Raw genomic sequence first — 224,179 nt, forward strand, 5'->3', positions numbered from 1 at the left:
CGAAATCGTCGAGCGCCACCCGTACGCCAAGTTTGCGCAGCAAGCCGACCTGGCGACGTGACTCCTCCAGGTTGTGCAGCAAGGCATCTTCGGTGATCTCCAGCTCAAGCTGAGCCGGCTGTAACTGGCAGCGCTCCAGGACCTGACGCAGCTCAGTGACCAGATTGGGCATGGCGAACTGGGTGCTGCTCAGGCTGACCGCCAACACCATGTCCTCTGTGAATTGCGGCTCCCAGGCCTTTCGCTGCTGCGCGGCACTTTGATAAATCCAGCTGCCCAGCCGGCTGACCAGCCGAGCCTCCTCCAACAGCGGCAGGAACAGGCCAGGTGGAACATCTCCGACACTCGGATGGCGCCAGCGCAACAGCGCCTCGAAACCACGCACTCGGCCATCGGCAACCGATACCTGTGGCTGGAACACCAGTTTGAAGTCCCTGCTCTCGATGGCTGAACGCACGCTTTGCTCAAGCATCAGGCGGGTCCGCGCGCGGCCATTCATGTCGTGATCGTAGAACCGGTATTGCTGGCGCCCGGCGCGCTTGGCCTCGTACATGGCGATGTCGGCGGCCCTTAACAAACCGTCGAGGTCATAGCCACAATCGGGAAAGGTGGCGATGCCGATGCTCGCCCCTTGGGTGACATCCATGCCCTCGATCTGTTGGCATACCGATACTCGCTCGATCAGCTTCTCGGCAATCTTGGCGGCTTGCTCGGGAAACTCCAGATCGAGCAAGGCGGTGAATTCATCGCCGCCGATCCGTCCCAGAATGTCGAAGGGGCGCAGGCATGCCCTGAGCTGCTCGGCGACCCTGCGTAGCACCCGATCCCCGGCGTCGTGGCCGAGGCGATCATTGACCCGCTTGAAGCTGTCCAGATCGAGGTACATCAAGACCCAGGTACTGCCTGCACGCTCGCCACGCAGCAGCAGGTTTTCCGCGCTCTGATAGAAACCACGACGGTTGAGCAGGCCGGTCAAGGGATCGCTGACGGCTTGCAGCTCCAACTGCCGGTGCAGATCGCAGACCACCGACATATCGAGCACGGTCACCACCATCGCCCCCTGTTCCAGGGGCAGCGGCGCACAGGACAGGGCGACCGGCACCTGTTGGCCACGTGTCGTGCGCAGGACCGCATCATGGGCACGCCAGGTTTCACCCCGGTGCAAGTCAGCGCAGATCTGCGAGTCGAGCCATCGCGGGACATGCGGCGTGTGTAAAAAATCGATGAATCCAGAACCCTGCAATGCCTCGATGGGCGCATCGAGCAGACGTGAAATGGCCGGATTGGCGTAGGTGATCAGACCATTATCAGCAACCACCAGAATGCCTTCGGCGGCGTTCTCCAGCACCGAGGCATTGAAGGCGCGCGAAACCTCGAGATCATGACTGAGGCGTTGCAAGGCGCGACGATTGCGCTGGTGATCGAGCAACGCCTGGACCTTGGGCTTGAGAATCTGCGGATCGAAGGGTTTGAACAGATAATCCACAGCGCCGCTGGCGTAGCCCTTGATCACCGCTTCAGGGGTCTGCTCATTGGCCGTGAGGAAAATGATGGGGGTCAGTTGCGTTCGCCGACTGCCGCGCATCAGTCGCGCCACTTCGAAGCCATCCATGCCGGGCATCTGCACATCCAGCAAGACCAGGTCGACTTCGTGCTCAAGCAGCAGACTCAGGGCTTCAAGGCCCGAGGCAGCGGTCATCACCCGCCAGTCCTGGCGCTGTAACAACGCACGCATGCTGATCAGGTTTTCCGGATAGTCGTCGACGATCAAAAGAACCGGGTAGCCATCACCTGGCGTAGGTTGCGCGCATTCCATGCTGCTTCTCTTTAATGGGGCATCTAGCGGGCGATCGACAAGAATCGGACCCTTGCTGTGGCTTCACTTTAGACCCGGTTGTGCCAAACCAGTAGGAATCAAACGGCCATCATTGAGCAAAAGCGTCAATCACCCGACTAACGGTCTGTCTTTGCAGCCCTTTAAAACCGGTCTGTGTGGCACGTCGCCATTTAGCCGACGTCAAATAATCGACACAAAACCGTTAACAAACCGTCTTCACCTGCTTATAAAGGCCGCCCCTGATGTGAACGCCGGAGTATTGGCACGCATCTTTCGGCAGCACTTGTGGACACCTGACAATGATCGATCTTGCAACCTGGAACCTCAGCGTTCCCGTTGGCAGCCCTCCCGCCACCATCGACACCCCGAAACTGGTCAAAGGCTTCAAGAACCAGTATTTCCACGCCAACAGCGGCACCCTGTTTTTCTGGGCTCCGGTCACTGGCACGCGCACCGAGAACGCCATCTACCCGCGCACTGAGCTGCGCGAAACCTACAGCAACGGCACCCTGCGCAACTGGCTATACCCCGCGGCCGACAATTCGTTGCGGGCCACCCTGGCGGTGAACAAGGTCCCCAGTTCGGGCAAGGTGGTGATTGGCCAGATCCACGCCTACGACAGTCAAAAGCCGCTGGTGAAAGTCGAGTACCAATACAAAAGCAAAACCGCGACCGGCAATATCGTCGCCAAAGTCCGTACCCGGCCGGACGATGCCGAAGGCCGGGTAATCACCATCGCCACCGGGGTCAGGCTCGATCAGGACTTCTCCTACCTGATCCATCTGAGCCCAGGCGGCGCTTTGGGTATCAGCGCCGCCGGTTCTCAGTGGGACTCAAAAATCAGCGCCACCTGGCGCGACAAGCCGCTGTACTTCAAGGCCGGTGTCTACGTGCAGGACAACGCCGGCCCAAGTAGTGAAGGCGCCCAGGTGACCTTCCGCAAATTGGACATCGACCACAATAAATAACCCTGGCAGATGCAGGACCACGACGCTTTCAGACAGATCCGCGCCGAGGGGGTCGACATTCTTGTAGGACAATTCGAGTATTGCGCCGCGTTACCTACACGCCCTCTACAAGAATGTCATGGAGACACTCCCGATGCCCTTCACTCGCACCCTTCTCGCACTCTCTCTGGGCATGGCTCTGCTGCAAAATCCAGCCTTCGCCGCCCCGCCGCTATCGATGACCGACGGCGTGGCGCAGGTCAGTACACAGGACAGCAACGCCTGGGTGGAAATCAACAAACAGGCTTTTGAAAACAACATTCGCGCCCTGCAGGTCACGCTGGCCGGCAAGTCTAAAATCTGCGCGGTGCTCAAGGCCGACGCCTACGGCCACGGCATTGGCCTGTTGATGCCCTCGGTGATCGCCATGGGCGTGCCCTGCGTCGGTGTGGCCAGCAACGAAGAGATCCGCGTAGTCCGTGAAAGCGGCTTCAAGGGTCAATTGATCCGCGTACGTACCGCCGCCCTCAGTGAGCTGGAAGCGGCATTGCCGTACAACGTCGAAGAACTGGTGGGCAACCTCGACTTCGCCGTCAAGGCCAGCCTGATCGCCGAAAACCACGGCCGGCCACTGGTGGTGCACATTGGCCTGAACTCCAGCGGCATGAGCCGCAACGGCGTGGAAATGACCACCGCCGAGGGTCGTCGTGACGCGGTCGCCATGACCAAAGTGCCGAACCTCGAAGTGCGGGCGATCATGACCCACTTCGCGGTCGAGGATGCCGCCGATGTGCGCGCCGGCCTCAAGGCATTCAACCAGCAGGCCGACTGGCTGATCAAGGTCGCACAACTGGACCGCAGCAAAATCACCCTGCACGCGGCCAACTCCTTCGCCACCCTGGAAGTGCCCGAGTCGCACCTGGACATGGTCCGTCCCGGCGGCGCACTGTTCGGTGACACCGTGCCGTCCCATACCGAATACACCCGGGTCATGCAGTTCAAATCCCACGTCGCGTCAGTCAACAGCTACCCCAAGGGCAACACCGTCGGCTACGACCGCACCTTCACCCTGGCGCGTGACTCGAAACTGGCCAACATCACCGTCGGCTACTCCGACGGCTACCGCCGCGCCTTCACCAACAAAGGCATCGTGCTGATCAACGGCCACCGCGTGCCGGTGGTGGGCAAGGTCTCGATGAACACCCTGATGGTCGACGTTACCGACGTACCGAGTGTGAAAGGCGGCGATGAGGTGGTGCTGTTCGGCAAGCAGGGCAACGCCGAGATTGCCCAGGCAGAAGTCGAAGACATTAACGGCGCGCTGCTGGCCGACCTGTATACGGTGTGGGGCAATTCCAACCCGAAACTGCTGGTCGACAAATAAGCCAACGCCGAGCACAAAAAAACCCGCCTTGCGGCGGGTTTTTTCAATGCAGGGTGGTGCAACGCTTAAGGCTTAGTTGACCTTGGCGTTCAACTCACCCTTCAGATAACGCTGGTACATCGCTTCCAGGGAGATCGGCTTGATCTTCGAAGCGTTGCCGGCGGTGCCGAAGGCTTCGTAACGCGCGATGCACACGTCGCGCATGGCGGTGACGGTGGCGCCGAAGAATTTACGCGGATCGAACTCGCTCGGGTTGGTGGCCATCAGGCGACGCATCGCACCGGTGGACGCCAGACGCAGGTCGGTGTCGATGTTGACCTTGCGCACGCCGTGCTTGATGCCTTCGACGATTTCTTCAACCGGTACGCCGTAGGTCTCTTTGATGTCGCCGCCGTACTGGTTGATGATCGCCAGCCACTCTTGCGGAACCGAAGACGAACCGTGCATCACCAGGTGGGTGTTCGGAATGCGCTTGTGGATTTCTTTGATGCGGTCGATGGCCAGCACGTCGCCGGTAGGCGGCTTGGTGAACTTGTAAGCGCCGTGGCTGGTGCCGATGGCGATTGCCAGGGCGTCAACCTGAGTGCGCTTGACGAAGTCAGCGGCTTCTTCCGGATCGGTCAGCATTTGGCTGTGATCCAGTACGCCTTCGGCGCCGATGCCGTCTTCTTCACCGGCCATGCCGGTTTCCAGCGAACCCAGGCAGCCCAGCTCGCCTTCTACCGACACGCCGCAAGCGTGCGCCAGAGCCACGGTTTGCTGGGTCACGCGGACGTTGTAGTCGTAGTCGGTCGGGGTCTTGCCGTCTTCGCCCAGGGAACCGTCCATCATCACCGAGCTGAAGCCCAGTTGGATCGAGCGCTGGCAGACGTCAGGGCTGGTGCCGTGGTCCTGGTGCATGCACACCGGGATATGCGGGAATTCTTCGATGGCCGCCAGGATCAGGTGACGCAGGAATGGCGCGCCAGCGTATTTGCGAGCGCCGGCCGAAGCCTGGACGATCACCGGGGAGTCAGTCTTGTCAGCGGCTTCCATGATGGCGCGCATCTGCTCAAGGTTGTTGACGTTGAAAGCTGGAACGCCGTAGCCGAATTCGGCTGCGTGGTCCAACATCTGGCGCATGCTGATAAGTGCCATTGTGAGTGTCTCTCCCGGTTTAGGGTCGTTAATCGTGCAAGCCTGCCGTAGCGGCGGCTGCTATTCAAGTTATTGCAGATCGGGGGTCAAGCCCCGGCCTGCGAATCAGGGTATTACTTGGCCTTGCAGCCACGGCCGATCAAATCATTGGTGGCGACCCAGTACACCAGGCCTTCGTCACCCTTGAGGTGAAACGCCAACTGGTCGTCGCTGTACAGCGATCCACTGCCAGCGGGCTCGAGTTTCAGGCGATGCACCTGATCATCGGCCAAGCGCACATCCACTGCTTCCTGCGCGGCATCGGCGAAGCGCCAGTGCACGACGGCCTGGCTGTCACACACCCAATCGGTCCAGTTATCGGACGCGGCAGGGGCTGACGCCAGCGGGTTCCAACCAGCACATCCGGCAAGCACTGCCAGGGAGGCCACGGCGATCAAGCCTTTCATCCATTTTCCTCGGCTGGCGGCAACGGCCGCCGGCACTGGCGTTAGTCAGTCAGACCGGTCAAGGACATCCCTGTTCCTTGGCCGGTGTGTGCGTCTCGTATTTATCCAGGCCCTCGGGCCCGGAACGCTTGTTGAGCACCGGATTGGTTTCCGCCTGCCAGTCGGCCTGGTAGCAGCCTTTTTCCGGCGCGCCGGTTTCCGGGTCCTTGGCGACCTTGGGACTGCTCCCGCAACCGACCAGCACCGCAGCGGCAATCAACGTCGCTAACGTCTTGACCATGTCAACACTCCTTTGCCTGGTCAACGGGCGGCCTTACGCCTTGGCCCGGCTTTCCAGGACTTCAACGGCTGGCAGCACTTTGCCTTCGACGAATTCGAGGAATGCGCCACCACCGGTAGAAATGTAGGAGATTTGCTCGGCGACGCCATATTTATCGATGGCCGCCAGAGTATCGCCACCGCCGGCGATGGAGAATGCCGAGCTGTCGGCGATCGCCTGAGCCAGCACTTTGGTGCCGTTGCCGAACTGATCGAATTCGAACACGCCCACCGGGCCGTTCCACAGGATGGTTTGCGACGATTTCAGCAGCTCGGCGAAGTGCGCAGCGGTCTGCGGGCCGATGTCGAGGATCATGTCATCGGCGGCCACGTCGGCGATCAGCTTGACGGTCGCAGCAGCGCTTTCGGCGAATTCCTTGGCCACTACCACGTCCACTGGCAGCGGTACGCTGACCTTGGCCGCGATGGCGCGCGCGGTGTCCAGCAGGTCCGGCTCGTACAGCGACTTGCCGACCGGGTGACCGGCTGCGGCGAGGAAGGTGTTGGCAATGCCGCCGCCGACGATCAGTTGATCGCAGATCTGGCTCAGGCTGTTGAGCACGTCGAGCTTGGTCGAGACCTTGGAACCGGCGACGATGGCGGCCATTGGTTGGGCCGGAGCACCCAGGGCCTTGCCCAGTGCGTCCAGTTCAGCGGCCAGCAATGGGCCAGCGGCTGCAACCTTGGCGAACTTGGCCACGCCGTGGGTCGAACCCTCGGCGCGGTGCGCGGTGCCGAAGGCGTCCATCACGAACACGTCGCACAGGCCGGCGTACTGCTGGGCCAGTTCGTCGGCGTTCTTTTTCTCGCCCTTGTTGAAGCGCACGTTTTCGAACAGCACGACGTCGCCGGCCTTGACGTCAACGCCGCCCAGGTAATCGGCCACCAGCGGCACTTCGCGGCCCAGGGCCTTGCTCAGGTAATCGGCCACCGGCTTGAGGCTGTTCTCGGCCGAGAACTCGCCTTCGGTCGGACGGCCCAGGTGCGAGCAGACCATGACGGCAGCACCTTTTTCCAGGGCCAGCTTGATGGTCGGCAGCGAAGCCAGGATACGCGCATCGCTGGTGACTACACCGTCCTTGACTGGGACGTTGAGGTCTTCGCGGATCAATACGCGCTTACCTTGCAGATCGAGGTCGGTCATCTTCAACACGGTCATGGGTCGCAATTCCTGGGGGTTTACTGTTTTACACAGCAGGGTTTTGAGAGGCAGAAGGTTTGATAGCGGTTTGCAGATAGTGTTCAGCAACGTCCAGCATGCGGTTGGCAAAACCCCATTCGTTGTCGAACCAGGCCAGTACATTCACCAGCCTGGGGCCGGAAACACGGGTCTGACTGGCATCGACGATGGCCGAATGCGGGTCATGATTAAAATCACAGCTTGCGTGTGGAAGCTCGGTGTAGGCCAACAGTCCCTTGAGCGGGCCGCTGGTGGCGGCCTCGCGCAGGATCCGGTTGACCTCGTCGGCATCGGTGTCGGTCACGGTTTGCAGGGTGATGTCCAGGCACGACACGTTGACCGTCGGCACCCGTACGGCTTTGGCCTGGATTCGCCCGGCAAGTTCCGGCAACAGCCGCTCGATACCGCGTGCCAGACCAGTGGACACCGGAATCACCGACTGGAACGCCGAACGGGTGCGGCGCAGGTCTTCGTGGTGATAGGCGTCGATCACCGGCTGGTCGTTCATCGCCGAGTGGATCGTGGTGATCGACACGTAGTCCAGGCCGAGGGCCTGGTCCAGCAAGCGCAACAGCGGCACGCCACAGTTGGTGGTGCAGGAGGCGTTGGACACCAGCAGCTCGTCGCCGCTCAGGCAGTCCTGATTGACGCCGTAGACGATGGTGGCGTCGACATCCGCCTCGCTGGCCATCGGCTGGGAAAACAGCACCCGCGGTGCGCCGGCGTCGAGAAAGCGCTGGCCATCGGCGCGGGTGTTGTAGGCACCGGAACATTCAAGCACCAGATCGACGCCCAGGGACGCCCAATCGATGCCTTCGGGGGTGGCACTGCGCAGAACCTTCACGCAGTCACCATTAATATGTAGACAATCGCCGTCGACCTTCACCTCACCGGGAAACCGGCCATGGGTGGAGTCGAAGCGTGTCAGGTATTCAATGCTGGCCATGTCGGCCAAATCGTTGATCGCGACAATTTCAAACCCGGCCTTCTCGCCTCGCTCAAACAACGCACGCAGGACGCAACGACCAATCCGGCCGTAGCCGTTGAGTGCAACTTTGTAAGGACGCGGTTGAGGCATGGGGTTCTCGATTACCGTGGTGAATCCGTCAGTGGTGTGCTGCCTGGACCGCCGCTATCGCGAGCAGGCTCGCTCCCACAAAGTCGGTGTGACCCTGTGGGAGCGAGCCTGCTCGCGAAGACGGCAATCCAGACAACACAACTGTTGGACTTAGTCTTCCAGCAGTTCTTCAGCCTGACCCAGGATGTTTTCCAGGGTGAAGCCGAACTCTTCGAACAGGGCTGGCGCCGGCGCCGACTCACCGTAGGTGGTCATGCCGATGACGCGGCCTTCCAGGCCCACGTACTTGTACCAGTAGTCCGCGTGAGCGGCTTCGATGGCGATACGCGCGCCCACTTGCAGCGGCAACACCGCTTGCTTGTAGCCGGCATCCTGGGCATCGAACACGCTGGTGCACGGCATGGAAACCACGCGCACCTTGCGGCCCTGCTCGGTCAGCTTGTCGAACGCCTGAACCGCCAGGCCCACTTCCGAACCGGTAGCGATCAGGATCAGCTCAGGCTCGCCCGCGCAGTCTTTCAGCACATAGCCACCACGGCTGATGTCGGCAATCTGGCCGGCATCGCGGGTTTGGTGCTGCAGGTTCTGACGCGAGAAGATCAGTGCCGAAGGACCGTCCTTGCGCTCCAGGGCGAACTTCCAGGCCACGGCCGATTCGACCGCGTCACCCGGACGCCAGGTGTCGAGGTTCGGCGTGCAGCGCAGGCTGGCCAGTTGCTCGATTGGCTGGTGAGTCGGACCGTCTTCGCCCAGACCGATGGAGTCGTGGGTATAGACGTGGATCACGCGCTGCTTCATCAGCGCCGACATGCGTACGGCGTTACGGGCGTATTCCATGAACATCAGGAAGGTCGCGCCGTAAGGCACCAGGCCGCCGTGCAGGGCAACACCGTTCATGATGGCGGTCATGCCGAATTCGCGCACGCCGTAGTACATATAGTTGCCGCTGGCATCTTCGGCGGTGACGCCCTTGCAGCCTTTCCACAGGGTCAGGTTGGAGCCGGCCAGGTCAGCCGAACCGCCAAGCACTTCCGGCAGCAGTGGACCGAACGCGTTCAGGGCGTTCTGGCTGGCTTTACGGCTGGCGATGGTTTCGCCCTTGGCTGCGACTTCAGCGATGTAAGCCGAGGCTTTTTCCGAGAAGTCAGCCGGCAGCTCACCGCTCAGGCGACGTACCAGTTCGTTGGCTTCTGTCGGGAAAGCAGCGGAGTAGGCTGCGAAACGCTGATCCCACTCGGCTTCGACTGCACGGCCAGCTTCCTTGGCATCCCACTCGGCGTAGATATCAGCCGGGATTTCGAAAGGACCGTGGTTCCAGTTCAGCGCCGCACGGGTCAAAGCGATTTCCGCGTCACCCAGTGGGGCGCCGTGGCAATCTTCCTTGCCTTGCTTGTTCGGCGAACCGAAGCCGATGGTGGTCTTGCAGCAGATCAGGGTCGGCTGCTCGCTCTTGCGGGCGGTCTCGATGGCGGTCTTGATCTCTTCCGGATCGTGGCCGTCGACGTTGCGGATCACCTGCCAGTTGTAGGCTTCGAAACGCTTCGGCGTGTCATCGGTGAACCAGCCTTCGACTTCGCCGTCGATGGAGATGCCGTTGTCATCGTAGAAAGCGATCAGCTTGCCCAGGCCCAGGGTACCGGCCAGGGAAGCGACTTCGTGGGAAATGCCTTCCATCATGCAGCCATCACCCAGGAACACGTAGGTGTGGTGATCGACGATGTTGTGGGACGGACGGTTGAACTGCGCCGCCAGGACTTTTTCCGCCAGGGCGAAGCCCACGGCGTTGGCCAGCCCCTGACCCAGTGGACCAGTGGTGGTTTCAACACCCGGGGTGTAGCCGAATTCCGGGTGGCCCGGGGTGCGGCTGTGCAGTTGACGGAACTGCTTGAGGTCTTCGATCGACAGGTCGTAGCCGGTCAGGTGCAGCAGCGAGTAGATCAACATCGAGCCGTGACCGTTGGACAGCACGAAGCGGTCACGGTCGGCGAAGGATGGATTGCTCGGGTTGTGCTTGAGGTAGTCACGCCAAAGGACTTCGGCGATATCCGCCATACCCATGGGGGCACCGGGATGTCCGCTGTTGGCTTTTTGCACGGCATCCATGCTGAGGGCACGAATGGCGTTGGCACGCTCACGACGGCTGGGCATCGCTGATCTCCTGGGGAGTTGAATAAAACGAAACGGAAAAAAGGCGAGCATTTTCCCTCACCCGGGCGCCTCGGGGCAATGACAGATAGTCATCTGAAGGCGTTTTTCCAATTGATAACGGCGGTTTCGTCTGGTGAAACCTTTCCGCCATTCGTTAGTTGACTGAAGCTAACGTCAGGAAGTGCCATCTATCGTGCAATATCAAAACTTTTTGATATTGAACTTGCGATGGTTTCAACGCGTGTCTAGACTGCCGGGCTTATGAACCTACCCGCGCCTTCCATTCGCCATGACGATTGCGACGAGCTGGCGGCCCTGTGCAAGGCCGGCGGAGATCCGCTGCGCCTGAATGTATTGCGCGCACTGGCCAACGACTCGTTTGGCGTGCTGGAGCTGGCGCAGATCTTCGCCACCGGCCAATCGGGCATGAGCCACCACCTCAAGGTGCTGGCCCAGGCTGACCTGGTTGCCACCCGCCGCGAAGGCAATGCGATTTTCTACCGCCGCGCCCTGCCTCAGACCGGCCTGATGGGCGGCAAGCTGCACGCCGCCCTGCTCGAAGAAGTCGACAACCTGGTCCTGCCCGGCGACGTCAAAATGCGCATCGCCCAGGTCCACGGTCAACGAGCAGCCGCGAGCCAGGACTTTTTCTCACGGGTGGCAGATAAATTTCGTGCCCAGCAGGATTTGATCGCCGGCCTGGCGCAGTATCGCGAAAGCGTATTGGCGCTGCTCGACAAGCTTGACTTCAGTGACAGTGCCACGGCGATTGAAGTCGGCCCCGGCGACGGCGGCTTCCTGCCGGAACTGGCCCGGCGTTTCAGTCAGGTCACCGCGCTCGACAACAGCCCGGCGATGCTCGAACTGGCGCGCCAAGTGTGTGCCCGCGAAGCACTGGGCAATGTCAGCCTGCAATTGGCCGATGCCTTGAATGGCGTCAGTCTGGCGGCCGATTGCGTGGTACTGAACATGGTCCTGCACCATTTCGCCGCGCCAGCCGATGCCCTACGGCACCTTGCCGGCCTGGTGCAACCGGGCGGCAGCCTGCTGGTTACAGAGTTATGCAGTCACAACCAAAGTTGGGCCAGGGAGGCCTGCGGTGATCTTTGGTTGGGGTTTGAACAGGACGATCTGGCCCGTTGGGCCACCGCTGCGGGACTCGTTCCCGGGGACAGCCTCTATGTAGGCTTACGTAATGGTTTCCAGATCCAGGTCCGCCACTTTCAGCGACCGACTGGCGAACTCACCATCGGTAAATTTCAGGAAACATCGAGATGAGCGAATACTCCCTTTTCACCTCCGAGTCCGTATCTGAAGGGCATCCGGATAAAATCGCCGACCAGATTTCCGACGCGGTGCTGGACGCCATCATTGCTGAAGACAAGTTCGCCCGCGTGGCCTGCGAGACGCTGGTGAAAACGGGCGTGGCGATCATCGCCGGCGAAGTCACCACCACGGCCTGGGTCGACCTCGAGCAGATCGTGCGTGATGTGATCACCGACATCGGCTACACCAGCTCCGACGTCGGCTTCGACGGCGCGACCTGCGGTGTGATGAACATCATTGGCAAGCAGTCCCCGGACATCAACCAGGGTGTCGACCGTGCCAAGCCGGAAGATCAGGGCGCTGGCGACCAGGGCCTGATGTTCGGCTACGCCAGCAACGAAACCGACGTGCTGATGCCTGCCCCGATCACCTACTCCCACCAACTGGTCCAGCGCCAGGCCGAAGCCCGCAAATCCGGCCTGCTGCCATGGCTGCGTCCGGACGCCAAGTCCCAGGTCACCTGCCGCTACGAAGGCGGCAAGGTCGTCGGCATCGACGCCGTGGTCCTGTCGACCCAGCACAACCCTGACGTGTCGTACAAAGACCTGCGCGAAGGCGTGATGGAGCTGATCGTCAAGCACGTCCTGCCGGCCGAGCTGCTGACCAAGGACACCCAGTTCCACATCAACCCGACCGGCCAGTTCATCATCGGCGGCCCAGTGGGCGACTGTGGCCTGACCGGTCGCAAGATCATCGTTGACAGCTACGGCGGCATGGCGCGCCACGGTGGCGGCGCGTTCTCCGGCAAGGATCCATCGAAGGTTGACCGTTCGGCAGCTTACGCCGGTCGTTACGTGGCGAAGAACATCGTCGCTGCCGGTCTGGCCGAGCGTTGCGAGATTCAGGTTTCCTACGCCATTGGTGTCGCCCAGCCGACGTCGATCTCGCTGAACACCTTCGGCACCGGCAAGATCAGCGACGACAAGATCGTCAAACTGGTGCGCGAAGTGTTCGACCTGCGTCCCTACGCGATCACCACCATGCTCGACCTGCTGCACCCGATGTACCGTGAAACCGCTTCTTACGGCCACTTCGGTCGTACTCCGGCGACCAAGACCGTGGGCGACGACACCTTCACCACGTTCACCTGGGAAAAAACCGACCGCGCCGACGCCCTGCGCGCTGCCGCCGGCCTGTAACCCTGTACTGGAAAAGCCCCGCATGGCGCGCCCTGCGGGGCTTTTTCATGGGCGATGAAAAAGTCTGCCCAAGGTGCTGGCAGCAAATGGTTACCGGATTGAGTACCCCCTGGTGGCCACGAGCTTGCTACCATTGACGGTTTCTGCGAGCGCAACGGACGATAGGAAACCTACGCCTGTTGCCGTGCTCCAACCGACTTCCTGCTCGCGATCGATCAACTTTTCAAAACGGAGCCTTCATGAAACTTCTTGCACCGCTCGCCCTGTTGACCCTGTGCAGCGCCCTCGCCGCTCCCGCGATGGCCACCGAGCAAGCACCTGAACTCACCGGCTGCGCCGCCAAGCGCCAGTCCATCGCCACCCAGATCGAACAAGCCAAGGCCCACGGCAATGCCGAACAGCAGGCTGGCCTGGAAAAAGCCCTGAGCGAAGTCACCACCCACTGCACTGACGCGTCACTGAAGAAAGAGCGCGAAAACAAGGTGCTGGACGCCAAGCATGAAGTCAGCAAGCGTCAAGCCGATCTCGACAAAGCCATGAAGAAGGGCGATCCGGAGAAGATCAACAAGCGCAAGGACAAGCTCGCCGAGTCGCGCAAGGAATTGCAGGAAGCGCTGGACGAGTTGGACAAGTAACAGGCCGGTTTTGCGGGGGGCTTGAGGGCCTATTCGCTGGCAAGCCAACTCCTACAGTGGATCGGCAGCACACCACCAATACCCTGTGGGAGCTGGCTTGCCAGCGATGGCTTCAGACCAGACTACCGAGATCAATGATCCCGGAACTGTTTATGGCAGGCACTGCAGGCATCTTCGACTTTCTGTACCGCAGGGCCCAGATTGCTGGCCTTGTAGGGCTGGATCTGGCTGGCAATCACCAATTCACCGGTGGCCGCCTCGAGGGTGCGGGCCATTTCCTGGAAGCGTGCCTGCTTCTCCCAGACATCGGCGGTGGCACTGCTGTGATCTTCTTCACGAACCTGCGGGAAATGTTTCCACGGCTCATGGGACAAAGCATCGAGCTTGACCGCGCCCTCGGCGAATTTCGCGCCATCGAACGGGACCCGCCCGCGCAACATGCCGCCCAGGTCCTCGCCCGTCTTGAGCATTTGCTTGAAGATCGCCTTGCGCTGGCCCAGTGGCGAGTTGGGATCGACACCGCCACAGGCGGTCAGGGTCAGGCAGGCCAGCAATACAACTGAAATTCGTTTAAGCGTCATGGTGGCTCAAGGTCCGGAATTCGGCGGCCAGTATCCTCGCCTCGACCGCAAAGACCAATAGCCCTATTAACAATACGGGTTGCCGCAGCCGCCCATACGCTGCGCCAACCAGCACAGGAAGTACCGCATGAACAATCGCTTCAAGGCCTGGGGCAAGACCCTGGCCTGGACCGTCCCGATGATCGCCCTGCTTGCCGGTTGCAACGGTGGCGACAACACCAAGCCGCAGACCCACGCCATCGCCACCTACTCCAGCGCCACCTGGGACGCCCTGCCGGCGGTCTCGGACAGCGACCTGCTGGCCGGTTTTGGCTCATGGCGCAGCGCCTGCACTCGACTCAAGAATGATCCGGTCTGGGGCCAGACCTGCGCCGCAGCAGCCAGCGTGGCCATGGAACCCGGCGCGGTGCGCAGTTTTCTCAAGGAACACTTGCAGGTCTACGGCCTGCGCTCTTCGGGCGGCAACGCCAATGGCCTGATCACCGGCTACTACGAGCCGGTCTATCCGGGCAGCCTGACTCAAACCCCAAGCGCCCATGTGCCGATCTATGGCGTGCCGGACGACATGATCATCGTCGCCCTCGACAGCCTCTACCCGGAACTCAAGGGCAAGCGCCTGCGCGGTCGCCTTGAGGGTCGCGTGTTGAAGCCATACGACGATGCCGCGACCATCGAGAGCAAAGGCGTGAAGGCGCCGGTGGTGGCCTGGCTGACCGATCCGATGGACCTGCAATTCCTGCAAATCCAGGGTTCCGGGCGGGTCCAGCTGGCTGACGGCCGCCAACTGCGCATCGCCTATGCCGACCAGAACGGCCACCCCTACCGCCCCATCGGCCGCTGGCTGGTGGAACAGGGCGAGCTGAAGAAAGAGGAGGTGACCATGGGCGCCATCAGCGCCTGGGCCAAGGCCAACCCGACGCGCATTCCGGAATTGCTGGGCAGCAACCCGAGCTACGTGTTCTTCACCCGTAACCCGGACAGCAACGAAGGCCCGCGTGGTTCGCTGAACGTGCCGCTGACCTCGGGCTACAGCGTCGCCGTTGATCGCAAAGTGATTCCGCTGGGCAGCCTGCTGTGGCTCTCAACCACGCGTCCCGACGGCACCCCGCTGGTACGTCCGGTAGCGGCCCAGGACACCGGCGGCGCGATCACCGGCGAAGTGCGTGCCGACCTGTTCTGGGGCACCGGCGACGCCGCTGGCCATCTGGCCGGCGACATGAAACAACAAGGCCAGATCTGGATGCTCTGGCCCAAGGGTGCAGCGCTGCCGCAATTGCCCCAGGTGGCCGACAAGCCCTGACGTGACCCGCCTGCAGGCGTGCCGGAGCGCTCCTGCGGCGCTTTACATCGACACGAAGAAGAAGCTGGCGATCAGCGCCATGCCGACAAACCACACCAGCGACCGCAGGATCGCCCAGTCCGCCAGGTAGCAGATGATGTACAGCAGGCGACTGGTGATGAACAACACCGCCAGCACGTTGATCGTCACCAGTTCGGCGTTGCCGGCCAGATGGGCGACGATGACCGCTGCGGCAAAGGCCGGGGTGACTTCAAAACTGTTGAGCTGGGCCGCATAGGCGCGCCGGGCAAAACCGTCGAGGTTTTCGAGGAAATCCCGTGGGTCATGGTTATCGGCCAGGCGGAAGCGCCCGCCCAGCTTGGCGATATAGATGCACACGTATGGCAAGAAGATCGCGATCAAAATGCACCACAGGGCAACCGTCATTGCAGAGTCCTTGTTCAAAGTTATCGGGAGGCTCGTCTAGAGCTTCATGATCAGCATGCCAATCAGTACCAGCCCACAGGCTAAGAGCCGTGGCTTGCCAAAAGGTTCTTTGAGGTAGCGCATTCCGAACAGCACCACCAGGATCACGCTGATCTCGCGCAGCGCCGCCGCTTCGGCAATCGACCCCAATTGCATCGCCCACAGCACCAGAGCGTAGCTGAACAACACGCAGAACCCGACCGCCAGCCCCAGCCGCCATTGTTCACGCCAGAACAGCATGAACGCCGGGCGCTTGCGCACCAGCGCCAGCAATGGGAAGGGCCAGGCACTGAGCAGCGTGACCCAGACCAGGTAATCCAGCGGATGGGACCAGCGCCGGATCGCCTGGCCGTCGATGAAGGTGTAGCAACCGATGCACAGGCCGATCAGCGCCACCACCGGCAACATCGACCACGGCAGCCGCTCGCCGCCACCGCCCTGCCACAGCAGGCACAGCATGCCGAACGGGATCAGCAGGATGCCGAGGATCTGCTGGGTGGTTAGCACTTCACCGGCGAAAATCAAGGTCAGTGCCAGCACCACCAAGGGCGACAAGCCGCGCATCAAGGGGTAGACCAGGCCCAGGTCCCCCACCCGGTAGGCCTGGATCAACAGGTAGCGATAGAGCAACTCGAAGGCCGCCGACGCGAGGATCCACGGCCAGATCTCCAGCGGCGGCAGCGCCACGAATGGCAGCATCAAGGCGACAAACAGCAGCGCCACGCTGTCCATGCACGCCACCACCAGCAGACGCTCGGCGCTGAATTTGATCAGGGTATTCCAGGCCGCATGCAACAGCGCCGCGACCAAAACCAGAACCGTGGGTAACACAGCGCCTCCTTGCTCAAGAGAATTGATTCGTCATATGTCAGGAGCTGTTTATACTGCAAGCGAACACGCTGTACTCACTTGCGCACATACTTATTCCAATAAATCTCTGCTGCTGCCGACTTTGCCAAGACTCGGACACCGGCACGCGTTCGCCTGATCAAAGCGTCAAGACTACTGACAGAGACCTTGCGCATGCCACTCGCCTTGCTTGCATTGGCCGTTGCCGCTTTCGGCATTGGCACCACTGAATTCGTGATCATGGGCCTATTGCCCGACGTCGCCCGCGACCTGTCGGTGAGTATTCCGGATGCCGGTCTGCTGATCACCGGCTATGCCCTGGGCGTGGTATTCGGCGCGCCGATCCTCGCCGTGGGCACCGCCAACATGCCGCGCAAAGCCACCTTGCTGGGGATGACGCTGATGTTCATCCTCGGCAACATGCTTTGCGCCCTGGCGCCGAACTACGTCACTTTGATGGCCGCGCGTGTGGTTACAGCGCTGTGCCATGGGGCGTTTTTCGGCATTGGTTCGGTGGTGGCCGCCGGACTGGTGGCGCCGAATAAACGGGCCCAGGCAATTGCCATGATGTTCACCGGCCTGACCTTGGCCAACGTGCTCGGCGTGCCCCTGGGGACCGCGCTTGGGCAATATGCCGGCTGGCGTTCGACGTTCTGGGCCGTGTCGGTGATCGGCGTGCTGGCCGCCGTCGCCCAATGGCTGTGGCTGCCCCGGGACATCGCCATGGACAAGGCCAACCTGGCCAGTGAGTTCAAAGTGCTGGGCAAGGCCAACGTGTTGCTGGCACTGGGTATGAGTGTGCTGGCTTCGACCAGTCTGTTCAGCGTCTTCACCTACATCGCGCCGATCCTGCAGGACATCACCGGCGTCAGCCCCCACGGCGTGACGATCATGCTGCTGTTGTTCGGCGTCGGCTTGACCGCCGGCAGCATGCTCGGCGGGCGCCTGGCGGACAGCCGACTGCTGCCGTCACTGGTGGGCATGGCCCTGGCGGTGGTGTTGGTGCTGGCAGCCTTCAGCCAAACCAGTCATTCGGTGATTCCAGCGGCGATCACCCTGGTGCTGTGGGGGATTTTCGCCTTCGCCCTGTGCCCGATCCTGCAACTGCTGATCATCGACCAGGCCCATGAAGCGCCCAACCTCGGCTCGACCCTGAACCAGAGCGCGTTCAATTTGGGAAATGCAGCAGGCGCCTGGATCGGCGGCCTGGTGGTCGGCAGCGGCGCCGACCTGGCCGACCTGCCCTGGACCGGCGCGCTGGTCAGCGGCCTGACCGTGCTGACCGCGCTGTACTTCATCTACCGGCAACGGCGGGCGAGCGCCCCGTCACTTAAAGCGACTGCACAATGATCTGGCTTTTCAGGTCATTGGCCGCGGCCTCAGCCATGGCTTTCATCGATTTGAAGTCATCCGGGGTGCACACCGCGCCCGGCTGCTTGAAGTCGAAGCGGCGCTTGACCACCACCGCATTGCCCTCGCGGGCATAGGTCGAACTGTAGTCAAACCGCTCGTGGTTCAGTGTCACGTTCTTCGGTGCCGCGAGAATGCTGACATCCTGCGGGAACTCAAAACGCGCCTGCTCCTCGGTCACCCCGGAAATACAGGTGAACGCCTGAGTCCGTTCCGGCTCCATGAGCAGGCTGAAGACACTTTGCGCGATGCCACCGGCCAGGCTGCTCATGGTCAGCACGCCAATCGGACCCGGTAGATTGACCAGGTTCTCCACGCGCCCGGCCATGTTCATTTCATAACCCTGGCCGCTCCCCTCGAACTTCCCGGCATCAAACGTGCCGCTGCCGTTGAGCCCGTAGGACGCGAGGATCTGCTGAATCAACAGGTCGCGGTCGACGGGTTTCATCGACTTGACCCCGTAGCGATTCACTTCGGCGGCCCAGCCAATCACATTGGAGGTGTGGCTGAAGTCGGCAGCGCCTTTTGACGAAACCTTGAACAGCATGCTGTTTTCCACCAACCCCATTTGTGAGGTCGGCGTGTGCCCAACATCACCGGACTTGCTCAGCACCACCGGCTTGTCCAGCACTGGCACCGGCAGGTAACCGGCGGCAATGCCTTCGGCGGTGGAATCGAGATACAGGTTCAGGCTCGGCACATAGGTGATGGCGTGGTTGAGCAGCCCCAGCGTCGGCACCTTGGGCAACCCATAGGCATTGCCCAGGTTGACCAGGGCCGGTGAGCTCTCGATCCCCACGGCCGCCAGCATGGCTTCCAGCAGTGCAACGTGGTCCTTACAGTCGCCATAGCGGTTGGTCAGAATCGTGTCCACCGGATGGGGCACCACACCGCCTGGGCCGACGTAGACCGCAACATAGCGAATGTGCTTGCGCACCCAGTCGCTCAGCGCAATCGCCTTGGCCAGGGGCGTGTCGAGCCCGGCCGTGAGGCCGTTGGCGAGATCCTGGATCTGCGGGGTCAGGGTGCTGTGGGCCCGTGCATCGTAGGCCTTGGCGAACGCGGCGAAATCGCCGAATGTCGACACGGCCAGGTATTGGCCGTAGTCCAGGTAGGACACCGCCCCCTGCTCGATTCGCGCCTTTTGCGCTGACACATAGTCCCAGCGATAAATTTTGCGCCCCGGCCCGGCGGCCGGCGTGCTCGCGGTAAAGCCCTTGGCATCGGCGTGCAGCGGCATGTCGGCCGGCAAGTCATAGATCAGGGTGAACTGCCGGGTCGGGAAAAACGCCGGGTAGGACAGGTCTTCAAAATGGCCAGGAAACAGCGCCGTGCTGCGCTTTTTCTTGAACTGAACCACCAGCCGGTCCCCCACGGCAACCTCAGGGAAGATCACTACTTTGAGCAGCGTGTCCTGGAACATCGGTGCATCCGCAGATGCTCGCTCCTGCTGCTCCTTGATCTGGTCGGCCTTGACCTGCACTTTGCGTCCGTCAGGCTTTTGCGTATACGCCTGGAGTACCTCCAGGGTTTCCAGGGTCCGGTTGTAACTCATCGAACGTTGCGCCCAGGCCTTGATCGCCCGCTCTTCGTTGATCAGGTGCACCGTTTCCAGGGTCGCCACAAAACTGCCGTCGGCATTGACCACATGGGTCTGGATTTCTTTCTCGATGGTGATCGAAAGGTCAGTGCCATCATCCTTGGCCTGGGCGGTGCCCAAAACCAGGACAGACACCAGCAGCGCACTCAGAAGGCGCGCAGGGGAGAAGCCTGAGAACTGCATAAAGATCCGTCTTTTTCATGAATAGGAAGCGTTCGCAATATACAGCAAGCACTGCCCCATCATTTCGACATCTTTGAATAACTGTTCAAATTCAGGCTCTTACCCACGCCGCAGAGTGAAACTGGGGCTCATTTTTCCGGAGTGCGCGGACCGGCCACAGGCCCTTCAGCGTTCTTCGGCGGTCCGCTTTCGCTGCGAATTTGTGCATGACTGAGCAGGGCAAAGATGAAGCTGCCACCAATGATGTTCCCCGCCAGCGTAGGACCTGCAAACACCAGCCAGAAGTCCGCCCACGACAATTGGCCCGCGAACACCAGGTAGGAGACCTCAGCCGAACCGACCACGATGTGGGTGAAGTCCCCCAGTGCCATCAGGTAAGTGATGAGAATGATGATCCACATCTTGGCGCTTTCCATGGAAGGGATCATCCAGACCATCGTGGCGATCATCCAGCCCGAGACGATGCCCTTGGCGAACATCTTGCTGGCGTCGTTCTCCATGACCTTGCGCCCGATATCGAGAAAGGCCAGGTCGGTCCGGGTGTCGAAAATCGGCAGGTGCAACATCACGTAGGCCACCAGCAAGGTCCCACACAGATTGCCAAACAAGACCACCGTCCACAGCCGCAACAGTCGACCGAAATTGTTCAACGTGGGTTTGGTCATGACCGGCAGCACGGCGGTCAGGGTGTTTTCCGTGAACAACTGCTGGCGGGCGAGGATCACCGCCAGGAACCCGGCGCAGTAGCCAAAACTGGCGATCACTTTGAAGGCTTCGCCCTCCGGCAGTCGCGAGTTCAGCAGCCCCATGGCCATCAGCGACAGGCCCATGGTCAAGCCGGCGGCCAAGGCAGACCACCAGAGCGCGGCGACACTGCGCTCCAGCTCCTGGTCCCCCTGGGTGCGGATGATTTCATGCAGCACCGCCGCGCGCGGTGGCTGGTTTTTGTCGACGTCGTGCTGTTCCTGCGCCGAAAGGTTCGGGGTCTTGCCGTCTTTTTCAGTGTTCATGGAGTCCGCAACCTGTGGCGTGTCGTTTAAGTACGACACGCGCGGTGCGGCATACGTTCTGTGGTTTATTCGACGCCGGCGCCATCCTGGAACTGGTCCTTGACGTATTTGATCTCGGTCCGCCCGTGCGCGGCCGGCAGGCCGTCCTCGCCGAGGTTCACAAAGACCATCTTCTCCACCGTGAGGATGCTCTTGCGAGTGATCTTGTTGCGCACTTCGCAGGTGAGGGTGATCGAGGTACGACCGAATTCGGTGGCGGTGATGCCCAGTTCGATGATGTCGCCCTGGCGCGAGGCGCTGACAAAGTTGATCTCGGAAATGTACTTGGTGACCACGCGCTGGTTACCCAACTGGACGATGGCGTAGATCGCCGCTTCTTCGTCGATCCAGCGCAACAGGCTGCCGCCGAACAGCGTGCCGTTGGGGTTGAGGTCTTCAGGTTTTACCCATTTGCGGGTGTGGAAATTCATATTCGCTCCTGAGGGTCTTGCCGATGGATATCGCCCATCATGGCAGAGCCCGGCGCACAGCTCTACGCCGCATCGACTATGGTCTCGATCAAGATAATCAACCAGCCGACAGAAACCCTTTGGCAGATCCGCCCGGCCCGCTATAATCGCCTCCGTTTCAAAACGGTCATCTTCGACAGTTACCGTTTTCCCGCCACCCGTCCGAGGGGCGCTGCAGCAGGCTAGACCTGTCAGGCTCGGATGGGGCGTTGCCTGGCCAGATTGGGCCGGACACTAAACGCACAACGGCGCCCATTCGCATACATTACGAATGGAGGCTCTTCATGAGCGCTGTCAACACGCCTGCAGATTTCACCGACTACAAAGTCGCCGACATGTCCCTGGCTGCCTGGGGCCGTCGCGAAACCATCATCGCCGAGTCGGAAATGCCGGCCCTGATGGGTCTGCGTCGCAAGTACTCCGAAGAGCAACCGCTCAAGGGTGCGAAGATCCTCGGCTGCATCCACATGACCATTCAGACTGCCGTGCTGATCGAAACCCTGGTTGCCCTGGGTGCCGAAGTACGCTGGTCGTCCTGCAACATTTTCTCGACTCAAGACCAGGCTGCTGCGTCCATCGCCGCTGCTGGCATCCCGGTGTTTGCCTGGAAAGGTGAAACCGAGCAGGAGTACGAGTGGTGCCTGGAGCAAACCATCCTCAAAGATGGCGCGCCTTGGGATGCCAACATGATCCTCGACGACGGCGGCGACCTGACCGAGCTGCTGCACAAGAAATACCCGCAGGTACTGGATCGCGTCCACGGCGTGACCGAAGAAACCACCACCGGCGTACACCGCCTGCTGGACATGCTGGCCAAGGGCGAGCTGAAGATCCCGGCGATCAACGTCAACGACTCGGTAACCAAGTCCAAGAACGACAACAAGTACGGCTGCCGTCACAGCCTGAACGATGCGATCAAGCGTGGTACCGACCACCTGCTGTCCGGCAAGCAAGCACTGGTCATCGGCTACGGTGACGTGGGCAAGGGTTCGGCCCAGTCCCTGCGTCAGGAAGGCATGATCGTTAAAGTGTCCGAAGTTGACCCAATCTGCGCCATGCAAGCCTGCATGGACGGTTTCGAACTGGTTTCGCCATTCATCGACGGCATCAACACCGGCACCGAAGCCAGCATCGACAAAGCCCTGCTGGGCAAGATCGACCTGATCGTGACCACCACCGGTAACGTCAACGTCTGCGACGCCAACATGCTCAAGGCCCTGAAAAAGCGCGCCGTGGTCTGCAACATCGGTCACTTCGACAACGAAATCGACACTGCTTTCATGCGCAAGAACTGGGCATGGGAAGAAGTGAAGCCACAGGTACACAAGATCCACCGTACCGGCGCTGGCGATTTCGACCCGCAGAACGATGACTACCTGATCCTGCTGGCCGAAGGCCGACTGGTGAACCTGGGCAACGCCACCGGTCACCCAAGCCGCATCATGGACGGTTCGTTCGCTAACCAGGTGCTGGCGCAGATCTTCCTGTTCGAACAGAAGTACGCCGACCTGTCGCCAGCCCAGAAAGCCGAGCGCCTGACCGTTGAAGTACTGCCAAAGAAACTCGACGAAGAAGTGGCCCTGGAAATGGTCCGCGGTTTCGGCGGCGTCGTGACTCAACTGACCAAGACCCAGGCCGACTACATCGGCGTGACCGTCGAAGGTCCGTTCAAGCCGCACGCTTACCGCTACTGATGCTTGGCTGACAACACGGTGTGCCCGGCGCACCGTGTTGTCTGGTTCGCTGGCAAGCCAGCCCCTACAGGTTCCACGTCACATTGGTAGGAGCTGGCTTGCCAGCGAAGGCGTTGTGACGGACACACCGTTTGGCTTTCGAGTTTCCAAGGATATGACCATGTCCCAAGATCGTCGCTACAGCTTCGAGTTCTTCCCTACCAAGACCGACGCTGGGCATGAAAAGCTGCTCGCCACTGCTCGTCAGCTGGCTACCTACAACCCTGACTTCTTCTCCTGCACCTACGGCGCAGGCGGCTCAACCCGGGATCGCACGATCAACACCGTGTTGCAGCTGGAAAGTGAAGTGAAGGTGCCCGCCGCCCCGCACCTGTCGTGCGTCGGCGACAGCAAGGCCGACCTTCGCGGTCTGCTGAGTCAATACAAGGCCGCCGGGATTACCCGTATCGTTGCCCTGCGCGGTGACCTGCCTTCGGGTATGGGCATGGCCAGCGGTGAACTGCGCCACGCCAATGACCTGGTTGAATTCATCCGTGAAGAAACCGGCGATCATTTCCACATCGAAGTTGCCGCCTACCCGGAAATGCACCCGCAAGCGCGCAATTTCGAGGACGATCTCAACAACTTCGTGCGCAAGTCCAACGCCGGCGCCGACAGTGCGATCACCCAGTATTTCTTCAACGCCGACAGCTATTTCTACTTCGTCGAGCGTGTGCGGGCACTGGGCGTAAACATCCCGATCGTGCCGGGCATCATGCCGATTACCAACTACAGCAAGCTGGCGCGCTTCTCTGATGCCTGCGGTGCGGAAATCCCGCGCTGGATCCGCAAGCAACTGGAAGCCTATGGCGACGACACCTCGAGCATTCAGGGTTTCGGCGAGCAGGTGATCACAGAGATGTGTGAACGTTTGTTGCAAGGCGGTGCACCAGGGCTGCATTTCTATACCCTGAACCAGGCTGAACCAAGCCTCGCTGTCTGGAACAACCTGAAACTACCGCGCTGACGGTAGTGTCAGAACAAAGGCCCTGGTGATCCCAGGGCCTTTTTTTTGCTAATCAACCGGAAAACCGCCGTAGATGTCGATTACACGCCAAGCACCGACTCCCCAACTGATTTATCTGGTCTATGGAGCGTGCACCTACCACCAGGAAGCTATCTTCAGCATCGCCAGCGCCCTCGCCGGTTTGCGCAAGACGCCGGGGCAAGCGCTCGACATACAGGTCTTTACCGATAAGCCCGAACACTACCGCGACTTGCCGGTACGCGTTCGTGAGTTCGATGAAAGTACCCGGCAACGCTGGATCGCGCCGCACGGCTACCACTTCCGCGCCAAACACGCGGTCATGCAGCAGGTCATGAAAGAGTCCGAGCTCGCACTGCTGATCGACACCGACACCTTTTTCCACAGCTCGCCCCTGGAACTGTTCCGCCGCATCGAGCCGGGCACTCTGTTGTGCAACACCCTGGGCACGACCTACGGCGCCAACAAGCAGACCCTGCTCTACCGGACGCTGGCTGAGGTCCTGCAACAGCGGCAATTGGCCGATGACCAAACGCCGATGCTCAATTCCGGGGTGATTGGCCTGTACCAGCAGGACGCGGACATCCTCGACCGTTCACTGGCACTGATGGACGAGCTGTATCCCCTGGCCCAAGGCGCCTACACCCTGGAAGAATTCTGCCTGTCTCTGGCGTCTTATCGCACGCTCCAGGTCCGCCAATGCCCGGACCTGATCCATCACTACTGGAGCCGCAAAGAACTGTTTCGCGCCAAGATCAACGCCTGGCTGGAGAAGCACCGGGCCGATCCAACCAGCCCCCTGGCTCAGGATGAAACCGCCCTCGTCACCGCGACCCTGCCACGACCGCCGACCCTGCAACGCATGGCCTACAAAATCGTGACCCTGGCCCTGCCTCGCGAACAACGCCAGTTCATGCGCGAAATCCTCTACGGTTGCTACCGCCATCCCAATCCGTTCGATCAGGCATGCACGCCCGTCTGGTGGGAAAAGGCCCATGCCAATGTGGAAAAACGCCTGAAACGGCCACTCAAAGGCGATCAACTCGAGCGCTGGTTCAACCATCCGATCAATCGACTGGTGCTTGGCAAGCGGCGAAGAGCCATCTACCTACACCTAATGCAGGCAAACGGCGACTAAGCCTCGGGCTAGACGGCCTCTAGCTATTACCCTGCCACTCGTCGTAATCTCCGGTAATGCCCGTCATTGCCCAATTCCTGACAGCCGTGCTTCTTGTCTGCCTGAGCTTCACTGCTCGGGCGGAAAAACTGCGGATTGTCACCGAGCCCTGGGCGCCTTACGTGTACGAGGAGAATGGGCAGGCGCGCGGGCTGGACTACGAAGCCACGGCCATTGTCTTTCAGCGCCTGGGAATAGAAGTGCAATGGCAATTCCTGCCTTGGAAACGTTGCCTGGCCATGCTCGACCAAGGGCTGGCCGACGGCGTGCTGGACATTTTCCACAGCGACGAGCGCGACGCGACCCTGCTCTATCCCAGCGAACCCCTGTCACAGGTCGAGTTCGTGATGTTCTACGCCAACGCCCGCCCCCACCCATTCAAGACCCTCGAAGACCTGCGCGGCCTGACCATCGGCACTTCGCCCGGCTACCTGTACAGTGAGGATTTTCGCCAATCCACACTGTTCACCCGCGAGCCAGCCCCCACCCATGAAGCCAATTTCGGCAAGCTGGCGCTGGGGCGCATTGATCTGCTGATCACTGACCGCCGGGTCGGTCAGACCCTGCTCGACAGTTTGAAACTGCGTGGGCAGATCAGTGAAAGTCCGACGGTCATCAGTCAGCAAAGCCAGTTTCTCGCCGTGCGGCGCAATGCTGGCATGGACTTGCTGGTGCAACGTTTCGGCGCCGAACTCAAGCGTTTCAAGCGTGAGCCGGCGTATGCCGAGCTCAGCGCGCGGTATGGGGCGGCACCTGATCGGAACATCACACTCGCCACCCCCACCGTGAGCGAAGATAAAACCGTTGAGCAGCAGGAACGCAGCGCACAGTGATTGCTCTGTTATACTCCGGCCTTCCCGCCAGGCTTACGCCCGGACGCTCGGTACCGCACACCGCCCCTCGAGATCGCTACAGCGCAGCTTTTCAGCCCGCGCGAGCACTCGAAGATGAGCCAGCGGCACCCAGCAGGACCGGACGCGATTGCGCTTCTCTTTAATGCCATTCGCGCCAGGCAAGACTATCCCATTGGGCCAAGCCCTAACTAAAAACAGGATTACTCATGTCCTTTGCTTCCCTCGGTCTCTCCGAGGCTTTAGTCGGTGCCATCGAAGCCGCCGGCTACACCCAGCCTACTCCGGTGCAACAGCGGGCCATCCCCGCCGTGTTGCAAGGTCGCGACTTGATGGTTGCGGCACAGACAGGCACTGGCAAAACCGGCGGCTTCGCCCTGCCGATCCTCGAACGCCTGTTCCCCAACGGTCACCCGGACAAGTCCCAACGTCACGGCCCACGCCAGCCGCGTGTACTGGTCCTGACCCCGACCCGCGAACTGGCCGCTCAGGTGCATGACAGCTTCAAGCTGTACGCCCGCGACCTGAAGTTCGTCAGTGCCTGCATTTTCGGCGGCGTTGGCATGAACCCGCAGGTTCAGGCCATGGCCCGCGGTGTCGACGTACTGGTTGCCTGCCCGGGTCGCTTGCTCGACCTGGCCGGCCAAGGCAGCGTCGACCTGTCCCACGTGGAAATCCTCGTGCTCGACGAAGCGGACCGCATGCTCGACATGGGTTTTGTCCATGACGTGAAAAAGGTCCTCGCCCGTCTGCCGGCCAAGCGCCAGAACCTGCTGTTCTCGGCGACGTTCTCCAAGGACATCACCGACCTGGCCGGCAAGCTGCTGCACAACCCGGAACGCATCGAAGTCACGCCGCCGAACACCACGGTCGAGCGCATCGAGCAACGCGTGTTCCGCCTGCCGGCGAGCCACAAGCGTTCGCTGCTGGCGCACCTGATCACCGCGGGCGCCTGGGAACAGGTGCTGGTGTTCACCCGCACCAAGCACGGCGCCAACCGCCTGGCCGAGTACCTCGACAAGCACGGCCTGAGCGCTGTGGCGATCCACGGCAACAAGAGCCAGAACGCCCGCACCAAAGCCCTGGCCGACTTCAAGGCCGGTAGCGTGCGGATCCTCGTGGCTACCGACATCGCGGCGCGCGGCCTGGACATTGACCAGTTGCCACACGTGGTCAACTTCGAGTTGCCGAACGTCGACGAAGACTACGTACACCGCATCGGCCGTACCGGTCGTGCTGGTCGTTCGGGCGAGGCGATCTCGCTGGTCGCGCCTGACGAAGAAAAACTGCTGAAGAGCATCGAGCGCATGACCAAGCAGAAGATCGCCGATGGCGATCTGATGGGTTTTGATGCCAGCAGCGTTGAAGCCGAGAAGCCGGAAGTTCGCGAGCGCCCGGATGTGCGCAACCCGCGCAATGCCCGTGGCCCACGTGGTGACGGTCCGAACGGCGGTGGCGGTGGCGGCGGCCGCAAAGACAAAGGCAAGGACAAGGGCAAGGAAAAACCGGCTGCCGGCCGTGGCGAGCGCCAGGCGCAAAAGCCTCGTGAAGGCACCCCGGCCCGCGAACAACAGCGCCCTGCTCCACGCGCTGCAGCGCCTGACCGCGCTCCAGACGAATTCCTCGACGACGATGTCGATAACTTCGGTAACCGCGTCGATTACGTGCCCCAGCAGAAACCGGCCCAGGGCCGTGGCCGTCGTCCAGGCGCTCCGGCACAAGGCGCTGGCGCTGGCGCGGGTGGCGGTGCACGTACCGGTCAGTCGCAAGGTCGCCAGAGCAATCCACGCAACAGCAGCGGCGGCGCCTCCACCGGCACCCCGGCGGCCAAGCGCAACGGCCCACGCAGCGGCGCAGCGCGCGATGGCCAGGGCGGTCGTCGCGAAGACTCGCGCAACCGTCGTCCAGCCCGTGACGATCAATCGCGCCAGGAACCGGCCGTGCAAAACCCGCGCGGCGGCCCGGCACCGAAGATCATCCACAAGGAGTCGAAGTCTGACCGCTTCCCGACACCTGAGCAGCTCGATCAACTGCCAAGCCGTCCACGTGGCGAAAAACCAGCGCTGCTGACCCGCAACCGCTGATTTTCAACGCGCCATAAAAAATGCCCCGCATCCAAGGATGCGGGGCATTTTTGTTTGCGTGGCGAAAATTACTTCGCTTTCACGCCTTCAAACGAAACGTACAGTTCAACGGCGTCAGACTTTGGACCCAGATCTTTCTGCTTGCCGAAATCGGAGCGTTTGATGCTGGTGGTGCCTTCGAAGCCGGCACGGTAGCCGCCCCATGGATCCTTGCCTTCACCCACGAACGTGGCCTTGACCACGACCGGCTTGGTCACGCCTGCGATGGTCAGGTCGCCAGTCACGTCAGCGGTGTTGGCACCGGTGGACTTGACGCTGGTGGAAACAAAGGTCGCCTTGCCGAACTTGCTCGCATTCAGGAAGTCAGCGCTGGCGATGTGCTTGTCACGCTCGGCGTGGTTGGTGAAGACGCTGGCGGTGTTCACGTTGAACTCGATCTTGCTGTCTTCCGGCTTGGCAGCGTCGAAGCTGAACTTGCCGTCGATATCCTTGAAGGTACCGGTGATGTAGCTGTAGCCCAGGTGGCTGATTTTGAAGTCGACGAAGGCGTGCTGGCCTTCTTTGTCGACCACATAGTCAGCCGCCATCACGTTCGCCGACAACAGCGCCGAACCGATTGCCAGAGCGGCGAGAGTTTTTTTCAACATGCTTTCTATTCCTTGGAGTCGAGGTTGAATTTCAGGCTTTGCGACCCAGCATTCGCGTCAGGGTCACATCACGGTCGATAAAGTGGTGCTTCAACGCTGCCAATGCATGGAGGCCGGAGAAAATCACCAGCGCCCAAGCCAGATAAAGGTGTATGACACCTGCCACATCTGCCTGGTCCGGTAGCCCGGAAATCAGAGCAGGTACTTCGAACAAGCCAAACACCGGAATCCCGACACCGTCTGCGGTGGAAATCAGGTAACCGGCAATCATTACAGCGAACAAACCGATATAGAGAAAACCGTGACCCAGCTTGGCGCCGATGCGCGTCAAGCGGTCGTAACTGGTCAGCGTCGGCGGCGGTGGACTGATAAAACGCCAGACCACCCGCAACAGCATTACCGCGAACAACACCAAACCGATGCTTTTATGCAGGTCCGGCGCATCTTTGCGCCAGGTGCTGTAGTAATCCAGCCCGACCATCCACAAGCCCAAGGCGAAAAGACCGACCACTGCCAGCGCGACGCCCCAATGCATGAAAATACTGACCCAGCCGTAGCGAGATGTAGAGTTACGTAGCTGCATTGCCCAAATCCTGTAAGAACTGCGATCAAGATTATCGAGTTATCTATCGAATTAAAGCGGAAAATTTCGCTATGAAATATCGATAAATACGATCAAGAGTCTGAAGTCGATTGGTTAAGGAAAGATTAACCCCGAATCAGACTAGTCCTCCATACAGCCGCCCGCGTGCCCCGAAACGCGGATTTCTCGTCAGTTCAGACGGCTGAAAAAACACAATGGGTTGTCCGCTCCCCTTTCATTGCATAGGCTTGCGCGACCGTTTGCCCGCGAAACCAGCGCGCCGTCTCGAGGAGTATGAACATGGGCTTGAATAATCAGTGGATGCAGCGCGATCTTGCGGTGCTGTGGCATCCCTGCACCCAGATGAAAGACCACGAACAACTGCCGCTGATCCCGATCAAGCGTGGCGAAGGGGTCTGGCTCGAAGACTTTGAGGGCAAACGCTACCTCGACGCGGTCAGCTCCTGGTGGGTCAATGTGTTCGGTCACACCAATCCGCGGATCAACCAGCGCATCAAGGATCAGGTCGATCAACTGGAGCACGTAATCCTCGCCGGCTTCAGTCATCAGCCGGTGATCGAATTGTCCGAGCGCCTGGTGAAGATCACTCCCGAAGGCCTGACCCGGTGCTTCTACGCCGATAACGGCTCGTCGTGCATCGAAGTCGCGCTGAAAATGAGCTTTCACTACTGGCTCAACCGCGGCCAGCCGAACAAGAAGCGCTTCGTCACCCTGACCAACAGCTACCACGGCGAGACCATGGCCGCGATGTCGGTCGGCGACGTGCCCTTGTTCACCGAAACCTACAAAGCGTTGCTGCTGGACACCATCAAAGTGCCGAGCCCAGACTGCTACCTGCGTCCTGACGGCATGAGCTGGGAAGAGCACTCGCGCAACATGTTCGCGGCCATGGAGCAGACCCTCGCGCAGAACCATGGCAGCGTCGCGGCCGTAATCGTCGAGCCACTGATCCAGGGCGCCGGCGGCATGCGCATGTACCACCCGGTGTACCTCAAGCTGCTGCGCGAAGCCTGTGACCGCTACGGTGTGCACCTGATCCACGATGAGATTGCCGTGGGTTTCGGTCGTACCGGGACGATGTTTGCCTGTGAGCAGGCCGGCATCCGTCCGGACTTCCTCTGCCTGTCCAAAGCCCTGACTGGCGGCTATCTGCCACTGGCGGCCTGCATCACCACCGAGGAGGTGTACAGCGCCTTCTACGATGATTACCCGACCTTGCGTGCCTTCCTCCATTCCCACAGCTACACCGGCAACCCGCTGGCCTGTGCGGCGGCCTTGGCGACTCTGGATATCTTCGAGCAGGACAATGTCATCGAGAACAATCAGGCACTGGCCCGGCGCATGGCCTCCTCCACCGCTCATTTGGCGGATCACCCGAACGTCTCGGAAGTGCGCCAGACCGGCATGGTGCTGGCCATCGAGATGGTTAAGGACAAGGCCAGCAAAGAGGCCTATCCCTGGCAGGAGCGTCGCGGACTAAAGGTGTTCCAGCACGCTCTGGAGCGCGGTGCGCTGTTGCGTCCGCTGGGCAGCGTGGTGTATTTCCTGCCGCCTTACGTGATCACCCCGGAGCAGATCGACTTCCTCGCCGAAGTGGCCAGCGAAGGCATCGATATCGCTACCCGTGATTCGATCAGCGTGGCGGTGCCGAAGGATTTCCACCCGGGGTTTCGTGATCCGGGTTGAGGGTTGGCTATGAATGTTCCTGGGGGGATTGCCCATGTGGAATTTCCCCTGTGGGGACTGCCTCCTGTGGGAGCGAGCCTGGACGTACGCGGCACCCTTGGACTTTTCGCGAGCAAGCTCGCTCCTACACACAGATCACCAGCATCATTAACAGAGAACCCGAATGAGACTGTCCCGCTTCTTCATCGACGCCCCGCTGAGCCTCGGCGAACACGAATTGCCGGAGGCGCAGGCGCATTACATCAGCCGGGTGCTGCGCATGGCGCCGGGCGATGCCGTGCAGGTGTTCGACGGCTCAGGCCAGGAATTTCGCGGCAGCCTGGCAGAGGTCGGCAAGAAACACGTGCGCGTAGCGCTGACTGAAAGCTTCGCCGGGCAAGTCGAATCGCCGCTGCACATTCACCTCGGCCAGGGCTTGTCCCGGGGCGAGCGCATGGATTGGGCGATTCAGAAGGCCACCGAACTGGGCGTGAACGAAATCACCCCGATTTTCAGTGATCGTTGTGAGGTACGACTCAAGGACGAACGCGCCGACAAGCGCCTGCAGCACTGGCGCCAGGTGGCGATCAGCGCCTGCGAACAATGCGGGCGTTCGACGGTGCCGGTGATTCATCCGCCGTTGCTGCTGGCGGACTGGATCAAGCAGACCCAGGCCGAACTCAAGCTGGTGCTGCACCCGGTGGCAGAGCCTATGGTCAGCCACGCCAAACCGGCGACCCTGGCGTTCCTGATCGGCCCGGAAGGCGGCTTGAACGACAACGAAGTCGAACAGGCCCAAGCCGCCGGCTACCACGCTGCCCGCCTCGGCCCACGGGTGCTGCGCACCGAGACCGCGCCAGTGGTGGCGCTGGCGGTGGCGCAGCAACTGTGGGGCGATTTCTAAAGCGTTACTGCACCGGGTCGCTGGTGGGTTTGGCGATGATTGCCTTGAGTTCGCTGGTCATCGGGAACTCGAGGTTCAAACCCTTCGGCGGAATCGGCTGCTCGAACCAGCGCTGGTAGATGCCGTTGATTTCCCCCGAGCTGTAGAGATCCCCCAGGGCCCCGTTGACCAGCGCGAGGAACTGCGGATCGTCCTTGCGCACCATGCAGCTGTAGATTTCCCGCGATTGCTCCTCACCCACCACCACCCACTTGTGCGGATCGCGAGCCTTGGCACGCTCGCCGTAGAGCAGCGCGTCGTCCATGTAGAACGCCGCCGCACGGCCCGATTGCAACATCTGGAAGGCTTCGCCGTGGTCCTTGGCGCTGATCACGAACATGTCCAGCTTGTTGTCCAGGTTGTAGCTTTTCAGGTAGCGCTCATTGGTGGTGCCGGCGGTGGTCACCACGTTCTTGCCGCGCAGATCAGCGAAACCCTTGATGCCACTGTCGTTGGCGGTGAGCAACTGGCCTTTGACATAGATAAAGCCGTAGGAAAACGCTACCTGCTTCTGCCGCTCGGCCGTAACGCCGGTCGACCCGCACTCCAGGTCGACGGTGCCGTTCTGCACCAGCGGGATGCGGGTCTGCGAGGTCACCAGGTTGTATTTGACCTTGAGCGGCCCGGACGCCAGTTTCTGCTCGATGCGCTCGACGATCTTGCCAGCCAGGTCCACCGAATAACCCATGGGCTGCCCGGTGTGATCACCAACGTAGGAAAACGGCACCGACGCGTCGCGATAACCCAGGGTAATGCCCTTGGCGTCGGCGATTTTGCTCAATGTCGGCCCCAGCGGGGCTTCGTTGGCCTGGACGTTTGCGGCCAGCAACAGGCCCAGGGTGCAGCCGAGCAACGTGATTTTTTGCATTGTTATTCTCCGTTGTGGGGTTCGATGGCTTAGCGTCGCGCCGCGATGACGGTGATTTCCACCAGCACCTGCGGACGTGCGAGTTGTGCCTGCAGGGTGGTGCGGCTCGGTGCCTGGCCGGGTGACAACCAGGCCGACCAGACGTCGTTCATCGCGGCGAAATCGGCCTCGATGTCCTTCAGGTAAATGGTCGCGCTGAGCAAATGGTCCTTGTCACTGCCGGCCTCGGCCAGCAGGGCGTCGATTTTTTCCAGCACCTCGCGGGTCTGCCCGGCAGCGTCGGTGGCGTCACCCGGGACCTGGCCAGAGAGGAACACCAGCTCGCCATAGGTCACGGCGGCGGACAACCGTGGGTTGCTGTGGATACGCGTAAGGGTCATCGGAAGGTCCTTCTAAGTGATTGGAATTCAGGCTGCACGGGGAGTAAAACCCTGCAAGTCGATGGACGGCCGGCGCTGGCCGATCAGTTCGCTGAGCACCTGGGCACTGCCACAGGCCAGGGTGAAACCCAGCGCGCCATGGCCGAGGTTCAGCCACAGGTTGCGATAAGCGGTGGCGCCCAACAGCGGCACGCCACTGGGAGTCGCCGGGCGCATACCAGCCCATTCGACGGCCGCATCATAATCGCCGGCCTGGGCAAAAGTGTCGCGGGCCTGGCGTTTGATCAAGGCCAGCCGCTTGGGGTCCAGCGCGGCGTCGAAGCCGACGATGTCGACCATCGCCGCCACCCGCAACTGCTCGCCGATCCGCGCGTAGACGATCTTGCGGTTGTAGTCGGTGATACTCAGTTCGGGCGCGCGGTGTTCAGGGCCGATCGGCACCGTCAGGCTGTAACCCTTGAGCGGATACAGCGGCAGGTCCAGGCCGGGCAAGGCCAGCAGCGGGCTGCGATGGCCGGCGGCAATCACCAGTTGCTCGACCGGCAGCACCTCGTCGCCCAGCTCAATTGCGTTCACCGCGCCCTGGTTGTGGTGAATCGCGGTCACGGCCTGGCCCAGGCGGAACTCGCAGCGGCCGGAGGCCCGCAGCCGTGCGGCCAATTGTTGACAAAAAGCGTGGCAGTCGCCGACTTCTTCATCCGGGGTGTAGATGGCGCCAACAAAGGGCGCATCGGCCAGCGCCGGCTCGAGTTGCGCGCACTCGGCAGCCGACAGCACCTGCTGCTGTTGCGGATCGGCGAGCCCGGCGCGGGCATGGTCGAAGCTGGCGGTTTCGCGGAAGGTCACCAGCTTGCCGTTGCGCCGCCAATTGAAATCCCCCAGCGCATCGTCTTCGCGCCAGTGTTTCAGGGTCGACTGACTGAACAGCGCCAGGCGCAACAAATGGGCGGCGTTGGCACGGTTCACCGAAGACCGGCAAGCCCCCAGGAACGAGGCCATCCAGCGCCACTGCGCCGGGTCGAACCGCGGCCGCAGCTTGAGCGGTGAGTCGCCTCGCAGCATCCAGCCAATCGCCTGCAACGGCACGCCGGCATCGGCCAGCGGCGCGACATAGCGGTAGGACAGCTGGCCACCGTTGGCGAAACTGGTTTCGCTGCCCAGCGAATCACGGGCCTCGACCACGGTCACCTCGGCGCCGTCGCGCACCAGCGCGTAAGCCGTTGCCAGGCCGATAACGCCGCCGCCAATGATGCATACACGCTGAGCCATGTCAGTCCTTAAGCGTTGATGAGACATGGCCCGAGGTTAGAGCCAGGTGACAGGCGCCGAACAATGAATAAAGATGGTCAACCCATAAACAAAGGTTATGGACTCGCCATGCGCCTTCGTCACATCGAGATTTTCCAGGCCATCCGCCAGACCGGTTCGGTCAGCGGTGCCGCGCAGTTGCTGCACGTTTCCCAGCCCGCCGTGACCAAGGTGCTGCAACATGCCGAGCAGCAACTGGGATTCCCGTTGTTTCTGCGGGTGCGCGGCAAGCTCCAGGCCACCCCTGAAGCGCTGGAGCTGGAGCGCGAAGTAGATAAGGTCACCGAGAGCCTGCAAGGCGTGCGGCGCCTGGCCCAGAGCCTGCGCCGCGAACCAGGCCACAGCCTGCGCATCGGCGCGACCCCGGCGCTGGCCCTGTCGCTGCTGCCGCCGGCGATTCATGAGTGGACCCAAGGCTATCCGGACATCGCCTGCGAACTGGCCAGCGCCCACAGTCGCGAACTGATGCAGAACCTGCTGATGCGCGAAATCGATGTCGCCCTGACCCTGCAACGCCCCGACCATCCGGGCCTGAAGGCCGAGGCGTTGGCCAGCGGCGTGCTGGTGGCATTGGCCCCCAAGGGTTTCTGGCCGATTGCCGAGCAAGGCAAACCATTGCCCCTACAAGCATTGGCCGATGCGCCGCTGATTGGCCTGTCCAGCGCCGACCCGTTGTCGGCGCGGCTCGACAGCTACCTCAAGGCGGTGGAACCGCCGCCGCGGGTGAGCATCGCGGTGCAGACCTATTCCCTGGCCAGGGCGATGGTCGAGTCAGGGGCCGGGCTGGCAGTGATTGATCCGTTCACCGCCCTCGGTGCCGCGCCCGACAGCACCGCTATCCGGCCGCTGGCACCGCCGTTGCCGATCACCCTGTATGCGGTCACCCGTGCCAGCGAACCGCCGCCGCACACCGTCAGCGAGTTGCTGACGATCTTCAGCCGCCGCGCCCGCGAACAATTGGATCGGGTCTACAACACGTAAAACAGAATCGCCACGAAGTGCAGGACACTGCCGGTGATCACGAACAAATGCCAGATGCCGTGGGCATGGCGCAGGCGGCTGTCGAGGGCGAAGAAAATAATGCCCACGGTATAGAACACGCCGCCGGCCGCCAGCCAGGCAAAGCCCGCAGTTCCCAGCGCAGCCAGCAGCGGCTTGACCGCCACCAGCACAATCCAGCCCATCACCGCGTAAATCACGATCGACAGGATCCGCGCCTCGCTGCGCGGCTTGATCTCCTGCAGCATGCCAATCACCGCCAGACCCCAGACGATGCCGAACAGGGTCCAGCCCCACGGACCGCGCAAAGTCACCAGGCAAAAAGGTGTGTAGCTGCCGGCGATCAGCAGATAGATCGACAGATGATCGACCTTCTGCATTATCTTCTTCGTCCGCCCGCGCACGCTGTGATAGACCGTCGAAATGCTGTACAGCGCCAGCAGGGTCACACCGTAGATCGCCACGCTGACGATCTTCCAGGGACTGCCATCGAAGCTGGCAACCACCAGCAGCCAGACCGCGCCGACAAATGCGGCGACCGCCCCCACCAAATGCGTCCAGGCGTTGAGTCTTTCCCCGTGGTACATAGGCCTCCCGTTGGTTTCACACCTTCTCAATCAGACCAGCCCGGCCTCCACCAGGCGCTGTTCCAGCGCCAGCAGGTCGGGGATCTTCACTACCTGTTCGGCCACTTGCACAGCCGCTTGTTCCAATCCGCAAAGAGGAACGTCGACGTAACTCAACTGACTGTCGAGCTTGCACGAGCGTGGGATGCCCTGAACGAGCAGTGCCATGAACTTGAGATCGAGCCGGCCACCGAGGGCGTTGAGCACGACGATGCGGGCGCGCTCGCCGATCACGGTCTTACCGCCGCAGGCCGACTCGAAACTGAGCAGCGGAATCTGCCGGTTGCGCCAGTTGACCCGTCCCAGGTACCAGGGAGGGGAGTCCAAATCGAAAGTCCCCGACTGGTAATCGATCAGCTCGGCCACGGCCACATTGGGCAAAATAAGGGTGCGGTCAGCCAGGGGCAACAGCAGCCCGGTCAGTTGACTGGTGCGATGTTCATGCATGGGTCTTGCTCCACAAGGCGATGCTGTCGAGCAGCACCGACTCCTGATAGGGCTTGCCGAGGTAGTCATTGACGCCGATGGCCATGGCCCGGTCGCGATGTTTCTGCCCGGTACGCGAGGTGATCATGATGATCGGCAGATGTTGCAGGCGCGGGTCGTTGCGCACCTGGGTGGCCACTTCGAAGCCATCCATGCGCGGCATCTCGATATCCAGCAACATCAGGTCGGGCAGGTGCTCCTCCAGCAGGAGCATGGCATCTACGCCGTCCTTGGCCGTCAGCACACTCATGCCATGGCGCTCCAGCAGGCGGCTGGTGACCTTGCGCACCGTCACCGAGTCGTCGACCACCAGCACCAGCATCGAACGCTGCGGTTCGCTCTCGGCACTGCGCGGCACCTGCGTCGGCAAGCGCACCTGCATCGCCCGCAGTGGCGCCAGCAGGTCGAGAATCGGCACCACCCGGCCGTCACCGAGAATGGTCGCTCCGGACAATCCCTGAACCGCCGCAAATTGAGGGCCGAGGCTTTTCACCACGATCTCGCGGGTGCCCAGCATCGCATCCACCTGCACCGCAATGTGCCGCTCGTTGCATTGCACCAACAGCACCGGCAACGCCTGGCTCTGCCCCAGCAGCCGCGGTCGAACCGTGGTTTTCAGCAGCTCACCGAGATGGCACAGCTCGTAGCACTGGCCGGCGTATTGGTACACCGGCGGATCCAGTTGGTAGTAACCCTCCAGTTCGTTGGGCAACACCCGGACGATGCCTTCAATGGTGTTCAGCGGAATCGCGTACTGGTCATCGGCACACTGCACCATCAGCGCCCGGTTGACCGAGACGGTGAACGGCAAGCGGATGCGAAAATGCACGCCCTTACCCGGTATCGAGTCAATGCTCATCGAGCCGCCAAGTTGCCGCACCTCCTCATGCACCACGTCCATGCCCACCCCGCGCCCGGAAATCTGGGTGATCTTTTCGGCTGTGGAAAACCCCGGCTGGAGGATGAACTGCAGCACGTCGCGATCACTCATGTCGCTTTCGGGCGCCAGCAGGCCGCGCTTGATCGCCTTGCGCCGCACCGCGTCGAGCGGCACGCCTGCACCGTCATCGCGGATGTCGAAAATCATGTCGCCGCCTTCGCGAGACAGGTCCAGAGTGATTCGGCCCTGGCTCGGCTTACCGGCGGCGCGGCGCACCTCGGCCGACTCCAGGCCGTGGTCGACAGCATTGCGCAGCATGTGTTCCAGCGGCGCCGCCATGCGTTCGAGGACATTGCGATCCATCTCGCCCTCGGCATTGCCGACCACGAACTCGACGTCTTTGCCCAACTCACTGGCGACCTGGCGAACGATGCGCTTGAGGCGCGGCAGCATCCGCTCGAACGGCACCATGCGCGTGCGCATCAGACCTTCCTGCAGCTCGGTGTTGATCCTTCCCTGCTGTTGCAACAGGTTCTGCGCATCCTGGCTGCGCCGTTCAAGCGTCTCCTTGAGCTCGAGCAAATCCGAAGCAGACTCGAACAACGCACGGGATAGCTGTTGCTGCTGGGAGTGGCGATCCATCTCCAGCGGGTCGAATTCTTCATAGCCCAGGCGTTCGGCCTCGACCTGCTGGCGACTGAGAATCCGCCCCTGGGTTTCGGTATCGAGCCGGCGCAATTGGTCGCGCATGCGCTCGAGGGTGGTTTCCATCTCGCTCAAGGTGACCTGAGCATCGTTGACCTGCTGCTCGACCCGACCGCGAATGATCGAAGTTTCCGCTGCCAGGTTGACCAACTCATCCAGCAGTTCGGCCGACACCTTGACCATGTCGGCGCCGAGTTCGGCGGGCGCGGCAACCGACTCGAGCTTACCCGGCGGCAGCGTATCGAGCGGCGCAGGTGGCTGCTCGAGCGTGCTCGGGTGGCTGAAACTGCGAATCGCCTCGATCAGGTTTTCGGCTGCTGCGACAGGCTGGCCGGCGCGAGTGGCATCAAGCATCTGCGCCAGACGGTCGTGGCTACGTTGCAGTAGGCCGAACAGCGCCGGGGTGGCCTGCAGCAAACCACTGGACAGCGCCTCGTAGAGAAACTCGAGTTCATGGGCAAGGTCGCCAATCGGTGCGATTTCGACCATCCGCGCGCCACCCTTAAGTGTATGCAGGTCGCGCAGCAGGGTTTCCATTTCCAGGCGATTATGGGGATCGGCTTGCCAGCGGGTCAGCGCCGCACCGGAGCTGTCGATGATGTCGAAACCTTCCTCGAGAAAGATCTCCAACAACTCCGGGTCCTGGCTAGCAGTGTCACCGCTCGGCGCCGGTTGATTCGCTTCGGCGTTACCTCCAATGCCCTGGCGCCAATGTGCCATGGCTTCGATCAGATCGCTGCAATCGTCCAGCGGCTGATGCCGTTGCAACTGTTCAAGCAATTGTGCGAGGCGATCATGGCTGTGCTGCAGCAACAGGCCCAGTTCGACGCTATGGCTCAGGCGCCGATTGACCAGGGCCTCGTACAGACTTTCCAGCTCGTGAGCCAGGTCGCCGACTGGCCCGACTTCGGCCATCCGCGCCCCGCCCTTGAGGGTGTGCAGATCGCGCTGCAAGGCTGACAGCGGCGCCGGGTTCTGCGGCTCATTGAGCCAGCGCTGCAAAGCCTGCGCCGTGCTGTCGAGGATATCCACCGCCTCTTCCAGAAAAATCTCGACCATTTCCTCGTCGGCGCTCAACGGCGTCGGCGAAGCTTGCCCAAGCTCGGCGGTGACACTGCTCAGCTCAGTGATGCTCAGGCTACGGCTGCCATCGCTGCGGATCAGGCCCATAGCCGCTGGATCGAGGCCCTCGTCGAGCAAATCACGCAGGGCTCGCACACGCTGGGGTTGATGACTGACCTCCTGTCCGGCCGCCAGTTGGTCGAGCATGTTGATCAAGTCTTCGTGGGCGGCTTGCGCCTGCTCGAAGAAGCGCTCGCTGACGGCCAGGCTGCTTTCTTCAACGGCGCCATAGAGATCGAGCAGCGCCTCGCAGAGCTCATCGACCGGGTGCAGATCGGCCAGGTGTGCACTTTCCCCCAGGGTGGTCAGTTCATCCAGCAACGCACTGAGTTCCTGGCGCTCGCCGGGATGTTCTTGCCAGCGCTGCAGCAGGCTCTCGGCATCGAGCAAAATGTCCATGCCCTGGGCCAGGAAGTTGTTGATCAATTGCGGGTCGCGCTTGCTGCGCAGGCCACTGTCCGGCGCGTTGTTGGCCGCCTCCAGGCGCTCGGCGAGCAGGCGCTGGAGGCGGCCGATCAGTTCGCCGGCACCGTCGATTTTCAGCAACGGGTCGTCCTGCAATTGTTCGAGACCACGACGCAGCAAGGCCCAGGCTTCGTGCAGCAGCTCGATTTCATCCAGATCGAGGGGCAGCAGGTGCGCCTTGTACTCACGCGCCAGTTGGTCCAGCGGCGCCGCCAGTTCGGCAACCGCCAGTACGCCCGCCACCGAGGCACTGCCCTTGAGCGTATGCAATGCACGCTGCAATTCATCGCTGGCCTGCAGCGGCACCTGCTCGGCGGCCTGATCGAGGAAGCGCTTGAGGCTATTGAGGTGGGTCTGTGCTTCGTTGCGGAAAATCTCCAGCAACTGCCGATCGGCAGACGGGTTATCCGCCGACGACGGCGCTTCACCCCGGGCCAGCGCGTGGGCGTCAGCGGCCAGGCGATCGACGTCCTGGCGCTGACGCTGGCGGTTGCCCGCATATTCGCGCGCCAGCTCCGGCAACACCTGCAACACTCGATCGAGCAGTTGGTGAACCTGTGGCCCCGGCTCGACACTGTGTTCGAGGATCCGGTTGAGCAGGTTTTCCACGGCCCACGCCAGTTCCGCCAGGACCAGCGCGCGCACCATCCGCCCACTGCCCTTCAAGGTATGGAAGGCGCGGCGCAACTCACCCAGGACCGAGCGGCTCTCGGGGCTGGCAATCCAGCGCGGCAGGTACTCGCGCAGAATCTCGAGTACCTCGTCCGTCTCCTCGAGGAACACTTCGCGCAACTCGTCGTCCACCGGCTCTTCATCGGCCGGTGGCGGCAGCAGGCTTTCAGGGGAGACCTTCGCCGGCGGATTGACCGCCGACATCGGACTGGCCAGCGCCTCGGCCAACGCCTGCAAATCCTCTGGGTCTTGCGGAGCAGCCTTGAGTGCCGTGACCGGCACCTCGCGAGGCAGGTAACCGAGCGCTCCCAGGCTTTGCTCGGCGACGTCGAGGACCTGCTCGCCGAGGTTCTGCGGGTCTTCGTTCAAGCGTTCCAGGTAGTACTCGATGCTGGTGATGGCGTCGGCCAGGTTATCCAGCTGATGCCAATCCGGCGGCGTGCGGTCGCCCAGCAAGTGCTCGCCAATGTAGTCATTGCAGGCTTCCAGCAGGCTTGCCGCACGATTCAGCGGAATCATTGCCAGCGCACCGCGCACCTGGGTCAGCAGCGCCGGCAGCAGTTGCAGCGGCTGACGATCCCAGTCGCTGTCGATGTACTCGACGATCATGTCCTTGGCCTGTTGCAGGCACAGGCGCGCTTCCTTGATCACGATCTGGTGGATCTCGGTCAGGTCGGTGGTCGGCAGGCGGCTTTCTTCGCGGCTTTCCTCGACCATCCCGACCATCCCGGCCAGGGTCGCCTCGACGTACAGCAAGGCCCCGGCTACGTCCATCAGGATTGCGTCGTTGGGTTCACGCTGCCCCTGGGCCAGGCTCTGCACCACCGCCAACTGATCAATGATCACCTTGCGCGGCTGGCCGAAGCCGAGCACCGCCAGGGTATCGGCGATTTGCCGCAGTGGCGCCAGCAGGCTGTCGAGGTCGGAGGTGTGCTGGCGGTCGCTACGCACGAACAAGTCGAGGCGCTCCTTGACCCGCACCAACTCTTCACACAGCGCCGCCAGCACCGAGCGCATTGCGTCGCGGTCAGGTCCGGCCAGGCGCGCGCGCTCGGCATCGAGCAGCGCACTGTCGGGCAGCGCGTCATCCAGTCCAAAACGATCTTTCATGGTTTGCATCCGGGCACTGGGGTATTGGGCCTTGGCGATATAAAACAACAGGCTCTTGAGCAACTCGGCCGGAGCCGGTTGATTGATCCCGGGTATGCCTTGCTCTTGCAGGCGTTTGAGTTCCTTGTCGGCATCCTTGAACAGGCTGCGCAGCGCCGGACTATTAGCGATGGCAGCACTGCTCATGCCTTCGACCAGCGCCGCGGCGACCTGCCACAGCGGGCTCAACGGGGCCTCGCCGGTCAGTGTTTCCAGGCGTGCGAAGACCTTGGCCAGATAGCCATAATGGGTATCGTCTTCCTGCTCTCGGAGCAAGCCGGCGAGGCCCATTTGCAGCATCTGCCGCAGCTTGCGCATGACATTCGGCCAGTCGTCGGGGGCCAGCCGTTGCAACTGGGCTTCGTCCAGCGCCGGCAGGCTGGGCAGTTGCGGGCTGAACAGGCTGGTTTCCGCCAACAGGCCTTCGCCGCGCGCGCTGCGCAGGTCGTTGATCAACGGCAGGACCACCAACGGCAGGTCGCGTCGGGCGCTGTGCACCCGATCGAGGTAGGTCGGTAACTGGCTAAGGGCTTGTTGCAGCAGGCGGATGGCTTCGTCGCGATGAGCCACGGTGCCCTTTTGCAGGGCTGCGGCCAGGTGCTCCATTTCTTCGGCGAGCAGGGCGGCGCCGTAGAACTCGACCATCTGCAAACTGCCATGGACCTGATGGATACCGGCCAGGCAACGCTCGAGCTCGTGCAGCGCCTGCGGGTCCTCGATCAGATTATCGAGGGCGAAGTAGGCCTGCTTCAGCGTTTCGGCAATTTCACCCTTGACCCATTCGAGGGCCACATAGTCGTGCCGATCACCCATAACCACTCCAGTCCAAGTCCCGCATTCAGACCTTTTCAGCCCCGCGCGCTGGCGCCGCCGGCAAGGTAAAACCGGACACCGAGCGGCGCAACTGGCTGGCCATTTTCGCCAGGTTGCCAATGCTCTCGGCAGTGGCGGTGGAACCCGACGAGGTTTGCGTGGTGATCTGCTGGATCACGTTCATCGTCAAGGAAATCTGCCCGGCCGAAGAGGTCTGTTGTTGCGCCGCGTTGGAAATACTCTGGATCAACGCCGCGAGGGTTTTCGACACGCCTTCGATTTCTTCCAGGGCCACACCGGCATCCTGCGCCAGTCGCGCGCCGCGCACCACCTCGGTGGTGGTCTGCTCCATCGAGATCACGGCTTCATTAGTGTCGGTCTGGATCGCCCGCACCAGGGTTTCGATCTGCCGCGTGGCGGCCGAGGAACGTTCGGCCAGGCGCTGGACCTCGTCGGCCACCACCGCAAAGCCCCGCCCGGCGTCTCCCGCCATCGAGGCCTGGATCGCAGCATTGAGGGCGAGAATGTTGGTCTGGTCGGCAATGTCGTCAATCAGGCTGACGATATCGCCGATTTCCTGGGACGACTCGCCCAGGCGCTTGATGCGCTTGGCGGTGTCCTGGATTTGCTCACGGATGTTGTCCATGCCGTGGATGGTGTTGTGCACCACCTCGTTGCCCTTGTTGGCAATTTCCACCGAGCGCTCGGCCACCGCTGAAGACTCCGCGGCGTTGGCCGAAACCTGATCGATGGACTGGGCCATTTCGTTGATCGAAGTCGAGGCTTCGGAGATCTGCTGCGCCTGATGCTCCGAGGCCTGGGCCAGGTGCATCGCCGTGGCCTGGGTTTCCTGCACGGCGGCAGCCACCTGACCGGCAGTGAGGTTGATGGTGGCGACCAGATCGCGCAACTGGTCGACCGAGTAGTTGATCGAGTCGGCAATGGTCCCGGTGAAGTCTTCGGTCACCGAGGCGGTCACGGTCAGGTCGCCATCGGCGAGGTCTTCGATTTCGTCGAGCAGGCGCATGATCGCGTTCTGGTTGCGCTCGTTCTTCTCGGCGGTTTCGCGCAACTGGCGGTTGGTTTCGCGGACCATCACCAGCCCGATCAGGATGATCGAGGCCAGCGCCAGCAGGCCCAGAATATAACCGCCGATGGTATCGGTGGAGCGCCCGCCCACCAGGTTCTCGAAGCCGCTGGCCAGATGAGAGGCCTCCTCCAGCAGGGTCTGCGAGAGATTGAAAATACTCCCCGCCGACTCACGGACCTTGAACAGTTGCGGCGAAGTTTCGAGAATTTCATCCACCGAGCCGGAGACGAACTGGAACAACTCAGCAATCTCGGTCAGCCGCGCGCGGGCATCACGGTCTTCGACCTCACTGATTTTCAGCGCCGGATTGCCCTGCAGCATGCCGTTGAGCACCTGGCCGAAGCGCGCCGCGTCACGGCCGAAGACATCGGCGGCCTGCTGGGCATTTTCATCGCCGGCCAGCACCGTGTTAACCGCGCCGAGAATCCGTTCGGCAAGCAACGATTGGCGCTGGGCCATGGCCACCTGGGCGGCCGGCGCGCCGCGCTGCAGCAGGATCTCGACGACTTTCTCATACTCGACCTGCAGTTGCGGCACGGTCTCGGCCAGTGTCGCGGCCACCTGGTGCAGCGACAGCACGGTCTGCTCGCTGGACAGGATCGCGTCGGTGTTTTTCAGCAGGCGCTCCCAATCGAGCTGCACCGCGCGCATCTGCGGTCGAACGGCTGCCGGTGCGGGCGGCAGGTTGGTCGCCGGATCGCCTTTTTTCAGGTACCCCCAACGTTGCGCAAAATCGTTGCGTGCATCACTCAGCAACTTGAACGCGGCCGCCTTGCCGGCAGCGGCTTCGGTGGCGTTCTTGGCGATGCGCTGGGACAGCACGCGCAACTCGCCGGCATGGCCGATGTACTGCTTGTCGTGGGAGGCCTGGGTGTTGAGGTAGGCAAAGTTGGCGAACAACAGCACGATGAACACGATCAAGGCGATGAACAGCGCAATGATCTGCGAGCGACTGCGCGTGCCGTCGGTGGAGGTGCCTGCGTTTGCTTTGTTCATCGATTCTCGCCTGTTGATCCACATGCGGCTGAAACCACCATGGGTTACAGCGCCACGTCCATGAAGCGTTGGGACTGCGCCAGGGCAAACGGACTAAACACCTGCCAGCTTTGCTCGCGCTCGAAGCGCCCCTTGATGAAAGCCCCTGCCGGCCCGTCCGGGTCTGCGGCGCCGGCCTGGAATCCGCCTTGATCGAAATGCTGCATGCCCAGCACCTCATCAACCATCAAGCCGACAAAAACTTCCTGATGCTCGACCACCAGCACCCGACGCTGCCGTCGCTGCGCCGACAACTCGGCGCCGAGGAAGCCGCACAGGTCCATGACCGGCAACAGCCGCCCGCGCAGGTTGGCCACGCCCCTGACCCACGACTTGACCCCGGGTAGCTGGGTCAGGCGCGGCTCATGGAGGATTTCACTGACCTCGCCCATGGGCGCCACGTACCAGCGCTCGCCCAGGCGAAAACCGATGCCGCTCCAGCCGTGATTGCGGGTGGGACGGGACGGCAGGTCCGCCGCCAGTAAACGGCAGCGCTGGTCAATCTGCAGCAGCAACTCGAATGCTGTCAGCGACTCGGCCATGGCGTGGCCGTCAGCCTGCCAGCACGGCGTTCAGGGTCTTGATCAGGGTGTCTTCTTCCACCGGTTTGGTCAGGTAGTCGCGCGCGCCCTGGCGTGTGCCCCAGACCTTGTCGGTCTCCTGATCCTTGGTGGTGATGATGATCACCGGGATGTGCCCGGTTTCGGCGTCCTTGGTCAGTTGCCGGGTCGCTTGGAAGCCGTTGAGGCCAGGCATGACGATGTCCATCAGGACCGCGTCGGGTTTTTCCTGGCGCGCCAGTGCCACGCCGTCGGCGCCGTTTTCCGCCTTGAGCACTTCATGGCCGTGTTTTTCCAGCATGCCGGTCAATTTGTACATTTCGGTCGGCGAATCATCGACGATCAGAATACGAGCCATGGTCTTCCCCATTCTTGTCGACGCCAGGCCGGCTGGCCGGGCATCACTGTGCATGTCCTACAGCGGCGAGTCGGCAGCAAAGCCCGGCACATGGGCGCGGATTGCGTTCAACAATTCGTCCTTGCTGAAGGGTTTGGTCAAAAACTGATCGGAACCGACGATACGCCCCTTGGCCTTGTCGAACAGGCCGTCCCTCGATGAAAGCATGATCACCGGCGTGGACTTGAAGGCACTGTTGTTCTTGATTAAAGCGCAGGTCTGATAACCATCCAGACGCGGCATCATGATGTCGACGAAGATGATCCCCGGATGATTGTCGGCAATCTTGGCCAGGGCATCAAAACCGTCGATGGCGGTGATCACCTCGCAACCGGCATTGAGCAACATGGTCTCGGCGGTACGGCGGATGGTTTTCGAATCATCGATCACCATGACCTTCAAGGCGTTGGACTGCTGTTGCATATCTGCTCTTACCATCGCCTGAGCGAATCAGTTTGTCCGTTTACGCCGCTCCGGTGGCTCGAAAGCCTTTAACTTCAAGGGTCAGCGCAACATGGCAGCCTTTTTAGCACAGTCTCCCGGTGCAATCTATCCGGCGGTCGGCACGGTGGTTTTTCCTTGACCGGGAACACACTGGGCGCCACTCTGACGCCACTTTTCAACGCCCTTTCTGTCCCTGAAAAGGCGCTACCACCATTTCGAGGAAAAACCCATGAGCGTTCGCGTCGGGATTGTCATGGACCCTATCGCCAGCATTTCCTATAAAAAGGATAGCTCGCTGGCCATGCTGCTGGCCGCCCAGGCACGTGGCTGGGAGCTGTTCTATATGGAACAGCACGATTTGTACCAGGGCGAAGGCGAAGCCCGGGCGCGCATGCGTCCACTGAAAGTGTTTGCCGACCCGCAGAAATGGTTCGAGCTGGGCGAGGAAAGCGACGCGCTGCTCAGTGACCTGGACGTGATCCTGATGCGCAAGGATCCGCCCTTCGATATGGAGTTCGTCTACTCCACCTACCTGCTCGAACAGGCTGAGCGCGCTGGCGTGCTGGTGGTCAACAAGCCGCAAAGCCTGCGTGATTGCAATGAAAAGCTGTTCGCCACGCTGTTTCCGCAATGCACACCACCGACCGTGGTCAGCCGCCGCGCCGACGTGCTGCGCGAATTCGCCGCCAAACACGGCGACGTGATTCTCAAGCCGCTGGACGGCATGGGCGGCACCTCGATATTCCGTCATCGCGCCGGCGACCCGAACCTGTCGGTGATCCTCGAAACCCTGACCGCGCTCGGCAACCAACAGATCATGGGCCAGGCCTACCTGCCAGCGATCAAGGACGGTGACAAGCGCATCCTGATGATCGACGGCGAGCCGGTCGACTACTGTCTGGCACGCATCCCGGCGCAGGGTGAAACCCGTGGCAACCTGGCCGCAGGCGGTCGCGGTGAAGCCCGACCACTGAGCGACAAGGACCGCTGGATCGCCGCCCAGGTCGGCCCGACGCTGCGGGAAAAAGGCTTGTTGTTCGTCGGCCTCGACGTGATTGGCGAGCACCTGACCGAAATCAACGTCACCAGCCCGACCTGCATTCGTGAAATCGACAATGCGTTTGGCACCAATATCGGTGAAATGTTGATGGCGGCCATCGATCAGAAGCTCAAAGCCCGTTGATATAGAACCCGCTAGGCGAGACCAACATTGCGTTATCATGCGCGGCTTGTGAAAAACGCGATGTTGGTTTCCTTGTCATGACCCTTCCGTCCGATCTGCCCCCTGAACTCGCCCATCGCGGCGTGCGCCCGGCCGATCGCCTCGGTTTTACCTTGTTTCTCGCGGCGCTGATTCACCTGGCGCTGATCCTCGGCCTGGGCTTTACCTTTGCCGAACCCAAACAGATCAGCAAAACCCTGGAAATCACCCTCGCCACCTTCAAGAGCGAAACCAAGCCGAAAAAGGCCGATTTTCTCGCCCAGGAAAACCAGCAAGGCAGCGGCACTCTGGATAAAAAGGCAGTGCCCAAGACCACCGAAATTGCGCCGTTCCAGGACAATGAGGTGAAAAAAGTCACGCCACCGCCCGCAGCTCAGCCGCCAGTGCCGCAAGCTGCGCCGAAAGCGGCAGTGACCACCGTCGCCCCGGCACCGAAAAAGGCCGTGACCAGGAAGGAAGAAACCAAGGCGCCACCTACGTCGAAGGCCGCGACGCCGACTTTCGATAGCTCGCAGCTGTCCAGCGACATCGCCAGCCTCGAAGCCGAGCTGGCCAAGGAACAGCAGCTGTACGCCAAGCGCCCGCGCATCCACCGCCTGAGTGCCGCTTCGACCATGCGTGACAAGGGCGCCTGGTACAAGGATGAGTGGCGCAAGAAGGTCGAGCGGATCGGCAACCTGAACTACCCGGACGAAGCACGCCGCAAGCAGATCTACGGTAACTTGCGCCTGATGGTCTCGATCAATCGCGATGGCTCGCTGTATGAAGTGCTGGTGCTGGAGTCTTCCGGCCAGCCATTACTCGACCAGGCCGCCCAGCGCATCGTGCGCCTGGCTGCCCCCTTTGCACCTTTTACCGGTGACCTGTCGGATATCGACCGCCTGGAAATCATCCGCACCTGGAAATTCGCCCGGGGCGATCGACTGTCCAGTAATTGACATCGGGTTCCCTACCCCCTGTAGGAGCTGGCTTGTCGAATCGTCGCACCGCAGCTTAGGGGCCATCAGCCCCCATCCATCTAGCGCCTGGCAAAACGCATTCGCGGGCAAGCCCGCGCCTACCGTTCAGGGTGCAAGCCGCAAACAAGTGCTCGCTCCTACAGGCGAATCGGATCATTCTCAGCGCATCCCCAGCTTGTCAGTTTGTCCCTCCACCGCCACACTAGCGCACATGAAAAACGTCATCCCCAGCTACCTCAAGCATCACTTCCTGATTGCCATGCCCCACATGGCCGACCCGAACTTTGCGCACACCTTGACCTATATCGTCGAGCACACGGCCAATGGTGCCATGGGGCTGGTGGTCAACCGCCCGCAGGACCTGAGCCTGGCGGATATCCTCGAGCAATTGCGCCCAGACATCGAACCACCTGCCCTGTGCCAGCACGTGCCGATCTTCATCGGCGGGCCGGTGCAAAACGATCGTGGTTTTGTCCTGCATCCCTCGGGCCAGACCTTCCAGGCGACCGTCGATCTGGAAAGCGACCTGTCGCTGTCCACGTCCCAGGATGTGCTGTTTGCCATCGCCGACGGCGTCGGCCCGGCAAAAAGCCTGATCGCCCTCGGCTACGCCGGCTGGGAAGCCGGGCAACTGGAGGCTGAACTGGCCGACAATGCCTGGCTGACCTGCCCCTACGACACCGATATCCTGTTCAACACCAGCAGCGAACTGCGCCTGGAGGCGGCGGCTCGGCATCTGGGCATCAACCTCAGCCTGCTGACCAGCCAGGCGGGACACGCCTGATGGCCATGCGTCTGATCCTGGGTTTCGATTACGGCACCAAACAGATCGGCGTCGCCGTAGGCCAGGTGATCACCGGCCAGGCCCGCGAGCTGTGCACCTTGAAGGCGCAGAACGGGGTTCCCGACTGGAATCAGGTCGAAGCCCTGATCAAGGAATGGAAACCCGACGCCGTTGTGGTCGGCCTGCCATTGAACATGGACGGCACGCCGAGCGAGATGTGCGCTCGGGCCGAGAAATTCGCCCGCCGCCTTAATGGTCGTTTCAACCTGCCGTTCTATACCCATGACGAGCGCCTGACCACGTTCGAGGCCAAGGGCGAACGGCTGCAGCGCGGCGGTCAAAAAGGCAGTTACCGCGATAACCCGGTGGACGCCATTGCCGCCGCACTGCTACTGCAGGGCTGGCTCGACGAAAATCATCATTTGTTTGAATCCTGAAAAGCGCCGCGGCGCTTTTCTTTTAGCTTAAACCCAGGCATCCCTCCTGCTGCGTCGGGAGGGTCGCCGGGGTAAATCGAAGGAGCAACCATGAGCCTGCCCAATCCCGCCGATCTGATCAGCCAGATGGCGATCCGCCTCAAGGCGCACCTGGCCCAGCGTGATATCAGCGAACCCCGCTATATCGGCATCCGCACCGGTGGCGTCTGGGTCGCTCAAGCCCTGCTCGATGAGCTGGGCAGTGATGCGCCACTCGGCACCCTGGACGTGTCCTTCTACCGCGATGATTTCAGCCAGAATGGCCTGCACCCGCAAGTTCGCCCTTCGGCCCTGCCGTTCGAGATCGAAGGTCAGCACCTGGTGCTGATCGACGACGTGCTGATGAGCGGTCGAACCATCCGTGCCGCGATGAACGAACTCTTCGACTATGGCCGCCCGGCCAGCGTGACCCTGGTCTGCCTGCTTGACCTCGACGCTGGCGAACTGCCGATCCGCCCCAACGTGGTGGGCGCGACCCTGGCCCTGGCCGCACATGAGCGGGTCAAGCTGTCCGGCCCTGAACTCAAGCTCGAACTGCAAGACCTCGCCCTTTAATCCGCCCTATTGAGAGTCCCCTTCGCGATGACGCCTCCAGATACCAAGCGCCCGCTGCAGCTCAATGATCAGGGCCAGCTGCGCCACTTCCTCTCCCTCGACGGCCTGCGCCGCGAGTTGCTGACGGAAATCCTCGACACTGCCGACTCGTTCCTCGAAGTCGGTGCCCGGGCCGTTAAAAAAGTCCCGTTGCTGCGCGGCAAGACCGTGTGCAATGTGTTCTTCGAGAACTCGACCCGCACCCGCACCACCTTTGAACTGGCGGCCCAGCGGCTGTCGGCGGACGTGATCACCCTCAACGTCTCGACGTCGTCGGCGAGCAAGGGCGAAACCCTGCTCGATACCCTGCGCAACCTTGAAGCCATGGCCGCCGACATGTTCGTCGTGCGCCACGGCGACTCCGGCGCCGCGCACTTCATCGCCGAGCATGTCTGCCCGCAGGTGGCGATTATCAACGGCGGCGACGGCCGTCACGCGCACCCGACCCAGGGCATGCTCGACATGCTGACCATCCGCCGCCACAAAGGCAGCTTCGAGAACCTCTCGGTGGCCATCGTCGGCGATATCCTGCATTCACGGGTAGCACGCTCGAACATGCTCGCGCTGAAAACCCTCGGCTGCCCGGACATCCGCGTCATCGCGCCGAAAACCCTGCTGCCGATCGGCATCGAGCAATACGGCGTGAAGGTCTACACCGACATGACCGAAGGCCTGAAAGACGTCGACGTGGTGATCATGCTGCGCCTGCAGCGTGAACGCATGACCGGTGGCCTGCTGCCGAGCGAAGGCGAGTTCTACCGCCTGTTCGGCCTGACCACCGCGCGCCTCGCGGGTGCCAAGCCGGATGCCATCGTCATGCACCCGGGACCAATCAACCGGGGCGTGGAGATCGAATCGGCAGTGGCCGACGGTCCGCATTCGGTGATTCTCAATCAGGTGACCTACGGGATCGCCATTCGTATGGCTGTGCTGTCCATGGCCATGAGTGGGCAGACCGCCCAGCGCCAATTCGAGCAGGAGAACGCGCAGTGAAGCTCAGCATCCTCGGCGCCCGCGTCATCGATCCAAGCAGTGGCCTGGATCAAACCACCGACCTCCACATCGAAGCCTGCAAGATCGTCGCCCTGGGCGCCGCACCGGCCGGTTTCGTCGCCACCCAGACCATCGAGGCCCAGGGCCTGGTGGTCGCCCCCGGCCTGGTCGACCTCAACGTCGCCCTGCGTGAGCCGGGCTACAGCCGCAAAGGCAGTATCGCCAGTGAAACCCGTGCCGCCGCCGCTGGCGGTGTCACCAGCCTGTGCTGCCCGCCGCGCACCAAACCGGTACTGGACACCTCAGCCGTTGCCGAACTGATTCTCGACCGTGCCCGCGAAGCCGGCAATGCCAAGGTGTTCCCGATTGGTGCCCTGAGCAAAGGCCTGGAAGGCGAACAACTGGCCGAACTGGTTGCGCTGCGCGATGCCGGCTGCGTGGCCTTCGGCAATGGCCTGGAGAGCTTCCGCAACAGCCGCACCCTGTGCCGGGCACTGGACTACGCGGCGACCTTCGACCTGACGGTGATCTTCAACTCCCAGGATCACGACCTGGCCGAAGGTGGCCTGGCCCACGAAGGCCCGACCGCCAGCTTCCTCGGCTTGCCGGGGATTCCGGAAACTGCGGAAACCGTGGCCCTGGCCCGGGATCTGCTGCTGGTCGAACAAACCGGCGTGCGTGCACACTTCAGCCAACTGACCAGCGCCCGTGGCGCCGCACTGATCGCCCAGGCCCAGGCCAAGGGCCTGAAGGTGACCGCCGATGTCGCGCTGTATCAGTTGATTCTCACCGACGAGGCGCTGATCGACTTCAGCAGCCTGTACCACGTGCAGCCGCCGCTGCGCACCCGCGCCGACCGCGAAGGCCTGCGCGCTGCGGTGAAATCCGGGGTGATCCAGGCGATCTCCAGCCATCACCAGCCCCACGAGCGTGACGCCAAGCTGGCACCGTTCGGCGCCACCGAACCGGGCATCAGCAGCGTTGAACTGCTGCTGCCGCTGGCGATGACCCTGGTGGAAGACGGCCTGCTCGATCTGCCGACCCTGCTTGCACGCCTCGGCGCTGGTCCTGCTGACGCCCTGCGCCTGCCAGCGGGCAAACTGGCAGTGGGCGCCCCGGCCGACCTGGTGGTGTTCGACCCGAATGCCTCAACCGTGGTCGGTGAGAACTGGCTGTCGAAGGGTGAAAACTGCCCATTCCTCGGCCACAGCCTGCCGGGCGTGGTGCGCTACACCCTGGTGGATGGGCGGATCAGTCACCAGGCGTAAAGCTGTTACCTGCAGGAGCTGGCTTGCCGCAAGCGGGAGCCAGCTCCTACAAATGAACCTGACTGCCATTTACTGAAAGGCACCCCGTTTCTGCGCATTACGCACCGAAACCTGGTCATTCAATGTCCAGAAGTCATACAGCACTCCCATAAAGAACAGCCCGCCGGTCACCAGGTACAGCAAGCCGCTGATCCATTTGCCCTGGTACATCCGGTGCAGGCCGAACACTCCGAGGAATGTCAGCAGAATCCAGGCCACGTTGTATTCAATTGGCCCAGCGGTAAAACGCAGGTCCGCCTCCCGGTCCATGGCCGGGATCAGGAACAGGTCGATCAACCAGCCAATGCCCAGCAAGCCGAAGGTAAAAAACCAGATCGTCCCGGTCACCGGTTTGCCGTAATAGAAGCGGTGGGCACCGGTAAATCCGAAAATCCACAGCAGGTAGCCAATCACCTTGCTGTGAGTGTCCTGGGGTGAAACATCCTGCCGATAGGTGTTCATGGGTTCCCTCATTTGCTTCGATAGATAAATATTTTTGTGACTTGTGTGACTTTTTTGTGTCGTGCCGACAAGTGGTTCAATCGTCCGACACTTCCCGCAAAGCCCCGTACCGCCTGACTTCTGTCTGACAATCGAGCCAATTTGCCGCAGCCCGAGGGCTTTTTCATCCTTGCCGGAATCGACCAACGGCCCCGAAAAGGACAAAAAAGCTGTTATAAAGTTGCGCGCTTCCCCATATAGAGCCCTGCCTAATGCGTCCATTTTTCAAGACATGGCTAACCATTTGCCTTTTATTGCCACTGGCCGCCCACGCCACCAATCGTGAGCAACGTCTTCCGAACGTTAATGGTTACACCCCTAAATCTCATGTTTCTGCCGCTACCAGCAAAAACAAACATGCCGTAAAAACCCCGGTATTGAGCAAGAACAACAGCTCGCTGGTACCACCGATGGCCGCCAAGCAGAGCAGCGAAGTCCTGAGCCGTGCGGTGAATGTGCTCGGCACCCCTTATCGTTGGGGTGGCAGCAGCCCAAGTAAAGGCTTTGATTGCAGCGGCCTGGTGAAATACGCCTTCAACGACGTTGCCGCCGTTGATCTGCCGCGCACCTCCAACGCCATGGCCGCGGGCCACGGCGTGAAAGTCGATCGCAAGGACCTCAAGCCCGGCGACCTGATTTTCTTCAACATCAAGAGCCGCCGGGTGAATCACGTTGCCATCTACCTGGGTAACGACCGTTTCATCCACGCCCCACGGCGTGGCAAGTCGGTGACCATCGACACCCTGAAAAAGCCGTACTGGGAAAAGAACTACGTCGTCGCCAAGCGTGTCCTGCCGAAAGAACCGAACACCATGCGCATCGTTCAGCGCTGAGCTGACACCGCCGTACCGAGGGAGCCTGCTCCCTCGCGCTCCTTCAGAATCCCTCCATCGAACGCGCGTGTTCGCGCGCATGCTCACGGCTGATCAAGCCTTTGCCGAGCAACGACTTCAGGCTCATGTCCAGAGTCTGCATGCCCAGCGCCCCGCCGGTCTGGATCGACGAATATATCTGCGCCACCTTGTCCTCGCGAATCAAATTACGGATCGCCGGCGTGCCCAGCATGATCTCGTGCGCCGCGACCCGACCGCCGCCGACCTTCTTCACCAGCACCTGGGACACCACCGCCTGCAATGACTCGGCGAGCATTGAGCGGGCCATGGCTTTCTCATCGCCGGGGAAGACGTCCACGATCCGGTCAACGGTTTTCGCTGCCGACCCCGTATGCAAGGTGGCAAATACCAGATGCCCGGTCTCGGCCGCAGTCATTGCCAGGCGAATGCTCTCCAGGTCACGCAACTCCCCCACCAGAATCACATCCGGGTCTTCACGCAGGGCCGAGCGCAGCGCCGTGGCGAAGCTGTGGGTGTCGCGCTGCACTTCACGCTGATTGATCAGGCATTTGCGCGGCTCGTGGATAAACTCGATGGGGTCCTCAATGGTCAGGATGTGCTGGTGCCGGTGACTGTTGAGGTGATCGACCATCGCCGCCAGAGTCGTCGACTTGCCGCAACCGGTCGGCCCGGTCACCAGCACCAGGCCCCGCGAAGTCTCGGCAATACGCCGAAACACATCCGCCAGACCCAAGTCCGCCAGGCTCGGCACTTTGCTGGCGACGGTGCGAAATACCGCACCTGGCCCACGATGCTGTTGGAAGGCATTGACCCGAAAACGGGCAATACCTGCTGTCTCGAAGGAAAAATCCAGTTCCAGGGCCTGGGCGAACTGCGTCCGCTGCTGATCGTTCATGACGCGGTGGATAAACGCATTGACCTGGCTGGCGTCCTGCGCCGGAAGGTTGATCCGTCGCACGTCACCGTCGACCCGGATCATCGGTGGCAAGCCGGTGGACAGGTGCAAGTCCGAAGCGCCTTGTTTGACGCTGAAGGCCAGTAGCTCAGTGATATCCATCGCACCCCTCAATTCCAGTAGAATGCCGCGAACCTCAGACTGCCGGCGTCCCTTGAATGTCCACGATAGCAGACAACATCTCACAGGTAGCCGCGCGCATCCGTGCGGCCGAACAGGCCAGCCAGCGCGCCGCAGACAGTGTCCAACTGCTCGCCGTGAGCAAGACCAAACCAGCCGAGGCCGTGCGTGAAGCCTTTGCTGCCGGGGTCCGGGATTTCGGCGAGAACTACCTGCAGGAAGCCCTCGGCAAGCAGCTCGAGTTGACCGATCTGCCCTTGAGTTGGCACTTCATCGGCCCCATTCAATCGAACAAGACGCGTGCTATCGCCGAGCACTTCGCTTGGGTGCACTCCGTGGATCGCTTGAAAATCGCTCAGCGCCTGTCCGAACAACGCCCTGCCGATCTGCCGCCGCTGAACATCTGCATCCAGGTCAACGTCAGTGGCGAGGCCAGCAAGTCCGGCTGCACCCCCGCCGACCTGCCGGCCCTGGCCAGCGCCATCAGCGCCCTGCCGCGCCTGGTGTTGCGCGGTTTGATGGCGATCCCCGAGCCCACCGACGATCGCGCCGAACAGGACGCTGCGTTTGCCGCCGTGCGCGAGCTGAACCAGAGCCTGCAGGCCAGCCTCAAGCTGCCGCTCGACACACTGTCCATGGGCATGAGCCACGACCTCGAGTCGGCCATTGCCCAGGGCGCGACCTGGGTACGTATCGGTACGGCCCTGTTCGGTGCCCGCAACTACCCCTAAATACATGGCCAGCCATCAACCCTGGCTGATATCTACTTAATAAGGACCTGACATGAGCAAGACGCGTATTGCCTTTATCGGTGCCGGAAACATGGCTGCCAGCCTGATCGGCGGCCTGCGGGCCAAGGGCCTTGAAGCCGCGCAGATCCGCGCCAGTGACCCAGGCGCCGAGACCCGTGCACGAGTCAGCGCCGAGCACGGCATTGAAGTGTTCGCCGATAACGCCGACGCCATCCAGGGCGCCGATGTGGTGGTCCTGGCGGTCAAGCCGCAGGCGATGAAAGTGGTCTGCGAGGCGATTCGCCCGCACCTGCAGCCGGGCCAATTGGTGGTTTCGATTGCCGCTGGCATCACCTGCGCCAGCATGAACAACTGGCTGGGCGCGCAACCCATCGTGCGCTGCATGCCCAACACCCCGGCACTGCTGCGTCAGGGTGTGAGCGGCCTGTACGCCACCGCCCAGGTCAGCGCCGAGCAACGCCAGCAGGCCGAGGAACTGCTGTCAGCTGTGGGCATCGCCCTGTGGCTCGACGAAGAACAGCAACTGGATGCCGTCACCGCCGTTTCCGGCAGTGGTCCGGCGTACTTCTTCCTGCTGATCGAAGCCATGACCGCAGCCGGAGAAAAGCTCGGCCTGCCGCGTGAAACCGCAGCGCAACTGACCCTGCAAACTGCCCTCGGTGCGGCACACATGGCCGTTGCCAGCGACGTCGACGCCGCCGAACTGCGCCGCCGTGTCACCTCGCCTGCCGGCACTACTGAAGCGGCGATCAAGTCCTTCCAGGCCGACGGCTTCGAAGCCCTGGTGGAAAAAGCACTGGGTGCCGCCGCACACCGCTCGGCCGAGATGGCTGAGCAATTGGGTCAATAAAGGAGCCATACATGATTGGATTGAACACTGCAGCGGTCTATGTGCTGCAAACCCTTGGCAGCCTCTACCTGCTGATCGTCCTGCTGCGCTTCGTCCTGCAACTGGTGCGGGCGAATTTCTACAACCCGCTGTGCCAATTCGCGGTCAAGGCCACCCAGCCGCTGCTCAAGCCGCTGCGCCGGGTCATCCCGAGCCTATTTGGCCTCGACCTGTCGTCGCTGGTACTGGCGATTCTGGTGCAGTTGGCGTTGATGGCCCTGACCCTGCTGCTGACCTACGGCACTACCGGTAACCCGCTGCAACTGCTGATCTGGTCGATCATCGGAGTCACGGCGCTGTTCCTGAACATCTTCTTCTACGCCCTGATCATCAGCGTGATCCTGTCGTGGGTCGCACCGGGCAGCCACAACCCGGGCGCGGAATTGGTCAATCAGATCTGCGAGCCAGCCCTGGCGCCGTTCCGCAAGATCCTGCCGAACCTCGGCGGCCTGGATATTTCGCCGATCCTGGCGTTCATGGTGCTGAAGTTGATCGACATGCTGGTGATCAACAACCTTGCGGCGATGACCATGATGCCGGAGATCCTGCGTCTGTTGATCTGATAGACCGCGTCTGCCCTCTCGCGAGCAGGCTCGCTTCTACAGGTATATATCGTACTTGTAGGAGCGCGCCTGCTCGCGAAGGCAACACCCCCAATCCAACTGCACAAAATCCCCCCCGCCCTTCGCTTGCCGCTAGCCACAGCGGTCTTTAGACTTACGCCTCATTTCAACGAGAGCAGGGTCGATGCCAACTGCCTTTCCCGCCGATTCTGTTGGTCTGGTGACGCCCCAAGTGGCGCACTTCAGCGAGCCCCTGGCCCTTGCCTGCGGCCGCTCCCTGTCAGCCTATGACCTGATCTACGAAACCTACGGCACGCTGAACGCCACGGCGAGCAACGCCGTGCTGATCTGCCACGCCCTGTCCGGTCACCACCACGCGGCCGGTTACCACAGCCCCGACGATCGCAAACCGGGTTGGTGGGACAGCTGCATCGGCCCCGGCAAGCCGATCGATACCAATCGCTTCTTCGTGGTCAGCCTGAACAACCTCGGCGGCTGCAATGGTTCGACCGGCCCCAGCAGCATCAACCCGGAGACCGGCAAGCCGTTTGGCGCCGAGTTCCCGGTATTGACCGTCGAAGACTGGGTCCACAGTCAGGCGCGCCTGGCCGAGCGCCTCGGCATCCAGCAGTGGGCCGCGGTGATCGGTGGCAGCCTTGGCGGCATGCAGGCCATGCAATGGAGCATCACCTACCCGGATCGCATCCGCCATTGTCTGGCCATTGCCTCGGCTCCCAAGCTGTCGGCGCAGAACATCGCCTTCAACGAAGTGGCACGCCAGGCGATCCTGACCGATCCGGAGTTCCATGGCGGCTCGTTCCAGGAGGCCGGGGTCATTCCCAAGCGTGGCCTGATGCTGGCGCGCATGGTCGGACACATCACTTACCTGTCGGACGATTCGATGGGTGAGAAATTCGGCCGTGGCCTCAAGAGCGAAAAGCTCAACTACGACTTCCACAGCGTCGAGTTCCAGGTCGAGAGCTACCTGCGTTATCAGGGCGAGGAGTTCTCCGGGCGTTTCGACGCCAACACTTACCTGCTGATGACCAAGGCACTGGATTACTTCGATCCAGCGGCGAACTTCGACGATAACCTGGCGAAAACCTTTGCCGGCGCCAAGGCCAAGTTCTGCGTGATGTCGTTCACCACTGACTGGCGCTTCTCCCCGGCGCGTTCGCGCGAGCTGGTGGACGCGCTTATGGCGGCTCAAAAAGACGTGTGCTACCTCGAGATCGACGCTCCGCAAGGCCACGACGCCTTCCTGATTCCGATCCCGCGCTACCTGCAGGCGTTCAGCAATTACATGAAGCGGATTACGGTGTGAGAAAGCCATGAGAGCTGATCTGGAAATCATCCAGGAATGGATCCCCGCCGGCAGCCGCGTGCTCGACCTCGGTTGCGGCGATGGCGAGCTGCTGACCTGGCTGCGCGACCACAAGCAAGTCACCGGCTACGGCCTGGAGAATGACCCGGACAACATCGCCGAGTGCGTGGCCAAGGGCATCAACGTCATCGAGCAGGACCTGGACAAGGGCCTGGGCAACTTTGCCAGCAACAGCTTCGACATCGTGGTCATGACCCAGGCCCTGCAGGCCGTGCATTACCCTGACAAGATCCTCGACGAAATGCTGCGGGTCGGGCGCCAGTGCATCATCACCTTCCCCAACTTCGGTCACTGGCGCTGCCGCTGGTACTTGGCCAGCAAGGGCCGGATGCCGGTGTCGGAGTTCCTGCCCTACACCTGGTACAACACGCCGAACATTCACTTCTGCACCTTCGAGGATTTCGAAGCGCTATGCAGCGAACGGCAAGCCAAGGTCATCGATAGACTTGCTGTCGATCAACAACACCGCCACGGGTGGGCCAGTAAGCTATGGCCTAATCTATTAGGTGAGATTGGCATCTACCGGGTCAGCAGTCCTGGCCTTCAGGATCACCAGGTAGCGGTTTAACCCTGTTATTCGAGGAGAACGATCATGAGTCGTCTTGCGCTGTTTGTCTTAACGGCCTGCCTGAGCATCGGTGCCATGGCCGCCGATGTGATCAAGGGCGAACGCCAGGAAACCTTCGGCGACGTCACGGTGCACTACAACACCTTTAATTCGACGTACATCCAGCCGGATATTGCCAAGGCGGCCGAGCTGATCCGAAGCAAGAACCAGGGCGTGATCAACGTCTCGGTGCTCAAGGCCGGTAAGCCACAGGTCGCCAATGTCAGCGGCAGCGTCAAGGACCTGACCAGCAAAAGCGTACCGCTGAACTTCAAGCAGATCACTGAGCAAGGGGCGATCTACTACATTGCCCAATATCCGGTTGAACAGCAGGAGACCCGCACCTTCGAGATCAAGGTGCAGACCGGTGACGCGATCAACACCATCAATTTCAACCAAGAGCTCTTTCCCGGCGAATGATCAATTTCCCGCAACTCGTATTGGCCAGCCATAACGCCGGCAAACTCAAGGAACTCCAGGCCATGCTCGGCGACTCGGTGCAACTGCGCTCGATCGGCGAGTTCAGCCAGGTCGAGCCTGAAGAAACCGGCCTGTCGTTCGTCGAGAACGCCATCCTCAAGGCGCGCAATGCCGCGCGCATCTCCGGTTTGCCGGCGTTGGCCGACGACTCGGGTCTGGCGGTGGACTTCCTTGGCGGCGCCCCGGGCATCTACTCGGCACGTTATGCCGATGGCCAGGGCGATGCGGCGAACAACGCCAAGCTGCTCGACGTGCTCAAGGACGTCCCGGAGGCCGAGCGTGGCGCCCAGTTCGTCTGCGTGCTGGCACTGGTACGACACGCTGACGACCCGCTGCCGATTCTCTGCGAAGGCCTGTGGCACGGCCGTATGCTGACCCAGGCCAGCGGCGAGCACGGCTTTGGCTACGATCCGCTGTTCTGGGTACCGGAGCGTAACTGCTCGAGCGCCGAACTGAGTCCGGCCGACAAAAACCAGATCAGCCACCGCGCCCGCGCAATGGTTCTGCTGCGCCAGCGTCTGGGCCTGAAATGACCCACGACTCTCCCGCGTCGCCGCTGATTTTCGGTGGCGCCGCACCTTCGTCCCGGGGCTCGTTGCCATCGCTGCCGCCCCTGGCGCTGTACATCCACATCCCGTGGTGCGTACGCAAATGCCCGTATTGCGACTTCAACTCCCACACCGCCAGCCCAGAGCTGCCGGAGGAGGAGTATGTCGACGCCCTGCTTGCTGACCTCGACCAGGACCTGCACGCGGTGTACGGCCGGGAGCTAAGCTCGATCTTCTTCGGCGGTGGCACCCCCAGCCTGTTCAGCGCCCCCGCACTGGGTCGCCTGCTCAAGGGCGTGGAACAGCGCATCCCGTTCGCCAGCGACATCGAAATCACCCTGGAAGCCAATCCGGGCACTTTCGAGCAAGAGAAGTTCGTCGCTTACCGCGCCCTGGGAATCAATCGTTTGTCGATCGGCATCCAGAGCTTCCAGCAGGAAAAACTCAAGGCCCTGGGACGCATCCACAATGGCGACGAGGCCATCCGCGCCGCCGGTATGGCGCGCCAGGCCGGGTTCGACAACTTCAATCTGGACCTGATGCACGGCCTGCCTGACCAGTCCCTGGAAGACGCCCTGGACGACCTGCGCCAAGCTATCGCGCTGAAGCCGACTCATTTGTCCTGGTATCAACTGACCCTGGAACCCAACACGGTGTTCTGGAACCAGCCGCCAACCCTGCCGGAAGACGACACACTTTGGGACATTCAGGAAGCCGGGCAAGCGCTGTTGGCCGAACACGGTTACGCCCAATACGAAGTCTCGGCCTACGCCCAGCCCGACCGGGCAGCGCGGCATAACCTCAATTACTGGAGTTTTGGTGACTTTATCGGCATTGGCGCCGGCGCCCATGGCAAGCTCAGTCACCCGGACGGACGCATCCTTCGCACCTGGAAGACCCGCCTGCCCAAGGACTACCTGAACCCGGCGAAAAGCTTCAAGGCTGGCGAAAAGGCCCTGGGTGACGAGGAAATGCCGTTCGAGTTTTTGATGAACGCCCTGCGTCTGACGGACGGGGTCGAGGCCAGGCTGTACCCGGAGCGCACCGGCATGCCCCTGGACAGCCTTGCCGAAGGCCGTCGCGACGCCGAACAAAGTGGCTTGTTGCGGGTCGAACCATCACGTCTGGCGGCTACCGAGCGCGGACAGCTGTTCCTCAATGACCTGCTGCAGAATTTTCTGATCTGATCTCAGACCTAAGGGAAAACGAATGGATTTGGTACTCGACCTGCTCGCCACTGTCTCGCGCTGGAGTCGCAGCAACCTGTCGGAAATCTCTTTGGCGCTGGTGGGTTGTTTGCTGGTGCTGTTTGGCGCGGACTTTAAAGGCTGGATCGAACAGCGCTTGGGCAACATCGCCGGAGCCTTGCGCGTGCCGATGATGTCGTTGCTGTGCGTGATCGGCAGCGGCGCCGCCCTGCTCTACGCCACCCCGTGGATCGTCAAGGGCCTGAGCCAGTTCAACAACTACAGCCTGGCGCCGGTGTTGTTGGTGGTGCTGGTGTTGATTGGGGTGGTGGCGGATCGGCGGTGATCTCGACCATGCCCTAAATCAAATGTGGGAGCGAGCAGGCTCGCTCCCACAGTTTTTGCAGTGCTCAGCTTAAGACTGTTTTTCGAACTTCAAATCCCACACCCCATGCCCAAGCCGCTCACCACGGCGTTCGAACTTGGTGATCGGGCGTTCGGCCGGGCGCGGCACGCACTTGCCGTCTTCAGCCAGGTTGCGATAACCAGGGGCGACGTTCATTACTTCCAGCATGTACTCGGCGTACGGCTCCCAGTCAGTGGCCATGTGCAGCACACCGCCGACCTTCAACTTGCTGCGCACCAGCTCGGCGAACGAGGCCTGAACAATGCGGCGCTTGTGGTGGCGGCTCTTGTGCCACGGATCCGGGAAAAACAGCATCAGGCGATCCAGGCTGTTGTCGGCCACGCAACGATTGAGCACCTCGATCGCATCGCAATCGTAGACGCGCAGGTTGGTCAGGCCCTGGGTCAGCACGCCATTGAGCAGCGCACCGACACCCGGACGGTGCACTTCGACACCGATGAAGTCCTGCTCAGGCGCAGCCGCGGCCATTTCCAGCAACGAATGGCCCATGCCGAAACCGATTTCCAGCGAGCGTGGCGCCGAGCGGCCAAACACCTGGTCGAAGTCTACCGGCGCGTCGGCCAGTGGCAGGACGAACAGCGGGGTGCCCTGCTCCAGGCCCTTTTGCTGGCCTTCGGTCATGCGCCCGGCGCGCATCACGAAACTCTTGATGCGGCGGTGTTGGCGCTCTTCGCCTTCTTCCGTCTGGATAGGCGTGTCGTTCGATTCAGTCATCAATGGCTCTTACTTGATCAGACCATCCAGCGGCGAGGAGGCGCTGGCATAGAGTTTTTTCGGCATGCGTCCGGCCAGGTACGCCAGGCGACCGGCAACAATCGCGTGTTTCATGGCTTCGGCCATCATGATCGGTTGCTGTGCATGGGCGAGGGCCGAGTTCATCAGCACCGCGTCGCAGCCCAGTTCCATGGCGATGGTGGCATCGGAAGCCGTGCCCACACCCGCATCCACCAACACCGGGATCTTCGCCTCTTCAAGGATGATCTGCAGGTTGTACGGGTTGCAGATACCCAGGCCCGAGCCGATCAGGCCGGCCAGTGGCATGACCGCGATGCAGCCGATTTCCGCCAGTTGCCGGGCGATAATAGGGTCGTCGCTGGTGTAGACCATCACGTCGAAGCCTTCCTTGACCAGGGTTTCGGCGGCCTTGAGGGTTTCGATCACGTTGGGGAACAGGGTTTTCTGGTCCGCCAGCACTTCCAGCTTCACCAGGTTATGGCCGTCGAGCAGCTCACGGGCCAGGCGGCAGGTGCGCACGGCCTCGATCGCGTCGTAGCAACCGGCGGTGTTCGGCAGGAAGGTGTAGCGATCCGGCGACAGCACTTCGAGCAAGTTCGGCTCGCCCTCGATCTGCCCGAGGTTGGTGCGGCGCACGGCGAAGGTGACGATCTCGGCACCCGAGGCTTCGATGGCCGAACGGGTTTCTTGCATGTCACGGTACTTGCCGGTACCTACCAGCAAACGCGACTGGTACGTACGACCGGCCAGGACGAAGGGCTTGTCGCTGCGAACGTTGCTCATCGGAAATCCTCTGTGGGGGTGAGGTTCTTGCACAATGCGTGTAGGGCGCGGCTGTCGCGATGGACGATCAGCCGCCGCCGATGGCGTGCACCACTTCTACCGAATCGCCTTCGGTGAGGGTGGTGTCTGCATGCTGGCTGCGCGGGACGATGTCCAGATTGCGCTCGACCGCGACACGGCGTCCGGTCAGGTCCAGACGGACCAGTAGGCCCGCAACGGTCTCGCCGTCGGGCAGTTCAAGGGATTCGCCGTTCAACTGAATGCGCATGCCGAATGCCGCCATCATTTTTAGGGGCCAGCATTCTAGCCCGATCATGACCTAAAGGTCAGTAACAAGCGTCAGGCGGTCGCCTGCAGGCGCCAGGCGGCGAGTCCCAGGCACAGCCAGCCAATCAGGAAAGCCAGGCCACCGAACGGGGTGATGATGCCAAGCTTGCCGATGCCGATGGTGGTCAGCAGGTACAGGCTGCCGGAGAACAGCAGGATACCGATGCTGAACGAAATACCGGCCCAGGCCACCAACCGACCCTGCATCTGAGTGGCCAGCAGCGCGACGCCAAACAATGCCAGCGCATGCACTAACTGATAGGTGACGCCGGTGTGGAAAATGGCCAGGTACTCAGGGGTCAGGCGGCTCTTCAAGCCATGGGCGGCGAAGGCCCCCAGGGCAACGCCGGTGAAACCGAAGAAAGCAGCCAGCATCAGAAAGCCACGCAGCATGAAGAACTCCAGTCAGACTCGATCAACAGGGTCTGTATAATGGCCCGCTCGACGGGTTCGGCCAAGCCATCTCTATGCTGCGTATATTTTTTCGACGTTTCACCAAGGCCCTGCTCTGGTTCGCGGCTGGCAGCGTGGTGTTGGTGCTGATTTTTCGCTTCGTCCCGCCACCGGGCACGACACTGATGGTCGAACGCAAGATCGAATCCTGGATCGACGGCGAGCCCATCGACCTGCAACGCGACTGGACGCCGTGGGAGGACATCTCCGATGACCTGAAAGTCGCGGTGATTGCCGGCGAAGATCAGAAATTCCCTGAGCATTGGGGCTTCGACATCGGCGCGATCCGCGCAGCCCTGGCCCATAACGAATTGGGCGGCTCGGTGCGCGGCGCCAGCACCTTGAGTCAGCAGGTGTCGAAGAATCTGTTCCTGTGGTCCGGCCGCAGTTGGCTGCGCAAGGGCCTGGAAGCCTGGTTCACCGGGCTGATCGAGGTGCTCTGGCCGAAGCAGCGGATTCTCGAGGTGTATCTCAACAGCGTTGAGTGGGATGACGGCGTGTTCGGCGCCGAAGCCGCCGCCCGCCACCATTTCGGCGTCAGCGCGAAAAATCTCAGTCCCCAACAGGCCAGCCTGCTGGCGGCGGTACTGCCCAATCCACGGGTGTGGAGCGCCAGCCATCCGACCGCCTACGTGCAACGCCGTGCCGGCTGGATTCGCCAACAAATGCGCCAGTTGGGCGGAGATAGCTACCTGATTGGCCTGAATGACTCGCGTCGGGCGCCTTGGGCGGAATAAACCCCGTTCCCGCTTCCACAGGGTGGGAGAAGATCCACAAAAAAGCCCCGGCTCTTGCGAGTCGGGGCTTTTTTTGTTGCCGGCTTTCAGCTTACGCCGCAATCGACAGTTTCAGCTTGTTCATCGCGCTCTTCTCAAGCTGGCGAATCCGCTCGGCCGAGACGTTGTACTTCTGCGCCAGGTCGTGCAGCGTGGCTTTTTCTTCTGCCAGCCAACGCTGGTAGAGGATGTCGCGGCTGCGCTCGTCCAGGACGTCCAGCGCCTCGTGCAGGTTGCTGGTGGAGTTGTCGCTCCAGTCAGCGTCTTCCAGCTGGCGGGCCGGGTCGTAGCGGTGATCTTCCAGGTAGTTGGCTGGAGACTGGAAGGCACTGTCGTCGTCCGCTTCGGCGGCCGGGTCAAAGGCCATGTCGTGGCCGGTCAGGCGGCTTTCCATCTCGCGGACTTCCCGCGGCTCTACGCCGAGGCTTTCAGCCACACGATGGACTTCTTCGTTGTTCAGCCACGCCAAGCGTTTTTTCTGGCTGCGCAGGTTGAAGAACAGCTTGCGCTGGGCCTTGGTGGTCGCGACTTTCACAATACGCCAGTTGCGCAGGATGAATTCGTGGATTTCCGCCTTGATCCAGTGCACGGCAAAAGACACCAGGCGCACACCCATTTCCGGATTGAAGCGTTTCACCGCTTTCATCAGGCCGACGTTGCCTTCCTGGATCAGGTCAGCCTGGGCCAGGCCGTAGCCACTGTAGCTACGGGCGATATGTACAACAAAACGCAGGTGGGCGAGCACCATCTGCCGAGCCGCCTCAAGATCCTGCTCATAGTAGAGACTCTCGGCCAGTTCACGCTCCTGCTCTGGCGTCAGCAGTGGAATGCTGTTCACCGTGTGCACATAGGCTTCCAGGTTTGCACCAGGAACCAGGGCATAAGCAGGTTGCAAAGAAGTGGTCATACGAAAAAACCTCCGACTCACATAACTCGTGCAGTTCAGCACTGCGAAAATTGACCGGAAACCGAAGAACAAGTTCCCCTACACGCTGAAAGGACATACAAGCAAAAAATACGATTTACTTCGGTGCAAGCTCTCTCAAATGGCGTGCCACCGCAATCCACGCACCGATATAACCCAACAACACCGCGCCTAGCAAGAGCGACAGACCATCGGCTACCGGCACGCCGGCCAGCGAGAAGTTACTGCCGTACAAGCCGGCAAGGCCGACCACCGCGTCATTCAGCCAGTTCAGGCCGAACGCCAGGACGCCCCAGGAAAAAATCCCCGCACCGAAGCCATAAAGCGCGCCCATATAGAGAAAGGGCCTACGCACATAGCTGTCTGTGCCGCCGACGAGTTTAATCACTTCTATCTCTGTGCGGCGGTTTTCAATATGAAGACGAATGGTATTGCCTATCACCAAAAGTAATGCAGAAACCAGCAACACCGTCAGACCGAAGACAAACCGGTCGCCCAGCTTGAGAATCGCCGCCAGTCGCTCGACCCAAACCAGGTCCAGTTGCGCCTGCTGCACCTTCGGCATCTCGGCAAGTCTTTGGCGCAAGGCCTCGAGGGTCGCCTTGTCGACTTCTTTCGGGGTCACCAGAACGACGCCCGGCAGCGGGTTTTCCGGCAACTCCTTGAGCGCCTCACCCAGGCCCGACTGCTGCTGGAACTCTTCCAGCGCCTGATCGCGGCTGATGTACTCGGCATCCGCCACCCCGGGCAGCGCCTTGATCTGTTCGCGCAGTTGCTCGCCTTCACCGGCGCTGGCATCCAGTTGCAGGTACAGGGAAATCTGCGCCGCACGCTGCCAGGAGCCGCCCAGGCGTTCGACGTTACTTAGCAGAAGTGACAGCCCCATCGGCAAGCTCAGGGCCACGGCCATGACCAGGCAGGTAAAGAAACTGCCGATCGGCTGCTTGCCAAGCCGGCGCAGGCTGTCGAGCAGGCTGGCGCGGTGGCTTTCGATCCAGGCCCGCAATAGGGTGCCGAAATCCGGACCATCATCTTCGTCGTGTTTTTTCTTCTGCGGTTGCGGATCGGCAGCCTTGGGGGCTACGCGCTCGGAAACCTTTGGACTGCGTGTGGCACTCATGCTCCGGCCTCCCCGTCGCCAATCAATCGGCCGCGCTGCAGGGTCAACATGCGATGGCGCATGCGCGCGATCAGCGCCAGGTCGTGACTGGCAATCAGCACGCTGGTACCCAAGCGGTTGATGTCTTCGAAAACCCCCATGATCTCTGCCGCCAAGCGCGGGTCGAGGTTACCGGTGGGCTCGTCCGCCAACAGCAGGGCCGGACGGTGGACGATGGCGCGGGCGATGCCCACACGCTGTTGCTGGCCGGTGGATAGGTCGCCGGGGTACAGGTCGCTCTTGTCCGACAGCGCGACCCGATCCAGGGCCGAATCCACGCGCTTGGCGATCTCGACCTTGGACAGGCCGAGGATCTGCAGCGGCAAGGCGACGTTGTTGAACACTGTGCGGTCAAACAGCAACTGGTGATTCTGGAACACCACCCCAATCTGCCGGCGCAGGAACGGGATCTGGGCATTGCTGATGGTCGCCAGGTCCTGCCCGGCCAGGAGCAATTTGCCAGTGGTCGGACGCTCCATCGCCAGCAACAGACGCAGCAGGGTGCTTTTACCAGCACCGGAATGGCCGGTGACAAACAGGAACTCGCCGCGGCGGACTCGAAAGCTCAGCTCATGCAAGCCGACGTGACCATTCGGATAACGCTTGCCGACCTGTTCGAAACGAATCATGCACGCTCCCGCTCGGCAAACAATGCCTGGACAAAGGGTTCTGCTTCAAAGGTGCGCAAGTCATCGATGCCTTCACCGACACCGATGTAGCGAATCGGCAGGCCGAACTGCTTGGCCAGGGCAAAAATCACCCCACCCTTGGCGGTGCCGTCGAGCTTGGTCAGGGCCAGGCCGGTCAGCGCTACCGTCTGATTGAATTGCTTGGCCTGGTTGATCGCGTTCTGCCCGGTACCGGCATCGAGCACCAGCAACACTTCGTGCGGTGCTTCGGCATCGAGCTTGCCAATCACCCGGCGAACCTTCTTCAATTCTTCCATCAGGTTGTCTTTGGTGTGCAGGCGACCGGCGGTATCAGCGATCAGCACGTCGATATTCCGTGCCTTGGCCGCCTGCACGGCGTCGAAGATCACCGACGCCGAGTCGGCACCGGTGTGCTGGGCGATCACCGCAATGTTGTTCCGCTCGCCCCAGACCTGCAGTTGCTCGACAGCCGCCGCACGGAAGGTATCACCCGCCGCGAGCATGACTTTCTTGCCTTCGAGCTGCAGCTTCTTCGCCAGCTTGCCGATGGTGGTGGTCTTGCCAGCGCCGTTGACGCCTACCACCAGGATCACGAACGGCTTGTTCTGCGCGTTGATTTTCAACGGCTGCTCGACCGGCTTGAGCATCGCCGCCAATTCAGCCTGCAGGGATTTGTACAGGGCGTCGGCGTCAGCCAACTCCTTGCGGGCGACCTTCTGGGTCAGGCGCTGGATGATCACCGAAGTCGCTTCAACCCCGACGTCAGCGGTCAGCAGGCGGGTTTCGATGTCTTCGAGCAACTCGTCATCAATGATTTTCTTGCCCAGAAACAGGCTGGCCATGCCTTCGCCGATGCTGGCGCTGGTCTTCGACAGGCCTTGCTTGAGGCGGGCGAAGAAACCGGTCTTGGCTTCTTCGCTGCGCACCGGCTCGGCGACTACCGGATCGGCCACAACAGGTGCTGGAGCAACTGGCGCCGAAGCAACGGGGCCAGGTGCAACTGGTGCGGGAGCGGCGGCAACCGACGTCGGCTGCGAAACAGCCGGTGGGGCGACGAAAGCGGCAATGACCGGCTGCGGCAGATCGGGCTCTTCGGTTTCCGCGACTTCAACTGCGGCGACCGGCTTTGGCTCGGCCACCAACAGTTCCACGGCTTGCTGGACCACTGTCGGCGCGGGAATCGGCGGCGTGATGTGCGGCGCCTGCTCATCTTCGACCAGGGCCACCGGTTCTTCAGGCACCGGCAGGGTCAACCACGGCTCGGGGCTTGGTGCAGGTACCGGCGCTGGCTCGACTGCAGGCTGCAGAACCGGCTCAGCGATGGGCAGCACCACCGGCGCAGTCGTCTCGACCACCGGCGCGGCTTCTACTAAAGGCTGCGGGGCTATCTCGGGTTCTGGTTGTGGCTGTTCGACGACGGCTTGCTGCGGTTTTTTACGCAGCCATCCGAACAGGCTTTTTTTCTCGCCAGCCGCAGCTGGGTTCTTCTTGTCGTCGTTGGAACCAAACATGGAGGACGGCTATCTCACAGTAGCGGCGCGCCAATGGCGCCCCGGCAATTGAATATTCGATGCAGAACAGACTGCGATTCACACAGCTTGTTCACGCGCAATAATTTGTCGAGATGCTCGCGGGCATCTCAAAAGGTCGACTAACACTAAGGACTGGAACGGCATCGTCGGCGAAAACGCAGAGTTTAGCTAATAAACTCAAAGCTTCTTCCGGAAACCCATACAACCTGTCAGGCGATCAAAGGCCTGATAGGCGTGGCCGCCAGTAAAACGGATCAGTATCCTAGCACCTCCTCGCCCGCCGACGCTAAGACCAAGCGGGCAGCTCAACAGGTTAAAAAACCAATGAATGCTCTAGCCCGCCGCGCCGCTGGCCTGCTGCTCAGCACAGTTTGCCTACCCCTCGCAGCCATGGCTGCCGACCCGCAACCGACCCATGAATTCACCCTCGACAACGGCCTCAAGGTCGTCGTGCGCGAGGATCATCGGGCGCCAGTGGTGGTGTCGCAGGTTTGGTACAAGGTCGGCTCCAGCTACGAAACCCCGGGCCAGACCGGTTTGTCCCACGCCCTGGAACACATGATGTTCAAGGGCAGCGAGAAGGTCGGTCCCGGCGAAGCGTCGTTGATCCTGCGCGATCTCGGTGCCGAAGAGAACGCCTTCACCAGCGACGACTTCACCGCCTACTACCAGGTACTGGCCCGTGATCGCCTGGGTGTCGCTTTCGAACTGGAAGCCGACCGCATGGCCAGCCTGCGCCTGCCACCGGACGAGTTCAGCCGCGAGATCGAGGTCATCAAGGAAGAACGCCGCCTGCGCACCGACGACAAGCCGATGTCCAAAGCCTACGAGCGCTTCAAGGCCATGGCCTACCCGGCCAGCGGCTACCACACGCCGACCATCGGCTGGATGGCCGACCTGGACCGCATGAAGGTCGAGGAACTGCGTCAGTGGTACGAATCCTGGTATGCGCCGAACAATGCCACCCTGGTGGTGGTCGGCGACGTCACCCCGGACGAGGTCAAGGCCCTGTCCCAGCGCTACTTCGGCCCGATAGCCCGCCGCGCAGTACCTCCGGCGAAGATTCCGCTGGAACTGGCCGAGCCGGGTGAACGGCAGATCACCCTGAAAGTGCAGACCCAGCTCCCGGCCCTGATGCTGGCCTTTAACGTACCGAGCATTGCCACCACCGAAGACAAACGCTCGGTCAACGCCTTGCGCCTGATCTCGGCGCTGCTTGACGGCGGCTACAGCGGACGCATTCCGACCCAGCTGGAACGCGGCGAAGAACTGGTGTCCGGTGGCTCGTCGAGTTACGACGCCTACACCCGTGGCGACTCGCTGTTCACCCTGTCGGCCACACCCAATACCCAGAAGCAGAAAACCATGGCCCAAGCCGAAGCTGGCCTGTGGAGGCTGCTGGAGCAATTGAAAACCACCGCGCCGTCAGCCGAGGAACTGGAGCGTGTCCGCGCCCAGGTGATCGCCGGCCTGGTCTACGAGCGTGATTCGATCACCAGCCAGGCCACCGCCATCGGCCAGCTGGAAACCGTCGGCCTGTCGTGGAAACTGATGGACAGCGAACTCGCCGAGCTGGAAAGCGTGACCCCGCAAGACATCCAGAATGCCGCCAAGCTGTACTTCACACGCGAACGTCTCAGCGTCGCCCATGTACTGCCACAGGAGACGTCTCATGAGTGAGCGTAAACCACCGCGCCTGCTGCTGATCAGCCTGGTCGCTGTCGCACTGGCGGGCTCCGCCGCTTTCTATTTCTCGCGCAGCGCTGAAACCGTCGCCAGCGAAGCCATCGACAAAGCCCAGTCGAGCCAGAAACTGCAATCGCTGGCCGAACTCGACGGCAAGGCTCCGAGCCGGCGCAAACTCGATGTGCAGACCTGGAACACCGCCGAGGGTGCGAAAGTGCTGTTCGTCGCCGCCCCTGAGCTGCCGATGTTCGACCTGCGCCTGATTTTCGCCGCCGGCAGCAGCCAGGACGGCAATGCCCCGGGCCTGGCCATGCTGACCAACGCCATGCTCAACGAAGGCGTTGCTGGCAAGGACGTCAGCCAGATCGCCCAGGGCTTTGAAGGCCTGGGTGCAGACTTCGGCAATGGTGCCTACAAAGACATGGCCGTTGCTTCACTGCGCAGCCTCAGTGCCGTGGACAAACGTGAGCCGGCCCTCAAGCTGTTTGCCGAAGTGGTCGGCCACCCGACCTTTCCTGCCGACTCACTGGCGCGGATCAAGAACCAGGTGCTGGCCGGCTTCGAGTACCAGAAACAGAACTCGGCGAAAGTCGCGAGCCTGGAGCTGATGCGCCGCCTTTATGGCCAGCACCCTTACGCCCACGCCAGCGATGGCAATCCCCTGAGCATCCCGCCGATCACCCTGGCGCAGCTCAAGGCCTTCCACGCCAAGGCCTATGCCGCCGGCAACGTGGTGATCGCGCTGGTCGGCGACCTGTCGCGCAGCGAAGCCGAGGCGATTGCCGCCCAGGTCTCCAGCGCGCTGCCCAAGGGCCCGGCGCTGCCGAAGATCGCTCAGCCGGCCGAGCCCAAGCCCGGAACCAGCCGCGTCGAGTTCCCTGCCAAACAGACCAACCTGATGCTCGCGCAATTGGGCATCGACCGCGACGATCCGGATTACGCCGCCCTGTCCCTGGGCAACCAGATTCTCGGCGGCGGTGGTTTCGGCACCCGCCTGATGAGCGAAGTCAGGGAAAAACGCGGTCTGACCTACGGTGTCTATTCGGGCTTCTCGCCGATGCAGGCGCGCGGTCCATTCATGATCAACCTGCAGACTCGCGCCGAAATGAGCGAAGGCACCCTGAAACTGGTGCAGGACGTGCTGGCTGACTACCTCAAGACCGGTCCGACCCAGAAGGAGCTCGACGACGCCAAGCGCGAACTGGCCGGCAGCTTCCCGCTGTCCACCGCCAGCAACGCCGATATTGTTGGTCAGTTGGGTGCGATGGGCTTCTATAATCTGCCATTGAGCTACCTCGAAGACTTCATGCAGCAATCCCAGAGCCTGACGGTCGAGCAAGTCACCGCAGCCATGAACAAACACTTGAGCATGGACAAGATGGTGATCGTCACCGTCGGCCCTACCGTGCCGCAACAGCCGTTACCGGCCCCTACTGACAAACCTTCCGAGCAGCCGCTCGGGGTTCCGGAGCATTAATGGCCCGTTCATCGAATCCAAAAAAACCGGTTCACAACGTACATAACGGCGTGAACCAGCTGCGCATCATCGGCGGCGAATGGCGCAGCCGTCGCCTGAGCTTCCCCGACGCCCCGGGCCTGCGCCCGACGCCGGACCGCGTGCGCGAGACCCTGTTCAACTGGCTCGCGCCCTACGTGCCTGGGGCGAAAATACTCGACCCCTTCGCCGGTAGCGGTGCGCTGTTTCTCGAAGCCTTGTCCCGTGGCGCAGCCATGGGGCAGGCGCTGGACGCCAGCAGCCTGGCAGTATCCAGCCTGAAGGAGCATCTGGGGACCCTGCGCTGCACCGTGGGCCAGGTGCAGACCGCCGACGCGCTGCGCTACCTGGAAACCCAGCCGGCCACCGCCTACGACCTGGTGTTTCTCGACCCTCCGTTCAACCAGAACCTGCTGCCAGCGGTGTGCACGTTGCTGGAAGAACGGCAGTGGCTGGCGGATGACGCCTGGATTTATACCGAAAGCGAAAACGCCCCTTCCACTCTCGGCCTGCCGGGCACCTGGCGCCTGCACCGGGAACAGAAATCCGGACGGGTCTACTACGCGCTGTGGCACCGCCTGGTCTGACGCCACCGAAGGAACGGGCAAGCGCATCGCCCGTTCCTCCGCCCGCCCGGTATTAAATAGCTACCACCCCCCTTGTTGCGGCATGAGCGACAGTGATCGACAGCGTTTCAAGTCAATCACCAAGGATGCCCAATACATGAACTTCTACTGCAGCGTCCTGCTGCTCTTGAGCGGGCTGATGCCCATGATAGTGCTGACCGCCCACAGCGCCCGGTCGGTGACTGTCGATCCACCGACCCAGAGCATGTGTCGCGCTGACGAGCCGTTTGTGGCAAGTTAGATTTTCTGCCACCCGCTTACCCGCCCCTCTCGAGATCGTCGTGCCACAGCCTTCTACACCTGTAACGTCTTTCACCCCGGCCCTGGGCCTCGGCAACCCGCACCTGCAAACTTTGTGGGGTCCTCTGTGGCGCAAAACCACACACCTGGAGCGCCAACGTGAACGCCTGTGGCTCGACGACGGCGATTTTCTCGATTTCGACTGGCATGGTCCGCACAGTGCAGAAGCGCCACTGGTGCTGGTGCTGCACGGTCTGACCGGTTCCTCCAATTCGCCTTACGTCGCGGGTCTGCAGCGTGCCTTGTCCGCGCAGGGCTGGGCCAGCGTGGCGCTGAATTGGCGCGGTTGCTCCGGTGAGCCCAACCTGCTGCCACGCAGCTATCACTCCGGCGCCAGCGAAGACCTGGCCGCCGCGATCAAACATCTGCGCACAGTTCGACCCCTGGCCCCGCTGTATGCCGTTGGCTATTCACTGGGCGGCAATGTGCTGCTCAAGCACCTCGGGGAAAGCGCTGGCGACAGTCAGTTGCAGGGAGCCGTCGCGGTTTCCGTGCCCTTCCGCCTGGACCAGTGCGCCGACCGTATCGGCCAGGGCTTTTCCCGGGTCTATCAGGCGCATTTCATGCGGGAGATGTTGGCCTACATCAAGAACAAGCAGCGTCAGTTTCTCCAGGACGGCCGCCACGAAGGCCTGGCGACCCTGGCCAGCCTCGGCTCGCTGGACAAGATGCGTACCTTCTGGGACTTCGACGGCCGCGTCACTGCGCCCCTGCATGGCTTTGCCGACGCGCAGGATTACTATCGGCGAGCGTCCAGCCGTTACTACCTGGGCGAAATTCGTACGCCCACCCTGATTATCCAGGCCGCCGATGACCCCTTTGTCTACCCTCACAGCCTGCCCGAGGCGCACGAACTGTCTACCTGTACTCACTTCGAACTGCAGCCCAAGGGCGGCCACGTCGGCTTCGTTGATGGCACATTGCGAAATCCCGGCTATTACCTCGAGCGGCGCATCCCTCAGTGGCTGACCCTCGCGGGACGCGGTTAAGCCTGTGCAAAACCTTCCGGGCGAATCCATCCATTTCTGGCAAACCGCCCCCCTGGCCGGCGTCGAACTGCTGTCAGCTCGCTATATCGAGCAGCGTTTCGTCCCGCATGTGCATGATGGCTTCGTGATCGGCATGATCATGGCCGGCGCCCAGCGCTATCGGTATCGCGGCGCCGAGCACCTGGCCGCCAGCGGCACCCTCGTGGTGATCAACCCGGACGAACTGCACACCGGCAACAAGGGCACGGAAGACGGCTGGCTGTACCGTGCGTTCTATCCCGACAACCAACAGATCCACACCCTGCTGGCCGAACTCGAACTGCCCGCACACAACCTGCCGGCCTTCGGCGCGACGCTGTACCGCGACCCGGACCTGGTCAGTGGTTTCAGCTACTTGCACCGCTTGCTGGAGAGTCCGGCCAGCGCCTTGCAACAACAAACCCTGTGGCGCGAAATGATGCTTGCGCTACTGCAACGCCATGCCGCCGTGGCGACACCCGGACAACCGGGACGAGAACATCGCGCCATTACCCGGGCCAAGGAATTGATGCACAGCCAACTGGCCGCCCCGCCCTCGCTGGAAGCCCTGGCGGCAGCGGTCAATCTGTCGCCGTTTCACTTCGCCCGGGTATTTCGCCGCGCTACCGGCATGCCACCGCACACCTGGCTGATGCAACAGCGCATTGCCCAGGCCCGCGCCCTGCTGCAGGAAGGCTGCCTGCCGCTGGCCGTCGCCACGCAGCTGGGTTTCGCCGATCAAAGCCATCTGAGCCGGCAATTCAAGAAGGTCTATGGAGTCGGGCCCGGTGCCTATCGCAGCGCCCGATCAGTGGCACCGGCTGCATCCTAGAAACCTGCAAGATCGTTCAAGACAGACCTTTGCCGCCCGGTGCAAGATGGGCGGACAAGGAGAGTCACGATGACCCGAAAGCAGCTTTATTCACGCGGTATCCGCGACAGTTTCGCCATGGCGGTGGGCATTCTGCCGTTTGGCCTGATCTTCGGCACCCTGGCTGGGGCGGCCGGCCTGACACTCTGGCAGGCGTTCGGCATGTCGGCGCTGGTGTATGCCGGCTCGGCGCAGCTTGTCGTCCTCAGTTTGCTCGGCAGTGGCGCCAGCCTGCTGGTGATTCTGCTGACGACCTTCATCGTCAACCTGCGCCACGTGCTCTACAGCGCCACCCTGCAGCCCCATGTCGGCCAACTGCCGCAGCGCTGGCGCATCCTCTTGGCGTTCTGGCTGACTGACGAGACCTTCGCCGTGGTCCAGCGCTTCTACTTACTGCACGGCGACCGACCGCTGGCGCAGTGGTACTGGCTCGGGGTCGCCAGTTCGCTGTATGCCTGCTGGGTATTGAGCTCACTGGCCGGTGTGCTGTTCGGCCAGGCCGTGCCAGACCTGGCAAGTTGGGGCCTGGAGTTCGCCATGCTGGCGACCTTTATCGGCATCGTCATCCCCCTGCTGCGCAATCAACCACAGCTGGCCGCCGCACTGGCAGCGGGCGCCGTAGCCCTGGCCACATTCCACTGGCCGTACAAGCTGGGCCTGATGGCCGCGGCGTTCAGTGGCATCGCGGTAGGCGTGATGCTGGAGCGTCGACAATTGACCCGCCATACCGCCAGGGAGCTGCACACATGAATTATTGGTGGATGATTTTCGGCATGATGGCGATCAGCTTCATGCTGCGCTATAGCCTGTTCGCCTGGCCCAACCTGCGCTTTCCGACCCTGGTGCGCCAAGGCCTGCACTATGTGCCGACGGCCGTACTGACGGCGATTGTGGTGCCGGGCATGCTGCTGCCCGATGGCCAGCACTGGGCACTGACCCTGGACAATGCCTACTTACTCGGAGGCTTGGCGGCCATCGCCATCGCCGCCACCACCCGACACCTGCTGGCGACTATCGGGGGTGGCATGCTGGTGTTCTTCCTCCTGCGCTGGCTGTTCGGGCAACTGCCCATTTAGCCCATCAGTCGCCAGTGGCAACCGCTCGCTGGGGATCAGTGATCCACTCGCTCCACGAACCGGCATACAGCGCCCCCAGCGGGTAGCCGGCCAGACACAGGGCAAACAGATTGTGGCAGGCGGTCACGCCGGAACCGCAGTACGCTACCAACTCGTTCGGTGAACGATCCGCCAGCTTCTCGGCAAAGCGCTGCTTCAGTTGTTCGGCTGGCAGGAAGCGACCGTCCGCCCCGAGATTGTCGGTAAATGCTGCACACTGTGCGCCAGGGATATGTCCGGCAACCGGATCGATGGGCTCGACTTCACCGCGAAAACGCGGCAGTCCACGGGCATCGAGCAGGGTCAACTGCGGACGGCTCAGGCGCTTGAGCAATTGTTCAGCATTCAGCACCAGGCTCGAGTCCGGGCTGCCGCTGAAGTTACCGCGCGCGGTGGCCGGCGCATCCAGGCTCAACGGCAAGCCAGCGGCATGCCAGGCCTTGAGACCACCATCGAGGATAAACACCCCGTCGCGCTTGCCCAGCCAGGCCAACAACCACCAGGCCCGCGCGGCAAAGGCACCGGGACCGTCGTCATAGAGCACCACGACGCTGTCGTTGTTGACACCCCAGGCCTGAAGACGCTCGATCAAGTCCGTCGCTTGTGGCAATGGGTGGCGACCGGTGACGCCCTTGGTCACAGGCCCACTGAGATCACGCTCGAGGTCAGCGAAAGCGGCGCCGGCGATATGCCCCTCAGCATAGCTGCGCTGGCCATAATCCGGGTCTTCAAGGGCAAAACGACAGTCCAGAATCACCAGCCCCGGCTGGTCCTTCTTCAGGTCCAGGTCGAGTGGGCTGATCAGTTGCGCGATGGGCATGGCGGGCTCCTGTGAGTTCAAGCGGTGAGCGATCCTACTGCACTTCTTCGAGGGCCTGGCCCAACGGCACGTAAAACTCTTCGAACAGGGCGTCGATTTCGTCCCGCGACTGCTCTGTAACAAACCCGGCTTCGAGCACCAGCACCTGATACACACCACGTTTAATGGCCTGCTCGCTGAGGTGATTGGAATTGTCGCGAGTGGTGCACAGGAAGCGCACCCAGGACGTCAGGATGATCCAGGCGTTCAGGGTCAGGGATTCGATCTGGACCTTGTCCATCTTGAGGATGCCGGCGTCGACAAACCCGGCGTAGATCGCCGTACCCTGGATCAGGCAGCGCTGGGAGAAACGCCGGTAGCGGGCCGCCAACTCTGCATCGTTGTCGAGCAAGTGCTCCAGGTCGCGGTGCAGGAACCGATAGCGCCACATCGCGTTCAGCAGTTCTTTCAAGTAGTAGCGCTTGTCTTCGACGGTGGCGGCACGACCCTGGGGCGGGCGCAGGAAGCTTTCGACCAGGGCCTCGTACTCACTGAACAGCACGGCGATGATCGCCTGCTTGTTGGGGAAGTGGTAGTACAGGTTGCCCGGAGAAATCTCCATATGCGCGGCAATGTGGTTGGTGCTGATGCTGCGCTCACCCTGCTGGTTGAACAGCTCCAGGCTGTTCTGCACGATGCGCTCGCTGGTTTTTATTCTTGGGGCCATGGCTTGAGCTTTAATTCTTCTGTGCGTTGCGGGCATCTTACGGCGTATCCGTCGGCGGATAAATCATCGTGTCCCGAGGAAGCCATTTGACATTTTAGAGTATAGACTCTAAAAACATCCTTATTCTAAAAAAAACTGGAACCACCATGACCGCCGACATCGCCTACATGCAAAACGCCCAGCAGCCGTTGAGTGAGCTGAACGAGCTGTTTACTGCGCAGCGTCTGGCGTATGCCGGCAACCCGATGCCGTCGGCGGCCCAGCGTCAGCAGTGGCTCAAAGTATTGCGTGATGTGCTGGATACCCAGCGCGATCGGCTGATCAAGGCCATCAGCGAGGACTTCAGCAACCGCAGCGCCGACGAAACCCTGTTTGCCGAGCTGATGCCCAGCCTGCACAACATCGATTACGCCAGCAAACACCTCAGGGGCTGGATGAAAGCCTCACGGCGCAAGGTCGGTGTGGCGTTTCAGCCGGCCAGCGCCAAAGTGGTCTACCAGCCGCTGGGCGTGGTCGGGGTGATCGTGCCGTGGAACTACCCGCTATACCTGGCCATCGGACCGCTGGTCGGAGCTCTGGCGGCGGGCAACCGGGTCATGCTCAAGCTCAGCGAATCGACCCCGGCCACCGGGCAACTGCTCAAGGAACTGCTGGCGCACATCTTTCCCCAGGACTTGGTGACCGTGGTGCTGGGCGAGGCCGATGTCGGCATCGCCTTCTCCAGCTTGCCGTTCGATCACTTGCTATTTACCGGCGCCACCAGCGTCGGCAAGCACGTAATGCGCGCTGCCGCGGAAAATCTGACCCCGGTCACCCTGGAACTGGGCGGCAAGTCGCCGGCCATCGTTTCCCATGACGTGCCGCTCAAGGACGCCGCCGAGCGCATCGCCTTCGGCAAGACGTTGAACGCCGGACAGACCTGCGTCGCACCAGACTACGTGCTCGTGCCAGAAGGCCGGGTAGATGCCTTCGTCGATGCTTACCGCCAGGCCGTTCGCAGGTTTTATCCGACCCTGGTCAACAATCCGGACTACACCGCGATCATCAATCAGCGGCAGTTGGCGCGCCTCAACAGCTATGTCAGCGATGCCACCAGCAAGGGTGCGCAGTTGATCCCGATTTACGATCAGGATCAGGACCGACGCATGAGCCACAGCCTACTGCTGAATGTCAGCGACGAGATGCTGGTGATGCAGGACGAAATCTTCGGTCCGCTGCTGCCGATCGTGCCTTACAGCACCCTGGACCAGGCATTTGCCTACATAAACCAACGACCAAGACCGCTGGCGCTGTACTACTTCGGCTACAACAAGTCCGAGCAGAATCGCGTTCTCCACGAAACCCATTCCGGTGGCGTCTGCCTTAACGACACCCTGTTGCACGTGGCCCAGGACGACATGCCGTTTGGCGGCATCGGCCCCTCAGGCATGGGTCATTACCACGGCCATGAAGGCTTCCTGACCTTCAGCAAAGCCAAGGGCGTACTGATCAAGCAGCGTTTCAACGCGGCTAAGCTGATCTACCCGCCTTACGGTAAATCGATCCAGAAGCTGATCCAGAAATTGTTCATCCGCTGACACCTCACTGCCGGGTAATAACAACAATGAACCCTAGTGTTTCCGATACCCCCGCGCTGTCCCGGCGCGGCCTGCTCAAATTCAGCCTAGGTGCCAGCGCCTTCCTCGCCACGGCTGGGCTCGGCGCCAGCCTCAGCGGCTGCTCGGCCAGTATCCCGGCCAACGGTTTTGCCGCCTTGCGCAGCAGCGACCTGCCCTGCTTGCGGGCGATTATCCCGGTGATGATCGACGGCGCGGTGGACAGCGAAAAACTCAAGGCGGCGGTCGAGCAAACCCTACTCAGCCTGGATAACGGCCTCAATCACCTGTCGCCGGAAATGCTCAAGCTGACCCGGCAACTGTTTGATGTATTGGGCATGACCATCACGCGAGGACCGTTGACGGGGATCTGGGGCAGTTGGGAAAACGCCAGCCCCGGGGCCATACGCGATTTCCTCCAGCGTTGGGAAAACAGCTCCCTGAGCCTGCTGCGCATGGGCCACAACTCCATTGTGCAACTGGTGATGATGGCCTGGTACAACCGCGCCGAATCCTGGGCGCATTGCGGTTACCCCGGGCCGCCGAACGTCTGATCCCGCCCTTCCATAACTATAAAAAGAGACGCACCTGATGCCTGTACCCGATCCGTTCCGCGAAGGCATGGCCCGCGGCTGGAAGACCCATGACGGCTCGCAACTGACCGATGACCTGACCCTGGAAACCGATGTCGCAATCATCGGCAGCGGCGCGGGCGGCGGCACCACGGCTGAAATCCTCAGCGCTGCCGGCTACAAGGTGCTGCTGATCGAAGAAGGCCCACTCAAGACCAGCAGCGACTTCAAATTGCTGGAAGACCAGGCCTACACCCAGCTGTACCAGGAAGGCATCGGCCGCATGAGCAAGGACGGCGCGATCACCATCCTGCAGGGCCGAGCGGTCGGCGGCACGACCTTGATCAACTGGACGTCGAGCTTTCGTACCCCCGAACCGACCCTCGACCACTGGGCCCGCGAGCACGGGGTCAAAGGCCACAGCGTGGAGGAAATGGCGCCCTGGTTCGAAAAGATGGAACAACGCCTCGGCGTCGCCCCGTGGAGGGTCCCGCCCAACGCCAACAACGATGTGATCCGCAAAGGCTGCGAGCAACTGGGCTACAGCTGGCACGTGATCCCGCGCAACGTGCGCGGGTGCTGGAACCTTGGCTACTGCGGCATGGGCTGCCCGACCAACGCCAAGCAATCAATGATGGTCACCACTATTCCGGCGACCCTGGAAAAAGGCGGCGAACTGCTCTATTTCGCCCGCGCCGAGCAATTGCAGATCAAGGACGACAAGGTCACCGGCCTGCTCTGCGTGGCAATGGATCAGCGCTGCGTGGAACCCACAGGCCGGCGCGTCAACGTCAAGGCGCGGCATTACGTGCTGGCCGGTGGCGGGATCAACAGCCCGGCGCTGCTAATGCGCTCCAAGGCGCCCGACCCCCATGAACGCCTGGGCAAGCGCACCTTCCTGCACCCGGTAAACATGTCGGCCGCGTTGTTCGACGAGGTCATCAACCCGTTCTACGGTGCGCCGCAGTCGATTTATTCCGACCACTTTCAATGGCAGCACGGCGCCACCGGAAAGATGTCCTACAAGCTCGAAGTGCCGCCGCTGCACCCGGCGCTGGCGGCGACCCTGCTCGGCGGCTTTGGCGGCGAGAGCGCGGCGCACATGCAGCAACTGCCCCACACCCACGCGATGCTGGCGCTACTGCGCGACGGTTTTCACCCGGACAGCAGCGGCGGCAACGTCGAACTGCGTGGCGATGGCTCGCCGGTGCTCGATTATCACGTCTCGGACTATGCCTGGGAGGGCCTGCGCCGGGCCTTCCACAGCATGGCCGAGATCCAGTTTGCCGGTGGCGCCAAGGCGGTAATGCCGATGCACGCGGATGCACGCTACGTCAAAAACCTCGCTGAGGCGCGCACGCTGATCGACGGCCTGAGCCTTGAGTTGTACCGCACGCGGCTCGGCAGCGCCCATGTGATGGGGGGGTGCGCCATGGGTGAAGATCCGAAGCAAGCGGTGACCGACAGCCTCGGCCGACATCATCAACTAAGCAACCTGTCGATTCATGACGGCTCGTTGTTTCCCACCAGCATCGGTGCCAATCCGCAGTTGTCGGTCTACGGCCTGACTGCGCAATTATCGAGCGCATTAGCCGAACGCCTGAGAAATCCGTGAAAAAACTGCTTATTCGCCGTGTCTATAGTGCTTTCTTGGGCCAAAGGCGACTTGGCCGACCGGGAATGCTGCGATACCATCCGACTCCCCAACGGATTCCCGCCAGGACGACGCGATGAACCGAGTGTTGTACCCAGGTACCTTCGACCCTATTACCAAGGGCCATGGCGATCTGGTCGAACGCGCCTCGCGCCTGTTCGACCACGTGATCATTGCCGTCGCCGCCAGCCCCAAGAAAAACCCGCTATTCCCCCTGGAACAGCGTGTTGAACTGGCGCGCGAGGTCACCAAACATTTGCCGAATGTCGAAGTCGTCGGCTTTTCGACGCTGCTGGCGCACTTTGCCAAAGAGCAGAACGCCAATGTGTTCCTGCGTGGTTTGCGCGCGGTCTCGGACTTCGAATATGAATTCCAGCTGGCCAACATGAACCGCCAACTGGCGCCGGACGTGGAAAGCCTGTTCCTGACCCCGTCGGAACGTTATTCGTTTATTTCCTCGACGCTGGTCCGTGAAATTGCTGCCCTGGGCGGTGATATCACCAAGTTCGTCCACCCTGTCGTGGCCGATGCTCTTACACTCCGGTTCAAGAAATAGACCCCGACTGCAGGAGCTGGCTTGTCGGGCCGCCGCATCGCAGCGAAAAACGTCAAAAATTACGCAGCGCTATCGGAAAGTACACGGCGCCCTGACGTTTTTCGCAAGCAAGCTCGCTCCTACAGCGCCAATGCGGCACAATTGCGCGCATTAGTTTTCAAAATGCCCGGGCCGACGACCCTGGCTGGAGTCTCCAATGTCCCTGATCATCACCGACGATTGCATCAACTGCGACGTCTGCGAACCCGAGTGCCCGAACGCCGCTATCTCCCAGGGCGAAGAAATCTACGTGATTGACCCGAACCTCTGCACCCAGTGCGTCGGCCACTACGACGAACCGCAGTGCCAGCAGGTGTGCCCAGTGGACTGCATTCCACTGGACGAAGCCCATCCGGAAACTGAAGAACAGTTGATGGAGAAATACCGCAAGATCACCGGCAAGGCCTGATCGGCCTGGCAAGCGCCGGCGATTAGCGCTGACAGCGCGGGCAGAACACGCTCGCGCGTTGCCCCAGCTTCACGTCCCGCAGCTGCGTGCCGCAGACCTTGCAGCCCTCGCCGCCTCGGCCGTAGACGAACAGTTCCTGCTGGAAGTAGCCCGGCTGGCCGTCGCCGCCAATGAAGTCGCGCAAGGTGGTGCCGCCACGCTCGATGGCCGCCGCGAGAATGCGTTTGATTTCAATCGCCAGCTTCAGGTAGCGCGCCCGGGAGATGCCCTTGGCCTCGCGCCGTGGATCGATGCCGGCCGCGAACAACGCTTCGGTCGCATAAATATTGCCGACCCCCACCACCACCGCGTTATCCATGATGAACGGCTTGACCGCCATCGAGCGCCCGCGAGACAGCTGAAACAGCCGCTCGCCATCAAACAGATCGGTCAGCGGTTCCGGTCCCAGGCGAACCAGCAACTCGTGCTGCAGCGGGTCGAGGCTCCAGAGCATGGCGCCGAACCGTCGTGGGTCGGTGTAGCGCAGGGCCAGGCCGGACTCCAACTCGATATCCACATGCTCATGCTTGGCTGCCGGCAAGCCGACTTCCACCAGACGCAAATTGCCCGACATGCCCAGGTGACTGATCAGGGTGCCGACCTCGGCATTGATCAGCAGATACTTGGCCCGCCGCTCCACCAGCACGATGCGCTGCCCGGACAGGCGCACATCGAGATCTTCAGGGATCGGCCAGCGCAAGCGCCGGTCACGCACGATCACCCGACTGACGCGCTGGCCTTCAAGGTGCGGCGCAATACCGCGACGGGTGGTTTCGACTTCTGGCAATTCAGGCATGGCGCACTCGGTTCAGGCAAAGGTCCGACACTCAGTGGTGAGCACCGAGCTCGCGAATCGTCTGTTTCAGGTTCTCGAAGTCATAATCCGAGAGGCCGACATAGTCCAGCACCAAATGGCCGATGCTGTCCCACTCATGGTCTTCGGTCTGGTTGCCCAGCACCCGATAGGACGCGCAGATATGCTCGGCCATCTTCAGGATCGCCAGCAAGTTCTTCAACTGGCTGTTGCGCGCCGACTCGTCGCTGAAAATCGACAAGGCATTGTGGTGATTGGCGATGGCGTGGGTCACGTGCTCCGGCAGGCGCCAAGACTTGGCGGTGTAGTAACCGACCACGGCATGGTTGGTATTGAAGGCGCGGTTTTCCGTGTCCACCACCCGGCACTCGGCACCGGCATTGGCGTAGGCCTGCTCCAGCACCGCCATATAGTTGGGGAAACGCTTGAGCATCAGCGGCACCCCGCAATCGTGGAACAAGCCCAAGGCGTAGGCCTCGTCGACCGCTTGCGAGCCGATACGCTTGGCCAGGCTGAGACTGGTCATCGCCACGTCCTGGGCGGTGTCCCAGAAACGGTTGAGCGTGACGATAGTGTCGTCATTCATCTCGCCCTTGATCGACTGCGCGTTGATCAAATTGATCACTGAGCGACTGCCCAGCAGGTTCACCGCGCGCTGGATCGAGGCAATCTTGTTGCTCAGCCCGAAGTACGGCGAGTTGACGATTTTCAACAGCGCACCAGAGAGACCGGGATCCTGAGAGATCAACTTCGCGATCACTGCGAGGTCCGGGTCGGGCATGTACTGTTCCATTTGCAGATCCACCATGATCTGTGGTTGCGGTGGAACGCTGATGCCTTGCAGGGCCTGCTGAATCTGTTCGGAAGTTAGCTCTTGGGACATAAGTACTCACTCTGGGCAAGTGGGCGATTCTAGCGGAAAAAAACCGCCCAATGGGCGCTATGTCCAGCGTATCACCGACAAACTAGCGCGCTTCGAGCGCCCATCTAGCGCTATAATCCCGCTCTTTTTTTCACCTGGAGCGACGTCATGTCCCTGCCAAGCTTGCGCCTCAAAGCCAACGCCGACCGTCGCCTGCGCGCCGGTCACCTGTGGGTCTACAGTAACGAAATCGACGTAGCCACCACCCCACTGCACGGCTTCAAGGCTGGCGATCAAGCGATTCTGGAAGCTGCCGGCGGCAAGCCGCTGGGCATCGTGGCCATGAGCCCGAACAACCTGATCTGCGCCCGCCTGCTGTCGCGCGACATCAAGCTGCCATTGGACAAGTCGCTGCTGGTGCACCGCCTCAACGTCGCCCTATCGCTGCGCGAGCGCCTGTTTGACAAGCCGTTCTACCGCCTGGTCTACGGCGATTCCGACCTGCTGCCGGGCCTGGTGGTCGATCGTTTCGGCGACATCCTGGTGGTGCAGATCGCTTCGGCAACCATGGAAGCCCATAAGGACGACGTGATCGCCGCCCTGACCCAGGTACTGAAGCCGAGCGGCATTCTGTTCAAGAACGACTCCGCCGCGCGCGACGCCGAAGGCCTTGAGCGCTACGTCGAAACCGTGTTCGGCCTGGTGCCGGAGTGGGTTGCCCTGGAAGAGAACGGGGTGAAATTCGAGGCACCGGTGATCCAGGGCCAGAAAACCGGCTGGTTCTACGACCACCGCATGAACCGCGCGCGCCTGGCACCCTACGCCAAGGGCAAGCGCGTGCTCGACCTGTACAGCTACATCGGCGGCTGGGGCGTGCAAGCAGCAGCCTTCGGCGCCAGCGAAGTGTTCTGCGTCGACGCCTCGGGCTTTGCGCTGGACGGTGTCGAGCGTAACGCCGCACTGAACGGCTTCGCCGACAAGATGACCTGCATCGAAGGCGACGTGTTCGAAGCCTTGAAGGAACTGAAAGCCAGCGAAGAGCGTTTCGACGTGATCGTTGCCGACCCGCCCGCCTTCATCAAGCGCAAGAAAGACATGAAGAACGGCGAAGGCGCCTACCGCCGCCTGAACGAGCAAGCCATGCGCCTGCTCAACAAAGACGGCATCCTGGTCAGTGCCTCGTGTTCGATGCACCTGCCCGAAGACGACCTGCAAAACATCCTCCTGACCAGCGCCCGCCACCTGGACCGCAACATCCAGATGCTCGAACGCGGCGGCCAGGGCCCGGATCATCCGGTGCATCCGGCGATTGCTGAAACGCGTTACATCAAGAGCATTACTTGCCGGTTGTTGCCGAATAGCTGATCGAACTACTACCCCACCGTAGGAGCGAGCTCGCTCGCGAAAAACGTAAACGATAACGCAGCGCTATCAGGCAGTCTGCGGTGTCCATGCGCTCTTCGCGAGCAAGCTCGCTCAGGTTTCGAGTCGAACTGCCGATTTGCGTGATAAATCACGCCCCGCCGCCTACGCAGTCCCATTCCTACATAAAAAAGGGAAATACCCCACGCCCATTTTGATTGAACTCCACACCTCGCAGATTAGTATCGGTTTCTGGCTTTCCTGCGGAAAACAAAAATAATGTCTAAGTCCTCACAACCGCCCACGGCTAGTGACGAATCCAGGCGACAATACCTTTCACGATTCATCCTTATCACCTGCATCTCGCTGATCAGCTTTTTCCCAATCAATATTCTGCTGCCGTCTTTCCCAGCCCTCGCCACCCACTTCGATACCACCAGCGCCGACATTGCGCTGTCCATCAGCGTGTTCACCCTGGCTTTCTCGATATCCCAACTAGTCGTCGGTCCACTCTCGGATAAATGGGGACGCAAGGCAGTGCTTTTGGCTTGTATCAGCCTGTCGATCCTGGGAGCGATAGGCTGTGTACTGGCCGCTGACTACCTGACTTTCATGCTGTTTCGCACAGTGCAGGCTTTAGGCTGCGGCTTTTTTGTGCTGGGGCATGCTCTGGTGGAAGATCTGTTCGAGGAACAGGATCGAGCGCGAGTACGTCTCTACTACATGACGCTGAGCGGCTCGTTTGTCGCCCTGTCACCGCTGATCGGTTCATGGCTGCAAACCTTATTCGACTGGCAAGGGAGCTTCTACGGATTCGCCTTGATGGCCCTGGGCATGCTGATCCATGCGATATCCACCCTACCCTCCAAGTCCGCCAGCCCGCATCGCGTGACGTTATCGATTATCGCCACACTGAAAGCCGTAGCGGGCAACCATAATTTCCTGCGCTACTGGTGGATCGCCTCTCTGGCCTTCGCCTGTTACTTCGCGTTAATCAGTGTGACACCGCTGATTTTCATGGACGCTTTGCAACTATCCCAATACCAATACGCGCTGGTGTTGATGGTGTACGGCATCGCCTATTTATTGGGTGGTGTCGCCGCGGGGTTGTTGCAAAAACGTGTTCCACTGTCCCGGCAAATCAACATCGGCCTCGGATTGCTCTGTGTTGCCGGCGTACTGTTAGCGCTGACTCTCAATGTTGACGCCATCACGCCCGTGACCTTGCTGGCCCCAATGCTAATAAGCGCCCTCGCCGTAACACTCGTGCGGCCCGCCGCAATTTCTGCAGCGATGTCAATGTTCTCAAGCAGCGCGGGTACGGCGGCGTCAGCAGGTAATAGCATCATGTTCCTCACAGCTGCCATCAGCAGCGCGGCACTGGCGCAGACGGGCAAATATCTGCTCGTAACTATCGCAATAAGCTTTATCCTCCTCAGCCTTTTGGGCTGGCTGACCAACGCCAAAATCTACGCTAAACGCCATCCAATGCGTTCTACCTAATAGCACTGCGTTATCGTTGACGTTTTTCGCGAGCAAGCTCACTCCTACAACTCCACACGTCCCAAAGCCGCCGTGTTCACGGTTTCGGCCATTCCCTCCAGCCGCCAGCGGTGTAGAATCGACGCTATTCATCGCCAGTCATCCCCCGGCGGGTTTATGAGCTCAAGGCCAATGCGCACGGCGATCCCGTCACGTTTGCGGCAACGTCCGGACACACGGCCATTTTTCGGGTGTTCCAGACGTCAATAGAAGCTCACTCCCCTTTGATACCTGATTTGCCGCCCGGAGTGCTCCATGCCTGATTACCGTTCGAAAACATCCACCCACGGCCGCAACATGGCCGGTGCTCGTGCCCTGTGGCGCGCCACGGGGATGAAAGATGACGACTTCAAAAAGCCGATCATCGCCATTGCCAACTCGTTCACCCAGTTCGTACCGGGCCACGTTCACTTGAAGGATCTGGGTCAACTGGTCGCCCGCGAGATCGAGCGCGCTGGCGGCGTTGCCAAAGAATTCAACACCATCGCGGTCGATGACGGCATCGCAATGGGCCACGACGGCATGCTCTATTCGCTGCCGAGCCGCGAGATCATCGCCGACTCCGTCGAATACATGGTCAACGCGCACTGTGCCGACGCCATCGTCTGCATCTCCAACTGCGACAAGATCACCCCTGGCATGCTGATGGCCGCCCTGCGCCTGAACATCCCGGTGATCTTCGTGTCCGGCGGCCCGATGGAAGCCGGCAAGACCAAACTCGCCTCCCACGGCCTGGACCTGGTTGACGCCATGGTCATCGCCGCCGACTCCAGCGCTTCTGACGAGAAAGTCGCTGAGTACGAGCGCAGCGCCTGCCCGACCTGCGGTTCGTGCTCCGGCATGTTCACCGCCAACTCGATGAACTGCCTGACCGAAGCCCTGGGCCTGGCCCTGCCGGGCAACGGTTCGACCCTGGCCACCCACAGCGATCGCGAACAGCTGTTCCTGCAGGCCGGCCGCACCATCGTCGAGCTGTGCAAGCGCTACTACGGCGAGAACGATGAGTCGGTATTGCCGCGCAACATCGCCAACTTCAAGGCCTTCGAAAACGCCATGATGCTCGACATCGCCATGGGCGGTTCGACCAACACCATCCTGCACCTGCTGGCCGCCGCCCAGGAAGCCGAGATCGCGTTCGACCTGCGTGACATCGATCGCCTGTCGCGCAAAGTGCCGCAACTGTGCAAGGTGGCGCCGAACATCCAGAAGTACCACATGGAAGACGTGCACCGTGCCGGCGGGATTTTCAGCATCCTCGGGTCGCTGGCCCGTGGTGGCCTGCTGCACACCGACCTGCCGACCGTACACAGCAAGACCATGGCCGAAGGCATTGCCAAGTGGGACATCACCCAGACCGACGACGAAGCGGTGCATCACTTCTTCAAGGCCGGCCCGGCAGGCATCCCGACCCAGACCGCATTCAGCCAGTCGACCCGTTGGGAAGCCCTCGACGACGACCGTGAAAACGGCTGCATCCGCAGCTTCGAACACGCCTACTCGCAAGAAGGCGGCCTGGCCGTGCTGTACGGCAACATCGCCCTCGACGGCTGCGTGGTGAAAACCGCCGGTGTCGACGAGTCGATCCACGTGTTCGAAGGCAACGCGAAAATCTTCGAAAGCCAGGACAGCGCGGTACGCGGCATCCTCGCCGACGAAGTGCAGGCCGGCGACATCGTGATCATTCGCTACGAAGGTCCGAAAGGCGGCCCGGGCATGCAGGAAATGCTCTATCCGACCTCCTACCTGAAGTCCAAGGGCCTGGGCAAAGCCTGCGCCCTGCTGACCGATGGCCGTTTCTCCGGCGGCACCTCGGGCCTGTCCATCGGCCACGCGTCGCCAGAAGCCGCCGCCGGCGGTGCCATTGGCCTGGTGCAGGACGGCGACAAGGTGTTGATCGATATTCCGAACCGTTCGATCAACCTGCTGGTCAGCGACGAAGAACTCGCCGCCCGCCGCGCCGAGCAGGACAAGAAAGGCTGGAAACCGGTGGAAGTGCGCCCACGTAAAGTGACCACCGCGCTGAAAGCATACGCCCTGCTCGCCACCAGCGCCGACAAGGGCGCGGTGCGCAACAAGGCCATGCTTGACGGGCTGTGATCGCTAGCTGCTGAACAAAAAATGCCCCGCCTCGTGCGGGGCATTTTTTTGCCTGTATCAATCGTGCGGATCAAGATTATCCAGCGCCTGATTCACCGCCAACTCACCCAGCATGATGACCTGCGCAATACCCAGCATCGTGCTGCGTTGCGGACCTTCCAGCAACCCGGCGAAATCACTGGCCATGACGTGCGCCGAGGCGAGTGATTCGCAGGCGTGGGCCAACAGGGTTTCGGTGTCGAGGCCAGGGGTCATCAGGAAGGTGCGGCAGGGTTTGCGGGGAGTGGTGTGAGCGCGGGAAAGTGGGATGTCGAGTCCCGGAGGATCGGGGGTGATCTTCAACATGGGAAAAACTCCTTACACCTATAGATAAGGAGCCATCACCCTCGCTACCAAACGAAGGGTGGCGGCCAATACACAGGTTGGTAGACCGGGGTGTAAGGAATCCGGCGCGCCCGAAAGCGCCCTGTGCATGGCCACCATAAATGCAGCAATGACAAAGCATTGCCCAAGGTGTTGCCTTGCACCTCACACACTCGGGCTACCAAACCCGATCGCTGATATTCAGCGACGGATCACGGTAGTGGCCGAGGACAAGGCGCACAAGTCGGACGATTCTGATGTAGGCGTAGTCCTTTACGCAAGATTGTGACCGCAGGGGTGAGTGACTGGAAATGTCGGCAACGGGCCGCTCACAGATTCGCGAGAAATCACCCAGCACGAACAACCGGCATAAGCGCGGCGTCGCACTGGGTGAACCGGTACTGGATAGATGCGAGGTTTTTTGTGCAGCCGTTCAGACCGCCTGCGGGATCATGGCCGAACCCAAGGCTCGGCTATGGCCAGCGTGATGAGATATCGCTCTTCATTTGGGCGCTTATCGTCTCTAAATCGACCTACCACCAACATCGCTTGGTACTTGCTTCCCGCCTGCCAATAAGAGGTGCCGCTTTTTTTTACACCTCGTAATTGAGCGCGCCATTCGAGCGTGTCGGCAAACGGCGGATCATCTTTGACGCGGATAGGCTTCCAGCCCGCCTTGCGCCACTGGTCTTGTAGGTCCAATACAATCTTGAGCGTGTCATCGAGCAAAAGCGGCTCGATTTGAGGGGACATACGCACACCATCGATTCGCTCATCACGGCCAAATCCAACCGTAAAAAATCGAGCCAATGGCGTTACAAAGCCATACTGAGAATCTATGAAACGCAGCCTTGCATCGGATCGTGGAATATTGAACCAGGCGTGCCCAGAAATTAGAGGTCCGATGCTCGCACTAGAGCGCTTACGCATATCTTCGTAAGGCTCACCAATCACCAGAGCGATTTCCGGCTCGTATGAAACGGCCTTGATCACAATAGTCGCCAACAAAGCTGTGGCTACCATAATCAGGATACGAGCGCGCCAACTCACCTGTTTGAGCCGATTCGCCAGCACAGCTCGAACCCGAATCATGGTTTCACCCACGGCTCGGCGAGCGAGAGGGTAATGAGATAGCGCTCCTCGTTCGGGCGCTTGGGATCATCAAAGCGCCCCACATTCAGCATGACCTGATAAAGATTGGCTGCCTGCCAACGAGTTGTACCGCCCTTCCTCTCATTCTGTAATCGAGCCCGCCAATAGGGCGTGTCAGCAATCGGTGGACGAATAGCTCGCCAACCTTTCTGCCGCCATTGGTCTTGCAACTCCAATATCAGTTTCAGCGTGTCGTCGAGTAGAAGAGGCTCAAGTTGAGGCGACATTCGCACACCGTCGATCACCCCCTCATCGAACATAACAGCGAAAAAACGAGCCTGGGGTGTCACGAAGCCGTATTGAGCATCAATAAATCTTAATCGAGCATCTGACTTGGGGATGTTGAAAGAGGAGCGCCCCGCCACAGCCGGGCCAATGACTGCACTGGATCGCTGACGCATGGCCTCATAAGGCTCGCCAATCATTAAGGCAATTTCTGGATCGCCCGCAGTAGTATTGATTGCCATAACCGCCCACGACAGCACTGCAACGGCAAGGCCTAGCGCTCCAAGCCGAATGCCGATTCGCTTGTTCAAGTTCATCGCACGCCGTAACCGGCAGCGATATCACGAATCGACTGCTCAATTCGATGACGATCAGTTCCTTCTAGAAGGCTATGAAACTGCATTGCGGCCTTTAGTACAAAGGCCATGCGCTGATCAATATCAGACAGGTCAGCCAAGGGGTTACTGCCAAAGCCGATAGTGCGGCTATCGTCAATACGCTGGCACTGACTAGCCAACGTCAACTCAATGGCTTGTGCCGCGCCAGACGGTATACCCGTCACAAAGGAAGCGTGGTTTGCTCGCAAAAGTCTTACGAACTTAACGTCGCTGTACATTGAAGGTTGCAAGATATTGACTTGCTCATGCTTAGCAAGATGTTCAACGCTTTTTGCAATATCCCCCATCTCGACTGCCCGGAAAGTCTGTCTGATTTCCTTGTAATCAGTACCGAACTTTAGCATTTGCCCAATCGGCCAAAGCACAGGAAATTCTTCAATTTCATAGATGTTCTCCCGCGCCTCAAGACACTCCTCAAACGCCCCCAACCCCCTCTCGCTATAAAACAAATGCAACGGATACACATCCAAAAACAGCGTGGTATTACCCAGCGCCAGCATGTCGTGGACGAATTGCAGTTGCTGTTGCACCAGCGATAGCGGTTCGCCGTCGCGCCGCAGGTCGACGCCTGGCACCGGGTTGTTGCTGCGGGCTTGTTCGTAGTCGCGTTGCGCTCGTTTGTCGGTCTTGCCGAAGAGGGTCAGTCCAGGAAATTTCCAGCGCCGCTCAGCGCTATCAATCATGCGTTGTCCTGCCTGGTGCTCGGCCTGGATCTTCTCGATCGACTCCACCGCATGCAACAACCCACACCCCACCTGCTTCGACGCAAACGCCGCCAGCCCTGCCCATTGGAAGCGTGGGTCTTTCAGCCAGAGGTTGGCGTAGGCGGCGTTGATTGCGCGGTTGCGGGCTTTGGGGTCAGCGATGAGGATGCCGCCCGGGGCGACGATGGCTTCGGCGCGCATTTGGTAGCTGCGCCAGAGGTTTTCGCAGAATGGCGTGGGTTGCTCGCTGAACGCTGCCGCAGGCGAGGCGTTGAAGGAGCGCGGGGCGGCGGGAGTGGGGGCGAATGATTGAGTGGCGGCTCGGCTGTGGTCGAACGCCTGGGCATTTTCGAATACTTCCGAGAAGATTGTCTGGTTGGCTTCGAGCCGGGGTGGCGGGTCGCACTTGCAGCGGCAGAGGTCACCGTCGAGGGCGACTTGGCGGCCGTAGAACGAGTTGTTCAGATGAGGACCGTCGAGGGCGATGACGCCGGTGCTGTCGCATTCCGGGCAATAGACTTCATCGCCTGCACAAGCAACGGGCTGGCCTTCGATCTTGAAAAATCCGGTGCCCGTGCGTACGTCGCCGCCGACGGTGGTTTTGGCCCCAACGGTGATGAGGTGGCGCTTCATGCGAAATGTGTCCCTGTCAGATCGAAAGGACGCACGCTAGAAGAGCCAATGCCGGAGTTAAATCAGACGTTTCGTTGCTTGGTGTAGGACGGCTCTGTAAAGCCGGAAACCAAGTGCGCCAATACCTGACTGTCAGCGCACCTGGATCTCATATTCTGACAACCTGCGGCGCCCTAAGGTTTTTCGCGAGCAGGCTCGCTCCTACAGGAGCGGCGGGATGCCGGAGTTACTGAATATCCTCCGGCTTGACGATCACCCAGTTCTTGTCCGCCGTCACCGGCAAGCCTTCTTTGGCCTGGGCCGCAGCGTTTTTGGCCATCATGCCGTTAATCTGGGTCATGTATTTGTCCTTGCGGTTGATCCACAGGTGGATGCCGCCCTTGGCCACGTCGACGCCGTGGAACAGCATGTAGCCATCGCTGGTCGGGGTATCGCCGCCTACCAGCACCGGTTTTTTCCACTCATCGATGTAGGTCAGGATCGCGGCCTGTTTGCCGGCCATCCAGGTCGCCGGGGTCCATAGGTAAGGGGTCAGCTCCAGGCCCAGGTTGGCTTTTTCGTCATACTTGCCGGCGGTGATCTGTTTGCGTGCGGTGGTCAACTCGCCGGTCTTGCGGTCCTTGAGCAGCATCGACACGCCGATGACGTTCTGCGGTTTGACGTTGTAGCCGTATTTCGGATCGGAAGCGACCATGCGCACCAGCTCTTCCGAGGCGGCGGTCATCACATAGACCTCAATGCCGTTTTCCATCAGCTTGTTGTACAGCTCGGCCTGGCCGGTGAAGATTTTCGGCGGGTTGACCTCGATGGTCTTGACCACATCCCCTTCGTAATAGGTGCTCGGCACCGGTTTGCCGGAAGCCATCAGCTCATCAACGTAGCCCTTGAGCTCCTTGAGGGTGAAGCCCGAGAACACTTGCGCGACCCAGGGGTAGCAGACCATGTCGTCGACTTCACAGAGCCGGTAGTAGTAACTGAACAGGCTTTCCTTGTGATCGGCGGTGTCCTTGAACGGCATCAGTTTCAGCGAGGGATCGAGTTTCTCACGGGTGATCAGGCCCTTGTTCTCCATGAACGGCAGCAACGACTCTTCCAGGTCGTAGCGGTAACTGGTGTTGTCCATGTCGAACACCGCGTAGTTACCCTTGTTCGCATTGGCCGCGATCATCGCGTCCAATTGCTTGGCCTGAGCCTCGGGCCAGTGCTTGAGATCAGTGGCGGACACCTGGCCGGCAAGGCCCAGGCACATGGCGACGGCTAACACTTTCGCGGCGACTTTCATGTGCATTTCTCCCTGGATGAAAGCTATCGACGCTAACAAATAAGTGTGACAGTCCTCGTCTGAGCGCGACCGCTTGCGTGCTGATTCCGCCACCGACATAACCCACAGCGCCATGGCCTTATTCCAAAAACGACAGTCGACCTGTCTTTTTGGTATTAATTCATTAGATATCAAGCTGTTAGGCTTGCCGGTTAGCAATCGCCCTTGCATCGCGATTGGCACAAGTCTTTTGGAGTTGTCATGAATCTGCCGCTGATCCTCAATCTGCTGGTGTTCCTCGCCCTGTTGTTCGGCCTGGCCCAGACCCGCCACACCACTTGGAGCCTGGCCAAAAAAGTCCTGCTGGCACTGGCCATGGGCGTCGGCTTTGGCGTCGCCCTGCATTCGATCTACGGTGCTGGCAACCCGATCCTCAAGGCCAGCATTGGCTGGATCGACCTGGTGGGCAACGGTTACGTGCAGTTGCTGCAAATGATCGTGATCCCGCTGGTATTTGCCTCGATCCTCAGCGCAGTGGCGCGCCTGCACAACGCCTCGTCCCTGGGCAAGATCAGCTTCCTGACCATCGGCACCCTACTGTTCACCACGGCGATCGCCGCGCTGATCGGCATTGGCCTGACCAATCTGTTCGGCCTCACCGCCGAAGGCTTGGTGGCCGGCACCCAGGAAATGGCGCGCCTGCAAACCATCCAGAGCGATTACGCGGGCAAGGTCGCCGACCTCAATGTGCCGCAGTTGCTGCTGTCGTTCATTCCACAGAACCCGTTCGCCGACCTGGCGCGCGCCAAGCCGACCTCGATCATCAGCGTGGTGATCTTCGCCGCGTTCCTCGGTGTCGCAGCGCTGCAGTTGCTCAAGGATGACGTGGAAAAAGGTCAGAAAGTGATCAACGCCATCGACACCCTGCAAGCCTGGGTGATGCGTCTGGTGCGCCTGGTGATGAAGCTGACGCCGTATGGCGTGCTCGCGCTGATGACCAAGGTGGTTGCCGGCTCCAACCTGCAGGACATCATCAAGCTCGGCAGTTTCGTGGTGGTGTCCTACCTCGGACTGGGCCTTATGTTTGTGGTGCACGGCCTGCTGGTGGCGCTGGCCGGGATCAACCCGCTGCGCTTTTTCCGCAAAGTCTGGCCGGTGCTGACCTTCGCCTTCACCAGCCGCTCCAGCGCAGCGAGCATTCCGCTGAGCATCGAAGCGCAAACTCGCCGCCTGGGTATCCCACAGTCGATCGCCAGCTTCGCCGCGTCGTTCGGTGCGACCATTGGCCAGAACGGTTGTGCCGGTCTCTACCCGGCGATGCTCGCGGTGATGGTTGCGCCAACTGTAGGCATCAACCCGCTGGACCCACTGTGGATCGCGACGCTGGTGGCGATTGTGACCCTGAGTTCGGCCGGTGTGGCCGGCGTCGGTGGCGGCGCGACCTTTGCCGCGCTGATCGTGCTGCCGGCCATGGGCTTGCCGGTGTCATTGGTGGCGTTGCTGATTTCGGTCGAACCGCTGATCGACATGGGCCGCACCGCGCTGAATGTCAGCGGCTCGATGACCGCCGGGGCGATCACCAGCCAGATCATGCAGCAGACCGATAAAGCATTGCTCGATGCCGATGAGCATGAGGAATTGGCGCACGCCTGAGATCCAGGGTGACCGGGCGGGCCTCTTCGCGGGCAAGCCCGCTCCTGCAATGGGTTGTGAACGGTGGGAGAGGGCCGGGCGGCGTTCCGCTTGCCCGCGAAGCTTTTAAGCTTTCTCCCAAACCTCAAAACTGTACGCCGGCTTGCCATCCTGCGCCGCATTCGGCGTGTCCGACACCAGCTTCCACTGCGCCGCATCGAACTCTGGAAACCACGCATCGCCCTCGGGGCTCAAGGCCACGCGGGTCAGGTACAGCCGGTCGGCGTGGGCCAGGCCTTGGGTGTAGAGCTGCGCGCCGCCAATCAACATCAGCTCGTCGACACCCTGCTCCAGCGCCCATTCCTGCGCCCGCGCCACGGCGGCCTCGAGGGACGGATAGACTTCGGCGCCCTCCAGTTGCAGGTCAGATTGGCGGCTGACCACGATGTTCAGCCGGCCCGGCAACGGCCGACCGAGAGAGTCCCAGGTCTTGCGCCCCATGATGATCGGCTTGCCGAGGGTGGTGGCCTTGAAATATTTGAAATCGCCCGGCAAATGCCAGGGCATGCTGTTGTCGACGCCGATCACACGGTTTTCGCCGAGGGCTGCGATCAGGCTGAGGGGAAGTGATTTTTTCATGGCGCCGAGGATACCAGAGCCATGCTTTCCCCGATAAGCGCCACAGCGGTTATGCTCATTCATTCACCTGAGCGACGGGACGACGCGTGACTGAACTGCACACACTCTGGCTGACCGAAACCATTCGCCTGCGCGAGGAACACGCCGGCGCCCTGGAGGACTCGGAAGCCAACCGCCTGGCCCGAACTGCCGGCGGCGATCTGCCGACACGGATCCAGGCGCGAGCGCTGTGGCTGGCCGAACGCGACGGCCTGAGCAGCGCCCTGCAACACTGGCTGCAAGGCGCGCGACTGGCGCTGATCGTCCTCGCGGCGCTGGCGATCGTCAGCGGCGCCGGCCTGGCCTTTGCCGCCCTCGGCGACGGTCAGAGCCCGGTCAATGTGTTCTGGGCCCTGGGCAGCCTGCTCGGGCTGAACCTGATTCTGCTGCTGAGTTGGGCGTCCGGGCTGATCTTTGCCGGCGACTACGGCGCGACCCTCGGTCGCCTGTGGATGTGGCTCAGCGAAAAGCTCGCCCGCGACGCCAAGGCTGCGCACCTGGCGCCGGCCCTGCTGCTGTTGCTGCAACGGCAAAAACTCAACCGCTGGGTGCTCGGCATGCTGGTCAACGGTCTGTGGCTGCTGGCCCTGGTCAGTGCGCTGGTGATCGTCCTGACGCTGCTGGCGACCCGGCGTTACGGCTTTGTCTGGGAAACCACCATTCTCAGCGGCGCCACCTTCGTCAACCTGACCCAGGCCCTCGGCGCCCTGCCCGCGTTGCTCGGTTTCAGTGTTCCCAGCGAAGCAATGATCCGTGCCAGCGGCGATGCCGCGCTGAACATCGAAACCGCCCGGCAAGCCTGGGCCGGCTGGCTGGTGGGGGTGCTGCTGATGTACGGCATCATCCCGCGCCTGCTGTTGACGCTGCTGTGCCTGTGGCGTTGGAAAAGCGGCCGTGGCGATTTGCGCCTGGACCTGAATCTGCCGGGTTATGCGCAGCTGCGTGAGCGACTGATGCCCAGCAGCGAACGCCTCGGCGTCAGTGATGCCGCGCCGCAACAGTTGCATCAGGTCGAAGGCGGCAGCCATGGGTTGCACAGCGACGGCGCGTTGCTGGTGGGTATCGAACTCGACGACCAGCGCCCGTGGCCACCGGCGCTGCCGAAGACGGTCAAGAACGCCGGCATTCTCGACAGCCGCGAGTCGCGGCAAAAACTCCTCGAACAACTGACCCGCTTCCCGCCGGCGCGGCTGCTGATCGCCTGCGACCCAAGACGCTCCCCCGACCGTGGCAGCCTGGCGCTGATCGCCGAACTGGCGCGCAACGCCACCGCCAGCCGCGTCTGGCTGCTGCAAGCGCCCGCCGGTCAGGCGCTGGACGCCGAACGCCTGGGCGACTGGCACGCCGCACTGAAGCAACTGGGCCTGCCCTTCGCCGATTGCGCACCGATGAACTGGCTGGAGTCGGGTCATGACTGATGCCCATAACAAACCGCTGAAACTGGCCGTGGTCGGTCATACCAATGTCGGCAAGACTTCATTGCTGCGCACCCTGACCCGCGATGTCGGCTTCGGCGAAGTGTCCCATCGCCCCAGCACCACCCGGCACGTCGAGGGCGCGCGATTGTCGGTCGATGGCGAGGCATTGCTGGAGCTCTATGACACGCCGGGACTGGAAGACGCGATTGCCCTGCTCGACTACCTGGAACACCTGGAGCGCCCCGGCGAACGCCTCGACGGCCCGGCGCGGCTGGCGCGGTTTCTCGAGGGCAGCGAGGCGCGCCAGCGTTTCGAACAAGAGGCCAAGGTGCTGCGCCAGCTGTTGGCGTCGGATGCCGGGCTGTACGTGATCGACGCCCGCGAACCGGTGCTGGCCAAGTATCGCGACGAACTGGAGGTTCTGGCAGGGTGCGGCAAACCGCTGCTACCGGTACTGAATTTCGTCAGTAGCGCCAACCATCGCGAACCGGACTGGCGCGACGCCCTGGCCCGCCTCGGTCTGCATGCGCTGGTGCGTTTCGACAGCGTGGCGCCGCCGGAGGACGGCGAACGCCGACTGTATGAAAGCCTGGCGCTGATGATGGAAAGTGCGCGCGGGCAACTGGAGCGACTGATCGCCGACCAACAGGCCCAGCGCCTGGCCCGCCGGCAAAGCGCGGCGCGACTGATCGCCGAATTGCTGATCGACTGCGCCGCCTGCCGCCGCAGCGTGGTCAGTGACGCCGAGCAGGAACAGCAAGCGATCAGCGCACTGCGCAAGGCCATCCGCCAACGCGAACAGCGCTGCGTCGAAGCGCTGCTCAAGTTGTATGCCTTCCGCCCACAGGACGCCGCCGCCAGCGATCTACCGCTGCTCGATGGACGTTGGGGCGATGACCTGTTCAACCCGGAAACTCTCAAGCAGCTTGGCGTCAGAGTCGGCGGCGGGATCGCTGCAGGCGCGGCGGCCGGCGCCGGGGTCGACTTGCTGGTGGGTGGCCTGACCCTCGGCGCGGCGGCATTGGCCGGGGCGATTGCCGGCGGCGCCCTGCAGACCGCACGCAGTTATGGCGGCCGGCTGCTGGGCAAGCTCAAGGGCCAGCGCGAACTGACCGTCGACGACAACGTGCTGCGCCTGTTGGCCCTGCGTCAGCGACAACTGGTGCAAGCCCTTGATCAACGCGGGCATGCGGCAATGGACAGCGTCCAGGTCGCGACGCCTGAAGACAAAGGCTGGCGCGAGGGCAAGTTGCCGGAAGCCCTGAGTCGGGCGCGAGCGCATCCGCAGTGGTCGTCGCTCAATCCACAGGCGAAGCTGAGCCAGGCCGAGCGCCAGGAACAGGTGGAGGCCCTGGCGCAGAAGGTGATCGAGGCCTGATCTCTAGTGAGCCAACACACCCAGCGCCTTGGCTTTCAATGTCGCCAGATCGAGCAGCGGCACACCGATTTCCTTGGCCTGCTCATCCCAGTGGCGCAGGCGCAAGCTGACGGCGCATAGCGGGTCCTGTTCGAACGCCCGCGCTTCACCGGGCGTCATCACCCCGCCCTGGTATTCCAGGGTGCGACGACTGGCTTCGCTCAGGCGCTGGAAGTAACCCGGCTCGGTCAGGGTCAGATAGCGCTTGGCCTGGACGTGATACTCCACCAGCCGCGCCATGCGCTCGCCAAAGCCCAGCCGGCGCAGGTAGTCGGCGCCGAGGCGTTCGTGACTGACCACGCCGAAGCCGCCCATGTTTTCCGCGTTCTCGGCGCAGATGTGCCCGATGTCGTGGAAGAACGCCGCCAGCACCACTTCGTCGTCATACCCTTCGGCCATCGCCAGTTCGGCGGCCTGGGACATGTGCTCGATCTGCGATATAGGCTCGCCGATGTAATCGTTGGCACCGAAGCGTTCGTACAGAGCGAAGACTTCGGCGACCACCTGTTCACTGCGTTGCATCAGCACGCTCCCCATAAGCTCTGGATATTTCGCTCGGCCAGCGCCGGGCCGACGCTCATGCCCACGCCGGTGTGCATCAACGCCGCATGCACCCCCGGCGCGGCCTGCAGGAACGAAAACGGCGCCGGCCCCTTGGCACCATAGACGCCCTGCCAGCGCTCGACCACCTGCACCCGACAGCCGAGGGTCTGCTCGGCCAGTTCGATCATCCAGTCGTCGACCTGCTCGGCGTTGAATGGCGAGGGATCGCTGCCGTAATGGTGGGAGTCGCCGATGATCAGCTCGCCGTGGGGCGTCGGGCTGATCAGCAGGTGAATCCCGTGTTCATCCAGGTACGGCGTCTCGCGCAGAATCTGCGCCCGTACTGCTTGCGCCTGCGGCAGGTCAGCGAAGGCGCCGTAGTGCACGCAGCTCAGGCCGGTCAGCACGGCATGCTGCAGGTTGAGCGGGGTCTGCGGCCGGGCGCGGAGCATTTGCAAACGGCAGACCTGCGGCTTGAGCGCGGCAAGCGGCTCGGCCAGCAGGGTTTGATAGTCGTGGCCGGAGCAGACAATGATCTGCTCGCCGCTGAAGCTGCCGGCGGTAGTGTGAACGCGGCCGGGCTCGACCTCGCGTACCAGGGTGCTGAAGTGAAATTCCACGCCCAGTTCGCGACGCAGGAAGTCGATCAGCGCCGGGATCGCTTCACGGGAATACAGTTGCTGGTCGTCGAGACCGTGCAACGCCGCACGGTGATGGCTGAACTGCCCGTCGTACAAGGCATGCAGGGCGGCACCGCGCAGCAGTTTGACGCGGTAGCCATGTTCGATCGCCCGACCATCGCAGAAGGCTTGCAGCAGTTGCTCTTCGGCTTCGCTGCGAGCAAATAGATAAGAGCCGTTGCGCTTGAGCTGCAGGCCGGCGACTTGCGCCCAGTGGCCCCAGATCTCGCGACTGGCTTGGGCCAGTTGCAGCATTTGCCCGGGTGGCTGGCCGGTGATCAGGGCCTGGCCGAAATTGCGCACTGAGGCGCCAAGGGGCGTGGCAGTGCGTTCGAAGACGCGGACCTTGAGACCGCGTTTGGCCGCAGCGTAGGCATGGGACAGGCCGAGGATGCCGGCGCCAATGATCAGCAGGTCGTTGTGGTGGGTCATGTAGTTTTTGTCCCAAATTCAGGACCTTTTTCGCTGGCAAGCCAGCTCCTACAGGGGTTTGCATATTCCAGAAAAATTGCACACGACGCAAAACCCGTAGGACCTGCCTTGCCAGCGATGAGGCCCTATCAGCCAATAGAGAGTTTACTTGGCAGCCACTTTCTCGGACTTGCCGTCATAACGCTTGCGCCATTCGCTGAGGATCTCGTCGCGATTCTTCGAGGCCCAGGCGAAGTCGTTCTTGATCAGGCGCTGCTCGTAGTCAGCCGGCAGTTCGGTCTGCGGCTTGGCAATCCCCGGTTGGGCAAGCACCGCGAAGTTCTCTTTGTAAAGCTCCATCGCCGCGGGGCTGGCGGAGAAGTCGGCCAGTTTCTTCGCCGCCTCTTCATGAGCGGTACCCTTGATCACGGCGGTGGCTTCGATCTCCCAACCCAGGCCTTCTTTCGGCAGGATGATGTCCAGCGGCGCGCCTTGGCGCTTGAGTTGCACGGCCGGGTATTCGAAGGAAATGCCGATCGGGAATTCGCCGGCAGCCGCCAGCTTGCACGGTTTGGAGCCGGAGTGAACGTACTGGCCGATGTTCTGATGCAGGTCATCCATATACTGCCAGCCCTGCTTCTCGCCGAAGGTCTGCAGCCAGGCGCTGACGTCGAGGAAACCGGTACCGGACGACGCCGGGTTCGGCATGACGATCTTGCCCTTGTACTCGGGTTTGGTCAGGTCCTGCCAGCTCACCGGTTTGCTCAGGCCCTGCTTCTCGGCTTCGACGGTGTTGAAGCAGATAGTCGCAGCCCAGACGTCCATGCCGACCCAGGCTGGCGGGTTGGCGGCGTCGCGGTAGTTCGCGCCGATCTTGCCCAGGTCCTTGGGCGCGTAGCTTTGCAGCATGCCTTGCTGATCGAGGATCGCCAGGCTGGACGCTGCCAGACCCCAGACCGCATCCGCCTGTGGTCGGGCTTTTTCAGCGAGCAACTTGGCGGTGATGATCCCAGTGGAGTCACGCACCCACTTGATCTCGACGTCCGGGTTGGCCGCTTCGAAAGCCTGCTTGTAGGTCTTCAGTTGCTCGGCTTCCAGCGCGGTGTAGACAGTCAGCTCGGTTTTCGCAGCGAACGCATTGAAGCTGAAAGCGGTGAGGACAGCAGCGGCTAGAGCCAGGGGCTTGAACATGGTGCGGTTCCTTTTGAGTGCGAAGCAGGGGTTGAGGAAATCAGTGGCCGGGCGCGGTCAGCCGCCAGGCCTGGGAGCGGCGCAGCAAACCGCGCGAAGCACAGGCCAGGAGCAGGGACACGCCCACCGAAGTGATCAGGATCAAAGTCGACATGGCGGCAGCTCCGCCGACGTTGCCGGCGTCGTCCATGTTCAGCACCGCTACCGCCGCGAGGATAGTGTCGGGGCTGTAGAGGAAGATCGCTGCGGAAACGGTGGTCATCGCCGAGACGAACAGGTAGCGCACGATGTCCAGCAGCGCCGGCAGGCAAATCGGCAGCGTGACGCGCCAGTAGTGGCGATACAGCGGGGCCTTGAGCGACAGCGCGGCGGCTTCGAATTCCGCATCGAGCTGACGCAGAGCGGTGGTCGCGGTCATCTGTGCGGTGGTCAAGTAGTGGGCAATGGTGCACACCACCAACAGGGTCATGGTCCCGTAGAGCACATGCAGCGGGTTGCCGTTGAGGTTGAAGAAAAAGACGTAGCCCAGGCCCAGCACCAGACCCGGCACTGCCATCGGCACGAAACTGAGCATACGCAAGGCCAGGTTCAAGCCGCGTTGGCCCTTGGTTTTTTCCATCAGGTAGGCACCGGTGAAAATCACCACGCTACCAATCAACGCCGTGCACAAGGCCATCTTCACGCTGTTGCCGTAGGCCAGCCAGCCGCCGCCGGCGGTGTCGCCAAATTGGTAGTGCTTCAACGACAGCGACAGGTTGTAGGGCCAGAACTTGACCAGCGACGAATACACCGCCATGCCGAACACCAACAGCAGTACCGCACAGATCAACAGCACCACCGCCAGGTAGCAGCTATCCCGCAAGCGCGAGGGTGTCGGCTGGAACACCTGGGCCCGACCGCTCATGGAATCACCATGACGACGGCGCAACCAGGCATCAACGGCGAAGCTGAACAGCGCCGGCAGCAACAGCACCATGCCGATCAAGGCACCACGGCCGAATTGCTGCTGGCCGACCACCGCCTTGTAGGCTTCCAGCGCCAGCACCTGATAGTCGCCACCGACCACCACCGGCACACCAAAATCAGTGATGGTCAGGGTGAACACCAGGCAGAACGCGGCGAACACCGCCTGACGCGTCGCCGGCCAGGTGATACTGCGAAACGCCTTGGCCGGACTGGCGCCCATGCTCGAGGCGGCATCGAACAGCCGTGCATCGGCCAGGGACAGCGCCGAGAGCAGGATCATCAAGGCATGGGGAAAGGTGTAGATGACCTCGCCGAGGACAATACCCCAGAAGCCATAGATGTTGTCCGAGAACAGCCCGCGCAACAGACCCTGGTTGCCGAACAGGTAGACCAGCGCGATCCCGGGCAGCATCGACGGCGCCATCAATGGCAGCAACGACAGGCCACGCCAGACCGCCTTGCCGGGAATCAGCGTGCGTTGCAAGGCGTAGGCAAACAGGTAGGCCAGCGGTACGACGATGGCGGCGACGCTGAACGCGACCTTCAGACTGTTACCGAGCAACCAGTGAAAGTTGGCACTGCTCAGCAGTTCCCGGGCCGCGACCCAGCCACCGCCCTGCCCTGCATCGTTACTGAAACCACGCCAGAAGATCGCCAGCAGCGGCATCAACACCGCAACGCCGAGCAAACACAGGAGCAGCAGCTTGCCGCCGACCACGAACAAACGATCACCGATTTCAGCACGGGAGCTCTGGCGAGTCTGCTTGTGCGCCAGCGGCAGGGCAACGGGCGCGCTCATCAGGCAAACACCTGCAGGCTGCGCGGCGGCAAGGCAACCATGATGTCCTGGGCGCCAAGGCGCGGCATGGCTTCAGGCGCCAATTCGGCGAGCAGTGCATGACCCGGCAGATGGTTGAGTTCGAAGCTCATCCGGCAGCGATTGCCGAGGAAAGTGATTTCGCGAACCTTGGCCGGGAACAGGTTTTCCTCGTGCACCGCCGGGTTGACGCTGATCGCTTCCGGGCGGCAGAACAAGCGCCCCGACGCGGCCTTGGCGCTGTTGTCGGCCAGGCGTACCGGCATGCCGCCGACCTGGGCGTGGCTGTCGCTGCTGCGCTGGAACGGCAACCAGTTGCCCTGGCCGACGAATTCGGCGACGAAGGGGGTGGCCGGACGGTTGTAGATTTCCTGCGGGGTGGCGTACTGCTCGACCTTGCCGTTGTTCATCACGGCAATCCGGTCGGCCATCAGCATCGCCTCGTCCTGATTGTGGGTGACCATCAGGGTGGTGATGCCGAGGTTGCGCTGCAATTGACGCAACTCGGTACACAGATGCTCGCGCACCCGGGCATCAAGGGCCGACATCGGCTCGTCGAGCAGCAATAACGAAGGGGCTGGCGCCAGGGCGCGGGCCAGAGCGACGCGCTGCTGCTGGCCGCCGGACAACTGGCCGGGGAATTTCTTCTCGCTGCCGGTCAGGCCCACCAACTCCAGCATCTGCGCGACACGCTTGCGCACTTCGTCGCGACCACTGCCGGCCAGGCCGTAGGCAATGTTGGCTTCGACGCTGAGATTGGGAAATAGCGCGTAGGACTGGAACAGAATGCCGTAGTCCCGCGCCTGGGGTGCCAGCAACGAAACGTCGCGCTCACCCAGGTAAAGCTCACCGCGGTCCTGACGCTCAAGGCCAGCGATACAGCGCAGCAAGGTGGTCTTGCCGCAGCCCGAAGGCCCGAGCAGACACACCAACTCGCCGGCCGCCACGTCCAGCGACACATGATCCAGCGCGGTAAACGCGCCGAAGCGTTTTTCGATACCGCGCACCCGCATCGGGATACCGGGGTGGGTCAGGGCTGTGGCGACGGAACGGTTCATGGACGGACCTCATCTGGCAGATGCAGGCCATCCTAGGGAGCGAATGCTTACTTCATGTGGCAGTGAGGCAAAAATTGCCGATAGTGGTATTGGGCGATTTGGGTTTACGCATTCGCGGGCAAGCCCGCTCCTACAGGCGCCATCTCCTGCGCCAACCCCAGAAACGCCGCCGGTAAGCGCGCATTCTTGCGCTCCTTGAGGCAATACAGGTATTCGGGAATCTGCGGCGCATTTTCCAGGGTCAACACCCGCAGTTGCGGATCGTGAGGCACTTCCTGGCGGGCGATGATGCTGATGCCGATATTGCGCAGCACCGCCTCACGGATCGACTCGCGACTGCCGATTTCCAGCAACGGACCAAAACTCACACCGGCGCCGGCCAGCAATTCTTCAGTCAGGCGCCGAGTGGTGGAGCCCGGCTCACGCATCAACAAGGTATGCCCGACCAGCGCACTCAAAGGCACATGTTCACGCACCGCCAGCGGGTGGTTGCGGTGGACGGCCAGCACCAACGGATCGGAGCCGAGTACGCGGCGAATCAGGCGTGCATCTTCCACCAGTTGCGACGACGCGGCGAGATCGACCCGGTAGTCCTCCAGCGCTTCGAGAACCTGCTGCGAGTTGCCGATTTCCACCGCCACCTCTACCTGCGGCAGGCGCTCGCGGAAGGTTTTCACCAGGTCGAGAATGTAATAAGGCGCAGTGGCGGCGATGCGCAGTGCGCCCTGGACCTGGCCACTGTTGCGCAGGAAAAACTCGATATCCGCTTCCTGTTGCAGCAGCGCCTTGACCATCGGCAGCAACCGCGCGCCCTCATCGCTGAGGCTGAGCCGGCGCCCGCCGCGATAGAACAACTCGACTGAGTACTGACTCTCCAAGTGGCGAATCTGCGTGGTCACCGTGGGTTGGCTCAGGCCGAGCTTTTTCGCGGCGAGGGTGATACTGCCCAGACGCGCGACCATATAAAAAGCCTTCAGCTCGGCACTCAGCACATCACCCTCACTTCGTTTACTTGCGCAGCAGGCGCAGACCGTTGAACACCACCAGCAGGGCCACGCCCATGTCGGCAAACACGGCCATCCACATGGTGGCCAGACCGAAGAAGGTTACCCCAAGAAAGATCGCCTTGATGATCAATGCCAACGCGATATTTTGCGTGAGGACAGTCGAGGTCTGGCGTGACAGGCGAATGAATGCAGGGATTTTGCGTAGATCGTCGTCCATCAGGGCGACATCGGCGGTTTCAATCGCAGTATCGGTGCCGGCTGCAGCCATCGCAAAACCGATCTCGGCACGGGCCAGCGCCGGAGCGTCGTTGATCCCGTCGCCAACCATGCCGACCCGATGCCCCTGGGCATACAGCGCTTCGATGGCCTTGAGTTTGTCGGTCGGCAGCAAGTCGCCCTGGGCCTGATCGATGCCCACCTGGGCAGCGATGGCCTGAGCGGTGTGCGGGTTATCGCCGGTGAGCATCAGGGTTTTCACCCCCAACGCATGCAGTTGCTGGATCGCCTCGCGGCTGGATTCCTTGACTGTATCCGCCACGGCAAACAGCGCCAAGGGACCTGAGTTGTCGAGCAACAGCACCACGGTCTTGCCCTGTTGTTCCAGCGCGAAGAGTTTTTCTTCGAGGGCCGGTGAACACAGGCCGAGCTCTTCCACCAAGCGATGGTTACCCAAGTGGTAGACCTGCCCGTCGATTTCGCCGCGCACTCCGCGCCCCGTCAGCGCTGCGAAGTTATCCACAGTGCGCAGCGCCATTTGTTTATCCACAGCAGCGTTGGCGACGGCCAGCGATACCGGGTGGTCGGAGCGTCCGGCGAGACTGGCGGCCAGTACCTGAGCGGTGGCTTCGGCGGTTGGGTCGAGCGGCAGATAATCGGTTTGCACCGGCTTGCCGTGGGTGATGGTGCCGGTCTTGTCCAGCGCGAGATAATCGAGCTTGTAGCCGCCCTCCAAGTACACGCCGCCCTTGATCAGGATGCCCTTGCGCGCCGCCGCCGCGAGGCCGCTGACGATGGTCACCGGGGTCGAGATCACCAGCGCGCACGGGCAGGCAACCACCAGCAATACCAGGGCGCGGTAGATCCAGTCGAACCAGGCGGCGCCCATGAACAGCGGCGCAATCAACGCCACGCCCAGGGCGAAGACGAACACCACCGGGGTGTAGATTTTCGAGAAGGCGTCGACGAAGCGCTGGGTCGGCGCACGTGCGCCCTGGGCTTGCTCGACGGCGTGGATGATCCGCGCCAGTGTCGAGTTGTTGGCCGCCGCGGTGACCTTGTATTCAAGGGAGCCGGACTGGTTGATGGTGCCGGCAAAAACCTTGTCGCCGACGGTCTTTTCCACCGGCAGGCTTTCACCGGTGATCGGCGCCTGGTCGATGGTCGAGTTGCCCGCCATCACTTCGCCATCGAGGCCAATCCGCTCGCCGGGACGCACCCGCACCAAAGCACCCAGCTCGATGCTTTTGGCTTCCTGTTCGACCCAGCTGCCATCAGCCAACTGCACCGTGACCTTTTCCGGGGTCATTTGCATCAGGCCGCTGATGGCATTGCGCGCCCGGTCCAGGGACTTGGCTTCGATCAATTCGGCAACGGTGAACAGGAACATCACCATCGCCGCTTCCGGCCATTGGCCGATCAACACCGCGCCGGTCACCGCGATACTCATCAGCGCGTTGATGTTCAAGTTGAGGTTTTTCAGGGCAATCCAGCCCTTTTTGTAGGTGCCCAGGCCACCGCTGAGAATCGAGATCAGCGCGATGATCGCCACCACCCAGTTTGGCGCGGCGTTGGTGAAGTGGATCACTTCAGCGGCCAGCGCGCCGACACCCGAAAGCGCCAGCGGCCACCAATGTTTTTTCGCCGGCAGCGGACGGCTGTCGTCAGCGGCGCCCTCCTCGATCGGCTCAGCGTGCATGCCAATGGCCTTGATCGTCTCGATGATCGGCGCAGTGTTCGGCAGGTCGTGGGTCACCCCCAGCACCCGGTTGATCAGGTTGAATTCCAGTTGCTGCACCCCGGCCAGCTTGCCGAGCTTGTTCTGGATCAGCGTCTGCTCAGTCGGGCAGTCCATGGCTTCGATGCGAAAGCGGCTCAGGCGCGCGCTTTCAGTCACCGCCTCGCTGATTTTCACCAGCGCCGGCGACGCAGCCGAAGAACAGCAGGAACCGCCGTGACTGGCGTGATCATGGGGCTTTTGCACAGGCTGCAATTTTGCGCCGTGGCTGTGGGGGTGTTGGTCGCCGGGGGCGTGGGTGTGCCGGGAGTCGCTCATTGGGTCGCGTCCATGAAGGTGCCTGTTGCCAAGTAAAGACCCTGTAGCCACTATAGGGTCAAGCACCCTTTTGGAGATCGTTGCGATGAAGATTGGAGAACTGGCGAAACTGACCGATTGCGCGGTCGAGACCATTCGCTACTACGAGCGCGAAAACCTGCTGCCGGAGCCGGCCCGCAGCGACGGCAATTACCGGGTCTACACCCAGGCCCACGCCGAGCGCCTGACCTTCATCCGCAACTGCCGCACCCTCGACATGACGCTGGAGGAAATCCGCAGCCTGCTGGCCTTGCGCGACAGCCCGCAAGACCAGTGCGAAAGCGTCAACGCGCTGATTGATGAGCACATCCATCACGTCAAGGCACGGATCGACGGCCTGCTCGCGCTGCAGGCGCAACTGCTCGACCTGCGCCAACGCTGCAGCGAAGGGCCGGATATCGAACAGTGCGGAATCTTGCAGCGGCTGGAGGTCAGTGGCGGGGTCGTGGCGACCGAGGTCGAGCATTCACATGTGGGGCGCAGTCACGGGCATTGAGAGTTGATCCACACCCCCACAGGTTTTACACCCACAGGGTTATCCCCACAGGTTTAAGGATTGCAGCTCAGACCGCCATCGGCGCGGTCATCGGCGCGTGGTGCTGGTAGCCTTCCAGCGAGAAATCACTCGGCTCCACCCGTTCCAGCCATTCCGGTTGGTACACGCCGGTCTTGGCGAACTCCGGTACACGGTCGGAAATCACCAGCTTGGGCATCGGGAACGGTTCACGGGTGAGCTGTTCGTTGAGCATGTCCAGGTGGTTCTCGTAGACGTGCGCGTCACCAATGAAATAGGTGAACCAGCGCGGCGTGTAGCCAGTCAGGCGGCCGACCAGGCTCAGCAGCGCGGCGCCCTCGGTGAGGTTGAACGGCGTGCCCAATGGCTTCATGCGACACCTATGATGCACACTACGAATGTATCCTTGAGCAATATCTGTATCATCTCGTAGTGCAGAATTATAATTGCACATTACGTGAGAAATAACAAGCACTTACCTTCATTCATTGCGCATGCATTTGCGGGCCTTACCCACGTTGACGCCCAGGAAAATGTGTCGCTATGCCAACACTTGTTGATGGCCTCCGATACCCCTAGATCCACCGATCTTCACGTAGGCCCGTCTCGCCCACGGGCTAGTGACTCCGAACGTGTCCGTACCGTATACACTTGGCACAGGCTATCTGCCATCACGACTATTAGCTTTCGCAATGGACACTCCATGGATTACAGACGCATCAGAGGCATGGATTCAGGACAGCGCCTCGCATTTGAAGAACTCGTTTGCCAGCTAGCCCGACGTGAACCACCAGCCGCTGACGCGGAGTTCAGGCGAATAGAAGGTGCTGGAGGAGATGGGGGAATCGAGGCGTACTGGTTGCTCAGTGATGGAAGCGAGGTTGGTTATCAAGCTAAATACTATACGAAATCGGCTGATATAAACTGGGCTAACATTGACGACTCCGTGCGGCGAGCCTTGGAAACGCATCCAGGATTGTCCAGGTATATTGTCGCTCTCCCCTGTGACCTGACTGATAAGACTGGCAAGCAAGGTGGCGGCAACACAGGTTGGGAACGCTGGCACTCTCGAAAGGAAACATGGGGAAAGCTCGTTGCGCCGGGTAAACATGTCGACTTTATTGCATGGACGGCCTCAGAGATCACGGATCGACTCACCCATCCGAATGCGGAGGGGTTGCGCAGATATTGGTTCGGCGACGTTGAGTTCTCACCAAAATGGTTTTCCGATCACATTGACCTAGCAGTCAAATCGCTGGACGAAAGATACCATCCTGAAGACCATGTGGAAGTTGGCATTGAAAGAATATTCAAGGTCATATTACGAGACGATAGCATTGTCTCCGAGATCCAGGATCACTTTTCAAAAATACAAAAAGCCGCCCAACTTGGAGACATTGAGCAGTCATTCGAAGGCAGCTTAGAGCTTATTGAGAATATCCACGCCAAAACAATTGACTTGGAGAAACTTAGCCTCGCATTTACTTCAGACGCCTACAGAGTCTGGCCTGTAGCGGCAGCCTTAGAGATAATCGAGTCTATTTCAGAAAGCGTCCATGATCTAGAAAGAATTTTTTGGCGAGCGAAGCAAGAAAAGGCGAAGGAACCAAAGTCCAGCAGCTCCTCATTGGACTATATAGAGTACCGACTGCGAGATCTCAGTGGTGCAGCATACGCCTTCAGATCACTCATCGAGGGTCGATACATTTCTGCGGAATCAGGTCGCAGCATCTTCATATTTGGAAAAGCGGGAACGGGAAAATCGCATCTGCTGGGTAACGTAGCGCAGAACGCCATATCAGAGGGCAGAGCTGTCGTCCTGATACTTGGCCAACAGCTAAACGGCGACAGCGTCTGGGCTCAGTTTTCAAAGCGCCTGGGAGTCGGAGACATTAATCCTGACGCATTGCTTCAAGCACTGAGTGCCGCCGCAGACGTTACCGGCAAGCGCGGATTGATCCTGGTGGATGCGGTAAATGAGGGGGCTGGATTAACTCTCTGGCGTAATGAGCTTGCAGAGTTCGTGGCAAGAATCGAACGCCACCCGAACCTAACGCTGGCCTTCAGTTGTAGGACTGAATACATTCCTTACATTATCCCTCCTGCGGTAAGTGAGAAGGTTCCGGCGTTCCGAATTCGCGGATTTGAGACACAGGAAGAGCAGTCCAGAGCGGCTCGAATATACTTGGGAAAGCGCGGCATATCTCAACCGAACACCCCATGGTTAGCTGCCGAGTTTGTAAATCCGCTTTTTTTGCGTAGCGCCTGCGTTGCTCTTGAAAGGGAAAATCAAAAGTGGTTCCCCAAGGGTTTGGTCGGCACGAAGCAGGTTTTTTCGTTCTATACGAAGAGTATTGCTCGCAACTTGGGTGCCGGTAGGGATGGTAGCGATGAGTTGGTAAGGCCGACGAACCAGGCACTCGCTGCTATTGCATCAGAGATGGCTGCAAACAGACGGGACTATGTCCCGCATAGCGACGCCATACGTATCGTCGATGGGAGGTTCCACGCATACCCGGCACCTCCGGGAACCACATGGTTTGAAATTCTCCAGAGAAACGGATTATTCAGGCTTGATCCAGATCCCAGGGAAAGGAGAGCCGATCCTTTTGCCGCCCCTGAAGACATCGTTCGCTTCAGCTTCCAGAGACTTCAAGACCACTTGATGGCCTCAGTGATACTGGAGACGGTAATCAATCCTGCTGATGCACTGAAATCTGGTGCCCTGAAATTCATCCATGATGATGAAAGCATTCATGGTGACTGGGTGGGATTGGTCGACGCCCTGTCGGTGCAACTGCCTGAGCGTTTCAATCAAGAGCTGCTCGATCTGTTACCAGGCGATATCAATGCATGGGCGAATGATCCAGCAGTCAATGATGCCTTCATAGAAAGTCTTAGGTGGCGCAATAATGAGTCGTTCACCGACCGGACGCTCGAGCTATTCAACGCATTCCTGGAGGTTGAAGATGGGTATTTCGACATTATCATCCAGGTCAGCGCGAGTGCTGGGCACCCCTGGAATGCAGAAGCACTGCATAAGCGGCTAATTGTCCTTGAAATGCCGAAGCGGGACGCATACTGGACTGTGCACGCGAATATTCTCCCGTTAGACGAGGGGGCTACTGCCAGGCGGCTCATAGAGTGGAGCGCTCTCGAGCAAAGTGAGCAGACAGACTCTGAGGTACAGTACCTTTGCGCGATAATCCTCACATGGTTCCTTGCTAGCTCTAATCGGGAGCTGCGGGACAAGGCCACCAAAGCGCTTACCTCGCTGATGATCCGCAACCATTCTCTGTACGCGAAGCTTTGTGATGACTTCGCCGCAGTGGACGACTTGTATATCCTAGAGCGCCTGCACACAGCAGCCTTCGGCGCGTGCTGTGTCAGCAATTGTGAACGGCTTCTGCGCCCCTTTTCTGAGGTGACCTACAAGGCTGTATTCGACCGAGTGGACGTCCCCGCGTCCATCCTGCTTCGAGACGCCGCCCTTGGCATTATCGAGCTCGCAGCTTGCAAAAACTGCTTGCCGGAAACCGTGGACATTCAGAAGGCCCGTCCACCCTATAACTCGAGAAGCATTCGGCTTTCCGTTACAGAAGATGCGCTCGAGAAGGCTGCCAAGCATGCTGGCGACTCTCAGATACAGAGCTCATGCGCCCAGTGGGGTGGCGACTTTGGCTGCTATGAAATACGACCTCGCGTAACTTCGTTCCTGAATATCTCGCTGAGCACGCCTGAGCCCCTGACCCCCTCTGAAAGATCTGAAATTTTTGAGCAAGAAGTCATCGACCATTGCCCTGAACGCGTCGAACTCCTTGAGATGATGCATGCCTTCACGCCGACCCGTTTCCGCGATCTTCTTCAGCGCCGGCAGGGCACAACTGCACCTGATTACTCTGAAAGCTTTAAGGCGTGCGAGACACTCCTTCTAAGAATGCTGAGCACAGGTGAAAAGGCAAGGTATCGCAAGGAATATAAGCCGCGATTCAATGCCCCCGAGGAGCGGCCTGACCAGCTACCGCATATCGATGTGACTGCAGCCCAGCGCTGGGTCGCAAAGCGTGCCTATGGCCTCGGCTGGACGAAGGATTTGTTCCCCGAAGATCGGAGCAGGCGTCATGATTACAGTCGGGACAGACCGTTGGTTGAGCGTATTGGTAAGAAATACCAGTGGCTGGCTTTGGATGAGCTTCTCTGCAGCCTTGCGGATAACAAATGGATGTCCGAACGCGCCCTCCATGGATCGCGTCAGTATGCTGGGCCTCTCGATGTAGGTTTCCATCGAGACATAGATCCGACAATCCTACTAGCCTCCGAAGAGGCGCCTAGCCCGGAAGATTCCATTCCCAGATCCGAAATCACCATGCGACAGACCTCAGAACAGGAACTCGGGAAGTGGCCTTTCGAAGAGGATCCGGCTTTGGGTATGGCAAGCCTTGTCAGCAGGACGGATGCGAAGGGCCGGGCCTGGATAGTCCTACATGAGCATCGGTCGGTATCAGAGCGGTACAAAGATAAGTCCAGCCGCGAGCATGGGCTTAGAAAACAGGAGTGGCGCTTTTTACTGCCAGTAATCGTAAAGCGTGAGGATGAGCAGAGACTCATAAAATACATCCGTATGGAAAAAGAGGTTCGAGTAGACAACTGGTCAACCCGAAATGCGACGGACGATGGCTATCTGCTGGAAGCCCCTTGGCGTTCGACGTGGGATCAAGAGCAGTGGTCAACCATGGACTTTCACAATATTGGTGAGGTTGAGATTGCCTACCCGTGTTTCCGTTACCACTGGGAGTCTCATCTAGATGCGTCTCTGAACGACGGCGCTCACGCTCTGATACCTGCACCATGGCTCGCAAAACGACTAGGGCTGACGCCGCATCAGTCCAACTCAAACATATACGCTGACAGCTCTGGCAGAACACTTTTCGTCAGCGGGCAGAGTCCTGACGACGGCTCTCATGCTTTTATAGATCAGGGTCTGTTTGACTCCTTTCTCGAGGAAGACGGTCTGTCCTGTGTATGGATTTTTGTCACAGAACGGGGCGCTTGGCCAGGCGGTGGAAACAGCCATGCCTCCTGGCGTCGATCTGAAGGGGTCGTTTGGTTTAGCAAGCGCGCTCCACAGCTGCAACATTGGAAAAGGGATGTGGACAAGGGAGAGCCAGGAGAGGCATCCGACCTGGATTCCTGAATTAGGGGCAGCCGGAGTGGTCACCAGGTCGAGGTTCAGCATTAGTTAGCTGGGCTAGCCTCGACTTGATGGCTGATGACGGTTCGAACAGTGCGTAGCCAAACAGGAAGTAGCTCATGTCTAACAGGAAGAAAAAGCCAAATCGCTCCGGGAAAGTTACGTCGTCACTGGCAGATCACAAAAGGGTTGGCAAAGCGCTCATACCCCCCATTATGCAGATCACAGGGATGAGCTTCTCGTCATGGGCGAACAATCGCCTACCGGAGATGCTTTGGGCCTGCCTGGTCATTACCGTAATTCCCCGTGAAGAGGCAATCGAGGTTTTTCGGGACATCGCTTCCATCGGCATTCGCTATCGACGTGACGATGACCGCGAACAGGAGCCAAAAGAAGCACTGGGCTGGACGCTTCGCCACTCTGATTTGCCGAACCAGCCGAGAGAACTCTTCAACGCCCTCGTGAGCCGGGTGCTCCACTGCCATTCAGGCTTGCAAGCGTTGCGTCCGTTACTGCTCCTCGAAAACCTTCCAGGTCGAGACTGGTGGAAAGCAGCACTCGCTGCTGAAGCAACCGAGGACGACTGGCAGACCCTTGGCCAGGCGGTACTGAAAACCTTTGACCACCAGTCCCAAGAAGCAACGGATGTGCGCTGGTTAAGCGTACTGTTCAAGCTAGGGCTAGGGGAAATCTTCGTCATGGAGGAGATGAGGGAGCGGATTCAGGAAATTATCGAATATCCACACCGGGGAGATATGAGATCAGTCCGACCCTCCATTAGATCCATGGAAATGGCTGTAATCAGCCTTAAACCGGATCAAGAACCTAGCCTCTGGCCCGAATTATTTTGGGCTTACACACTGGAACATACCCACTGCCTCCCAGCTCCGTTGGAGGCCAGAGGTGAATCTGCCCATGACCCCAAAATCTTGGGCAAGACGATCAATGATGTCCGTGAAGGTTTACTGGCTCACTGGTTCACGAGCTTGAGCACCACTGGCCTGAATCAGAAACATGATGGCGTTTTCGGGTTCGGGTTCTTCGCTCTCGCCTGCTTAGCCGAAATAAGCATGGGGCCGTTGAGCTCAGCCATTACCGGAAGGCTACTGCTTCGATCTCTCACTGAGTGCAGGATCTCGCTGGCTTACCTAGTACGCTGTGGGAACGACGAGATGTGGAAAAAATTCCGTTCCTATGGCGCCGGCCAAGCCAAGCTGGCACTGCTCAAGCACGAGGAGATGGCCGGTCAGAAGGCTCGGTTTGTGACCCAACAGGCTTTGGAAACCTTGGCGAACGAAGACTACTTCCAAGAGTACGTGGAGATCGATCTGGGCCATTGGGCCGGTAAAGATCTTCGCAGGCTAGCAGAGGAGTCAGGCACGAAGGATGACTACGACAGGTACTACGGTTGGGCCTCGGGCTTCGTCCATGGACAATGGGGTGCAATAAGGGACAGTAACTTCACTCACTGTCTGAACCCTCTGCACCGGTTCCATCGCATCCCACTGCCATACCACCGGATGCTAGAACCTACCATTGCTGATGCGTTGCATTTAATAAATGCCATTCTTGCCGACGTGAACACTGCGTACCCTGGATTTGATACGCGCTTCGAGATCGAGGACGCACCGAGGGATGATGAGAACAATGCGGCGGCTCCTAAAGAGCCTGCATAGGCTGAGGTTTGGGGATAAACGGGATTCATCTGCTGGTTAATAATGATCCCGAATCGGGATATTAAGCCTCTAAAACTGGCTTAGTGTCCCTTTTCGGGCACATTACACGACCCTTCAATCTCGAGCCGTGTTTGGTCATTGTTTGAACAGCTTATCCAGTGTCACGAACGCAGCGCCTGTCTCTGCCGCTGCTCTTACTTGCCGCCCATAGCCCAATCTTTCGGAACCATCGTAGACGCTCCGCAGATTGCCATGCTAATTTCTATGCCCCTGATCTCCCTGGATCAAACGGTCGGCTCGTGAAGGCTCCAGTGCCACAGGTTGCAACACCACTTTTTCGCACGCATTTCGACGATAGTCAGCGGGCAGCCGACACCCTGACGCTACCGGAGAACTGCTATGCGCGTCCCAGTCTATCCAGACGACCTGATCCGAAATCGTGGCTTCAAAAGCCTGTCCAAGCAGTTGCAGCAGCACTGGTGTGGCCCAGCCCCAATCTCACTTGCAGATGCTCAAAAAGCGCTCGCGCAGGGACTAGGTTATCTGAGCTTCCACGATCTCAGCGAGACGTCAAAAGTCTGCCCGCCAGATGAGCCTGTGCCGCATGAAGCCGATGTCAGGAAGGCAATTGGTTCAGCCATCAAAGCTACCCTGCAGGCAGAAACATCGCCGCCTGTGGATCGACAGAAGCTGGAACGGCTCGTGAACGATCTCTCCCTGAAAAAACTCCTAGCCTTTAAACGTGTGCAGGTTTCTCCCGCTGCTGGTCATGGCCTACTACCAAAACTGGTTATCCAGACTCAGCAAGGGTTGATCAAAGAACATGTTCAGACCTTGGAAAAGATCCTTGCCGAATCGGGCGACTTGAGAGATCGGGCGCTGTTTGCATGCATGCTGGGTGGGCTGCGGGCAAACGAGTTCCTATCGGCGAGGATGCAACAGGGTGCTGCGGTGTATAGCGTGAAGAGCCGTGATACCAAGCATGTACTCGATGCGATTCCTGATAGGTACAGGTCGATACTTAAGGAGTACATCAAGGTCTCAAGGCTGTCAGACGGAGATTATCTTTTCCGTGCGGGTAATGCCTCTGGGCGTCCGCTGTCGGTTATAACTCTGAGAAAGATCTGTTTCTCCTGGACTCGCAAAGGGAATATTGATGCGAGCTTGCTCACACCTTATGGCATCCGCAAAACCACGGACAATTACGCCGACTTTTTGCGCGAAATGGGCGTGAGGATGGGCCACCACTCAGTGAATACGTCCTTGGCATATGGAGTCGGTTTGCCGAAAACCAGTAGCACTGTTCACTAGGCCTAACCTTGGGAATGGTTTCGCGACTAATTTGCGAGGCCATTGAGTATTCCTGTTTTGGGCGAGCCCCCTGTTGGGGTACGGCTGTCGTGAACCCAATCTTGGCTTCGCCAATGTTGGGCCCTCCGGGCGTCCATCCTCAGGACTTTGGCCCATCCTATGCCGGCGCGCTCCGCTTACGGTCACGACCGATACCTGAGCAACGCTCCAAGCCACTTCCTGCGAAACCAGCCCGACGATGCCCTTCCCGCTGGCTATTGCGAAGTGAATTTTCCTGACCTATGATCGGGTCAGGCGGTGATGGTCGCCTGGCGCCTGTTTCGCGAAGCAATAGCCCATCGTTTGACATCTTCCAGCATTACATCGGCATGTCCCTAACCAGACGCTGCCCGGTGAACAGGCAATCGGACACCTAAGCGTCGTAGATTTAGGAACCTTTGCCATGTCTGATTTTTCCCCGCTAAACATCTTCAAATCCCAAGCTAAAAAGCTTGCTCATGATCAGGGCCTGAAGCTTTCTGTCGCTCAAGAAACCCTTATTCAAAAAGCAGGCTTCGCTGATTACCATGAGTTTTCTGTAGTCGCCCAACGGAACCCCAAGGATGCGCGTCTGATGGTGGCTGTTTTTGGGATCAAAGACTTTCACCAAGCGATCCATGAAGACGACGTCTACGCCCATCTGGATCTAGAACTGGAGGATCAGCTCTCCGGCGCGATTGCGGACACCAATGCGAGTGGATTCACTATTGATACTCTTGAAATTGAAAACGCTGACTACAGCGACGCAACCGGGAAGCTTACTTTAGAAGTCTCCCTGACCTACCAGGGGCAGCAAGATCAGGAGAGGATGTATCACGGTGCAGCCTTCTATCTCAAAGCCACGGTCGAATTGCTACGCCGTGATGGTATATGGCTACTTGCTGACGAGGGCGTGGTCATCTCCAGCAGTGAGTCTGATGCTGATCGCGACCGTAGATCTGAATGGGAGCACTGGGCCCAAGTTGAAGAAGCTGAACGCGGCAACCGCAAAACCATGGCCCAGGCCCTGGCGAATGAGCTGGAGATTTCTATCGACGACGCAGAGCTTCTAGCCGATTCGGAGGTCACGGCCAACGAATCGGATGAGGGCCTCGTATACAGTTACTGGATCAATTTTGAACCCGTAGCCGAGGGTAAAGTGAGAGCAGACCTCCTAGCGCGATTCGGTTCTCTTGAGTACGAGCTTGGCCCGAACTTCTTCGACGATATTGAGCACGAATTCTGAGGTTGACCAGGTGATGGCCGGCGCAAACGCTGGCCATTCAAAACGCTCTCTGCTTTATCCAGCCAGTACAAAACAAGCTGCGCATGTCGACAAGAACCATGGTGCTCGTGGGGGACAGTGCGCATCGCCACTTTCCAGCTACGCTGAGGCTCCATGCCCACCGTAGATAGGGAATTCCGGCCATGCACTCCTTGAGCAAAATACACATCAAGAACTTCCGCTCGTGCAAGCAAGTGTTTTTGCCTCTGGGTGATTTCACCCCACTGGTCGGTCAGAACAACGCGGGGAAATCCACCATCCTCGACGCGATCAGATTGGTGTTAGCACCAAAGGCATTTGCGAAAACAGACGCTAATGACCCCAGCCAGCCAATCATCATCAGCGCCTGCGTGTCAGGGATTACAGAAGAGCTGATTGCACAAATCCCTGAAGCCAAACATCAAGCCGCGATTACCCCCTACTGCATCAACGGTGACCTTTGGATAAGGATTTCCGCATCAGGCTCGACTAAACCGACTGCGGAAGTCTGGGAAAATGCTGGTCTTGATGATCAAGGTCTTCCCACTTCATGGCGCTCCTATCCCACGGGCCTGCCTCAAGCCATTTCGGCATTGTTACCCGAAGCGCTGCACATCCGCGCCATGGATGATGTCCAGGAAGACTTGGGCAAAGGCAAAGCTGGGAGCACAATTCGTGGGCTGCTGGATGAAATCATGGCCCCCATCCTCACTGCTCATCAAGAGGTACAGGATGCACTCACAGCGGTCAGGAATATATTGGGAGCCGACGGTGAGAACCGATCCCCTCTACTGACTGAGTTCGATACCAGCGCCACTAATGCCCTCTCAAGCTTCTTCCCTGGTTTGCTATTGAACCTGGACGTACCGTCAATCGACGTTAAGGAGTTTTTCAAGAGCGGTGATCTGAACGTGACCGATGAGATATCTGGTCAAACCAGACGTTTCGATACCTTAGGTAGCGGTGCGCAGCGTGCGATACAAATGGCCTTGATCCGGCTTCTGGCGGATATCCGTAAAACTCGCGAGCAAGATCTTGCCCGTCGTCTCCTACTGATCGATGAGCCTGAGATTTTCCTCCACCCTCAAGGAGTCAGAGGCCTTCGGGAAGCACTACATGTGCTTTCGAAATCCGGCTACCAAGTCGTGTTCACGACCCATTCGCCCTTGATGGTGAGCAGGGACAACGCACCTGAAACGGTCATCGTACGTAGATCACGGGAGAGTGGTTCCGAGGTTCGCATTCCAATGGGAGCGGCAGTTGCGCAAGCAATGGCAGAGGCACAAGCCCAATCTCGAACCCTTTTCGAGCTCGGAAATATTGCTGAAATCTATTTCGCAGAAAAAGTAATTCTCTGCGAGGGCAAAACCGATCAGAGGTTGCTACCACTCATCTACGAAAAGCTCTACGGCGTCAGGCCTGAGCTCGAACGGATCTGTTTTGTTGCTCTCGGCAGTTGTACTTCGATTCCCAAAGGCTTTTCTGTCCTGACAGCAATGGGTATCAAATGCGGTGTGATCGCTGACTTAGATTTCGCGTTCACTCACGCCAGGGGGCCATGGCTACCGAAGGAATGCGAGGAGATGGATAACGTCAGATCTGTGCTTCAAGTGGTCGGCCAAACTCAGGGGTTCCTGATCGGTGGAAACGGACTGCCACAGAATTCTAGGGGAGGTTCAGCAGCTGACTGTTGGGCTGCTTTTGCGAGAACTGCAGACGGCCAAGCACTCGCTAATACTGCTCATGAAGCAATGAAAGGTTTTGCAACTTGGGTCTGGCCAATGGGGTGCATTGAGGATGCCTTGAGAATTGATGAGAAGGGAGAGGCAGCCATAATCGCTCAAGAAGACAATATCCGGAGCTGGCAACCGGAGATAATTGATCAAGAATATCCCGTTTTCCGAAGCACCCTAGATTGGATGCGAGCTATCTAATTGCGCACCTTGCAGCTGCTGAGGAATGCGACGTCTTCCTCACGATTGGTACGCCCCAACTTGCTTCAATTTTTCAGTCGATCACACGGCAGCAGTAAGGGCTATCGTCATTACAGGCCGCATTCCGTCTCTCAGTTAATGTGCCCGAATAGGGCCATTAAGCCTAAAAATGATAGTTAATGTGCCGTACTGGGGACATTAACCTTGCTCGTCACACGGGACATATCCGCAGCACTCGGCCTCCAAAAGGCGTTTAATACTCTAAGTCGCTAGGCTCATAGCGAGCCCAACGCAATGTAGCTATCGACATGAATTGCCTATAGCCAACTCACCGAGCTCAAGTATGGCTTTCGAACGTGGCAAAGTCAGAGCATCCTCTACCCTGGCACTACTTGTACGAATCCAGCAGCACTAAGACCACAATATCGGTATCAACCCGGCCAACACATCGTCCTGTCCCACGCGGAACGCCATGGTGTCCAATTCAAGTGGACACCATTTTCGAATTATCAAGCGGATCTACCGTGCCGAGTTGCCCGCAGTGTACTTTCATGGCACGGGACTGCTCCGGGGGTTGATGGTCGGCTTGCAGTGTTCATTGGTAACGGTTTACCACCAGGTTGCAGAGGATGACAGTTGTATCTACAGTCGCCCCGCTGTCCTGAGCGGGTGTGAGTTTCAACTTGTAAAAGGCTCCGCTGCCCTCAAGGTCGCTAGCAGCAGAGGAGATTTTCAAGCCTGCATACGCAGAGTCGCAAACCCTAGCAAAGTCTTCATTTCGAACAAATATGATCAGGGCAGCTTGGTCGTCGTGTCGAGTCAGATATCTACATATCTGCGAGACAGCGGCAACGAATGCCGCCTGTCCGCTCCATATCTTACATTCGACGACCAGTTCGTTGCCCGCTGTATTACCTCCTCGTTTTGGGGGTCTTTGGATCAGGATATCCGCACGGCCCTGATAATTATATCCTTCACTTACGCTTGCAAAACCTGCGTTTCTGAGCCCAAGTGCAAGCTGCGCGCGCAAGCCATTCTCGTCTTCGCGTTGGTGGAGTTGGATATTTTGTTCCCAATTATAGATCCACTGGGTTATTACCTGTATTGGATCAGCGGTTACCAGCGATTGGTACGAAGGTAGTTCGGCTAATTGGTCTAATAGATGTCGAACCATAGGGATTTTTTCCCATTGTTCTTCATACAGTTCAATCATATATCGAACGGTGTAATTATTAGGATAGTTGGCTTCGTAATCTGATCGGGCATCTGCTCCAATCTTCAGGTAGTCGCTTTCATTTGGAATGGCTTCCCTCACTTGCTCTATGTATTCATTTAGAAGCATAGAAGTATTCACATATTGCGTTTCTAAGCGTCCTGAGAGATACATAGACAGACTTCTACCCTCGGAATACAGTTCTCTAATAGGCGAGGTATGTGCCACATCAAAAGAGAATTCAGATTCGTTTTTGTAACGCACCCACTCCTGATCGTGGCTGGAAAATTTTGATTTCATGACTTGCAGGTGATTCAAGATGTTCTGTTGCATCGATTACTGCCTCGGTCAATTAGCTTTGAATATTATTTATCACGACTTGCATAACTAAACAGATCGAGCCTAGTAGTAGCCGCTTCGTACTCTGCCACCTCGTCGGTCACGCCCAGCGGCTTGCCGGTCAAGCGATAGAATCTACGCGCAAGCACCTTGGCTTCTTTCAAGATCTCTAGGATTTCATCCTGGATCAATGCAGCCTGCAGAGGTTCGTTGCCATGACTGAGTTCAGTCATCTGCAAACGCCTCGAGCGCAGTGAGCAGCTTGGCAAGCTCAGCCAGGTTGGCTGTCGTCACAATGTCATATTCTCCTCGACTACTCAGCCGATACACCTCTCGAGCCTTTTTGACCCGTTCCAGTAGAGGAACAACAATGCCTGACGCTCTTTCAAGAAATTCGTTAATGTCTGCCCGTGTTTGAGGGATCTTGTAGCCTTTGGCCGCGCTTGTGATGATGACGTCCGCATCGCGGAGTTTGGCAATGCCACTGGAGCGGACTCTCTGGCCGTTGACCTCTCCCAGTCCGCTATCTTTTAGATGGGCCATGATCTCCGTAGTCAGCACGTAATCCTTGGTGACGAATTCGCTCTGGAATCTCAAGAACCTCAAGATGCTCAGCTGCAGTCGCTCATCTTCATCGGGGTGCTTACCAACCCGCTCGCTAAAACGATCAGCCTGGCGGAGAGCTTCTTGGTGTACCTGGTAGTCTGCATACCCAGATTCATCCGTTGGCGGTGGCAGAAGAGACTGGTACTTGGATGGCCACTCAAGCATTCCAAGAGTCAGGCTGCGGAGGATTTTCTTGTAGGCAAGAACTGCTTCTTCCGAAGCTTTCTCTTCGTAGATCTGAGCGACTGAGCCAGCGAAGAAATCTGCAACCTGAACCAAAACGTTGTCCTTACTGGCCATCGTCTGGAAGGCATCCTTATCGCCAAATAGGTCGTCCACGAATCGTTCTGCAACGTAGCTTTTGAGGCTCTCCTGAAATTCCTGGCCACCATGCTCGTCTACGATCATCTGGAGGTCAGGGTATGTGCGGAACAAACGTTCATAGAGCAACCCGTTCACGTATTTTATGAACGAGGTCTTGATACGGAGCCCGCCGTCTTTGTGAATTCGGGATTTATCAACGACGGTGAAATAGAGCTTGAATGGCAGCTCAGCTAGCTCGTTGAGGATTCGGGCACGGCGATCTGAATCCTTCGGCTTCAGATTGCTGGATTTGATCTCGCCTGTTTGAAAATGACGCATGCGGAGTGCTTCAGCTTGGGCATAAGCAGCTTCCAGGTCTTTCTCTGCCACCAGAATGGAGCACACGACGAAGAAGCCCGAGCTTCCTCCCTTTGACGTATCAAGGTCGGAATTCCCGGACTCATCCACGAAGGCATAGGTTCTGTCCATGAGCTTGCTCCATCAACAACGTGCTGAGCGCAGTGGGTCGCCCAATGGCAAGGTGGCGAACTTAGTTCGTCGCAGTGGTAGTGCCTGAAGCGGGGCCTTCGCTGAACGTGTAGTTGATGACCACGTCATTTCGGATCAAGACGTCGAGCGTTTTCTGGGTGCCAGTAGTCGTCACCTTCATAGTGACCACATAGCTCTGGGCATGGGCTGAGCCATTGGTGTAGGTGTAGATCCACTTCTCGTCAGTCTCGCTGACTGCGCTCTTGGCGTAAGGCTCGCCGAATAGCGACTTCAACTCAGCAGTCGTGGTTTTGCCTTTGGTGATGCTCGCTACACTTGCCGACGGAAAGTCTCGACCTGCGGTGTAGTGGGATGTGGCGCAACCGCCGAGCGCGACACACATCCCAATGACTGCGATGAGCTTTTTCATATCTATCCTTGATCGGAGAAAGCTCCAAATCTAGCTGGCATCGAGGCTAAAAGCCATCACCACCTTGATCACCTGCGCTCGCGCTTGTCGACAGCTCATAGCACACCATCCTGCACTGGGGCTGCAGCGTTGTTCGCCCTCGAGATCCTCTCGGCATAAGGTGCCCTAATCGGCACATTAAGCCCTTAAACAAGGATTAATGTGCCGTTTTGGGATCACTACGCCAGCATTTATTCGGTGGGAAGCGCAAGGCTTGTGATGAAGCTAATCGCCACTAAAACGCACAAACCAACCAACAGCGGGATTGAACCAAATTTCTCTAGAACAAGTGCTGCTGCTACAGGGCCTGCAGCCTGGGCGATCAGCATGGGGCGAGCCAACAGCCCCATGCGTGTTCCGTAGCCATCAGCGCCGAATAGAGCCAAGGGTAATGTTCCGCGAGCAATGGTCAGAATTCCATTACCTGCTCCGTAAAGCGCCAGGGCTACGAAGGCTAGCCACGGGATGGCCGGTAAAAGTAGGGCAATACCCACCCCGCATAGCAGGATGGCGATACGAGCCGACCAGGTAGGGTGCAGGTTTCTCCCAATCGAAAACTCAGCAAGGCGTGCCACGACTTGAGATGGCCCAATCATCATTCCTATGGCTAATGCCGTTGAGGTTGCGATGCCAAGCAGTTTCAGCACATCAAGTAGATGGACTGAAACGGAGGAAATCACCAGGGATTGGAATGTCAGTAGCGCTGCCAGCAGGATGAATATGCGATTGGTTAATTTGCTGGCAGTTGCAGTGGACTGGATACTTGCAAGAGGTGCAGATTCATCTGGGGGGCCTTTCTCGCTGGGAATTGCCAGAAGATGGATTGGTAGACCAACTACCAGATGCGTTGCGGCTAAGGCAAAGCAGCTGTACCTCCACCCGATCTGGTGCTCTAGGCCTGCGATCAGTGGCCAGCCTAAGGTGCTGGCAAACCCACCTAGCAAGGTTAGACCAGTCATCGAGGCACGTGCATGGTCGCCAAGTAGTCGTCCGAGTGTCGAAAACGCTGCGTCATAAAGACCAGCAGCCATGCCCGCGCCGATCAGCGTCCATGCTAGGTAATAAACGGCTAAGTTACTGGCTAAGCCCATCAACAGCATACCCATCGCCAAAAATAACGAGCTAGCTGCCAACACGGGGCGTCCCCCACTTCGGTCGATCCATCGTCCCACCATGGGCGAGCAAGCTCCTGCGACCAGCAGTCCCCAAGACAATCCAATTACTACGCTCGTAACTGACCATCCTGTTTCTTTGGTGATTGGTGTCGCAAGAACTGCTGGCAGGTAATAGGTCGAACTCCAAGCGAGGATTTGTGCGATGCCTAATGCCCACACAAGCCTGAGTCGGTTGATAGGTTGCTGGCTGCTTTCTAGGTTTTTCACTAGCTACGGGCTCTTGTGTTTTTCAGACGTAAGCTGCTCAGTTTTGCGTTACAAGCGTGGGGGCGGCTTCCAAATTACGAGCTCGCTTTAGCAAATACGGGAGTATGTGTTCGGCATCAGGCCCCACGCCTCGTAGGGTTGCAGAGGCGAAGTTGCGTTGTTTGGGCAAGCCTACAAAGTACAAGCCTGGGACATGAACTGCTCGCCCGTCGCGTTGCGCCACTCGTCCCTGCTCATCCATTACTGGAAGGCCTTGGAGAAATGGCAGGTTCGGACGAAAGCCAGTGGCAAAAATGAGGCTATCAACGGTTTCATGCTGACCTTCGGCCCAAATCACGCCTGTTGAAGTGACCTCGGAGAACATTGCTGCTTGATTGAAGTCTCCGGATCTCAGAGCCTTTCTGTACGTGCCGTCGTCCAGTACAGGCGTGCTTTGATCGTTTAGCCACTTAGTTTTCTCTAGGCCTGTCCATTTCAACCAAGTATGAAAATCTGCTCCTAATATCCGTTGTGGCGCGAATCGAATCGCCTCTCGCGTGGCCAGAGTCACTGTTGCAACTTTGGATAAATCGTAAGCGATTTGTACAGCGGAGTTCGCAGCGCCAACTACGACGATGCGTTGCCCACTAAATGCTTCTGCATTCCGATAATGAGCACTGTGAAGCTGAGTGCCGCTGAAGTTTTTGAGCCCAGGGATATCGGGTACGTAGGGACGACTGAAGGCTCCTGAGGCCACGACCACCGCTCTCGCCCAGAAGCGTTGTCCGTTCGTTGCAGTGATCCGAAATCCTTCGCCTTCCTGACCTACGTTCGTGACCCTAATCCCTTGAAGGATAGGTAACCGGAAGAAGTCGGCATAACCTTCCAGATAACGCACTACTTCATTCCGAGAAGGGTAGTGGCCTGCTGTTCCAGGAAAAGGAAGTCCCGGAAGAGAGGAATATGCTGCTGGCGAGAACAATTCAAGGCTGTCGTAGTAATTACGCCAGTTCCCACCAGGCTGCGATTGCTCATCAAAAATGCGGAAATTGAGGCCGTGCTGCTTCAGGTGCCAACCGCTAGCCAACCCTGCTTGGCCAGCACCAATGACAACAACATCAAACATCTGATTATTTGCGTTCATGTATGCGCACTTATGCACGTATTTATACAAAAAAGGATTAGTCCTTTTTGCCTGGACAGCACAGCGGGGCGATGCTTTTGGTGTGGAGGAGGATGGCTTCTAGACGCTTGATAATGGCTGGGCCGTCCACTTCATAGAACATCTGGCGCCCTACCTTAGCAGCTCGAACAATCCCCGCTTCCAGTAGCACCTGAAGATGGCGAGATACAACCGAACGCTCCTGAGGCAACTCAGCTGCAATTTCAGTAACATCAGCGCGACCCAATAGCATGACGCGCTTCAGCACGGCGATTCGCGGTGGCTCACACAGGGCTTTGAAGAATGCGCCGTCCAACGATTCGATGGCGGCCTCAATAGCTTGGGTTCGGGTTTGTGATGTATTCATGAAGGAACTATATGTGCATGCACGTGCACATGTAAAGGGCCGGTCAATAATGGACACTACCTCCCAGGCTATCGGTTGGGCAGACTATCAGCCATTGTCGAATGGTAACGCCTTGCACATGTAGCAAGCCGAGCCAGGGCAAAGCCCCCTGAACTGCCCCGTCTGAGAAATCAGAGGTGGCGCTGAGCCTCGTTGATTTACTGCATAGCCCTGTTGCTCAAAAAAGCCTGACGCGGTTGTTGTCAGCAAATGAAATCGAGCGATTCCCTGCTCGGCAGCTATCGCTTCAATGACCCGAAGCACCGCGATACCGACCCCCTTCGATCTGTATGTCGACACTACGACCAAAGAACGCAACAACCCGTCCGTACCATGCGTTTCGAATCCTCCCCATGCGACCGTTTCACCGTCTAGTGTGAACTCAAAAAAGGTTCGGCCTGGAAGATCAATATCGTCTGCTGGAAGATCAGCAGATTTCAGCGCATCGCGAAAGCGCTGCCACTGTCCTCCGGCTATTTCCTTTGCCTGGATCATCATCTTCCCCTCCATTCTCTCATCTCCGTTATGCCGACACGCATGGAACGTTAGGGCGCATACCGAAGCAGTAAACATCATATTCGCTTTACCGAATATCTGCCAAAGCGTATATTCGATTTTCCATATGCATCGAGTTCAACCATGAGCCCTGCTATCAAAGTGCTTTTCGTGTGCGTTGCCAACTCAGCCCGCTCCCTGCTTGCAGAGGCTTTGCTGCGGCACACCGACCCGCGCTTCGAGGCCTTCAGCGCCGGATCCGAACCGTCTGAGGTTGATCCGCGCACGATTCAGGCATTGGAGGCAGTTGGGGTAGATGCAACGGGCCTGTGCAGCAAGTCCATCAGCGAGTTTCAAGCTGATCGATTCGATTACGTAATCACTCTTTGTGATAAATCCGCAAGCGAGTGCCTACCAATGCCCAGCGCAGCTGAAGTCATTGCCTGGGATTTTCCTGACCCAGTAACCAGCGATGATCCTGGCGCATTTCGCCACACGTTCCACGACATCCACGAGCGCATCAAGCTCTTCGTTTTGGTCAAGACCAAACACCTGGAGGATCTATGACAGAACCCATGACCCCCACCACCTTATTCAAGTGCCTGGCGGATGACACCCGAGCAAAAATTTCGCTGCTTGTCGTGAGTGAAGGTGAGCTGTGTGTCTGCGAGCTAACGGCAGCACTCGACCTGAGTCAGCCGAAGATTTCTCGTCATTTGGCGCTGCTGCGCTCTGCCGGTTTGCTGTTGGATCGTCGCCAAGGCCAATGGGTGTACTACCGACTGAATCCTGATTTGCCCGCGTGGGTGACTGCAGTTTTGAAGGAAGTGGTAGACGCCAATCAGCAATGGCTGGAAACCGAGGCTAAGCGCCTCTGCGGCATGAACGACCGCCCGATCAACCAAGCCGTGTGTAGCTGATTCACGCCCAACCGGATTAATGAAATGCTGATTGCCGTATTGATCTTTATCGCCACCATCGTCTTTGTCATCTGGCAGCCCAAGGGGCTGGGGGTGGGCTGGAGTGCGATGTTCGGTGCCATCGTGGCGTTGCTGGCAGGTGTCGTTACCCTTGCCGACATACCAGAGGTTTGGCGCATAGTCTGGAACGCTACCGGAACGTTCATCGCGGTCATTATTATTAGTCTGTTGCTTGATGAGGCAGGCTTTTTCAAATGGGCTGCGCTGCATGTCGCCCGATGGGGAGGCGGGAGCACCCGCAAGCTGTTCGCATTTATCGTCCTGCTGGGCGCAGCGGTGTCGGCCCTGTTCGCCAATGACGGAGCAGCATTGATCCTCACACCCATTGTGATCGCGATGTTGCTGGCGCTGCGTTTTTCTCCTGCTGCTACGTTGGCATTCGTTATGGCAGCCGGTTTTATCGCCGATACGGCGAGCTTACCGCTGGTGGTTTCCAACCTGGTCAACATCGTTTCTGCCGACTACTTCGATATCGGCTTCAACGAATATGCTTCGATCATGGTGCCGGTAAACATCGTCAGCGTGGCGGCGACGTTAGCCATGCTGATGTGGTTTTTCCGCAAAGATTTACCAAAGACCTATGACCTCAACCAACTGGACAATCCGGACGAGGCAATCCACGACCGGGCCACTTTTGTAGCCGGTTGGTGGGTGCTGGCACTACTGCTGATCGGCTTCTTTGTCATTGAGCCATTGGGGGTGCCAATCAGCGCCATTGCAGCGGTCTGTGCATTCATTCTTTACGTCATCGCGGCTCGTGGTCACGCCATCAACACAAGCAAGGTGCTCAAAGAGGCGCCATGGCAGGTGGTGATTTTTTCTTTGGGTATGTACCTGGTTGTTTATGGCCTGAAGAACGCCGGCCTGACCGACCACATCGCGCAGATCCTGAACGTGTTCGCCGGTTATGGCGTTTGGGGCGCGTCCCTTGGTACAGGGCTGCTGACAGCGTTGCTGTCTTCGATCATGAACAACATGCCCACCGTTCTGGTAGGCGCCTTATCCATTCATGCCGCCGAAGTCGATGGTGTTGTCCAGCAAGCGATGGTTTACGCCAACATCATCGGCTGCGACCTGGGCCCGAAGATCACCCCAATTGGGAGCTTGGCAACTCTGTTGTGGCTGCACGTGCTCGCCCGGAAAAATATAACGATCAGCTGGGGTTACTACTTCAAGACCGGGATCGTGCTGACCGTGCCCATCCTCGTCGCCACATTGTCCGCCCTGGCACTGCGCCTCAGTTTTTGAATCAAGGAATCGTCTGATGAAAGTCTTGTTCATGTGCACCCACAACAGCTGCCGCAGCATCCTGTCCGAGGCGCTTTTCAACCACTTGGCGCCCGAGGGTGTAGAAGCCGTCAGCTCAGGAAGTTTTCCCAGTGGACGGGTGAATCAACGGGCATTGCAAACACTGGAGGAGGCGGGTATTTCCACGGCGGGCTTGAGCAGCAAGGCTTCGGATGCTTTTGAAGGTTCGCCTCCAGACATCGTGATCACTGTCTGTGACCGGGCAGCGGGTGAGGCATGCCCAATCTTCTTTGGGCCAGCTTTGAAGGCGCATTGGGGGCTGGCCGACCCATCTGACGCTAGCGGGTCGGAAGCCGAGATCACCGCAGCGTTTGAAACCACACTCGCCAAAATTCACGAGCGCGTGAGCGCATTTCTTGCGCTGCCACTGAAGACCATCAGCGCTGAACAGTTGAAAGCTGAACTGAATCGCATCGGTTCGCTTTAAAGATCAACCGAGGCGGTGCCCAACCTGGCGTCGCCGTAGGAGTTTTTATGCAAGACACATTGCCGAACGTACACGCCGACCTGATCGAAATTCCGTCGCTGGAGCAACTGGAGCCGCGTACACCGTCACTCCATAAGCCTCGAATCTTGCTTCTGTATGGATCGACGCGAGAGCGCTCTTTCAGCCGGTTGGTGACTCAGGAAGCAGCCCGCTTGTTGGAGGAGTTTGGCGCCGAAACCAAAATCTTCGATCCCTCGGGTTTGCCGCTGCCGGACGATGCTCCGGATACACATCCCAAAGTCGCGGAATTGCGCGAACTCATGCAATGGTCTGAAGGACAGGTGTGGTGTTCGCCTGAGCGGCACGGCTCTATGAGCGCAGTATTCAAGGCCCAGATCGACTGGGTTCCGCTTGCGATTGGTGCTGTTCGACCTACGCAAGGAAAGACCCTTGCAGTAATGCAGGTCTGTGGTGGCTCGCAATCTTTCAACGTGGTCAACCAACTACGGGTATTGGGGCGGTGGATGCGCATGTTCACCATCCCAAATCAATCTTCGGTGGCCAAGGCGTTTACCGAGTTCGACGAGACAGGCCGTATGAAACCGTCCTCGTACTACGACCGACTGGTGGACGTGATGGAAGAGCTGATGAAGTTCACGCTGCTGTTGCGGGGTCGCCAGGACTACTTGGTTGATCGCTACTCCGAGCGTAAAGAGTCAGCTGAAGAGCTGTCCAACCGCGTCAACCAGCGCTCCATTTAACGTCACCGCGAGGAAACGGTATGAGTCAGATAACGATCTATCACAACCCGCAATGTGGAACCTCTCGCAATACTTTGGAACTGATCCGCAACAGCGGAGAAGAGCCGACTGTTATCGAGTACCTAAAGACACCACCTGACCGCACCACGCTTGTCAGGTTGATCAAGGATATGGGTATCGAGGTGCGGGCCCTCCTTCGTATCAAAGGCACTCCTTACGAGGAGCTGGGACTGGGCGATACGTCACTTACTGATGACCAGCTCATCGATGCCATGATGGCTCATCCCATCCTGATCAATCGCCCCATCGTTGTGACGCCTTTGGGTACACGCTTGTGTCGTCCGTCAGAGGCAGTCCTCGACCTTCTGCCGCAGGAGCAGCGCGGCAGCTTCGTCAAAGAAGACGGACAAGTCGTCATTGATGAGAATGGCCGTAGGGTTTAAACCGATGTAAAGCAGATAGGCCTGGAGAGATGCTGGTGAATCAAAACTCGAAATTTGATGTAGTGGTCATTGGAGGTGGCCAATCCGCGCTCACCGTAGCCTATTTTTTGAGGCGTACAGGCCTTTCCTACGTATTACTCGACGCCGAGTCGGCACCGGGAGGGGCCTGGCGGCATGGGTGGGATTCTCTGAGACTATTCTCGCCGTCTGCTTGGAGCTCAATTGCCGGCTGGCCCATGCCAGCAGTATCCGAGGGGACTCCTGGGCGGGACGATGTTGTCGACTATCTAACTCAGTACGAGCGCCGATATGACTTCCCCATCATCCGTTCCACGCGGGTGACCCATGTCGAGAACATCGAAGGCGGGTTGCGCGTTTTTTCCGGGGATACTTACTGGGATGCCAATACGGTCATCAGTGCAACAGGCACGTGGAGCAGTCCGGTTATTCCAACCTATCCAGGGCAGGAGCTTTTCGAGGGGCAGCAAATCCATTCCGCCCATTACGTTGGGCCGAGAGAGTTCGAAGGGAAGGCAGTGCTGGTCGTTGGCGGTGGTAACTCGGGTGCCCAGATTTACGCCGAAGTTTCAAAGGTGGCTCACGCAACCTGGGTGACTCAGCAATCGCCAAAATATCTTCCAGATGAGGTCGATGGCCGCGTCCTGTTCGAGCGGGCCACTGCTAGATTGAAGGCGCAACAAGATGGGATTGAGCCTCAACAGCCCGTTGGAGGGCTGGGAGACATTGTAATGGTGCCACCGGTAAAGGAAGCTCGCGAACGCGGCGTGCTGAACACGGTGCGGCCATTTACGCATTTCACCTCAACAGGTGTTGTGTGGCCATCGGGGGCCGAGACGAAGATCGATGCCGTCATCTGGTGTACTGGATTTTCTCCAGCGCTCGACCACCTGAGCAACCTGGGTATCGTTGGCGATGACGGCAAAGTCGCCGTGAATGAAAACCGGAGTGTTGCTTCACCTAATCTGTGGCTGGTGGGCTACGGCGATTGGACGGGGCTTGCCTCTGCAACATTGATCGGAGTAACCCGCACCGCTCGAGATGTAGTCAACCAAGTCCAAAGCTATCTCACTAGCGAATCCTGATGGCTCGCGACGCAAATCGAGTGTGCCTACTGTGATGCGACTTCAAGCTCAGGAAAGAGAATAGGCTCCAGTGGAGGAGTTGCCGGGCACAACCCGAGTCGCCAGTAGCCGACGTCGTGCCATTTCCCAAGCTTGAAGCCTACCTCCGGATATGTACCGATATGGACGAATCCCAGCGACTCGTGCAGACCCACACTCCCTTCATTGGGCTGCGCAATTCCGGCATAAGCTGCGCGAAACCTCTGCTTTTCAAGAATCGGAAGCAACGTCTCATAGAGCTCACGGCCAACCCCCTGACGGCGAGCCGACTCGGCTATGTAAACCGTCACGTCCACAGCCCACCGATAGGCCGGACGAGCGCGATGTTGGCTTGCGTAAGCATAGCCCTTGATCTCTCCTCCCTCTTCGGCCACCAAGTAGGGATATGTCAGAAGCGTTGTCGCTATTCGCTGAGCTATTTCCTCAGCGCTTGGCGGAATCTCTTCGAACGAGATGGCCGTTGTTGAAACGATGGGAGCGTAAATGCGCTGGATGGCTACAGCATCAGCCACCAATGCCGTACGGATTTTCAAAGCCATGTAAGTCTTCCCTGATTCGAAAGTTGAACATTACCCTTTGTGGATCAGCCTTGGACATGGTCGAAGTATGAAGATGTTATGGGCGCTACCATTCGCCTAAGTCGGTCAGCTAGGGCCTCTACATCGATTTGACCGATACAACCTCAACATATTTGTACTTCTTCCTCGCAGCCTTCACAGCCTCCTGTTCAGCAAGCAACGAGCTCAATGTATCAGCCTCGTGAATCAACTCGATCATTTTCCCTTCAAACTCGTTTCCAACGCGTAACGTGACCCTCAGCCTGGGCGTGAATGCTTTTGCCGTTTTCTTCTTGGCTGCTGGAGCGACCACCGATTTCGCGAGCACGACTTCTTCCACTGGCTCCTCTGCTACAGGAGCAGACATCTGCTCCTCGGGCTGAGGCGTACCGAATAACGCACGACGCATTTCTTCTTCAGTTAAATCAGAGTTCATAGAACATCTCAAAGGAACGCATTTCGCTGGGCAAGTTTTAATAAGATTGTTGCTGACTGGTGTTCGAGGAGCCTGCGCGGACGTCAAATCCCCAGTTCGATTTCAAGACAAGAGCCTCGTAAGGCTTGCGAAAGCTTCACCTTTGGCAGCAGTGTAATGAGCCCATCAACTAAGTTGCTAGCGTGACGTGCGTACAGCGTGACTGTGCCTGCATCAGGCGTTCGACCTGGCACGATGGCACCTACCCGCTGCTGGGCAATTTTCAGTATGCTCAATGGCTTCGAGGTGGTGTCATGATCGTCAAGGCAGGCGAAGTCATCTGTATTGCCTCGGGCATTTTTGAGAATTACGACCGCGCTGGGCCCTTTGTTGCAACGCAGGACTTCGACCTCGATTCATTCATAGCAGAGGCAATGAAGCCGCTCACAGAGAAATGGGAAGTGTCGAGCTTGTTTGCGGATATTCCCAGGGTGCTTTTCGAAAACGGGCTCATCACCAAGCTTCCTTGTCGCAAAATTTACCTAGGAGCGATGGGCGAAGTCGACATTTGGGAAGAGCAGGATGACCTTTGATGACGACGCTTCAAGTATTTGACTAAAGCGTCATGATGGTAGCGATAGAGCTGAGATTGTTTGCCTTGCAGCAGCCGCACTTAGGATCGCGGTAAACGTCGATGACTTCAGCGCCTTGTGCCGCTCCGGTCATGAGTAGTGTCGTGAACGCAGCAATTCGCAGGCTGACATTCATGGGAGTTCTCCTGTTTATAAATAATGCTTACCGGCAGCAGCAACCGCCGCCGTTCCCGCCACAGCCCGAGGTTTTCTTACTCGCTACGCTTTCCACTGTCGCAAGCTGTGCTGGATAGCCCGCGTTCTCCAGGGCTGCAAGCAGCGCATGGCTGTCCGAGTCGCCGCTGACCTTCACCCGTCCGGCTTGTAAATCCACCGCTACGTCACTCACGCCTTCAACTGGGCGCAGCGCTTCGGTGACATGTTTCACACATGAACCACAGCTCATGCCTTGGACTTGCAGTTCAACAGTTTTCATTGGTGACTCCTCACAACAAAGTTGATCATGGAACGACTGACGCATGAGGCTTTTCTGCGGCGTTGGCTTATCCTCAACCTTGCTGCCATGGCAAGGTCAAGCGGTCGTTTCACTCAATCAATGGAAGCCTGGCGCAGACGCAAGGCGTTGAATACCACCGACGCCGAGCTCACGCTCATGGCCAGGGCGGCAATGAGCGGTGACAGAAGGTGACCGGTAAGTGGATAGAACAAGCCGGCAGCCAGTGGGATGCCCATGGCGTTGTAAAGGAAGGCGAAGGTCAGGTTCTGGTGCATATTTCTCACCGTTGCTACTGACAGGCTGCGAGCACGCAGGATACCGAGCAGATCGCCCTTGACCAGAGTGACCTGAGCGCTGTTCATCGCCACGTCAGTGCCAGTGCCCATGGCGATACCTACATCAGCGCGAGCCAGTGCGGGGGCATCATTAATGCCGTCGCCGGCCATCGCCACCCGGTGTCCGGCTTGTTGCAGAGATGCCACCAGACGCTCTTTATCTTGCGGTTTGACCTCGCCGTGCACCTCCTTGATGCCCAACTGGCGAGCTACCGAGCGAGCAGTCGTAAGGCCGTCGCCAGTGGCCATGATGACCTTGACTCCATCCGCCTGCAGACGCTCGACGGCCAGCTTCGTGGTGGGTTTGATGGGGTCGGCAACAGCCAGCAAACCCGCCAGGGCGCCATCGACTGCCAGGTACATGATGCTCGTACCGTCGCCGCGTAGCTTCTCGGCATGTTCTTGCAAACTCTCTGTGGAAACGCCCGCCTCCTGCATCAACGCGGTATTGCCTAGCATAAGGCGGCGACCCTCCACCTGACCGCTTACACCGATACCTGAGGCTGACTCGAAGGTTTCAGGTGTCACCAGTTTTAGCCCTGCGGCACGAGCCTGCTCGACGATGGCGTGGGCCAATGGATGCTCACTGCCCTGATCGAGACTTGCGGCCAGGCGCAACACTTCATCCTGAGTAAATCCATGTACGGCCTCGACGCTATGGAACGCTGGCCGACCTTCAGTGAGCGTGCCAGTTTTGTCGACTATCAAGATGTCTATCTTGCGCAGGTTTTCGATGGCGGCGGCATCGCGAAACAATACTCCACTGCCAGCAGCCTTGCCGGTGGCAACCATGACTGACATCGGTGTTGCTAGGCCAAGGGCACAGGGACAGGCGATGATCATGACCGCGACAGCGTTGATCAGTCCGAACACCCAACTTGGCTCGGGCCCCCACAGCCCCCAGCCGAGTAGAGTCAGCGCGGCGATAGCAATCACAACGGTCACGAAGTAACTGGCAATCACGTCTGCCAGCCGTTGCATCGGCGCTTTTGAGCGTTGTGCCTGCACAACCATCTGCACAATCTGTGCGAGCAGGGTCGCTGACCCTATCTTCTGCGCTTGCATCACCAGACTGCCGTGAATGTTGAGGGTGGCTCCGATCAGCGCGTCGCCGGCCCTCTTCATTATCGGTATTGGTTCGCCGGTGAGCATCGACTCATCTACAGCGCTTTCGCCTTGCAGCACCTGACCGTCGACAGGCACTTTTTCGCCCGGTCGCACACGTAACGTGTCGCCGCTGTGTACGTGTGTCAGTGGGATGTCTTCTTCCGTGCCATCGGCATTGATCCGTCGGGCAGTTTTGGGTGCAAGTCCAAGCAGCGACTTGATGGCAGCCGAGGTTTGCGAGCGAGCCTTGAGTTCAAGCATCTGGCCGAGAAGGGTCAGTGAAATGATCACAGCCGCCGCTTCGAAGTACACACCGATGCGGCCCTCCATCATGAAGTTGCTGGGGAATACATCGGGGGTCAGGGTGGCCACGACGCTGTAAAGGAAGGCCGCCGCCGTGCCGAGGCCGATTAGCGTCCACATGTTCGGACTTCGCTGAATCACCGAACGCACACCACGCACATAAAACGGCCAGCCAGCCCACAGCACGACGGGTGTAGCCAATCCCAGCTCCACCCAATTTTGCGTGGTGCCATGGAACAGCACCAAGGCATGGCCGCCCATAGCCAGCACGGTTACGATCACTGTCAGTGGCAATGTCCACCAGAAACGCCGGGTGAAGTCCTTGAGTTCTAAGTTCTCTTCTTCCTCCAATTCGGGAATCACCGGCTCTAAGGTCATGCCGCACTTAGGACAGACGCCGGGGCCGAGCTGGCGAATTTCCGGATGCATGGGACATGTGTATTCAGCGGCACCCGTTACCGGTTCTGCTGTTGTCTGATGGACTTGTTCGATTTTCAGTTGGGATATTCGATAACGCTCGGGCGATGCCCTGAAGGTCGTTTGGCATTTCTGGCTGCAGAACCGGTAGTTTTGCCCCTCATATTCCGTGCTGAACTGGCTGTCGTTACTGACGGTCATGCCACATACCGGGTCATGGGAGCCGGTGGGTTGGGGTTCAGAGTTCTGTATTGGGCCGTGCTCTTGACGAACCTCAGGGGTGTGCATGAGCTAACTCCTGTTCGCATCTTTGGTTGAGACTGAGGTGTCGCCGTGATGACTGTGACCACCGTGGTGGTGCCCGAAAAAATGCATCAGCGGGCACAACAGCAAAATCATGTAAGGCAGTAAGCCCAACATATGGCCGTAGTGTTCTCTAGCCAGATAGAACAGCGCGATCACCAGCAGCATGCCCAGCGCTATGCCGGGTTTACTCCTCCAAAATGTTGGAGAGTTGTTAGTTGAATGTGGTGAATTCATCATGGTTCTTTACTCCTGAGGGAGTGCTGTTTAGTGATACGTCGTATAGGTGTAACGGGCGGCAGTTTTACCCTTGGCATAATTGGCTAAGGTAAAACCGTCGCTGCATTGCCTACAGGCTTGTGCGCGTCACTTGCTCATCGGCATGTTCATCATGCTCGATTGCTGATCCATCATTTTCATCATCATGTTCATCATTCCCATCTCCATGCCGTCTTTGTTGCCGTCCATGCCCATGCCATGACAGTTCTTATGCATCATGGCCATGCTGTCCTTCATCGTCTTCATGCTCTCCTGCATGGCGGCGTGTCGCTCGGCAGGGGTCTTGGCGGCGGCTGCCTTGTCGTGTGCAGCCTGCATTTTTTGCATTTGCTCGGTCATGACAGTGTTTTGCATCGGCGTAGCTGCTTCGCTTGTCTGGGCGGGCGCGGTCGGCGTCTGCTCCGGGTGATGCTCATCGACTGCCGAGGCCATGAGTGGGCTGCTCACGAGCAGGGTGGCGAGGATAAATTTCAGTGAGGCATGCATGGCAATCTCCAAAGGGTGAGGACAACTCAGGTAATACCGAGCCGCACCAGATTGGCGCAGTCAGACAATGCGCCGAAGATCGGCGCGCAGAAGGTCGGATTAATCGTTGAAACGGACGAAAATCAGGCGTGCAGGAGGTCTGGCCGGTACAGGGCGCCGTAATGCAAGAAAGGCAAAAGCGGAGAGATTGGCGGGATACAAAATCAGCAGCGCTGGGATAAGGAGCAGAAACGTCCAACTGAACAGATCAAATATTTGAAGATGGAGCGAAGGACTTACAGCTATCGCCGCATCGGCGCAGTGCTGAAGGCAGCCGAGGGCATGGGCGTCGTGGCTATCGTGATCTTGCGCGGTGTTCAACGAGACATGCGTTGTAGCCGGATTGTGGCTGGGCTGTGCCAGACATCCCTGGGTCGCTGCCAGACCAAACGCTAACACCCACAGCACGATGGCCAGGCGTATGAACGATGGTTGACGATGGCGAAACCAGAACATGGAGAATCTCCGGTACTGATTAGCGGGTTTTGATTTATCAACATACAGCACATCGAAGTGCCAAGGTTGATCTACATCAATTTATGCAGCCGGCTGTCGGTTCTGTGGTGCAGTCAAATTTTATGACGCACGTCGATCTTTCAGATGTTGAGTTTCTCCGTGTGCTGTCAAAAGTGTAATCACCGGCTAAGCGTGCTGACAGGTGCGTCCCCTCATCATCCTCATCGAGCTGACGCTCAAACTCTCTGGTTTCATCGAGAGTCAATTCCTTGAAGGAGATGCACTATGAAAGCAACCAACGTTGTGATTCTTACACTCAGTTTGGCTATATCGTCCCTGGCCTTTGCCGAAGGTGGCGGCGACCGTGCGGTTGAGCGCATGGAACGAGCTCGCGAGACGGCAATGGCCACCACCAAACCCGTCCCACAAGCGCAAGTGCAAGAGGATATTGCACAGGAAAAGCCCACGGCTGAAAAGCAGAAGCATCAATGCTGAACCGCCCAGCTTACGGAAATGTAATCACCCCGTTTGCTGGCTTATGGCATCTTCCAATGTATCAAGCGCACTAGCTATCCAAAGCGTGAACCCTCGGGAACACGCCAACGTGCGTGCACCTGACATCCGACTGACGGGACATGAATCGGTATGCATTCCAAAACTTCTCGGCGCACCTTTGTGAAAGGTCTCACCGCAGGCGGGATTCTCGGTGGCTTAGGGCTTTGGCAGACGCCTATATGGGCGGCACCTCGCTTGGGCGAAACCAATGTCCTGTCAGGCAGAGAGTTTGACCTATTTATTGGAGAAACCCCGGTAAATATCACTGGGAATGCCCGGACTGCTATGACAATCAATGGTGGGATTCCGGGGCCTCAACTGCGCTGGCGTGAGGGCGATACCGTGACCTTGCGGGTCAAGAACCGCCTCAAGGATATGACATCAATCCACTGGCACGGGATTATCCTCCCCGCGAATATGGACGGCGTGCCGGGCCTTAGCTTCCATGGGATCGAGCCTAACGGCACGTATGTCTATCAATTCAAGGTCAAGCAGAACGGAACGTACTGGTATCACAGTCACTCCGGCTTCCAAGAACAGGTAGGTGTATACGGCCCATTGGTAATCGACGCGAAAGAGGCCGAGCCATTTGAGTATGACCGTGACTACGTGGTGATGCTTACTGACTGGACGGATGAAGATCCGGCTTCGCTGATGAAAACATTGAAGAAGCAGTCTGACTACTACAACACCCACAAACGCACAGTCAGTGATTTCATCCATGACGTAGCTGAAAAAGGTTGGTCAGCCACCGTTGCTGACCGCAAGATGTGGGCCGAAATGAAGATGAATCCCACTGACATTGCAGACGTCAGTGGCGCGACATACACCTACTTGATGAACGGCCACGCGCCGAACTCCAACTGGACGGGCACCTTCAAACCTGGCGAAAAGCTTAGGTTGAGGTTCATCAATGGTTCAGCCATGAGCTACTTTGATGTCCGTATTCCGGGTTTGAAGATGACTGTTGTGGCTGCCGATGGCCAGTATGTTAAGCCCGTAAGCGTGGACGAGTTCAGGATCGCCACTGCCGAGACTTTCGATGTGATCGTCGAACCAACTCAGGACGCCTACACACTGTTTGCGCAGTCGATGGATCGGTCGGGGTACGCAAGAGGCACCTTGGCCGTCCGGCCTGGTCTGGCTGCCCCAGTACCTGAACTTGACCCTCGTCCACTCGTCACCATGGCCGACATGGGTATGGCCGGTATGGATCATGGGGCGATGGATGGTATGGGCGACATGGCTGGAATGGATCACAGCAAGATGGCCGGCATGGGAGACAGCTCAATGCAGGGTATGTCAGGAATGGACGGCAGTGCCATGAAAGGTATGAATCATGGCGCTACGCAAGACATGTCCGGCATGGACAACATGGAAGGAATGGATCACAGCAAAATGTCTATGGGCGGCATGAGTGGTATGGGAGAAATGCAGTCGCACCCAGCCACAGAATCCAACAATCCTCTCGTCGACATGCAGGCAATGTCGACGTCGCCAAAGCTTGATGATCCTGGCATGGGCCTTCGCGAGAATGGTCGAAAGGTGCTGACGTATTCCGACTTAAAGAGCACGTTTGAGGATCCAGATGGCCGTGAGCCAAGTCGAACTATCGAACTGCACTTGACCGGGCATATGGAGAAATTTTCCTGGTCTTTCAACGGTGTGAAGTTTTCGGACGCCGAGCCTTTAAAACTGAAATACGGCGAGCGAGTCCGGATCGTTCTCGTCAACGACACCATGATGACTCATCCCATCCACTTGCATGGCATGTGGAGCGACCTTGAAGATGAAAACGGACAATTCCTTGTCCGCAAACACACTATTGATATGCCGCCAGGGTCGAAGCGCAGCTACCGAGTGACAGCCGATGCGCTGGGCCGCTGGGCCTACCACTGCCATCTCCTGTATCACATGGAAATGGGGATGTTCCGCGAAGTGCGTGTAGAGGAATAAGGAGTCGACTATGAGCAATTATTTTTGCGGGACTCGCATGCACTCAGCTGTATTTACCGTCGCTCTAGCCACTGGTTTTGTCTTGCCAGCAGCCGCTGAAACAAGCCAGGGTACCGAAGACGGGCAGATGCAGACCATGGATCACAGCCAAATGCCGGGCATGGATCACGGCAAGATGGAAGGTATGGATCACAGCCAGATGCAGGGTATGGATCACGGCAAAATGCAAGGCATGGATCATAGCCAGATGCAGGGTATGGATCACAGCCAGATGCAGGGCATGGATCACAGCAAAATGGAGGGTATGCAGCCCGCCAAGCAACCACAAACTCAAAGCCGGACTCCGATACCACCGCTAACCGATGCTGACAGAGCTGGAGTCTATAAGTCCCCTGGTGGTCACCAAGTTCATGACACAGCCCTCAACTCATTTTTTATATTTGAGAAATTGGAATGGCAGGATGCTGACGATGGAAGCGCACTGAACTGGGAAGCCCAAGGTTGGATAGGGGGAGATGTTGATCGTCTATGGTTGCGCTCCGAAGGCGAGCGCACCAATGGGAAGACTGAAGAAGCTGAGGTTCAAGCTTTATGGGGACACGCCATCAGCCCTTGGTGGGATCTAGTCGGCGGCGTTCGTCAAGACTTCAAACCAGGCGACCCTCAAACGTGGGCGGCTTTAGGTATCCAGGGCTTGGCGCTCTACAATTTCGAGGCCCAGGCTACAGCTTATTTAGGTGAAGGCGGCCAGACCGCCGCGCGGCTGGAAGGGGACTACGACATTCTCCTAACCAATAAGCTGATTTTGCAACCAACGGCAGAATTCAATTTCTATGGCAAAAACGATCCCAAACGTGGAGTCGGTTCAGGGTTGTCTGAGAGTGAAGTCGGTTTGCGGCTCCGATACGAAATCCGTCCTGAGTTCGCACCTTATGTAGGCGTGACTTGGAATCGGGCTTATGGAAAGACCGCTGACTATGCCAGCGAGGAAGGCGAAGACAATAACGAAGCACGTCTGGTGCTCGGCGTCCGGGTGTGGTTCTAAACCACAGTTAGCGGCACCAAATAATTATATAACCTCATTACAACAGCTACGCGCTGTGAGGAGCCTTGCATGTCTGTATTTAAATCCTGTGTTGTGGCCGTCGCTCTTTCATCCAGCCTTCTGCTCAGTGCAGTTGCCCAGGCTCACCCGAAGCTAGTCTCTTCAACTCCAGCTGAAGGCGCGAACGGCCCAGCCCCAGCAAAGATTGAGCTGCACTTTTCTGAAAACCTGGTTACCCAGTTTTCCGGAGCCAAGTTGATCATGACCGAAATGCCTGGCATGTCGTCGCACTCTCCTATGGGTGTGAAAGCCAGCGTGGCCGGCAGTAACGACCCTAAAACCATGGTCTTGACCCCGGCCTCTCCTCTCACAGCTGGCACCTACAAAGTGGAATGGCGAGCGGTTTCCTCCGATACCCATCCGATTACCGGCAGCGTCACTTTCAAAGTGAAATAACCATGAGCGACCCTTTGAATGTGGTACTGCGCCTCGCCCTTTACCTGGATCTGATGCTCCTGTTCGGTCTCGCTGTCTTTGGGCTGTACAGCCTTCGGGGAAAAGAGCGGGTATCGGGAACTGTGCTACATTTTGGGTCGCTACTGCCTGGCACCGCCGCTATAGGTATGCTTTTGTCCCTAGCAGCTTTCGCAGTCATGACAAAAAATATGAGCGGCGCATCCGACTGGGCGGAACTGCGAACTCACCTGGAAATGATGCTGTACGAGACAGAGATCGGCTACAGCTGGGTGACGCGCATGATCTCGCTAGCAGTGGTGATTTTTGTTGGAAGCCAGAGCAAGCGATGGCCAACGGGCAGTCTCTGGGTTGCTACCTTGGCTGGGAGCATTGCATTAGCGACACTCCCATGGACAGGTCACGGGGCGATGGATGAAGGCGCCCTGCGATTCTGGCACTTTGCCGCTGATATTCTGCACCTACTTGCCGCTGGCGGCTGGATCGGAGCTCTCGCGGCGTTTGGTCTGATGTTGAGTATTAGGGGGGCTAATTCGGAGCAACTGGTACGAGTGCTATCGCGAGCGCTCAAGGGATTCGAAACAGCGGGCGCATTCATTGTTGGTACGATCATAGTTACTGGCGTCGCTAATTATCTCTTCATTGTCGGGCCGACAGTAATCGAAGTCGTAACCAGCACCTATGGCGCTCTCCTACTCGTGAAGATCATACTTTTCGTGGGAATGATCGGGCTAGCTACCCTCAATCGTTTCTACCTGAGCCCTTCACTAGAGCGGTCTGTGGTGGCCGGTGATTTTTCTCTAGCAGCAACTACTTTGAGAAAAAGTGTGGTGATCGAATCGACCTGTGCTGTCGTCATCGTTTGCTTGGTGGCTTGGCTAGGAACATTGAGCCCCTCAATCGAGATGGCTCAAGGGTGATCCAGGAGCTAGATCCGAGCGGCCCCAAGGGCGCTCAGATCTGAGCAACGACTATCGGCTGATGGGGTAGTCAGCGACCACTTCTTGCGCACCTGCCTTGGTGAGCCCCAGGACTTGGTAAGGTTGATGATTCTGGCCGTAGTCCATACCAGGAGAACCTGCGGGCATGCCTGGCACTGCAATTCCTGCGAGGTCTGAACGACCATTCAGCTTCTTGATTTCATCGGCTGGGACATGACCCTCTACGAATTTGCCGTCAATCACAGCCGTATGGCATGAAGCGAGTCCCTGTGGCACGCCCAGGTTCTGCTTGATAGCGCTCATATTACTTTCCACATGGTCTACTACCTTGAATCCATTCGATTCGAGGTGCTTGACCCATTCCTTGCAGCACCCGCAGTTCGCGTCCCGATGTACATCGATTGTGAGTGGCTCAGCTGCCTGCACAACCCCACAAATCATCAATCCCACAGCAAGCGATAGCTTTCGTTTGAACATTCGATGCACCTCGTCACGTTTTAGTGTGCGGTTGCGCTGTATGCACTGGCCGTAGGCCAGGAGTCGTACTTCCGCACTGGATGGAAGGTAGGTTAAGCGCAAAAAGCTCAGATTGCCGATTACGTTTTTGTAAGCTGCCGACTAGCTGCTCTCCCTCAATCCACCGCCCCCGACCCCGTCTTGCCTGGGAGCTATCCGTTTGCTGTTGGGGCAATTACATTTGCGTAAGCTTCCGCACAGTCGTCAGATTGGTAGCACACTAGAACACCGCAAAACCGGAGCCCCTGCATGAAAATCTTGGTTGCAGAAGACGAACCCAAAATTGGAATGTACCTACAGCAAGGCCTCCTGGAAGCTGGCTTCAGTGTCGACCGGGTTGTGACGGGAACAGAGGCGCTGCACCAGGCGCAAAATGAGGCCTACGATCTTCTAATCCTGGACGTAATGATGCCGGGCCTGAATGGCTGGGAGGTCATTCGCTCTATCCGCACAGCCGGGAGCACTGTTCCTGTGCTGTTTCTGACGGCCAGGGACGGAGTTGACGACCGGGTCAAAGGTTTGGAATTAGGTGCAGACGATTATTTAGTCAAACCCTTCGCATTTTCCGAGTTGCTTGCTCGCGTCAGAAGCTTGCTTCGCCGTGGTGCCGCCGTACCCAACCAGACATCAATCAAGATCGGTGATCTAGAGGTCGATCTTCTGAAGCGACGGGCTTCGCGGTCAGGTCGACGTATTGACCTTACTGCCAAGGAATATTCGCTGCTAGAGCTGCTGATGCGCCGTCGGGGAGAAGTCTTGCCGAAATCACTGATCGCATCGCAGGTTTGGGACATGAATTTCGACAGTGATACCAACGTGATCGAAGTCGCGATTCGTCGGCTCCGGGCCAAAATCGACGACGATTTCGACACCAAGATGATTCAGACCGCGAGGGGAATGGGATACATGCTAGATGCTCCGGATACAGAATGAAGCGCGCATCTCTTACCCTCCGTTTAAGCATGATGTTTGTCTGTGCCGTGGTCGCCGTGCTGGTAGTTGCAGGCTTTACTTTTGACGGATTCAGCCAACATCACTTCAAAGCTCTCGACCGTCAAGCGATGACGGAAAAGCTCGAATCCATTAGGCAAATAATGGATGGCGAAGCTGGCTCCGCAGACCCTTCAGAAGTTGTGTTGCAGCTACAAGCACTCCTTGGTGCTCACCAGGAACTCTCAGCCTCAATTATCGCGATGGGCGGGAAGACGTTCTTCGCAACTTCAAATGCAGTTGGACATCCTTCTTCCTCCTCTGGTGACCCGAGGGAAGAGATGTGGGAGTGGACAGCTGGAAGCCATAAGTACCGAGGCATGAAAGCCCAAGTTCATTTGGCGAATGAAGCTGAGCCAATGACCGCGTGGCTGAGTCTAGACATCACAAGCCATATGCATTTCGTTGAAACTCTGCGCTGGTGGTTAGTGATCGGGCTGGCGATTAGCGCGTTGGTTAGCGCAGGTTTAGGGTGGTTGGTCGCGCTCAGCGGGCTGAAGCCGGTAGCACAAGTGACGAAAGTCGCGGCCTCGATGTCAGCCGGATCGCTGAAGGAGCGTATTCCGATGGATTCTGTGCCCCGCGAGCTTGAGCTCCTTGTCACTTCGTTTAACGCTATGCTGGCTCGCCTTGAAGAGTCATTTGCTCGGTTGTCTAACTTTTCAGCCGATATCGCGCACGAGCTACGTACTCCTATCAGCAATCTGCGCACACATACCGAAGTCATCCTCACAAAGAAACGTGCACCAGAGGATTATGAAGAGAATCTTTATTCCAACCTGGAAGATCTGAACCGACTCTCCAGCATTATTGACGGCATGCTTTTCTTAGCAAAGTCGGACAACGGTCTGGTTCTACCTGCCAAAGAGAAAATCGAGTTGCGTTCGGTCGTCGAGAAATTGTTCGAGTATTACCAGCTTCTCGCAGACGACACAGGGGTAAAGCTGCAGGTCGTCGGGCACGGCGCGGTGAATGGTGACGGGACGATGCTGGATCGGACGATCTCGAATTTGCTGTCCAATGCGCTCAGGTATACCCCACCTGACTGTACGATCTCCGTGAAAATCGAGCCCCTTGGCGACATGATCAGCTTGTCAGTGGAAAACCCCGGCGAGGAGATAGCGGTAGAGCATCAGCCCCGGCTGTTTGACCGTTTTTACCGAGTCGATCCCGCACGGAGAGAGAGCGCTACGAACCATGCGGGGTTAGGGCTGGCAATCGTCAAATCACTGGTCGACGCCCATGACGGCACCGTTGGATGTGTCTCCAGAGATGGCCATACGACCTTTATGATCAGCCTACCCGCGTGGCCTGCTGACCAAGGGTGAAAGCAAAGAGATCGCCCGGCCCTGTCCACAAACATGGCAACAACAAACGCGAGTACCACCGTCATTGTGAGTGTTCTGCTGAACATGACGTTCGGGTTTCAACTCGTCTTATCGTGTTTTGATACGTTTGACCTATCCCCCCTGGGGGGATAGGATGCCGGCGTAATTCATTGAGGCCCGAGGCTCAAGCCATGAGTGAGCAAGAACACCAACATAGCCATCCGCACACCCACCAAAGTCACGAGGCGATCATCAAGCGCCTCAAGCGGGCTGATGGCCATTTGCGCGGCATCATCACCATGATCGAAGAGGGTCGTGAATGCGTGGACATTGCTCAGCAGTTGCACGCTGTCGAAAAAGCGGTCTGCCAGGCGAAGCGCACGCTCATCCAGGATCACATCGATCACTGCCTTGAGGACACCGTTTCGGCGTTAGGTAATGGCGAGCGCGCACCGCTGGAAGCGTTCAAACAAATCACCAAGTACCTCTAGGTCTGAAATGCCCAATTTCGCTGAACTGCTGCAACAAGGCGGGGCCCACGCCTGGCTGTATTTCCCGAGCGCTATTTTGCTCGGTGCCTTGCATGGCCTGGAGCCCGGCCACTCAAAGACCATGATGGCGGCGTTCATCGTGGCCATTCGTGGCTCGGTTAAACAGGCTGTGTTACTGGGCTTGGCCGCTACGCTTTCGCACACTGCCGTAGTGTGGCTAGTCGCTATCGGCGGGATGTATCTGGGCAAAGGCTTGGACGCACAAACCACTGAACCATACTTCCAGCTCGCGTCCTCTGCACTGATCATCGCAATTGCGCTTTGGATGCTGTGGCGTACCTGGCGCGGTGAGCAGATGTTCAAGTTCGAGCAAGGTGATGACCACCACCACGGCGAGCATGACCATGGACATCATGATGAAACCCACCGAATCGATACCGGCCACGGGCGCATCGAACTGTCGATTTTCGAACAAGGCATACCACCGCATTGGCGCCTGAAGACATTGACCGGACACTCCTGGGCGGCCTCGGATGTTCGCCTGATGACTACCCGTCCAGACGGCAGCACCCAAGCGTTCTTATTTTCTGAGCGTGAAGGCTTCCTAGAATCGACAGTCGATATCCCGGAACCTCATGAGTTCAGTGCTCGCCTGAGTCTTGGGCATGCAGGCCACTCCCATGATTATGATCTGGACTACCAGGAGCATGATCACGGGCATGCGCATTCCGAACTGGAAGGTCTGGAGTTGTCGATTGACGGCTATCAGGATGCACACGAGCGCGCACATGCCAACGATATCCGTAAGCGCTTCACCAACCGCGAGGTCACCACGGGCCAGATCGTCGTGTTCGGTTTGACGGGCGGTTTGATTCCTTGTCCGGCTGCCATCACCGTTCTGTTGCTGTGTCTTCAGGTTAAAGAAGTGGCGCTGGGTGGCATGCTCGTCCTGTGCTTCAGCATCGGCTTGGCCCTTACCTTAGTCACGGTCGGTGCTGCGGCAGCCATCGGTGCTAAACAGGCCTCCAATCGCTGGCCGTGGCTGGGCACCGTGGCTCGTCGTGCACCGTACCTATCCAGCGTGTTGATCATTGGTGTTGGTCTGTACGTGGGCTTCCATGGCTGGATGGGCCTGACCGCGTAAGGCGATGTTTGAGTGTTCGAACTCACCAGCTACGTTGGTCTTTTTCTGGCGGCATTCGGTGCCGCTACGTTATTGCCAATGCAATCTGAAGCCGTGCTAGTCGCGATGTTGCTCTCAGACCGGTACATCGCTTCGACGTTATTGACGGTCGCCACCTTCGGCAACGTTCTCGGTTCTACGCTGAATTGGGTGTTGGGTCGCTCCATTGAGCGATTGCACCACAAGCGCTGGTTTCCGGTGAGCGAGAGCAAGCTCGAAAAGGCCGAGCAATTCTACTTGCGCTATGGGCGCTGGTCGTTATTGCTGAGCTGGGTGCCCATCATTGGCGATCCATTAACGGTCGTTGCTGGAGTGATGCGCGAGCCTATCTGGAGCTTCCTGCTGATAGTTACCCTGGCCAAGGGCATTCGTTATCTCGTGCTGACCGCTGTCACCCTGGGTTGGGCTTGATGATGGCTTATACGACCAACATATCTCGCTCAAGAGCCGAAGCAGCAGCCTGGATCTGATCAAGTGGCTGGCGATGCTGACCATGGGTATCGACCATCTGCAGTAGGTAAAGCCGGAGATGGGCTATCTGTCCGTTCGGGGACGACTCTCTTTTCCGCTCTTCTGTAGCGCCATCGCGGCCAACGTATTGCGCTCCAAATCGCGCGAACTGCTGACGCCTGCTAATAGTCGTTGCCTCGCCTTGATGCCGTTGTTCGCCGCCATTTCAGAAGCGCCTTACCGCTATATCAGCACTTCCTCAGGGAGAATAAGGAACTCGCTTGCCCAATGAAGGCAATTAGCCATACGCTGCGATGCGTGAGAGGTCTCACAAGTATAAAAAAATTAGCATGGAGCAAGCCCTGATGAAACTGTCTGCCCTTTTGATCGCCGCTTTACTTTCGATTACATCCGTTGCTGCCTTCGCGCACAGCGGCGGTACTGATTCAAAAGGTTGCCATCGCAACCATAAAACGAACGACTACCACTGCCACTAAACGGCAAAAGCCCAGCTTGATGCTGGGCTTGATGCAGCTGGCTTCTTCAGATTTGTGGAGGCCAGTTAGGCACCATCGAGCAAAACCGTAAAGGACAGCTAATGGCTGGGTCATAGCCCCAATACCTGCCCAATCTCGGGCACTCAGCACTATATGTGAGGGAGATCACTCCACTTTTGGGGAATTCTCCGTGAGGCAATATGAATCTACCGTCCTGAAGTGGCCATTCCATCGCCCACTCGTGGTGACCCTACCTACTGGCTTGGTAATTGCTCTCACGCTTGTACTCAATATTCGTTGAGCATGCGAAAACCGGAGGTTAGGGCCTTGTGGAAACGTCCTCTGCTTATCGGAGTTTTGCTTGGAATCGGAATCCTTACACTCGGTTTGGCAGTGAGTATCATCCTTATGCAATGGCAGCTGAGATAACCTAGCCAAGCAGTTGCGTAGGCGAAATGATGCGTCTCGGCTGGATTGGCTTGAGTGATGCCTTGATCGTTTTTTAACCACTTGCAGATCTAGAAACTGCGTGTCAGAAACTTTATTTCGCGTCGGTAATGTTGGCTTAACTTAGGATTTGTTTTATCGCCTTTGGCAGGCCTATTGGGTCGACCGCTTCCATTTGTAAGAGCCATTTGCAGCGACTAGACTCCAGACCATGAAACGCTATCTGCGGTTTTGCATCATCTTCATGATCAGCTTGGCGCTTCCCCTCAGCGGGATGGCGGGCGTTCAGGCACCGACAGAACCGTGCCCAATGAAGACGATGGGCATGGCGATGATGGACGATATGGGGATGGACTGCTGCAACGATATGAAAGGCCCTTCCGATCACGGCAAACCTTGTAAGCCGGGCCAGGAATGCAAGTCGGGCGGCATGCTGCAAGTCTCGATCTTAAAGCCTCCTGTAACCGTATTCAGCCCCGAAGTGATTTCATTCTTCAGCGATTCCTTGCCTGTAAAGACCTCGTCCTGGGTTTGGCGACCCCCTCGCGTTTGATTCCTGTACCACACTGAGCCTCATTCCGCTTTAGCGGAATGGCATATCTGCGTGCATGTCTTATGAAGCGCGCAGTGGATCATCACAGGAATCGTGAACATGAACCCCAAGTGCTATTGCACAGGTTGGCCCCTCGTGGCCGGTTTGGCGGCAAGCGTACTGGCATTGCCGAGCTTCGCTGCCGCATTGACACTCGATGAAGCGTTGCGGCTGGCCGAAAACAATGCGCCGTCGCTGACCGCACAAGACGCGAAAATTCAGGCTGCCAGCAGTGCAGCCATCCCCGCTGGTGAATTACCCGATCCCAAGTTATTGGTGGGTGTGCAGAACTACCCCATTGGCGGCCCGGATCGATGGAGCATCGACCGGGACTTCATGACCATGCAAATGGTCGGGGTCAGACAAGAGATGCCCAACAGCGACAAGCGCAAAGCACGCATTGAGGTCGCCGATGCGGCCATTGATCGAGCTGCGGCAGAGCGTGGAGTCGAGCGCCTGAAGGTACGCCAGTCCACGGCGTTGGCCTGGATCAGCAGCTACTCGGTTGAGCGCAAAGATGCGCTGTTCCAGGACTTCTACAAAGAGAACCGCCTGCTGACCGATACCGTCCGGGCCCAGATTGCCGGTGGCCGCGCTCAACCCGCCGATGCGGTGACACCCAAGCAAGAAGCGGCTCAACTGGAGGAGCAACAGGACGATCTGGTTCGCCAGCGCGTGCAGGCCCGAGCGGCCCTCAAACGCTGGATAGGCTCCGCCGCCAACGACAAGCCTGTGGGCAGCTTGCCTCAATGGCCTGTCGATCCATCAAGCTACGCCCATAAACTGCAACACCATCCCGAGTTGGCAGCGTTTGCACCGATGACCCGTGAAGCGCAAGCCAAGGTTCGTGAAGCCGTGTCGGAGAAGCAGTCGGACTGGAGCTGGGAACTGGATTACCAGCGCCGTGGCCGTGAGTTTGGCGACATGGTAAGTGTGCAATTTTCCTGGGATCTACCGCTGTTTCCTGACTCTCGGCAAAATCCCAAAATCGCAGCCAAACAGGCTGAACTCAGTCAGCTTGAGGCTGAGCGCGATGCTCTGTCACGCGAGCACACTCAGCAACTGGAAAACGAACTGGCTGACTATGAGCGCTTGAATCGTGCGGTAAGTCGCAACCAGGAAAGCCTGTTGCCGCTGGCCAGGGAAAAGGTCGAACTCAGCATGGCCAGCTACCGTGTCGGCAAAGGTGATTTAAACGCCGTTATTGCCGCCCGACGTGAACTCATCGAAGCCCGCCTCAAACAGATCGACGTGGAGGAGCAACGAGCGCTGACCAGTGCGCGTCTGTATTTTGCTTATTGGGAGGCCAGTCAATGAACCTTAAATGGAATGGGGCATTGCTGGTTGGCATCTCGCTGGCATTCGGTATTGCCGGAGGTTACTGGTTCGCTCAACAGCGCATGAATGGGGTATCCAGTTCTGCCCAGGAGCAGAGCCACGATTCACCTGACGAACGCAAGGCTCTGTATTGGTATGACCCCATGTACCCGCAGCAAAAGTTCGATAAGCCGGGTAAGTCCCCCTTCATGGACATGCAACTTATTCCTAAGTACGCCGGTGGCGCAGGGGATCGTGCGACTGTCAGTATCGATCCGAGTCTTACCCAGAATCTCGGTCTGCGTTTTGCAACTGTCACCCGTGGGATCTTTGATTCCAGTCTCGACGTCACAGGAGTCTTGGGATTCAACGAGCGCGATGTCGCGGTGATTCAGGCCCGCACCACTGGCTTTGTGGAGAGGGTCTATGCCCACGCTCCCGGCGATGTACTCAAAGCCAACGCGGCGTTGGCGGATATCCTGGTGCCCGAGTGGACATCCGCCCAGACAGAGTTCCTTGCGCTGAAGCGCAATGGGGATGCTGACCTGTTGGCTGCGGCCCGCCAGCGATTGCGGCTCACAGGGATGCCGGCAACACTGATTACTCAGGTAGAGCGTGGCGGTAAGGTTCAGCCTTACCTGACGCTCACCAGCCCTATTGGTGGTGTGCTGCAAGAATTGAATGTTCGTGCGGGCATGACCGTGGCGACTGGCGACACTCTGGCACGCGTCAATGGCTTGAGCAGTGTCTGGCTAGCCGTGGCCGTTCCAGAATCGGATTCCGGAGCTATCGCCGTGGGGCAGGCGGTCGAAGCGCGTCTGCCAGCCTTCCCAGGAATAACACTCAGTGGCAAGGTCGGCGCGATTTTGCCCGAGACAAATCCGGACAGTCGCACCCTTCGGGTACGTGTGGAGTTACCCAATCCGGACGGGCGCCTCAGACCGGGTTTGACGGCGCAGGTACGCCTGAATCGTTCGACCGAGCAAAGTGTATTGTGGGTGCCGAGTGAGGCGGTGATTCGAACTGGCCGACGAGCCCTGGTGATGCTCGCCGAAGACGCTGGTCGCTACCGTCCCGTGGAGGTACACCTCGGGCAGGAAAGCGATGGCAAAACGGCGATATTGAAGGGTCTGGAAGAAGGCCAGAAGGTGGTTACCTCTGGTCAGTTCCTGCTCGACTCGGAGGCCAGTCTTAAGGGCATTGTTGCAAGCTCGGAGGAACAGTCACCACCCAGCGCAGCAGCCTCCAGCTTTCATGAAGCGGATGGGCAGATCGTTGAGATCAACGATAAAGAAGTCACGCTTGCCCACGGCCCCTTCAAGACACTCGGCATGCCTGGCATGACGATGACGTTTCCACTCGCCAATCCGTCGCTGATGCAGGGTCTCAAAGCGGGTGACAAGGTTCGTATCGCGGTGAGCCAGTCCGATGATGGTTTGCGTGTTGAGCGCCTGGATAAATCGGGGAGCCAGCCATGATTGCTGCCCTCATTCGTTGGTCAGTGGCCAACCGATTCCTGGTGCTACTGGCGACGCTGTTTGTCACGGCTTGGGGCATTTGGTCGGTACAGAGCACGCCCATCGATGCACTGCCGGATCTCTCCGATGTTCAGGTGATCATCCGCACCCCTTATCCGGGGCAAGCGCCGCAGATTGTCGAGAACCAGGTGACCTATCCGTTGGCCACCACCATGCTCTCGGTGCCGGGCGCTAAGACGGTACGCGGTTATTCCTTCTTCGGAGATAGCTTCGTGTACGTGTTGTTCGAAGACGGCACTGACTTGTATTGGGCTCGCTCGCGGGTGTTGGAGTACCTGAGTCAGATACAAAGCCGCTTGCCGGCCAGCGCCAAGCCGGCGTTGGGGCCGGATGCGACGGGGGTGGGTTGGATCTATCAGTACGCACTGGTGGATCGCAGTGGCGGGCACGATTTGGCACAGCTCCGCGCTCTTCAGGACTGGTTCCTCAAGTTTGAACTCAAGACCCTGCCGAACGTTGCGGAAGTGGCCACCGTGGGTGGCATGGTTAAGCAGTACCAAGTGCAGCTCGATCCGCTGAAATTGGCCAGCCTCGGTATCACTCAGGCTGAGGTGACCGACGCCATCGGTAAGGCCAATCAGGAAACCGGTGGTGCCGTGCTGGAGATGGCAGAGACCGAGTTCATCGTGCGCGCTTCGGGCTATCTGAAGACGCTCAATGACTTCCGGGCGATCCCGCTTAAGTTGGGTGCGGGTGGTGTGCCGGTAACCCTTGGCGATGTCGCCACGATTCAATTGGGGCCGGAAATGCGGCGGGGCATTACAGAACTCGACGGCGAAGGCGAGACCGTCGGCGGTGTGGTGATTTTGCGCAGCGGCAAGAATGCTCGCGAGACCATTGCGGCGGTCAAGACCAAACTCGACGAACTGAAAAGCAGTCTGCCGACCGGGGTGGAAATCGTCACCACCTACGACCGCAGCAAGCTGATTGACCGCGCTGTTGAAAACCTCAGCCACAAGCTGATCGAAGAGTTCATCGTCGTCGCGTTGGTCTGTGGAATCTTTCTCTGGCACTTGCGCTCATCGCTGGTGGCGATTATCTCGCTGCCAGTTGGGGTGCTGATTGCCTTCATCGTCATGCGCTACCAAGGGATCAATGCCAACATCATGTCCTTGGGCGGGATTGCCATCGCCATCGGCGCGATGGTCGATGCCGCCGTGGTGATGATCGAGAACGCCCACAAGAAGGTTGAGGCCTGGCACGCGGCCAATCCTGGGGAGGAACTGAAGGGTGAGCGTCATTGGCACGTGATGACCGAAGCAGCGGCAGAGGTAGGCCCGGCACTGTTCTTCTGTTTATTGATCATCACCCTCTCGTTCATTCCGGTTTTTACCCTGGAAGCGCAGGAAGGGCGATTGTTCGGCCCATTAGCTTTCACCAAGACCTACGCCATGGCCGCAGCGGCAGGATTGTCAGTGACCTTGGTGCCAGTGCTGATGGGCTATTGGATTCGGGGTCGAATCCCCACTGAGCAACATAACCCGCTAAACCGTTGGCTGATCCGGATCTACCAGCCAGCTCTGGACGCGGTCTTGCGTCGACCAAAGATCACGCTGCTTGTCGCGTTGCTGGTCTTTGTCAGCGCGCTATGGCCAATGTCGCGCTTGGGCGGCGAGTTTCTCCCCCCGTTGGACGAGGGCGATCTGCTCTATATGCCTTCAGCCCTGCCGGGATTGTCGGCGCAGAAAGCGGCGCAATTGCTGCAACAAACAGACCGCCTGATCAAGACTGTTCCAGAGGTCGAACATGTCTTCGGTAAAGCTGGACGTGCTGAAACTGCAACCGACCCGGCGCCGCTGGAAATGTTTGAAACCACGATCCAGTTCAAACCACAGGAGCAATGGCGCCCAGGCATGACACAGGAAAAATTAGTGGAGGAACTGGATCGAGTGGTACGAGTCCCTGGCCTTACGAATATATGGATACCACCGATTCGCAACCGTATCGATATGTTGGCTACGGGCATCAAAAGCCCTATTGGAGTAAAGGTCGCCGGCACCAATTTGACGGAAATTGATGCCGTCACCCAAGCGGTCGAGCGGGTGGCCAAAGACGTGCCCGGTGTCAGTTCGGCTCTTGCCGAGCGACTGACTGGTGGCCGCTACATTGACGTGGATATCGACCGAAAGGCTGCCGCTCGCTATGGATTGAACATCTCTGATGTGCAGTCCATCATGGCCGGCGCTATCGGCGGTGAAAACGTCGGGGAGACCATTGAAGGTCTCGCACGCTTTCCGATTAACGTGCGTTACCCACGTGAGTGGCGTGACTCGGTCGGCAGCCTGGAGCGATTACCGATTTACACTCCGTTAGGCAGCCAGATCACCCTCGGCACTGTGGCGAAGGTCAAGGTCAGCGACGGGCCGCCAATGCTCAAGAGCGAGAACGCACGGCCTTCAGGCTGGGTGTATATCGATGTGCGTGGTCGGGACATTGCTTCTGTGGTCGCCGATCTACGCCAGGTCGTCAATGAGCAGGTCAAGTTGCAGCCCGGCATGAGCCTGAGTTACTCAGGGCAGTTCGAATTTCTGGAACGGGCTAACGCACGCCTCAAACTGGTGGTGCCTGCCACGCTGTTGATCATCTTCGTGCTGCTCTACCTGACTTTTGCCCGATTCGATGAGGCGTTGTTGATCATGGCCACGTTGCCATTCGCACTGACTGGCGGGGCATGGTTCCTCTATCTGTTGGGGTTCAACCTGTCGGTAGCCACCGGAGTCGGCTTTATCGCACTGGCCGGTGTTTCTGCCGAATTTGGCGTGATCATGCTGCTCTACCTGAAGAACGCCTGGGCCGAGCGTGAAGACCTCGGCGACAACACTGAGCGTGGGCTGGTTGCGGCCATTCGCGAAGGCGCTGTGCAGCGCGTTCGACCCAAGGCCATGACCGTTGCCGTGATCATTGCCGGCCTTTTACCCATTTTGTTGGGCAGCGGTACTGGTAGCGAAGTGATGAGCCGCATCGCCGCGCCTATGGTCGGCGGCATGATCACGGCCCCATTGCTTTCCCTGTTTGTCATTCCGGCAGCCTATCGCCTGATGCGTCGCCGGCACCTCATAGTTGAACCCATCAACCCTCAAGGAAAAGTCGTATGAAACTGACCATGATTGCAGTTGCAAGCACCGTATTTGCGCTTTCACTTTCTGTCCATGCTGAGGACATGCCGGGCATGAAAATGGAGGGTATGGAAATGAAGCAAGAAACAAAGCAAGCTCCAGTAGCCACCGTCGACGGAACGATCAAGGCTATCGATCCTACGAAGCATACCGTGACCATTGCCCATGGCGCTGTTCCATCAGTGCAATGGCCACCGATGACTATGGCTTTTTCCGCGACAGAGGATCAGTTGACAGGGCTGGCAGCCGGAGATCGCGTCTCGTTTTCCTTTCGCCTAGAGGGTGGCAAAGCCACAATTGTTTCTATAAGGAAATGAGCCTGCGGTGATAAAAAACCGGCACGGTTCATCGTGTCGGTTTGTCTCTTCAGAATCCCTCTTTGCTATGCGGACGCTCGATATACCTCTGAGACTTTTGCGTTATTAGGTCTCGATGGCAGCTTTCTTCCCCCACGCGTCTTGATTCGCCTAGGAGCAGCAACCGGAGCGCGTCCCGGCAGCGGGTTCGAACAAGGACTCTACAATCGTGCAATCTGGGGTGTTTGAACCCAAGCAAGTTGATTCACACGTGCCAGCCATGGAAAGCAGTTCTCCCCGGATCTGCTGCAGCTTAGCGACCTTAGACTCTACTTCTGCCAAGTGTTTCTTGACCACGGACAGTGCGTCAGCACACGGACGATCAGCATCTGCTGCGAGCGCGATGAGTTCTCGTATATCGTCGAGGGGAAATCCTAACTCACGATTCTGACGGATGAACACGAGTCTTGAACGATGCTTCTCTGTGTAGATTCGGTGCCTGCCGGTCGACCGCAGGGCCGGCGGTAAAAGGCCTATTTTCTCGTAGTAGCGAATCGTCTCAATGTGGCAACCCGTTGATTTAGACAACGCCCCAATTCCTGACATGCGAATTCCCCAAGCATTTCCTTGAACCTGTAGTGGCTACAGATATTACCCTGCTCAATCGAAAATTGATTTCACGCGTTTAAGGGCATTTCGTGGACAGAGAACAGCTAGAGAAGAACCAGATTCCCGTCTACTTCGTCGCGATCATTGTCGCTGCTATCGGAGGTCTGCTCGCACCTAATGCTTCTCAAGCGTTAGGTGCGTTGGTGACACCAGCCATCGCTGTGCTGATGTACGCCATGTTTCTACAGATCCCATTCCTGGATCTCCGTGAAGGGCTCGCAAACAAGCGTTTCATGACGGCGCTGCTCACAGCCAACTTCGTCGCGATCCCCCTGTTGGTTTGGGCGTTGACCATGGGCATAACGGATCACCCCGCGATTCTGGTGGGTGCACTGTTGGTCTTGCTGACGCCTTGTATCGACTATGTGGTGGTGTTTACCCATATCGGTAAGGGCGACTCCAAACTGACTCTGGCAGCAACGCCATTACTACTCTTGCTACAGCTTGTTCTACTGCCCCTGTATCTGGCCTTAATGCTGGGTAATGACTCGGCAGTGGTTATATCTGTCCGCCCATTTGTTGAGGCCTTCGTAGTGCTGATCGCTTTGCCCTTGGTCTTGGCGGTAGCAACAGCTGCCGGTGCAGAAAGGTCACGCGTCGTTGAGGGTTGGAACAATGCTTGGGCTTGGATGCCTGTACCGGCTATGGCGGCTGTATTGGTCGTAGTGATCGGCTCTCAGATTTCAGCGGTGGTCAGAGACATGGACAAGCTGCTGCCCGTCATTCCTGTCTACGTTGGCTTCATGCTCTTGGCACCATTGGTTGGTGCGCTGGTTGCGCGAGCATTCAAATTGCCGGCCATCACTGCAAGATCAGTAGCGTTCAGTAGCTCGACACGCAACTCATTGGTGGTTCTGCCCCTGGCACTGGCTTTGCCCGAAGAAATCAGAGGGCTCGCTGCGGCAGCAGTTATCACTCAAACGCTGATTGAGTTGGTCAGCGAGCTAATTTACATCCGAGTAATTCCTGCATTGGTTTGGCGAAAAGCGTAGCGTCAACCACCACTTGGTGGGGGCGAAGTGGGCCGAAATACCGCCGAGCAGCGCCCCAAGAAGCCCTCCTGTGCCATTTTTTAGACAGCCACTGATCATTAAAAAATCACGGCTGTTCGGGCTTGGTGGTTTTCAAATACCAAAGAACAGTCGCTTCAGAAAGTTTTAACCTTCTACCCCTCGGGTTCTACAGTGACTTGTCGGCGGACTATCTGAAAATACATTGCACTTGTCCGACCTAAACTTGAGGCGTGTGCTACATCGATTTAACGGATTCCACTTCCACGTATTTGTATTTCTTCCTTGCAGCCCTCACAGCCTCTTGCTCAGCAAGCAACGAGCTCAACGTGTCGGCCTCGTGGATCAACTCATGCATCTTTCCTTCGAATTCGTTTCCGACGCGTAGCGTAACCTTGAGCCTTGGCGTAAAGGCTTTCGCCGCTTTCTTCTTGGCTATTGGAGCCTCTGCTGGCTTTGTTAAAGCGATCTCTGGCACAGGCTCCTGCACTAGCGGAGTAGAAACTTGCTCCTCTGGCTGAGGCGTACCAAAAAGGGCACGACGCATTTCTTCTTCAGTTAAATCAGAGTTCATAGAACATCTCAAAGGGACGCATTTCGCTGGGCAAGTTTTAATAAGATTGTTGCTGACTGGTGTTCGAGGAGCCTGCGCGGACGTCAAATACCCAGTTCGATTTCAAGACAAGAGCCTCGTAAGGCTGGCGAAAGCTTCACCTTTGGCAGCAGTGTAATGAGCCCGTCAACTAAGTTGCTAGCGTGACGTGCGTACAGCGTGACTGTGCCTGCATCAGGCGTTCGACCTGGCACGATGGCACCTACCCGCTGCTGGGCAATTTTCAGTATGCTCAAGACGTCCTGACTCACCTGATTGATGGACAGGTGCTCAACCAATGGTCTGGGCGGAGGCGCGGCGCGGCTCCACATTTCGATGACCGCTTGGAGGAGTCCGTCTGAGCCAAGATGCTCGAGGGCCATTTCCCATAGCTGACCTTCCTGCGCCATATCCAGGCGAGCCCTAGCCATTGCGGAGTTCTGACAATATGAGGCTCTTTCTTGATTGCGAGTTTACCCATCTATCAGCAGCAGCGAAGCTGATATCACTCGCATTGGTGGCTGAGGATGGGCGCGAATTCTACGTCGAATTGCTCGATACTTGGCAAGAAGAAGACTGCAGTGATTTCGTAAAGGAAATCGTGCTTCCCCAGCTGTGGGGTGGGAGCTACGCATTGCCCATTGTTGAAGCCAGGATGTCGCTGCTCAGGTTTCTGACGTCGTTCAAAAAGGAGGTCGAGATCGTCACTGATGCCCCTCAGTACGATTGGGAGCTTTTTTGCGACCTGGTATATGAGGGCGGACGATGGCCCAGAATCGTTCGTAATTTCCCTACTGACGCAACGACCCTTTCTCCGACTAGCGAGGGTGAAGAGCTGCCTCACCACGCGTTGCTCGACGCTAGGATTATCGCCGGCATGTTTGCATCCGTGAGCCGAGGGAATCCCGATGGAGCTTGGGCGGGTTAGACGGAGCTATGCCTCTTGCTGATTCGCTGGACTTTTTTGATCTCTGATCACAACAGATCTCGTACAGACCACAAAAAAGTAAGCTTAAAAACTCGGCTTTGTTGGCAAAAACGAGCCGGGGCCTGCGGCCCCAAATTGACGAGCAGGTTACAAGGTGCGGAGGGGCACCCCTAAGCGATGGTATCTGCTTGGGAGTGAGCTAAAAAAGCTATCAGATCGAAAGGATCAAATGAAAAAAGCGACCAGCAAACCAGCCTGATTTCCAAAGTGAAAAACAGGTAGGCACAGGCAAAGCTGCTTTTCTTTTGAGTTCAAAATATACATCTCCGGTTTTTAAAAATGGTTTCAAGGGAGAACATTTTATATGGTCGCAAAACCGACACAAATGTCGCCTGAATATAAATATTCCACATACTCAACCGGTGCAGCCGACCAGCCAGAGCAATCAGTGCGCGGAGCTCCCGACTTGGGCTGGAGTGTCTGCCCTCCCTGGAGCGTGGCATCCAGTTAAGGCACTTATATATGATTGGGACGCAAGCCAGTCAGCCTGCAGTCTTCGAGCCACCGCTGCCGTCATGAGTCGCGCACAGTGTGCTTACCCATGCACCGCCGAGCTGCTTTCCAGGCGCTCCGCAGTATGAGCAGGTTTTCGTCGAAAGTTTGATCGCTACGTCTACTGCGCACCTGCAGTAGGCATCGCCCCCGTCATAGAAAAAATGCAGCTCTCCAAATTTGGATTTGATCTGCGCGACGGTTAAAGGGGTGACCTCTGGATGTCGCCTCAGGTAGACCTGAAGAATATCGCAGAGAGCAATTAGGAGGTTCCTCCACCCATGATCGCAATAAATCTCGTCAACTGCTGGGTCTACATATGCGAGTAGCGCTCTCGAAACTCCTCAATGTCGATCTCAGGCAGGGACTCGGTGTGCTGATCCATAGTGTCCGGACTCATCAGTGGTTGAAAGCCGCCGCATGAGCTTAGCAATGAAGATCGCAAGCCGAGCGCGCCAGCTTTAGATGGGCGAGAGGCCTGAGGGTGAAAGCCCGCCAGGGCCAAAATCCGGCTCGTCCAGGGCTTGGTTCACGACACCCTTCCCCGAAGGCGGGGCAAGCCCAAAACAAGGATCAAGATGCTACTGGAGGCGATCAGGCGTTGGCATATATCTGTCGCCCGCAATACGCATGAACTCTCGCAGGCTACGCCGTCCAACATCACGCCTGAACGTCGCAATGACGTACTTGGAGTTGACAGTGGTGAGTACCCAGAACCTACCTTCCTTCTTCACAGATTGAATATCCGACGTCCGGATCAGACGGCCATCCGCAAGTCGCTGATGTGGCCCAGGGCAAAGGTGACCAAAGACGACGCCGACTGCACTGCACGAGTGGATATGTACGTTCACGAGATAAGCGGTGATCAGGCCTTCGTAGTCTTGGTTCACAGCCCTAGCAATGCGAAGAAGGTCAAAGTCTGAGTAGCGCTTCACGTGCAAATCGACCGCGACGGTGTTGATCTCTGACATGGTTACACAGTCCCAAATACGGAAGGTTCTTGGGTGGTTGCAACACTGCGGCGATACAGCTCCTTCAACCCAACGAGGGAGTCAATATCGAGGTCACGCTGGTGAGTATTGACGTACACATCACCACTCTCGACCTGCAGAACGCAGATCGGTACTTCCACCTGATTGAACCCCATGGACAAGGAGGTCAGCTTTTCCATTTTCCAGCTCGAACCTTTGTTCATCCAGGCTGGGGTGACGACCTGGACTTCCTTAATGACCATGCTTTCGTCTTGGGAGATCAGTAGCTCCACGAGGCGAGGCTCATCGCTGACCATCTCCTCATAAGCCATGAATCTTTCATCGTGCCGGCGCTTGAGACTGACGTGATACCAATGCGTTGCGAGAGATCGTGACACGGCGTGAAAATGAGCGAGACCGTCCCCAAACATTCCCACCGGGCCAGCCTGGTCTTGCATGCTAATCCTGAACATCATGTATCTCGTTTGAAGCAGGCCCGCTCAGCGCACCTGCAATTAACATAAGCCGAATATTGTCTTCAGCGAGGCCTTCATCTCGCGTCCCTGACCCACCAGCACATAGATCGTGTTTCGCGTCTCGAACAGGCAAACGCCATCGAATGATTTGCATAGGGTCGAGCGCACCCACCCTCCAGGTGGGAACCGTCCGTGCCCGTCGTAGATGACGCAATGCGAGTACATGAACATCGGCTCAAGGCCTATTGCACGAACTCGGGCAAGCGACTCAGCAGGTTCGTCCACGTGGAAGATGAGCCAATCTTCGACTGTGCAGTACGCCTTGCGGGGAAAGCGCTCTGCCACTAATGCCTCTATCTCGCCTTGGGATAGCGACGTACCAGCTGACGAAATCCAGCCTTCCTGCAGCAGCTCGTGCTCAGGAGAATTAGCCATAAATTGTTAGCCCTCACGACGACAACAAAAAACCAGGCGTTGCGCATCCACAAAATGGCAGGGCAACACGCCTTAAATCCCATGCAAATGATTATATGCATTTGTGTGGGATCCATCAAACGCGGCATACCGTCTCTTTTTTGGAGAGGTGGGCTGGATGTCCTTGCGTAAGGCGTATGCGGCAACGCTACAGTGGCTGAGGGTTCGACGTGGCTTATCGCAAGCAGACCTCCGACATCAGGCTGATCAAGCTCACATCAGCCGTTTGGAGGCAGCTACGACGTCAGCAACAATTGATCTCAGTGCTGACCTGGCTCAGGCGCTAGGCTTAACTCCCCTGTCGCTCCTCACTCTGGTGGCAGCTGCCGATGAAGGCAAGACCGCACGCTCAGTATTGAATGACACCTTAATAGAACTCATGCAGTTGGGAGTTCTTGACGCAGCGCTACCTGCCGAACCCCAAAAGATCACTACACCACAGAGAATCGCTGCCGCAGGAAGGCTCAAAGCGGTACGCGAACTCAAGGCAGCAGGCCTTTCCCAGGCTGAGATCTGCCGGCAGTTAGAGTTGCCCAAAAGCACTGTTGGGCGCCTTTGGCACATTGATGGTTGAGAAAGCCTGCTCACCTGCTACTGAATTTCGTTGTGCGGTTGCTTTTCGATACGTCCGGGTACGATTCGTTGTCACTAAGCAGTAGACCTGCTGCATTGCTCACTGAATCTGATCATTTACGTCCGACACATCGCTGCTGGAAGGCCGAGTCTTTCAATAACTAAAAAGTCCGCACATGGTCAGCGGCCCAGCGTGGAGAAAGGAAACCTTCACTTCCTAGAGGGTGTCTATCTCACAACACCCGTAACACAAACACGCCGACCTCTTTTCGAGAGCGTGATAGGTCTCAGGCGCACACATACGCGGGAATTGGCCGTAGCCGAAGCGAGAACTCGTAGGCTTTGAAGAGAGCGAGGTCACTTCAAAAGTCACGGCAGCTATCAGCTCACCCGAGACATTAAGTGGTGCACCCATCGCCGAGTACAAACCAGAGCAACTTGTCCGAGGCAACCTGGCGATTCTCGGTGACGCTGCCCATGTTATCTGGCCTATGACAGGTCGAGGTCTTTTGACTGGAATGGAAGACGCGTCAATATTGGCACAGCTACTGGAAACCCGTAATCCAAAAGACTCGTTTGCATCAGTGCTGAGTAGTTACGAGCAAGCACGACTGCCCTTCATTTAGGGCCGGGTAATCCATTCTATGAGCATCAGTACAGGGTATCGCAGGCTTGCTGTAGTAGAGAGGAAGAGAGTTGAACACGACAGGCCAGGCATTCCTCCCACTTCCCAATCGTAAAGAGCCTCACGCAAACGGAATGAATGGTTATCCCGTCACGCTCATGAATTCTTCTGCCCAAGTGATGTATTCATTCGGAGAGGTGTATCGGTGGGACAACTCCGAGGGAGTCAGATTGTCCTTGTCGGCAATCTCACGCTGTGCCCGTAAGCTATCGTAGGTTGCTTTGATCGCAGCAAAACAAGCAGCATGCCCGTTCACCACAATGCGCACGCCAAGTTGGCTGAGGCGTTGCTGGTCGCGCAATGCGGCATTGCCGTAGGTAACCAGCATCAGCGGTATCCGCAGACCCTCGGCAATCGCTTCGAGATGCTCGAAGTCCCGCACGCCAACCAAACAAATTCCATCAGCCCCCGCATCTTGATAGGCCCCAATACGCTTGATGACTTCGGTGAGCGGTTGCGCGCTGGCGTGGGTACGAGCGATCAGGGCCAATTCAGCATCTTGACGAGCTCGCTGAGCGGCTCGCAGTTTGCCGATGCCTTCCTCTATGCTAATAAGAGAAAAGGCTGGGCCTCCGAATGGAGCTGGCAGGAGAGTATCTTCCAAGGTCAATGCAGCAATGCCGACGCGCTCCAGCTCCGTTACGGTACGCATGACGTTAAGGGCGTTGCCGTACCCGTGATCGGCATCGGCAATCACTGGCAGCTGGGCGACCCGACCGATACGCCTTGCCTGCTCAACAAATTCGCTCAACGTGATCAGCGCGATATCGGGGGCACCAAGCACATGCAGCGAGGCAACCGAACCGCCAAGGATACCGACCTCAAAGCCGAGATCGGCAGCTATACGGGCTGACAGAGGATCGAAGACGGAGGCGGTTGTGAGTGACTTCTGGCCGGCAAGGAGGGCTCGGAAAATTTTGCGCAGTTCGTGAGGACTGGTTTTATGCATGGCAATCTCTGTAGTTTACATTGAGGTACGCCGTGCAACTACCTGGAGGGCAATGCGCTCGTCGTTGCGACGGCGGTGCAAACTGTCGGGCGAGTGCCAGGCCAAAGCGTGATCGCTATGGCCGGGCAACTGGTTCACTTAATGAAGCGCACCTGACTGTTGATCTTCTCGATCACCGCGCCTTTACGTTCGTTGAAGCGCAGTTTGTTTTGCTCGAACAAATTGTTGCCCTTGGTATCGATGGAGATGATCAGCGGGCCGAATTCGCGTACTCGGTTCACCCATAGAGTCTCCGGCATACCAAGGTCTTGCCATTCCGCTCGAACAATTTCCTCGACCTGAGTCGCCGCCAGTACCGCGCAGCCGCCGGGGAAAACAGCATGCACCGCTTTGTTCTCCAGGCAGCCTGTGGTCGTTTCCGGCCCCATCCCGCCCTTACCAACGATCAACTTTACGCCGGTTTGCTCAATAAACTCTTTCTCGAACTTTTCCATCCGCATGCTGGTGGTCGGGCCGATGGAGACCATCTCGAAACTGCCATCGTCTTTTTTGCGAACAATTGGCCCCGCGTGGAAGATCGCCCCACCACGCAGATCTACCGGCAACTCGCGCTTGAGCTCGATCAAGCGGCGGTGCGCGACGTCACGGCAGGTCACCAACTGGCCGGTCAGGTAAACCACATCGCCAACGTTCAGGTCAGCCAGATCCTCGTCCTTGATTGGCGTATTCAGTATCTTCTTCACAGAACTACTCCTTCATGGGAGAGGATGTCGTAGGACAAGTCGGCGTTGATTCGGATCTTGCCGCGACGGTGGGCCCAGCAACCAGTGGATACGGCCACACCGATGGTCGAAGGGTGGCGCGCCGAAGACTCGATGTTTACCCCCATTACGCTACTGTTGCCGGTCAAACCCTGCGGGCCAATACCGATTTCATTGAGGCCATCCTCCAGCAGCTTCTCCATCATCGCAGCGCTTTCGTTCGGATGGCTGGAGTCCACTGGACGCAGGATCGCCAGCTTAGATAGACGCGCGGCGGTTTCCACCGAGGTGGACACGCCCACGCCGACCAACAGTGGTGGGCAAGCATTGATACCCCGCGAGGTGATCACATCGAAGACGAACTCGGTCACGCCTTCATAGCCTTGGCCGGGCATCAGAACCTTGGCCGAGCCTGGCAAGGTGCAACCGCCGCCAGCCATGTACACATCAATGATCGCGTGGTCGGCGTCAGGAATGATTTGCCAGTCCAACCATGGAATCTTCGAACCAGTATTGGTACCGGTGTTTTTCTCGATAAAGGTCTCCACGGCGTTATGACGCAGGGGGCCCTTAATAGTCGCCTCCTTTGTCGCATTCTCCAGGATGCCCTCCAGGTCACTCAGTAGTGGGAACTGGGCTCCAGCAGAGATGAAATACTGAATCACACCAGTGTCCTGGCAGCTGGGACGATTCAGCTTGTCGGCGTACTCCTGGTTGTCAGCCATCGAGTCGTAGACAGCAATGGCCAACGGATTAGTTTCCGCTGCCCGCAACTTCGCAGTCTTCTCCTTCACGTCCTTTGGCAAGCGCTTGCCGATGTACGCGGTGAACTTCGCCATCACGTCGGTTAGTGATTCAACAGCTGCTTCTTTATCCACGATTACTCTCCTAACTGCATCACAAGGCTGATTTGACCGGACTAGACATATTGAGCGGCGATGCTTCCTGTACCTGGTTTTGCTCAGGCACGATCCCGCCGTCTAATACGAAGTCCACTCTTTTCTTATCGAGAGCACCAACCCACTTGGCGATTGCCATGGTGCCGACTGCGTTACCGATGGTGTTGGTGATGGCCCGTGCTTCGGACATGAAGCGGTCGACGCCCAGCAGGAGCACCATGCCGGCTACCGGAATGTTGTCCATCGTTGCCAGAGTGGCAGCCAACGTGATGAAACCCGAGCCTGTCACGCCCGCCGAGCCCTTGGAGGTCAGTAACAGGACGCCCAGAACGATCAACTGATCCATTAAAGTCAATGGGGTGTTTGTAGCCTGAGCAATGAAAATGGCCGCCATGGTGTAGTAGATGCACTGACCATCAGGGTTGAAGGTCAAGCCGGACGGGATAACCAGGCCTACTACCGGCTTGGATACACCAACTCTCTCAAGCTTGGTCATCAACTGCGGTACCACCGACTCCGAGGAACTGGTGCCCAGTACGGTGAACAGTTCTTCCTTTATGTACTTGAGAAACTTCCAGAGACTAAAGCCCGACAAGCGCGAGATGAAACCGAGAATGATCACCACGAACAGGAAGCAGGTGATGTACATGGTCGCCATCAGTTTACCGAGCGAAACGATGGAGCCTAGACCGTACTTGCCGACAGTGAAGGCCATCGCGCCACATGCAGCCAACGGAGCGACTCGCATGATCATGCCGACGATGTGGAACATGCCGTGGGAAAAGGCTTCAAGCACATCGACTACGGGTTTACCGCGTGGGCCAAGATGGGACAGCGCGATGCCGAAGAGGGTTGAGAAAAGCAGGATCGGCAGAATCTGGTTCTTCGCGAAGGCGTCAGTAATGCTGGCCGGGATCACACTCATCAGGAAGTCGGTGAATCCGCCCGAGTTGCTTGCAGCGGAGGTGTAGGTAGAAATGCTCGCAATGTCGAGTGTGGAAGGATCGACGTTCATTCCCTCGCCAGGCTTCACGAGATTCACCACAATTAGGCCCAGCACCAGCGCGAAGGTGGACAGAATTTCAAAGTAGATAAGGGCCCGTACCCCGACTCTACCGAGCTCTTTCATGTTCTCCATTTTGGCGATGCCGAGCACCACCGTGGCAAAAATGATCGGTGCGAACACCATCTTGATGAGTTTGATGAAGGCGTCGCCCAAGGGTTTGAGGTCGATGCCGATCTGGGGCCAAAAAACACCGAGCAGGATGCCGACGGTAACGCCGATCAAAACCTGGACGTAGAGCTTCCCAAGGTATCGCATAGCCATTTATCTCCGCTTTATTTTTGTGAGTCGGATTTTTTATTGGCATCTGCGGGCTCTATCCATAGCTAGGAACGGCTACGTGGCAGTAGAGAGCGCAGGTGTGTCATAGGTAATCACCCCTATAAATTAATGGTTTTTTCAGAAAGGTGTAATACACTGAAATTAACTACATTGTTTACTTTGAGTTAATTATGAGTCCTATATCGGAGCTGGCTTTTTTCACTCTGCTTATGAGGGTCGGAAGCCTGGCAGCTGCTGCCCGCGAGATGAACCTGACACCACCAGCTGTCTCCAAACGGCTCAACCTTCTGGAAAGCCGGCTCGGGGTTCGATTGCTCAATCGCACCACTCGTAGCATTAGCCTTACAGCGGAGGGCGAACTCTATTTGATGAGCGCTCAACGGATCCTCGACGAAATTAACGAAATGGAACGCCAGGTTTCCAGCAGCCGTGCCGAACCGAAAGGCCTGCTGCGCGTGAATGCGCCTTTGGGCTTTGGCCGTACCCATGTTGGGCCTGCAATCTCGTCATTCGCTAAGCGCTATCGCGATATCGAAGTGCAGCTGCACCTAACCGACCGCCCGATCAACCTGCCGGATGACGCTATTGACGTCGCCATTCGCTTTGGTGAACTTCCCGACTCGCGATTGATTGCCCGCAAGATTGCAACGAATCGGCGGCGACTGTGCGCTACCCCGGCTTATTTGGAGGCCTTTGGTTATCCGGAAAAGCCTAAAGACTTGGCGCAGCACTCATGCATTGTGTTGCGCCAGAATGACGCGGCGTTTGGTAGTTGGCGGTTCAACCGTGGCAAGTTGACCGAAACAGTCAAGGTCGGGGGAAGCCTTAGCACCAATGATGGTGAGGTGGCACTCAAGTGGGCTCTTGACAGTCATGGCATTCTGATGCGCGCTGAGTGGAACCTCGCGGGACACTTGCGCTCTGGGCGTTTGGTGGAGGTGCTGAGTGATTACGAAACTCCGTCTGCGGATATCTATGCGGTGTACCTGGAGCGGCTCAATCTATCTGCTAAAGTGTCGTTCTTTATCGAGCACCTGCGCGAGTTTTTTCGGAGCAAGTCTGACAGTTCAGAGGCATGGCCATAGAGCCATCTTTTGTAATGGTCAGGCGGTGGATTATGGGCGGGGTCTCAATCCTAGCCTGCTGTCAGCACCATAGACATTTAACGATTGTGCTGAAGAAATCAGAAAGATTCGTTGTGCCATAACCCAATAAAAGATGCCTTCAGATTGGTGTTAATTCTCAAGAGATCTATTGCGCCTTCAACTTTAGTAGACATTATTACCCGCGACCGGGGCGCGCAGGCCTATACCGAGTTTCATTCGTCGATGGAAATAACCAGAGCAAGCGGAGCGCGCAGGCCAGAAAGGCCGGAGGCGCGAGGATGGAAGCCCAAAGGGCCATGACTTGGCGTTAGCCATGGCATGGTTTACGACAGCCGACCCGATAGGGCGCGCCATAAACCGCGATTTGATTAGATTGCAGGATTGCTGATGTTCTGCAGACTTATGTATTCCAATATTTTTGGACTGTGCTTCTGGCAATGCCTAGCTTTTCAGCGATTGTTTTCCTGTCGAAACCTTGCGCTTTCAAGGCTCGAATGTATTCCGCATTAAGCGGCTGCTTAGGCTTTCCCTGGGAGCGCTTGATGAGCTTTCCATCACTGAATTGCTCCTCTACCAACTGCCACCCTCCGGACATCTCGAATTCCCTGATTTGCAAGGCAGTACGTTGCAAAACCTCCGAAGGGAGTTCCTCACCTTGGGCCGCTATGGCTAGGGTGACCATGGTCAGCAGATCGAGACCGAGGTGGTCAGCGATTTCATCGAGCTTCTCCAACGTCGGATTCGCTCGTGCCTGCTCCAGCATACCGACATACGTCCTATGGGTTGCCCCTGCCAGTTCGTCGTAGTTCAGCCCCTGGTGGGCTCGAGCTCCGCGCAATGCCCCTGCCAGCGCTTCTTTCAGATGCATGAGTCGGATCCTCAAAAGCGAGGATAGAGCCATGCGATGTGCATTCCGATAAACAGAGCATACTGATATTATCGTGGCGCACAGCCAAATTGCATGTCTCTGCTCGGGCACTGCTAGGTCGGGTTTGCCTGATGGGGGTGGAGCACAGGAGGGCTTTAGTGTTTGTGGGCGCGGAGACAGAACGACGCCTCTGTTCACATCGAAGACTAAGGAGCGGAAGCGATAGGCGAGTTGGATGAACTAAGACTCGGAGCTGTGTTTCCTGAGTGTTTCAGCACCGACAGCAAAAGCCCGATGTGATTTAGGCGACTCTGAGTGCCCTGCGCATTCATGTTGCCTGCAGTAATGCACGGAGTAATTTTTCTAATAGGAGATTTAGAAAATATGTTTGTAGATTGTCTAAAAATGTCTGGGAACCTTGAAGATATTCGTGTCTTCAAGCAAAACAGTGACGATATTGAAGTTATTATGAAGATTGACGGCGTCGTAATTCCTAACATAATCGTCCCTATTTCCCTTTTCGAGGAGATTGAGAAAGGACGGCACTGGGAGTTTTATGGCATCTTCAAAAAGTCAAAGGATAAAGTGAAGAACAAAGGGATAATTTACGCGATTAAGCCAGCTGGCGGCAGTATCAAGTCCGTAACAAAACTCCGCTTCACTGTGCCGGGAATGATGGCCTTCGGTGCAATCCTCGCTTATGCACTTACTTATATTCTCACCTGGGCTGTAGCCATCATGCCGATGGCCGCTAAAGCCGATAATATTCCCGAAGCATTCGGACATATACACGACTTGGCTTTGCTCGTTGCGATGCTTCCTGTCCTGTTCTTCTTGAGTTGCGCCGTGAATTTCATACGTAAAACTGGGAATCTCGAAGCGTGGCCTGCTACTGCGCCAAGTGTCGTCATTGAGCGATTCAGTAAACTCCATAAATAATGCAGCATGTGGCGCATAGGTGCCACTTGTATGTGCTTCAAGGACGCGTTGGTTTGCCCTCCACCCCATCTGCAGCGCCAGTAGTGGGTGCGAGCGGAGCGCGCAAGCCGGCACGGCTGAAGGCGTGAGGATGAAAGCCCGTAGGGCCGAAACGTGGCTTGCCACGGTTCGGTTCACGACAGCCCTCCGCCAGCGGCGGCACGCCACTACCGCAGCCCAGCCTCAACCGACCTGAAAGAGACTGAAATGACCCACGATGAACTCCGAAAGCTTGAGCGCACTAGGCGGAGAGCGCTATGGGAGATTGCCAGATTCCTTCCAGGTGACCCCGAGGCAGCTGACGCCTTAGCCATCCTTGATGACCTCGACGACCAGCAGCGAAGCGGCACGCCTACAATGGGTGAGTCACTCGAACTCAATGAAGTTCGTGCCTCTGTCCCGGTGCAGCATCACAACTGCGGCATCGATATCGTCTTGGAAATAACCATTCCTCAGCCATGGAGGGAGCGTTTCCAGCAGGCGAGCATCGGTTCGACACGGGTGGTCGAAGGGCCTTACGCCACGGACTGGGATAAATTCCTGGCTAGGTGGGAAGCAGAGATGCGGCACCTGGAGCAGCATAGAGCCGTGAGAAAAAAACCTGGAACAGATTGAGGGGGCTACAGGCATGGTAGAAGACGACGATGACACTGTGTATTGCGACATTCAGATGCCATTGGCCCAAGGAAGAGAGCTGCTGGAGTTAGTGAACGCGTTGCGAGAATCGAAAGCACATCCTCGTCTCGATAAAGTCTTCGAGCACATGCAATACGAACTCAGTACCTCAATCGATATCATTGAGAACCCGCCAACTTGGGGGCCTTGGTGCCAGTGAGCCGAACTACGCCGCTTACAACCCCAGATCAGCCTCAACCTTCATACCGCGAAGCTTTCTAGGAAGGGCATTCGGCGGGCACCACTCAAGTGCTTTGGAGATGCACAGATGCCAGATCTCAACCTGGACATAAAGGACATCATCAGACGTGTCCAGAGGCATCAACCCACGCGGCTTCAGCACCTGCTTAAGAACGTTGATGACGCCCCGAGGGTAACGACCGCGCCCTTGAGCATCTGAAACTGCGGCGTACCGGAAGCGACCGGCATCGCGATAGCCATCAGCGACCATTTTCAGCCGTTTTCGTAGTTCCTTTTTGCTCATTCTAGGCGCGACTGTCCACCAGATGAGTTCCACCTCTTCTAGATCCACTCCCTCTGGAGGGATGTCACCGTAATCTTCGTACTGCTCAAGCGGAACCGGACGAGCCTTTCTGTTTTGTAGGGACATCAAAGCGCTGCGTCCCAGGCATCCATCGCCTCAGCCACAGTCGCGTACCAGTCGAGCTCACTGTTTTGTAGGGCGCAAGCGACCTGCCTGTTTGTACTGCCGTCGACCCAAGGCGGAAGACTCTCCGTCCCCTCAGAGAACAAGCCGGCTGCCGCGACAGCGAATCGACCTGTGCTCACGCACTTCAGGCACGTGTAACGCACAGCTGCACCGCTGGGTAACCGACGCCAGGCAACCACCTCAATACAGTCCAGGACGCCCTGTCGAGCCTCTACAAGCGAATCCGACTCCTGTGCCACCTCAGAGTCAGTGATTACTTTCAACGGTGCGCTGGGGGCTACTGGCTTGCGAACCAAATGCTTGAGCTGCTCACGTGATGCGATTATCTGCTCGCGAATCTCTTCGGGATCGATGGACATGCCACCTCGGTCGGTCACTGAAAGGGTCTTCAGCTTGTTCGCAGTAGCGATGAAGTCACGCTCTCGCATTTTCTCCCAGTCGGGGCGGCGGTCGGGGCTGATGAGGTTCCAAAGGCTTGTGAGGAGCTTCAAGGCATTACCTACACTGAGGAAGTGACTGCAGTAGCTGCGATTATACGGCAGCCTCCGATTGTACTTCACACGCCATCACAGCAGCATGCATTCCAACCAACCATCCTGATGAACCCAAAATGGACGCCGCTCTCCGGCAAAGAGCATCCGACAAAATGCCAGGCGTTGGTTATCGGAGATCTCTCGTTGAGCGAACGTAAAAAAACCGGCCCTGAGGCCGGTCTCCCATTGGGTGTCGCTGAAGATCAGACTGATACAGGTGCAGAGATATGCGGGTGCGGATCGTAGCCCACCACTTCAAAATCTTCGAACTTGTAGTCGTAGATGGATGCAGGCTTACGAAGCAGCTTCAGTTCAGGCAACTGGCGTGGCTCGCGAGCAATCTGAGTCTTCACCTGCTCCATGTGATTCGCGTAGATGTGGACGTCACTGAGCGAGATAACGATCTCACCAACGTCGAGATCACACTGCTGGGCGAGCATGTGCGTCAGGCATGCCAGGGATGCCGTGTTGTACGGGAGCCCCAAGAAGCTATCTGACGAACGAATAAACAGGTGCGAGGACAGCTTGTTATTCACGACATAGAACTGATAAAGCAGGTGGCACGGCGGCAGCGCCATCTTGCCTTGGCGGGCATTTTCCTGAGGGCTTACCTTCTCGTCCGGCAGGTACTCCACGTTCCAGCCATGGAACAGAATTCGCCGGCTATTTGGATTGGTCTTCAGGGCGTTAACGACGTAGTCAATCTGGTTGATTGTGCCGCCATCTTTGGTTGGCCAGGCAGTCCACTGCTTACCGTACACAGGCCCAAGGTCACCTTCTTCGGTGGCCCACTCGTTCCAAATCTTAACGCCATTCTCATTGAGCCATTTAACGTTAGTATCGCCGCCAAGAAACCAAATAAGCTCATTAACAATACTTTTAAAGTGCAACTTCTTCGTTGTAAGCAAAGGAAAGCCTTTCGACAGGTCGTGTCGATACTGCCTCCCAAAGACACTAATAGTACCGGTGCCGGTTCGGTCACCTTTGACCGCACCATTCTCAAGAACATCAGTCAGTAAGTCCAGATAGCTTTTCATGCAATTTTCTCCGCCTGGGCTGCTTCCAGGATACTGATCACTTGCTTGAGTTTATCAATTTCTTTTTGAGAGTCCAAGAGCCGCTTGTTGGCATCAGCCAAAAGGCTTTTATAGGTATCTCTTGAACCAATCATATCTTGATACTTCTGCTCATTAGTCTGAGCAGCATCGTCAGCTATTTTAGCCTCCGTAAACCAGTGAAGAACCTCGACCCTAGCAGCTTCCAACTTATCAGTAAGCACTACAAGAGGATCAACTGGCTTCTTGTTTGAGACCTTCTTGCGCAAAAATTCGATTCGACGATTCTCCTTGATAATTTCAAGGCGCTCCAAAGGCCAAACACGCATGCGGATAGTATTGCGATGCATACCAGTCATACGGCTAAGCTCAGCAACAGTCGCCTTCATAGAGTCGTCCGCTGCGATATTAAGAAGCGCTTCGGCCAACAACTCTGTGTACTGATCAAAATCTTCTTTATTCTTCTGATCGAATGCCCGTGGATCAGACATCTCAGAGCTCCTCTTCCAGCAACTGAAGGACGCCATAAGCTTCCTCCATCGCGGCTTTGTTCTGCGCATGTGTGTGTGCATACGCTGGATTGCCGAGCATCGCCTTGTTCTGGTAATAAACGTCTCGCCAAGCCGGCGCGTTGGCCTTGCTGACGATGGCATTCTGGCAACGGTTAGGGTTACAACGAAGCCCGCCAATGCAAGGTAGGGAACTGTCGAACTCATCCGCGCCGCCACCATAACAGAAGCCAGAGCCCACGTTGATAACCGCAATGTGCTGGTCGAGCATAGCCTCAAAAATATCGTCCTTGGTGTGCCCAGAGGCCATGTAACCTCGGAAAACCTTCCTGAGGCTTTCCCTATGGGCCTCAGCATTCACGCCTGCGTAGCTGCCGTCAGGGTCGAAGCGCTGTTGAATGCTTTCAATTTCCGCATCCTGACGAAGCGACCTACCTTTCGTCTTCCGGGCACCACCACCCTTGGATATTCGGTCGGCAATCTCGCCATAGAGCAGGGTGGTCTTACTAAACCCGCGATCTGAATGCCCCACACCTACGATCTCACCGAAGTGCTTAAGCTGGTGAGAGATAAACGGCAGACCCAAGTCGGCACGATAAAGCTGATAAGCCAAGGTATGGCGCATCATGTAGGCGTTGAAGTCAAGCTCCTCAAAAGTCTCCGGCGGCAAGATACGCTCGAAAAATTTTTCCAGTGTGAGCTTGGTTGCGCCGGCAGAAAATGGCTTCCCTTGCTCCCCAAAAGCGACCGTATCCACATTCGAAAAGATATAGTCGTTGTTCTTGTATTTACTGATTAACTGACACACCCGAACAGCATCACGAACAATGGGGATGGCGAGCCAAAAATCATCAAACAACTCAACAAGATTGTCCTGGTGCTTGCTCACATTGCTTGCCAACACCCAGTAGCGGCCATCAGGGCGAAGGCTAGAACTAGCGAGCAGCTCTGCATATTCAGACGGACGCATCCCTGTGTACTGGCCAATAATGTAGAGGCACGAATAGTTGACGAAATTCATATACAACCTGAATTCATCATTAAATGGCGAGCCGGTGATTTTTGCATATTGCCTAACCGCATAGTTAGCATTCATCGAGAACAGGTTGCTTGAACCCATGACATCACTGTCCAATAACCTAGAGGCTTCCTCCTTCGAGAAGCCCTTATTCACCAGCCGATTATAGACATACAGGTTAAATTTCAGCGGGTTCAACCCATTCATTTGCGCAGGAAAATAATCTTTTGCGTTGCGGCGTTTGAGGCTGGCAGTATCAATTACGTTCTCACCCATAGCATCCAAAAAGTCGACAATGGATAGCGAGGCCATTTGAGATGAAATTTCGAAGACGGTGTTTGGTAATACTTGGGACTTTTTTTCAGCATCCTTTGCAGGGCGATGTTTACCACCAAGGACTTTCCACTTTAACTTGGTAAAGTCCACGAGTGGTAGGTTTGCACCGAACACGTTCGCTTGCAGATAGCCTGACTTTAGTAGCTTGAAAAGCTTTTCAGTGTTCCCATCGTATACATAATCAAAATCCTCCGCAGCTGCTGCATAAAAATGCGCAGATAAACATTGAATTGAGATCAGCTCACGATCAACGTGCTCTTTTCCAAGTTCAATAGCAGCGACGGAATAAACCTTATCCAAAAACCGAAGCCCGCACTCATAGTCAGTGATCAACGAATTGGGCTTTGGCGGTTTCTTGTTTGCACTGACGGATTGACCCTCCGCTGGAACTCCACTCAGCGCCTTGAGAATGATCATGAACGCAGCTTTAAGCTCAAGGATCGCCAACTCTGGAATGTTGGGGTACTTCGTAAAATCAATCCGAAGCTTGGATCCACGAATATAACGGGATGCATTTGGGTAATCCGCATTGAAGTCCCAGACCCCGTCCAGGAATTCAGAGAGTTCAGATACCTGCAAGGCATTGAGATAGGCCAGAAAAGCCAAGGCTTCCTGCTGCTCGCTCTCTTCTTCAGAAGCAATAGCCGCTCCCTGTAGCAAAGACAAGCTAAAGCGAAACTTCGAAAACGTTAACAGGGTGGAGAAATTCGTTTGTTCCATCATCACATCCCCACCCCATCAACCAGCACAGTTGTATCTACAAACTCGGAAAGACGACGGCCTTCGGCCAATTCCTTAGGAGTAAAATCAGAGTTTGAGTTGAGGATGCCATCCAACAGAGCCAAGTTTTCGCGCACTACGCGGCCATAGGGTGTGTCCATGATCCGAGATACCTCCATAAGCTTAAGGTAGTCCCGCTCCATCGCGAACAGCTCCGGCAAACTAGACGCAGTGAGCAAAACGTTCTCACATCCTAGGCACATGTTGTACAGCGCACATGGGCTACCAGGTACATAGGTACTCAGTTTTTTGATGAACTCTGGCGGGTTGAAAATATTACGACAGCTCGCCAGCGGCGTTTTGAAAACTACCTGAGGCCCATCGAGATTCACGACGTCGATCAGGTTGGCCTCAGCATCCTTGTTCGGGCCCTGATCAAACGCCTCGGCTGCCGACTCATGGAGTTCCCTGAGCGCCACATCCAGTTTGGAGCGTGCGATGTGGTTGAAGTCCATACGATCCAGGTAGGCTAGGGTAGTCTCGATATGTTTGTGGCCCAAAATCAGCTGGATCTCGCGGACGGGTACGTCCCGCTCCACCAGTTCGCTGATGAAGCTAGGGCGCAGCCGGGAAGGCGAAAGGCTCAACGGCTGACCAGAGCTGTCCAGTAGGGCTTTACGCTTAGAATATGCTGCGAAGACTACCCCCAAGGCCCCGTCCTTCGCAGTTGCAAAAGATTTGATCTCAAGAAAGCTGATCCGCGCACTGGACTGCCAGATGAATAGCTTGTCGCGCACGGCCTCGGGAGCAGACTCGCGCAGCGAAGCTGTCAGTGCTTTAACGTCTTCAAACACTTTGGCAACAGCCCTGGATTGAGCAGTGGTAAGCCAGGTGATATCAGCCTCAAAAATATCAAGGTGCATCACCTTTCCACCCTCGGAGCGCTCTTTCCAGTACCTCAGGCAGGGGCGACCGGTAAGCGGGTGCCTAGGCTCATAATCATCCACATCAAGAAGCTTGATTGAGTCAGCGTTCAACCCGGTGACTTGGGCGAGCTTAATGGCATACGGAGCAATAACGGTCGAATCGATTCGGTAGTGAGCACCCCAACCTTCCACCACCTCCCGCAGGCTGACGCCAGAACGCTTAACGAGTCGAAGAAAACCTAAAACATAAGGATCGTCACTATCCTTCTGATCGTAGCCAGCATGAGAACAGCTCAGCTTGTTCTCAAAAATCCAACGAGCACTGTCGAGGGTGTTGAGGCCTGGCTTCAAGCGCCCATCCTTGCAGAGAGGATCCTCACCAATGCCGCTCTTCTGATACGGCTGAGAAAGGGTGTTGTAGTGCAGGATATCCTCTTCAACGCTCTCAGAAATACGAACACGCTCGGCGCTCGAATAGGGACGGTACTGATCAGTGACGCGGTCAGCATCGAATCCTTGGCAGTTGATGAAATCTGATCCCGTGTAACCTTTGATGTTTTTAATGGTCGTCAAGGTGATCCGGGCGGCGCTAATCAAGGTATTGGCGGAGACTGGAGAAAGGTCACCCGCAACAATCTGCCGCTCAAGGTACGAGCGAAACAGAGGGAGGATAAATGGATCAAGAAACTCAGTCAGCGGCTCCATTCCCCTGAAGCCACGCCCAACAAGGAGCTTGGTGAACCATCTAAACCCCTCATGGTAATTGCTAGCTCCTGAGTCGCTGGTAGTCCCCAGAGAAGCGGTCGCAAACGCATGTTTCAGATCGTTGAATGGCCTATCTTCAGAAGATTTCTCGAGGTCGTCCAAGGTAGCGAAATCAAGCATTTTGAGGCGTTTGAAATCCACAAGAGCACTCTCCTGCGGCACAAACTCTTCCTTGGACTCAATTCGTTCCTTAACGGTCATGTAATCCGTTGAGGCCACGCCCAGGAATTGAAGATCCAGATTGATTTCATCGTACGCAAGACGGACGCCTTCATACTGACTGAAGCCATGCTTGATCGACTCAAGCCCCACAATCGGCTCAACAGCCTTTGTGAGACTAAGTTTGTTGCCGTAAATGGGCAACTCGAGCTTTTCTTCTTGGGAAAGAGACTTGTACCAGCCCAACAACTTCAAACGCCAGTTGCAGCCAGCAGCGGTTTCTCCCTGGTGAATAACACCATCAATGAGCATGTTAAGGATGAGTTTCTGCTCTGCAAGCTCGAACATCTCGATTGATGGATCGAGATCCTTACTAGCAATATAGGACTCACTCAGCATGAGTGGAGCGTACTTCCCACTGGAATCGTCGGCGAGCTCGACTTGGTAGTAATTGAGCGGATTTTCTTCCAGCTCTCTAAGCCACCTGATGATCTTGCCACTTTCAACTGCACGTACTGAAATATTCATTTCTTATCTCCCAACCTGATCTTCAATGTCGTCTGCGCAGCAAGATCCGCCATGCTTTTTGCCTTGGTCGAAACTTCTCCCGTGTTCGGGCAAACCAGATGAAAAATATCCTGTGGCAACCTGGTATAAATCCCTGTCGTGGATGCGTCTTCGTGGCCGAGGGATTTCTGCGCCATTAGAAGTTTGTCGAGGTAGTTATCGCCAAAGTCTGGGCTAGTCAAAATCGCATACGCATGGCCATGACGAAGCTTATGTGGCGAGACCATACGCTCAAGTCGCTTGCTCTTAACGGCACGCTTAGAAAGTCGCTCAAGCAGTTTGCTAATAGCGTCAGGATTGAAAGGTCGTCCCTCTGAATTGAAGAAGCAGGGAGTTACATCCGCACTTTCGTAACGGCGAGCGTGCTTCTTGAATAAAGGAGAAGCGTGGTAACGCTTAATACGCTCGAGCACAGCTCGACTCACGATTGAGTATCGCGGTTTGAACTCCTTACCACGCCCCTTGCTTCCATCAATATACAGCGGGCAATAATCAGGATGCACCCAATCAAGTGCGTCATCTGGAACAAAGTTAGCTTGAGCGAACCCCAAAGCCTTATTCACGGCCCCTAGGGTGACCCTACCAACTTCACTTCGACGCAAGCCCACATCAAAGATAGTTTGGATTAGGCAACGCTCCCTCTCGCTACTGGCATACTCAATAAGCGCTTTGAGCTCCCGCATGGAACAGGGATATACCAAATCTTTCTTCGGAGGCGGCGAAAGAAATCCACCGGCATAAGGATTGTCCTCCCGCACAGCAGATCGTTGTTTACCTGCAACACACAAGAAATCGTTGAACAGGGCCATATAACAAGCATCCCTGTTACGGATAGTAGTTGAGGTCAAACTATCAACTTCGCGCAAGTGGGAATAGTAGCGCTGAATGTTGTGCTTACTTACGGCAAGAAGTATTTCGTCATAGGACGAGCTTTTGAAAGTAGGCGTGCCTTTCATGTGCTCGAGAAGGTAACCAATGTTACGCCCGTACGTCTCGGCGGACAGGGCCGCTAGGTTGGCACTGCGTACTGCGTAGGTCAGGTACTCGCTTACAAGCGGGACTAACCTCTCTTCTGAATCGAACAGCCCCACCGCAGTCACAGACACCTGGTCTGCCACTGTAGGCCCATCCTCGTTGAGCATCGACCCACCCAGGTCGAGCAACTGCTTCTCTTTGACTACAACCTTCACCGACTACCCCTTTTTGAAGGCCGCCCATCCTATGCAGAATGTGCAGCTTGTCAAGGTCAAGATGAAGTCGCATGAAAGACAAATTTTTTAGGCTAGGAACACGTACTGTGCGCTTTTTCCTACGTCCGATAAAAGGCCCAGGTCGTTGGAGCGAATGTAGAGCGTCAGGGAAATCTCTTTGGTCTCGACGTTCGGGTGGAATTGGTACAGCAGGTGGCACGGCGGCAGGGCCATTTCATCGAGTTGGGCGACGTTCCAGCCGTGGAACAGGATGCGCCGGCTACCCGGGTCCTTGATGATGGTGTCGAGGCATTGGCGGATCTGATCGATGGCCTTGTACAACACCACGTAGGCCTGGCCGTCTTCCTCGCCTTCGGCAATCTGCCGGTAGCCCTGGTTGAGGGTCTGCTCGATGGCCGCCGGGTTGCTCAGCGGGATCTGCTTGTAGGCCGGCCACTTGCGCCATTGCACGCCGTAGATTTCGCCCAGGTCGTCTTCACCCTGGCGGAACGGGTTGGCCAGCCATTGCGCGTTTTCGTTGGCGTTCTGGTCCCAGACTTTGCAGCCCAGGGCGCGGAATTCGGCGGCGTTGTTGACGCCACGGAGGAAACCGCACATCTCGCCGATGGCCGATTTGAAGGCCATCTTGCGCGTGGTGATGGCCGGAAAACCATCCTGCAGGTCATAACGCAGCATCGCGCCGGGAAAGCTGATGGTGTTCACACCGGTGCGGTTGGCTTGCTTGGTGCCGTTCTTGATGACGTGGGCGACCAGATCGAGATATTGCTTCATGTATTACCTGTGTCCTTGAATCCCGGGGATCGCCCGGGATTCCAATGTAGAGCGGCGTGTCAGGCAGCCGGGGTAACCGGCGCCGCCGGGGCGCGATGATAAGCCAGCCAGATCAGGAACAGCCCGCCGACGATCATCGGCACGCACAGCACTTGGCCCATGGTCAGCCAGTTCCAGGCCAGGTAGCCCAGTTGCGCGTCCGGCACGCGAACGAATTCGACGATAAAGCGGAAGATCCCGTAGAACAGCGCGAACATCCCGGACACCGCCATGGTCGGCCGCGGCTTGCGCGAGAACAACCAGAGGATGACGAACAGCGCCACGCCTTCGAGGGCAAACTGGTACAGCTGTGAGGGGTGACGCGGCAATTGCGCCGGGTCGCTGAACGCCGGGAAGACCATGGCCCACGGCACGTCGGTGGCCTTGCCCCACAATTCGGCGTTGATGAAGTTGCCGATACGCCCGGCGCCCAGGCCAATCGGCACCATCGGTGCGACGAAGTCCATCAGTTGGAAGAATGACTTGCCGTTCTTCTTGCCGAACCACAACGCCGCCAGCATCACCCCGATGAAGCCGCCGTGGAACGACATGCCACCCTTCCACACCTCGAAAATCAGCGTCGGGTTGGCCAGGTAGGCGCTCAGGTCGTAGAACAGCACATAGCCCAGGCGGCCACCGACAATCACCCCCATGGACATCCAGAACACCATGTCGGAGAGCTTCTCTTTGGTCCAGGTCGGATCAAAGCGGTTCAACCTGCGCGACGCCAACAGCCAGGCTCCGCCAATGCCAACCAGGTACATCAGGCCGTACCAATGGATTTTCAGCGGGCCAATGGCCAGGGCCACCGGGTCAATCTGCGGGTAAGGCAGCATTGCGACTCCTCGTTAGAGTTGAAACCTAAAATTCCTGGCGCGAACTTGCCACGCCGGGATTAAGCCAGGATTGCGCCGCGTGTCAGAGCAGGAAGCTCAAGCCCACGCACAACAGCAAAGCGGCAAACAGTCTTTTCAGCAAACGCGGCGACAGCTTGTGGGCCAATCGCGCGCCAAAGCGGGCGAACACCATGCTGGTCAGGGCAATGCCCAGCAGCGCCGGCAGATAGATGAAACCCAGACTATGAGCGGGCAACAGCGGATCATGCCAGCCCAGAATCATGAAACTTAATGCACTTGCCAAAGCGATCGGCAGGCCGCAGGCGGACGAGGTCGCCACTGCCTGCTGCATCGGCACGCTGCGCCAGGTCAGGAACGGCACAGTCAACGAACCACCGCCAATCCCGAAAATCGCCGAGGCCCAGCCGATCACACTGCCGGCCAGGGTCAGGCCGACTTTGCCGGGCACCGTTCGGCTGGCCTTGGGTTTGAGCTCCAGGGCCATTTGCACGGCGATCACCAGGGCGAACACACCGATGATTTTCTGCAGATTGGGCCCGGAGATCGCTTCGGCCGTCAACGCGCCGAAACCGGCGCCGAGCAGGATGCCCAGGGTCATCCAGGCAAAGATCGGCCAGCGCACCGCGCCTTTGCGCTGGTGTTCGCGGACCGCGTTGATCGAGGTAAAGATGATGGTGGCCAACGAAGTGCCCACCGCCAGGTGAGTCAGTACCGAAGGGTCGAAGCCCTGCAAGGTGAAACTGAACACCAGAACCGGCACGATGATGATCCCGCCACCGACCCCAAACAACCCCGCCAATACGCCCGCACAGGCGCCCAACAGCAGATAGAGCAGAAATTCCATGCCTGCACCCCCGAAATAAGAGCGGCATGGTAACGGATGCAGACCCCAACCCTCCACTGCGTATGCCGATGGATCGACGGGCGATGTCTGGGTACAGTGAACAAAAAACACCCAAGGACCCTTTCATGTGCCTGATTGTTTTTGCCTGGCGCCCGGATCACGCCACCCCCTTGGTGGTCGCCGCCAACCGTGACGAGTTCTACGCCCGCCCCAGCCTGCCGCTGGCATCCTGGCCGGAATCGCCGCAGGTGCACGCCGGGCGCGACCTGGAAGCCGGCGGCACCTGGCTGGGTATTGGTGCCGACGGGCGCTTTGCCGCGCTGACCAATATCCGCAATCCGCACCAGCCGCCGGCGCGCAAGTCACGGGGTGAACTGGTGGCGCGTTTTCTCACCGGTGATCTGTCGATCGCCGACTATTTGTCCGACGTTGTCAGCAGATCGGTTGAATATGCCGGCTTCAACCTGCTGATCGGCAATCGTCGCGAACTCTGGCATTACAACGCTGAGCAGAGCGAGGCGCGGGAGCTGAAGCCAGGGATCTACGGCGTATCGAATGCCGGACTGGATACACCTTGGCCCAAGTTGCTCAAGGCACGGGCCGCGCTGACTGAAGTCCTCGACGACCCGCAGCCGCAGGCGCTGCTGGCTCTGCTGGGCGATCCGCAGACCGCGCCGTTCGCCGATCTGCCGGATACCGGCGTGGGCCTGGCCACCGAGAGTCTGCTATCGAGCGTGTTTATTGCCAGCCAGAGCTATGGCACCCGAGCGAGTACCGCATTGATCGTGCAGGCGGATGGTTCGCGGTGGATGGTGGAGCGCAGTTTTGGGCCGTTTGGCGGGCATTTGGGGGAGGTTGAGATCAGGGTTTGAGGTCGGCCTTACCGCGAGCAGGCTCTCTCCTGTAGGAGCGAGCCTGCTCGCGAATGTCGCAACGCCGATTTACGAAACCTTCACCGAAGCCGGATTAACCATCCGCGCCAGCCCGAGGTTTTTCAGGGCCAACTGCAGCGAGCTGTGGATAACTTGCGGGTTATCAATGGTCATCAGTTCCGCCAGCAAATCCTTCGCCCAATCGAGATTGATCTGGCGCAGCATCCACTTCACTTTCGGCAGGTTGGTGGCGTTCATCGACAAGCTGTCAAAACCCATCGCCGTCAACAGCACCGCAGCGGCCGGATCGCCAGCCATCTCGCCGCAGATACTCACCGGTTTGCCTTCGGCGTGAGCGTCGCGCACCACCGTTTGCAAGGCTTGCAGCACGGCTGGATGCAGGTAGTCGTAAAGGTCGGCCACCCGAGGGTTGTTCCGGTCCACGGCCAACAGATACTGAGTCAGGTCGTTGGAGCCCACCGACAGGAAGTCCACCTGGCGCGCCAGCTCTTTGGTCTGGTAAACCGCTGCCGGAATCTCGATCATCACCCCGACCGGAGGCATCGGCACATCGGTGCCTTCGTCGCGCACTTCGCCCCAGGCCCGGTGGATCAGGTGCAGGGCCTCTTCCAGCTCATGAATGCCGGAAATCATCGGCAGCAGGATGCGCAGGTTGTTCAGGCCTTCGCTGGCCTTGAGCATGGCGCGGGTCTGTACCAGGAAGATTTCCGGGTGGTCGAGGGTGACGCGGATCCCGCGCCAGCCGAGGAACGGGTTGTCTTCCTTGATCGGGAAATACGACAGGGCCTTGTCGCCGCCGATGTCCAGGCTGCGCATGGTCACCGGTTGCGGGTGAAAGGCCGCGAGCTGTTCGCGATAGATCGCCAACTGCTCCTTTTCACTGGGGAAGCGCTGGTTGATCATGAACGGCACTTCGGTGCGGTACAGGCCCACCCCTTCGGCGCCGCGCTTTTGCGCCCGTGCGACATCGGCCAGCAGACCGGTGTTGACCCACAGCGGCATGCGGTGACCGTCGACAGTCACACACGGCAAGTCGCGCAGTGCGTCGAGGCCCAGGGCCAGTTGTTTCTCTTCTTCCACCACTTCGGCGAACTGCTTGCGCAGCACGTCGCTGGGGTTGGTGTAGACCTCACCCTTGGTGCCATCGACGATCAAGTCGATGCCATCGACCTTGGCGTACGGCAAATCCACCAGACCCATGACCGTCGGGATGCCCATGGCCCGCGCAAGGATCGCCACGTGGGAGTTACCCGAACCCAATACCGAGACCAGGCCGACCAGCGTACCTTCGGGCACCTCGCCGAGCATCGCCGGGGTCAGCTCTTCACTGACCAAAATGGTTTTTTCCGGGTAGACCAGGTTTTGCTGGCGCTCTTCCTGCAAATAGGCGAGCAGGCGCCGGCCAAGGTCCTTGACGTCCGATGCACGCTCGCGCAGGTAGGCGTCGTCCATCAGTTCGAAGCGGTTGACGTGATCGGTGACCACTTGACGCAAGGCGCCCTGGGCCCACTGGCCGGTCTTGATCACGGCGGTAATTTCGCTGCCCAGCGAGGCATCGTCGAGCATCATCAGGTAGACGTCGAACAAGGCCCGCTCTTCCGGGCGCAGCTGGGTGGCGAGCTTGGCCGACAACGCGCGCATGTCGGCGCGCACGCCTTCAATGGCGGTCTTGAACAGGGCCAGTTCGGCGTCGATATCGGTGATGCTCTTGTCGGGCACCACATCCAGGTCTGCCGGCGGCAGCATGACCACTGCAGTACCGACTGCGGCGCCCGGCGAACCCGGCACGCCGACAAACTTGGCTTCCTGGATACCTTTGCCCTGACGCCCCAGCCCACGGATCGAGCCAGTGGCTTCGGCATGGGCGATAACACCGGCGAGCTGGGCGCTCATGGTCACGAGAAAGGCTTCTTCACCTTCATCGAACTGACGGCGTTCTTTTTGCTGGATAACCAACACGCCGACGACGCGGCGGTGGTGAATGATCGGCGCGCCGAGGAAGGAGGCGAAGCGCTCTTCACCGGTTTCGGCGAAGTAGCGGTAGCGCGGGTGGTCGGCGGCGTTTTCCAGGTTCAGCGGTTCTTCGCGCGTACCGACCAGGCCAACCAGACCTTCGTTGGGTGCCATGCTGACCTTGCCGATCGAGCGCTTGTTCAAGCCCTCGGTGGCCATCAGCACGAAGCGGTTGGTCTCGGGGTCGAGCAGATAGACCGAGCAGACCTGGCTGCCCATGGCCTCTTTGACGCGCAATACAATAATGCCCAACGCCGCCTTGAGATCCTTGGCGGAGTTAACTTCCTGGACGATCTTGCGCAGCGTATTGAGCATGGCTCGGGGTCGAACTCCGTCGTCAGTCGCGCGCTAAAAGGCGCGGGGCAAGCTCTTTGAGAGCGCGTCGATACACCTCGCGCTTGAATGTCACCACCTGGCCCAACGGATACCAATAGCTGACCCAGCGCCAGCCATCGAATTCCGGTTTACCGGTCAAATCCATCCGCACCCGCTGCTCATTGGAGATCAGGCGCAGAAGAAACCATTTCTGTTTCTGGCCGATGCACAGCGGTTGGCTGTGGGTACGGACCAGACGTTGCGGCAAACGATAGCGCAACCAGCCACGCGTGCAGGCGAGAATTTCAACATCTTCGCGCTCCAGGCCGACTTCTTCGTTTAACTCGCGGTACAGAGCGTCTTCCGGCGTTTCCTGAGGGTTGATACCACCTTGAGGAAACTGCCAGGCATCTTGATTGATACGGCGAGCCCATAGCACCTGGCCAGCATCATTCGTCAGAATGATCCCCACATTGGGGCGGAAACCATCGGGGTCGATCACGGCAACAACCTCGCAAACGCATGTCGCCGCATTGTTCCACAAAGATTGTCAGGGCGGCAACGAAGCTTCCTACCTTATGTGCACTCTTGTGAAAAGACCGTATTCTTATCGCCTTTTTACAGACTAATCAGCGGGTAACTGCAATGCGCCTGGCTTTATTCGACCTCGACAATACGCTTTTGGGCGGCGACAGCGATCACGCATGGGGCGACTACCTGTGCGAACGAGAGATCCTCGACCCCATCGCCTACAAAGCGCGCAACGATGAGTTCTACCAGGACTACCTGGCCGGCAAGCTGGACAACGCCGAGTACCTGAACTTCTGCCTGGAAATCCTCGGCCGTACCGAGATGGCCCAACTCGATGAATGGCACCGCGACTTCATGCGCGACTGCATTGAGCCGCTGATGCTGCCCAAGGCCGTGGAATTGCTGGCCAAGCATCGCGACGCTGGCGACAAGCTGGTGATCATCACCGCCACCAACCGCTTCGTCACCGGGCCGATTGCCGAGCTATTGGGCGTGGACACCTTGATCGCCACCGAATGCGAAATGCATGAAGGTCGCTACACCGGACGCAGCACCGACGTGCCGTGCTTCCGTGAAGGTAAGGTGACGCGTCTGAATCGTTGGCTGGAAGAAACCGGCTTGTCGCTCGAAGGCAGCTTCTTTTACAGCGATTCGATGAACGATCTGCCGCTGCTGGAGCAGGTGGCGAATCCGGTGGCGGTGGATCCTGATCCGAATCTGCGGGCTGAGGCTGAGCGGCGTGGGTGGCCGGTGATCAGTCTGCGTGGCTGATAATGTCTTCGCGAGCAGCGGAACGCCGCCCGGGCGGCGTTCCGCTGCTCGCGAATGGGGTCGACGCGGTCTAAAACCTTAAACCGGCTTGGCCCCCATTAACCCGGCAATTGCGATAAAGCAGACAAAGCTGACCAGCGCCAAGGCAAAGCTGAACTTGCCCACACTGCCCGGCGCCTTGCGCAGCTTGTTCAGGCGCACCAGCAGCCAGAACCAGGCCAACGCCGCCACGGTGTACAACACGCTGGAGGCCAGCAGCCAGGTTTGTCCCAGCGGCCAGCCAACCAGGTGCACCATCCACCAGCCGGTGAACGGCATGCTCAACAAAGCCAGGCCCATCAGCAACCAGACAAACACCCGTGGCCGTTGCAAGGTACGGCCGCCCGCCGTCGTGTCACCTTTGCGCCGCGCCAGAAAAACCCAGATGCCCAGCCCCAACGCGCCGGCCAGCAAGACCACAGTGGCGACCATGTGCGCCATTTTCAGGGCGGTTAACGTTTCCATTGTCTGATTTCCTTATTTCCTGCCCATCAGCGTAGCCGTTCAGCCAAGAAACAGCTGATAGGCCGGGTTGTCGCTTTCGTCCCAGTACGGATAACCGATCTGCTCCAGAGCTGCCGGCACCAGGTGACGCTCGTCATGGGGCACTTGCAGGCCCGCGACCACACGGCCATCAGCGGCACCGTGGTTGCGGTAGTGGAACATCGAGATATTCCAGCGCCCGCCGAGCTTGTGCAGGAAGTTGAACAAGGCACCCGGACGCTCAGGGAATTCGAAGCGCAGCACCACTTCATCGACCACCTGGGCCGCACGTCCGCCGACCATGTGGCGAATGTGCAGCTTGGCCAATTCGTTGTCAGTCAGGTCGAGCACCGGGAATCCCTGCTCAGTCAGACTGGCGATCAGCCCACTGCGCGGGTCGTTTTCCGGATGGGTCTGCACGCCAACGAAAATATGCGCTTCGCTACCAGTGCTGTAGCGATAGTTGAATTCAGTGATCTGCCGCTTGCCAATGGCCTCGCAAAACGCCTTGAAGCTGCCCGGTTTCTCGGGGATGGTCACGGCGATGATCGCTTCACGGCCCTCACCCAATTCCGCGCGCTCGGCGACATGGCGCAGGCGGTCGAAGTTGACGTTGGCACCAGAGTCGATGGCCACCAGGGTCTGCCCGGTGACGCCGCGCTGCTCCACGTACCTCTTGATCCCGGCCACGCCCAGGGCGCCGGCCGGCTCGGTGATCGACCGGGTGTCGTCGTAGATGTCCTTGATCGCCGCACAGATTTCGTCAGTGCTGACGGTGATCACTTCGTCGACATAATCCTTGCAGATATCGAAGGTGTGCTGACCGATCTGCCCCACTGCCACGCCATCGGCGAAGATGCCCACGGTCGGCAGCACCACGCGCTCACCAGCAGCCATGGCCGCTTGCAGGCAGTTGGAGTCGTCCGGCTCGACGCCGATGATTTTGATCTCCGGGCGCAGGTACTTCACGTAGGCCGCGATACCGGCGATCAGGCCACCACCGCCGACCGGCACGAAGATCGCGTCCAGCGGCCCCGGGTGCTGACGAAGAATCTCCATCGCCACCGTGCCCTGCCCGGCAATGGTGTGCGGATCATCGTAAGGGTGAATGTAGACGTAGCCCTTTTCGTCGACCAGTTTCAGCGAATAGGCCAGGGCCTCCGGGAAAGAGTCGCCGTGCAGCACCACTTTGCCGCCACGGGAGCGTACACCTTCGACCTTGATTTCCGGAGTGGTCTTGGGCATCACGATGGTGGCCTTGACCCCCAGCACCTTGGCGGCTAGCGCCAAGCCCTGGGCATGGTTGCCCGCCGAGGCCGTGACCACGCCACGGGAGCGTTCTTCATCGCTCAGTTGGGTGAGCTTGTTGTAAGCCCCGCGAATCTTGAACGAGTACACCGGCTGCAAGTCTTCGCGCTTGAGCCAAATCGTGTTGCCCAGCCGCTCGGAGAGCTGGCGAGCAGTCTGCAAAGGGGTTTCTACGGCAACGTCATAAACGCGCGAGGTGAGGATCTTTTTGACGTACTGTTCAAGCATCGGAAGGCATCACTGAGCGGGTTGGGCAGGACCAAGGAGTCTAACCCGGCTTTTGCCCGGGCGACCACACCAAACCGGTGGCTTTAAGCCCCGGGATGAAGCATTGCGCGCCCAGACACACTGTCGCACCCGCCAATCGGGCAATGACCTTGCCCGCAGCGAGGCCTATAATGCCGGCCTTTCAACCCTACTTCGGCACTTCGGAGCCCGCATGACCCAGGATCAACTCAAACAGGCAGTGGCACAGGCCGCCGTCGATTTCATCCTTCCCAAACTCGACGACAAGAGCATCGTCGGGGTCGGCACCGGCTCCACCGCCAACTGCTTCATCGACGCCCTGGCCCAGCACAAGGGCGCGTTCGACGGCGCGGTCGCCAGCTCCGAAGCCACTGCCGCACGCCTAAAGGGTCACGGCATTCCGGTGTATGAACTCAATACCGTCAGCGACCTGGAGTTCTACGTCGACGGTGCCGATGAAAGCGACGAGCACCTGAACCTGATCAAGGGCGGCGGCGCAGCCCTGACCCGCGAGAAGATCGTCGCCGCCGTGGCCAAGACCTTCATCTGCATTGCCGACGCCAGCAAACTGGTACCAGTCCTGGGTACTTTCCCGCTGCCGGTCGAAGTCATCCCGATGGCCCGCAGCCACGTGGCCCGTGAACTGGTCAAGCTGGGCGGCGACCCGGTGTACCGTGAAGGCGTGTTGACCGACAACGGCAACATCATCCTTGATGTGTTCAACATGCAGATCACCAACCCGGTGGAGCTGGAGAAGCAGATCAACGCCATCGTCGGCGTGGTCACCAACGGCCTGTTTGCCGCCCGCCCGGCGGACCTGCTGTTGCTGGGGACCAGTGAGGGTGTGAAGAGCCTGACGGCCAAGTAATTCACATTTCTGCCGACCCATGAACACCCGCAGGAGCGGGCTTGCCGGCGAAGGCGGTGTGTCAGTCAGCCTATGTATTGACGCAAAGACCGCCCTCGCCAGCCAGCTGGCTCCTGCAATGGTTTTTGTGGTGTCGGTTAGGGCTGAGATGGCTTCCTGAACACATAAAACAGGTTCGGCTCGCTCACCAGGTACAGCGTCCCCTCGTCATCCATGGCGATCCCTTCTGCTTGCGGCACGGTCTTCTGCAGGCCATGTTGACCTTTACGCAATGACATTGTGCTTAGCGGCCGACCGTCGATATCCAGCTCCAGCACCAGAAACGACTCATCCGACAGTGCCAGCAAGTGGCCGCTGCGCTCATCGTATTGCAGACTCGACAGGTCGCGCACAAACAACCCGGCATCCCGCTTGGGGTTGTTGATCACGTGCACGGCGTAGGATTTTTCCGGGTTGTAATGCGGGAAGCCCTGCACTTCGTAGATCAGCATCGGGTCGCGCTCCTTGGCGACGAACAGACGCTTGCCCTTGGAGTCGTAGGCCAGGCCCTCGAAGCCCTTGTTGCGGGTCATGTGCATGCCCAGGGTCATCTGCTCGGCATCGGCGGCATCGAGGAAGGTCGTGCCCTCCTCCAGGTGAATCTTGATCAAACGCTGCTGACGCTCATCGCTGATCACATAAGTGTCAGCACTGATGAACTCCACAGCCTCTGGATCACCAAAGCCGATCAGCGCAATCCGCCGCAGGATGCGCCCATCGAGGGACATTTCGATCAGCTCGGAATTCTGGTTGGTCACGGTGAACAGGCTGTTGCGCACTGGATCGAAGGTCAACGCCGAGACGTCGTCGTCCAGGCCGTCAATCACCTTGGCTTCGATCACCACTCGGTAATCATTGAGCGCCATCGACTGCTCGGAGAGCGGGTGCAGCCAGCTTTGCAGATTGAACCAGGCGCGCTCGTAGAGACGGTAATACTGGCCCGCCACGCCCAGCGCCAGCACGACGGCGACCAACAGAATCAAGGCAAGCGGTTTGGGACGGGCAAGTCGGCGCATTCAGGCGGGCTCAAAAGCGAAACGGGCGGATGAAATATCACGCCTGGATGAATTCAAGCTTAATAGCCGTAGGCCATTGCCTACAACCTTGCAGGAAAACACCCTGTAGCTGGCTTGCCAGCGAAAAACGTCAACGATGCCCAGTCCACCCCCGATGAAACGCGGTGTCCTGGCTATCTTCGCTGGCAAGCCAGGTCCTACAAGGGTTCCGTTCAGGCTGGATTTAGCGAACGCTACTGGTAAAACGACTGGCACCCGGCAGTTCCAGCACCAACTCATCACCCACGTTCAGCGGACCGACACCCACCGGGGTGCCGGTGAGGATCACGTCGCCGGCCTGCAGCGAGAAGCAACCGGCCATGTGCTGGATCATCGGCACGATCGGGTTGAGCATGGCGCTGCTGTTGCCGTCCTGGCGCACTTCACCGTTGATGGTCAGGCGAATGCCGATGTCGGTCAGGTCGGCAAAGGTGCTGCCGACCACGAACGGTGCGATTACCGCCGCACCGTCAAAGGACTTGGCGATTTCCCACGGCAGGCCCTTGGATTTCAGCTCGGCCTGCTTGTCCCGCAGGGTCAGGTCCAGGGCCGGGGCGAAGCCGGAGATCGCGTCCAGCACTTCCTCGACGCTCGGTTTGGTCGACAAGGGCTTGCCGATCAACACAGCGATTTCCGCCTCGTAATGCACCGAGCCACGCTCAGTAGGAATTGCGAAACCGCCTTCCAGCGGCACCACGCAACTGCCCGGCTTGATGAACAGCAGCGGCTCGGTCGGCACCGGGTTATCCAGTTCCTTGGCGTGTTCGGCGTAGTTACGCCCGATGCACACCACTTTCCCGAGCGGGAAATGAATGCGGGTACCGTCGACATACTGGTGCTGATAGCTCATTACCGCCTCCTGCCTCAAGGTTTGTTCAAACGGCGAAGATCTTGCCCGGGTTCATGATGCCGTTCGGGTCGAATACCGCTTTTACTGCTTTCATATATTCAATTTCAACCGGCGAACGGCTGTAGGTCAGGTAATCGCGCTTAGTCATACCGACGCCGTGCTCGGCAGAAATCGAACCGTTGTACTTCTCGACGGTTTCGAACACCCACTTGTTCACGGTCGCGCACTTGGCAAAGAACTCGTCCTTGCTGAGGTTTTCCGGCTTGAGGATGTTCAGGTGCAGGTTGCCGTCGCCAATGTGGCCGAACCAGACGATTTCGAAATCCGGGTAGTGTTCGCCGACGATCGCGTCGATTTCCTTGAGGAAGGCCGGGACTTTCGACACGGTCACCGAAATGTCGTTCTTGTACGGGGTCCAGTGGGAAATGGTCTCGGAGATGTACTCGCGCAGTTTCCACAGGTTGTGCAGCTGGGTTTCGCTCTGGCTCATCACGCCGTCCAGCACCCAACCCTGCTCCACGCAGTGCTCGAAGGTTTCCAGGGCGTGGTTGGCCACTTCTTCGGTGGTCGCTTCGAATTCCAGCAGCGCGTAGAACGGGCAGTCGGATTCGAACGGCGCCGGTACGTCGCCGCGATCGAGGACTTTGGCTAGGGCCTTGTCGGAGAAAAACTCGAAGGCAGTCAGGTCCAGCTTGCTCTGGAAGGCGTGCAGCACCGGCATGATCGAGTCGAAATCAGCGGTGCCGAGCACCATCGCGGTGAGATTTTTCGGCGCGCGATCCAGGCGCATGGTCGCCTCGACCACGAAGCCCAGGGTGCCTTCGGCGCCGATGAACAGCTGGCGCATGTCATAGCCGGTGGCGTTCTTGATCAGGTCGCGATTCAGTTCCAGCACATCACCCTTGCCGGTGACGACTTTCATGCCGGCCACCCAGTTGCGGGTCATGCCGTAGCGAATCACCTTGATCCCGCCGGCATTGGTGCCGATATTGCCGCCAATCTGGCTGGAACCCGACGAAGCGAAGTCCACCGGGTAGTACAGACCCTTTTCTTCCGCAACGTTCTGCAATTGCTTGGTGACCACACCTGGCTGGCATATGGCCGTGCGGTCGGTCAGGTTCACCTCGAGGACCTGGTTCATGTAGTCGAACGACACCACCACTTCGCCATTGGCCGCCACCGCAGCGGCGGACAGCCCGGTACGACCACCGGACGGCACCAGCGCCACTTTGTGTTTGTTGGCCCACAGGACGATGGCCTGGACCTGCTCGGTGGTCTTGGGGAACACGATGGCAGTCGGGGCCGGGGCGAAATGCTTGGTCCAATCCTTACCGTAAGCATTCAGGGAGTCGGCGTCGGTCAGCACCTTGCCAGGCTCAACCAGGGTCTTCAGCTCATCAATCAGGGCAGGATTGGTCATCGACAGAACTCTCGAACAATTCATGGTCATCCTGAGAACGCTTCACGTCGCAGGAATGAGTGTTTAGCGGGGCGCATATGCTAGCATACCGACCCCGCAGCATAGTGCCCAAAGGCTGTTCTGCGGCGACGGCTTTCCTGCCGTCCGGGTCAGCATCTGCTGGCTATCTCCTGCCATTTTTCTCCGGGATACAGGTTTACGCAGATGAGCAAGACTTCTCTCGATAAGAGCAAGATCAAGTTCCTTCTTCTCGAAGGCGTCCACCAATCGGCTGTCGACGTCCTCAAGGCGGCGGGCTACACCAGCATCGAGTACCTCACAGGTTCTCTGCCGGAAGCCCAGCTCAAGGAAAAGATCGCTGATGCGCACTTCATCGGCATTCGCTCCCGTACTCAACTGACCGAAGAGATCTTCGATCACGCGAAGAAGCTGGTGGCTGTCGGCTGTTTCTGCATCGGCACCAACCAGGTGGACCTCAACGCCGCCCGCGAGCGCGGTATTGCCGTGTTCAACGCGCCGTACTCCAACACCCGCTCCGTTGCCGAGTTGGTGCTGGCCGAAGCGATTCTGCTGCTGCGTGGCATCCCCGAGAAGAACGCTTCCTGCCACCGTGGCGGCTGGATCAAGAGCGCGGCCAACTCCTTCGAAATCCGTGGCAAGAAGCTGGGTATCGTCGGTTATGGCTCGATCGGTACTCAACTGTCGGTCCTGGCTGAAGGCCTGGGCATGCAGGTGTACTTCTACGACACCGTGACCAAGCTGCCACTGGGTAACGCCACCCAGGTCGGCAACCTGCACGAGCTGTTGGGCATGTCCGACATCGTCACCCTGCACGTACCGGAAACCGCTGCGACCCAGTGGATGATCGGCGAGAAGGAAATCCGCGCAATCAAGAAAGGCGGGATCCTGATCAACGCCGCGCGCGGCACCGTGGTCGAGTTGGACCACCTGGCCGCTGCGATCAAGGACAAGCACCTGATCGGCGCTGCCATCGACGTGTTCCCGGTCGAGCCACGCTCCAACGACGAAGAGTTCGAGAGCCCGCTGCGTGGCCTGGACAACGTGATCCTGACCCCGCACATCGGTGGCTCCACCGCTGAAGCGCAAGCCAACATCGGCCTGGAAGTCGCTGAGAAGCTGGTGAAGTACAGCGACAACGGTACTTCGGTATCGTCCGTGAACTTCCCGGAAGTGGCCTTGCCGGCTCACCCTGGCAAGCACCGTCTGCTGCACATCCACGAGAACATCCCGGGTGTGATGAGCGAGATCAACAAGGTCTTCGCCGAAAACGGCATCAACATTTCCGGTCAGTTCCTGCAGACCAACGAGAAAGTCGGCTACGTCGTGATCGACGTCGACGCCGAGTACTCGGACCTGGCGCAAGAGAAGCTGCAGCACATCAACGGCACTATTCGTTGCCGCGTGCTGTTCTAACGCTCAAGCGTCAATAAAAAGGGAGCTCCGCGGAGCTCCCTTTTTTTTGCCTGGACGTTTTACTTAACCGTGATGGTGATCTTTTCCGAAAGGATAGGCGGGTCGAACGCCATGTGGTTCTTGTCGCCCAGCTCCAGTTGCAGGGTGTGCTCGCCAGGGGTCAGGGTCAGTTCGCCCTGGGTTTGCGCCTTGCCGAAATGCACGTGGTTGGCATCGGCCGGGATCACTTTGCCAGCGGCAATCGGGGCGGTATCAATCAGCACGTGGTGGTGACCGGAATTGGGGGTGGCATCACCTGCCGGGGCCAGGGAGACATCTTCGACAGCGAACTTGATCTGGAAGGTCTGCGGCACGGTGCCGCCATCTGTCGGCGAAACAATGGAGACCTTAGCGCCCTCCGGAGCAGGCGTCGCGGCGCTGGCCAGCATCGAAGCACCGAGCAGCATCCCTGCAAAAACAGCACGTGACATAAAGGTTTTCATTCTTTTCTCCAGTTTTATGCTTAATCTTTATGAATGTGACAACTTCGTAGCAATTTGTTGTCGAAGGACCTCAACACCATAGCAAAGCGCGCCGAAGCAGCGCGTCGCACATAACGAATCAAGGAGAGACCATGCGCTTTTTGCCTGGCCTGATGCTGTTGCTGCCCCTTCTGAGCCCCCTTGCTCACGCTGAACTGATCGACGACGTCAACGATCGCGGTGAACTGCGCATCGCCCTGGAAGCCAATACTCCGCCCTTCAACTATAAGGACGACGGCAAACTTACCGGCTTCGAAGTCGAGCTAGGCCAACTACTGGCCAGCGAGCTGGATGTACGCGCCGACTTCGTGGTGACCGACTCCACCGACCTACTGCCCGGTGTCGAGAGCGGCCGCTACGATATCGCCATCAACCACATAGCACTGACCCCGGAACTCAAGGATCGTTTCGATATCAGCGAACCTTACAGCTATTCAAGCGCACAATTGATCGTGCGCCAGGAAGAACAACGTCCGCTGGGCTCGTTACCGGCGCTCAATGGCAAGGTGCTGGGCGTGGCCCAGGGCAGTCAGTTTGTCGATCAAGCGCGCAGTGTCGAAGGCGTCGACCTGCGCAGTTACCCGGATGCGCAACAGCCGCTCAAGGAAGTGGCGGACAAACAATTGGACGCGGCCATCAGCGATCGCCTGCTGATTCCCTACGCAATCCGCGACAGCCGATTGCCGGTGAAGGAAGGGGCAAAAATCGGCCCGACGCTGAGCCTGGTGATCCCGTTCCAGAAAGGCAACCCGGCATTCCAGGCGACCCTCGCCGGGGCTTTGGAGCGAATCAAGAAAGACGGACGCCTGATGGCCTTGTCCGAGAAGTGGTTCGGCATGGATGCAACCCAGCCACCGAAGCCTTGACCAGGCCGGCCCTCAGTCCAGCGCTGCCAGGGCGCTGGCCGCTTCGGCCAGTTGCGATTCGTTGAACACCCGGACCCCGTGACGGCTCAACAAGGCGGCGGTGACGCCCTCACCGCTGACCTTGACCCCGCTGAACGTGCCGTCATAGGTCAGCAGGTTGCCGCATGAAGGGCTGTTGGCCTTGAGCACGGCGATGTGGATGCCATGTTGCTGCACCAGCGCCAGAGCCTGCCGCGCACCGGACAGGAACTCGGCACTGACATCTTCACCCTCGGTGGTGATGACCCGGGCACTGCCGTCGAGCACCTCGACACCCTGTCCGCCCGGAATCTCAGCCGCCGCCCGAGGGGTAGGCAAGCCGCCCGCCACTTCAGGGCACAACGGCACCACCCGACCTTCGGCGATCCACTGCTGCAGCTGATCGAATGGTCCGCTGGCGCCGCCGTCGTAGCGCACGCGATGGCCCAACAGGCAGCGGCTGACGAGAATTTTCTGCATGCTCAAAATGGATCGTTGCCGCGACGGCGAAACCAGCCGGTCAACGACAAGCGTTCGCGGGTTGCCGGCAATACCTCATGGGGCACCTGGCCCGAAAGAAACACCACCAGGCAGCCGCCCACAGGGTCCACATCGTGTGCCGCGTCGTCCTCCAGGTACATACGCAGTTGACCGCCATGCTCCGGCATCCAGGCATCGTTGAGATAGATCACCGCCGAGACCATGCGCCGATCGTCGTCGCGAAAGCGGTCAACGTGGCGGCGGTAGAAGGCGCCGGGCGGGTACAGGGCGAAGTGGCTTTCGAAGTCCTCGAGACCGAGGAACAGGCCACGGTTGAGCGCCTCGCGCAGGCTGTCCATCAAGCTCAGATAGCTATCGCAGGCATCGGCCTGGCCGGGCTCCAGCCATTGAATATGATCGCCGCGAATACCCTCGCGAACCTCCGAAGCGGGGCCACGGCCCACCGCCGCCGGCGCCAGTTCGCCCTCGGCCGCACGTTTACGGCACTCGGCCGCCAGCTCCCCGGTCAAAGACAGAGGCAGGAACAGGTTCTGCTGCGACCAGCCGTGAGTGGCGAGGTCGTCAACGATACGCAGCAATAGCGGGTGATCAGAGGGTATGGGCATGGCGCGCATAGTATTCCTGCGCCAGCAAATCCGACAGTGCCGGATAGCGGAGGATCGTCGGATATGCAGGTGAACCTGATACGAATTCTCGACAACCTGTGTCTGGCCCCGGAGAATAGTCGACTGCCGACAGGAGTCCTTATGCGCCGTTTGCTTTTTTCACTGTTGATGCTCTGTACTTTCCCCTCCTGGGCAGACGGCTACGACCAGTTGTACAAGGTCGCTGGCTGGCCGGACCAGCGCGCGCATTTCAGCGATGCCCTCACTGCCGCCCAACAACGCTACCAAAACAGTCTGCCGCCGGCGGTGTTCCAGGCGTTGGTCAACAACAGCAACCAGCGCTTTGCGCCACAGGCTGTGGATCAGCGCGCGCAGGCACAATTGCGCAAGAATCTCGCCGACCCGAAGCCGGCGCTGGCGTTTTTCCAGTCGGCGCTGGGGCGCAAGATCATTGCCGCTGAGTTGCTGGCGACGCGCCGCGATCAGTTGGCGAAGAATGCCAAGGGCTTGCCTAAGATCGAAGCCAGCGACACCCGCCAGTTGATCGTCGGCCACCTGGCCCAGGCGCTGCCAGCCCGCGAAGCCGGCGCCGAAGTCAGCCTGGCGATTGCCGGTGTGGCGGCGGACAGCCTGAGCCAGATGATTCCCGGCCTGCTCGGCGGCGGCCAGGCCCAGAGCATGCTCAACGGCCAGCGCCAGCGCCTGATGGAACAGATCGGCAGCGACCTCAACAACACCCTGCTGTACGTCTATCGCGACCTGTCGGATGCCGAGCTTGAGGAGTTTGCCAACTTCGCTGAATCCACCGAAGGCAAGGCTTATTACCAAGCGGCGCTGGCGGCGATTCGGGCGGGGTTGGCGGTGGGGCAAAGTGCTTCGAGTCTGGCTCCGTAATTTACGCGGTCTGTTAAACCGCTATCGCGAGCCTGCTCGCGATAGCGGTTTAACAGACACTACAAATTCCGGCCCTTGATCCGCCGACTCAAAAACCCAAAATACTCCTCCCGCAATGCCGCCGTTTCATTCGCCAAATGATGCCGCGCCTCCGGCAACTTCAGCACCTGCGGCCGATCGAACTTGGCCGCCAGCACCTGCAGATTGTGCTGCCAATCCACAGTCATGTCGGCCATCCCCTGAATGATCAACGGACGCCGCGGGCTCGCCGGCGCTGCTTCGATGCGCTTGATCCAGCGCGCCAGCGCCCCCACCCAGGCGGTCGGCAGGCGCAATGGTTGCAGCGGATCGGCCTGCAGGAACGGCAGGAACGCCGGGTCGTTGGAGTTCTCACTGAAGCGCCGGGCAATGCCTTTGACGAAAGGCCGCAGCAGGTAATAACTCAGGTGCGACCACCCCCAGGCACGTGGCCGCACCAGCGGCGATAACAGCAGTACCTGGCCTTGTGCCGGGCTGTCGACGCCCTGGTTGAGCACGTGGTCGATGACGATCGCCCCGCCGGTACTCTGCCCGCACAGGTGCCAGGGCTGGGGCAGGTCGATTGAGCGCGCCTCGGCGAACAGGCCTTGCAGGGTGTCCTGGTATTCGGCGAAATCGCGAATGCTCGCACGCTCGCCACTGGACAGGCCGTGCCCCGGCAAATCACAGGCAATCACTGCGAAACCCTGCTCCAGCGCCCATTCGATGACGTGCCGATAGAGCCCGGTGTGATCGTAGAAACCGTGAAACAGGAACAGCGTGGCTTTCGCCCGTTCAGGCCACCAAAGCTGGCTGACGACCTCGTAGCCATCGACCTCGAAACGTCCGAGGCCACGACGCAGCGTGCGTTGCGCGAAATCCAGGCCATAGAAGCGTTGATAGGCCTGCGCCTCGTCCGAGAGCGGCTGCGCACAAGCCAACGGCTGCAAGCTGGCGCGCAAATGATCGGCATTGAAGGTCACAGCCATGAGGAGATTCCAGAGCAGGCGCAGCGCGCGAAACAGACTTTATGGGCCTGCGATATTCTTCTGTCGTGGCAAGCATGGCAAGCTACGCGACCGCCAAGGATGCTTTCACATGCGCCCCCACACCCGCACGACATTGTTTGCCACCCTGATCGCACTGATCTGCGCCGGCGTGCTGTGGGCGGCCTACGACTGGTTCCAGGGCCGCTACCTGCGCGCCTTCAGCGAGCACACCGCCGTATTTTCCGGCGATCCGCTGCGCCTGCCCGAGCACCTCGCCGGTCCCGGCTCGATCCGCGTCGTACACTTCTGGGACCCGTCCTGCCCGTGCAACGTCGGCAACCAGCAGCACCTCGCCGAACTGCTCGAACACTACGGGCCCCAGGGCGTGCAATTCTTCGCCGTGCAAAAACCCGGCAGCCAGGGCCAGTTGCCCAACACCCTCAGTGGCCTGAAAACCCTCGACGTCCTCCCCGGCTCCACCCAGATCCCCGCCAGCCCGGCCGTCGCCATCTGGGACCGCAGCGGCAAACTCGCCTACTTCGGCCCCTACAGCGAAGGCCTGACTTGCAATTCCAGCAACAGCTTCATTGAGCCGATTTTGCAGGCGCTGAGCGAGGGTCGTCCGGTCAATGCCACCAACACTCTGGCGGTGGGGTGTTATTGCCCGTGGGCCAGTGAAACACCCTAGGGCATTCCGGACTTTTCAAGGTCGGACATCCCCGGCGGGCAAGGGCTGTGCTACATCTTGACCGCCCCGACAGGCGGCATTCCAAAAAGAACAAGGAGTCTCCATGAAGCGCGTCATGACCCTGCTGGCCTTGCTGCTCGTCCTGCTCGCCGCAGGCGCCGGCTGGTATGTGTATAGCAAACAACCCACCCGCCAGGGCCAGGTGCAGTTGCAACACCTCGAAGGCGCGGTGACGGTGCGTTATGACGAGCGTGGGGTGCCGCACATTCGGGCCACCAACGAGACCGACCTGTATCGGGCTCTTGGCTATGTGCAGGCTCAAGACCGCTTGTTTCAGATGGAAATTATGCGCCGCCTGGCTCGCGGTGAGTTGGCGGAGGTGTTGGGGCCGAAGCTGGTCGACACCGACAAGCTGTTCCGCAGCCTGCGCATCCGCGAGCGTGCCGAAACCTACGTGGCCGCGCTCGACAAGCAATCCCCAGAGTGGAAGGCCCTGCAGGCTTATCTGGACGGGATCAACCAGTATCAAGACAGCCACGCCGCACCGGTGGAGTTCGACGTGTTGGGGATCCGCAAGCGGCCGTTCACCGCCCAGGACAGCATCAGCGCCGCCGGCTACATGGCCTACAGCTTTGCCGCAGCCTTTCGTACCGAGCCGGTGCTGACCTATGTCCGTGATCAACTGGGCAGCGACTACCTGAACATCTTCGATCTCGACTGGCAGCCCAAGGGCGTGCTTGTCGAGAAACCCGGCTCCGCGCCGGCCCTCAGCGCCGCCGACTGGAAGGACCTCAACGCCTTGGCCCGCCTCAGTGAGCAGGCGCTGGCCGAGCACGGCCTGCCGCAGTTCGAGGGCAGCAATGCCTGGGCGATTGCCGGCAGTCGCACCCAAAGTGGCAAACCGCTGCTGGCCGGTGACCCGCACATTCGTTTCTCGGCCCCGGCAGTTTGGTACGAGGCGCAACTGTCGGCGCCCGGCTTTGAACTGTACGGCCACCACCAGGCGCTGGTGCCGTTCGCCTTCCTCGGCCACAACATGGATTTCGGCTGGAGCCTGACCATGTTCCAGAACGATGACCTCGACCTGATCGCCGAGAAGGTCAATCCGGACAATGCCAATCAAGTCTGGTATCGCGGGCAATGGGTGGACCTGGTCAGCACCGAGCAGCAGATCGCGGTGAAGGGTCAGGAGCCGGTGAACCTGACCCTGCGTCAGTCGCCCCACGGGCCGATCATCAACGACGTACTGGGCGCCACCGCCGGCAAGACACCGATTGCCATGTGGTGGGCGTTTCTCGAGACGCAAAACCCGATCCTCGAAGGTTTCTACCAGCTCAACCGCGCCGACACCCTGGCCAAGGCCCGCACCGCCTCCTCCAAGGTCCAGGCACCGGGCCTGAACATCGTCTGGGCCAATGCCAAAGGGGACATCGGCTGGTGGGCCGCCGCGCAATTGCCCAAGCGTCCGGCCGGGGTCAAGCCGGAGTTCATTCTCGACGGCAGCAGCAACCAGGCGGACAAGGACGGTTTCTACCCGTTCAGCGCCAACCCCCAGGAAGAAAACCCGGCACGCGGTTACATCGTTTCCGCCAACTTCCAGCCGCTGTCGCCCACCGGCATGGAGATTCCCGGCTACTACAACCTGGCGGATCGTGGCCAGAAACTGAACCAGCAGTTGAGCGACAACAGCGTGAAGTGGGACGTCGAAGGCACGCAGAAACTGCAACTGGGCACCACTACCCACTATGGTCCGCGCACACTCGCACCGCTGTTACCGGTATTGCGTGAAGTGGTCAGTGATTCCGCGGAGCTGAAACTGCTGGAACAACTGGCGGCGTGGAAAGGTGACTACCCGCTGGATTCCACCAGCGCCACGTTGTTCAACCAGTTCCTCTACGACCTGGCGTATGGCGCGCTGCACGACGAACTGGGCGACAGCTTCTTCGACACCCTGCTCTCGACTCGGGTCATCGATGCCGCCCTGCCCCGGCTGGCCGCCAACGCCGACTCACCCTGGTGGAACAACCGCAGCAGCGGCACCGCGCAAACCCGTGCTGATGTCGTCAAGGCCGCCTGGAACGCCAGCCTCGCCCACCTCAAGGGCACCCTCGGGACAGACAGCACGCAGTGGCAATGGGGCAAGGCCCACACCCTGACTCACGGCCATCCGCTGGGCATGCAAAAGCCGCTGGACCGGATCTTCAACATCGGGCCATTCGAGGCGCCGGGTAGCCATGAAGTGCCGAACAACCTCACCGCAAAAATCGGCCCGGCACCCTGGCCTGTGACCTACGGCCCTTCAACCCGCCGCATCATCGACTTCGCCGACCCGGCCCATGCCCTGACCATCAACCCGATCGGGCAAAGCGGCGTGCCGTTCAACACGCATTATGAGGATCAGGCGGAGGCCTACATCGAAGGGATCTACCATCAGGCGCATTTCAGCGAAGAGGAAGTGGCCGCCAACACCCGCAGCACCTTGAAGCTGTTGCCGGCCCGCTGACACTCGGCACCTACAGGCTCTGGCGCACCCGCCCCGGGGCCTCGCCGTAAGTGTCCTTGAACTTCTTGCTGAACGCTGCCTGGGATTGATAACCAACCTGGGCGGCGATGTCGTTCAGGCTCAGGCCGGACTGCCCTAAGAGGCTGTACGCCAACTCCATGCGCACCTGGGTCAGCAGCACCCAGGGCGAGACCCCGGCAACCCGCACAAAGGCACGCATGAAGGTGGCCCGCGACATCGTCGCAGCGGCGGCCAGGCTGTCGATGGTCCAGTCGTGCCCGGGATCGGCCAGCATCGCTTGCCAGGCACGGCTCAGGCGCTTGTCCGCGAGCAAGGCCAGGGTGCCGCTCGCCGGCGATTGCCCGGCCAGGTGCGCGCGCAGAATCAGGGTGAACATCGCCGACGACAGCGCATCGACGAAGAACCGTGCACCCGGCTGATTGCCATCCGCTTCGCCGCGCAGCAGTGCAATCAGCGCCACCAGTTGTGCATCGACCTGGCTTTCGCGGCTGGAGATCACCAGGTATTCCGGGAGGGCCGAAAACAGCAGGGACTGTGGGTTGTAGTGGAAGCTGCCGCAGAGCATATCGACCTCCGGCTCGTCACTGCCCATGCGGTGCATCGGCAGCAGCCCACCAGCGATCACCCGCGGCACACTGGGGGCGATCCGCGCACCCTCGCTGCGCAGCAGATGGGTCGAGCCACCAGGCAGCAGCAGCACGTCACCGGCGTTCAGGCGCACCCGCTGCCCGCCGGACAGTTCAGCGTGGCAGGTGCCCGTCAGGACGATGTGATACGGCGCCAGCCCGCGCCGGTCGGCCGGGTGATCCAGCGCCCAGTCGCCCTGGAACTGACAGCGCAGGTCGAGGCTGCCGCGCAGGCTGGCGAGGGCAATCAATTTATCGATCGAGTTCATTTGCGACGATTGGATAAATAACTGAGCGGATCGGGCAAACGCGCCTGGCCCGGTTGGACAACACTGTATCTGCCGCAACAGTACACCCCAACCTGCTCAGGAGATAACGCAATGTTCAACAATTGGTCCGAACTGCTGCCCACTATCCAGAAGGCCTTCGGTGGCCTGGGCAAAACCAATCCGAAGATGGTCAAGGCCTATATGGCATTGGGTGAAGCCGCCGAAGAGAACAACGTGCTGGATGCCAAGACCCGCGAGCTGATTTCCATCGCAGTCGCCATTACCACCCGCTGCGACGGTTGCATCGGCGTGCACACCGATGCCGCGATCAAGGCCGGCGCGACCCGTGAGGAGATTGCTGCGACCTTGGCCACGGCGATTTCTCTGAATGCCGGTGCAGCGTACGTGTTCTCGCTGCGTGCGCTGGAGGCGCATGATGCGTTGAAGGGCTGATGGACTGATGGAGAATAATTGTGGGAGCGGGCTTGCCCGCTCCCTTTCCCACTCACCTATCAAACCGCCTGCGGCCGGCGGACTTCCGGTTGTTTCCAGGAGTCGGCGGCGCTTTCTTCGATGGCTTGCTGAATCGCGCGCTTGCGGTTTTCTTCGGCACGACGGCTGAAGAACCAGACCAGGAAGGTCACGATCGACACCGCCAGCAGGATCAGGCTGGCCACCGCGTTGATCTCCGGCTTCACGCCCAGGCGCACCGCCGAGAACACTTCCATCGGCAAGGTCGTCGAGCCCGGGCCCGAGACGAAGCTGGCGAGCACCAGGTCGTCGAGGGACAGAGCGAACGACATCATGCCGCCCGCCGCCAGCGACGGCGCGATCATCGGGATGGTGATCAGAAAGAACACCTTCCACGGCCGCGCACCGAGGTCCATGGCCGCCTCTTCGATGGACATGTCCAACTCACGCAGACGGGCCGACACCACCACCGCAACATAGGCCGCGCAGAACGTAGTGTGGGCGATCCAGATCGTGACCAGGCCACGCTCCTGTGGCCAGCCGATCATTTGCGCCATGGCCACGAACAGCAGCAACAGCGACAGACCGGTGATCACTTCCGGCATGACCAAGGGTGCCGTCACCAGGCCGCCGAACAGCGTGCGGCCCTTGAAGTGGGTGATCCGGGTCAGCACGAACGCTGCCAGGGTCCCCAGCGCCACCGCGGCAATCGCGGTGTAGCAGGCGATTTCCAGCGAGCGCACCACCGAGCCCATCAGTTGGGTGTTATCCAGCAGGCCGACGTACCACTTGATCGACCAGCCGCCCCACACCGTCACCAGTTTCGAGGCGTTGAACGAGTAGATCACCAGGATCAGCATCGGCAGGTAGATAAACAACAGACCCACTACCAGCATCAGGCTGGAGAAACGGAAGCGCTTCATTCTTTACCCTCCATTTCCTTGGCCTGACTGCGGTTGAACAGGATGATCGGCACAATCAGGATCGCCAGCATCACCACTGCCAGGGCGGACGCCACCGGCCAGTCACGGTTGTTGAAGAACTCTTGCCAGAGCACTTTACCGATCATCAGGGTTTCCGGACCGCCGAGCAGTTCCGGGATCACGAACTCACCCACTACCGGAATGAACACCAGCATGCAGCCGGCGATGATGCCGTTCTTCGACAGAGGAATAGTGATTTTCCAGAAGCTGTTGAAGGTGCTGGAACCCAGGTCGGAAGCCGCTTCCAATAGGCTGGTATCGTGCTTCACCAGGTTGGCGTAGAGCGGCAGGATCATGAACGGCAGGTACGAATAGACCACGCCGATATACACCGCGAGGTTGGTGTTGAGGATCTGCAGCGGCTCGCTGATAAACCCCATGCTCATCAGGAAACCGTTGAGCAAGCCGTTGTTGCTGAGGATGCCCATCCACGCATAGACGCGGATCAGGATCGCGGTCCAGGTCGGCATCATGATCAGCAGCACCAGCACGGTCTGCATTTCCTTGCGCGCACTGGCGATGGCGTAGGCCATCGGATAACCGATCAACAGGCAAAGGGTGGTGCTGATCAGCGCCATCTTCAACGAGCCGAGGTAGGCGGCGATGTACAGCTCATCCTCGCTGAGCAACACGTAGTTGCCGAGGTTGAGCAGCACCTGCAGCTTCTGTTCAACGAAGCTGTAGATCTCGGTATACGGCGGAATCGCCACGTCTGCTTCGGCGAAGCTGATCTTCAGGACGATGAAGAACGGCAGCATGAAGAACAGGAACAGCCAGAGGAACGGAACCCCGATGACCAACTGCCGGCCACCGGGAATTATTCGATTGAGTCGGCGTTTGAGCTTTCGCATGTTCATGAGCGCAGTACCACGCCGCTGTCGTCTTCCCACCAGACGTAGACCTGGTCACCCCAGGTTGGCCGCTGGCCGCGACGCTCGGCGTTGGCGACGAACGACTGCACCAGCTTGCCGCTCGGCAATTCGACGTAGAACACCGAGTGGCCGCCGAGGTAGGCAATATCGTGGACCTTGCCGCTCGACCAGTTGTACTCGCAGGTCGGCATGTCGGCGGTGACCAGCAGCTTCTCCGGACGAATCGCGTAAGTCACCGACTTGTCCTGGACCGAGGTGCTGATGCCGTGGCCGACGTAGATATTGCGGTCCAGATCCTTGCAGGTGATCAGGGCGTGGCCCTCGGCGTCGTCCACCACTTCACCTTCGAAGATGTTGACGTTGCCGATGAATTCGCAGACCAGGCGGCTGGTCGGGGTTTCGTAGATGTCGATCGGGCTGCCGATCTGCGCGATCCAGCCCAGGTGCATGATCGCGATGCGCTCGGCCATGGTCATGGCCTCTTCCTGGTCGTGGGTCACCATCACGCAGGTCACGCCAACGCGCTCGATGATCTCAACCAGTTCCAACTGCATCTGCGAGCGCAGTTTCTTGTCGAGGGCACCCATCGGTTCGTCGAGCAGCAGCAGCTTCGGACGCTTGGCCAGGGAACGGGCCAGGGCCACACGCTGACGCTGGCCGCCGGAAAGCTGGTGCGGCTTGCGCTTGGCGTACTGGCTCATCTGTACCAGCTTGAGCATCTCCGCCACACGCGCATCGACCTCGGCGGCCGGGATCTTGTCCTGCTTGAGGCCGAAGGCGATGTTCTGCGCCACGGTCATGTGCGGGAACAACGCATAGGACTGGAACATCATGTTGATCGGCCGCTCGTACGGCGGCATATCGGTGATGTCTACACCATCGAGGAAGATTCGCCCTTCGGTCGGTCGCTCGAAACCGGCGAGCATGCGCAGCAAGGTGGATTTGCCCGAACCCGATCCGCCGAGCAAGGCGAAGATTTCGCCTTTCTTGATTTCCAGGGACACGTCGTCCACGGCAATCGTCTCGTCGAACTTCTTCGTGACCCGGTCGATTTTGACCAACACCTGTTTCGGTGTCTGGTCGCCCTCGAGGGCTTTCTTATAGGCGCCGGAGGCAACTGCCATTTACGAAACTCCCAAAACAAAAGAGTGCAGTTCGCTCAAGGTGAGCCAACCTTGGATAGTTTGAGCCTTTGTCACTATTTACCCGACTTGACCTTGGTCCAGCTGCGGGTCATCAGCCGTTGAATGTTCGGCGGTAGTTCGATCGACACGTAGGTCTTGTCGAGCACGGCCTGGGGTGGATACACCGATTCGTCTTCGCGGATCGACTGCTCCATCAATTTGTCCGACGCCGGGTTCGGGTTGGCGTAGCCCACGTAGTCGCTGACCTGGGCGATCACCTCTGGCTTGAGCAGGTAATTGATGAAGGCATGGGCCTGTTTGACGTTGGCCGAATCCTTGGGAATCGCCAGCATGTCGAACCACAGAGCGCCGCCCTCTTTCGGAATCGAGTAAGCGATGTTCACGCCCTTCTTCGCTTCCGCCGCGCGGTTTTTCGCCTGGAACATGTCACCGGAGAAGCCGATGGCGACGCAGATGTCGCCGTTGGCCAGGTCGCCGATGTACTTGGAGGAGTGGAAGTAGGTCACGTAAGGCCGCACCGCAAGCAACTTGGCTTCGGCCTTTTTGTAGTCCTCAGGGTTGGTGCTGTTGGCATCCAGGCCCATGTAGTTGAGGACCGTCGGCATCATTTCGTCAGCCGAATCGAGGAAGGCCACACCGCAGCTTTGCAGCTTCTTGATGTTTTCCGGCTCGAACACCGCCGCCCAGGAGTCGATTTTGTCGACGCCCAGCACCTCTTTGATTTTGTCGACGTTGTAGCCGATGCCGTTGGTACCCCACAGGTACGGTACGGCATACAGGTTGCCCGGGTCGTTCTGTTCCAGGCGTTTGAGCAGCACCGGATCGAGGTTGCTGTAGTTCGGCAACAGCGACTTGTCGAGCTTCTGGAACGCCCCGGCCTTGATCTGCTTGCCCAGGAAGTGGTTGGACGGCACCACCACGTCATAGCCGGTGCGCCCGGCCAGCAACTTGCCTTCCAGGGTCTCGTTGGAATCAAACACGTCGTACACTGGCTTGATACCGGTGGCTTTCTGGAAGTCCGCCAGGGTGGTCTCGCCGATGTAATCCGACCAGTTATAAATATGCACGGTGCCGGCGGCTTGAACACTGGCAGCCAGTGTCAACCCGGCGCCAACCAGCATGGCTTTGCGCAACAAAGAAAAAATGGCCACGTGGAGGTCCTCTCTCAAATTAGTTGGGCGCAAGTTGCCCAGCGTTACCGGACAGTCTGGACTGCCTGGGAACAAAACCGGCGCGCAACTTACCCTCGATAAACCGATCCAGCAAACTTTAAAAAGATCCTTGTAGGAGCGAGCCTGTCGAATCGACAGGCTCGCTCCTACAGATACTTATTTACCCGATTTGATCTTGGTCCAGCTGCGAGTCAGGATCCGCTGGGTCGCGGCCGGCAGGTCGGCAATCGCGTACAGCTTGGCCAGCACGTCTGCCGGTGGGTAAACGCCCGGGTCACTGGTGATGTCTTTATCAACCAGTGGGGTTGCAGCGGCGTTACCGTTCGGGAAGCGTACGGCGTTGGTGATTTCCGCCATGATTTCCGGCTTCTGCAGGAAGGTCATGAACTTGTAGGCGCCTTCGACGTTTTCGGCATCTTTAGGGATGGCGACCATGTCGTAGAAGCTACCTGCACCTTCTTTGGGAATGTTGTAGCTGACCTTGACCTTGTCACCGGCTTCGGCGGCGCGAGTCTTGGCCTGATAGATGTCACCCGAGTAGCCGATCGCCACGCAGATGTTGCCGTTGGCCAGGTCGGAAATGTACTTGGAGGAGTGGAAGTAACCGATCGAAGGACGAACTTTGAGGAACAGTGCCTCGGCCTCGGCCAGTTGTTTCTTGTCCTGGCTGTCGGTCGGGTAGCCCAGGTAGTGCAGGGCCACCGGAATCATCTCGGTTGGCGAATCCAGCACGCTGATGCCACAGGATTTCAGCTTGGCGGCGTTTTCCGGTTTGAAGATCAGGTCCCAGGAATTGGTCGGTGCATCCGGACCCAGCGCGGCCTTGACCTTCTCGGCGTTGAAGCCGATGCCGATCGAGCCCCACATGTACGGGAAGGCGTGCTCGTTACCCGGGTCGCTGACCGAGACGGCCTTGAGCAGATCGGTGTTCAGGTTCTTCCAGTTCGGCAGCTTGGACTTGTCCAGCTTCTGGTAGACGCCGGCCTTGATCTGCTTGGCCAGGAAGTTGTTCGAAGGCACCACGATGTCGTAACCGGACTTGCCGGCCAGCAACTTGGCTTCGAGGGTTTCGTTACTGTCGAAGACGTCGTAGACCACCTTGATGCCCGACTCGTCTTCAAACTTCTTGATGGTGTCCGGCGCGATGTAATCGGACCAGTTGTACACGTGCAAGACTTTGTCATCTGCCTGAACCGCGCCCGCCATGATGCCCATCAGGGACATGGCAAGGAGTGTCTTGCCGGCGAGCTTTTTACCGAGTGCCTTCATGCGTAATGCTCCAAATTTTTGCTTTTTTGAACCACCTGTTCCGCGCCGAACCCGGGCATTTGGAACGGTGGCTAGTCTGGCAACATCCATGGCGGTCTTTCAAGGAAAGGCCAAGCTTTCTGACCGCTCTGAGCGAAAGTTCATACAACTCCCGCTCAGAGCCTAGCACTTAGCCCTGCAACACACTCAGGGTCAGGTCCAGGCACTTGCGTGCCTTGCTCACCAGCTCATCGATTTCCGCCTTGGTAATCACCAGTGGCGGCGCGATGATCATGGTGTCGCCAACCGCGCGCATGATCAGCCCGTTGTCGAAGCAGAACTGCCGGCAGATCATGCCTACACCCTTGCCTTCGTAACGTTTACGCGTGGCTTTGTCCTGAACCAGTTCGATAGCGCCCAGCAACCCTACCCCGCGAACTTCACCCACCAATGGATGATCGTTGAGTTCACGCAGACGCTTTTGCAAATACGGTGCCGTTTCTTCCTGGACGCGCTCGATAATCTTCTCTTCGCGCATGATGCGGATGTTTTCCAGGGCAACAGCCGCCGCTACCGGGTGACCGGAGTAGGTGAATCCGTGGTTGAAATCGCCGCCTTCGTTCAGCACTTCGACCACCGAATCGCGCACGATCAGACCACCCATCGGGATGTAGCCGGAAGTCAGGCCCTTGGCGATGGTCATCATGTCGGGCTTGAGGTCGTAGAAATCGCTGCCGAACCACTCGCCGGTACGGCCGAAACCGCAAATCACTTCATCGGCGACGAACAGGATGTCGTACTTGGCGAGGATTTCCTTGATGCGCGGCCAGTAGCTTTCTGGCGGCACGATCACGCCGCCGGCGCCCTGGATCGGCTCGGCAATGAAGGCGCCGACGTTGTCGACACCGACTTCGAGAATCTTTTCTTCCAACTGGTTGGCAGCCCAGATCCCGAATTCTTCCGGGGTCATGTCGCCGCCTTCACCGAACCAGTACGGCTGCGGAATGTGCACGATGCCGGGGATCGGCAAGTCGCCCTGTTCGTGCATGTAGGTCATGCCGCCCAGGCTGGCGCCGGCCACGGTCGAACCGTGGTAGCCGTTCTTGCGGCTGATAATGACTTTCTTGTTTGGCTGACCTTTGATCGCCCAGTAGTGGCGAACCATGCGCAGCATGGTGTCATTGCCTTCGGAGCCGGAACCGGTGAAGAACACGTGGTTCATGCCTGCTGGCGCGATATCGGAAATTGCCTTGGCCAGTTCGAGGACGGGCGGGTGAGCGGTCTGGAAAAACAGGTTGTAGTACGGCAACTCGCGCATCTGCTTGCTGGCAGCCTCGGCCAACTCGTCGCGGCCGTAACCGATGGCCACGCACCACAGGCCGGCCATGCCGTCGAGGATCTGATTGCCTTCGCTGTCCCACAGGTAAACGCCCTTGGCGCTGGTGATGACGCGCGGGCCTTTTTCCTTCAATTGCTTGAAGTCACTGAAGGGGGCCAGGTGGTGTTCGGCGCTCAGGTTCTGCCATTCACGGGTTTGCGGGTTGTTGCTCATAAAGCTCTCCTAGTGAGGTTGGAGTGCGGCTTTTGAGGGCCGCACCCGGCGTGTCAGACGGCGAACAACAGGAATTCCCGTTCCCATGAGCTGATCACGCGCTTGAAGTTTTCATGCTCGGCCCGCTTGACCGCGACGTAGCCAGTGATGAAGTTGTGACCCAGGTACTTCTCGATGGTCTTGCTGTTTTCCATGCGTTCCAGAGCGTCTTCGATGGTCAGCGGCAGACGCAGGTTGCGCCGCTCGTAACCACGACCCACCACAGGCGCGCTTGGGTTGATACCTTCGACCATGCCGATGTAGCCGCACAGCAGGCTCGCGGCAATCGCCAGGTACGGGTTGGCGTCGGCACCCGGCAGGCGGTTTTCCACCCGACGGTTTTGAGGGCCGGCATCCGGCACCCGCAGGCCCACGGTACGGTTTTCTTCGCCCCACTCGACGTTCACCGGCGCCGAAGTGTCCGGCAGGAAGCGGCGGAACGAGTTGACGTTGGGCGCGAACAGCGGCAGCAGTTCAGGGATGAATTTCTGCAGGCCGCCGATGTGGTTGAGGAACAACTGGCTCATGCTCCCGTCTTCATTGGAGAAGACGTTCTTGCCGGTCTCGATATCGATGATGCTCTGGTGCAGGTGCATGGCGCTGCCAGGCTCGCCGGTCATCGGCTTGGCCATGAACGTGGCGGCCACGTTGTGCTTGAGCGCGGCCTCGCGCATGGTGCGCTTGAACACCAGGATCTGGTCGGCCAGGGACAGCGCGTCGCCGTGACGGAAGTTGATTTCCATCTGCGCCGTGCCGTCTTCGTGGATCAGCGTATCGAGATCCAGCTCCTGCAGTTCGCACCAGTCGTAGACGTCTTCGAACAGCGGGTCGAATTCGTTGGCCGCTTCGATAGAGAACGATTGGCGACCGATTTCCGGACGTCCGGAACGGCCAACCGGCGGTTGCAACGGGTAATCCGGGTCGTCACTGCGCTTGGTCAGGTAGAACTCCATTTCCGGCGCCACGATCGGCTGCCAGCCCTTGTCGGAATAGAGTTTGAGGACTTTCTTGAGGACGTTGCGTGGCGACAGCTCGATCGGGTTGCCCTGCTTGTCGTAGGTGTCGTGAATCACCTGCGCGGTCGGCTCGATGGCCCATGGCACGAGGAACACCGCGTTCTGGTCGGGGCGGCAGATCATGTCGATGTCGGCCGGGTCGAGCAGTTCGTAATAGATGTCGTCTTCGACATAGTCGCCCGTCACTGTCTGCAACAGCACACTCTCGGGCAGGCGCATGCCTTTTTCGGCAATGAACTTGTTGGTTGGCGAGATCTTGCCGCGGGTGATCCCGGTCAAGTCGCCAATCATGCATTCGACTTCTGTGATCTTGTGGTCTTTCAACCAATCGGTGAGCTGGTCGAGGTTGTTACTCATAAATGCCTCTGGGCTGAGTGTCCCGGCTTCATTAGGGGCCGGGCGTTGTTTGACGCGTCCGCGTCGCGTTGGCAGACCTGGGAGACGCCCAGGACGTGCGAGCTAGAGCTTACCTGCCCTTGTGGCTGGCTGTGCAAGCCTGATGCAAAAGCCGTGCGTGCAGAAACCGCAACAGCACGGCGCGGCAACGGGCTGGAAGTGGAATCGCGTGCAGAATCATGAGCAGCTCCCGCAGAACACGCAGGGCCGCTATAGTGAAAAGGTTCTACAGTGGAAGAAGATCGGGTAAATAACAGTTTTTGCGGTGCGTCCAGAATAACGGACGCCGACAGCCTATTCGGCACCGTCGGCAGGCCGTTGGCCCTTGCGCCTGGAGCGCGGACGAAGCTGTCGCCACTGATATGGCAAGCCTGCAGGCCGATCTGCATAGAGCAGGCGGCGATGCCGATTGACGGCCGGCGAGACATGAAACACCCCGGTATTATTGCTGTTATGGGTTTGATCCGAGCTTAGCCTTGTTCATTTTTTTACACAACACCCCCGTAAAAAATACAACACGGCCCGCTCAAACCCGCAGCTGGCAAAGAAGGGAAAGGCATTAAAACGCCCCAAACTGCCTCAGAAATGCCTTTCGAGCGCTTTTTTAGGGCAAAAAAGCCCTCGCTTGACTTAATCATGCCGTTCGGGTTGACTGGAATCCGAAAAGATCAATGATTGATATTTTTAACAACAAAGGTGTTGCATCATGTCGGTACCCCCGCGTGCCGTTCAGCTTAACGAAGCGAACGCGTTCCTTAAGGAACATCCTGAGGTTCTGTACGTTGACCTTCTGATTGCGGATATGAATGGTGTGGTGCGCGGCAAGCGCATCGAACGCACCAGTCTCCACAAGGTTTACGAGAAAGGCATCAACCTGCCGGCCTCCCTCTTTGCCCTGGATATCAACGGTTCTACGGTGGAAAGCACCGGCCTGGGCCTGGACATCGGTGATGCTGACCGAATCTGTTATCCAATCCCTGACACCCTGTGCAACGAGCCGTGGCAGAAGCGTCCAACCGCGCAATTGCTGATGACCATGCACGAACTCGAAGGTGAGCCGTTCTTCGCCGACCCGCGTGAGGTGCTGGCCAATGTCGTGCGCAAGTTCGACGAAATGGGCCTGACTATATGCGCCGCGTTCGAACTGGAGTTCTACCTGATCGACCAGGAGAACGTGAACGGTCGTCCGCAGCCACCGCGCTCACCGGTCTCCGGTAAACGCCCGCACTCGACACAGGTCTACCTGATCGACGACCTCGACGAATACGTCGACTGCCTCCAGGACATCCTGGAAGGTGCGAAGGAACAAGGCATCCCGGCTGACGCCATCGTCAAGGAAAGTGCCCCGGCGCAGTTCGAAGTGAACCTGCACCACGTCGCCGACCCGATCAAGGCCTGCGACTACGCGGTACTGCTCAAGCGCCTGATCAAGAACATCGCCTACGACCATGAGATGGACACCACCTTCATGGCCAAGCCTTACCCGGGCCAGGCGGGCAACGGTCTGCATGTCCACATCTCGATTCTTGATAAAGACGGCAAGAACATTTTTGCCAGCGAGGATCCCGAGCAGAACGCCGCACTGCGTCACGCGATCGGCGGTGTGCTCGAGACCCTACCGGCGCAGATGGCTTTCCTCTGCCCGAACGTCAACTCCTATCGTCGTTTCGGCGCACAGTTCTACGTGCCGAACTCGCCATGCTGGGGCCTGGACAACCGCACCGTGGCGATTCGCGTACCAACTGGTGCCGCCGACGCCGTGCGTATCGAACATCGTGTTGCCGGCGCCGATGCCAACCCGTACCTGCTGATGGCTTCGGTCCTGGCAGGCGTGCATCACGGCCTGACCAACAAGATCGAACCGAATGCTCCGGTTGAAGGCAACAGCTACGAGCAGAACGAGCAGAGCCTGCCGAACAACCTGCGCGATGCCCTGCGCGAGCTGGACGACAGTGAGGTGATGGCCAAGTACATCGACCCGAAATACATCGATATCTTTGTCGCCTGTAAAGAGAGTGAGCTGGAGGAGTTCGAACACTCCATCTCCGACCTCGAGTACAACTGGTACCTGCATACCGTTTAAGCGGTTGCTCTGAAAAACGCCGCCGGCCTCACAGCCTGCGGCGTTTTTTTATGGCCGCCTTTCTCGGTTCGCGGGTCCGTGGCGAAAATCGAAAATGTGGGAGCGAGCCTGCTCGCGAAGGCGGGCTACAAGACAACACCCAACCCGCCTCGTACAATGCCCGCTGCCCTGTAGGAGAGTTCAATGACCCGCATCGCCACCGCCCGAAAACCCCGCGCTCGCAGCCAGGCCCGCATCGACTCGATTCTCGACGCGGCCCGTACTCTGCTGGCGGCCGAGGGCGTGGCCAGTCTGTCGATCTACAGCGTGGCCGAACGCGCCGAGATCCCACCCTCCTCGGTCTACCACTTCTTCGCCAGCGTCCCAGCCCTGCTCGAAGCCCTGACCGCCGACGTGCACGCCGCGTTTCGTGCCTGCCTGCAAGCACCGATAGACACTGCGACGCTGCACAGCTGGCGCGATCTGTCGCGGCTGGTGGAAGAGCGCATGTTGGTGATCTACAGCGAAGACGCCGCCGCTCGCCAGTTGATCCTGGCCCAGCATGGCCTGACCGAAGTGACCCAGGCCGACCGCCAGCACGACATCGAACTGGGCGACCTGATGCACAAACTCTTCGACCATCACTTCGAACTGCCGAGGTTGCCCGAAGATGTCGATGTGTTCGCCCTGGCCATGGAGCTCGGCGACCGGGTTTACGCCCGTTCGGTGCAACAGCACGGGCAAATCACCCCGCGCATGGCCGAGGAAGGCATGCGCGTCTTCGACGCCTACCTGGGCCTGTACCTGCCGCCCTACCTGCCCAAGCGCCACGCATAAAAAACCCCGAAGGGTTCACACCCGTCGGGGTTGCTCGTTGCGCACCGCTTACAACTTGGCGATCGAAACCTCGGTGGATTTGACGAAGGCGATCACTTCGCTGCCGATCACCAGCTCCAGCTCCTTGACCGAACGCGTGGTGATCACTGAAGTGACGATACCCGAGGCGGTTTGCACGTCGATTTCCGACAGCACGTCGCCTTCGACGATTTCCTTGATGGTGCCTTTGAACTGGTTGCGGACGTTAATGGCTTTGATAGTCATGCGCTTGATTCCTGTCTTGAGAAAGTAAGGTTATTGCGCCCAGCGCAGTTGCGTAGGCAAGGGTGAAACGGGTTCCGGGTCAGGCGGTACGCCCGGCACGGCCAACACTCGGTTGAGCACTTCAGTTTCCAGCGCTGCCAGTCGATGAGAGCCGCGAGCCCGAGGGCGCGGCAGTTCGACGTGCAGGTCCAGGCCAATCTCGCCCTCTTCAATCAGCAGTACGCGGTCGGCAATCGCCACCGCTTCGCTGACGTCGTGGGTCACCAGCAATACGGTGAAGCCGTGCTGCTGCCACAGGCGTTCGATCAATTGCTGCATCTCGATCCGGGTCAGGGCATCCAGCGCCCCCAAAGGCTCGTCGAGCAACAACAGGCGTGGTTTGTGGATCAACGCCCGAGCCAATGCCACGCGCTGCTTCTGTCCGCCGGACAAGGCCGCCGGCCACTCATGGGCGCGATCCGCCAAGCCCACAGCTTCGAGGGCATCCAGCGCCTGTTGCTGCCAATTGCCCTTGAGGCCGAGGCCGACGTTGTCGATGACCTTTTTCCACGGCAGCAAACGCGCTTCCTGGAACATCAGCCGGGTGTCTTCCCGCGCTTCGCTGAGCGCCGCAGAGCCGGCCAGCAGCTCGCCTTCGGTGGGCTGATCGAGACCGGCCAGCAAGCGCAGCAAAGTGCTCTTGCCGCAGCCGCTGCGACCGACCACGGCGACAAACTGCCCGGCCGGAATATGCAGATCGATCTCGCGCAGCACCTGCCGCGCGCCAAAAGTCTTTTGCAGTTTGCGCACTACCAGCGGAATCCCGCGCAGCAGGCGCGGCGGTTGTTGAGCCGTCATGCCGCACCTCCCTTGACCACTTGATAAGCCGGATGCCAGCGCAACCACACACGCTCAAGACCGCGAGCCGCGAGGTCGGCCAACTTGCCGAGCACCGCGTACAAAACAATTGCCAGCACCACCACGTCGGTCTGCAGGAACTCCCGGGCATTCATCGCCAGGTAGCCGATGCCGGAGCTGGCGGAAATGGTTTCGGCGACGATCAGCGTCAGCCACATGAAGCCCAGGGCAAAACGCACGCCCACCAGAATCGAGGGCAGCGCGCCCGGCAGGATCACCTGACGGAACAGGCTGAAACCACTCAGGCCATAACTGCGGGCCATCTCCACCAGCGCCGGGTCGACGTTACGGATGCCGTGGTAGGTGTTGAGGTAAATCGGGAACAAGGTGCCCAGGGCCACCAGGAAAATCTTCGCCGACTCGTCGATGCCGAACCACAGGATCACCAGCGGAATCAACGCCAGGTGTGGCACGTTGCGGATCATCTGCACCGAGCTGTCGAGCAGGCGTTCGCCCCATTTCGACAGCCCGGTGATAAACCCCAACGCCAGGCCAATCCCACCGCCGATGACAAAACCGAGCCCGGCGCGCCAGCCGCTGATGGCCAGGTGTTTCCAGATTTCGCCGCTCTGCACCAGGTTCACACCGGCCTCGATCACCGCGATCGGCGCCGGCAAAATCCGCGTCGACAACCAGCCCGCCGACACCGACAACTGCCACACCGCCAGCAACAGCAACGGCAAGGCCCAGGGCGCGAGACTGTGGATAAGCGTTTGCTTCTTCATAACGCGCCTCAGCTCTGCGACGCGGCTTTGGGAAGAATGTCGTTGGCCACCATCTCGCCGAACGGACTGACGTAGCCGGCGCTTTTCGGAAGCTCCGGGCGCACCACGTCCAGATGCGGGAACAGCAGCTCGGCCACCCGGTACGACTCTTCCAGGTGTGGATAACCGGAGAAGATAAAGGTGTCGATGCCCAGCTCCGCGTACTCCTTGACCCGCGCAGCCACGGTCGGACCATCGCCCACCAGCGCCGTACCGGCACCACCGCGCACCAGGCCGACCCCTGCCCACAGATTGGGGCTGACTTCCAGGTTGTCGCGGCTGCCGCCATGCAGCGCGGCCATGCGTTGCTGGCCCACTGAATCGAAGCGCGCCAGGGAGGCCTGGGCGCGGGCAATAGTGTCGTCGTCCAGGTGCGAGATCAACCGATCCGCCGCCTGCCAGGCTTCGGCGTTGGTCTCGCGGACAATCACGTGCAGACGAATACCAAAGCGCACGGTGCGTCCCAGCTTCGCGGCTTTTTCGCGTACCTGAGCGATCTTCTCCGCCACCGCAGCCGGCGGCTCGCCCCAGGTCAGGACCATCTCCACCTGCTCGGCGGCCAGATCCTGCGCGGCTTCCGAAGACCCGCCGAAATACAGCGGCGGACGCGGCTGCTGGATCGGCGGATAGAGCAGTTTCGCGCCCTTCACGCTGATATGCTGGCCGTCGTAGTCGACCGTCTCGCCTTCCAGCACACGGCGCCAGATTCGGGTGAATTCCACCGAGGCCTGGTAGCGCTCCTCGTGAGTCAAAAACAGACCATCACCGGCCAACTCTTCCGGATCGCCGCCCGTCACCAGGTTGAACAGCGCACGCCCACCGGATAAGCGATCCAGGGTCGCCGCCTGCCGCGCTGCCACCGTCGGGGAAATGATCCCGGGGCGCAGGGCAACCAGGAACTTCAGGCGCTGGGTCACCGGGATCAGCGAGGCGGCAACCAGCCACGAATCTTCGCAGGAGCGTCCAGTGGGAATCAGCACCCCGCCGAAGCCCAGGCGATCCGCCGCTTGCGCGACTTGTTGCAGGTAGCCATGGTCAACGGCGCGCGCGCCTTCAGCGGTGCCAAGGTAATGGCCGTCGCCGTGGGTAGGCAGGAACCAGAAAATATTGAGGCTCATGGAGTGGTCTCCTTGGGAAGTCGGATTACTGTGCGTTGGCAACGGTCGCCGGGGGCGTCCAGATCACGTCTTTGATGCTCAGGGGTTTGGGAATCAACTTGAGCTGGTAGAAGCTGTCGGCGATTTTCTGCTGCGCCGCGACCACTTCCGGGGTGAGGAAATGCGCGCCGTAGCCTTGGCGTTTCACTGAAGTCAAGGTGATGTCGGCTGGCAGGCCGAGCAGCGGTGCGACCTGTTTGGTCACGTCTTCAGGGTTCGCTTGCGACCACTCGCCAACAGCACGTACCTGGTCCACCAGGGTCTTGATCACGGCCGGGTGTTGCTCGGCGTAGGGTTTGGTGGCGAGGTAGAACTGATGGTTGTCGACGATGCCCTTGCCGTCACGCAGGGTGCGCGCCTGCAACTGCTGTTCGGCGGCGGCCTGGTACGGGTCCCAGATCACCCAGGCGTCAACGCTGCCGCGCTCGAAGGCAGCACGGGCATCGGCCGGTGGCAGGAATACGGTCTGGATGTCGCTGTATTTGAGGCCGGCGTCTTCGAGGGCGCGCACCAGCAGGTAGTGCACGTTGGAGCCCTTGTTGAGCACGACTTTCTTGCCCTTGAGGTCCTGTACCGACTTGATCGCCGAGTCCTTCGGCACCAGGATCGCTTCACTGTGAGGCGCTGGTGGTTCGTAGGCGACGTAGAGCAGATTGGCACCGGCCGCTTGGGCGAACACTGGCGGGGTTTCGCCGGTCACGCCGAAGTCGATCGAGCCAACGTTCAGGCCTTCAAGCAGTTGCGGACCGCCGGGGAACTCGGTCCATTGCACGTCGACGCCTTGGGCGGCGAGGCTTTTTTCCAGGGTGCCCTTGGCCTTGAGCAGCACCAGGGTGCCGTATTTTTGATAGCCGATTCGCAGGGTTTCGGCCTGAGCTTGAGTAATGGCGCCGAAGGACACAGCCGCAACAAACAGAGCGACCAGACCGCGACGCAAAATGACAGGGCGCATGGCGCTCTCCTTTTTGCAGTAGGGTTTTGGCTGCACCTGCTTGCCCGTTAGCGGGCGAGTAAGGCCAGTACTTCAGTGAGTGGGTGAGACTTAAATGCTCCAGCGAGCACTCAACAAACGTTCATTCAACAACTGGGGATCCAGTGGCTTGGGACGTCGGGCCAGAGCGCCGACAAACTGTTCCAACGCTTCGTACAGACGCTGTTCCAGTTCCGGCGCCAGCTTCGCCTGGGCACTGCCTTCGCCGTAGGCGATCTGGCTGTCCTCGGCAAAAATTCCCTGGAGCATTTCCTGGGCCTTGAGCGCCGACAACACCGGCTTGAGCGCGTAGTCCACCGCCAGCATGTGGGCGATGCTGCCGCCCGTGGCCATTGGCAACACCACCTTGTGACTCAGGGCACGCTCAGGCAGCAAGTCCAGCAGGGTTTTCAGCGCCCCGGAAAACGACGCCTTGTACACTGGGGTGGCGATCACCAGGCCATCGGCATTTTCAATCTGTTGCAGCAGGTCTATCACCTTCGGGCTGTCGAAGCGTGCATGCAGCAAGTCCTCGGCCGGGAAGTCCCGTACCTGGTAACTCACCACTTCCACTCCCTGTTGTTGCAACCAGCGTTGGCAGCGCTCCAGCAGCACCCCTGAACGGGAGCGTTGGCTGGGACTTCCTCCGAGTGAGACGACCAGCATTGCCTTGATTCCTTGCGCGTTATGGGCGATTCGCGGCGGCGATCTCGCGTTGGTTGAATCAACCTTAACAGGTGTTTTTTATATCCATAAATCATATTTATTCATTTGGTTATTCATTGCAGATATATGCAAACAGCTTTCGATCGTCCATAAAAAAAGGCCGTCGAAACGGCCTGAAAACCCCTGCTTTGGATAAATCGGTACGGCTATATCAGCGATTCGGTTGTGGAGTCAGACGCAAGTAAGGCTTCACGGCGCGATAGCCTCTGGGGAAGCGCTGGGCAATTTCCGCTTCGTCCTTGAGCGAAGGCACGATCACCACCTCATCGCCGTCCTGCCAGTTGGCCGGCGTGGCCACCTTGTGGCTGTCGGTGAGTTGCAGGGAGTCGATCACCCGCAGGATTTCGTGGAAGTTGCGCCCGGTGCTGGCTGGATAGGTGATGGTCAGCCGAACCTTCTTGTTCGGGTCGATGACGAACAGCGAGCGCACGGTCAGGGTGTCGTTGGCGTTCGGGTGAATCAGGTCGTAGAGGTCGGAGACCTTGCGGTCGGCGTCGGCGAGGATAGGGAAGTTGACCTGGGTGTCCTGGGTTTCGTTGATGTCCTCGATCCAGCGGTGGTGTGAATCCACCGGGTCGACCGACAGGGCAATGGCCTTGACGCCACGCTGGGCAAATTCGTCCTTGAGTCTGGCGGTGAAGCCCAACTCGGTGGTGCACACCGGCGTGAAGTCGGCCGGATGGGAAAACAGCACGCCCCAGCTATCGCCCAGCCACTCGTGGAAGCGGATGGTGCCGGCGCTGGAATCCTGTTGGAAATCGGGGGCGATATCGCCGAGTTTGAGGCTCATGGTGCGGCTCCTTGTGAGTGCGTGATGAACCTACTGTGCCTCGTCTTTTTATTAATTAAAAAGAATAAATATCGATTTATTTAGAACCGTAAAGAATATTAAATTTCTGTTCACTGGACGCTCGCACGCGCAGCGGCCACTCTGGCGCCAAGGTTCGAGAAGGCCTTGAGTTGCTGTAGAGAGGGAAGTGAGGAAGCACCCGCGGGGGCGGGCCTTCCTGCAAGACAAAGCCCCGCCCGGCGTGATGCCGGGCGGGGCTTTTTTTCGTCGACTGCGAACCGCGCTGTTACAACAGCGGGATCGAGTAGCTGACGATCAGGCGGTTTTCGTCCTGGTCGCGTTGACCTGGGATGTCGTTGCGCCACATGGCGTTTTTCCAGGTCAGGCCGAGGTTTTTCAGCGGGCCCTGAGGCACGACGTAAGCCACGGTCAGGTCTCGTTCCCACTCGCTGGCGCCAGTGGCGTTGACCTTGGTCTGCGGCTTGCTGGTACCGACGTTACCCGAGGTGTCGATGTCGTCGCCGCGCAGGTAGACGATACCGGCGGTCAGGCCTGGCGCGCCAATCTGGGCGAAGTCATAGGAGTAACGAGCCTGCCAGGTACGTTCGCCGGCACGGGCGAACTTGGCGATCTGCATGTCGGTGGTCAGGTAAGCCGACGAGCCGTCACCCTGGTTCAGCCAAGGGAAATCGCTGTCGCCGTTGCTGACCTGGTAACCGCCACCGAAGGTGTGACCGGAAACGGTGTACAGGAACAAGCCGCTGTACAGGTTGTTGTCGACCTTGCCCTTGGTGATGCCAGTACCATAGTCACCGGTGGTGTAGTACGCAGGATCGTTGCCGTTGGCACCGTCATCGCGGCTGTTGAAGTAACGCAGATCGGACTTCAACACGCCCGGGCCGATCGCCCAGCTGTGGATCAGGCCCAGGAAGTGCTGCTTGTAGAAGTTATCCAGGTTGCCGTAGTAGTACTGGGCAGTCAGGTCCTTGGTGATCTTGTAGTCGCCACCACCGTAGATGAACTTGTTGCTGTCGCGACCCGAAGCAGTCGGGCTGTTGGCGCCGGCAATCGACAACTCTTCGTTGTTGCTCGAGTTACGGCCCTTGGCGTGCTCGATCTGGCCGCCGACCAAGGTCAGGTCCTTGATCTCGTTAGTGGTGATCTGGCCGCCCTGGAAGGTTTGCGGCAGCAGACGACCGTCGTTGGTCACGATCACTGGCAGTTTTGGCTGCAGGGTGCCCAATTTCAGTTCGGTCTGGGAGATCTTGGCCTTGGCGGTCAGGCCCAGGCTGGAGAAGTTATCAACGGCTTCACCGTTGGACTTGCTCGGGAACACGGTGCCGCCGTACGAAGTAGCGGTTGCGCCGTTGGTGCCGCCGCCGGAATCCAGCTTCACGCCCACCAGGCCGATGGCATCAAGACCGAAGCCTACGGTGCCCTGGGTGTAGCCCGAGGTGAAACGCAGGTCGAAGCCTTGGCCCCACTCTTCCTGCTTGTTCTGCGCACCGGCAGCTTTGGTGTTGTTGTCGCGGTTATCAGTGTTGATATAGAAGTTACGCAGGCCCAGGGTGGCCTTGCTGTCTTCGATAAAACCGGCGGCGCCTGCCTGCTGCGCGACAACCCCTACGGCCACAGCCAGGGCCAAGGTGGACTTGTTCATGTATCACTCCTCTCGTTTCTAATTTTTGTGTTTCTGGTCCAGAGTCTGTCGCCCCGGTTCCACAGATGCGCGATTAGCGTCTGAGCGCATCCGCCAAGTCAATCGTAACAAGGCGTGTCTACGACCATGGTCTAACCGCATGATTCGGTGTGTTCAGGTTAATGACTTTTCGATAAACCCAAAAAGAATTATTTCATAGTTTTTCATATGATTCTGGAATATAGCGCGACGGCATTCTCCGAACCGGGCGCAGGATATCGCCTACACCCGCTAATTCCTAAACGGCACTTCAAAAAGTTTTTTTAGAACATTCGTCTGAAAAAGACATTGACGGTCGTCAAAAATGATCAAAAAGCGCGACCTCGTTGGGCGAAGCGCATCATCCGGGGCAAATGTTACAGTTTGTGTATCGACTGAAATATTTTTGTCACCCTGGCTTTGATTGAAAGCCAGGGCGGTGGTGGCGGGGTCAGAGGGCTTTTTCGAAGATCTTCGAATTGCGCTGGTAGTTGTACAGCGAAGCCCGTGCCGACGGCAGGCGCTCGACGCTGCTGGGCACGAAGCCGCGCTCACGGAACCAGTGCGCAGTGCGGGTGGTGAGCACGAACAGGGTTTTCAGCCCTTGGGCACGGGCACGGCTTTCGATCCGTTCCAGCAGTTCATCGCCACGACGACCGTGGCGATATTCCGGATTGACCGCCAGGCACGCCAGCTCGCCGGCATCCGAATCGGCAATCTGATACAACGCCGCACAGGCAATGATCATCCCTTCGCGCTCGACCACGCTGAACTGCTCGATCTCACGCTCCAGCACCTCTCGGGAACGACGCACCAGAATCCCCTGCTCTTCCAGCGGACTGATCAGATCCAGCAATCCACCGACGTCTTCAATGGCCGCTTCGCGCAGCAGTTCAAACTGCTCCTGAGCGACCAGCGTGCCACCACCGTCACGGGTGAACAGCTCAGTGAGCAGCGCACCGTCCTCGGCATAACTGACGATGTGGCTGCGTCCCACACCGCCACGGCAGGCCTCGGCGGCGGCATCCAACAGTTCGCCCTGATAGTTTGACCCCAGGCGCTGCAAGTGCGCCGGCACCTGTTGTGGGCGCAACTCGCGCACCAGCCGCCCGTCTTCGCCGATCAGACCCATTTCGGCACCGAACAGCAGCAGTTTGTCCGCTCCCAAATCAATGGCCGCGCGGGTAGCGACGTCTTCACAAGCAAGGTTGAAGATTTCACCGGTCGGTGAGTAGCCCAGCGGCGACAGCAGCACGATGGAGCGCTCATCCAGCAGGCGGTTGATGCCCTTGCGGTCGACCCGGCGCACTTCGCCGGTGTGGTGATAATCCACGCCCTCGAGCACGCCAATCGGCCGCGCAGTCACCAGGTTGCCGCTGGCCACACGCAAGCGTGAGCCCTGCATGGGCGACGAGGCCATGTCCATCGACAGGCGTGCCTCAATGGCGATGCGCAATTGGCCAACGGCATCGATCACGCATTCCAGGGTCGCCGCGTCGGTGATGCGCATGCCGTGGTGGTAATGCGGGGTCAGGCCACGCGCCGCGAGGCGGGTTTCAATTTGCGGACGCGAGCCGTGCACCAGCACCAAGCGCACGCCGAGGCTGTGCAGCAGCACCAGGTCGTGGACGATATTGCCGAAATTCGGGTGTTCGACGCCGTCGCCAGGCAGCATGACGACGAAGGTGCAATCGCGGTGGGCGTTGATGTAAGGGGAAGCGTGACGAAGCCAGTTGACGTATTCGGGCATAACACCTGTACCTGTAATAAGTAGCAGCCGATAAAAGGACTTGGCAAAACGCACAGCGGGCTGGTGGTTATCGTCGGAACAGGCTTGGCGACACGCGCGCTCTCCTTATGAATACGGTTGGACTGCCCCGGGATTCACGCCGGGGTCAGGCAGTAATGTTCGATCAGTTGTCTTAGTAGATGCACCGTAGGCTGCAAACGTGACATTTCCAGGAATTCTCCCGGCTGGTGGGCGCAGGCGATGTCGCCAGGGCCGAGCACCACAGTCTCACAACCAAGGCGCTGAAGATAAGGCGCTTCGGTGCCGAACGCCACTGCTTCGGCACTATGGCCAGTCAGTCTTTCCGCAACCTGGACCAGATCCGACTCCGCCGGTTGCTCGAACGGCGGTACTTCGGGGAACAGCGGCGCGTAGTCGATCTTCACCTGATGGCGCTCGGCAACGGCTTCGAGTCGCTGCCGAATGGCGGTGCGCAAGGCGTCGGGGTCCATGCCGGGCAATGGCCGCAGATCGAATTCCAGCGAGCATTGCCCGCAGATGCGATTGGGGTTGTCGCCACCGTGGATACAGCCAAAGTTGAGCGTCGGTTGCGGCACGCTGAATTGCGGGTTGCGGAATTCGCGCTGCCAGAGCAAGCGCAAGCCACGCAGTTCCCCCATGGCATCGTGCATGGCTTCCAGCGCGCTATGCCCCAGGCGCGGGTCGGAGGAGTGACCGCTCTGGCCGAGGATGTCGATGCGCTCCATCATCACCCCCTTGTGCAGGCGAATCGGCTTGAGCCCTGTCGGCTCGCCGATCACTGCGACCCGCCCCAGTGGCTGGCCGGCGGCCGCGAGGGCGCGGGCACCGGACATCGAGCTTTCCTCATCGCAGGTGGCGAGGATCATCAGCGGCTGTTTGAACGGTTGGCCGAGCAACGGCAGCACGGCTTCGATGGCCAGGGCGAAAAAACCCTTCATGTCGCAACTGCCCAGGCCGATCCAGCGACCATCGACTTCAGTCAGTTTCAGCGGGTCGGTTTGCCACAACGCGCCATCGAACGGCACGGTATCGCTGTGCCCGGCCAGCACCAGGCCACCTGGACCCGAACCCAGCGTGGCGAGCAGATTGAACTTGCCCGGACTGACTTGCTGGATATCGCAGGTGAAACCCAGATCGCCGAGCCAGGTCGCCAGCAAGTCGATAACGGGGCGATTGCTCTGATCCAGGTGAGCCTGGGTACAACTGACCGACGGCGTGGCGATCAATGCAGCGAACTGGTCTTTCATGGACGGCAAAGGCATCGCTGGCTCCCACTCGCGGATTGAGCTTCATCATAGAACCATCCAGTGACAGGAATAAACCGTCGCGGCGCGGTACACTGCACGGCCTTGGCAGCCACACCTTCTCCGGCTGCACTCCCGATCCTGGATTTTCCGGCCATGCACAAAGAAACCGAAATCAAACTGCGCGTCAGCCGCGAAACCCTCGCCGCCTTGCGCGAGCATCCCCTGCTGAAAAAACGCAACAAAAGCGGCTGGGAAAGCCGTGAGTTGATGAACCAGTACTTCGACACCCCGGAGCGCGAACTGGCCCACGCCAAGGTCGCCCTGCGCCTGCGCCGCGACGGCGACGAAGTGATCCAGACCCTCAAGACCCGTG

221 protein-coding genes, 2 pseudogenes and 1 riboswitch (2 of these 224 cut by a window edge) are annotated in these 224,179 nt (G+C 59.0%); of the genes and pseudogenes, 103 read left to right on the plus strand and 120 right to left on the minus strand.

Annotation, left to right across the window (positions count from 1 at the left end; translation table 11 throughout):
• A protein-coding gene (locus tag KW062_RS27275; protein WP_105753717.1) for a putative bifunctional diguanylate cyclase/phosphodiesterase crosses the window boundary here: on the minus strand, positions 1–1,816 show its 5' portion. 308 nt of this gene lie to the left of the window's left edge; 1,816 of the gene's 2,124 nt are visible here — the first part of the coding sequence; the start codon lies at positions 1,814–1,816; its stop codon lies off the left edge, out of view.
• A 320-nt stretch (positions 1,817–2,136) separates the two neighbouring features.
• On the opposite strand from KW062_RS27275, the gene KW062_RS27280 reads away from it, so the two are divergent.
• Entirely contained in the window at positions 2,137–2,805 is a 669-nt protein-coding gene (locus tag KW062_RS27280) for a polysaccharide lyase family 7 protein (protein ID WP_105753716.1), read from the plus strand.
• A gap of 133 nt (positions 2,806–2,938) precedes the next feature.
• Positions 2,939–4,168, plus strand: a complete 1,230-nt coding sequence (gene alr, locus KW062_RS27285; protein WP_027617055.1) for an alanine racemase — start codon at positions 2,939–2,941, stop codon at positions 4,166–4,168.
• A gap of 72 nt (positions 4,169–4,240) precedes the next feature.
• Here alr and fba read toward each other — a convergent pair whose 3' ends face one another.
• From fba to tkt, 6 genes are all read right to left on the minus strand, one after another.
• Positions 4,241–5,305, minus strand: a complete 1,065-nt coding sequence (fba, locus tag KW062_RS27290; RefSeq protein WP_027617054.1) for a class II fructose-bisphosphate aldolase — start codon at positions 5,303–5,305, stop codon at positions 4,241–4,243.
• A gap of 113 nt (positions 5,306–5,418) precedes the next feature.
• Positions 5,419–5,751: an MliC family protein gene (locus KW062_RS27295; protein WP_027617053.1), complete on the minus strand. Its 333-nt coding sequence runs from the start codon at positions 5,749–5,751 to the stop codon at positions 5,419–5,421.
• A 58-nt stretch (positions 5,752–5,809) separates the two neighbouring features.
• Positions 5,810–6,031 (minus strand): hypothetical protein, encoded by a 222-nt coding sequence (locus KW062_RS27300; RefSeq protein WP_027617052.1) that lies wholly within the window; start codon positions 6,029–6,031, stop codon positions 5,810–5,812.
• Between the two features lie 33 nt (positions 6,032–6,064).
• Positions 6,065–7,228, minus strand: coding sequence for a phosphoglycerate kinase (locus tag KW062_RS27305; protein ID WP_027617051.1), 1,164 nt, complete (start codon positions 7,226–7,228; stop codon positions 6,065–6,067).
• A gap of 28 nt (positions 7,229–7,256) precedes the next feature.
• Complete coding sequence (gene epd / locus KW062_RS27310; RefSeq protein WP_027617050.1) at positions 7,257–8,327, minus strand: erythrose-4-phosphate dehydrogenase; 1,071 nt, start codon at positions 8,325–8,327, stop codon at positions 7,257–7,259.
• A gap of 150 nt (positions 8,328–8,477) precedes the next feature.
• On the minus strand, positions 8,478–10,475 hold the full coding sequence (gene tkt / locus KW062_RS27315; protein WP_105753715.1) for a transketolase: 1,998 nt from the start codon (positions 10,473–10,475) through the stop codon (positions 8,478–8,480).
• A 261-nt stretch (positions 10,476–10,736) separates the two neighbouring features.
• Between tkt and KW062_RS27320 the strand changes: the two genes are divergently transcribed.
• The 3 genes from KW062_RS27320 to KW062_RS27330 all read left to right on the plus strand — a co-directional run bounded on the left by KW062_RS27320 (position 10,737) and on the right by KW062_RS27330 (position 13,575).
• Positions 10,737–11,753 (plus strand): ArsR/SmtB family transcription factor, encoded by a 1,017-nt coding sequence (locus KW062_RS27320; protein ID WP_105753714.1) that lies wholly within the window; start codon positions 10,737–10,739, stop codon positions 11,751–11,753.
• Positions 11,750–12,940, plus strand: coding sequence for a methionine adenosyltransferase (gene metK / locus KW062_RS27325; protein ID WP_027617048.1), 1,191 nt, complete (start codon positions 11,750–11,752; stop codon positions 12,938–12,940). Before KW062_RS27320 ends, metK begins: the two co-directional genes overlap by 4 nt.
• 239 nt (positions 12,941–13,179) lie before the next feature.
• Complete coding sequence (locus KW062_RS27330) at positions 13,180–13,575, plus strand: DUF1090 domain-containing protein (protein WP_027617047.1); 396 nt, start codon at positions 13,180–13,182, stop codon at positions 13,573–13,575.
• A 131-nt stretch (positions 13,576–13,706) separates the two neighbouring features.
• Here KW062_RS27330 and KW062_RS27335 read toward each other — a convergent pair whose 3' ends face one another.
• Positions 13,707–14,156, minus strand: a complete 450-nt coding sequence (locus KW062_RS27335) for a c-type cytochrome (protein WP_027617046.1) — start codon at positions 14,154–14,156, stop codon at positions 13,707–13,709.
• Between the two features lie 127 nt (positions 14,157–14,283).
• Here KW062_RS27335 and mltA point away from each other — a divergent pair, with 127 nt between their 5' ends.
• A complete protein-coding gene (gene mltA, locus KW062_RS27340) occupies positions 14,284–15,456 on the plus strand; it encodes a murein transglycosylase A (protein WP_105753713.1) in 1,173 nt (390 codons plus the stop codon).
• Positions 15,457–15,498: 42 nt separating this feature from the next.
• Here mltA and KW062_RS27345 read toward each other — a convergent pair whose 3' ends face one another.
• Together KW062_RS27345 and KW062_RS27350 are read right to left on the minus strand one after the other, a co-directional pair.
• Entirely contained in the window at positions 15,499–15,882 is a 384-nt protein-coding gene (locus tag KW062_RS27345; RefSeq protein WP_027617044.1) for an MAPEG family protein, read from the minus strand.
• 36 nt (positions 15,883–15,918) lie between these two features.
• Positions 15,919–16,752, minus strand: coding sequence for an EamA family transporter (locus KW062_RS27350; protein WP_105753712.1), 834 nt, complete (start codon positions 16,750–16,752; stop codon positions 15,919–15,921).
• A gap of 192 nt (positions 16,753–16,944) precedes the next feature.
• Here KW062_RS27350 and KW062_RS27355 point away from each other — a divergent pair, with 192 nt between their 5' ends.
• The gene (locus KW062_RS27355) at positions 16,945–18,120 is read left to right on the plus strand and encodes an MFS transporter (RefSeq protein WP_027617042.1); all 1,176 of its coding nucleotides are present in this window, start codon (positions 16,945–16,947) and stop codon (positions 18,118–18,120) included.
• Here KW062_RS27355 and KW062_RS27360 read toward each other — a convergent pair.
• The 3 genes from KW062_RS27360 to KW062_RS27370 form a co-directional block, all read right to left on the minus strand.
• Positions 18,101–19,963, minus strand: a complete 1,863-nt coding sequence (locus tag KW062_RS27360) for a DUF3857 domain-containing transglutaminase family protein (protein ID WP_105753711.1) — start codon at positions 19,961–19,963, stop codon at positions 18,101–18,103. The two genes, KW062_RS27355 and KW062_RS27360, sit on opposite strands and share 20 nt — an antisense overlap.
• A 128-nt stretch (positions 19,964–20,091) precedes the next feature.
• The gene (locus tag KW062_RS27365; protein WP_105753710.1) at positions 20,092–20,973 is read right to left on the minus strand and encodes a formate/nitrite transporter family protein; all 882 of its coding nucleotides are present in this window, start codon (positions 20,971–20,973) and stop codon (positions 20,092–20,094) included.
• Positions 20,974–21,038: 65 nt separating this feature from the next.
• Positions 21,039–21,443 (minus strand): acyl-CoA thioesterase, encoded by a 405-nt coding sequence (locus KW062_RS27370; RefSeq protein WP_027617039.1) that lies wholly within the window; start codon positions 21,441–21,443, stop codon positions 21,039–21,041.
• A 197-nt stretch (positions 21,444–21,640) separates the two neighbouring features.
• A riboswitch (S-adenosyl-L-homocysteine riboswitch) is annotated at positions 21,641–21,743 on the plus strand.
• A gap of 23 nt (positions 21,744–21,766) precedes the next feature.
• On the opposite strand from KW062_RS27370, the gene ahcY reads away from it, so the two are divergent.
• The 5 genes from ahcY to KW062_RS27395 all read left to right on the plus strand — a co-directional run bounded on the left by ahcY (position 21,767) and on the right by KW062_RS27395 (position 28,312).
• Positions 21,767–23,176 (plus strand): adenosylhomocysteinase, encoded by a 1,410-nt coding sequence (ahcY, locus tag KW062_RS27375; protein WP_027617037.1) that lies wholly within the window; start codon positions 21,767–21,769, stop codon positions 23,174–23,176.
• A 160-nt stretch (positions 23,177–23,336) separates the two neighbouring features.
• Positions 23,337–24,182 (plus strand): methylenetetrahydrofolate reductase [NAD(P)H], encoded by an 846-nt coding sequence (gene metF / locus KW062_RS27380; RefSeq protein ID WP_105753709.1) that lies wholly within the window; start codon positions 23,337–23,339, stop codon positions 24,180–24,182.
• A 73-nt stretch (positions 24,183–24,255) separates the two neighbouring features.
• Positions 24,256–25,338 carry a hypothetical protein gene (locus KW062_RS27385; protein ID WP_027617035.1) on the plus strand — a complete coding sequence of 361 codons (1,083 nt, stop codon included), beginning with the start codon at positions 24,256–24,258 and terminating at the stop codon, positions 25,336–25,338.
• A 56-nt stretch (positions 25,339–25,394) separates the two neighbouring features.
• Positions 25,395–26,210 (plus strand): substrate-binding periplasmic protein, encoded by an 816-nt coding sequence (locus KW062_RS27390; protein ID WP_027617034.1) that lies wholly within the window; start codon positions 25,395–25,397, stop codon positions 26,208–26,210.
• 227 nt (positions 26,211–26,437) lie between these two features.
• A complete protein-coding gene (locus KW062_RS27395) occupies positions 26,438–28,312 on the plus strand; it encodes a DEAD/DEAH box helicase (RefSeq protein ID WP_027617033.1) in 1,875 nt (624 codons plus the stop codon).
• A 68-nt stretch (positions 28,313–28,380) separates the two neighbouring features.
• Here the strand turns inward: KW062_RS27395 and KW062_RS27400 are convergent, their stop codons facing one another.
• Together KW062_RS27400 and KW062_RS27405 are read right to left on the minus strand one after the other, a co-directional pair.
• A complete protein-coding gene (locus KW062_RS27400) occupies positions 28,381–28,959 on the minus strand; it encodes a YceI family protein (protein ID WP_105753708.1) in 579 nt (192 codons plus the stop codon).
• 31 nt (positions 28,960–28,990) lie between these two features.
• A complete protein-coding gene (locus KW062_RS27405; RefSeq protein WP_027617031.1) occupies positions 28,991–29,542 on the minus strand; it encodes a cytochrome b in 552 nt (183 codons plus the stop codon).
• A 300-nt stretch (positions 29,543–29,842) separates the two neighbouring features.
• On the opposite strand from KW062_RS27405, the gene KW062_RS27410 reads away from it, so the two are divergent.
• Together KW062_RS27410 and KW062_RS27415 are read left to right on the plus strand one after the other, a co-directional pair.
• Positions 29,843–31,249 carry an adenosylmethionine--8-amino-7-oxononanoate transaminase gene (locus KW062_RS27410; RefSeq protein ID WP_105753707.1) on the plus strand — a complete coding sequence of 469 codons (1,407 nt, stop codon included), beginning with the start codon at positions 29,843–29,845 and terminating at the stop codon, positions 31,247–31,249.
• A gap of 163 nt (positions 31,250–31,412) precedes the next feature.
• The gene (locus tag KW062_RS27415) at positions 31,413–32,132 is read left to right on the plus strand and encodes a 16S rRNA (uracil(1498)-N(3))-methyltransferase (RefSeq protein WP_027617029.1); all 720 of its coding nucleotides are present in this window, start codon (positions 31,413–31,415) and stop codon (positions 32,130–32,132) included.
• Between the two features lie 4 nt (positions 32,133–32,136).
• On the opposite strand, the gene KW062_RS27420 is transcribed toward KW062_RS27415, so the two are convergent.
• From KW062_RS27420 to KW062_RS27430, 3 genes are read right to left on the minus strand one after another with little or no spacing between them, the layout of a single operon-like run.
• Entirely contained in the window at positions 32,137–33,039 is a 903-nt protein-coding gene (locus KW062_RS27420) for a transporter substrate-binding domain-containing protein (protein ID WP_027617028.1), read from the minus strand.
• Between the two features lie 29 nt (positions 33,040–33,068).
• Positions 33,069–33,419, minus strand: coding sequence for a RidA family protein (locus tag KW062_RS27425; protein ID WP_027617027.1), 351 nt, complete (start codon positions 33,417–33,419; stop codon positions 33,069–33,071).
• Positions 33,420–33,446: 27 nt separating this feature from the next.
• Complete coding sequence (locus KW062_RS27430; RefSeq protein WP_027617026.1) at positions 33,447–34,688, minus strand: D-amino acid dehydrogenase; 1,242 nt, start codon at positions 34,686–34,688, stop codon at positions 33,447–33,449.
• A gap of 108 nt (positions 34,689–34,796) precedes the next feature.
• On the opposite strand from KW062_RS27430, the gene KW062_RS27435 reads away from it, so the two are divergent.
• On the plus strand, positions 34,797–35,708 hold the full coding sequence (locus tag KW062_RS27435) for a LysR family transcriptional regulator (protein WP_027617025.1): 912 nt from the start codon (positions 34,797–34,799) through the stop codon (positions 35,706–35,708).
• Here the strand turns inward: KW062_RS27435 and trhA are convergent.
• Genes trhA through pilG form a run of 7 tightly spaced genes read right to left on the minus strand, consistent with a single transcriptional unit; the run spans position 35,696 to position 46,149 of the window.
• Positions 35,696–36,313 carry a PAQR family membrane homeostasis protein TrhA gene (gene trhA / locus KW062_RS27440; RefSeq protein ID WP_027617024.1) on the minus strand — a complete coding sequence of 206 codons (618 nt, stop codon included), beginning with the start codon at positions 36,311–36,313 and terminating at the stop codon, positions 35,696–35,698. The two genes, KW062_RS27435 and trhA, sit on opposite strands and share 13 nt — an antisense overlap.
• Before the next feature lie 30 nt (positions 36,314–36,343).
• Positions 36,344–36,799, minus strand: coding sequence for a chemotaxis protein CheW (locus tag KW062_RS27445; protein WP_027617023.1), 456 nt, complete (start codon positions 36,797–36,799; stop codon positions 36,344–36,346).
• Positions 36,792–42,644 carry an Hpt domain-containing protein gene (locus KW062_RS27450; protein ID WP_105753706.1) on the minus strand — a complete coding sequence of 1,951 codons (5,853 nt, stop codon included), beginning with the start codon at positions 42,642–42,644 and terminating at the stop codon, positions 36,792–36,794. The genes KW062_RS27445 and KW062_RS27450 overlap by 8 nt, the downstream gene beginning before the upstream one ends.
• Positions 42,645–42,669: 25 nt before the next feature.
• A complete protein-coding gene (locus tag KW062_RS27455) occupies positions 42,670–44,730 on the minus strand; it encodes a methyl-accepting chemotaxis protein (protein ID WP_027617021.1) in 2,061 nt (686 codons plus the stop codon).
• Between the two features lie 44 nt (positions 44,731–44,774).
• A complete protein-coding gene (locus KW062_RS27460) occupies positions 44,775–45,311 on the minus strand; it encodes a chemotaxis protein CheW (protein WP_027617020.1) in 537 nt (178 codons plus the stop codon).
• 10 nt (positions 45,312–45,321) lie between these two features.
• Positions 45,322–45,687, minus strand: coding sequence for a twitching motility response regulator PilH (gene pilH, locus KW062_RS27465; protein ID WP_027617019.1), 366 nt, complete (start codon positions 45,685–45,687; stop codon positions 45,322–45,324).
• A gap of 57 nt (positions 45,688–45,744) precedes the next feature.
• Entirely contained in the window at positions 45,745–46,149 is a 405-nt protein-coding gene (gene pilG, locus KW062_RS27470; protein ID WP_027617018.1) for a twitching motility response regulator PilG, read from the minus strand.
• Positions 46,150–46,399: 250 nt separating this feature from the next.
• Between pilG and gshB the strand changes: the two genes are divergently transcribed.
• From gshB to KW062_RS27505, 7 genes are all read left to right on the plus strand, one after another.
• On the plus strand, positions 46,400–47,353 hold the full coding sequence (gene gshB, locus KW062_RS27475; RefSeq protein ID WP_027617017.1) for a glutathione synthase: 954 nt from the start codon (positions 46,400–46,402) through the stop codon (positions 47,351–47,353).
• Between the two features lie 77 nt (positions 47,354–47,430).
• The gene (locus KW062_RS27480; RefSeq protein WP_105753705.1) at positions 47,431–48,330 is read left to right on the plus strand and encodes an energy transducer TonB; all 900 of its coding nucleotides are present in this window, start codon (positions 47,431–47,433) and stop codon (positions 48,328–48,330) included.
• 232 nt (positions 48,331–48,562) lie between these two features.
• The gene (locus KW062_RS27485; RefSeq protein ID WP_027617015.1) at positions 48,563–49,135 is read left to right on the plus strand and encodes a YqgE/AlgH family protein; all 573 of its coding nucleotides are present in this window, start codon (positions 48,563–48,565) and stop codon (positions 49,133–49,135) included.
• Positions 49,135–49,572 carry a Holliday junction resolvase RuvX gene (ruvX, locus tag KW062_RS27490; protein WP_027617014.1) on the plus strand — a complete coding sequence of 146 codons (438 nt, stop codon included), beginning with the start codon at positions 49,135–49,137 and terminating at the stop codon, positions 49,570–49,572. Before KW062_RS27485 ends, ruvX begins: the two co-directional genes overlap by 1 nt.
• A 90-nt stretch (positions 49,573–49,662) precedes the next feature.
• Positions 49,663–50,166, plus strand: coding sequence for a bifunctional pyr operon transcriptional regulator/uracil phosphoribosyltransferase PyrR (pyrR, locus tag KW062_RS27495; protein ID WP_027617013.1), 504 nt, complete (start codon positions 49,663–49,665; stop codon positions 50,164–50,166).
• A gap of 27 nt (positions 50,167–50,193) precedes the next feature.
• Complete coding sequence (locus KW062_RS27500) at positions 50,194–51,198, plus strand: aspartate carbamoyltransferase catalytic subunit (RefSeq protein WP_027617012.1); 1,005 nt, start codon at positions 50,194–50,196, stop codon at positions 51,196–51,198.
• A complete protein-coding gene (locus KW062_RS27505) occupies positions 51,195–52,466 on the plus strand; it encodes a dihydroorotase (RefSeq protein WP_027617011.1) in 1,272 nt (423 codons plus the stop codon). The genes KW062_RS27500 and KW062_RS27505 overlap by 4 nt, the downstream gene beginning before the upstream one ends.
• A gap of 69 nt (positions 52,467–52,535) precedes the next feature.
• On the opposite strand, the gene KW062_RS27510 is transcribed toward KW062_RS27505, so the two are convergent.
• Entirely contained in the window at positions 52,536–52,967 is a 432-nt protein-coding gene (locus KW062_RS27510) for an NINE protein (protein ID WP_105753704.1), read from the minus strand.
• Between the two features lie 251 nt (positions 52,968–53,218).
• On the opposite strand from KW062_RS27510, the gene KW062_RS27515 reads away from it, so the two are divergent.
• A complete protein-coding gene (locus KW062_RS27515) occupies positions 53,219–53,839 on the plus strand; it encodes a C40 family peptidase (protein WP_027617009.1) in 621 nt (206 codons plus the stop codon).
• A gap of 43 nt (positions 53,840–53,882) precedes the next feature.
• Here KW062_RS27515 and KW062_RS27520 read toward each other — a convergent pair whose 3' ends face one another.
• Positions 53,883–54,917 (minus strand): type IV pilus twitching motility protein PilT, encoded by a 1,035-nt coding sequence (locus tag KW062_RS27520; protein ID WP_105753703.1) that lies wholly within the window; start codon positions 54,915–54,917, stop codon positions 53,883–53,885.
• 56 nt (positions 54,918–54,973) lie between these two features.
• Here KW062_RS27520 and KW062_RS27525 point away from each other — a divergent pair, with 56 nt between their 5' ends.
• From KW062_RS27525 to KW062_RS27565, 9 genes are all read left to right on the plus strand, one after another.
• Positions 54,974–55,666, plus strand: coding sequence for a YggS family pyridoxal phosphate-dependent enzyme (locus KW062_RS27525; protein ID WP_027617007.1), 693 nt, complete (start codon positions 54,974–54,976; stop codon positions 55,664–55,666).
• 52 nt (positions 55,667–55,718) lie between these two features.
• The gene (gene proC / locus KW062_RS27530) at positions 55,719–56,537 is read left to right on the plus strand and encodes a pyrroline-5-carboxylate reductase (RefSeq protein WP_027617006.1); all 819 of its coding nucleotides are present in this window, start codon (positions 55,719–55,721) and stop codon (positions 56,535–56,537) included.
• 11 nt (positions 56,538–56,548) lie between these two features.
• Positions 56,549–57,139: a YggT family protein gene (locus tag KW062_RS27535; RefSeq protein WP_027617005.1), complete on the plus strand. Its 591-nt coding sequence runs from the start codon at positions 56,549–56,551 to the stop codon at positions 57,137–57,139.
• 184 nt (positions 57,140–57,323) lie between these two features.
• Positions 57,324–58,463: a homoserine O-succinyltransferase MetX gene (gene metX, locus KW062_RS27540; protein WP_027617004.1), complete on the plus strand. Its 1,140-nt coding sequence runs from the start codon at positions 57,324–57,326 to the stop codon at positions 58,461–58,463.
• A gap of 7 nt (positions 58,464–58,470) precedes the next feature.
• A complete protein-coding gene (gene metW / locus KW062_RS27545) occupies positions 58,471–59,091 on the plus strand; it encodes a methionine biosynthesis protein MetW (RefSeq protein WP_027617003.1) in 621 nt (206 codons plus the stop codon).
• Positions 59,092–59,115: 24 nt separating this feature from the next.
• Entirely contained in the window at positions 59,116–59,550 is a 435-nt protein-coding gene (locus KW062_RS27550) for a DUF4426 domain-containing protein (protein ID WP_105753702.1), read from the plus strand.
• Complete coding sequence (gene rdgB / locus KW062_RS27555) at positions 59,547–60,143, plus strand: RdgB/HAM1 family non-canonical purine NTP pyrophosphatase (RefSeq protein WP_027617001.1); 597 nt, start codon at positions 59,547–59,549, stop codon at positions 60,141–60,143. The genes KW062_RS27550 and rdgB overlap by 4 nt, the downstream gene beginning before the upstream one ends.
• On the plus strand, positions 60,140–61,345 hold the full coding sequence (hemW, locus tag KW062_RS27560; RefSeq protein WP_027617000.1) for a radical SAM family heme chaperone HemW: 1,206 nt from the start codon (positions 60,140–60,142) through the stop codon (positions 61,343–61,345). The genes rdgB and hemW overlap by 4 nt, the downstream gene beginning before the upstream one ends.
• Before the next feature lie 22 nt (positions 61,346–61,367).
• Positions 61,368–61,691 carry a DUF3392 domain-containing protein gene (locus tag KW062_RS27565; RefSeq protein ID WP_027616999.1) on the plus strand — a complete coding sequence of 108 codons (324 nt, stop codon included), beginning with the start codon at positions 61,368–61,370 and terminating at the stop codon, positions 61,689–61,691.
• A gap of 69 nt (positions 61,692–61,760) precedes the next feature.
• Here KW062_RS27565 and trmB read toward each other — a convergent pair whose 3' ends face one another.
• The 4 genes from trmB to KW062_RS27585 form a co-directional block, all read right to left on the minus strand.
• Complete coding sequence (gene trmB / locus KW062_RS27570) at positions 61,761–62,486, minus strand: tRNA (guanosine(46)-N7)-methyltransferase TrmB (RefSeq protein WP_027616998.1); 726 nt, start codon at positions 62,484–62,486, stop codon at positions 61,761–61,763.
• Between the two features lie 9 nt (positions 62,487–62,495).
• Positions 62,496–63,290 (minus strand): thiazole synthase, encoded by a 795-nt coding sequence (locus KW062_RS27575; protein WP_027616997.1) that lies wholly within the window; start codon positions 63,288–63,290, stop codon positions 62,496–62,498.
• A 67-nt stretch (positions 63,291–63,357) separates the two neighbouring features.
• Complete coding sequence (gene thiS, locus KW062_RS27580) at positions 63,358–63,558, minus strand: sulfur carrier protein ThiS (protein WP_051550480.1); 201 nt, start codon at positions 63,556–63,558, stop codon at positions 63,358–63,360.
• A gap of 71 nt (positions 63,559–63,629) precedes the next feature.
• Positions 63,630–64,010 carry a DUF423 domain-containing protein gene (locus KW062_RS27585; protein WP_027616995.1) on the minus strand — a complete coding sequence of 127 codons (381 nt, stop codon included), beginning with the start codon at positions 64,008–64,010 and terminating at the stop codon, positions 63,630–63,632.
• A gap of 74 nt (positions 64,011–64,084) precedes the next feature.
• Here KW062_RS27585 and mtgA point away from each other — a divergent pair, with 74 nt between their 5' ends.
• Positions 64,085–64,807: a monofunctional biosynthetic peptidoglycan transglycosylase gene (gene mtgA / locus KW062_RS27590; RefSeq protein ID WP_105753701.1), complete on the plus strand. Its 723-nt coding sequence runs from the start codon at positions 64,085–64,087 to the stop codon at positions 64,805–64,807.
• 91 nt (positions 64,808–64,898) lie between these two features.
• Here mtgA and rpoH read toward each other — a convergent pair whose 3' ends face one another.
• The 4 genes from rpoH to ftsY form a co-directional block, all read right to left on the minus strand.
• On the minus strand, positions 64,899–65,753 hold the full coding sequence (rpoH, locus tag KW062_RS27595) for an RNA polymerase sigma factor RpoH (RefSeq protein WP_027616993.1): 855 nt from the start codon (positions 65,751–65,753) through the stop codon (positions 64,899–64,901).
• A 115-nt stretch (positions 65,754–65,868) separates the two neighbouring features.
• Positions 65,869–66,891 (minus strand): permease-like cell division protein FtsX, encoded by a 1,023-nt coding sequence (gene ftsX, locus KW062_RS27600; RefSeq protein ID WP_027616992.1) that lies wholly within the window; start codon positions 66,889–66,891, stop codon positions 65,869–65,871.
• A complete protein-coding gene (gene ftsE / locus KW062_RS27605) occupies positions 66,888–67,559 on the minus strand; it encodes a cell division ATP-binding protein FtsE (RefSeq protein ID WP_027616991.1) in 672 nt (223 codons plus the stop codon). The genes ftsX and ftsE overlap by 4 nt, the downstream gene beginning before the upstream one ends.
• Positions 67,556–69,091 carry a signal recognition particle-docking protein FtsY gene (gene ftsY, locus KW062_RS27610; protein ID WP_105753700.1) on the minus strand — a complete coding sequence of 512 codons (1,536 nt, stop codon included), beginning with the start codon at positions 69,089–69,091 and terminating at the stop codon, positions 67,556–67,558. Before ftsY ends, ftsE begins: the two co-directional genes overlap by 4 nt.
• A gap of 345 nt (positions 69,092–69,436) precedes the next feature.
• Between ftsY and KW062_RS27615 the strand changes: the two genes are divergently transcribed.
• From KW062_RS27615 to KW062_RS27650, 8 genes are all read left to right on the plus strand, one after another.
• Complete coding sequence (locus KW062_RS27615) at positions 69,437–70,792, plus strand: M16 family metallopeptidase (protein ID WP_105753699.1); 1,356 nt, start codon at positions 69,437–69,439, stop codon at positions 70,790–70,792.
• Complete coding sequence (locus tag KW062_RS27620) at positions 70,785–72,275, plus strand: M16 family metallopeptidase (protein WP_105753698.1); 1,491 nt, start codon at positions 70,785–70,787, stop codon at positions 72,273–72,275. Before KW062_RS27615 ends, KW062_RS27620 begins: the two co-directional genes overlap by 8 nt.
• Positions 72,275–72,880, plus strand: a complete 606-nt coding sequence (gene rsmD, locus KW062_RS27625) for a 16S rRNA (guanine(966)-N(2))-methyltransferase RsmD (protein ID WP_027616987.1) — start codon at positions 72,275–72,277, stop codon at positions 72,878–72,880. The genes KW062_RS27620 and rsmD overlap by 1 nt, the downstream gene beginning before the upstream one ends.
• 136 nt (positions 72,881–73,016) lie before the next feature.
• A complete protein-coding gene (locus KW062_RS27630; RefSeq protein ID WP_158261835.1) occupies positions 73,017–73,160 on the plus strand; it encodes a hypothetical protein in 144 nt (47 codons plus the stop codon).
• A gap of 40 nt (positions 73,161–73,200) precedes the next feature.
• Positions 73,201–74,208 carry a hydrolase gene (locus KW062_RS27635; RefSeq protein WP_027616986.1) on the plus strand — a complete coding sequence of 336 codons (1,008 nt, stop codon included), beginning with the start codon at positions 73,201–73,203 and terminating at the stop codon, positions 74,206–74,208.
• A 4-nt stretch (positions 74,209–74,212) separates the two neighbouring features.
• A complete protein-coding gene (locus tag KW062_RS27640; RefSeq protein WP_105753696.1) occupies positions 74,213–75,058 on the plus strand; it encodes an AraC family transcriptional regulator in 846 nt (281 codons plus the stop codon).
• A 69-nt stretch (positions 75,059–75,127) separates the two neighbouring features.
• The gene (locus tag KW062_RS27645) at positions 75,128–75,847 is read left to right on the plus strand and encodes an AzlC family ABC transporter permease (protein ID WP_027616984.1); all 720 of its coding nucleotides are present in this window, start codon (positions 75,128–75,130) and stop codon (positions 75,845–75,847) included.
• Positions 75,844–76,173: an AzlD domain-containing protein gene (locus tag KW062_RS27650; RefSeq protein ID WP_027616983.1), complete on the plus strand. Its 330-nt coding sequence runs from the start codon at positions 75,844–75,846 to the stop codon at positions 76,171–76,173. Before KW062_RS27645 ends, KW062_RS27650 begins: the two co-directional genes overlap by 4 nt.
• 4 nt (positions 76,174–76,177) lie before the next feature.
• Here the strand turns inward: KW062_RS27650 and KW062_RS27655 are convergent, their stop codons facing one another.
• Positions 76,178–77,032, minus strand: coding sequence for a sulfurtransferase (locus KW062_RS27655; RefSeq protein ID WP_105753695.1), 855 nt, complete (start codon positions 77,030–77,032; stop codon positions 76,178–76,180).
• 34 nt (positions 77,033–77,066) lie between these two features.
• Entirely contained in the window at positions 77,067–77,738 is a 672-nt protein-coding gene (locus tag KW062_RS27660; protein ID WP_027616981.1) for a TetR/AcrR family transcriptional regulator, read from the minus strand.
• Between the two features lie 146 nt (positions 77,739–77,884).
• On the opposite strand from KW062_RS27660, the gene KW062_RS27665 reads away from it, so the two are divergent.
• The 5 genes from KW062_RS27665 to KW062_RS27685 all read left to right on the plus strand — a co-directional run bounded on the left by KW062_RS27665 (position 77,885) and on the right by KW062_RS27685 (position 82,563).
• Positions 77,885–79,315 (plus strand): coniferyl aldehyde dehydrogenase, encoded by a 1,431-nt coding sequence (locus KW062_RS27665; RefSeq protein WP_105753694.1) that lies wholly within the window; start codon positions 77,885–77,887, stop codon positions 79,313–79,315.
• A 26-nt stretch (positions 79,316–79,341) separates the two neighbouring features.
• Positions 79,342–79,887 carry a hypothetical protein gene (locus tag KW062_RS27670; protein ID WP_027616979.1) on the plus strand — a complete coding sequence of 182 codons (546 nt, stop codon included), beginning with the start codon at positions 79,342–79,344 and terminating at the stop codon, positions 79,885–79,887.
• A 37-nt stretch (positions 79,888–79,924) separates the two neighbouring features.
• Positions 79,925–81,520, plus strand: coding sequence for a GMC family oxidoreductase (locus KW062_RS27675; protein ID WP_105753693.1), 1,596 nt, complete (start codon positions 79,925–79,927; stop codon positions 81,518–81,520).
• Positions 81,521–81,635: 115 nt separating this feature from the next.
• Positions 81,636–82,115: a pantetheine-phosphate adenylyltransferase gene (gene coaD / locus KW062_RS27680; RefSeq protein WP_008019993.1), complete on the plus strand. Its 480-nt coding sequence runs from the start codon at positions 81,636–81,638 to the stop codon at positions 82,113–82,115.
• Positions 82,116–82,311: 196 nt separating this feature from the next.
• Complete coding sequence (locus tag KW062_RS27685; protein ID WP_003195146.1) at positions 82,312–82,563, plus strand: YfhL family 4Fe-4S dicluster ferredoxin; 252 nt, start codon at positions 82,312–82,314, stop codon at positions 82,561–82,563.
• Between the two features lie 22 nt (positions 82,564–82,585).
• On the opposite strand, the gene mutM is transcribed toward KW062_RS27685, so the two are convergent.
• Complete coding sequence (gene mutM / locus KW062_RS27690; protein WP_027616977.1) at positions 82,586–83,398, minus strand: bifunctional DNA-formamidopyrimidine glycosylase/DNA-(apurinic or apyrimidinic site) lyase; 813 nt, start codon at positions 83,396–83,398, stop codon at positions 82,586–82,588.
• Positions 83,399–83,429: 31 nt separating this feature from the next.
• Positions 83,430–84,299 (minus strand): HDOD domain-containing protein, encoded by an 870-nt coding sequence (locus tag KW062_RS27695; RefSeq protein WP_027616976.1) that lies wholly within the window; start codon positions 84,297–84,299, stop codon positions 83,430–83,432.
• Positions 84,300–84,446: 147 nt separating this feature from the next.
• Between KW062_RS27695 and KW062_RS27700 the strand changes: the two genes are divergently transcribed.
• The 3 genes from KW062_RS27700 to ilvD all read left to right on the plus strand — a co-directional run bounded on the left by KW062_RS27700 (position 84,447) and on the right by ilvD (position 89,279).
• Entirely contained in the window at positions 84,447–85,643 is a 1,197-nt protein-coding gene (locus KW062_RS27700; protein WP_027616975.1) for a class I SAM-dependent rRNA methyltransferase, read from the plus strand.
• 276 nt (positions 85,644–85,919) lie between these two features.
• Positions 85,920–87,143, plus strand: coding sequence for an MFS transporter (locus tag KW062_RS27705; RefSeq protein WP_105753692.1), 1,224 nt, complete (start codon positions 85,920–85,922; stop codon positions 87,141–87,143).
• A 294-nt stretch (positions 87,144–87,437) separates the two neighbouring features.
• Positions 87,438–89,279, plus strand: coding sequence for a dihydroxy-acid dehydratase (ilvD, locus tag KW062_RS27710; protein WP_105753691.1), 1,842 nt, complete (start codon positions 87,438–87,440; stop codon positions 89,277–89,279).
• Positions 89,280–89,336: 57 nt separating this feature from the next.
• Here the strand turns inward: ilvD and KW062_RS27715 are convergent, their stop codons facing one another.
• The 5 genes from KW062_RS27715 to KW062_RS27735 form a co-directional block, all read right to left on the minus strand.
• On the minus strand, positions 89,337–89,624 hold the full coding sequence (locus KW062_RS27715; protein WP_105753690.1) for a DUF6124 family protein: 288 nt from the start codon (positions 89,622–89,624) through the stop codon (positions 89,337–89,339).
• 468 nt (positions 89,625–90,092) lie between these two features.
• Positions 90,093–90,734, minus strand: coding sequence for a hypothetical protein (locus tag KW062_RS27720; protein WP_105753689.1), 642 nt, complete (start codon positions 90,732–90,734; stop codon positions 90,093–90,095).
• The gene (locus tag KW062_RS27725; protein WP_105753688.1) at positions 90,731–91,336 is read right to left on the minus strand and encodes a hypothetical protein; all 606 of its coding nucleotides are present in this window, start codon (positions 91,334–91,336) and stop codon (positions 90,731–90,733) included. The genes KW062_RS27720 and KW062_RS27725 overlap by 4 nt, the downstream gene beginning before the upstream one ends.
• Positions 91,333–92,754: a PAAR domain-containing protein gene (locus KW062_RS29085; protein WP_256350852.1), complete on the minus strand. Its 1,422-nt coding sequence runs from the start codon at positions 92,752–92,754 to the stop codon at positions 91,333–91,335. Before KW062_RS29085 ends, KW062_RS27725 begins: the two co-directional genes overlap by 4 nt.
• Before the next feature lie 226 nt (positions 92,755–92,980).
• A complete protein-coding gene (locus KW062_RS27735; protein WP_027616970.1) occupies positions 92,981–94,036 on the minus strand; it encodes a phosphorylcholine phosphatase in 1,056 nt (351 codons plus the stop codon).
• Positions 94,037–94,276: 240 nt separating this feature from the next.
• On the opposite strand from KW062_RS27735, the gene KW062_RS27740 reads away from it, so the two are divergent.
• Positions 94,277–95,668: an L-cystine transporter gene (locus KW062_RS27740; protein ID WP_027616969.1), complete on the plus strand. Its 1,392-nt coding sequence runs from the start codon at positions 94,277–94,279 to the stop codon at positions 95,666–95,668.
• A 105-nt stretch (positions 95,669–95,773) separates the two neighbouring features.
• On the opposite strand, the gene KW062_RS27745 is transcribed toward KW062_RS27740, so the two are convergent.
• Positions 95,774–96,286 (minus strand): dihydrofolate reductase, encoded by a 513-nt coding sequence (locus KW062_RS27745; protein ID WP_027616968.1) that lies wholly within the window; start codon positions 96,284–96,286, stop codon positions 95,774–95,776.
• Between the two features lie 86 nt (positions 96,287–96,372).
• Between KW062_RS27745 and KW062_RS27750 the strand changes: the two genes are divergently transcribed.
• Together KW062_RS27750 and KW062_RS27755 are read left to right on the plus strand one after the other, a co-directional pair.
• Positions 96,373–97,743 carry a DUF2868 domain-containing protein gene (locus KW062_RS27750; RefSeq protein WP_105753687.1) on the plus strand — a complete coding sequence of 457 codons (1,371 nt, stop codon included), beginning with the start codon at positions 96,373–96,375 and terminating at the stop codon, positions 97,741–97,743.
• Positions 97,736–99,121, plus strand: coding sequence for a GTPase/DUF3482 domain-containing protein (locus KW062_RS27755; protein WP_027616966.1), 1,386 nt, complete (start codon positions 97,736–97,738; stop codon positions 99,119–99,121). Before KW062_RS27750 ends, KW062_RS27755 begins: the two co-directional genes overlap by 8 nt.
• 3 nt (positions 99,122–99,124) lie before the next feature.
• Here KW062_RS27755 and KW062_RS27760 read toward each other — a convergent pair whose 3' ends face one another.
• The 7 genes from KW062_RS27760 to KW062_RS27790 form a co-directional block, all read right to left on the minus strand.
• Positions 99,125–99,682: a phosphonate degradation HD-domain oxygenase gene (locus KW062_RS27760; RefSeq protein ID WP_105753686.1), complete on the minus strand. Its 558-nt coding sequence runs from the start codon at positions 99,680–99,682 to the stop codon at positions 99,125–99,127.
• The gene (locus KW062_RS27765) at positions 99,682–100,815 is read right to left on the minus strand and encodes a TIGR03364 family FAD-dependent oxidoreductase (RefSeq protein WP_105753685.1); all 1,134 of its coding nucleotides are present in this window, start codon (positions 100,813–100,815) and stop codon (positions 99,682–99,684) included. Before KW062_RS27765 ends, KW062_RS27760 begins: the two co-directional genes overlap by 1 nt.
• A 144-nt stretch (positions 100,816–100,959) precedes the next feature.
• Entirely contained in the window at positions 100,960–101,985 is a 1,026-nt protein-coding gene (locus KW062_RS27770) for a putative 2-aminoethylphosphonate ABC transporter substrate-binding protein (RefSeq protein WP_027616963.1), read from the minus strand.
• Positions 101,986–102,025: 40 nt separating this feature from the next.
• The gene (locus KW062_RS27775; RefSeq protein ID WP_105753684.1) at positions 102,026–103,750 is read right to left on the minus strand and encodes a putative 2-aminoethylphosphonate ABC transporter permease subunit; all 1,725 of its coding nucleotides are present in this window, start codon (positions 103,748–103,750) and stop codon (positions 102,026–102,028) included.
• A complete protein-coding gene (locus KW062_RS27780; protein ID WP_027616961.1) occupies positions 103,750–104,826 on the minus strand; it encodes a putative 2-aminoethylphosphonate ABC transporter ATP-binding protein in 1,077 nt (358 codons plus the stop codon). Before KW062_RS27780 ends, KW062_RS27775 begins: the two co-directional genes overlap by 1 nt.
• Positions 104,827–104,930: 104 nt before the next feature.
• Entirely contained in the window at positions 104,931–105,818 is an 888-nt protein-coding gene (locus KW062_RS27785) for a LysR family transcriptional regulator (RefSeq protein WP_027616960.1), read from the minus strand.
• Positions 105,819–105,834: 16 nt separating this feature from the next.
• The gene (locus tag KW062_RS27790) at positions 105,835–108,105 is read right to left on the minus strand and encodes a heavy metal translocating P-type ATPase (RefSeq protein WP_105753683.1); all 2,271 of its coding nucleotides are present in this window, start codon (positions 108,103–108,105) and stop codon (positions 105,835–105,837) included.
• Between the two features lie 85 nt (positions 108,106–108,190).
• Between KW062_RS27790 and cadR the strand changes: the two genes are divergently transcribed.
• Positions 108,191–108,640 carry a Cd(II)/Pb(II)-responsive transcriptional regulator gene (gene cadR / locus KW062_RS27795; RefSeq protein WP_027616958.1) on the plus strand — a complete coding sequence of 150 codons (450 nt, stop codon included), beginning with the start codon at positions 108,191–108,193 and terminating at the stop codon, positions 108,638–108,640.
• A gap of 67 nt (positions 108,641–108,707) precedes the next feature.
• On the opposite strand, the gene KW062_RS27800 is transcribed toward cadR, so the two are convergent.
• Positions 108,708–109,112 carry a thymidylate synthase gene (locus KW062_RS27800; protein ID WP_256351155.1) on the minus strand — a complete coding sequence of 135 codons (405 nt, stop codon included), beginning with the start codon at positions 109,110–109,112 and terminating at the stop codon, positions 108,708–108,710.
• Positions 109,113–109,361: 249 nt separating this feature from the next.
• Between KW062_RS27800 and KW062_RS27805 the strand changes: the two genes are divergently transcribed.
• From KW062_RS27805 to KW062_RS27825, 5 genes are all read left to right on the plus strand, one after another.
• Positions 109,362–113,852, plus strand: a complete 4,491-nt coding sequence (locus KW062_RS27805) for an AAA family ATPase (protein ID WP_105753682.1) — start codon at positions 109,362–109,364, stop codon at positions 113,850–113,852.
• Positions 113,853–113,968: 116 nt separating this feature from the next.
• On the plus strand, positions 113,969–115,525 hold the full coding sequence (locus KW062_RS27810; RefSeq protein WP_105753681.1) for a DUF5677 domain-containing protein: 1,557 nt from the start codon (positions 113,969–113,971) through the stop codon (positions 115,523–115,525).
• A gap of 399 nt (positions 115,526–115,924) precedes the next feature.
• Entirely contained in the window at positions 115,925–116,836 is a 912-nt protein-coding gene (locus tag KW062_RS27815; RefSeq protein WP_105753680.1) for a site-specific integrase, read from the plus strand.
• A 442-nt stretch (positions 116,837–117,278) separates the two neighbouring features.
• Positions 117,279–118,100, plus strand: a complete 822-nt coding sequence (locus tag KW062_RS27820; protein ID WP_105753679.1) for a hypothetical protein — start codon at positions 117,279–117,281, stop codon at positions 118,098–118,100.
• 182 nt (positions 118,101–118,282) lie between these two features.
• Positions 118,283–120,052, plus strand: a complete 1,770-nt coding sequence (locus KW062_RS27825) for an ATP-dependent nuclease (protein ID WP_105753678.1) — start codon at positions 118,283–118,285, stop codon at positions 120,050–120,052.
• Between the two features lie 595 nt (positions 120,053–120,647).
• On the opposite strand, the gene KW062_RS27830 is transcribed toward KW062_RS27825, so the two are convergent.
• The 8 genes from KW062_RS27830 to arsN2 all read right to left on the minus strand — a co-directional run bounded on the left by KW062_RS27830 (position 120,648) and on the right by arsN2 (position 126,898).
• Positions 120,648–121,598: a hypothetical protein gene (locus KW062_RS27830; RefSeq protein ID WP_146118200.1), complete on the minus strand. Its 951-nt coding sequence runs from the start codon at positions 121,596–121,598 to the stop codon at positions 120,648–120,650.
• A gap of 32 nt (positions 121,599–121,630) precedes the next feature.
• Positions 121,631–121,837 carry a hypothetical protein gene (locus tag KW062_RS27835; protein WP_105753676.1) on the minus strand — a complete coding sequence of 69 codons (207 nt, stop codon included), beginning with the start codon at positions 121,835–121,837 and terminating at the stop codon, positions 121,631–121,633.
• Positions 121,830–123,002 (minus strand): DUF3800 domain-containing protein, encoded by a 1,173-nt coding sequence (locus KW062_RS27840; protein ID WP_105753675.1) that lies wholly within the window; start codon positions 123,000–123,002, stop codon positions 121,830–121,832. Before KW062_RS27840 ends, KW062_RS27835 begins: the two co-directional genes overlap by 8 nt.
• 61 nt (positions 123,003–123,063) lie before the next feature.
• Entirely contained in the window at positions 123,064–123,432 is a 369-nt protein-coding gene (locus KW062_RS27845) for a hypothetical protein (protein ID WP_105753674.1), read from the minus strand.
• Positions 123,433–123,662: 230 nt separating this feature from the next.
• Positions 123,663–124,853 carry an MFS transporter gene (locus tag KW062_RS27850; protein ID WP_105753673.1) on the minus strand — a complete coding sequence of 397 codons (1,191 nt, stop codon included), beginning with the start codon at positions 124,851–124,853 and terminating at the stop codon, positions 123,663–123,665.
• Positions 124,854–124,890: 37 nt separating this feature from the next.
• The gene (locus KW062_RS27855) at positions 124,891–125,976 is read right to left on the minus strand and encodes a flavin-containing monooxygenase (protein WP_105753672.1); all 1,086 of its coding nucleotides are present in this window, start codon (positions 125,974–125,976) and stop codon (positions 124,891–124,893) included.
• A gap of 37 nt (positions 125,977–126,013) precedes the next feature.
• The gene (locus KW062_RS27860) at positions 126,014–126,361 is read right to left on the minus strand and encodes an ArsR/SmtB family transcription factor (RefSeq protein WP_105753671.1); all 348 of its coding nucleotides are present in this window, start codon (positions 126,359–126,361) and stop codon (positions 126,014–126,016) included.
• 87 nt (positions 126,362–126,448) lie between these two features.
• Positions 126,449–126,898, minus strand: coding sequence for an arsenic resistance N-acetyltransferase ArsN2 (gene arsN2, locus KW062_RS27865; RefSeq protein WP_256350853.1), 450 nt, complete (start codon positions 126,896–126,898; stop codon positions 126,449–126,451).
• Between the two features lie 141 nt (positions 126,899–127,039).
• On the opposite strand from arsN2, the gene KW062_RS27870 reads away from it, so the two are divergent.
• From KW062_RS27870 to KW062_RS27900, 7 genes are read left to right on the plus strand one after another with little or no spacing between them, the layout of a single operon-like run.
• The gene (locus KW062_RS27870; protein ID WP_105753669.1) at positions 127,040–127,462 is read left to right on the plus strand and encodes an arsenate reductase ArsC; all 423 of its coding nucleotides are present in this window, start codon (positions 127,040–127,042) and stop codon (positions 127,460–127,462) included.
• Positions 127,459–127,815 (plus strand): metalloregulator ArsR/SmtB family transcription factor, encoded by a 357-nt coding sequence (locus KW062_RS27875; RefSeq protein ID WP_105753668.1) that lies wholly within the window; start codon positions 127,459–127,461, stop codon positions 127,813–127,815. The genes KW062_RS27870 and KW062_RS27875 overlap by 4 nt, the downstream gene beginning before the upstream one ends.
• A 24-nt stretch (positions 127,816–127,839) precedes the next feature.
• A complete protein-coding gene (locus KW062_RS27880; RefSeq protein WP_105753667.1) occupies positions 127,840–129,123 on the plus strand; it encodes an arsenic transporter in 1,284 nt (427 codons plus the stop codon).
• A 16-nt stretch (positions 129,124–129,139) separates the two neighbouring features.
• A complete protein-coding gene (locus tag KW062_RS27885; protein ID WP_105753666.1) occupies positions 129,140–129,610 on the plus strand; it encodes an arsenate reductase ArsC in 471 nt (156 codons plus the stop codon).
• Positions 129,611–129,657: 47 nt separating this feature from the next.
• The gene (arsH, locus tag KW062_RS27890) at positions 129,658–130,371 is read left to right on the plus strand and encodes an arsenical resistance protein ArsH (protein ID WP_105753665.1); all 714 of its coding nucleotides are present in this window, start codon (positions 129,658–129,660) and stop codon (positions 130,369–130,371) included.
• 20 nt (positions 130,372–130,391) lie between these two features.
• Positions 130,392–130,814 carry an arsenate reductase (glutaredoxin) gene (gene arsC, locus KW062_RS27895; RefSeq protein ID WP_105753664.1) on the plus strand — a complete coding sequence of 141 codons (423 nt, stop codon included), beginning with the start codon at positions 130,392–130,394 and terminating at the stop codon, positions 130,812–130,814.
• Positions 130,815–130,843: 29 nt separating this feature from the next.
• Complete coding sequence (locus tag KW062_RS27900) at positions 130,844–131,917, plus strand: ArsO family NAD(P)H-dependent flavin-containing monooxygenase (RefSeq protein WP_105753663.1); 1,074 nt, start codon at positions 130,844–130,846, stop codon at positions 131,915–131,917.
• 26 nt (positions 131,918–131,943) lie between these two features.
• Here KW062_RS27900 and KW062_RS27905 read toward each other — a convergent pair whose 3' ends face one another.
• Entirely contained in the window at positions 131,944–132,495 is a 552-nt protein-coding gene (locus KW062_RS27905; protein WP_105753662.1) for an arsinothricin resistance N-acetyltransferase ArsN1 family B, read from the minus strand.
• A gap of 118 nt (positions 132,496–132,613) precedes the next feature.
• Entirely contained in the window at positions 132,614–132,949 is a 336-nt protein-coding gene (locus KW062_RS27910; RefSeq protein ID WP_105753661.1) for a hypothetical protein, read from the minus strand.
• 293 nt (positions 132,950–133,242) lie between these two features.
• On the opposite strand from KW062_RS27910, the gene KW062_RS27915 reads away from it, so the two are divergent.
• Complete coding sequence (locus tag KW062_RS27915; protein WP_105753660.1) at positions 133,243–133,521, plus strand: hypothetical protein; 279 nt, start codon at positions 133,243–133,245, stop codon at positions 133,519–133,521.
• 61 nt (positions 133,522–133,582) lie between these two features.
• Here KW062_RS27915 and KW062_RS27920 read toward each other — a convergent pair.
• The 6 genes and pseudogenes from KW062_RS27920 to KW062_RS27940 all read right to left on the minus strand — a co-directional run.
• A pseudogene (locus KW062_RS27920) lies at positions 133,583–133,696 on the minus strand (DUF411 domain-containing protein); the annotation flags it as partial.
• A 27-nt stretch (positions 133,697–133,723) separates the two neighbouring features.
• Positions 133,724–133,996, minus strand: a complete 273-nt coding sequence (locus KW062_RS27925; RefSeq protein ID WP_105753659.1) for a heavy-metal-associated domain-containing protein — start codon at positions 133,994–133,996, stop codon at positions 133,724–133,726.
• Positions 133,997–134,109: 113 nt separating this feature from the next.
• Positions 134,110–136,380, minus strand: coding sequence for a heavy metal translocating P-type ATPase (locus tag KW062_RS27930; protein ID WP_105753736.1), 2,271 nt, complete (start codon positions 136,378–136,380; stop codon positions 134,110–134,112).
• Between the two features lie 90 nt (positions 136,381–136,470).
• On the minus strand, positions 136,471–136,722 hold the full coding sequence (locus KW062_RS29090; protein WP_053163485.1) for a DUF2933 domain-containing protein: 252 nt from the start codon (positions 136,720–136,722) through the stop codon (positions 136,471–136,473).
• Between the two features lie 126 nt (positions 136,723–136,848).
• A complete protein-coding gene (locus KW062_RS27935) occupies positions 136,849–137,247 on the minus strand; it encodes a hypothetical protein (RefSeq protein ID WP_105753658.1) in 399 nt (132 codons plus the stop codon).
• Positions 137,248–137,346: 99 nt separating this feature from the next.
• Positions 137,347–137,742 (minus strand): hypothetical protein, encoded by a 396-nt coding sequence (locus tag KW062_RS27940; RefSeq protein ID WP_105753657.1) that lies wholly within the window; start codon positions 137,740–137,742, stop codon positions 137,347–137,349.
• A gap of 285 nt (positions 137,743–138,027) precedes the next feature.
• On the opposite strand from KW062_RS27940, the gene KW062_RS27945 reads away from it, so the two are divergent.
• The 5 genes from KW062_RS27945 (at position 138,028) to copD (ending at position 142,692) form a co-directional block, all read left to right on the plus strand.
• Positions 138,028–138,237 (plus strand): co-regulatory protein PtrA N-terminal domain-containing protein, encoded by a 210-nt coding sequence (locus tag KW062_RS27945; protein ID WP_105753656.1) that lies wholly within the window; start codon positions 138,028–138,030, stop codon positions 138,235–138,237.
• A gap of 150 nt (positions 138,238–138,387) precedes the next feature.
• Entirely contained in the window at positions 138,388–140,253 is a 1,866-nt protein-coding gene (locus KW062_RS27950; protein WP_105753655.1) for a copper resistance system multicopper oxidase, read from the plus strand.
• A gap of 10 nt (positions 140,254–140,263) precedes the next feature.
• Complete coding sequence (locus KW062_RS27955; RefSeq protein ID WP_371321426.1) at positions 140,264–141,298, plus strand: copper resistance protein B; 1,035 nt, start codon at positions 140,264–140,266, stop codon at positions 141,296–141,298.
• A gap of 69 nt (positions 141,299–141,367) precedes the next feature.
• Positions 141,368–141,754, plus strand: a complete 387-nt coding sequence (gene copC / locus KW062_RS27960) for a copper homeostasis periplasmic binding protein CopC (RefSeq protein ID WP_033039136.1) — start codon at positions 141,368–141,370, stop codon at positions 141,752–141,754.
• A 2-nt stretch (positions 141,755–141,756) separates the two neighbouring features.
• Positions 141,757–142,692, plus strand: coding sequence for a copper homeostasis membrane protein CopD (gene copD / locus KW062_RS27965; RefSeq protein WP_105753654.1), 936 nt, complete (start codon positions 141,757–141,759; stop codon positions 142,690–142,692).
• Between the two features lie 51 nt (positions 142,693–142,743).
• On the opposite strand, the gene KW062_RS27970 is transcribed toward copD, so the two are convergent.
• On the minus strand, positions 142,744–143,190 hold the full coding sequence (locus KW062_RS27970; protein ID WP_105753653.1) for a DUF411 domain-containing protein: 447 nt from the start codon (positions 143,188–143,190) through the stop codon (positions 142,744–142,746).
• Between the two features lie 288 nt (positions 143,191–143,478).
• On the opposite strand from KW062_RS27970, the gene KW062_RS27975 reads away from it, so the two are divergent.
• The 12 genes from KW062_RS27975 to KW062_RS28030 all read left to right on the plus strand — a co-directional run bounded on the left by KW062_RS27975 (position 143,479) and on the right by KW062_RS28030 (position 155,495).
• Positions 143,479–144,162 (plus strand): heavy metal response regulator transcription factor, encoded by a 684-nt coding sequence (locus KW062_RS27975; protein ID WP_105753652.1) that lies wholly within the window; start codon positions 143,479–143,481, stop codon positions 144,160–144,162.
• Positions 144,159–145,547 carry a heavy metal sensor histidine kinase gene (locus KW062_RS27980; RefSeq protein WP_105753651.1) on the plus strand — a complete coding sequence of 463 codons (1,389 nt, stop codon included), beginning with the start codon at positions 144,159–144,161 and terminating at the stop codon, positions 145,545–145,547. The genes KW062_RS27975 and KW062_RS27980 overlap by 4 nt, the downstream gene beginning before the upstream one ends.
• Before the next feature lie 191 nt (positions 145,548–145,738).
• On the plus strand, positions 145,739–146,038 hold the full coding sequence (locus KW062_RS27985) for a metal-sensing transcriptional repressor (RefSeq protein ID WP_101209371.1): 300 nt from the start codon (positions 145,739–145,741) through the stop codon (positions 146,036–146,038).
• A 7-nt stretch (positions 146,039–146,045) separates the two neighbouring features.
• The gene (locus KW062_RS27990; RefSeq protein WP_105753650.1) at positions 146,046–147,182 is read left to right on the plus strand and encodes a nickel/cobalt efflux protein RcnA; all 1,137 of its coding nucleotides are present in this window, start codon (positions 146,046–146,048) and stop codon (positions 147,180–147,182) included.
• Between the two features lie 12 nt (positions 147,183–147,194).
• On the plus strand, positions 147,195–147,632 hold the full coding sequence (locus KW062_RS27995) for a YqaA family protein (RefSeq protein WP_105753649.1): 438 nt from the start codon (positions 147,195–147,197) through the stop codon (positions 147,630–147,632).
• A 118-nt stretch (positions 147,633–147,750) separates the two neighbouring features.
• A complete protein-coding gene (locus KW062_RS28000) occupies positions 147,751–147,963 on the plus strand; it encodes a TraX family protein (RefSeq protein WP_256350861.1) in 213 nt (70 codons plus the stop codon).
• Between the two features lie 73 nt (positions 147,964–148,036).
• Positions 148,037–148,168 carry a YHYH domain-containing protein gene (locus tag KW062_RS28005; protein WP_105753734.1) on the plus strand — a complete coding sequence of 44 codons (132 nt, stop codon included), beginning with the start codon at positions 148,037–148,039 and terminating at the stop codon, positions 148,166–148,168.
• Between the two features lie 658 nt (positions 148,169–148,826).
• The gene (locus KW062_RS28010; RefSeq protein WP_105753648.1) at positions 148,827–149,168 is read left to right on the plus strand and encodes a hypothetical protein; all 342 of its coding nucleotides are present in this window, start codon (positions 148,827–148,829) and stop codon (positions 149,166–149,168) included.
• 99 nt (positions 149,169–149,267) lie between these two features.
• On the plus strand, positions 149,268–150,524 hold the full coding sequence (locus tag KW062_RS28015) for a TolC family protein (RefSeq protein ID WP_105753647.1): 1,257 nt from the start codon (positions 149,268–149,270) through the stop codon (positions 150,522–150,524).
• A complete protein-coding gene (locus KW062_RS28020) occupies positions 150,521–152,002 on the plus strand; it encodes an efflux RND transporter periplasmic adaptor subunit (protein WP_105753646.1) in 1,482 nt (493 codons plus the stop codon). Before KW062_RS28015 ends, KW062_RS28020 begins: the two co-directional genes overlap by 4 nt.
• Entirely contained in the window at positions 151,999–155,157 is a 3,159-nt protein-coding gene (locus KW062_RS28025) for an efflux RND transporter permease subunit (RefSeq protein WP_105753645.1), read from the plus strand. The genes KW062_RS28020 and KW062_RS28025 overlap by 4 nt, the downstream gene beginning before the upstream one ends.
• Entirely contained in the window at positions 155,154–155,495 is a 342-nt protein-coding gene (locus KW062_RS28030; protein WP_105753644.1) for a copper-binding protein, read from the plus strand. Before KW062_RS28025 ends, KW062_RS28030 begins: the two co-directional genes overlap by 4 nt.
• Positions 155,496–155,645: 150 nt before the next feature.
• On the opposite strand, the gene KW062_RS28035 is transcribed toward KW062_RS28030, so the two are convergent.
• Positions 155,646–156,080 carry a MerR family transcriptional regulator gene (locus KW062_RS28035; RefSeq protein ID WP_105753643.1) on the minus strand — a complete coding sequence of 145 codons (435 nt, stop codon included), beginning with the start codon at positions 156,078–156,080 and terminating at the stop codon, positions 155,646–155,648.
• Between the two features lie 92 nt (positions 156,081–156,172).
• Here KW062_RS28035 and KW062_RS28040 point away from each other — a divergent pair, with 92 nt between their 5' ends.
• Positions 156,173–157,135, plus strand: a complete 963-nt coding sequence (locus tag KW062_RS28040; protein WP_105753642.1) for an arsenic resistance protein — start codon at positions 156,173–156,175, stop codon at positions 157,133–157,135.
• A 256-nt stretch (positions 157,136–157,391) separates the two neighbouring features.
• Here the strand turns inward: KW062_RS28040 and KW062_RS28045 are convergent, their stop codons facing one another.
• Positions 157,392–157,727, minus strand: coding sequence for a hypothetical protein (locus KW062_RS28045; RefSeq protein WP_105753641.1), 336 nt, complete (start codon positions 157,725–157,727; stop codon positions 157,392–157,394).
• 466 nt (positions 157,728–158,193) lie between these two features.
• On the opposite strand from KW062_RS28045, the gene KW062_RS28050 reads away from it, so the two are divergent.
• The gene (locus KW062_RS28050; RefSeq protein ID WP_105753639.1) at positions 158,194–158,673 is read left to right on the plus strand and encodes a 3'-5' exoribonuclease; all 480 of its coding nucleotides are present in this window, start codon (positions 158,194–158,196) and stop codon (positions 158,671–158,673) included.
• A gap of 1,133 nt (positions 158,674–159,806) precedes the next feature.
• Here the strand turns inward: KW062_RS28050 and KW062_RS29095 are convergent.
• Genes KW062_RS29095 through KW062_RS28060 form a run of 3 tightly spaced genes read right to left on the minus strand, consistent with a single transcriptional unit; the run spans position 159,807 to position 161,107 of the window.
• Positions 159,807–160,196 (minus strand): hypothetical protein, encoded by a 390-nt coding sequence (locus KW062_RS29095; protein WP_105753638.1) that lies wholly within the window; start codon positions 160,194–160,196, stop codon positions 159,807–159,809.
• A gap of 2 nt (positions 160,197–160,198) precedes the next feature.
• Positions 160,199–160,669: a hypothetical protein gene (locus KW062_RS28055; protein ID WP_105753637.1), complete on the minus strand. Its 471-nt coding sequence runs from the start codon at positions 160,667–160,669 to the stop codon at positions 160,199–160,201.
• Positions 160,670–160,711: 42 nt separating this feature from the next.
• Positions 160,712–161,107, minus strand: a complete 396-nt coding sequence (locus tag KW062_RS28060) for a DUF6957 family protein (protein ID WP_105753636.1) — start codon at positions 161,105–161,107, stop codon at positions 160,712–160,714.
• A 157-nt stretch (positions 161,108–161,264) separates the two neighbouring features.
• Between KW062_RS28060 and KW062_RS28065 the strand changes: the two genes are divergently transcribed.
• Both KW062_RS28065 and KW062_RS28070 read left to right on the plus strand, forming a co-directional pair.
• Positions 161,265–161,720, plus strand: coding sequence for a helix-turn-helix domain-containing protein (locus tag KW062_RS28065; RefSeq protein WP_105753635.1), 456 nt, complete (start codon positions 161,265–161,267; stop codon positions 161,718–161,720).
• Positions 161,721–162,099: 379 nt separating this feature from the next.
• Positions 162,100–162,345, plus strand: a complete 246-nt coding sequence (locus KW062_RS28070; RefSeq protein WP_256351158.1) for an FAD-dependent oxidoreductase — start codon at positions 162,100–162,102, stop codon at positions 162,343–162,345.
• A 141-nt stretch (positions 162,346–162,486) separates the two neighbouring features.
• Here the strand turns inward: KW062_RS28070 and KW062_RS28075 are convergent, their stop codons facing one another.
• From KW062_RS28075 to KW062_RS28090, 4 genes are all read right to left on the minus strand, one after another.
• On the minus strand, positions 162,487–163,353 hold the full coding sequence (locus KW062_RS28075; protein WP_105753634.1) for an isocitrate lyase/PEP mutase family protein: 867 nt from the start codon (positions 163,351–163,353) through the stop codon (positions 162,487–162,489).
• A gap of 134 nt (positions 163,354–163,487) precedes the next feature.
• Entirely contained in the window at positions 163,488–164,096 is a 609-nt protein-coding gene (gene ttdB, locus KW062_RS28080) for a L(+)-tartrate dehydratase subunit beta (RefSeq protein WP_046815804.1), read from the minus strand.
• A complete protein-coding gene (gene ttdA, locus KW062_RS28085; protein ID WP_080956980.1) occupies positions 164,093–164,992 on the minus strand; it encodes a L(+)-tartrate dehydratase subunit alpha in 900 nt (299 codons plus the stop codon). Before ttdA ends, ttdB begins: the two co-directional genes overlap by 4 nt.
• A gap of 19 nt (positions 164,993–165,011) precedes the next feature.
• A complete protein-coding gene (locus KW062_RS28090) occupies positions 165,012–166,340 on the minus strand; it encodes a dicarboxylate/amino acid:cation symporter (RefSeq protein WP_046815806.1) in 1,329 nt (442 codons plus the stop codon).
• A 188-nt stretch (positions 166,341–166,528) separates the two neighbouring features.
• On the opposite strand from KW062_RS28090, the gene KW062_RS28095 reads away from it, so the two are divergent.
• Positions 166,529–167,443 carry a LysR family transcriptional regulator gene (locus KW062_RS28095; protein WP_046815807.1) on the plus strand — a complete coding sequence of 305 codons (915 nt, stop codon included), beginning with the start codon at positions 166,529–166,531 and terminating at the stop codon, positions 167,441–167,443.
• A gap of 421 nt (positions 167,444–167,864) precedes the next feature.
• On the opposite strand, the gene KW062_RS28100 is transcribed toward KW062_RS28095, so the two are convergent.
• Positions 167,865–168,332, minus strand: coding sequence for a helix-turn-helix domain-containing protein (locus KW062_RS28100; RefSeq protein WP_046815808.1), 468 nt, complete (start codon positions 168,330–168,332; stop codon positions 167,865–167,867).
• Positions 168,333–168,662: 330 nt separating this feature from the next.
• Here KW062_RS28100 and KW062_RS28105 point away from each other — a divergent pair, with 330 nt between their 5' ends.
• From KW062_RS28105 to KW062_RS29100, 3 genes are all read left to right on the plus strand, one after another.
• Positions 168,663–169,271: a hypothetical protein gene (locus KW062_RS28105; protein WP_146118199.1), complete on the plus strand. Its 609-nt coding sequence runs from the start codon at positions 168,663–168,665 to the stop codon at positions 169,269–169,271.
• A 246-nt stretch (positions 169,272–169,517) separates the two neighbouring features.
• A complete protein-coding gene (locus tag KW062_RS28110) occupies positions 169,518–169,925 on the plus strand; it encodes a hypothetical protein (RefSeq protein ID WP_105753633.1) in 408 nt (135 codons plus the stop codon).
• A gap of 13 nt (positions 169,926–169,938) precedes the next feature.
• Positions 169,939–170,145 carry a hypothetical protein gene (locus KW062_RS29100; protein ID WP_105753632.1) on the plus strand — a complete coding sequence of 69 codons (207 nt, stop codon included), beginning with the start codon at positions 169,939–169,941 and terminating at the stop codon, positions 170,143–170,145.
• A gap of 15 nt (positions 170,146–170,160) precedes the next feature.
• Here KW062_RS29100 and KW062_RS28115 read toward each other — a convergent pair whose 3' ends face one another.
• From KW062_RS28115 to KW062_RS28160, 10 genes and pseudogenes are all read right to left on the minus strand, one after another.
• On the minus strand, positions 170,161–170,595 hold the full coding sequence (locus KW062_RS28115; protein WP_105753631.1) for a hypothetical protein: 435 nt from the start codon (positions 170,593–170,595) through the stop codon (positions 170,161–170,163).
• Positions 170,595–171,083 (minus strand): hypothetical protein, encoded by a 489-nt coding sequence (locus tag KW062_RS28120; protein WP_371321462.1) that lies wholly within the window; start codon positions 171,081–171,083, stop codon positions 170,595–170,597. Before KW062_RS28120 ends, KW062_RS28115 begins: the two co-directional genes overlap by 1 nt.
• A 308-nt stretch (positions 171,084–171,391) precedes the next feature.
• On the minus strand, positions 171,392–172,225 hold the full coding sequence (locus KW062_RS28125; RefSeq protein ID WP_105753630.1) for a thymidylate synthase: 834 nt from the start codon (positions 172,223–172,225) through the stop codon (positions 171,392–171,394).
• Complete coding sequence (locus KW062_RS28130) at positions 172,222–172,734, minus strand: hypothetical protein (protein ID WP_105753629.1); 513 nt, start codon at positions 172,732–172,734, stop codon at positions 172,222–172,224. Before KW062_RS28130 ends, KW062_RS28125 begins: the two co-directional genes overlap by 4 nt.
• A 1-nt stretch (position 172,735) precedes the next feature.
• Positions 172,736–174,829, minus strand: a complete 2,094-nt coding sequence (locus KW062_RS28135) for a tyrosine-type recombinase/integrase (RefSeq protein WP_105753628.1) — start codon at positions 174,827–174,829, stop codon at positions 172,736–172,738.
• Entirely contained in the window at positions 174,829–177,204 is a 2,376-nt protein-coding gene (locus KW062_RS28140) for a tyrosine-type recombinase/integrase (protein ID WP_105753627.1), read from the minus strand. Before KW062_RS28140 ends, KW062_RS28135 begins: the two co-directional genes overlap by 1 nt.
• Positions 177,201–178,433, minus strand: a complete 1,233-nt coding sequence (locus tag KW062_RS28145; protein ID WP_256350862.1) for a tyrosine-type recombinase/integrase — start codon at positions 178,431–178,433, stop codon at positions 177,201–177,203. The genes KW062_RS28140 and KW062_RS28145 overlap by 4 nt, the downstream gene beginning before the upstream one ends.
• Before the next feature lie 132 nt (positions 178,434–178,565).
• Positions 178,566–179,225: pseudogene (locus KW062_RS28150) on the minus strand (thymidylate synthase); the annotation flags it as partial.
• A gap of 59 nt (positions 179,226–179,284) precedes the next feature.
• A complete protein-coding gene (gene lgt, locus KW062_RS28155) occupies positions 179,285–180,100 on the minus strand; it encodes a prolipoprotein diacylglyceryl transferase (RefSeq protein WP_027616956.1) in 816 nt (271 codons plus the stop codon).
• Between the two features lie 82 nt (positions 180,101–180,182).
• Positions 180,183–180,965, minus strand: a complete 783-nt coding sequence (locus tag KW062_RS28160; protein ID WP_027616955.1) for a sulfite exporter TauE/SafE family protein — start codon at positions 180,963–180,965, stop codon at positions 180,183–180,185.
• A gap of 125 nt (positions 180,966–181,090) precedes the next feature.
• Between KW062_RS28160 and KW062_RS28165 the strand changes: the two genes are divergently transcribed.
• Positions 181,091–181,837, plus strand: a complete 747-nt coding sequence (locus KW062_RS28165; RefSeq protein WP_105753625.1) for an NRDE family protein — start codon at positions 181,091–181,093, stop codon at positions 181,835–181,837.
• Between the two features lie 69 nt (positions 181,838–181,906).
• Here KW062_RS28165 and ptsP read toward each other — a convergent pair whose 3' ends face one another.
• Positions 181,907–184,186 (minus strand): phosphoenolpyruvate--protein phosphotransferase, encoded by a 2,280-nt coding sequence (gene ptsP / locus KW062_RS28170; protein ID WP_027616953.1) that lies wholly within the window; start codon positions 184,184–184,186, stop codon positions 181,907–181,909.
• 22 nt (positions 184,187–184,208) lie between these two features.
• Positions 184,209–184,688, minus strand: coding sequence for an RNA pyrophosphohydrolase (locus tag KW062_RS28175; RefSeq protein WP_007897732.1), 480 nt, complete (start codon positions 184,686–184,688; stop codon positions 184,209–184,211).
• Positions 184,689–184,831: 143 nt separating this feature from the next.
• Between KW062_RS28175 and KW062_RS28180 the strand changes: the two genes are divergently transcribed.
• Positions 184,832–185,488, plus strand: coding sequence for an HAD family hydrolase (locus KW062_RS28180; protein ID WP_105753624.1), 657 nt, complete (start codon positions 184,832–184,834; stop codon positions 185,486–185,488).
• Positions 185,489–185,566: 78 nt separating this feature from the next.
• On the opposite strand, the gene KW062_RS28185 is transcribed toward KW062_RS28180, so the two are convergent.
• Positions 185,567–185,992, minus strand: a complete 426-nt coding sequence (locus KW062_RS28185) for a DUF2269 domain-containing protein (RefSeq protein WP_027616951.1) — start codon at positions 185,990–185,992, stop codon at positions 185,567–185,569.
• A 39-nt stretch (positions 185,993–186,031) separates the two neighbouring features.
• Positions 186,032–187,546, minus strand: a complete 1,515-nt coding sequence (ilvA, locus tag KW062_RS28190) for a threonine ammonia-lyase, biosynthetic (protein ID WP_105753623.1) — start codon at positions 187,544–187,546, stop codon at positions 186,032–186,034.
• Between the two features lie 211 nt (positions 187,547–187,757).
• Here ilvA and rpiA point away from each other — a divergent pair, with 211 nt between their 5' ends.
• On the plus strand, positions 187,758–188,432 hold the full coding sequence (gene rpiA / locus KW062_RS28195) for a ribose-5-phosphate isomerase RpiA (protein WP_027616949.1): 675 nt from the start codon (positions 187,758–187,760) through the stop codon (positions 188,430–188,432).
• 137 nt (positions 188,433–188,569) lie between these two features.
• On the opposite strand, the gene KW062_RS28200 is transcribed toward rpiA, so the two are convergent.
• The 3 genes from KW062_RS28200 to KW062_RS28210 all read right to left on the minus strand — a co-directional run bounded on the left by KW062_RS28200 (position 188,570) and on the right by KW062_RS28210 (position 191,796).
• Positions 188,570–189,487 (minus strand): SdiA-regulated domain-containing protein, encoded by a 918-nt coding sequence (locus KW062_RS28200; RefSeq protein WP_027616948.1) that lies wholly within the window; start codon positions 189,485–189,487, stop codon positions 188,570–188,572.
• 223 nt (positions 189,488–189,710) lie between these two features.
• Entirely contained in the window at positions 189,711–190,376 is a 666-nt protein-coding gene (locus KW062_RS28205) for a fumarylacetoacetate hydrolase family protein (RefSeq protein ID WP_027616947.1), read from the minus strand.
• A gap of 25 nt (positions 190,377–190,401) precedes the next feature.
• Complete coding sequence (locus KW062_RS28210; protein ID WP_105753622.1) at positions 190,402–191,796, minus strand: FAD-binding oxidoreductase; 1,395 nt, start codon at positions 191,794–191,796, stop codon at positions 190,402–190,404.
• Positions 191,797–192,000: 204 nt separating this feature from the next.
• Between KW062_RS28210 and serA the strand changes: the two genes are divergently transcribed.
• Complete coding sequence (gene serA, locus KW062_RS28215; RefSeq protein WP_027616945.1) at positions 192,001–193,230, plus strand: phosphoglycerate dehydrogenase; 1,230 nt, start codon at positions 192,001–192,003, stop codon at positions 193,228–193,230.
• Positions 193,231–193,289: 59 nt separating this feature from the next.
• On the opposite strand, the gene KW062_RS28220 is transcribed toward serA, so the two are convergent.
• On the minus strand, positions 193,290–193,712 hold the full coding sequence (locus KW062_RS28220; protein WP_105753621.1) for a DUF4399 domain-containing protein: 423 nt from the start codon (positions 193,710–193,712) through the stop codon (positions 193,290–193,292).
• A 131-nt stretch (positions 193,713–193,843) separates the two neighbouring features.
• On the opposite strand from KW062_RS28220, the gene KW062_RS28225 reads away from it, so the two are divergent.
• Complete coding sequence (locus KW062_RS28225; protein ID WP_027616943.1) at positions 193,844–194,617, plus strand: transporter substrate-binding domain-containing protein; 774 nt, start codon at positions 193,844–193,846, stop codon at positions 194,615–194,617.
• A 12-nt stretch (positions 194,618–194,629) separates the two neighbouring features.
• Here the strand turns inward: KW062_RS28225 and KW062_RS28230 are convergent, their stop codons facing one another.
• Together KW062_RS28230 and KW062_RS28235 are read right to left on the minus strand one after the other, a co-directional pair.
• The gene (locus KW062_RS28230) at positions 194,630–195,115 is read right to left on the minus strand and encodes a DUF523 domain-containing protein (protein WP_105753620.1); all 486 of its coding nucleotides are present in this window, start codon (positions 195,113–195,115) and stop codon (positions 194,630–194,632) included.
• Positions 195,116–195,117: 2 nt separating this feature from the next.
• Positions 195,118–195,750 carry a 2OG-Fe(II) oxygenase gene (locus KW062_RS28235; RefSeq protein ID WP_105753619.1) on the minus strand — a complete coding sequence of 211 codons (633 nt, stop codon included), beginning with the start codon at positions 195,748–195,750 and terminating at the stop codon, positions 195,118–195,120.
• 132 nt (positions 195,751–195,882) lie between these two features.
• Here KW062_RS28235 and KW062_RS28240 point away from each other — a divergent pair, with 132 nt between their 5' ends.
• Complete coding sequence (locus tag KW062_RS28240) at positions 195,883–196,635, plus strand: DUF2059 domain-containing protein (RefSeq protein ID WP_027616940.1); 753 nt, start codon at positions 195,883–195,885, stop codon at positions 196,633–196,635.
• Between the two features lie 59 nt (positions 196,636–196,694).
• Here the strand turns inward: KW062_RS28240 and KW062_RS28245 are convergent, their stop codons facing one another.
• Positions 196,695–197,642: an alpha/beta hydrolase gene (locus KW062_RS28245; protein ID WP_027616939.1), complete on the minus strand. Its 948-nt coding sequence runs from the start codon at positions 197,640–197,642 to the stop codon at positions 196,695–196,697.
• A 109-nt stretch (positions 197,643–197,751) separates the two neighbouring features.
• Between KW062_RS28245 and KW062_RS28250 the strand changes: the two genes are divergently transcribed.
• Complete coding sequence (locus KW062_RS28250; RefSeq protein WP_105753618.1) at positions 197,752–198,330, plus strand: DUF6436 domain-containing protein; 579 nt, start codon at positions 197,752–197,754, stop codon at positions 198,328–198,330.
• Between the two features lie 103 nt (positions 198,331–198,433).
• Positions 198,434–200,833 (plus strand): penicillin acylase family protein, encoded by a 2,400-nt coding sequence (locus KW062_RS28255; protein WP_105753617.1) that lies wholly within the window; start codon positions 198,434–198,436, stop codon positions 200,831–200,833.
• A 10-nt stretch (positions 200,834–200,843) separates the two neighbouring features.
• Here KW062_RS28255 and KW062_RS28260 read toward each other — a convergent pair whose 3' ends face one another.
• On the minus strand, positions 200,844–201,749 hold the full coding sequence (locus tag KW062_RS28260; protein ID WP_027616936.1) for an AraC family transcriptional regulator: 906 nt from the start codon (positions 201,747–201,749) through the stop codon (positions 200,844–200,846).
• Between the two features lie 111 nt (positions 201,750–201,860).
• On the opposite strand from KW062_RS28260, the gene KW062_RS28265 reads away from it, so the two are divergent.
• Entirely contained in the window at positions 201,861–202,202 is a 342-nt protein-coding gene (locus KW062_RS28265; RefSeq protein ID WP_027616935.1) for a carboxymuconolactone decarboxylase family protein, read from the plus strand.
• A gap of 59 nt (positions 202,203–202,261) precedes the next feature.
• Here the strand turns inward: KW062_RS28265 and KW062_RS28270 are convergent, their stop codons facing one another.
• The 8 genes from KW062_RS28270 to KW062_RS28305 all read right to left on the minus strand — a co-directional run bounded on the left by KW062_RS28270 (position 202,262) and on the right by KW062_RS28305 (position 211,071).
• Complete coding sequence (locus KW062_RS28270; protein WP_027616934.1) at positions 202,262–203,143, minus strand: ABC transporter permease subunit; 882 nt, start codon at positions 203,141–203,143, stop codon at positions 202,262–202,264.
• Positions 203,140–204,021, minus strand: a complete 882-nt coding sequence (locus tag KW062_RS28275; RefSeq protein ID WP_327192047.1) for an ABC transporter permease subunit — start codon at positions 204,019–204,021, stop codon at positions 203,140–203,142. Before KW062_RS28275 ends, KW062_RS28270 begins: the two co-directional genes overlap by 4 nt.
• Positions 204,022–204,056: 35 nt before the next feature.
• On the minus strand, positions 204,057–205,199 hold the full coding sequence (locus KW062_RS28280; protein WP_105753616.1) for an ABC transporter ATP-binding protein: 1,143 nt from the start codon (positions 205,197–205,199) through the stop codon (positions 204,057–204,059).
• A gap of 74 nt (positions 205,200–205,273) precedes the next feature.
• Positions 205,274–206,371, minus strand: a complete 1,098-nt coding sequence (locus tag KW062_RS28285; RefSeq protein WP_027616931.1) for a polyamine ABC transporter substrate-binding protein — start codon at positions 206,369–206,371, stop codon at positions 205,274–205,276.
• Between the two features lie 177 nt (positions 206,372–206,548).
• The gene (locus KW062_RS28290; RefSeq protein WP_027616930.1) at positions 206,549–207,661 is read right to left on the minus strand and encodes a polyamine ABC transporter substrate-binding protein; all 1,113 of its coding nucleotides are present in this window, start codon (positions 207,659–207,661) and stop codon (positions 206,549–206,551) included.
• A 169-nt stretch (positions 207,662–207,830) separates the two neighbouring features.
• Positions 207,831–209,192, minus strand: coding sequence for an aspartate aminotransferase family protein (locus KW062_RS28295; RefSeq protein WP_027616929.1), 1,362 nt, complete (start codon positions 209,190–209,192; stop codon positions 207,831–207,833).
• A 53-nt stretch (positions 209,193–209,245) separates the two neighbouring features.
• Positions 209,246–210,604: a glutamine synthetase family protein gene (locus KW062_RS28300; protein ID WP_027616928.1), complete on the minus strand. Its 1,359-nt coding sequence runs from the start codon at positions 210,602–210,604 to the stop codon at positions 209,246–209,248.
• Positions 210,601–211,071, minus strand: coding sequence for a gamma-glutamyl-gamma-aminobutyrate hydrolase family protein (locus KW062_RS28305; RefSeq protein WP_146118198.1), 471 nt, complete (start codon positions 211,069–211,071; stop codon positions 210,601–210,603). Before KW062_RS28305 ends, KW062_RS28300 begins: the two co-directional genes overlap by 4 nt.
• 278 nt (positions 211,072–211,349) lie before the next feature.
• On the opposite strand from KW062_RS28305, the gene KW062_RS28310 reads away from it, so the two are divergent.
• Both KW062_RS28310 and KW062_RS28315 read left to right on the plus strand, forming a co-directional pair.
• Entirely contained in the window at positions 211,350–212,726 is a 1,377-nt protein-coding gene (locus KW062_RS28310) for a glutamine synthetase family protein (protein WP_027616927.1), read from the plus strand.
• A gap of 183 nt (positions 212,727–212,909) precedes the next feature.
• A complete protein-coding gene (locus KW062_RS28315) occupies positions 212,910–213,542 on the plus strand; it encodes a TetR/AcrR family transcriptional regulator (RefSeq protein ID WP_027616926.1) in 633 nt (210 codons plus the stop codon).
• Between the two features lie 48 nt (positions 213,543–213,590).
• Here the strand turns inward: KW062_RS28315 and KW062_RS28320 are convergent, their stop codons facing one another.
• From KW062_RS28320 to argE, 10 genes are all read right to left on the minus strand, one after another.
• The gene (locus KW062_RS28320) at positions 213,591–213,806 is read right to left on the minus strand and encodes a TOBE domain-containing protein (RefSeq protein ID WP_003213899.1); all 216 of its coding nucleotides are present in this window, start codon (positions 213,804–213,806) and stop codon (positions 213,591–213,593) included.
• A 30-nt stretch (positions 213,807–213,836) separates the two neighbouring features.
• Positions 213,837–214,643 carry an aliphatic sulfonates ABC transporter ATP-binding protein gene (gene ssuB, locus KW062_RS28325; RefSeq protein ID WP_027616925.1) on the minus strand — a complete coding sequence of 269 codons (807 nt, stop codon included), beginning with the start codon at positions 214,641–214,643 and terminating at the stop codon, positions 213,837–213,839.
• Entirely contained in the window at positions 214,640–215,428 is a 789-nt protein-coding gene (ssuC, locus tag KW062_RS28330) for an aliphatic sulfonate ABC transporter permease SsuC (RefSeq protein ID WP_027616924.1), read from the minus strand. Before ssuC ends, ssuB begins: the two co-directional genes overlap by 4 nt.
• Positions 215,429–215,436: 8 nt before the next feature.
• Positions 215,437–216,585: an FMNH2-dependent alkanesulfonate monooxygenase gene (ssuD, locus tag KW062_RS28335; RefSeq protein WP_027616923.1), complete on the minus strand. Its 1,149-nt coding sequence runs from the start codon at positions 216,583–216,585 to the stop codon at positions 215,437–215,439.
• 25 nt (positions 216,586–216,610) lie between these two features.
• Positions 216,611–217,576, minus strand: coding sequence for a sulfonate ABC transporter substrate-binding protein (locus tag KW062_RS28340; RefSeq protein WP_027616922.1), 966 nt, complete (start codon positions 217,574–217,576; stop codon positions 216,611–216,613).
• Positions 217,577–217,666: 90 nt separating this feature from the next.
• Positions 217,667–218,260 (minus strand): NADPH-dependent FMN reductase, encoded by a 594-nt coding sequence (gene ssuE, locus KW062_RS28345; RefSeq protein WP_027616921.1) that lies wholly within the window; start codon positions 218,258–218,260, stop codon positions 217,667–217,669.
• Positions 218,261–218,471: 211 nt separating this feature from the next.
• Positions 218,472–219,110 (minus strand): peroxiredoxin, encoded by a 639-nt coding sequence (locus tag KW062_RS28350; protein ID WP_027616920.1) that lies wholly within the window; start codon positions 219,108–219,110, stop codon positions 218,472–218,474.
• Between the two features lie 286 nt (positions 219,111–219,396).
• Positions 219,397–220,770: an OprD family porin gene (locus KW062_RS28355; protein WP_027616919.1), complete on the minus strand. Its 1,374-nt coding sequence runs from the start codon at positions 220,768–220,770 to the stop codon at positions 219,397–219,399.
• Positions 220,771–221,239: 469 nt separating this feature from the next.
• Positions 221,240–222,538 (minus strand): amino-acid N-acetyltransferase, encoded by a 1,299-nt coding sequence (gene argA, locus KW062_RS28360; protein ID WP_027616918.1) that lies wholly within the window; start codon positions 222,536–222,538, stop codon positions 221,240–221,242.
• A gap of 134 nt (positions 222,539–222,672) precedes the next feature.
• Complete coding sequence (argE, locus tag KW062_RS28365; RefSeq protein ID WP_027616917.1) at positions 222,673–223,821, minus strand: acetylornithine deacetylase; 1,149 nt, start codon at positions 223,819–223,821, stop codon at positions 222,673–222,675.
• Between the two features lie 138 nt (positions 223,822–223,959).
• Here argE and KW062_RS28370 point away from each other — a divergent pair, with 138 nt between their 5' ends.
• Positions 223,960–224,179, plus strand: partial view of a CYTH domain-containing protein gene (locus tag KW062_RS28370; RefSeq protein WP_105753615.1) — the 5' end (the start) only. It continues 1,148 nt past the right edge of the window; only the first 220 of its 1,368 coding nucleotides appear in the window; its start codon is at positions 223,960–223,962; the stop codon falls past the right edge of the window.

The sequence above is a fragment of the Pseudomonas fluorescens genome, from assembly GCF_019212185.1.
Classification (GTDB): Bacteria; Pseudomonadota; Gammaproteobacteria; order Pseudomonadales; family Pseudomonadaceae; genus Aquipseudomonas.

Excerpts from the sequence above, each read along its gene's own strand:
- KW062_RS27280 (WP_105753716.1), top strand. The coding sequence starts at position 2,137 with ATGATCGATCTTGCAACCTGGAACCTCAGCGTTCCCGTTGGCAGCCCT.
- alr (WP_027617055.1), top strand. The coding sequence starts at position 2,939 with ATGCCCTTCACTCGCACCCTTCTCGCACTCTCTCTGGGCATGGCTCTG.
- fba (WP_027617054.1), bottom strand. The coding sequence starts at position 5,305 with ATGGCACTTATCAGCATGCGCCAGATGTTGGACCACGCAGCCGAATTC.
- KW062_RS27295 (WP_027617053.1), bottom strand. The coding sequence starts at position 5,751 with ATGAAAGGCTTGATCGCCGTGGCCTCCCTGGCAGTGCTTGCCGGATGT.
- KW062_RS27300 (WP_027617052.1), bottom strand. The coding sequence starts at position 6,031 with ATGGTCAAGACGTTAGCGACGTTGATTGCCGCTGCGGTGCTGGTCGGT.
- KW062_RS27305 (WP_027617051.1), bottom strand. The coding sequence starts at position 7,228 with ATGACCGTGTTGAAGATGACCGACCTCGATCTGCAAGGTAAGCGCGTA.
- epd (WP_027617050.1), bottom strand. The coding sequence starts at position 8,327 with ATGCCTCAACCGCGTCCTTACAAAGTTGCACTCAACGGCTACGGCCGG.
- tkt (WP_105753715.1), bottom strand. The coding sequence starts at position 10,475 with ATGCCCAGCCGTCGTGAGCGTGCCAACGCCATTCGTGCCCTCAGCATG.
- KW062_RS27320 (WP_105753714.1), top strand. The coding sequence starts at position 10,737 with ATGAACCTACCCGCGCCTTCCATTCGCCATGACGATTGCGACGAGCTG.
- metK (WP_027617048.1), top strand. The coding sequence starts at position 11,750 with ATGAGCGAATACTCCCTTTTCACCTCCGAGTCCGTATCTGAAGGGCAT.
- KW062_RS27330 (WP_027617047.1), top strand. The coding sequence starts at position 13,180 with ATGAAACTTCTTGCACCGCTCGCCCTGTTGACCCTGTGCAGCGCCCTC.
- KW062_RS27335 (WP_027617046.1), bottom strand. The coding sequence starts at position 14,156 with ATGACGCTTAAACGAATTTCAGTTGTATTGCTGGCCTGCCTGACCCTG.
- mltA (WP_105753713.1), top strand. The coding sequence starts at position 14,284 with ATGAACAATCGCTTCAAGGCCTGGGGCAAGACCCTGGCCTGGACCGTC.
- KW062_RS27345 (WP_027617044.1), bottom strand. The coding sequence starts at position 15,882 with ATGACGGTTGCCCTGTGGTGCATTTTGATCGCGATCTTCTTGCCATAC.
- KW062_RS27355 (WP_027617042.1), top strand. The coding sequence starts at position 16,945 with ATGCCACTCGCCTTGCTTGCATTGGCCGTTGCCGCTTTCGGCATTGGC.
- KW062_RS27360 (WP_105753711.1), bottom strand. The coding sequence starts at position 19,963 with ATGCAGTTCTCAGGCTTCTCCCCTGCGCGCCTTCTGAGTGCGCTGCTG.
- KW062_RS27365 (WP_105753710.1), bottom strand. The coding sequence starts at position 20,973 with ATGAACACTGAAAAAGACGGCAAGACCCCGAACCTTTCGGCGCAGGAA.
- KW062_RS27370 (WP_027617039.1), bottom strand. The coding sequence starts at position 21,443 with ATGAATTTCCACACCCGCAAATGGGTAAAACCTGAAGACCTCAACCCC.
- ahcY (WP_027617037.1), top strand. The coding sequence starts at position 21,767 with ATGAGCGCTGTCAACACGCCTGCAGATTTCACCGACTACAAAGTCGCC.
- metF (WP_105753709.1), top strand. The coding sequence starts at position 23,337 with ATGTCCCAAGATCGTCGCTACAGCTTCGAGTTCTTCCCTACCAAGACC.
- KW062_RS27385 (WP_027617035.1), top strand. The coding sequence starts at position 24,256 with ATGTCGATTACACGCCAAGCACCGACTCCCCAACTGATTTATCTGGTC.
- KW062_RS27390 (WP_027617034.1), top strand. The coding sequence starts at position 25,395 with ATGCCCGTCATTGCCCAATTCCTGACAGCCGTGCTTCTTGTCTGCCTG.
- KW062_RS27395 (WP_027617033.1), top strand. The coding sequence starts at position 26,438 with ATGTCCTTTGCTTCCCTCGGTCTCTCCGAGGCTTTAGTCGGTGCCATC.
- KW062_RS27400 (WP_105753708.1), bottom strand. The coding sequence starts at position 28,959 with ATGTTGAAAAAAACTCTCGCCGCTCTGGCAATCGGTTCGGCGCTGTTG.
- KW062_RS27405 (WP_027617031.1), bottom strand. The coding sequence starts at position 29,542 with ATGCAGCTACGTAACTCTACATCTCGCTACGGCTGGGTCAGTATTTTC.
- KW062_RS27410 (WP_105753707.1), top strand. The coding sequence starts at position 29,843 with ATGGGCTTGAATAATCAGTGGATGCAGCGCGATCTTGCGGTGCTGTGG.
- KW062_RS27415 (WP_027617029.1), top strand. The coding sequence starts at position 31,413 with ATGAGACTGTCCCGCTTCTTCATCGACGCCCCGCTGAGCCTCGGCGAA.
- KW062_RS27420 (WP_027617028.1), bottom strand. The coding sequence starts at position 33,039 with ATGCAAAAAATCACGTTGCTCGGCTGCACCCTGGGCCTGTTGCTGGCC.
- KW062_RS27425 (WP_027617027.1), bottom strand. The coding sequence starts at position 33,419 with ATGACCCTTACGCGTATCCACAGCAACCCACGGTTGTCCGCCGCCGTG.
- KW062_RS27430 (WP_027617026.1), bottom strand. The coding sequence starts at position 34,688 with ATGGCTCAGCGTGTATGCATCATTGGCGGCGGCGTTATCGGCCTGGCA.
- KW062_RS27435 (WP_027617025.1), top strand. The coding sequence starts at position 34,797 with ATGCGCCTTCGTCACATCGAGATTTTCCAGGCCATCCGCCAGACCGGT.
- trhA (WP_027617024.1), bottom strand. The coding sequence starts at position 36,313 with ATGTACCACGGGGAAAGACTCAACGCCTGGACGCATTTGGTGGGGGCG.
- KW062_RS27445 (WP_027617023.1), bottom strand. The coding sequence starts at position 36,799 with ATGCATGAACATCGCACCAGTCAACTGACCGGGCTGCTGTTGCCCCTG.
- KW062_RS27450 (WP_105753706.1), bottom strand. The coding sequence starts at position 42,644 with ATGGGTGATCGGCACGACTATGTGGCCCTCGAATGGGTCAAGGGTGAA.
- KW062_RS27455 (WP_027617021.1), bottom strand. The coding sequence starts at position 44,730 with ATGAACAAAGCAAACGCAGGCACCTCCACCGACGGCACGCGCAGTCGC.
- KW062_RS27460 (WP_027617020.1), bottom strand. The coding sequence starts at position 45,311 with ATGGCCGAGTCGCTGACAGCATTCGAGTTGCTGCTGCAGATTGACCAG.
- pilH (WP_027617019.1), bottom strand. The coding sequence starts at position 45,687 with ATGGCTCGTATTCTGATCGTCGATGATTCGCCGACCGAAATGTACAAA.
- pilG (WP_027617018.1), bottom strand. The coding sequence starts at position 46,149 with ATGCAACAGCAGTCCAACGCCTTGAAGGTCATGGTGATCGATGATTCG.
- gshB (WP_027617017.1), top strand. The coding sequence starts at position 46,400 with ATGAGCGTTCGCGTCGGGATTGTCATGGACCCTATCGCCAGCATTTCC.
- KW062_RS27480 (WP_105753705.1), top strand. The coding sequence starts at position 47,431 with ATGACCCTTCCGTCCGATCTGCCCCCTGAACTCGCCCATCGCGGCGTG.
- KW062_RS27485 (WP_027617015.1), top strand. The coding sequence starts at position 48,563 with ATGAAAAACGTCATCCCCAGCTACCTCAAGCATCACTTCCTGATTGCC.
- ruvX (WP_027617014.1), top strand. The coding sequence starts at position 49,135 with ATGGCCATGCGTCTGATCCTGGGTTTCGATTACGGCACCAAACAGATC.
- pyrR (WP_027617013.1), top strand. The coding sequence starts at position 49,663 with ATGAGCCTGCCCAATCCCGCCGATCTGATCAGCCAGATGGCGATCCGC.
- KW062_RS27500 (WP_027617012.1), top strand. The coding sequence starts at position 50,194 with ATGACGCCTCCAGATACCAAGCGCCCGCTGCAGCTCAATGATCAGGGC.
- KW062_RS27510 (WP_105753704.1), bottom strand. The coding sequence starts at position 52,967 with ATGAACACCTATCGGCAGGATGTTTCACCCCAGGACACTCACAGCAAG.
- KW062_RS27515 (WP_027617009.1), top strand. The coding sequence starts at position 53,219 with ATGCGTCCATTTTTCAAGACATGGCTAACCATTTGCCTTTTATTGCCA.
- KW062_RS27520 (WP_105753703.1), bottom strand. The coding sequence starts at position 54,917 with ATGGATATCACTGAGCTACTGGCCTTCAGCGTCAAACAAGGCGCTTCG.
- KW062_RS27525 (WP_027617007.1), top strand. The coding sequence starts at position 54,974 with ATGTCCACGATAGCAGACAACATCTCACAGGTAGCCGCGCGCATCCGT.
- proC (WP_027617006.1), top strand. The coding sequence starts at position 55,719 with ATGAGCAAGACGCGTATTGCCTTTATCGGTGCCGGAAACATGGCTGCC.
- KW062_RS27535 (WP_027617005.1), top strand. The coding sequence starts at position 56,549 with ATGATTGGATTGAACACTGCAGCGGTCTATGTGCTGCAAACCCTTGGC.
- metX (WP_027617004.1), top strand. The coding sequence starts at position 57,324 with ATGCCAACTGCCTTTCCCGCCGATTCTGTTGGTCTGGTGACGCCCCAA.
- metW (WP_027617003.1), top strand. The coding sequence starts at position 58,471 with ATGAGAGCTGATCTGGAAATCATCCAGGAATGGATCCCCGCCGGCAGC.
- KW062_RS27550 (WP_105753702.1), top strand. The coding sequence starts at position 59,116 with ATGAGTCGTCTTGCGCTGTTTGTCTTAACGGCCTGCCTGAGCATCGGT.
- rdgB (WP_027617001.1), top strand. The coding sequence starts at position 59,547 with ATGATCAATTTCCCGCAACTCGTATTGGCCAGCCATAACGCCGGCAAA.
- hemW (WP_027617000.1), top strand. The coding sequence starts at position 60,140 with ATGACCCACGACTCTCCCGCGTCGCCGCTGATTTTCGGTGGCGCCGCA.
- KW062_RS27565 (WP_027616999.1), top strand. The coding sequence starts at position 61,368 with ATGGATTTGGTACTCGACCTGCTCGCCACTGTCTCGCGCTGGAGTCGC.
- trmB (WP_027616998.1), bottom strand. The coding sequence starts at position 62,486 with ATGACTGAATCGAACGACACGCCTATCCAGACGGAAGAAGGCGAAGAG.
- KW062_RS27575 (WP_027616997.1), bottom strand. The coding sequence starts at position 63,290 with ATGAGCAACGTTCGCAGCGACAAGCCCTTCGTCCTGGCCGGTCGTACG.
- thiS (WP_051550480.1), bottom strand. The coding sequence starts at position 63,558 with ATGCGCATTCAGTTGAACGGCGAATCCCTTGAACTGCCCGACGGCGAG.
- KW062_RS27585 (WP_027616995.1), bottom strand. The coding sequence starts at position 64,010 with ATGCTGCGTGGCTTTCTGATGCTGGCTGCTTTCTTCGGTTTCACCGGC.
- mtgA (WP_105753701.1), top strand. The coding sequence starts at position 64,085 with ATGCTGCGTATATTTTTTCGACGTTTCACCAAGGCCCTGCTCTGGTTC.
- rpoH (WP_027616993.1), bottom strand. The coding sequence starts at position 65,753 with ATGACCACTTCTTTGCAACCTGCTTATGCCCTGGTTCCTGGTGCAAAC.
- ftsX (WP_027616992.1), bottom strand. The coding sequence starts at position 66,891 with ATGAGTGCCACACGCAGTCCAAAGGTTTCCGAGCGCGTAGCCCCCAAG.
- ftsE (WP_027616991.1), bottom strand. The coding sequence starts at position 67,559 with ATGATTCGTTTCGAACAGGTCGGCAAGCGTTATCCGAATGGTCACGTC.
- ftsY (WP_105753700.1), bottom strand. The coding sequence starts at position 69,091 with ATGTTTGGTTCCAACGACGACAAGAAGAACCCAGCTGCGGCTGGCGAG.
- KW062_RS27615 (WP_105753699.1), top strand. The coding sequence starts at position 69,437 with ATGAATGCTCTAGCCCGCCGCGCCGCTGGCCTGCTGCTCAGCACAGTT.
- KW062_RS27620 (WP_105753698.1), top strand. The coding sequence starts at position 70,785 with ATGAGTGAGCGTAAACCACCGCGCCTGCTGCTGATCAGCCTGGTCGCT.
- rsmD (WP_027616987.1), top strand. The coding sequence starts at position 72,275 with ATGGCCCGTTCATCGAATCCAAAAAAACCGGTTCACAACGTACATAAC.
- KW062_RS27630 (WP_158261835.1), top strand. The coding sequence starts at position 73,017 with ATGAACTTCTACTGCAGCGTCCTGCTGCTCTTGAGCGGGCTGATGCCC.
- KW062_RS27645 (WP_027616984.1), top strand. The coding sequence starts at position 75,128 with ATGACCCGAAAGCAGCTTTATTCACGCGGTATCCGCGACAGTTTCGCC.
- KW062_RS27650 (WP_027616983.1), top strand. The coding sequence starts at position 75,844 with ATGAATTATTGGTGGATGATTTTCGGCATGATGGCGATCAGCTTCATG.
- KW062_RS27655 (WP_105753695.1), bottom strand. The coding sequence starts at position 77,032 with ATGCCCATCGCGCAACTGATCAGCCCACTCGACCTGGACCTGAAGAAG.
- KW062_RS27660 (WP_027616981.1), bottom strand. The coding sequence starts at position 77,738 with ATGGCCCCAAGAATAAAAACCAGCGAGCGCATCGTGCAGAACAGCCTG.
- KW062_RS27665 (WP_105753694.1), top strand. The coding sequence starts at position 77,885 with ATGACCGCCGACATCGCCTACATGCAAAACGCCCAGCAGCCGTTGAGT.
- KW062_RS27670 (WP_027616979.1), top strand. The coding sequence starts at position 79,342 with ATGAACCCTAGTGTTTCCGATACCCCCGCGCTGTCCCGGCGCGGCCTG.
- KW062_RS27675 (WP_105753693.1), top strand. The coding sequence starts at position 79,925 with ATGCCTGTACCCGATCCGTTCCGCGAAGGCATGGCCCGCGGCTGGAAG.
- coaD (WP_008019993.1), top strand. The coding sequence starts at position 81,636 with ATGAACCGAGTGTTGTACCCAGGTACCTTCGACCCTATTACCAAGGGC.
- KW062_RS27685 (WP_003195146.1), top strand. The coding sequence starts at position 82,312 with ATGTCCCTGATCATCACCGACGATTGCATCAACTGCGACGTCTGCGAA.
- mutM (WP_027616977.1), bottom strand. The coding sequence starts at position 83,398 with ATGCCTGAATTGCCAGAAGTCGAAACCACCCGTCGCGGTATTGCGCCG.
- KW062_RS27695 (WP_027616976.1), bottom strand. The coding sequence starts at position 84,299 with ATGTCCCAAGAGCTAACTTCCGAACAGATTCAGCAGGCCCTGCAAGGC.
- KW062_RS27700 (WP_027616975.1), top strand. The coding sequence starts at position 84,447 with ATGTCCCTGCCAAGCTTGCGCCTCAAAGCCAACGCCGACCGTCGCCTG.
- KW062_RS27705 (WP_105753692.1), top strand. The coding sequence starts at position 85,920 with ATGTCTAAGTCCTCACAACCGCCCACGGCTAGTGACGAATCCAGGCGA.
- ilvD (WP_105753691.1), top strand. The coding sequence starts at position 87,438 with ATGCCTGATTACCGTTCGAAAACATCCACCCACGGCCGCAACATGGCC.
- KW062_RS27715 (WP_105753690.1), bottom strand. The coding sequence starts at position 89,624 with ATGTTGAAGATCACCCCCGATCCTCCGGGACTCGACATCCCACTTTCC.
- KW062_RS27720 (WP_105753689.1), bottom strand. The coding sequence starts at position 90,734 with ATGATTCGGGTTCGAGCTGTGCTGGCGAATCGGCTCAAACAGGTGAGT.
- KW062_RS27725 (WP_105753688.1), bottom strand. The coding sequence starts at position 91,336 with ATGAACTTGAACAAGCGAATCGGCATTCGGCTTGGAGCGCTAGGCCTT.
- KW062_RS29085 (WP_256350852.1), bottom strand. The coding sequence starts at position 92,754 with ATGAAGCGCCACCTCATCACCGTTGGGGCCAAAACCACCGTCGGCGGC.
- KW062_RS27735 (WP_027616970.1), bottom strand. The coding sequence starts at position 94,036 with ATGAAAGTCGCCGCGAAAGTGTTAGCCGTCGCCATGTGCCTGGGCCTT.
- KW062_RS27740 (WP_027616969.1), top strand. The coding sequence starts at position 94,277 with ATGAATCTGCCGCTGATCCTCAATCTGCTGGTGTTCCTCGCCCTGTTG.
- KW062_RS27745 (WP_027616968.1), bottom strand. The coding sequence starts at position 96,286 with ATGAAAAAATCACTTCCCCTCAGCCTGATCGCAGCCCTCGGCGAAAAC.
- KW062_RS27755 (WP_027616966.1), top strand. The coding sequence starts at position 97,736 with ATGACTGATGCCCATAACAAACCGCTGAAACTGGCCGTGGTCGGTCAT.
- KW062_RS27760 (WP_105753686.1), bottom strand. The coding sequence starts at position 99,682 with ATGCAACGCAGTGAACAGGTGGTCGCCGAAGTCTTCGCTCTGTACGAA.
- KW062_RS27765 (WP_105753685.1), bottom strand. The coding sequence starts at position 100,815 with ATGACCCACCACAACGACCTGCTGATCATTGGCGCCGGCATCCTCGGC.
- KW062_RS27770 (WP_027616963.1), bottom strand. The coding sequence starts at position 101,985 with ATGTTCAAGCCCCTGGCTCTAGCCGCTGCTGTCCTCACCGCTTTCAGC.
- KW062_RS27775 (WP_105753684.1), bottom strand. The coding sequence starts at position 103,750 with ATGAGCGCGCCCGTTGCCCTGCCGCTGGCGCACAAGCAGACTCGCCAG.
- KW062_RS27780 (WP_027616961.1), bottom strand. The coding sequence starts at position 104,826 with ATGAACCGTTCCGTCGCCACAGCCCTGACCCACCCCGGTATCCCGATG.
- KW062_RS27790 (WP_105753683.1), bottom strand. The coding sequence starts at position 108,105 with ATGAGCGACTCCCGGCACACCCACGCCCCCGGCGACCAACACCCCCAC.
- cadR (WP_027616958.1), top strand. The coding sequence starts at position 108,191 with ATGAAGATTGGAGAACTGGCGAAACTGACCGATTGCGCGGTCGAGACC.
- KW062_RS27800 (WP_256351155.1), bottom strand. The coding sequence starts at position 109,112 with ATGTGCAATTATAATTCTGCACTACGAGATGATACAGATATTGCTCAA.
- KW062_RS27805 (WP_105753682.1), top strand. The coding sequence starts at position 109,362 with ATGGATTACAGACGCATCAGAGGCATGGATTCAGGACAGCGCCTCGCA.
- KW062_RS27810 (WP_105753681.1), top strand. The coding sequence starts at position 113,969 with ATGTCTAACAGGAAGAAAAAGCCAAATCGCTCCGGGAAAGTTACGTCG.
- KW062_RS27815 (WP_105753680.1), top strand. The coding sequence starts at position 115,925 with ATGCGCGTCCCAGTCTATCCAGACGACCTGATCCGAAATCGTGGCTTC.
- KW062_RS27820 (WP_105753679.1), top strand. The coding sequence starts at position 117,279 with ATGTCTGATTTTTCCCCGCTAAACATCTTCAAATCCCAAGCTAAAAAG.
- KW062_RS27825 (WP_105753678.1), top strand. The coding sequence starts at position 118,283 with ATGCACTCCTTGAGCAAAATACACATCAAGAACTTCCGCTCGTGCAAG.
- KW062_RS27830 (WP_146118200.1), bottom strand. The coding sequence starts at position 121,598 with ATGCAACAGAACATCTTGAATCACCTGCAAGTCATGAAATCAAAATTT.
- KW062_RS27835 (WP_105753676.1), bottom strand. The coding sequence starts at position 121,837 with ATGACTGAACTCAGTCATGGCAACGAACCTCTGCAGGCTGCATTGATC.
- KW062_RS27840 (WP_105753675.1), bottom strand. The coding sequence starts at position 123,002 with ATGGACAGAACCTATGCCTTCGTGGATGAGTCCGGGAATTCCGACCTT.
- KW062_RS27845 (WP_105753674.1), bottom strand. The coding sequence starts at position 123,432 with ATGAAAAAGCTCATCGCAGTCATTGGGATGTGTGTCGCGCTCGGCGGT.
- KW062_RS27855 (WP_105753672.1), bottom strand. The coding sequence starts at position 125,976 with ATGAACGCAAATAATCAGATGTTTGATGTTGTTGTCATTGGTGCTGGC.
- KW062_RS27860 (WP_105753671.1), bottom strand. The coding sequence starts at position 126,361 with ATGAATACATCACAAACCCGAACCCAAGCTATTGAGGCCGCCATCGAA.
- arsN2 (WP_256350853.1), bottom strand. The coding sequence starts at position 126,898 with ATGATGATCCAGGCAAAGGAAATAGCCGGAGGACAGTGGCAGCGCTTT.
- KW062_RS27870 (WP_105753669.1), top strand. The coding sequence starts at position 127,040 with ATGAGCCCTGCTATCAAAGTGCTTTTCGTGTGCGTTGCCAACTCAGCC.
- KW062_RS27875 (WP_105753668.1), top strand. The coding sequence starts at position 127,459 with ATGACAGAACCCATGACCCCCACCACCTTATTCAAGTGCCTGGCGGAT.
- KW062_RS27880 (WP_105753667.1), top strand. The coding sequence starts at position 127,840 with ATGCTGATTGCCGTATTGATCTTTATCGCCACCATCGTCTTTGTCATC.
- KW062_RS27885 (WP_105753666.1), top strand. The coding sequence starts at position 129,140 with ATGAAAGTCTTGTTCATGTGCACCCACAACAGCTGCCGCAGCATCCTG.
- arsH (WP_105753665.1), top strand. The coding sequence starts at position 129,658 with ATGCAAGACACATTGCCGAACGTACACGCCGACCTGATCGAAATTCCG.
- arsC (WP_105753664.1), top strand. The coding sequence starts at position 130,392 with ATGAGTCAGATAACGATCTATCACAACCCGCAATGTGGAACCTCTCGC.
- KW062_RS27900 (WP_105753663.1), top strand. The coding sequence starts at position 130,844 with ATGCTGGTGAATCAAAACTCGAAATTTGATGTAGTGGTCATTGGAGGT.
- KW062_RS27905 (WP_105753662.1), bottom strand. The coding sequence starts at position 132,495 with ATGGCTTTGAAAATCCGTACGGCATTGGTGGCTGATGCTGTAGCCATC.
- KW062_RS27910 (WP_105753661.1), bottom strand. The coding sequence starts at position 132,949 with ATGAACTCTGATTTAACTGAAGAAGAAATGCGTCGTGCGTTATTCGGT.
- KW062_RS27915 (WP_105753660.1), top strand. The coding sequence starts at position 133,243 with ATGATCGTCAAGGCAGGCGAAGTCATCTGTATTGCCTCGGGCATTTTT.
- KW062_RS27925 (WP_105753659.1), bottom strand. The coding sequence starts at position 133,996 with ATGAAAACTGTTGAACTGCAAGTCCAAGGCATGAGCTGTGGTTCATGT.
- KW062_RS27930 (WP_105753736.1), bottom strand. The coding sequence starts at position 136,380 with ATGACCGTCAGTAACGACAGCCAGTTCAGCACGGAATATGAGGGGCAA.
- KW062_RS29090 (WP_053163485.1), bottom strand. The coding sequence starts at position 136,722 with ATGATGAATTCACCACATTCAACTAACAACTCTCCAACATTTTGGAGG.
- KW062_RS27935 (WP_105753658.1), bottom strand. The coding sequence starts at position 137,247 with ATGCATGCCTCACTGAAATTTATCCTCGCCACCCTGCTCGTGAGCAGC.
- KW062_RS27940 (WP_105753657.1), bottom strand. The coding sequence starts at position 137,742 with ATGTTCTGGTTTCGCCATCGTCAACCATCGTTCATACGCCTGGCCATC.
- KW062_RS27945 (WP_105753656.1), top strand. The coding sequence starts at position 138,028 with ATGAAAGCAACCAACGTTGTGATTCTTACACTCAGTTTGGCTATATCG.
- KW062_RS27950 (WP_105753655.1), top strand. The coding sequence starts at position 138,388 with ATGCATTCCAAAACTTCTCGGCGCACCTTTGTGAAAGGTCTCACCGCA.
- KW062_RS27955 (WP_371321426.1), top strand. The coding sequence starts at position 140,264 with ATGAGCAATTATTTTTGCGGGACTCGCATGCACTCAGCTGTATTTACC.
- copC (WP_033039136.1), top strand. The coding sequence starts at position 141,368 with ATGTCTGTATTTAAATCCTGTGTTGTGGCCGTCGCTCTTTCATCCAGC.
- copD (WP_105753654.1), top strand. The coding sequence starts at position 141,757 with ATGAGCGACCCTTTGAATGTGGTACTGCGCCTCGCCCTTTACCTGGAT.
- KW062_RS27970 (WP_105753653.1), bottom strand. The coding sequence starts at position 143,190 with ATGTTCAAACGAAAGCTATCGCTTGCTGTGGGATTGATGATTTGTGGG.
- KW062_RS27975 (WP_105753652.1), top strand. The coding sequence starts at position 143,479 with ATGAAAATCTTGGTTGCAGAAGACGAACCCAAAATTGGAATGTACCTA.
- KW062_RS27980 (WP_105753651.1), top strand. The coding sequence starts at position 144,159 with ATGAAGCGCGCATCTCTTACCCTCCGTTTAAGCATGATGTTTGTCTGT.
- KW062_RS27985 (WP_101209371.1), top strand. The coding sequence starts at position 145,739 with ATGAGTGAGCAAGAACACCAACATAGCCATCCGCACACCCACCAAAGT.
- KW062_RS27990 (WP_105753650.1), top strand. The coding sequence starts at position 146,046 with ATGCCCAATTTCGCTGAACTGCTGCAACAAGGCGGGGCCCACGCCTGG.
- KW062_RS28000 (WP_256350861.1), top strand. The coding sequence starts at position 147,751 with ATGGGCTATCTGTCCGTTCGGGGACGACTCTCTTTTCCGCTCTTCTGT.
- KW062_RS28005 (WP_105753734.1), top strand. The coding sequence starts at position 148,037 with ATGAAACTGTCTGCCCTTTTGATCGCCGCTTTACTTTCGATTACATCC.
- KW062_RS28010 (WP_105753648.1), top strand. The coding sequence starts at position 148,827 with ATGAAACGCTATCTGCGGTTTTGCATCATCTTCATGATCAGCTTGGCG.
- KW062_RS28015 (WP_105753647.1), top strand. The coding sequence starts at position 149,268 with ATGAACCCCAAGTGCTATTGCACAGGTTGGCCCCTCGTGGCCGGTTTG.
- KW062_RS28020 (WP_105753646.1), top strand. The coding sequence starts at position 150,521 with ATGAACCTTAAATGGAATGGGGCATTGCTGGTTGGCATCTCGCTGGCA.
- KW062_RS28025 (WP_105753645.1), top strand. The coding sequence starts at position 151,999 with ATGATTGCTGCCCTCATTCGTTGGTCAGTGGCCAACCGATTCCTGGTG.
- KW062_RS28030 (WP_105753644.1), top strand. The coding sequence starts at position 155,154 with ATGAAACTGACCATGATTGCAGTTGCAAGCACCGTATTTGCGCTTTCA.
- KW062_RS28035 (WP_105753643.1), bottom strand. The coding sequence starts at position 156,080 with ATGTCAGGAATTGGGGCGTTGTCTAAATCAACGGGTTGCCACATTGAG.
- KW062_RS28045 (WP_105753641.1), bottom strand. The coding sequence starts at position 157,727 with ATGAACTCTGATTTAACTGAAGAAGAAATGCGTCGTGCCCTTTTTGGT.
- KW062_RS28050 (WP_105753639.1), top strand. The coding sequence starts at position 158,194 with ATGAGGCTCTTTCTTGATTGCGAGTTTACCCATCTATCAGCAGCAGCG.
- KW062_RS29095 (WP_105753638.1), bottom strand. The coding sequence starts at position 160,196 with ATGTCAGAGATCAACACCGTCGCGGTCGATTTGCACGTGAAGCGCTAC.
- KW062_RS28055 (WP_105753637.1), bottom strand. The coding sequence starts at position 160,669 with ATGTTCAGGATTAGCATGCAAGACCAGGCTGGCCCGGTGGGAATGTTT.
- KW062_RS28060 (WP_105753636.1), bottom strand. The coding sequence starts at position 161,107 with ATGGCTAATTCTCCTGAGCACGAGCTGCTGCAGGAAGGCTGGATTTCG.
- KW062_RS28065 (WP_105753635.1), top strand. The coding sequence starts at position 161,265 with ATGTCCTTGCGTAAGGCGTATGCGGCAACGCTACAGTGGCTGAGGGTT.
- KW062_RS28075 (WP_105753634.1), bottom strand. The coding sequence starts at position 163,353 with ATGCATAAAACCAGTCCTCACGAACTGCGCAAAATTTTCCGAGCCCTC.
- KW062_RS28090 (WP_046815806.1), bottom strand. The coding sequence starts at position 166,340 with ATGGCTATGCGATACCTTGGGAAGCTCTACGTCCAGGTTTTGATCGGC.
- KW062_RS28095 (WP_046815807.1), top strand. The coding sequence starts at position 166,529 with ATGAGTCCTATATCGGAGCTGGCTTTTTTCACTCTGCTTATGAGGGTC.
- KW062_RS28100 (WP_046815808.1), bottom strand. The coding sequence starts at position 168,332 with ATGCATCTGAAAGAAGCGCTGGCAGGGGCATTGCGCGGAGCTCGAGCC.
- KW062_RS28105 (WP_146118199.1), top strand. The coding sequence starts at position 168,663 with ATGTTGCCTGCAGTAATGCACGGAGTAATTTTTCTAATAGGAGATTTA.
- KW062_RS28110 (WP_105753633.1), top strand. The coding sequence starts at position 169,518 with ATGACCCACGATGAACTCCGAAAGCTTGAGCGCACTAGGCGGAGAGCG.
- KW062_RS29100 (WP_105753632.1), top strand. The coding sequence starts at position 169,939 with ATGGTAGAAGACGACGATGACACTGTGTATTGCGACATTCAGATGCCA.
- KW062_RS28115 (WP_105753631.1), bottom strand. The coding sequence starts at position 170,595 with ATGTCCCTACAAAACAGAAAGGCTCGTCCGGTTCCGCTTGAGCAGTAC.
- KW062_RS28120 (WP_371321462.1), bottom strand. The coding sequence starts at position 171,083 with ATGCGAGAGCGTGACTTCATCGCTACTGCGAACAAGCTGAAGACCCTT.
- KW062_RS28125 (WP_105753630.1), bottom strand. The coding sequence starts at position 172,225 with ATGAAAAGCTATCTGGACTTACTGACTGATGTTCTTGAGAATGGTGCG.
- KW062_RS28130 (WP_105753629.1), bottom strand. The coding sequence starts at position 172,734 with ATGTCTGATCCACGGGCATTCGATCAGAAGAATAAAGAAGATTTTGAT.
- KW062_RS28135 (WP_105753628.1), bottom strand. The coding sequence starts at position 174,829 with ATGATGGAACAAACGAATTTCTCCACCCTGTTAACGTTTTCGAAGTTT.
- KW062_RS28140 (WP_105753627.1), bottom strand. The coding sequence starts at position 177,204 with ATGAATATTTCAGTACGTGCAGTTGAAAGTGGCAAGATCATCAGGTGG.
- lgt (WP_027616956.1), bottom strand. The coding sequence starts at position 180,100 with ATGCTGCCTTACCCGCAGATTGACCCGGTGGCCCTGGCCATTGGCCCG.
- KW062_RS28160 (WP_027616955.1), bottom strand. The coding sequence starts at position 180,965 with ATGGAATTTCTGCTCTATCTGCTGTTGGGCGCCTGTGCGGGCGTATTG.
- KW062_RS28165 (WP_105753625.1), top strand. The coding sequence starts at position 181,091 with ATGTGCCTGATTGTTTTTGCCTGGCGCCCGGATCACGCCACCCCCTTG.
- ptsP (WP_027616953.1), bottom strand. The coding sequence starts at position 184,186 with ATGCTCAATACGCTGCGCAAGATCGTCCAGGAAGTTAACTCCGCCAAG.
- KW062_RS28180 (WP_105753624.1), top strand. The coding sequence starts at position 184,832 with ATGCGCCTGGCTTTATTCGACCTCGACAATACGCTTTTGGGCGGCGAC.
- KW062_RS28185 (WP_027616951.1), bottom strand. The coding sequence starts at position 185,992 with ATGGAAACGTTAACCGCCCTGAAAATGGCGCACATGGTCGCCACTGTG.
- ilvA (WP_105753623.1), bottom strand. The coding sequence starts at position 187,546 with ATGCTTGAACAGTACGTCAAAAAGATCCTCACCTCGCGCGTTTATGAC.
- rpiA (WP_027616949.1), top strand. The coding sequence starts at position 187,758 with ATGACCCAGGATCAACTCAAACAGGCAGTGGCACAGGCCGCCGTCGAT.
- KW062_RS28200 (WP_027616948.1), bottom strand. The coding sequence starts at position 189,487 with ATGCGCCGACTTGCCCGTCCCAAACCGCTTGCCTTGATTCTGTTGGTC.
- KW062_RS28205 (WP_027616947.1), bottom strand. The coding sequence starts at position 190,376 with ATGAGCTATCAGCACCAGTATGTCGACGGTACCCGCATTCATTTCCCG.
- KW062_RS28210 (WP_105753622.1), bottom strand. The coding sequence starts at position 191,796 with ATGACCAATCCTGCCCTGATTGATGAGCTGAAGACCCTGGTTGAGCCT.
- serA (WP_027616945.1), top strand. The coding sequence starts at position 192,001 with ATGAGCAAGACTTCTCTCGATAAGAGCAAGATCAAGTTCCTTCTTCTC.
- KW062_RS28220 (WP_105753621.1), bottom strand. The coding sequence starts at position 193,712 with ATGAAAACCTTTATGTCACGTGCTGTTTTTGCAGGGATGCTGCTCGGT.
- KW062_RS28225 (WP_027616943.1), top strand. The coding sequence starts at position 193,844 with ATGCGCTTTTTGCCTGGCCTGATGCTGTTGCTGCCCCTTCTGAGCCCC.
- KW062_RS28230 (WP_105753620.1), bottom strand. The coding sequence starts at position 195,115 with ATGCAGAAAATTCTCGTCAGCCGCTGCCTGTTGGGCCATCGCGTGCGC.
- KW062_RS28235 (WP_105753619.1), bottom strand. The coding sequence starts at position 195,750 with ATGCGCGCCATGCCCATACCCTCTGATCACCCGCTATTGCTGCGTATC.
- KW062_RS28240 (WP_027616940.1), top strand. The coding sequence starts at position 195,883 with ATGCGCCGTTTGCTTTTTTCACTGTTGATGCTCTGTACTTTCCCCTCC.
- KW062_RS28245 (WP_027616939.1), bottom strand. The coding sequence starts at position 197,642 with ATGGCTGTGACCTTCAATGCCGATCATTTGCGCGCCAGCTTGCAGCCG.
- KW062_RS28250 (WP_105753618.1), top strand. The coding sequence starts at position 197,752 with ATGCGCCCCCACACCCGCACGACATTGTTTGCCACCCTGATCGCACTG.
- KW062_RS28255 (WP_105753617.1), top strand. The coding sequence starts at position 198,434 with ATGAAGCGCGTCATGACCCTGCTGGCCTTGCTGCTCGTCCTGCTCGCC.
- KW062_RS28260 (WP_027616936.1), bottom strand. The coding sequence starts at position 201,749 with ATGAACTCGATCGATAAATTGATTGCCCTCGCCAGCCTGCGCGGCAGC.
- KW062_RS28265 (WP_027616935.1), top strand. The coding sequence starts at position 201,861 with ATGTTCAACAATTGGTCCGAACTGCTGCCCACTATCCAGAAGGCCTTC.
- KW062_RS28270 (WP_027616934.1), bottom strand. The coding sequence starts at position 203,143 with ATGAAGCGCTTCCGTTTCTCCAGCCTGATGCTGGTAGTGGGTCTGTTG.
- KW062_RS28280 (WP_105753616.1), bottom strand. The coding sequence starts at position 205,199 with ATGGCAGTTGCCTCCGGCGCCTATAAGAAAGCCCTCGAGGGCGACCAG.
- KW062_RS28290 (WP_027616930.1), bottom strand. The coding sequence starts at position 207,661 with ATGAAGGCACTCGGTAAAAAGCTCGCCGGCAAGACACTCCTTGCCATG.
- KW062_RS28295 (WP_027616929.1), bottom strand. The coding sequence starts at position 209,192 with ATGAGCAACAACCCGCAAACCCGTGAATGGCAGAACCTGAGCGCCGAA.
- KW062_RS28300 (WP_027616928.1), bottom strand. The coding sequence starts at position 210,604 with ATGAGTAACAACCTCGACCAGCTCACCGATTGGTTGAAAGACCACAAG.
- KW062_RS28305 (WP_146118198.1), bottom strand. The coding sequence starts at position 211,071 with ATGTCTCGCCGGCCGTCAATCGGCATCGCCGCCTGCTCTATGCAGATC.
- KW062_RS28310 (WP_027616927.1), top strand. The coding sequence starts at position 211,350 with ATGTCGGTACCCCCGCGTGCCGTTCAGCTTAACGAAGCGAACGCGTTC.
- KW062_RS28315 (WP_027616926.1), top strand. The coding sequence starts at position 212,910 with ATGACCCGCATCGCCACCGCCCGAAAACCCCGCGCTCGCAGCCAGGCC.
- KW062_RS28320 (WP_003213899.1), bottom strand. The coding sequence starts at position 213,806 with ATGACTATCAAAGCCATTAACGTCCGCAACCAGTTCAAAGGCACCATC.
- ssuB (WP_027616925.1), bottom strand. The coding sequence starts at position 214,643 with ATGACGGCTCAACAACCGCCGCGCCTGCTGCGCGGGATTCCGCTGGTA.
- ssuC (WP_027616924.1), bottom strand. The coding sequence starts at position 215,428 with ATGAAGAAGCAAACGCTTATCCACAGTCTCGCGCCCTGGGCCTTGCCG.
- ssuD (WP_027616923.1), bottom strand. The coding sequence starts at position 216,585 with ATGAGCCTCAATATTTTCTGGTTCCTGCCTACCCACGGCGACGGCCAT.
- KW062_RS28340 (WP_027616922.1), bottom strand. The coding sequence starts at position 217,576 with ATGCGCCCTGTCATTTTGCGTCGCGGTCTGGTCGCTCTGTTTGTTGCG.
- ssuE (WP_027616921.1), bottom strand. The coding sequence starts at position 218,260 with ATGCTGGTCGTCTCACTCGGAGGAAGTCCCAGCCAACGCTCCCGTTCA.
- KW062_RS28350 (WP_027616920.1), bottom strand. The coding sequence starts at position 219,110 with ATGAGCCTCAAACTCGGCGATATCGCCCCCGATTTCCAACAGGATTCC.
- KW062_RS28355 (WP_027616919.1), bottom strand. The coding sequence starts at position 220,770 with ATGAACAAGTCCACCTTGGCCCTGGCTGTGGCCGTAGGGGTTGTCGCG.
- argA (WP_027616918.1), bottom strand. The coding sequence starts at position 222,538 with ATGCCCGAATACGTCAACTGGCTTCGTCACGCTTCCCCTTACATCAAC.
- argE (WP_027616917.1), bottom strand. The coding sequence starts at position 223,821 with ATGCCTTTGCCGTCCATGAAAGACCAGTTCGCTGCATTGATCGCCACG.